The following is a 230,686-nucleotide window of genomic DNA, read 5'->3' as shown; positions in this document are numbered from 1 at the left end:
TCCAGAAGCCGGAAGACACGCTCGGATGCCGCAAGGGCGGAATAAATCTCATTCATGATATTGGCAATCTCATTAATAGGCCCTGAGAATTTACGGGAGTAAAGGATGAAGGAAGAGATCTGTCCGATGGTAACGATCTCCTTCATGTACAGGAAGGAGCCCAGCATAGCGATCAATGCCAGCCCCAGATTGTTAATCGCGGTGACGGACGGCCCCATGGTGGAGCTGTAAAAATCCGCCTTATAATATGCCTGGGCCGCGCCTTCATTAATTTTATCAAAATCCTCCAGCACTTCATTCTCCCGGGCATAGGCAAGGATTGTCTTCTGCCCGGAGAACATCTCCTCCACAAAGCCGTTCATGGTGCCGTATTGGGCCGAACGCTTTGAAAAAAGCGGTCTTGTCTTCTTGCCCATATATTTTGTATAAATAATCGCTAAGGGGATGGTAACCAGGGTTACCAGCACCAGACTGGGGCTGATGATCAGCATCATGAGAAAGGAGCCCAGCACGGTTACGATGCTGGTCATAACCTGAACGATGTCCGTCGACAGGGAAGTGCTTACCACATCCACGTCATAGGAGACACGGCTGATGATATCTCCCGCCTGGTTCCGGTCAAAATATCCCACGGGAAGCTCCATCAATTTATAAAACACATCGTTTCTCATCTTCCTGGCTATGCTTCGGCCCATATTCATCATACTGATATTGATGATGAAGTTCAGCAGGGAAGATGCCAGATAGTAGAGCAGCATTAATCCGGCAAAATGGTATACTCTGCCGAAATTGACCTTCCCTGCTCCCGCCGCGGCTTCATTAATGGCTTTCCCTGCCAGGGACGGCCCCAGGAGAGCCAGGATATTGCTTCCAACACACAGCAGCAGGATGAGCAGCAGAATATATCGATACTCCTTCAAATATCGTAAGATGCGAAGAAGGGTCCCCTTCGCGTCCTTGGGTTTTTCTTTCTTGATATCGCCACGCGGCGCCATATTAATTCCTCCTTCCGGCCCTGCCTATGCCAGTGCACCCATCTGGGACTCGTAGATTTCGAGATACGCAGGACAGGTCTTCAGCAGGTCCTCATGCTTGCCATACCCTATTATCCTGCCGTCCTCCATTACCATAATATTCGTCATATTCATGATGGAGCTGACACGCTGGGCAATCATGATGGTGGTGGAGCTGTAATTCTCGCGGATAGCCTTACGGAAGGCGGCATCGGTCTTATAATCCAGGGCGCTGGAGGAATCATCGAAGATCAGAATGTCCGGCCGGGCCGCCAGGGCACGGGCAATGAGAATTCTCTGCCTCTGGCCTCCGCTCAGATTGGCTCCTTTAATGTCCGCCTCATAATCAAACTGATTCTCCTTCTCACGGATAAAATCCAGAGCCATGGCGTCTGCTGCCGCTTTCTCAACCTGCTCCTTGGAAATCCCCCGCCGGAAGGAGATATTGCTCTCCAGGGTGTCCGCAAATATGATATCATTCTGAAAGACGACGCCGAACATGGAGTGAAGCTCATCCTTATCATAGGTCCGCACATCACGGCCCTGAACATAGACTCCCCCCTCATCGGCATCATAAAACCGCATCAGCAGATTGATTATCGTTGTCTTCCCGCAGCCGGTAGGCCCTATGATTCCAAGGGTTTCTCCCCGGCGTATGGTGAAGTTGATATCCTCCAGGCATTTCTCCCTCTCTCCGCCGGTAAACTGCTTCTGTGCCATCTTCTGCAGATCATCATTATTCTGATAGCCAAAGCTTACATGCTCAAAAACAATAAAGTCATCAGAAACAGGCCGGGCTGTCTCTTCCGGGGATATCGCCCTCTGATCCGGAGGGTCCTCCAACACCCTTCCGATACGGTCCGCGGAGGCGGTGGCCTTTGACAGCTGGATAAACATCCGGTTTAGGGCCATAACCCCTTCCAATATCATATGAAAGTAGGTGAGGAATGCCAGAATCACGCCGGGCTGCATCCTGCCCGCATTGACACGGTTCGCCCCCACCACTACCACAGCTGTAAGGCCCACATTCAGGCACAGCTGCATGAAGGGGCCCGGTATGGCCATGGTTATCCCCGCTTTGATATCCCGGTTCGTCATCTCGCTGTTGACTCCAGTAAAACGTTTTTTCTCATAATCTGTTTTGGACAGGGCCTTAACCACGCGAATGCCGGTGATATTCTCCCTCATAACCCGCACCACATTATCCATGCTCTCCTGTACGCGGTTATACATGGGAATACCGCGCCGTGAAACAAAGAATATAACGGTGGCAAGGATGGGAATCATAACGCACAGTATCATTGCCAGAGTGAAATCCATGGTCATTGTGACAAACACCCCGCCGATGAGCATGATGGGCGCCCGCACTCCCAGGGTCTGCGCCATCCGGATAAAATTCTGCACATTGTAGGAATCGGAGGTCATTCTGGCGGTGAGGGACGGAAGCCCGAAGGCATCAAATCGGGAACCGGAGAGATTCGACGTTTTTTCAAACAGGTCATGGCGAAGCCTCCGGATGGAATCCCTGGCGACGGACACCGCCATCCGGTTGGCCGTCACATTGATATAGCGGACTGCTATTGCCGCCAGAATCATGATAAATCCAAAGAGAAATACCCTGGGGATATTCTTAGTCGGAACAACCTCATCAATCATATGCTCCAGTATGTATGGTATGATTAGTTCACCGCAGGTTCCCAGCATTTTAACCGTCATTCCGGCAGCAATACGATACCTGCTGTTTTTCATATAACGTAGGATGATTTTAATTTTAAATACGCCTTCTTTCTATCGAAACTGTATCAAAAAAATTCCTTTCCGTAATTCTTCTCCCAGCTGGCCAGCAATTTCCCAAGGATTCTCTGTAAATCTTCCCGTTCCTCTTCGTCCAGATCTACAAAGGTCTCCTCCTCCACTCGTTTGCGTTCCTGCTCCCTTGCTTCCAGCAGCCGCAGCCCTTCTTCCGTGATTCGCAGGACCACGCTTCTCTTATCCGATTCCTTCTTTTCCTTTGTTATCAGCCCCTTGCACTCCAGCTTCGCGATAATCTCACTCATGGATCCCGCCTGTATTTCCAGAGAATCCTGAAGCTCTTTCTGAGTCATCTCCTCCCTGGATGCCAGAAGCCTTAATATTCTCCCCTGTCCTGGCTTGCCGCCTCTTCGGTGATAGAGAAAATGTCCTGTTTTCTCCAGCAGCCGGAGCAGATCGCCGTTTGAAATATTCTGGTTCATAGCAACGCCCCTTTTTATGGATTGTATTTAGGTACCTTATATTAATTATAAATGGTTTTTTTATATTGTCAAGGTACCTAAGTTAATTCCGGAGTCATATTTACCCGAGTTGATGATATGAATTTGAATAAGTACTGCACCGATCACTTCAACGTCAGCTTTTGACTTTAAAAATTAACTTTTTGGCATTAAAATCAACTTTTTCCATTGAAATATTATTTTTTTACATTGAAACAGAGTCAGAGGGCAAAAATAAGAAGTTACTCATACCGGAAGCCTGCTGAGCCTCTGCTAAAGTAACTTCTATTTATCTTTTCCTGTCTGCTTTTACCTGTCCTCCATTCTCATCCCGAAGCTCGCCAATGGCATCTATCGCCGCCTCCGGCAGCAGGGAAACCGAGGTGTCCCGCATACTGATACAGGCCGGAGCTCTGTCAGAAAACATGGGGCAGTGCTGTTTCAACTCACTTTGAAGACCTGGGTCGCCACGTTAAGATTATAAGAATCCTCACTCAGCTCTCTTGCCGCCTGATTTAATTCCTCCACCGTCTTTCGCTGATTCGCTGCAGTGCTTCCCAACTCCCCGGCAGCTGCTGCAGTTTCCTGTGAAATGGCGGAGATACTCTCTACCGCAGCCAGGGTATCATCCTTCGCCTGTTCGATCTCTTTAATTCCCCGGGTCATCTTAAAGGTATTTTCCGACAGCCTTTCCACCTCGTTGTTAATTCTTGTGAAGGAATTTACCGTTGTAACCAATGCCTGAACCTGGAGCTCAACCGTACTCTCCGCTTCATTGGCTGTAGCTACGGTACCCTGGGTATGCTTTTGTATCTGGCGGATAATCGTATCGATCTTCCTCGCCGCCAAGGCGGATTGCTCCGCCAATCTCCTGATCTCTTCCGCAACCACAGCGAAGCCGTATCCCGCCGTCCCTGCCCGTGCCGCTTCTATGGATGCATTCAGTGACAGCAGGTTGGTCTGGGATGCTATATCATTAATAGTATCCGTGATTTCACTGATCGCTTCCGACTCCTTCCCCAGCCCTTCAATCTCCCGGATTACCGTCCGGGTGATAGCCGAGGTGCTTCTCACCTTATCCGAGAGATCATTGACAGTAATTAATCCGTCGTCAATCATTTTCTTTGTATTTTCCGTAATGATATCCGTCTCGGCCGCGTTGCCGATCAGTACCTGAATCTGGGCGGCCAAGGCGGCCATCTGCCGCAGGCAGTTTTCCGCATCGCCTGCCTGCTGAAAAATTCCCTTCTCCATATCTTCCGCCGTTCTTTCAATGTCCTGGGCACTCTGCAGAAGAAGCCTTGAGCTGCCGGCAACCCTTTCTGCAGACAAGGAAACCGTCCCGCCCACCATGGCCACCTTTGAAATCAGTTCTTTGATGCTCAGCAGGGTCCGATTAATGCAACCTGCCAGAACACGGAACTCATCCCTTCGTTTCATATTTACTTCTCTGCTCAAATCCCCTGTAGCCGCCTGCTCCAGAACCAGATTGACTTTTCCCACGGATTTGCCGATCCCCACGGCCAGAAAGGTTCCGATGGCTATGGCAATTACACTGGCTGCAAGCACGCATAGTACAGTAATCCACCGCAGACTGCTTACCAGCCCGGTAATGCTTTTCATAGGTATTATCGTATATACCATGGTTCCCGACACATCCAGCTTAGAGTACAAAAACAAACAGTCCTCACCATTATATTCCACATACTCTTTGCCGTCGGCAGGCCCGCCTGCCGCCGTCCTGTAAAACGGCTGGCTGCGAAAGCTTGACTCCTGATGTCCTTTTACGATCTCCCTGCCGTCACCGGTGATAATCCCTGTCAGGCTTCCTTCTCCAAAAACGGCTTTTTCCAGTATATTCTGGATAAAATCCATTCTGACATCGATAAGCACATATCCGATCTGTTTATATGCAATGTTTTTGAGAGGCCGGAGCAAAGACATGCAATACGTATTTTCCGAAATAGTAAGCTCCCTGTCCAGCTCCTGATGCGTCCCCACCCAGTTGTTCAGGCTTTTTGTACCCTCCAGCCTGACACCCTCCTGCGACTCTCTGAATTTGCCGTAAAGATACGGCCCTTTTTCCTTATGCGCAACGGTGCCCCTATAAGTGATATCATCCCCGTAATCCGCAAATACGGCAATGTTATAAATGAATTGATCTGTACTTGCCTTTGCCATCATCGCGGCAGAGATTTCTTTATAGACGTTAAATTCCTCCATCCGGTCATTCTGGAGCTTACCGGAGTAATAATTGACAAGCTTCTGGTCCAGGGCTATATCCGTCGCCCTTGTCTCCACTGTTTCCAGTCCCAGGGTCAGATATTGGGCAATCATGTCCACACTGAGCATGCTGGAGTCTTCATAGTTTTTAATAATGGCCGCCGAGGCCATGGAATAGGACAATACCCCAAGGGTTACGATGAGCAATACCGGGATTAAGAAGCCGCCGATCAGCCGTACCCTTATGGACCGGGTGAGAAATCCTTTGATACTCCATTTTTTCTTTGACGCTCCTGGTTGCTGTATCCCAAATTCTTTCTTTCGCATCTGCTTTTCCTTTTTATGCATCCTCGTAACACCTTCCTTATCTTATGAATATGACCAAATCTCACCTGCCTCTGCTGCCATAGACCCCGTATTATGTTCCGTTTAACAGAACGCGGGAATAGGAATATGTACGCTGGAGCGCAACCATTCCGGCAAAATACGTTCTTTTTGACAGCTGGCTCATCCCTTAAGCCGGCTTATTCACCCTATTGATTATACTGCCTTCCAGATAGGATCTCAGGTTCTCCGCGGCAATATCCATGAGCCTGCTTCTGGCTTCCCGTGTTGCCCAGGATATATGGGGCGTGATAATGCAATTCTTCGCTTTCACCAGGGGATTGTCTTCCGCCGGGGGCTCTGCGGACAATACATCTAATGCCGCTCCCGCTATGACACCTTCCTGCAGTGCGTCCGCAAGCTCCTGTTCATTGATTAACGGCCCCCTGGAGGTATTGATCAAAAATGCACTTTTCTTCATCCTGTGAAGTCTGTCCTTGTTGATCATACCCTTCGTCTCGGAGGTCAGCGGACAATGAAGGCTGACGATATCGGCTTCTTCCAAAAGCTCTTCCAGTCCCGCCCAGGCAAAATCCCTGCAACCGGGCCCGTCATCCTGTGTCCTGCTGTATCCCAGTATCTTCATATCAAAGGCATCCGCAAGATGTGCCACCTGCCGCCCGATTCTTCCCATCCCTATGATTCCTATGGTTTTACCGGCAAGCTCCGTCAGCGGATAATTCCAGAAGCAAAAATCCCTGCTTCTGCTCCAGTCTCCAAAGCAGACCGCGTCACTATGGGCCTGTACATGGTTGCAAAGCTCCAATATCAAGGCAAAGGTCATCTGTCCTACGGATTTGGTGCCGTAATCCGGTATATTGGTTACCACAATACCTCTTTGGGCTGCCGCGGCAATATCTACCACGTTATAGCCGGTGGCAAGTACCCCGATGTATTTTACATCCGGTAATTCCGCCAGCTGGGCCGCTCCCAGGACGGTCTTATTCGTAAAGATAATCTCCGCTCCCCTGGAGCGCTCCGTCACCAGCTCCGGCGGAGTTCTGTCATATACCGTGACCTCCCCCAGCCTTCTTAAGCCCTCCCAGCTGAGATCTCCGGGATTTAGCGTATATCCGTCCAATACTGTAATCTTCATGATATCCTGTTCCTTTCTAAAATTCATCGGCGGAGGAATACCCCCGCCGGTAAGGTTTGTACAGCGGCTTCCGCCCTATACCTTGATCCAGGCCAGATTCAAGGTTCTCTTGGCATTGGCGATGACCACTTCCGGGTCCTCCTCCCCGTAAGGCTTTACTTCAAAGCTGACGATGGGAGGGTTTTCTTCATTCAGAAAACCAATGTCCTTCAGTACCTTCAGATAATGAGCCAGCTCCTCCACATCATTCTCGCCTCCCGGGAACCCAAAACGGGGATGCGCGTCACCGTAGGCGTCCAGCTCCGGCGACTTCACCACGCAGTTCCCCATATGGGCATGTACGATATAATCCCTGATGGGCAGGATTGCCTGCTCCGCTGTCTCTCTGATGAGGGGAAGATGGCTGAGATCCACCATCAAGCCGAAATTATCATAATCCCTGCGGATCTCCCTTGCATATCTTAGGGCCAGCCCTGCCGGTCCGATCAGGCTCTTTTTGTCGATATCATAATCAAATATCTCATGTACAATCTTTAAATTCCCCTTTGTCCGGGCATAGTCACATAATTCCCGGGTGGATTGCAGCAGAGCCTGAAAGGATTGCTCCTTGCCCGCCTCCTCATATTTTCCGCTTAAGAATGCCAGCCCCACGGCTCCCAGCTCATAGGCCTCATCAATGCCCTCCTTTAATGTGGCAACCGCCCTGCTCCTTCCCTCCTCATCCAGGTCATTGATATTCAGGCCGGTGGTAAGCAGCCGGGGCTGGGCACCATAGGATACGGTCATATGGGAAGTTTCCAGCAGCTTCTTCACCTGCCGCCGCTCCTCCTTGTCCTTGATCCAGGAGAGCTCAATCGCGTTAAAGTAGCTGTCCGCCGCGATATTCCGGATCGTCTGCAGAATGGGTCCCTCCCCCTTCATGGTGGAAGGGTAGGCCATAAAGTGAATCAATCCCACCTTCATATACCGGTACATAGATTCGTTCATATGCTTTACACTCCAATCTTATTCTCTAATAATTCCTGTGCCGCCTCTATTATATCAGATGCCGTCATCCTGTATCGTTTCAGCAATTCCGGATAGGGGCCGCTTTCTCCGAAGGTATCCTCAATTCCTACCCGCCTCAGCCTGGCTCCGGAGGAAAGGGAAAGACTTTCCGCAATCACTCCTCCAAGCCCGCCCAGTATGGAATGCTCCTCTATACTGACTATTGCACCTGTTTTATTTGCATACTGCAATAATAATTCCTGGTCAAAGGGCTTCAGGGTCGGGAATTCCAGTACCGCCGCGTCGATTCCCAATACGGCCAGCTCCTTTGCCGCTTCCAGCGCGGAAGAAAGGAGGGTGCCGCATACCGCCAGGGTAATCTCGCCTCCCGCCTTTATCACCCTCCCCTTTCCGATCGGAAACGCTTCTTCTCCCTTGTGCAGGGAGCCCGCCATATCTCTGGAGAGCCTTAGGTAGACCGGCCCTTCGTGGGCAAGCATGGCCCGAACCGCTCCCCGGGTAGTCTCCCTGTCCGAGGGAACCAGAACCGTCATATTCGGCATCGCCCTCATCACCGCCAGATCCATCACCGATTGGTGGCTGGCTCCGTCGGCAAAATCGGAGAACCCGGCATATCCTCCGGCCAGCTTTACATTCAGCCGGTTATAGGCGATCAGGCTTCTTATAGGATCTCCTGCCCGCAGTGTCATAAGAAATGCAAAGGTTGAGGCCACCGGAAGCAATCCGGCGGCTGCCATTCCTGCTGCCGCGCTCACCATATTGGCTTCCGCTATTCCAAAATTATAGAAGCGCTCCGGATATTGCTGTCCGAATAACCTGGTCTGGGTACTGCTGGACACATCGGCGTCCAGAACCACCAAACGCTCATATTCAGCCGCCAGCTCACACAGAGCTTCTCCGAATACGGTTCTCATGGGTTTTGCTTCCATCATAGGATCCCCCCTTTCAGCTCTTTCACAGCCTGCAGATATTCTGCCTCATGAATGGGCTTTCCATGCCAGGCGGACTGTCCTTCCATGAAGGAGATGCCTTTGCCTTTTATCGTTTCCGCAATTACCGCGGCAGGCCCCTCCCAGGCAAGAGCCTCGTCAAAGGCCTCCGCCAAGGACTCCGCCCTGTGCCCGTCACAGCAGATGGCATGAATGCCGAAGGCCCGCAGCTTTGTCTCCAGATCGCCCATCGGCATGACCTCCTCCACTGTTCCGTCCAGCTGCACCCGGTTTCTGTCTATGATAAGGATCAGATTGTCAAGTCTCCATTTGGCGGCTGCCATAAAGCCTTCCCAGTTCTGTCCCTCCTCCAGCTCCCCGTCCCCGCAGAGGACGAAGGTCCTGTAGCTTTTTCCAAGCCTCTTTGCTGCCAGCGCCATGCCCACTCCTACGGATATTCCCATTCCCAGGGAGCCGGTTGACATCTCGATGCCCGGAAGCTTGAACATGCAGGGATGCCCCTGGAGCACACTGTCCAGCTGTCTCAGGGTATTTAAATGCCCGGCGGCAAAATATCCCAGGCCGGCAAGGACGGCATAAAGCGCCGGCGCGGCATGCCCCTTGCTCAGAATGAACCTGTCCCGGTCTTCCCAATCCGGGTCTTCCGGTCTGATATTCATTACCCGGTAATACAGAACGGTCAATATCTCCGCGCAGGATAAGCTTCCGCCGGAGTGTCCGCTCCCCGCCCTGTATATCATATCAATCACAGAAAGCCTCAATTCCTGTGCCGTCCTCTGAAGCTGTTCCATCGTCCTCATATTCCGTCCCTTCCTTCCCTTCCTGCCCTTCAGTTCCCGCCCTATGTTAAAGAGCATGCATGCTCTTATTATATCTGTCCAGCCGCCCAAGAATATACCGGGCCGCCTGTTCGGCTGCCTGATCCGGGTCAGGTAACGGCAGAATCTCAATGGCTGCCCAGCCGTCATAGCTTATCTGTCCCAGGGCATCAAATACTTCATCAAAATCAATATGCCCCAGGCCGGGTGCCAGCCGGTTGGAATCCGCAAAATGGATATATTTAATATGCTTCCCATTTTGTATAATGCTTTTTCCGATTCTGTCTTCTTCGATATTCATATGGAACAGATCCGGCATCAGCCCCACATTCCCTCTCTGTAATTCTGAGAGGATCCCGGCACCTTCCTTCAGGCTGTTGATAAAATTAATTTCATACCGGTTGACAGGCTCAAGGATCATGGTGACTCCATGCCGGCCGGCTGTTTCGCTGATTCTTCGCGCGGTATCGATGAAAAGCCTTTGTGCTTCCTCCCAGGTCTGCCCTTCTCCTACGAAGCCCCTTGCTCTTCCGATATTCACCATTTTCCCAAAATCCTTTGCCAGGCTGATCAAGCCCTCAAATACCTTCACTGCCTCCTCTCGTACAGTTCTGTCCGGATGTGTGAAATACAAGCCCAGGCAGGAAAATACCTGTCCCGTGCTGATACAGCTGACCTCCATTCCGCTCTGTGTCAGCCACCGGTACAGCTTATCCGAATCTATATCCGCAGCGGATTTTAAAGCCAGCTCTACCCCTTGATATCCGTACCGGGAAGCCTTCTTAATGGATTCTTCAAATCCCCTCCACACCACAAAGGCGGAAGAAGAAGCCTCCTTCGATGCAATGGCCACCGACAGCTTCATATCCTGTCCTCCCTGTCCTTTAAACCCGGCTCAGCCGGGATATCGATATTGCATAGAAGCTCTTCCGCCTCTGCAATCATTCCAAGGGAGATGTCATGCCTTCCTCCTTCATATTCTGCCGTAAGCCATGCCTCCAGTATATCGATGGCCTCCAGCACACCGGTTATCTTGCCTCCCAGGCACAGAAGGTTGGAATTATTGTGCTTTCTTGTCATCTTTCCCATATAGGTGCTGGTGCAGAGGGACGCCCTTACCCCCTTATACTTATTGGCGATAATACTCATTCCGATTCCCGTGGAGCATATTAATATCCCCCGGTCCGTCTCTCCCCGGGACACGGCCCCGGCAACCTGCACGCCGTAATAGGGATACCTTACGATTTCGGCAGAATCACTGCCCACGTCCATATATTCAATTTCTTTTTCCTCCAGATATCTCAGGATGGCAAGCTTTAATTCATAGCCTCCGTGGTCATTTCCGATCCATATTTTTGATTGTTCCATCTATAATCCTCCCTGTCTCTTATCCATCGTGATCCGGTATACATACGCTTAAGATAAAGCGCTTTCCTGTATGGTAAGCGTAATATAATCGGACCGGACATAAATTTTTATCCGGTATATATTATGCTTCCAGGCCTGCTGCAGTCTTGGGTCGGTAATGGGAATTTCCTCATATTCCATGGATGCATTCCCGTCCACCCTGATATCGCCCAGGTCTCCGACGGTGATTATATTCCGGCGGATCACCGGTTTTTCATAGGTCATCAGGGTCAGCATACACCGGCCCCGTTCCGGTTTCTCCCGATACCGGAACCTGTCTTCCACTGTTATACTGCCTTCCTTTACCAGAGTGATCTTCCGCCGGTAGCTTTCGATATCCGCTTCTCTCGGATATGCCGCCGCAATGTCCATGGAAAGGGATGCCGTATCCTCCTTAAGCTCCGCCTCCACCTCCGTTGCATAATAGTTCCTGCCGCCGGACTGCATCACCCCATTGATGGTGGGCAGGTTATGATAGGCGGACTGCATGGTCCAGATCTCGTAACGCTGGGGAGAGAAGGTCTTCCCGGAATAGGTTTCCACGCCCACATCGATCAGGAAGGGCTTTCCGTCCTTGTATACAATAAAGCTTCCGGTATCGTTGTGATTGTGGCTGTCACCGTTATGGCCCGCCTTGGCGGCGAGAAAATAGCGGGAATCACTTGCCAGGAAGACTCCGGCACTTTCATAGTAGATATCCTTATGTTCTATGGCCCCTTCGGTAGGATAGGCCTCCATCTCGTCATTGGCAAACAGGGATTGTACCCGGTAAAAGAGATTCAACTCCTCCGAAAGTATCTTATCTCCGGCTGCCTTGTATTCCAGGGCTGCCAGCTTCATCATGCCGGGATATCCAATCCGTTTTCCGAACAGGAACTCCCTGGCGCCGCAGCGTCCGGCAACTGCCGAGCAGTCCGCAAAATTAACATAATAGATATCCTCCACATGAACATTGCAGATATAGGAAGCGATATTCCTGATCTTTGCCGCCTGATAGAAATCAAATTCCCTCTCTGTTACCCGGTTCAGCACCTCCATGGAGTTAAACAGGCACAGGCCCGCATGGCGGTAATATACGGCCCCTTCGTCGCAGCAGCCGTCCTCGCCGTAGCCTTCCAGAAAATAATCAATGCTTTTGGCTGCCTTCTCAAGCACCTGCCTGCATATGCTGTCCCAGCTTATTGCGTTTGACGGGGCAATGGGCGCCCCGGTTTTAAGCCTGGAAGGCTTGGAGGCCAATAGGAATACCGTCAGCAATACATTCTGGGTACACCATATGGTCCAGTTATTGGTGACCTCCCCCTTTCCTCCCATCCATCCGAAATGGCAGTTGAGAAAAGGGCGGATGATACGGTGCAGCAGCTCCTTCTCGATCCGGATGCAGATCAGTTCGGAGACCCGGTCCAGCCTTTCCTTCATCAGGTAATACAGCATAGCCAGCTGCGCACCCGTCTCACAGGCGAACAGATCCAGGACCGGGCGGTCCGTGTCCGGCAAAGGATATACTCCCGGCTTGCCGTCATAGTAATTATGTGCCGGAAGCTGCCAGCCGCTTTCCTCACACAGAAAGAATATTCCGTCAAGGATGGCATCCAGGAATCTTCCCCGGTCCTCAAGGCACTCGGCCAGTACATAGGTGTTCAGATATCTCCGCCTTGTTTTATAATTGTCCTCAAACCGTATCCGGTTGCCGGTTCTGCTGTAATCCATATACAGAACAGCCGGGGTTGGCGGATAAGGATGCTGAAGGTTTTCTTCCGCCAATGCCACCAGCTCTTTCTTTCTCGCTGCATTTACGGCTTCCCAGCCGTCACGGTCCCCTATGGCAGGATACGGTTCAAATCCCTTAATTCGAAGCTCCTTTGGGACTGCTTTTTCATAGAACATAATCCTCTTCTCTCCCCTCCTGCTTAACGATTGGATCCTATTAATCCACATATGACTCCGTTTTCAGCTTGTCATCCCATTCATAGCGGATCGCCTCGTCCCCTATGAGCCAGTATTCGGGAACCGTGGTGCCGAACCAGTCAAGGGGGCTGGCAGGAGCATGCGGCACAGCCGCATACCGGAAGGCCTCCGTAATAGCCGCCTCCACTTCCTCCGTAGCCATGGACTGATCCAGGGATACAAACAGCGGAGTCCCGCTTTTCGCCAGAAGCTCCAGCCATTGCCGGTTTTTCTCCCAGGGAATCTGCTTCGTTATCCCCACGCAATCCCCATCCACATGGTAGAACCGGTTATGCTGGGGCATACGGAAGGCCAGGGTGTTCACCCCCATCTTTCTGGTACGCTCCCAGTTCTGTCCGCTGGTATCATCTCCGGTGCGCTGGAGATGAACATATCCGGCAGCCAGATGCCCCATGGTATTGCATCCGATGATATAAGCGCCCTTCCCCCCTTCACAGACAGCCTGGTAGAACAGCTTAAGCGCCTGGGCCGTGGTTTTGGACCTGTCCGCGAAGCGGTATTCCCGGTTTGTGGTGATTTTGCCGCCCATCTGAAATCCCCACTGTCTGTCAAAATAATCATAGGTAGAAAAGTCGTGCTTGATCAATTCATAGCCCCAGCCTACAAACCGCTCCATATCCCCGCGGATCAGCTCCAGTACCTGGGGCACCGTGGGATCTAAGACGGCAGGAAACAGATAATAATCCTTCGGCAGGGACTGCAGGGTCCTGGATGGACGGCACCAAAGTCCCGGACGTACTCCGGTATCCTTCATACGCTGTGCCAGACGCTTCATATCCGGGAACCTGTAATTTCCCTTCCCGTAAGGCCCTCCGGCAGCAATATCTTCGTTGATGCCGCAGGCCTGCCAGCCCGCGTCGATTACCATAAAGGGCCTGTTCGCATTTCCCCGGGCATATCTGGCGATTCGGGCACTGTCCTCCAATATCTGCTCCTCACTGCTGTCACCGTAGGCATTGTACCAGTTATTCCCCCCATAGACGGGCTCTGACGGGAAGATCCCGTTATCGCACATCCTCCCGCAGAAACGGCCGGCAAAGTCAAATACCTGCCCGCCTTCCTCCTTCCTAAATACCACAGTGGCAACCTCCAGGGTGTCTTTGAGCTCCACACCGAAGCTGCCGCAGCGTACATCCATATGCAGGGAAATATCCGAATTACCGGTCTGCCAGAAGCAGAGGGCATTAGCCCCTGTCTTTATTCCGATTCCGTAGAGGCTCTCCCTGTCCGCCAGATAAAAATACCAGGGCATAATGCGTTCCGGGTTCCGGCTCCGCCACTCCAGATCGCCGTAGCCCCGTTCCCAAGCATCTCCGAGAAGCCTGGCTTCCTCTCCGATAACCGCATCCCAGCGAAATATGATTCTTTTCACCGGCTGTATGGCAGACAGTTCAATTCGCAGCCCGTCCTGCGTCCTGTCCACGGATACCCCGGCACCCGGAACGGCAAAGACCGTTGCCTTATTCTCCGTCCGGGCCCTGTGCCACCCGCTGTCCGTCTGCAGCAGCACATAGTCCGGCAGACGGTTAATTGAGATGTCTGTTGTTTTCCTCATTATAATAACCATGCCTTTCTTATGCTTGTAAATTGATTAAAGCTTATTATGGGAAAGTTCTGATCTGCCCAATCCGCTAATTCACGCTTTACCGAAGCTCTCAATCGGGATACTTTACATAAAATTCCGTCATCTGCATCCCTCTGGATGCCACCAGCAGCTCATACCATTCGTCTCTTGTAAGCTGAATTTTAAATGCATCCGTTGTATTTTTTATCCGCTTCGGATTGGTGGAACCGATCACCGGCTTTATCTTTGCCGGATGCTTCATCAGCCACGCCAGAACAACACCTTCCGGGGATACCTTTCTGTCCTTTGCGATGCGTTCTACGATTTCCCTGGTCTTATGTACCGTATCCGGTAAAGTCCGGTCAAGGGGCCTTCCGCTGTAAATCCCCTTTGCAAGAGCACCCCATGACTGGAGGCTTACCCGGTTCATCATGCAGTATTCCAGAGTCCCGATGGGAAAATCCAGATTTCGCCCGCTCCGGTTGTTAAAGCCCACCCCGCTGCTGATAAAATCCGTCTTTGACAGGCTCAGCTCCAGCTGGTTCACGGTAATCCTCCTGCCGGTACAGGCTTCTATTAATTTCATCTGATGATAATCCATATTAGATGCCCCAAGGGCACGGATTTTTTCTTTTAGAAATAATTCGTCCAATGCCGCCTTTAATTCCTGCCCATCCATAAGCGGATCGGGGCGGTGCAGCAGCAACACATCCAGATAATCTGTCCCCAGGCGCTCCAGGGTTCCTTCCACGGAATTTTTGATATGTTCGCAGGAAAAATCAAAGCGGGCTCCAAAATCCGTTCCGGTAAGCCGGATCCCCGCCTTGGACTGTATTATAATCCTCTCTCTGATCTGAGGATTCTCCTTTAAATAATGTCCGAAGACCAGATCTGATTTTCCTGCCCGGTAAACATCCGCCAGATCAAAATAATGGATACCGCATCCGATTGCCGCATCGATTGCTGTCTTTCCCAGCTCAATATCCTGAGCCGATACCGGGATATCCTCCTCCCAGCTTCCGCCAAGGCCCATAATTCCATAGATCAGGTACTGCTCCGGCAGCTGTTTTTCCATCCTCTTCATAATACCCCCTGCCTTCTTCCTTGCTTTCCTGCTCTCCACATCCCTGTCCTAATCCTCAAGTATTCCGCTTTCCTTCACAAAGCGCAGCTTTTTCTCGATATGTAACGGACCGGTTCCGTCATGGCCGTTAAAGGGATAGATTGTCATATGCTTCGGCGCCTGAATCCGGTTATAGGAAGCAAAATAGTATTTGGCCGGACAAACATCGTCCATCAGAGCCACACAGGCAAAGATCTCACATTGAATCTTATCCGCCATGTTCATGGTATCAAAATAACTCAGGGTATCATAAGCCTGCTCCAGATACTCCGGATACCGTCTCAGAAAATCCGTCACCCTTCCGAAGGTGCTCCGGGATTCCTCCACCATTTTTTCGAGATTGCTGTTGCTGGGTATATCCGCCAAAGCATACCTGGGGCGGTGATCCAGACAGCTGACCGCCATGGCAAGGGCGCCTCCCTGGCTGCCCCCTGCCACGATGATCCGGTCTTTATCGATCTCCCTGCAGGTTTCGGCAAAATCGATTGCTTTCACACAGTCCATATAGACCCCGCGGAAATAATATTCATTTTTATCTAAGATCCCTTTGACCGCCGCATTTCCCAGCCAGCCGGAGGAATATTTCCCGCTGTTGCCGGTGGCGCCTCCCTGATCCCGGCAATCCACGGACAGTACTGCCATTCCCAGATTCACCCAGGCCATAAAATCCGACGGGATTCCCATTCCTCCGCCATAGCCGTGATAATGTATCATACAAGGATATTTTTCCTTCTTTAAAAAGGACGGAACCAGATACAGGCCCTGAATCCTGGTATCATCAAAGCCATTATAGGAGATGGTATACGCCTTCACATGATCCGACGGGTAATCATAGTCCTCCCTCTTTGGATTAAGCTCGACGGATGCCGCCTGCTTTAATGTATCCTGCCAGAATTGGTCAAAATCCTCCCTCTTTGTTAAAGGGGGCAGGTATTCGTACAATTCCTTTTTTAAAGCTTCTAAACCAGACATATTTCGTTCTTCCCTTTCTTGTTATTCTATGGAATGATCCGGAACTTTATCGCTCCTATGTCCATGCCTCTTACCGCACAAATCTCCATGAAAGTGCCTTCCTGTATCCGGTCCCTCCTTCATTTACATCTTTTAATTCTTTCCGTCTTCTCCCAATCATAGCAAAGGAACGTACTTAATCATATGAAGTAAACTAAGAAGATTTTGTATCTATGTAAGGAATTATCATCCCTGCCAATATAAACGCAGTAAATGGTATCCCGCAGGCCGGACACAGAAAATACTCCGTGCCTGACCTGCAGGATACCATCTATCCTTTACGGACTGCTATCCTGCTGACCGCTTCCGTATTCTTTCCGTTACGGCCATATGGTCACATCAGCCAGCGGCCTTAAGGTTGCCAGGCTGTCCCACAGGTATACCTTCATATAATGGCCGGTGAGATCCTCCGGCAGGGTAAGTTCTACTGCCAGATCCACAACGCTGTCGCTGGTAATCTGCCTGCCGCTCAGATTAATTCCGGCACTTAAGAAGGTGGTTCCTTTCGCCAACCCTGTCACAACCCCATGATCAACAGCCGCGACGCCCGGGTTATCCACCACATATTCCACTTGTGCCCCGTCAAAGACAAGATCCAGCTGTCTGCCGGCCCCATCCACACCGGTAACCGTAAGGCCCGCGGTTTCCCCGATTGCTAATTGGTTCTTGTCCGTGCTGATATTCACCGCCTCGATGTCATCATAGCTGAAATCGTCAAGGTAGACCAGCTTCACGGCATCTGCCGTTACGATCCCGTTCGCGTTGTTTGTCAATTGTATATATCCGTTTGTTCCCTGGCTGAGCCTTTGGATGCCGAGGTTCTTCCATCCGCTTTCCAGGGGGGGCTGATTGACATAATGCTTCCATAAGAGATATCCTGTACAATACCCTTGTCCCTGGCCAGAAGCTGCTAGACCTTTCTGTTGGCAATATACTCAAGAGCCGTTTCTTTTGCCCGATCAAGAGGAACCTCCCCTCATATGCCCCGGTCCAGAATCCGGTATGATCCTCCGCTCCATACTTTTGCCTGAAATAGGCATAGGTATCCTACCTTTTCATCAGCAGCACCTGAGCGTATTCCTTTACCGTCACCGGCTCTCCGCCGATATATGCAACGATGTCACTGTCACCGATCCCGGCAAAGGCTCTGCTGCCGAACATAATAACGGAAACCAGTACTGCTCCCGCTGCCAGCAGCAATATGAGATTTTTCCAGACTGCCCGTTTCCTGCATCCACCCGACTTTTTCATGGGAATCCGCCCTCCCGTTCTCCGGTTGATTTTAAGCGAACAACCGCAACAATCAGAAGGGCGTATTGCATCCTACTTATCATGTTAGTCATACAATACGCCCTTACTATGTCCCTATTTAATTTATCAATTATTTCAATTTGGCATTCAGCTCATCCAGTGCCGGCTGAACCTCGGCAAGCTTCTGATTTACCCAGTTCGTCCAGTCAGCCGCAATGTCATTGGAGGTCATAAGCTCGGCAATCTTTGTGTATACCTCTGCTTCCAGACCTGCCGTGGCATTGGCATACGCTTCACTGTTGAAGAATTCCTTCTCCACGTCCAAAGGTATGATATTCGCCTCGGGGCCGGAATATATTTCACTGGCTTTCATAACTATGTTACGCTGCCATTCCGGATATGCCGGATTCAATAGCGCAAAGCCATCCGCTGCACAGGCAGGACGAGCCCAGGGCTGTGTTCCTGCTCCGTAAGGATTCACCAGATTCCCGGCTTCATTGGTCGTTGTCCATAAGCATACCGCCTTACCGTTGGCATCATATTCCCAATCCACGCCCTCGATACCGTAGTTGATGAAATTATAACCGTCATCCGACACCAGGAAATCGAGAATAGCTGCCCAGCGTTCTGCCTTTTCATCGGAAACCTTATAATTCAGAGCGGTCTGTGACCATTGATCCGTACCCTCCCAGGAGAGGAACTTGCCGTCAACTCCTCTCACATAGGCAACCCCCACTGTTTCCTCTACATTAACATCCGGGTTTGCATTGGTAAAATTATTAATTGTTCCGTTAAAGCCATTGGCAGTGAGATTGGAGTTTGCAGCGGCAAACAGCTTTCCTGCCGCAAAATTGTTCTTACCGTCATCGGGAGTGATCATCGGCTGATCCGACCAGATAATACCGTCATCATATAGTTTCTTTGTCGTTACAACCGCTTCCAGGCTTTCTTCCAGCGTCGGGCCCCATACCCAGCTGCCGCTTGCATCCTTGGTGAAGGTCATTAGATACGGGGAGATGGAGCCTACAATAAATTTAGGAAAGCCCCATGCCTGAGCGGTAATAATACCGATTGTCTTACCCGGTCCGTTCTTGCCGGGATCTTCTTTGATAACCGTTTCTACAAGGTGGAACCATTCGTCCCAGGTGTAGATGTCATCCTCTTTCCACAGACCTACCTGCTTCGCCCAGTCTTTTCTGTAGAGATAGCCCAGGGGATTAACATATTTATACTTTGACGAATCCTTGTAAGCCGGCCATGCATAGATCTTTCCGTCAACTTCAAATTTCTTTCCTGTTGTCATATTATCAAAACGCATTTTTAAATTCTCATAATTCGCCAGATCCGGATACGGCTTAAACAGCCCGGCTTCCACGAACTCCAGATACTCCCCGTAACGTGTGGGTGCAATATCCAGCATAATAAGATCCGGTGCGGAATCGGAATTGAGCCACATCCGTGTCTGGTCAATATAGTTGGACCAGGTTAAAGGCCAAAAATCAAAATCCACATTGAATTTCTCCTTCAGCCACTCAAGATTGGCTGCCGGCTGCCCGTCATTGGTTAAGCCCGCTGTCTCGGCTCCGATCACGCTCATGGAAAAGGTTATTTTCTCTGCGTAGGGATTCTCTTCTTCCTTATCTGCATCTGCCGTCTTATCATCCCCAGCTTTGTCATCCCCGCTTTGGTTTGCCGCGCTCGTCGGTGCCGCGGTGCCTCCTTTGTTATCCTCCCCTTTTTGCTTTGCTTCACCTGCACAGCCTGCCAGAACACTTGTCAGCATGATGGCTGTCAGCAATAAAGCAATCCATTTCCTAGTTTTTTTCATACTATACCTCCTTGATATGTTAATGAGTACCTCTATACATAAATTCCGCCCCTTTTGTGGCGGACTTTATATACTAACCTTTGACACCTCCAAGTGTCAGCCCTTTGACAAAATACCGCTGGAGAAACGGATATATAATCGCTATGGGAAATATGGTCACTAAAATTCCCGCCATCTGTATACCCGCCGGATATGCATTCGGCCTTATGGCCTCCGGTATCTGGTCCACAATACTGGTGACCGACTGGATCATATTCCGGATATGCAATTGCAGGGGCCATTTTTGCACCGACCTCATGAACAGCATTCCGTTATACCATTCATTCCAGCGGTCCACACCGTAATACAGTCCGATGGTGGCCAGCATAGGCTTTGACAAGGGCAGTGCAATGCGCAGAAGAATTGTATATTCCCCCGCTCCGTCCAGCTTCGCCGCTTCGCTGAGCTCCTCGGGTACTCCCTGAAAATAAGTGCGCATAATCATCATATTCATGATATTAATTCCCATGGGCAGGAACATGGCACCGTAATGATCGATCAATCCCAGATTTTTAATCAGTAAATACCCGGGAATTAAGCCTCCCTGGAAAAACATCGTAAATACGATCATCATATTGACTATTTTTCTTCCCGGAATCGGCTTGGATAACACGTAGGATAAGGTAACCGTAAGGAAGAGATTATACGCCACTCCCAGGATCACGACAATAATTGTTGTCCGGAACCCGTACCATAGGGTGTCCCAGCTGAATATAAATTCATAGGAGCTCAGATCAATCCCCTTGGGATATAATAAAAACGAATTACGTATGGCAACGGAATAGGGAACAATGGAGGTTAAAACACTGCTGTAAAAAGGATATATGATAATCAATGCATAAAAGCATAAAACAGCAGCCAAAATGAAATGGGGCATGTTGAACTTCTTCTTTTTCTTTCTTGTCTGTATTCTTGTCTTTTCTCCTATCATCTTCGTCACCTCCTATATCATTTTTGCTTCTTTATTAAATCTGCCGACGATATAGTTGGTCGTCAATAACAGAATACAATTGGTTATGCCCTTAAATAATCCCACCGCGGTACTCAACCCGTAATCCGCCGCCTGCAGGAAGGATATCCGGTATATATATGTATCAATAACATCCGCCACATTATATACCGTCGGATTATACATGTTGAAAATCTGGTCAAAATTGCCGTTCATCGCATGCCCGACCTGCATGATAAGCAGAATGGCGGCGGTGCCCTTAATCGAAGGCCAGGTGATATAAGCCGCGCATTGCAGGCGGTTTGCACCGTCAATCCTGGCGCTTTCGTACAGCGCGGGATCAATTCCGGTGATGGAGGCCATGTATATGATACAGGACCAGCCCGCATCCTTCCAGATGCTGGTGAAAATAATCAGTCCCCGGAATACCATTCCGTTACTCAGCCACTTTATCTGGGGGCCCCCTAACGCTTCCAGCATGCCGTTCACCGCTCCCTCGGTGGCGAAGAGGGCCAGCATGATGCCTCCGATGGTTACCCAGGAGAGGAAATGGGGCAGGGTAAAGATAACCTGCAAGCTTCTCTTTAGCTTACTGGATAATATCTCATTCAGGCCTATGGCCAAAAGAATCGGTACCGGAAATGCAATCAGCAGCTTTAAAAACGAAATGACCAGCGTATTGCGGATACTGTCCCAGAATTCGGCTCTGGCAAATAATATTGTAAAATTCTTAAATCCTACCCATTCGCTTCCGGTAATTCCCTGGCCTATTTTATAGTGTTTAAATGCTAACTGAATCCCATACATGGGCGCATAAGAAAATACGGCGAAAAACAGAACACCAAACAGCATCAGCGGGTAAAGCTTGCGGTAACGCCATATTTCATTGCGGAGCCTGCGCCTGTTTTGCAGCCGCATCTGCTTTCTTTGATCCTTTAATTCATTCCTGGCTATCACATTCATGTCGTGTCCTCCTTGTTGTACCTTAGTATAGAGGATTTCCAGCCCTATTGGAATGCGCTGAGTTAAGTAGTTTTGGTATAAAAATCAGTTTCCTGCAAAAACAACGAGAAGCGGAAAACCGCTTCTCGTTGTTTATCAAAAAGGACATCCTTTATATTTCCAACAACAGCCTGATCCTTATGGTTACCAGTGTTCCTCCGCCCTCCGGACTTTCCAGCTTCAGGCCGCATTCCCTGCCATAATGAAGCTTTATCCGCGAATTGATATTAGTAAGTCCGATACTGCTTTTGGACCGGCTGACCTCGGTGATATCCTCCGAAGCATCCCTATCCAGCGAAGCATTGATGGCCTGAAGCTTATCAGGCGGTATGCCCGCCCCATCGTCTTCAATAAAGAAGACGGCGTATTCCCCTTCCATCCGCCCCCTGACCGTCACATTCACCTTCCGCTCCGTAGCCTCCAGGCCGTGATAGACCGAATTCTCGATGATTGGCTGCAGAGACATCTTCAGCATGCTGTAGGGATACAGCCGGTTGTCCACATCCACGGTTAATATCAGCCTCTCATTATAACGGATCGCTATAATCTTATAATAATCCTCCAGGCACTCCAATTCCGTTTTGATGGTAGTGACCATGCCTCCTTTGATGCTATACCGGAAGATCTTGGACATACTCGTAGTAATTACCGGTATCTCCCTGATATTATGGATGACCGCAATCGCTCTGATGCACTCCAGGGTATTATATAGAAAATGCGGGTTGATCTGGCTCTGAAGGGTCAGCATCTCCGATTCCTTCTGCATTAATTCCTTTTCATACAGCTTGGATTGCATGTCGAATATCCGATGATTCATATGATTTATATTATCCAGCATCGCATTGATCCTGTCACTGATAATACCAAATTCATTTTTTTCCGAAACATTGACCCTGTATTTCCGATTGCCGCTGCCAATGGAATCCAGAGCATGAGTGATCTGGTCCAAAGGTCTGGTTATGCTGCTGACCATATAGACGCCAAAGCCCGTCAGGATAACTATGGATACCAGTACTACCCCTATGCCAAAGTGAAGGGTCTCAAAGGTTTCCTTATATACCTCCTCCGTAGGAACAATATTGACCGATTTCCAGCCGGTATCCGTATGCTCCTTCATCAGTACAAAGCTCTCCCGCCCCATGAATTTCATCTTCTGGATCTCCTCCTGATCTTCACTGCTTTTATGATTTTGAAGCATTGCGTCGATCTCTTCACTGATTTCAGATATGGAATAGGAGGAATTGAGGGCCATAACATATCCGTTGGCATCCGCCACCAGAACAGTAGCTCCTTCCGTAGCTGCTGTGGATTTCACGATATCCACCAGGGGCGTAGGCTTTGACCAGATGATGCAGGTCCCCAGTCTCGCTGACTCAACCTCAAATTCACCGGTCGTATAATATACCGGCGCAATATAGGCAAACCCGTTATTTCCCACCTGTACCGGCACAAAATACAGCCAGGAGGTAAAGATACTGCTCTTCAGGTTATTAATGTCATATTCCATGGTTAACTTCTTATAGGATATATAATTGAACTGAGCGGTGGTTGCGATGATTCTCTCGTTATTATCAATAAGGGCAATATCATTCAGCATCTCATTGGCATTAATAATACTTCCCATATAATTCGACAGAATATCGATCAGTTCCTTTCTGCGGTTCAGGTTCTCCTTACTGCTGTCATTATTCAGATTCAGTAATTCCTGTACATATTGATTTCCTGATACCGACTTCCCAACGGAGGAGATACGGTCCGAGACCTGGGTCAGCATGGAATTGGTCTGCATTATGGTACTATAGCAGTTGGCGGTATTTTCATCCGTCTTCTTTCGAAAGATGCTGATGTTATAGAATAACTGCGTAGATAATACGATGGTGATACAGGCGGCAAATATAACCACTAACTGCTTCCGAAGGCCCATACGTTTTATTTGTTTGATCATGCTGCCCTCCGTATCCGTCAGTTGACGTTTCTTATCGGCTTCTGCCTGTATTGGGACGGTGTCACACCATAGGTCTTTTTAAATAATTTGCTGAAATAAAAATAATCCGTATATCCTGCCTTTTCCGCCACCTCTGCAATGGTATAGGAGGTAGCGGCTAACATTCCCCTGGCACGCTCCATTCTGATTTTGTTCAAATATTCCGAATAGGTCATACCCGTGTAACGCTTAAATAAATAGCATGCATAATTCTTATTAATATAAAACATCTCGGATAAATCCTTTAATTTAAGCTGTTTATGATAATTCTTATTAAGATATTTCAGTACTTTATTAAAGTTGGCTCCTCCTGCATCCGCTTCCTCCCCCGACTCCAATTCCGTATCATCATAGCAAAATTGGACATCATTGATCAGTATCTGGTACATTGCCTCGATCCCGTCAAATTTTGTCTCCAGCTGCTGCCAGTCAAAAAGCTCCAGCGCCGTATTTTTAGACCGGTCCTGGGAATACAGCTCCACATGCATTGTAATCTGATTCCACAGGTAGCATAAATCCTCGATACCATACTCGTTTTCTGCAAACAGTTGCGGCAGCTGTTCCATCAGCTGCGCGAAATCCATCATCCTGCCTTCATTTAGCATCCTGGTGATCCTGAGAATCAAAGGAACCAGTTTGCCCGACTGCAATTCACGATACCGGTAGGTGCCGCTTTCCCTTGTGATAAACTCATCCAGTGCCGCCGCTGCCGCCTGGGTAATAAGCTTCGGAATCTGCGAAGCATTCTCCGACCACCTGCTGACTCCCAGGGTAACCGGAAACCCTCGCTGCTTCAATACCTCATATAAATCATCCTTACAGTTAAGGATGTAATAATACTTGCTGGACATCATAATTTCAATATAATCAGCCTCCTGCTGCCGCAGGAATGCCATCAGCTCCGACCGGTCCGGATCGCTCCAGACTACCACCTGATAACCGGGAAACCGGCCCGGCAGACCGTACTGCTCCGGATCAACCTGCTCCGGGTCCTCAATGATCATCTCCAGGATTCTTCTTTTCTTCTCTTCCTGCTTTTGATCCAGTCTTTTTTGCAGCCGCTCCAGCAATGAATCCGTCTGCTCTTCATCAATCGGCTTTAAGATATAATCAAAGGCTCCATGCCGGATCACTTCCTGGGCATAATCAAACTGCCCGAAACCGCTGATGACGATGACTTCCGTATCCAGGTTGTTCTTCCGAATGGAATTCAGTATGTCGATGCCGCTGATGATGGGCATACGGATATCGGTAAATACCGCGTCCGGTTTCTTCTCCAGAATCTCCTGCAATGCCTCAGTAGCAAAGGTATATGCTCCAATCACTTCCAGACCGTAATCATTCCAGTGAAAGGTTTGAATAATTCCCTTTAAGGTCCATGGTTCATCATCGATCAGAATCACTCGATACATTCTGCAGCCCCCCTCTCCATCCTATATCACCATTATAGCCTCCGGCTTGTTATCTTTCAAGGGCTGCTTCCAGCAATAAGGGGATGGAAGTATCCGCCACACACTGATACCGGTCCGACGCACCATAATATAGCTTCACACTGCCATCCTTCTCCACTATATGGGAGGATGCAAAAACCACGTTGGGCGCATGTCCGGTCAGCTCATAGGTCTCCTCGGGCGACAGGATCGGTTCCTTTCCCACCCGAATTATTCTGGAGGGGTCGGCCAGCTCCGTGAGCATTACCCCCGTATGATATAAATACTCATAGTCACAGATTGTCTGTACTCCGTGAAAGATGATCAGCCACCCCTGATCCGTCCGGATGGGGGTTCCGCAGGGCCCGATTTTACTAATTCCCCACACGCCCACCGATTCCTTTCCCGCCTTCAGAACCAGCTTATGGTCACCCCAGAATCTTAAGTCGGGAGAACTGGTCATCCATATATTCCCGATACAATTGGGACGTTCCAGAGCCATATACAGCCCGTTTATTTTTTCCGGAAACAGCACCGTATTCCGGTATCCGTATCCTGTGATAAACCCCCTCCATTCAAAATTCTCAAAGTCCTTCGTAGTCATAAGAGCCATCCGGGCTTCATCCGCATGGCAGCAAAAGGTTATGTAAAAGGTATCCTCTATCCTCGTAATCCTCGGATCATAATAGTTATCTCCAAAGATTCGGAATTCCTCCGTATCGGGCATGGGAATGATATCTCCTTTGATTCTCCAGTCATCATAGCCGTTACGGCTCACCGCCACCATAAAATAATCCCTTAAGTCATACCCTTCACAACGCAGTACCATATAATACTGATTATTATATTTTACAGCGGAGGAATTATACACTCCCCTGCAGCTGTAAGGAACCAAATCATTGGTGATAATGGGATTCCTCTCATATCTGGTTACAATTCTTTTTTTAGAATTAATCATATTCCTGTCTCCTATCCTTCTCTGCGCCGTAATATAAAACATACCCAGTTAATGATATCAGTATTATAGTGATACAGTATAGGTGGGATACTCAGCATTTTATGGAATAAAATCAGCAGTTATTCATGTGAAGATATCACAAGCCTGATCACCGACGATACGACTTCTGACTGTCCGGAAGAATACTGCGCAGACTTATTCCGGCTTACCGCAGGGGCTTGTCAGAATAGATGGATCTAGCCCCTCTTCACCGGCACTCCCGTCATTTCCTGCACCAGCTCCACCCAGCGGTCGGCCTGCTGCTTCTCCACGGTCTTGACCCCTTCCAGCTCCGCCGGATATTCCCTTCCCAGCCGGGCGCTCTTTGAACTCCCAAAGGAATGGTAAGGCATCAGATTCACCTCCCGGATATTTGCAAGGCGGTTGGCCAGTCCGGCAATTCCCTGAAAATGCTCCATCCGGTCATTCAGCCCCGGTATCACCGGACACCGAAGAATTAGCTTGGAACCCAGCTGATCCAGTTCATACAGGTTTTTAAGAAGCAGAAAATTACTTACACCTGTATAGAACTGATGTCTTAGGGTATCCGTCTCTTTGTAATCATAAAGAAACAGGTCAACATATTCCCGGATACTCCTGTACCTCTCAACCGGCGCATATCCGCAGGTCTCAAGGCAATTGTGAAACCCCCGTTCCTTCGAGCCGGCAAGCAGCGCATGGGTAAAATCATATTGAAGCATGGGCTCTCCGCCGGAGATCGTCAATCCCCCGCCGGAGGCCTCATAATAAGCCCGGTCCTTCTCCGCCTCTGTAAGAATCGCTTCCGCCTCCATACACTCTCCCTTAAGCTCCAGGGCAGAATAGGGGCAGGCCCTTACGCAGCTTGCGCATCCTGTACACGGGACGCGGTTGATGCTATGTGCCTCCCCCTCCAGCCGGTGGCAGCCCTCCGGGCAGACTTGGGCACATTTCCCGCAATAAGTGCACCTCTCATGAAAATAATACAGCTCCGGGTCAACGGATTGGGACTCCGGATTATGGCACCAAAGGCAGTGCAGAGGACAGCCTTTAAGAAAGACAGTGGTTCTCAGACCGGGTCCGTCATGTATCGAGGCTTTTTCTATTGATAAAACAAGACCTTTTTTATTCATTTTATTTTTATCCTCTCTGTCCTTTCCTTTCTCTCCTTCCCATCCCACTTCCTTGTACCCTGCCGCCCCGGGCCGCTGCTTTGCAGAAGGGATTAGTACAGGGTGCGGTTCAGGATCTCTTCCTGTATCCTGCGTTCCAAATCAACAAAACGGGCTGTCCAGCCCCCCAGACGCACAAGTATATGGGAGTATTTCTCAGGTTCCTTTAATGCCGCCTCCAGATCTCCCCTGTTCACCACGGTTATATTGGCCTGCATTCCTCCCTTGGCAAAGAACGCCCCAAACAGAGCCTCCAGCTTCGGCCTCTCCTCCGTGAAGAACTCCCTGGATAGTTTAATATTGGATACCGAACCGCCATTGGCGGGATCCACCTTGGCTAAGGAATTCAAAAGCGCGGTCAGTCCGCTGCGGTCGGCCCCGGCCGTGGGAGAATTGCCGATGGCATATGCCTGCCCCTTTCTGCGTCCGTCAGCCGTTGCCCCGGAATCAAAGCCCATGCCATGACCTCCGGGATTAACACTGCTTGCCGTGAGAAAGTCCAGCCAGGATGCTTCTCCGGCCTTCTTAACCGCCCCATGAACATCCACCCACATCCTTCTATGCATCCGGTCTGCCTCGTCGTTGTCATTGCCGTATTTGGGCGCGTCCAGCAGCTGCCTGCGTATCTCCTCCCGGCCTGCGAAGTCCTCATCCAAAACAGTCACAAGTTGATCCAGGGTGAGAAGCTTCTCATCATAAACCAGCTTTTTAATTGCTGTCAGGGAATCCGCCGCATTGGAATAACCATGACCCATAACGCAGCCGCCAAGGTAACGTACTCCCCCACCCATGATGGGTTTCCCCCGCTCCAGGCAATCATCCGTCAGCAGGCTGGCATACAGAAAAGCACAGTCCCCCGACAGCGTGCGGCAGATATTCTCGTATGCCTTTGCCACCAGCTCCGCGCCAAACCGGATCTGCTCCAGAAAGGCATGATACAGTTTGTCGAAGGTATCAAAGGTATGATTGGTTCCGGTCTTCGGCCCAATCTGCTCTCCCTGCTGGCTGCGTCCGTCACGGAGAGCCGCCTCCAGAGCCATTGGAATGTTCCATACACAATCCAGCAGGCTGGGGCTTTGGCTGGCTATCATATATTCTCCGCAGCCAAGGGGATGGTAATGCTCCGCCGCCTCCTCCGGCAGGTTAAAAACCTCCGCCACTCCCGGAATAACCACATCATCATTATACAGCAGGGGAAAGGTACCGCTTTCATTAATGGTGTCATATGCCTTCTTCAGCAAGCCCGGATCCTGCCCTTTGTAAAAACGCAGGGCCAGCTGCGGCGTTACCCTCTTATGCCTGCCGGTTGCTTCCATAGCGGCATAGGCAAAACGGTCGGCATTTGCCTCATTTCTTCTTCCCTTTCCTCCGATCATAATCCGGCAGGTAGCATCTTCTCCGTTTTCATTATACAGTCTCCAGAGAGCTTCTATCATCCGGACTGCTTCCTCTTCTGTCAGTATGCCATGATCCATATCATGCACATAAAGATCTCCAAGGACTACGTCAAGCCCCCAGGCCTCCAGGTGCTTCCCTCCCGCCAGAATTGTGTATATCCATACCAGCTGAATCGCTTCCCGCAGGGATTCCGGCACCCTTACCGTAATTGCCTGCAAGGTGCGGGCAATTTCAAGCAGTCTCTCCCTGTCACCGGCCTCCTCTGCCTGCCCGGCAAGGGTACGGGCCTGCTCCTCGTAATAACGGCATGTGTCCGCCAGGATATCCAAAGCAGTTTCCAGGCCATCATAAAAGGAGGTCTCCTCTCCCTTCTCCTGTGCCCTCTGCCTTCTGGCCGCCACATCCTCCCGCAGTCCGGGAAGCCCCCTCCGAACCAGCCGGTCAAGGTCCACCGCAATGGAAAATCCTATATTGTCCCCACTGATAAACCGGTGCTTGCCTGCATACCGGCGTAATGCTTCCTCACGGCCCGCGATTTCTTTCCGCATTGTTGCTCTGTCCTTCCAGAATTCAGCCAGCTCGGTCAGGATTGCCCTCTCTTCCTCGTTTACAGGCATCCGGTCAATGGCCCCAAAGTCAAAGCAATAGCCTCCCTGCTTACCTTCTCTCCGGACTCCCTCCGGTGTCCTGTCATAAGCCATCCACCAGATACTGCCTACATAGAGAATCCGGTCCTTCGGCACCCGTCCGGCAAACAGGCCCTCCTTCTCTATCTCCTTTAACAACGCCGGGTACTGCTTCTTAAGGCACATAGCCTCCCGGACAGCCAGCGGCGCATTCTCATATTCCTTATAGGCCCGGGTAATCTCCGCTGCCTGTATAATAAGGGGATTGATTTCACTCTTGTATGAAGTTAAGTTCCTTATATCTGTCATATTAATTACCTTTCCTTTTCCCGCCGATGATATTGCCCCTGGCTCCTCTCTAAAAACCTGCCGCGGCTGCATCCGCTGTCCCGCGTCTTTCCTGGTCCGCTACGGTTACATCTCTATTACAATCCGGTGTTCTCCTCCATCTCTGAAAATGGGAAAGCTGTTTCCGCCTGCCGCCTCTCCGTCTACCAAGCAGCTCTTCACGCCTTTTTGACGGCCCTGGGGATTATTGATCTCTATATGATAGACACATCCTTTGTATACCCTCCGGGCTGTCACACCGGCCCATCCGGAGGGAATGCAGGGATCGATGGTGATCGTTTCATAGCCCGGCATAAAACCGATCATATACTGGGTGATCAGGCGGTATACCCATCCTGCCGTCCCGGTGATCCAGGACATAATAGCCTCGCCTGCTCTCGGATTCTCAGGCCCCAGGTACATATTGGTCAGTGCATAGGGCTCACAGGTGGAACGGGAGGAAGGATGTCCTTGGCTGTCCGGCATGATCTTACACAAGGTGCGGTAAGCTTCATTTCCCCTGCCGACAACGCAGTCCGCAACCGCCTTGAAGGCTCCTCCATGGCAATAGGGTGTTCCGTTCTCCCAGATTCCCGGCACAAAGCTGCTCAGTCTTCCGATATGGGGCTGATAGCTGCGATACGCCGGATACAGGGTTAGGGAACCATGCTCTGACTCAAGATAGGTATCAATGGCTTTCAGGCAGGCTTCCTTGCGCTCGCCTTCCGCAACGCCCGAGAGAATTGCCCAGGTCTGGCTGTTTAGATAGATTCGTCCTTCTCGCTCTGTATGGCTCCCCACTTTATGACCCAGATCATTGATGGCCGCCAGATACCATTCCCCGTCCCAGGCTTCCCGGTTAATGGCCTCCTTCCTCTTCTCTTCGCGCCGCCCCATTTCTTTCGCAATATCAATATCCCCGTAGACCTCTTGTGCTATCTCCGCCGTATTACGAAGCGCATAGCATAACGCAATGGAGGTCCATACACTCTCACCCCTGCCCCCGGTGCCAATTCCGTTCAGGGAATCATTCCAGTCTCCGTCATGTGCCAGAACCAGCCCATGTTCCCCCAGATCCTCTGAGGAATACCGTGCCGCAGTCAGGATATGTTCCCATACGGTGCCCTCTCCCTCATCCAGATAGGGAACCGTCTCCTCCAGAAGGCCAATATCACCCGTCTCCTTCAGATAGGCATTCACAGCGGGCGCAATCCAGGTAGGACCGTCGGAATAGATATGGTGATCCAAGGGAAGCCAGCCCCGGACGCAGCGGCCGTCCTTATATTGATAGCGCAGCGTCTCTATTATCTTGTCCCTCGCCAGCTTCGGATGAAATGCGGCGATTGCCCAGGCATCCTGCAGCTGATCCCGGAAGCCCTTACCGGTATCCCTGCCCACCTCTGCACAAAGCTGTACCTGCTGCTTCACCCAGCCATTGGCCATATAATTGACCCTCTCATCCGGCGTTTGAATATAATTTTCCTGAATCAGATTCTGCTTCTCTGCCGCCAGCTTAAGAAAGTCTTCTTCAATCCTTCCCTTTTGAAATAAAATATCCGCCATAGCCGCTGCTGTTTCCATACTGTCTGCCGCACCCAGAATGACATGGTATTCCTCCTCTTCCCCCGCCTCCAGAGAAAAGGTATGCTCCAGGGCACCAACCATCCATTCGCAGGCGGCAAGGCTGTTGCTCAATTTCCCTTCTTGAATGCGGTCCGGCTTCTCAAAGCTTCCATAAGCCCCCAGAAACGCCTTGCGGCTGGTGTCAAATCCCGTTACCTTCCGATCCGATGCCGCAAAGGCATTGAACCATCCATGGGGGCGCTCCTGAGCCTCGTTACAGCACAGCACCAGATTACGGGCCTCGTCAAATCTTCCAAAAACATAGGATGCATAGTCACTGTACCTGGCATACCCCTCCAGTAAAAAATCACAGGCAAAATATACTTGAAACTCCTTTGCCTGATCCGTCTGGTTTTTCAAGGTAACCGTCCATATCTCCGCAGGCTGCTCTCCGTTAACAAATACTTTAAGCTTCACAGAGAGGCCGTTCTTACTTCCTTCTATGGTTGAATAACCGATGGAATGGACGCACCGATAGCCGTCCAGCTCCGTCTTAGCCGGATACCAGCCCGAATTCCAGATGACATCCTGCTCCTTCACATAGAAATACCTGCTGCCCTCTCTGATTATGCTGCATCTTCCCTTCCCCTCCGGGTCGATATAGCTTGCCGCCCTGCCTCCATAGGCTCCGGTTCCTCCCCCAAAATGATTGATTCCGGCCAGGAATTTGTCATTCCATATATAATTCAGCCAGGGCCTGGGTGTATTCTTGTCCGTGATACAATATTCTTCTCCGTTATGTATGAATTCTCCGAATGTACTCATATGTTCCTCCGTTCCGATTCCCTTTCTGTGGATTATGTTCAGTTTAACAGAACGAAAGAATATGAATATGTACTCTGATAGGTTTCTTTTGTAATTTAATAAGAAAAAGGAATCATTCTCTCGATGATTCCCTCCTGTTCTTATGTTACATTTTTATTTTTTCTCTTAACGCATCCTGGAGTACCTGGGAAAAATTAATATTCATTTTCATAGCCGCTTCATTTAACCAGGATGGGATGCTCAGTGTTTTTTTGACAGCCTTTGATTCATGTTTCTTAAGATATTCGAGCATATCAAACTGTATAACAACAATAACCTGATTTTCTTCAAGCTCTATATCCTCCGGCTGTGATGGTTCGGGCAATGGACGTTTATTATCTTCCATATACGTCAGCACTAATCCCAAAGCGTCAAACGCCATCTCATACGCATTATTAATATTATCGCCTCCTGTATTACATCCGTCAATATCGGGAAAAAACACAAAATAACGACCATCTTCCTCTTTCTGAAATACTGCCGGATAAAATAGCTTTTTCATTATGAATACCTCCTATCATATGATTTATTTATTAAACAGAATATGAGCTTTATTTTAGCCCTGCATCCTTTAGAATTTTATTTTCTAAGCCCTTCGATAAATCTTTGTTGTGATAAGGAACGGTTATATATCGATTAGTTTCCGGATTTTCAAAGAATTTATGTGAACCGTTTTTTACGTGCCCCGTTTACACTCACGCTCTCTCATTTTTTTCATTATACATATAAAGAAAAAGCTGCAACTCCTCTAAATCAAGGAATTGCAGCTTTTTGTATTTCACCTGTTATAAATTATTCAATAATGGTAGCAACCTTACCGGAACCTACGGTTCTTCCACCCTCACGAATAGCGAAGCCAAGACCCTGCTCCATAGCGATAGGATGAATTAATTCAATTCTCATCTCGATGTTATCGCCAGGCATGCACATCTCAACGCCGTCGGGAAGATTACATACGCCAGTTACGTCAGTTGTTCTGAAGTAGAACTGAGGTCTGTAGTTGTTGAAGAAAGGTGTATGACGTCCGCCTTCCTCCTTGGTCAGTACGTAAACCTGAGCGGTAAACTTCTTGTGGCACTTGATTGTGCCGGGCTTACAAAGAACCTGGCCTCTTTCGATTTCCGTTCTCTGAACACCACGAAGCAGCGCACCGATGTTATCACCAGCCTGAGCCTCGTCAAGGAGCTTACGGAACATCTCGATACCGGTAACAACAACCTTACGGGTCTCTTCCTTGATACCAACGATTTCAACTTCCTCGGATACATGAAGAATACCACGCTCTACACGGCCGGTAGCAACTGTACCACGGCCAGTGATGGAGAATACGTCCTCTACAGGCATCAGGAAAGGCTTATCGGTTGCTCTCTCAGGATCCGGGATCCAAGTGTCAACAGCGTCAAACAGCTCGATAATCTTCTCGCCCCAAGGACCACTGGGATCCTCAAGAGCCTTTAAAGCAGAACCCTGGATGATAGGAGTATCATCGCCGGGGAACTCATACTCATTTAATAATTCTCTGATCTCCATCTCAACTAACTCGAGAAGTTCGGGATCATCAACCATATCGCACTTGTTCATGAATACTACGATATAAGGAACGCCTACCTGACGGGAGAGCAGGATGTGCTCTCTGGTCTGAGCCATAACACCATCGGTAGCAGCAACTACGAGGATAGCGCCATCCATCTGAGCAGCACCGGTGATCATGTTCTTTACATAGTCAGCATGTCCGGGGCAGTCAACGTGAGCGTAATGCCTTGCTTTCGACTCATACTCAACGTGGGAAGTGGATATTGTGATTCCTCTTGCCTTCTCTTCGGGAGCCTTGTCAATCTTGTCGAATGCAACAACTTCACCGGTACCTAATCTTTCATGAAGAGTCTTTGTGATAGCTGCGGTAAGAGTGGTCTTACCATGGTCTACGTGACCAATTGTACCGATATTACAATGCGGTTTGTTTCTTGTAAATTTAGCTTTTGCCATTTTACAACGTCCTCCTTTTAATAATAAATGCCTGTAAGCAAATGATTTTTGCCCGATGGGAAATGCGGCCTCCAAAACGAAAGCACCGCCGCCAATATATGGGCCTGTCTATATATTGCCTCATATGCCCTATTATATTTCAACTTAGAAATATTTTCAAGCATAAACAATGGATATAGTGATTTTTTTATCCAGAGGGAATTTATTTACCCTTGCTGGACAGGATCTTCTCCTGAACACTCTTCGGAACCTGCTCATACATCGCAAAGAACATGGAATAAGCACCGCGGCCCTGGGTTCTGGAACGAAGGGATGTGGCATATCCGAACATCTCGGACAGCGGAACGAAGCCTCTGATCTGCTTGGTGCCATTGATGTCCTCAGTACCCTCGATACGTCCGCGACGGGAGCTGATATCACCGATTACATCACCCATATAGTCCTCAGGAACAGTTACTTCTACTCTCATGATAGGCTCTAAGAGCACTGCTCCGCCCTTATGCATCGCATCCTTGAAGGCCATGGAACCGGCAATCTTGAAGGCCATTTCACTGGAGTCAACCTCGTGGTAGGAACCGTCATAACAGGTAGCCTTGATACCAAGTACGGGATATCCGCCAAGGACACCTGCTTTGGAGGCTTCCTGAATACCTGCGTCTACCGCAGGAATGTATTCCTTCGGAATAGAACCGCCCACGATAGCATTAACAAATTCATAAGTCTTCTCTGCATTAGCATCCATAGGCTCGAAGCGTACCTTACAGTGACCGTACTGACCGCGTCCGCCGGACTGCTTCGCATACTTGCTGTCAACCTCAACGGTCTTGGTAAAGCCTTCCTTGTAAGCAACCTGAGGTGCACCTACATTGGCCTCTACCTTGAACTCACGAAGAAGTCTGTCTACGATAATCTCCAGATGAAGCTCTCCCATACCGGCGATAATGGTCTGACCGGTTTCTTCGTTGGTATAGGTTCTGAAGGTAGGATCTTCTTCTGCCAGCTTCGCCAGCGCCTCGCCCATCTTATCCTGACCGGCCTTGGTCTTAGGCTCAATCGCAACATTGATAACCGGCTCGGGGAATTCCATGGATTCCAGAATTACCGGATGCTTCTCATCACAGATGGTATCACCGGTAGTGGTAAGCTTCAGACCAACAGCAGCAGCGATATCACCGGAGTAAACCTTCTCCAGATCCTCTCTCTTGTTGGCATGCATCTGAAGAATACGTCCGACACGTTCCTTCTTATTCTTGGTGGAATTCAATACATAGGAACCGGAATTCAAGGTACCGGAGTAAACACGGAAGAATGCCAGCTTACCTACGAAGGGATCCGCCATGATCTTAAAGGCCAGTGCCGCAAAGGGCTCTTCGTCAGAGGACTTTCTTGTAATCGGATTGCCCAAATCATCCACGCCGTTGATATCAGCGATATCAGTGGGCGCTGGTAAATATTCAATAACTGCATCCAATAATTTCTGGACACCTTTATTTCTGTATGCGGAACCACAGCATACCGGAATAATCTGAACTGCAATGGTGGCTCTTCTCAGAGCTGCCTTCAGCTCTTCCGTCGTGGGCTCCTCACCCTCTAAGAACTTCTCGATCAGATCATCATCCGTCTCACAGATGGACTCAATCATGGAAGCCCTGTATTCCTCGGCCAGATCCCTCATATCTTCAGGCACATCTGTTATCTCAATATCCTCGCCCTTATCATCTTTGTAATAATAGGCCTTCATCTCGAATAAATCGATGATTCCCTTGAAGGTATCTTCTTTGCCGATGGGTAACTGAATCGGAACCGGGTTCTTGCTCAGCCGGGTTCTGATCATTTTTACAACATTAAAGAAATCCGCACCTGAAATGTCCATTTTATTAATAAAAGCCATTCTAGGTACATCATATTTGTCAGCTTGACGCCATACGGTCTCGGACTGGGGCTCAACGCCACCCTTCGCACAAAATACACCAACCGCACTATCAAGTACACGCAGGGATCGTTCAACCTCTACGGTAAAATCTACGTGTCCGGGAGTATCAATGATATTGATACGATGCTCTAATGCACCGGGGATCTTCTTGTGCTCGAATTCCTGAGTCCAATGGCATGTGGTAGCAGCTGACGTAATTGTGATACCTCTTTCCTGCTCCTGGGCCATCCAGTCCATGGTTGCAGTACCTTCATGAGTATCACCAATTTTGTAATTAACACCGGTATAATACAGGATACGTTCGGAAAGAGTTGTCTTTCCCGCATCGATGTGAGCCATAATACCGATATTTCTTGTCCGCTCTAACGGATATTCTCTTCCTGCCAAGGATAATTCCTCCTTAATTCATGACAAGCAAATTCATGCAAGTAATTCCGCAAATCTTTTCTGAAAAGCCGGGATGCATAAATTTATCTCGTTAACAATGATAAAATTCAATTTTCAAGTCTCATATGCCTTATGAGGCAGAAGTACATGCCATGATAATATCCTTTTACCATCTGTAATGTGCAAATGCCTTATTGGCCTCTGCCATCTTATGCATATCTTCTTTTCTCTTTACAGATGCGCCGGTGCTGTTGGCGGCATCCATAATCTCATTTGCAAGCCTATCCTGCATGGTCTTCTCTCCTCTTTTGCGAGAGAACATGGTCAGCCAGCGAAGCGCAAGTGTCTGTCTTCTCTCCGGTCTAACCTCAATCGGTACCTGGTAGGTTGCACCACCGATACGTCGGGCTTTTACTTCCAGTACGGGCATAATGTTATTCATTGCCTCTTCGAATACCTCAACGGCATCCTTGCCGGTCTTGGCTGCAATTTTCTCAAATGCGCCGTATACGACCTTCTGGGCTGTACCCTTTTTACCGTCCAGCATGATGTTATTGATGAGCTTTGTTACAACCTTATTGTTGTACATCGGATCAGCCAATACATCTCTTTTTTGTATATGTCCTTTTCTTGGCACGTTTCTTCCCTCCTTAATAATACTTGACGAATCGGGAGATCCGTCAGTCAATTAATTCAACGGTACTCACATGCAGATAATCTCTTCAGCCGGCCGACGCCCGCTTACTATATCTGCGCTGAATGGAAGACTATGCTTCCACAGTCCGTGTTCGTGCTCAGTTTAACTTTATCTCACTCTCAATCTGTAACCCACAGAAAATACAAATCAAACGGAAACGAAAAATTAATCCGGCACTTTAACTATCGATTTAGTAATCTTACTTCTTAGCTTCCTTCGGTCTCTTAGCACCGTACTTGGAACGTGCCTGCCTTCTCTTGGCTACGCCTGCAGTATCAAGGGTACCTCTGATGATGTGGTAACGGGTACCGGGTAAATCCTTAACCCTTCCGCCTCTGATCAGAACAACGCTATGCTCCTGAAGGTTGTGGCCTTCGCCGGGGATATAGCTGGTTACTTCGATTCCGTTGGACAGACGAACTCTGGCAATCTTACGAAGCGCTGAGTTAGGCTTCTTAGGGGTTGCTGTTCTAACTGCGGTACATACGCCTCTCTTCTGAGGAGCCGATACGTTAGTGGTTCTCTTGTTCAGGGAATTGAATCCCTTCTGCAATGCAGGAGAGTTGGATTTATACTCTACTGTCTGTCTGCCTTTTTTTACTAACTGGTTAAATGTGGGCATTAATTTTTCACCTCCTGAAAATTGTTCACTACAAGATGAATTGGTTCGCCAATCCGCTTGCTCTTACTTCTGAATTCTGTGGTTGTTCTTCTGCGTCTCCGGCACAATATCAGCATCGGCAAAAAACGCACGAAAAATACATTGCATGCAGGAATCCGCACGCTAGATGATTATATATTTTTCACAGAAAATTGTCAAGGACTTTTTTATGGAGCCGCCGGGAAGGTCAGCAGCTCAGCCTGTGGTTGGACTCAAGTTCTCCCTCACATATCATCCGTACTTACCCAGCTCTATGGTATGAGGCAGGGTTTTTCTCCGTGAAGCTGCCTGATACTCAATCTTCTCATCCTCTCTGAACCCACGTTCCGTATTCAATGCATCCGGCACAGGAGTACGCCGGTTTCCTTCCCACAGCTTGAATCTTCCAACCTCCTGCTGCTGCATGACGGCCTGTGCCGACATCTCCTCGCTTGTGGCGGAGTTTTCTTCGGCGGTGGCGGCATTGGTCTGCACCACTGCGGATATCTGGGAAAGCCCTTCCCTGATCTGACCAATCTCTCCGGTCTGCTTCGCGATGGATTGCTCAATCTCTCCGAAGCTTTCCGTCACCTCAAGCGCGACGCTGCTGATTTCCCTGAGTACCTGCACCCGGTGTTTTACAGGCTTTTATGGCTTTTCCAGAATTTGAATCAGAAATAGAGCCGCAAAACTACACCGGCGGGGTTCCCCATGGTGCAGGATCTCTTCCAGTATAATTTTGCGGCTCTCAATGCTAAAACGCAGTGTGCGATATCTAGAACGATTTGGCCTCATATACCAGGGGAAGCCAGATCTTCATCTCATGAAAACCTCTGTTATCCCATGCAAAGTAGGGAAGCATCCTGACTTTCACCTTATCCATCCCACGGTAATGCAGAGGCTGATACAAAGCATCCCTTTGGAAGCCTTCCCTCTTCAGAGCGTAGAATTCCGTCTCCAGCGCTGTCATGCTTCTTCCTGCAATTTCATAAGGAAGCTCTGTAAATTCTGCCGATACCGGAAGAAGCAGGTCCTCCATGGGAACGTTCTCCGTATCCGGTGTCTCAATGCAATAGACCAGAGGACCCCGCTCAACGGCAGCCTGATTCGTATTCTCCTCCACCATGGAATGAGCTGCTGTCAGCCGTACGGGCATGGCAAAGAATACCTCGACCGCTGTCTGTCCCTTTATTTCCACCGGCAGATAGGTATTGGCCTGTTCTGATGACAGAAGCTGCCGTTTTCCGCTGCCGTCTACAAGATAGCCATCTTCCACCCATCCCGGTATGCGGATATTTAAGGTTGCGGGTATCTCATTTTTCACTTCCTCTGCCAGGAAGGTTATCTTTCCCTGGTAAGGATACTCTGTCTGCTGGATCAGTACAAAGTCCGCGCCGTTTTCCAACTGGATATGGGCCCGGCTGGCACCGTACATTCCCGTATATACCGCATCCTTTGATACGGAATAAGCATATTCGCTGCTTTGAGCAAGATTTCTGGCCAGATTGGGAGGACAGCAGTAGCTGGTAATATATTCTGTCCTCTCCAGGGGCCAGACCATCTCATACTCCAGCTTCTTCGTCCGGCGCAGCATATTCTCGTAAAAATAATGCTTTCCGTCCAGACTGATAGCCGCCATGTTTACATTGAGCATAGTGCGCTCAATGATATCATAGTACTTAGCCTCGGGCTCAATATTAAACATCCGGTGTGCCCACATCACAAGGCCGATATTGGCACAGGTTTCGTTATAAGCCGTAATATTGGGAAGCTGATATTCATAACCATAGGCCTGATGCGTCTTCTGATCCTTGAAGAAATTCCCGTAGGGTGATACGCCGTTATAAAGTGCGCCGCAGCCCCCTGTAATATAGATTTTATACTGCATCAGGCTGTCCCATACCCGATGAAGCATGGCCCTGTATTCCTCATCCTCCACATCGGCGCACAGATCGGCCACTCCGCTGTAGAGATAATTGGCACGAACCGCATGCCCGATGATCCTGTCATGCTGCTTTAACGCCGTTCTGTCCTGATTGTCATCCGTTCCGTCCTTCACGGAATCCCGCAGCTCAATAGCCAGCTTCGCCAGCTCCAGATACCTCTTCTCTCCCGTGGTGCGGTATAATTCCACCAATCCCATGTAATGGGAGGGGCATACTGCCGTCTGCACTTCGCCGGTCCTGGCGGCCTCCTGGTACATATGATCCAGATAATCCGCTGTCCGAATGGCAATTTTCAAAAAGTTATCCTTGCCTGTAATTCTATGATGAAGACAGGCAGAGGTAAAGAGATGCCCGAAATTATATACCTCAAAATCATTGATATCCCCCATGCGGAATACCCCGTTGGCGTTTTTCTCTCCGATAATCTGCTTGGTGGAAAGATAGCCGTCCGGCTGCTGGGCTCTTCCGATCAGATCGATATAACGGTCCAGCTCTGCCAGAAGCTCCTCATTCCCGGCCGTCGACGCCGTATAAAGCGCCGCTTCCATCCATTTATAGAAATCCCCGTCCCCGAACACGGTTCCGTCGTGATCTCCCTGGGCCTCTCCGGCGCAGATCTTAAAATTCTCTATAATATGGCTTATATCCTTTGAATCAAACATATTCTTCAAATGCCATACCGTCGTCTCCGTGCATGCCTTCATGCTGTCCGCCCAAAAGCCCTCCGTCCAGGCTACGGCATTGTGCGGAAGAGAAGACACCTTGGCATAGGGTGATTTTCTTGTATCCGTCAACATAATTTCATTCTCCTATTAATCTTCTGACGATTTTTCAGTTCCATTTTTCTTGCTTTCTCTTTCTTTTTTGCTTCTATAGCTGCTTTATCAAGCTGCCCTTAATAAAGTACTTTCAACGCTCAATCACTTGCTTTCAGCGATCAGACCTTTCTTCACCAGCGCTTCCTTCAGCGCCAGCGCACCATAGCGGGGACTGGACACCACCGGCATACCGCAGGCCTCTGCCAGCAGCTCCTCGCAATACGCCATCGATCCCTGGCAAAGCAAAATCACATCCGCCTGGTTCGCAATCTCCTGTGCTTTCTCCAGCATCAGCTTCTGAAACTTCTCCCTGTCGGCGCCAAAGGCATCAATCAGTCCGTCAACCAGCGTCACCCGCTGTCCCAGCTCCCGCGCCACCCGCCTGATGGTGTTCTTCGTAGGCTCCAGGGTAGTAGGCAGGGTTGCCAGCACGCCAATTCTGCTCTCCTTTGCCGACGCCAGCCTCACCGCATCCCTGCACATCTCTTCATCAATGCGTACAATAGGCACTCCAATATATTTCCCAAGATCCTGAGCGGCATCCGCTACCTCTCCCACAGAGGAGCAGATGTTCAAAATCGCATCCGCACCCTCCTCTACGGCCTTCATATACATGGAAACCAGTCTCGCCGCTGCCGCCGGTGTAACCTGTCCCGCGTCCCGTGTCTCAGACAGGATGCTTCCGTCCTCATAGCTTAATATCTCCGCCTGATCCCCCAGATTCTTCGTAACCTCCCGGGTAACCAGCTGAATTAATTCCGGCGTTGTGCTCGTATATACCAATGCTGCTTTCATAAATCCACCTCATTCTGACATTATCTTTCTATTATTATGCTTCAACAATATTATCCTTCCAACATGACTCGCCCGATAAACGTCTTCTTAATACTGACGCGGTGAATAGGAGTGTATCACTATCCATCTGGGCGCAGACCGGGCTTCCCGTGATTGCCTGCGCCTGGCAATCATGGGATGTTAAAGGCAAGCCCAGACGGATAGTGATACACTCCTATTCATCTCACAGCCTAACCCCTCGCCCATCTAACGCTCAAATCACATTATCTGTTACCGTAATACTACGCCCGCTTCAGCACATACACCTGGGAAGGCGGTACAGCTGTCTTCCCGGTATAAACCTGATCATCCAGCAGATTCTGATAGCTTACGTTTCCAAAATCCACTTCTCCGTCGGTGCTGCCATGATTGATCACAAAGAAATATTCTCCGCTCTCATTCTTTCTTGATGTTATCTCCAGCTCACCCTGGAAATCAAACACCGGAGCCAGCTCCTTCCCGCTGCAGATCTGACGGTACAGGGTATCCAGGAATTCCTGCTCCACCTGGGTGCCGATATAATAAGCCTGTCCCTTTCCATAGCGGTTCACCGTCACTGCCGGCATTCCCTGGTAGAAATCCTCGCCATACTCCGCAAGCACCTCGGCTCCTTCGGTATGAAGCAGATCGCAGAGGAAGCCGCTCTCATAAGCTTCCCGGAAGCCCTTCGCAGCCCCGGTCATTCGGATGGTATTCTTCTCCTCGGGGAACATGGCATCCACTTCTTCCACCCAGAGGCCGAATACCTCTCTCAGGGGGCCGGGGTAGGCCCCGAAGATGCACCTGTCATTCTCGTCGGCATAACCGGTCATATAGGTTGCAACCAGTGTTCCGCCGTTCTTAACAAATTCCTTAAGCCTCTGGGCGATATCTCCCTTAAGCATATACAGAAGCGGCGCGATGATCACACTGTAACCGGAAAAATCCGTAGTCTGTTTCAGAATGTCCACCGGAATATTCTGATAATAAAGGGGTTTATAATAGGTATGCACCTGTTCCAGATAATTCATGTCCTTGGTGGGACCGCTGTTCAGCTCCAGGGACCACCAGTTCTCCCAGTCAAAGATAACACCGGCCCTGGAAGAGGTCTTCGCCTTGAGGAACGCTCCGTCCAGCTTCTCCAGCTCGGCACCCAGGGTCGCACATTCCCGGAAGATTCTTGTATCATTCCTTCCGTTGTGGGATAGGAAGGCTCCGTGAAACTTCTCCTGCCCCGCCACTGACTGACGAAGCTGAAAATACAAGCTGCTGTCCGCTCCTCTGGCAAGTCCCTGATAAGCCGCCCGGCGAACCTCGCCCGGCCTTTTCAGCTTGTTATAGGGCTGCCAGTTCTGCTGATTGGGAGACATCTCCGCAACCAGGAAGGATTCCCCGTCTCTGGCCGCGCGCATAATATCGAACTTCAACGCCAGGAAGCTGCGCTCATCCTTGGGAGAGGGATAGTTGTCCCAGCCTGCAAAGTCCATATGAGGGATCATCTCGAACTGGTTCAGCTTCTTAATGTATCCTGAAATATTGGAGTAGACCGGAAGGTGGGGTGTCGCCTTTTTCAGAATATGAGCTTCATTATTATAGCACTCAATGGTGGAGGCTGTGACAAAGCGCATATAGTCCAGCTGAATCCCTGGATTAAACCGGTAATCATCATTCAGCTCCGTCGGCAGCATTACCTCCTCAAAGGAGGTCAGCGTTCTGCCCCAGAAGGAGGTATGCCAGCGTTCGTTCAGCTTCTCCAGTGTACCATACCGCTGCTTCAGCCAGGTGCGGAACTTCTTCTGGCAGTTTTCACAGTAGCAGTAGGTTCCATACTCATTGGCCACATGCCAGGCAATCAGCCCCGGAAAATCCTTGTAGCGCTCCGACATAGCTGCAGCAATGGCGGCGGCACGCTCACGGTATTTTTCACTGTTAACACAGAAAAACACTCTCATGCCGTGGGTCCTCTTCCGTCCGGCGATATCCACCGGCAGCACCTCGGGATATTTGGCGGACAGCCAGGCCGGCTGGGCACAGGTGGGGGTTGCAAGAATCACATGGATTTTATTATCCCAAAGCTTCTTCAAGATCTTATCCAGCCATTCAAACCGGTAGACTCCCTCCTCAGGCTCCAGCTTTGCCCAGGAAAATACCGGAAGAGTTACCGCATTTACCTTGGCTTCCTTCAGCAGCTCCATGTCTTTTTCAATTGTTGCCTCATCCCATTGGTCCGGGTTATAATCGCCGCCGAACCAGATGAACGAATTATTCTCTTTCTTCATTTTCTTCTCCTTTATCTTTATCTATAAGGCCATTTACACATTCAGCCTCTTTACACTATTCCTCTTTACAAGACTGGTCTTCAATTCTATTTTTCGAATCCCCTCGGATTCGCCGGATATCATATCCGTAAGCGTATTCACTGCTGCTCTTCCGATGGCGTACTTGGGCGTCTGTATGGTAGTGAGCGGAGGGTCCAGCATTTCCGACAGGGATATATTATCAAAGCCAACCACGGATACATCCCCCGGTATCTGGTATCCCAGCTCCCGTAGAATGCGGATGGCATAAATTGCGATAATATCATTATCTGCAAAAAAGGCTGTGGGCATGTACTTTATAGCCCCAATCCGCTCCTTCAGTTCCAGAAACGCCGCATCACCGCCGCCGGATGAAAATTCTATGATCCGCTCCTCACCGGCCGCAAGCTGATACTCCCTTGCAGCACGCAAAAAACCATAATAGCGCTCGCTAAAATTATGAGCATTGCCGTTCACATGCAAATAGCCTATATCCCTATGACCCATGGATACCAGATAGGAAATAGCCAGGCTTACACCCTGTTCATTATTAATCGCAACACTGTCTATATCCTTTGTTTCCATATAATTATCAATAATTACCGTGGGAACATGCATCTCTGTAAAGAGATCCATCTGTTCCTCGACCATCTCGGTAGCCAGAAGCAGGAGGCCTTCCATCTGCTCTCCTTTGATTTTGGCCACTTCCGATTGGATCGTACTTGTGTCGGCATAGGTTATCATCAGCTTATAGCCGCTGTTTCTTGCCTGTTTCTCCACGCCCTCGATAATATCCGAGAATATTTGCGAAAAATAAGGACTTGCCTCCGTATTGGCACCGTTCTTGCGATATACAAGAAATAGGATTGTTTTTGTTTCCTCCGCTGTCTCCGGCAATAAGTCCTCATATCCCAGTTCCTTAATTAAACTAAATACTTTATTTCTGGTCGCCTCGCTGACCCCGGGCTTGTTATTTAAAACCAGCGAAACACTGGCAGGTGAAATCCCCAGCATCTTCGCAATTTCCTTTGATTTAAACGCCATTTCTCCGCCTCCTAAATTCAACTAAATCTTTAAATAATTTTAGCATTGATTCGGAAGCCTGTCTACTGCAATCTATCTTTTCTTCCTGTTAAATTACTTTACCGAGCCCAGGATACCTTCCACAAACTGCTTCTGCAGCAAGAAGAACACCAAAATCATCGGCAGGGTCGATATAATAATTCCCACCATAACCATGCCGTAATCCGGGGTGAATTCCGAAGCCAGGTTGGCAACCGTGAGGGGAAGGGTGAATTTGCTGTTGCTCTGCAGTGCTATGAGCGGCCACATATAATTATTCCAGCTGGCCATAAAGGAAAAGATCGCCGCTGCCGAATAGGTGGATTTCATCATGGGCATATAGATGCGGATAAAAATCTGGAGCTCTTTGCAGCCGTCCACCCTGGCCGCCTGGATGGTTTCCTTCGGAAAGGAGTGGGTATTCTGCTTGAAGAAGAACACTAAAAACGGCGCTCCGATTGCCGGCAGAATAATGGAAAGGTAGTTGTTCAGCAGCTTTACCTGAGCAAACATGCGAAACATGGGGATGATTCTGGCTGCAAAGGGAACCATCATGGATGCAATCAGGACCATGAATAATATTTCCCTTCCCCTGGAGGGAAACATTACAAAGGCGTAGCCTGCCAAAGAGCAGATCAGCAGAGAGCTTATTGTAATAATCAGGGCCAGCGCCATGGAATTCACAAATGCTTTTCCCAGATTTGCCGCCTGAAAAGCATTCTGCACATTGGTAATAAGGTGACTCCCAAAGGTGAGCTTGCCCATTGTAATATCCTTGGACGAATTAGTCACACTGATGATCATCCACAGAAAGGGGAAGATCGACACAAAGGATACTATAATCAAAAATATATGCCGAAACAGATTCTTCACTCGGTTCATCGTTCTTTCATGACTCCTTTCTGAATTACGGTGATCACTGCCACAATCAGAAATACCGCATAGGATACTGCCGCCGCATAACCATAGCTGGGCACATAGTTAAAGGACAGATCATAGATATACTCCGAGATTGTCCGGGTTGCGTTGCCGGGACCTCCGCCGGTCAGGTTAACCACCTCGTCAAATAATTGCAGCGTCGAATTCAATGCCATAATGCTGGTTAGGAATACGATGGGACGCAGCAGGGGAGCGGTTATTTTCATAAAGGTCTGCCGGAAATTACAGCCGTCCAGCTTTGCCGCTTCATAGATGGACCCGTCTATATTTTGCAGCGCCGACAGGAAGAAGATCATATAGTATCCGGTATAACGCCAGATCAATGCCACAATGATAACAAATTTTGCCCATCCGGCTTCCAGAACAAAAGCAATCGGTGCGTCGATGAGGTTGATCTTGATCAGAAAATTATTGACAAAGCCATCCACAGCAAAAATATTTTTAAATAAAATCGAATAGGAGACCATGGAGGTGACACAGGGTAAAAAAATACAGGTCCTGTAGATACCCCTGCCTTTTAATTTCGGATCATTGAGCAGCACCGCCACGATTAGAGCCAGCACCAGCATCACCGGTATCTGGATTACCGCATAAAACATGGTGTTTCCAATGGTTGCCCAGAATGTGGCATCTCCCAGCATTCTTCTGTAATTCGCCAATCCGCGGAAAACCAGGTTGGCACCCTTACCGGTTTTGAAAGACAGGAACAACGCCTGCAGCATCGGTACATAACTGAACAGCAATATAAATGCTGAGGCTACAAATACCATGGACCAGCCGTGTAACGCATGTCCCTTTTTATTATTGTATTCCATGCATAATTACCTCCATGACGTCACTCTACACTATCTCAAACAATATCTTTAAAAAGGGGATTCTACCTTCGTAAAATCCCCTTTCACGAAACCCTATTCTTGAATTGTCTGGCTGAACTGTTCTTCTGCCTTTTGTAAGCTTGCATTCAGATCACTGCCGGCCAGAATGTCCGGAGTTACCGCTAACAATGCCGCCTGTGCTTCCGCCGAATATGCACCGGTGTTCACTGCAGGAATTTCCGCAATCCAGCTTGCAAGCACCTGATTGATTTTTGTTCCGGAGAAGAACGGGTCCTCCGTATTATAGGCTTCTACATTGGATGCCGGTAAATAGGTTGCCATGATATTCTTTTCTTTTACCAGAGTGTTATATAAATCAGTACTTTGTCCAAAGGTCTTTGCCAAAAAGTCCGCGGCAGCCGCAGCATTCTTGCTGTTATTCAGCACAAACCAGCTGGAGCCTCCCTGATTGGATTTATTGCTTGCACCGCTGGTGCTTAAGGTCGGAACCGGAGCCACCTTCCATAAGCCGCTCTGATCCTGGGCCGCCTTAATAGTGGATGCAATCCAGGAACCACGGATTACGCAGGCAACGTCTCCGCCGTTGATGGCACCCGCAAATCCGGTCCAATCACTGACTACCTTTACATAATCACTTTCGTTAAAATTCTTAAAGATCTGATAGCATTCCTTTAATGCTTCATTATTAGCAAAGTTGGGGCTTCCGTCCTCGTTGGTGAACCAGGTTCCGGCAGATTGAAGCATGATCTGAAACTCTGCGATATCGTTTGGATTATAGGTCTGAAGCAAATGTCCTTTTTCCTTTAACTTCTGTCCAAGTACCTGATATTCCTGCCAGGTAAGGTTCTGCATGTCTTCATCCGTATATCCTGCTTCCTGGATATAATCCGTACGATAGAACAGGCCGGCCACACCGGTATCAAAGGGTACGCCGTAGCCAACTCCGTCATAGGATACTGCCGCTTTCTTATAGCTTGCAAAGTCATCGTAATTCAGCACCCCGTCCATTGCATAAAAAGCACCAGGGTAGGACATCAGATATCCCGGAGCCACCAGATCACTGATGATTACGATATCCGGAAGGTCATCCGTCACACCGGAAGCCAATACCGTATGAATCTTTTGAAGACAGTCCCCTTTCGCCATCTCTACAAAATTAATGGTTGCACCGTCATACAGCTTATCCGCCTCCTGTAAAGCCAGACCGTTAAAGGATGCATCCCATCCCCACACGGTCAGTTCCACCGGCTCAGCTTGCTCTGCCTGGGAGTCGTCCCCCTTCGGCGCTTCCGTTGCAGCTGCTCCGGAAGTGGGCGCCGTTCCTTTCTTATCGCCATCTTCCTTGCCATTTTTTGAACCACATCCACCCAATAGAGAAACTACCATGGTGAGGGTCAGAATAACTGCTAACATTTTCTTTTTCATACTTATCCTCCTCGCAAGTCACATATAAAGTGTTTAAATATAATTTAGTTAATATCTAAATTATTTATTTTGATTATAGTATTGAATTTAGTGTTTGTCAATACTTTAACCCTAAAATCATAGAATAATTTTAAAATTTCTATAGCTTTATTGTTGAATTAGTCCAAAAACTGCTAACTACAGGATTATAGTTATAAATATGACCTAAATTAATTAAGTACAGTTCAGTGTATATGCTAATATTTTTTAGAACACAAAAATTAAGCTTAGACATCTCCTTCCGATGTCTAAGCTTACATTTCCTAAGTTTATTCCGGACCTTCGCAACTCAGATAATCCTCCGGCTTCTCAGCACCTCTTCCACTTCTTTTGCTGTTACCAGTGAGAAGATATCCTTTGTCAGCTTCTCGCAATCCGCTTTTGATAATTTCTGTATCCCGCTCCTTGTGGGCAGAATGGATAGCGGGGACATGCTGAGCTCATCCAGTCCCAGTCCCACCCAGACAGGAAGCAGCAACGGATCCGCCGCGGCCTCTCCGCAGATTCCCGCCCAGATTCCATTTTCATGGGCACTCTCTGTGATTTTCCGTATAAAGCGCAGCACTGCCGGGTCATATTGGGAGTATAAATGGGCAACCTTCTCATTCATACGGTCCACCGCCATGGTGTACTGGATCAGATCATTGGTTCCGATGCTGAAGAAATCCACCTCCCTGGCAAATACATCCGCCATAAGCGCTGCGGCAGGGGTTTCCATCATCATGCCGACGGGCACCTTTTCATTAAAGTCAATTCCCTCAGCCCTTAATTCGGCCTTGGCTTCCTCTACCATCTGCTTTGCCTGCCGAAGCTCCTCCACGGAGACAATCATGGGAAACATAATATGGATATTTCCGAAAGCACCGGCCCGGAGCAGGGCCCGGAGCTGAGTCTTCCAGAACGGCTTCCGATCCAGGCAAAGACGGATGGCACGATAGCCCAGGAATGGATTCTCCTCCTTGGGGATGCCCAGATAATCCACTTCCTTGTCCCCGCCGATATCCAGGGTCCGGATCACGACCGGACCGCCCTGGAGCTTTTCGGCAACCGCTTTATATGCTTGAAACTGCTCTTCCTCATCCGGCGCTCCGGTTCGGTTCATATACAGGAATTCCGTCCGAAACAGTCCGACGCTGTGCCCGTCCTGGCGGACTACCATATCGGCATCCTCCGGGGAGCCGATGTTTCCCGCCAGAAGAATCTCATGTCCGTCTTTTGTAATGGATTTGGTTCCCTTAAGCTTCTCCAGCTCCTGCTTCTTCCTGGCGGCAGCCTCCTGCTTCTCTCTATATTCCTGCAAGACCGCCTCATCCGCCTCCAGCTCGATCACGCCGGTCTCGCCGTCAAAAGCCAGGAGCTCTCCGTCCCGTACCCGTTCCATGATACCAGGAAAGACCACAAAGGGGATGCCGAGAGTCCTGGCTATAATCGCGGCATGGGAGGTGGGGCCTCCGGTCTCATTAATAATTCCCAGAACAAATTCCGGATTCATCTGGGCTGTATCGGAGGGCGCCAGATCCTCAGACAGAAGGATCACAGGCTCCGTTAATCCCGCAGCCGTGCCTCCTTCCCTTCCCAGGAGAAGCTCCTGCACTCTCCGGCTGATGTCCTTGATGTCCATGGCTCTTTCCCGCATATAATCATCGTCCATGGCCTGAAAGATCTCCATTAGTCCGTCCCGAACCATTTTTACCGCCCATTCCGCATTACAGAGGTGCTCCTCGATGGCATTCTCCACCCCGGTAATAAACTCCACATCATCCAGCATCTGAATATGTGCCAGGAATATGGAGGCCTCATGGTGTCCCTTGGCGCGAAGCATCTTCTCATAGATATCCTCCAGCTGGCTGATGGCCCTGTCTTTCGCTATATGAAATCGTTCCTTCTCTTTCTCCGTATCCTCAATCCTTCGCAGGCTTATTTCCTCGGAGGCGTTTTTCCTCAGCAGTGCTTTTCCAATTGCTATTCCCGGTGAAATAGGCTTCCCTTTTAATGCCGCCATAAATCTGTCCCTCCGTTTCTTTCTCCTTACATTGCCGGCAACATATACCCTTTCCTTTAAGTATAAACAGGATTCTTCCCCGGGTAAAGCAAAAGAAAATGAGTTTTGTCCACTCTGTTTGTGACAAAACTCATTTTGTTTCTGTATTCAAAGGAAAAGGTGAGCTATATTTTAAATCTTTGAATAGCATGAATTAAATATTTTGATCTTTGATTTAAATTACCCGCCGCTTCATTGAGGGTTTCAACCGAATCCATCTGGTGATTGGATATCTGATTAACATGGCTGGTTGACGCGGCCATTTCCTCCAGAACAGCAGATATATTTTCAATTGAGTCCATTGTGCTTATTCTGGCTGTTTCTATATTCTTTACATTTTCTATGACATGCTTAAATTCCAGCATCAGACCATCTACGCTCTCATTGATTCCATCATAGGAATCCGTTGTGTCCTTCACTGCCGTATCCTGAAGGAACAATACCTTTTCAGCGTCCCTGGCCGATTGGGCCAGATCATTGGTGTCCTTTTGGATTGCTTTGATTATCCGCTGAATATCATTTACAGACTGCCCGGTTTGGTTGGCTAATCTTCTTATTTCATCCGCAACCACGGCAAAACCCTTTCCTGCTTCACCAGCTCTTGCCGCCTCAATCGATGCGTTCAGGGAAAGGAGGTTGGTCTGACTTGAGATTTCACTGATGGTACTTACGATCATGCCTACAGATTTGGATCTCTCATTTAAATTCTCGATTCCCTTCACAATCTCCGTTGTAATGCCTATGGTAGACCGGGTCTGATCTGTAAGCTTCTTTGTTACAACTGTCCCTTCCTGAATCCATTTCTTTGTATTCTCACCGATTGTGCTGATTTTATCAGTAACCTTACCCATATCAATTATTTTATTGGAGAGCCCGTCCATTTGGCACAGGCATTCTTCCGCTTCTTTTGCCTGCTGTATAATCCCCTGCTCCATCTCGTTCATTGCACCGGATATGTCCTTTGTTGTCCTTAAAAATTGTTCTGATGTGCCTGCGATATCCTCCGCAGACCCGGATACGCCGTCACTCATCTCTTTTACCTGGGTTATGAGCTCCTTCATATTAGCAAAGGTATTATTTATCTCCGTAATCAGTATTCTGAACTCATCTTTGCGCTTCGTAGTAAAATCAATGGATAAATCGCCCTCCGCAGCCAGCTTTAATTTTAATATGATGTATTTGATTATTCTGTCTATGCCTGCGGAAATATATAATCCGGCCCCAATTGCAACAACACATGCAATTACCACAATAACGGCCGTAAGCTGCCGTATGCTGTCCGTCCGGCTCGTGATTGCGCTTTTGGGGACCAGCGCACAGACCATGGCTCCCGTATCACCAATCTTTGAATAAATAAACAAATGCTCCTGCTTCCGGTAATCCACGCGAAAGGCGTTGCTTGCCCCATCCAGTGAAGCTGCCTTTTGATAGAAATCCTCATGGTAAAACACTTCATCCGAAGCGCCTTCCTTTGCTCCGGACAGGATTTCCTTTCCGTCCGCTGTGACAAAACCGATGATGCCGGCCTCTTCAAATCCTATCCTGTCAAGAATATCCCGAATCGTTTTTATATCCATATCAATAACAATCAATGCATCCGCAGATTGGAAGCTTCTCACCAGCCGCAGTGCATAGCCATGGGCTGCAGACCCTATCCTCTCATCCAGAAAAGAATCTTTTCCCAACCAGAAAACATCATCCGATTGACTTATTTCTGCTCCCAGCTCCGTCTCTATAAATCCTCCATAGATACCGTCCCGGACTGAAACGGCTGTTGTGACGGAGGCTACCTCGTCAGAAAAGATGGATATTCCGGAGATAAATTGATCCGTAATTTCCTTTGCAGAGACAGAATTGCTGATCAATCTCCTGTTTTGGTTATTCTCAGCCCTGTCATAGCTATAATTCCACAGATACTTCTGTATGGCGACATCCACAATATATTGTGTCGACAGCGCCTCAATAGAATCTGCTCCAAATTGAATGTATTGTGCGGTGGTATTTATTGTCTGCTCTGCTGTTTCCTCATAGCTGCTGCAAATACTCTCCGCCGCTTTTTTATAGGACACAATACCAAGAACAATTATAAATGCGATCGGTATCATGAAGATTGCTATCATTTTCATGGATAAGCTGGAAAGCCTCATAATTCTTTCTCCTTTGATCGGATGCCTATCCCTTTATTCCATCCATCGCAATACCATCCACCAGATATCTCTGGAAAATAATGAAGAAAATGAGAATAGGCAACAACGAGACCACCGACATAGCGAACAACCCGCCATAGTTATTATAAGAGTTTGGATCTAAATACATATTCAGCGCCAGAGGAATGGTATATTTCTTTGTTGAGCTCATGAAAATTAAGGGTTGGAAGAAATCCTGCCATATCCAGTAAAAAGAAAAAATGGAGGAGGTAATGATCGCCGGCTTTACAACCGGTACCAGCACCCTGAACAGGGTGCCGATTCTTCCGCAGCCATCAATCTCAGCCGCTTCGTCCAATTCCTTTGGAATGCCTCTGAAGAATTGAGCCATTAGAAAGATAAAGAAAGCACCGCCGAAAAACCACGGCAATATTAATGCCATTCTTGTATCGGTCAGATCCAATTTCTTCAGAATAATATACTGCGGCACCACCATAACCTGCGCCGGAATCATCATGGTCACCATCACGCACCCAAACCAGAAGCCGGATAGCCGGAACTTTATTCTGGAAAAGGCATAGGCCGCAAATAATGAGGTTCCCACGCATCCTAAGGCACCAAATACCGTAACAAATACCGAATTCATAAGAAAGGTTGAAAAAGGCACACCCCCAATTCCTTTGAAGCCGCTCATATAGTTTGTCACCGCATCCCATGTCTGGGGTATCAGAGAATATGCATCAACAAACATCGTCTTATTGCTTTTAAATGAGCTTGCCAGAAGCCACAGCAGAGGGTAAATCATAAGAAAGCCCAAAAGGCATGCTCCTGTATGAAACAGGAAAGAATTTAACCTTTTTTTATTTGTCATCGCCTAGTTTGCCTCCGTTTCATAATACACCCAATTTTTCTGAGTTTTGAAGATCACTACTGTAAAGACCGCAATAATGGCCACCAGAACCCATGCCAGCGCACAGCTGTAGCCCATATCAAAATAGGTAAAGGCACGGCGGTACAAATACAGCACATAGGAAAGCGTGCTGTCCAGGGGACCTCCGCCGGTGATTACATAGCTTTCCGTAAATACCCGGAACCCGTTGACAATCTGGAGGATCAGGTTAAAAAATATGGTCGGTGTCAGCATGGGAAGGGTAATTTTAAGGAAGATTCTCCAGGACCTGGCGCCGTCCACCCGGGCTGATTCATACAGGGAATTCGGGATCTGCTTCAGTGCCGCCAGAAAGATCAGCATCGAAGAGCCGAACTGCCATACACCCATTAAAATAATCACGGATAACGCGGTCTTCGGATTGCCCAGCAGGGATATCTTCTGCTCTATTCCGAGAGCAGCAAGAATCGACATGACTACGCCGCGATTTCCAAATATCTGTTTCCACACCACAGAAACCGCAATACTCCCGCCGATAATTGAAGGGATATAGTAAAGGGTCCGGTAAAGTCCCAGGCCCCTATGCTTCTTGTTCAGCAGCATGGCGACAAACAGCGCAAAGGCCAGACGAAGGGGCACCAGTAGTACCACATAGAGAAAAGTCACCATGAGCGCCTGCCGGAAGGTGGTATCTTCTGTGAAAATACGGATATAATTTTGTAATCCGATGATTTTAGGCACATTGAGCAGATTAAAATCTGTAAAAGAATAATAGATTGAAATAATCATCGGAAGCAGCCACATGAGGGCAAATCCAAACAGCCATGGGGACAGCATCAGATACGCCACCATATTATCCCTGCCCTTATATACCGTTTTATGATTGATCACCTTTTTTGTTTTCACTTTAAACCTCATTTCTGAAATTATCACAGCCCTAGCAGGCAATTATTTTTATTATAATGAAAGGGGAGGGCACCTCAGGTACCCTCCCGCCCACTTCATCAGTTGTTTCTTGAAAGGATCGCTTCTGCTTCCGAACGGAATTTGGCCGCTGCATCATCCGCCGAAATCTGATTGTAGAATACACTGTTGGCCGCATTCTTAAAGGCTGCATTGATCTCGGACATGCCGATGGGATCCGGAGCCGGGGTCTCTCCGCAAAGCGCCGCCGCATTGGTCACAAATTCAAACATCGCCTTCTGCTGCTCATTCAGCTTACCGGAAGCAACCATGTAATCACGAATTTTTGAAGATGCCGGTGTCCCTCTTTCCGCCATAATAATATCATTTGCTTCTTTTGAATTGATAAACCAGTTGATAAATTCTGCCGCCTCCTTCTTCACCTTAGAGGTCTCGGCAATCGAGAAGAACATGCCAGGCTTCATCCACAGGCCCTTATGATCAGAATCATTGGATAAAGGCATGGAAACAATTTTTAATTTATCATTTACGCCGCTTAATTTAGCGGCATAGTTGCTCCACTCAAAAATCATGGCGCCGTCGCCGGTTACAACCGGGCCTGCCTCCTGGCCCAGGGTCTCAATCTGTGCCCATTCGTCCGGATTGGGAACAACGCCCTCATCCATCAGGCTCTTCCACATCTGGAAATAATCCGCACAAATCTTATCGTCCGTATAGCCTAATGCCTTCTTATCCCCGCTGAACAGGCTGGAACCGTGCTGTCTCACCCAATAATTGAAGTTATTGGTATCGATAACCGGGCTTAAGGCCGCTCCGAATTTACCCGTCTTCTCCTTAATCGTCTTATTGGCTGCAATAAAATCATTCCAAGTCCAATCGCTGGTGGGTTCTGTAACTCCTGCTTCTGCCAGCACCTCCGGATTATATCCTACGGCCATCAGGGAGCTGGAAAGTACAAGTCCGGTTACTTTACCGTCTATTTTCCCGGTATTTAACAGTGCTTCCTCCAGATCTGACACATCAATGGTTCCATCGTCAATAAATCCCTGTAAATCCGCAAGAGAGTTATTCTTTGAATAGGTGGAAATATACAGATAATCCATCTGTACGATATCCGGCATGGAACCGGACGCGGTCTGGGTGGACAGCTTGTCAAAATATCCGTCCCAGCCGGAAGGCATTGCCTCAAAGCTTACATTCGGATGCAGCTCCGTATAAAGATCAAGAAGCTGCTGGGTATAATCATGTCTGCTCTGGCCTCCCCACCAGGTAATCTTGATGGTAACCGGTTCATCGCTGCTCTCCTGTGCCGGCGCTTCTGTGGCTTCCGCCGCAGGCTTATCTGTTGCCGTCGGTTTTCCTGTCGCTTCCGGTGCATCCCCTTCTTTGCCCTGACTGCAAGCCGTCAATGAAAGTGCCATCACGCATGCCAACAATACTGCTGTCAATTGTTTCCTTCCTTTTTTCATACCGTTCTCTCCTTTTTTATTGCTGATGATCAGCTACGATGCCATTATAACCGGATTTTCTCAGTATAAGAATGGAATTAAGCGCAATAGTATCTGAAAAAAAGCGACTTTTCCAATTAAGGAAAAACCGTCCTGTCCCTATATTCCATGGGCGACATCCCGGTCACTTTCCGGAATGCCTTGGAAAAATACTGTCCATCCGAAGCATAGCCCACCAGCTCCGCCAACTGGGATATCTTTATCTCCGGATCATATCGCAGTATTCTCTTCGCCAGATTAATTCTCTGGCTTAAAAGAAATGACGAAAACTTTTCTCCCAGGTTCTTTGTAAACATTCTGCTGAAATAATCCTCGTTCATAAACAACACTTCCTTTGATAAGTACTGAATGCTCAATTCCTGATTACGAATATGCCGGAACACCTCCAGTAAGATCGCCTTCACCCTCTGAGCCTCTTTGCCCGTATTAAAATCCACGTTTTGTTTCCCGGCAATCACATTTACCGTATCTTTTAATAATTGCCATACATCCTCATGGCTGCTATTGTACTCCGGAACCTGCTCCTCCCCGTAGAGAACCTTCAAGGTCCAATTACAGATTTCCTTTATCTCCGGGATGGTGTAATGCTTTAGCTCCATTTTCGTAAATGCCAGAAAAACCTCAAAGAGAATATCAACATAAGCATATGCTTCCTTTAGTCTTCCGTAATCCACTAGGGACGTCGCCGTATTCTTCATCTCCCGGAAAAGGCCATAATGCAGAAAACTCTCCCTGCCTTCCGCCCCGCCAATCCGGAACAGCTCCTGTACCTGTTCATAGAGCACATTCACATTCTTCAGCCGGCCATTTTCACTGATCGCAGTCTGAAGCTGCCTGATCTGCGCCTTTTCCAGCTCCTGTACGGTTCTCGCCGCAACTGCTTCGATAGAATTCCTGGTCTTTGCATTAATCAGAAACAATACATTCTGCTGAATTGCAGCAGACAAAAGGATGTTCCTCTCCCCCAGCAGCTCTCCTAAAATATTACCTATCACGAACTGTTCCAGATAATCAAAGCTCTTCCTGCTATGTACCGCCAGAAGCAGAACTTCCGGCCTGCAATTCCCCATTTCTTCCAGAAACATCTGATAGTCGCCGACTAATTGTTCCCGTCCCAGCAGCATATTGCGGAAAATCTGCTCCTTTGCACGGGGCAGCAGGCGATAAACCGTGCTCTTATATTCCTTCTCCTTTTTTTGCCGTATTCTCTTTTCATCAATTTCCTTTTTCACCTTGTCCAGTATCTGCGCTATCTTTTCCTCGTCACAGGGTTTCAGGAGATAGTGACGCACCCCCTCCCCCATAGCCTGGCTGGTGTATTCATACTCGCCATAACCGGACAGCACAACAAATTCAATCTCAAGAGAGAGCGCTTTCGTCTTTCTAATTAAGGAAATACCATCCATAACCGGCATCTTAATATCTGTCAAAACAATATCCGGCTGTTCTGCCTGAATCTTCTCCAGACCCTCCGCCCCGTTCCATGCCGTTCCCACCAGCTCTATATCGTATTGGGACCAGGGTATAAATTCTGCCATACCTTCCCGTTCAATCTCTTCGTCATCCACAATAAGCAGCTTATACATGATATCCTTCTCCTTTTATTTTGGGAATTCTTATCCTGATTACTGTTCCTTCTCCTGTCCGGCTGTCGATGGTGAATTCATAATTATCATAGCTGATGTTCAGGCGCTCCCTGATGTTACTCAGCCCTATGCCATGCCCCTTGGGTTTAACCCGAAAGTTTCTTACACTTTCCAGCTCTTCTTCCGTCATTCCGCTTCCGGTATCCGAGACCTCAAGTACAATCCCTTCCGCCTCTTCTTTTGCCACTACATCGACCTTACTGTTCCCTAACGCACCTTCTACTCCATAGTAGATTGCATTTTCAATCAGCGGCTGCAGCACCATACGGGGAATAATGTATCCCTCCAGATTCCCCTCTGTAATGACGGTAAATTCCGCCCGCGCGCCATAGCGGAACTGTTGGATTGTAATATAGCTTTTTGCCACATGCACCTCATCTTCTACTGTAATATAAGGGTCCTCCGCAAAGGAAGCATGAAGCAGATACCCTAACTCCATAATCATCTTACCCGCATCGTCATTTCTTTTGGCTTTCACCATCCAGTTGATGGCATTCAGCGTATTATACAGAAAATGCGGATTAATCTGTGCCTGAAGCATCTTATACTTCGTGTCCTTCAATAAAAGCTGCTTTTCATAATTTTCACGGATCAGTACATTGATCTTCTCCAGCATGATCTGAAATTCCTGCGCCAATAATCCGGTCTCATCCTTATGCTTTTCTCCCTCCATTAGTATCTTGGCCCCCTCAAAATCACCGGTTGCCACCACCTGCATGGATTCTGCCAGCCGGACCAGAGGCCTTGTAATAACATTGGACATTTTCTCCATAGCCAGCAGCGTCATAAGGAAGACCGCCGCAAAGCCAATCAACATCAGATACCTCAGAGCCATGGTCTGCCCAAAAACCTCGGAATAGGGAAACAGATTCACATACATCCATCCGTTGGAGGATGATTTCAGATAACACATAAAGTATTTCTGCCCTTTCCGGCGGATTATTTCATATCCCTGCTTTTTATTAAGGAACGGCAGACGGAAAGCCTCTGCCATGTCTTCCTCCTGGTATATCATGCCGCCTTCGGAATACACAAAAAGCTTGGAATGATCTGCTTCCAAAGCATTCACTTTTCTCTTAATAACACCGGCGATATCGCTGGTTATGATTATGGAGCCCAGGTAATCCAGGCTGGTATTGGATATCCTCTCCAAAATATCCCGCCCGGATAAAAGATAGGGATATTCCCCGGTAGGCGGCTGCATTACATACCCGCCCCGTCTTTCATGATACTGTTCCAGAAGCTCCTCGTACACGGCATCATCAATAGCCCCTCTGTCCACTCCGATGAGAAAGCGCACCTTCTGCCCGTCCGTGTACATAATGTTCTGGACGGTCGGTTGATAGGCCAGCCTGTCTAAAAGCATATACCGAAAATTATTCATCTCATAAGCGTAGCCGGAAGAATCGGGGTCCATGGCAAAGATTTGGGAAAGCTTGTTCTGAACCTCCTTATCCATGGCAATATCCATGCTGAGCTCTTCAATTTCCTGTAAGCTGGCATTGACCTGCTGCGTAAAGAAATCCAACTCCTGCAATGATTTTTCATAAAGCTTTTCGTCATAGATATTAAAGCTGACCTGGAGCGCTGTAATTGAGATAATACAGGAGATCCCGGCAAATATTACATAGACCAGAATCATTTTTCTGGACAGCCTCATATTCTTTAGCCGTGTTAAAAGCCGCTTCCTCATATATTCTCCTTTAAAATAAGTGATGCTTCTATTATAGCGCAGAATTAAAGTTTAAGCTAAATTGATTTTTAATCCGGTGTTTTAGAAAGGATCATAAAAATATTATAGAAAAATGTACGGGAAAGAATAATGAAAATATCAGACATATCACTTGAACATTTCCGACCTTTTGGGTACAGATTTTCATTTCTGCCGATGTTGGGGGAATGTCATTATTGACATTCCATTTATGATATGCTATTCTATTTTTATACTACTGACCATTAAACAGTAGTGTAAATTACCCGGGAGACAGGTTTCCTGCTGTGCACGGGGATTCAAGAAAGGATTGAGGCTGAGAGATGAAAGAAATATCAACTCGAAAAGTTTTCTTTAAGCAGTTAAACAAGGAACTGCGGCATCGATACGATAAGAAGGATGCCATTAATGTTTTGAAAGATTATGATGAATTCTTTAATATCGAAACGGAACAGGGAAAATCAGAGGAGGAGGTCTGTGCTGTTTTGGGCAGTCCCTGTGCCATAGCACAAAGCCTGAGTGCGGAGCTGCCCCCCGGAGCCGGCACTTTCCCCGGATTTTTATCCAAAAGCCTCTTGCAGGCCTGCGCTCTCATCGCCGCCATCTGTGCTGTTGCTGCATTTGCTGTCTATCGCTCGGAAACAGCCGGAAAGAGCCTTCTGTATGAGTTTTTGCTTTACTATCCCCTTACGGCTCTGCTCCTATGGCTGGTATTGAGGCACACCAAGACTAGCCTCATGCAGGGGAAAAGTCCGGCCTCTTCTGCGCGTCCCGCCTCGAAAAAATTTGCTTTACTGCTTCTTGGACTCTTTCATTTGATATGCATCTCTTCAATCTGCTCTGTTATCTATTATACAAACCGTATGTCGGATTTTGACCGATTACCATTTGAAATAGAGCCACATCAGATTGGCCCCCTGATTTCAAATACGTTCTTCACTTTCATCCTGGCCCTATGCGCGATCATCATATTGAGCGTGATGCATTACCACAGAATATCCATCCTTTATTATAGTGCGGCATGCCACGCCCTGGCCGTACAGGCGATGCTCCTCATCTACAATAATATTCTTCATCGGATGGATTCCCGGCCGGATGATATGATCTCCCGCTTTGTCAAGGTCAGCGGCAGCCTCTATCTGGAGCTCCTGGTTATCCTTACCCTGTTCATTATTTTTCTTCCAAAGAAGGAGCTGAATTCATGAATGCCCAACTAAAAAAAGGAATTTTGGATATGTGCATCCTCTACACAATCCAGCAACAAGAAATGTACGGCTATGACATCATGAAATACATGAGCGCCTTCTTCCCGGAGGTCGATGAGAGCACTTTCTACGCCATACTGAGAAGACTCAACAAGGAAGGTCTGACGGAGGTATATTACGGCCAGGTATCCAACGGGCCGCCCAGAAAATACTACCGCATCCTGGACCAAGGCAGACAAGTCCTCAGAGACAGCATTGCGGACTGGCAGAATCTCATCGCTGTCGTAACCCAAATCGGCATCCTTCCATAACTTTAGCACAGGAACACAGTTAATCTGCAGCATGTTTCGTAACAGATCAGCCAGGTGTCAGGGAGGAGAGCATGGTGCTCCCGTAATGCACTGTATGGAAGAGATATGAGTGGATTTATATGGCACAAACGAACCATCATGTACGGGTGTGACATACAAATCCACTCATATCTCTTCCATCCTGTGTGTGAGGGAGCACCATGCTCTCCTCCCTGACACCTGGCTGATCTGTTACCAAGTTTTTATCTTTTTCTGTTTCCTCAATTTTTCTGTTTCCTTATTTCAATCCGTATGATATAATATTGGTTATGCAATTTTTCAACCTATGGAGGAAATAAAATGAATGAGCAAGCAACACATGATGTGTTAGAGGACAAGTTCCGGGAGCTAATCGCTTTTGCCAACCGGCAAAAAGGTGTTTTGGAGATAGAAAAGGTACATAATCTGATTAGCGAGCTGAATTTGGATAATAATCAAATTGATAAGATTTATGAACGGCTTGAAGCCTATAACATCGTCGTTCTCAGCAGCAGCGAAGAAGAGGAGCCTTCCGATGAGCTTCTGCTGGAGCTGGATGAAGATGCCGAGGATGTGCAGTCCGAGGTGGAAGCTCTTACGAATTCCTCCTATTCCATGTCTGATGACCCGGTTCATCTTTACCTGAAGGAGATCGGCAACTACCCCCTTCTTACCATGGCGGACGAGGTGGATCTGGCTAAGAAGATCGCAGACGGCGATGAATATGCCCGGCAGCTGCTGGCCGAATCAAATCTGAGGCTGGTGGTAAGCATTGCAAAGCGTTATGTGGGAAGAGGCCTTTCCTTTCTGGATCTGATTCAGGAGGGTAATCTGGGCCTGATTAAGGCCGTGGAAAAGTTTGATTATCTGAAGGGATACAAGTTCAGCACCTATGCCACCTGGTGGATCCGCCAGGCTATTACCAGATCCATTGCAGACCAATCCCGTACCATCCGGATTCCGGTACATATGTCGGAGGTCATTAATAAGACCTACCGGGTATCCCGTAATCTGCTGCAGGAACTGGGAAGGGAACCAACGGAACAGGAGCTGTCGGTTGCCATGAATCTTCCTATTGACAAGATCCGGGAGATTCTCAAGGTCTCCGCAGATCCCATCTCCCTTGACACTCCCATTGGTGAAGAGGATGACAGCCATCTGGGCGATTTCATCAGCGACGAATCCATGATGGGACCCGAAGAGGCCGCCTCCTACTCTATTCTGAAGGATCAGATCACCAAGCTGCTGGATACCCTGACAGAAAGGGAACAGAGGGTTCTTATTCTGCGTTTTGGATTGAAGGACGGACGAAGCCGCACGCTGGAAGAGGTGGGCAAGGAATTCAATGTCACCCGTGAGCGCATACGCCAGATCGAAGCGAAAGCCCTGCGTAAGCTGAGACATCCCAGCCGCGCCAAGATGTTAAAAGGCTATGACATTATCTAGGCAGCCGTATGCTGTGTTAAAGATAGAAGCCAATGGAATATAATAATTAAGATAACAGATTACCAAGACTAAGCTGTTCAAAAATCAACAGGAAGGGAGACTTCATTTCATGCGGATTGTATTCATGGTTCTTCGATGCCTGTTTCGCCTGCCCGGCTGGTTTTTCCGCATCCACCAGCTATGCAATATAGAAAAATATGACGCCCCCACCCGCTATGCTTATCTTCATAAGCTGGTTCCCATTGTGAACCGCCGGGGCCGGGTTAAGATTGACTGTTATGGACTGGAGAATCTTCCGAAGGAAACCGGCTATATCATGTTTCCAAACCACCAGGGGCTTTATGATGCCCTGGCCTTCCTGGAAACCCATGAACGCCCCTTCGTTACGGTGATGAAGAAGGAAGTCCGCAATACCCCTCTGCTGAAGCAGGTGATTCAGCTGCTCCAGGCAGAGGTAATTGACCGTGAGGATATCCGCCAGTCCATGCAGGTGATTATGAATATGACCCGGCGCGTGAAGGCGGGAGAGAATTTCCTCATCTTTGCAGAAGGAACCCGGTCACGGAACGGCAACCAGCTTCTGCCTTTCAAGGGCGGAAGCTTTAAGAGCGCGACCAATGCCAGATGCCCTATTGTTCCCGTAGCCCTCATTGATTCCTTCAAGCCCTTTGATACCAATTCCATCAAAAAGCTGACGGTCCAGATCCACTATCTTAAGCCTCTTTATTATGAGGATTACAAGGACATGAAATCCACCGAAATAGCAGATCTGGTTGCCGCAACCATACAAAATACCATTAATGAAGTGCTGGCCCGGCAAACGACGGCCTGATACACTTCTCTTATTTGTTTGAAATCTTAGTTCTTTCTCCCAGGTGAAGCTTATGAATTACACCGCTTGCTTCCACGCCCTTAATTACCAGATACAGCATGACGGTTTCCAGCGGCAGCAGAAGGAAAGCCTTCAACGCCCGTACCGGCAGAAGCGCCATGAACTGATACCCATAGAGAAGAGTCAGCCAGTAGGTATTCATGAAAAGATTCACCACAAACAGATGCACTAGATTGGCAGCAATAATTCTTCGCATGCTCAAGGGTCTTTTATACAGGAGGATACCGTACAGCAGGCCCGTAACCATAGCACTTAAGGTGAATCCAAAGAAATAGGGGCCTGTCGGTCTTACGATAAAGGTCAGGATGTCCGCAGACAATCCATAGATCACTCCCACAACCGGACCGAAGAGATAGAAGACGAAATTATTCGGCAGGAAGTTAAAGCCTACCTTCAAAAAATCGCCTATGGTGACTACCAGGCTTCCCAACACAATGGACACGGCTCCCAGCATAGCCGTCAGAGTGAGGCATTTTACGCTCCTCAGCTCCCGAGATGACGCTTTGAATAACTCTGTAAATTTGGCCATAAAAAAATTACCTCCTTTGCAGACCTTTTACTACAAGAAGAGATAACACAACTGTGCCCATAGGGCACCTGCCTTATGCAATCCAGCCGCGCATCAAATTACATGGCCAGCAAAAGCCTGCCAAAAAGAGCGGCGGATTTTCTCGTTGTAGCAGCGGGATGCGAACCATGTACCGCAAGTTTCTACTTTTCGTCCAGATGACAACTCCCTGTTCACCCGGCACTTAACGCACATGATTCTACTCTGCTTTAAATTTTTTGTATTTCTATGATAAATTATAGCACAGGTTTTTCTTTTTTCAAGGGTAATCTTAATCCAATTCCTTCCTATCCCCAACTTATCCTAAGCCAATGTCTCCGACCGCACCTATTTGCACCAATGGCGGCAAACGTATCTTCTGTCATGTATTACCTACACGCAAAACACGGCGTAGAGGGGGACGGAAAGTATATTCTCCGCCCTTCCAAAATTCTTTTCAGAAAATCGAATCGTATAACCCGGCTTGTATTTTTGAGTAAATACGCTGAGGCTTTTAGAATGAACCTTTACTCCCTTTTTCACCTCAATACCAATGACATCAGAGGTTTTCTGCAATACAAAATCCAGCTCGGCGCTATGCTCACTTGCCCAATAAAACAGGCTGTGTCCGTTGGAAGCAAGCGCCTGGGCAACATAATTTTCCGTAACGGACCCCATAAACAAATTTAATTCGCCTGTCAAAATCGTTTGCTGCGGCACACCGGATTTCATCACCAGAAGTCCCACATCACCCATATAAAGCTTGAAGGAGGACAGATCCGCATAAACGGCAATAGGGCTGGTACCATGATCAATTTTCCGACATTTAAGCACAATGCCTGCCTGTGCCAGCCATTCAATCGCTTCTCCGAATAGGGCTGCGCTGCCGCCACGCTGGACAACCTTGTACTGGAACTTTTTATTTTCCTTGGCCAGCTGCGCAGGAATGGAATTGAAGCAGCCGCGGATCTTTACCGTATCTGAAGCAGAGGCATATTTCGCCATATCCGCAACATAGTTATTTGTAATTTCATTTTGTACCGTTGGCACAAGCACCAGCTTGCCCGTTTCGGTAAAGTTCTTTACACAGGCCGGCATTCCGCCGACGATGAGATAATATCGGTAAAGTTCAATCGCTTTTCGATGGAGCGCATCCGGCAACGGCTCCATGGTATCAAATGCCCCGCGGATTTCCTGTGCCAAACGTTCTTCTCCATTGGCCCAGAGAAATTCCTCAAAATCCAGCGGATAGAGGGGCATACTCTCTACCTTGCCAACGGGAAAAGAATAATGTTCACGGTGGATCGCCACACCCAAAAGGCTGCCTGCTGCCGCCACGTGATATTCCGGTGCCAGTTCACAAAAGTATTTCAGCGAGGTCAAGGCCCGCTCACAGGATTGAATTTCATCAAAGATAATCAGTGTCTTGCCAGGGGTAATAGGCTGGTTTACCGTGGTTTCCAAAAAGCGGATCAGCCGCTCCGGTGTAATATCGTTGGTAAAATAAGCAGCAACGGACAGATTCGTCTCAAGATTAATGTAAACCATATTATCAAAATGGCGGGTGCCAAACTCAGTAAGAATATAGGTCTTGCCTACCTGTCTGGCTCCATAGAGCAGCACGGGCATACGATTTTCCGCCTTATTTCTCCATTGGAGAAGTCTTTCTTCGATTTTCCTGCGCATTATAAATTCATCCCTTTATAATATAATGATCCTATAATTTCCTGATTACAGGATCATTATATATGTTCCTGTAATCAGGATACACAATCCAGATACAGGTGTACTCATACTTTATATTATACCGGAACGGCTTTTATGCCAAGAAAAATACGATTTTTTATTAATTTTATGGATCAATATATGATTGGTATTCATTTCGAGGATACTATTTATGAAAACCAGTTTTTTTAATTGCCGCATTCAATACTTATCTCATTGAATTTATCCAGAATATCGTCAATCAAAATGGCTTTCTTATCCTCTCCTGCCTTGTCCATAACAATCTCACCCTGATGCATCATGACCAGTCTGCTGCCATACTCCACGGCATACCGGAGGTTATGGGTAACCATGATGGTAGTGAGCTTCTTCTCCCGCACCACCTGATCTGTCAGCTGCATAATCAGCTCCGCCGTCTTCGGATCCAGGGCCGCCGTATGCTCATCCAATACGAGAAATTCAATGGGGGTCATGGTCGCCATCAAAAGAGCCATGGCCTGTCTCTGGCCGCCGGATAGGGAGCCCACCGGCACATGGAGCTTATCCTCCAGGCCAAGATTAAGGGAATGCAGGCTCTCCTGGTAGAAATTCACCCTCTCGCGGTTGGTGCCTCTGGTCAGATTAAAGCTCTTACCCTTATTATCCGCCAGGGACATGTTTTCGAGAATGGTCATGGTAGGGCAGGTGCCCATGGCAGGATTCTGATACACCCTTCCGATTCTTCTCTGTCTCTTGAATTCCGGCATATGGGTGATATCCTCATGCCCGATTTTAATCATTCCCTGGTCAACGGGAATACTTCCGCAGATAATATTCAGCATGGAGGTCTTGCCGGAGCCGTTGCTGCCTACGACAGATACGAACTCACCGTCCGCCACCTGCAGGTTAAAACCGTCGAACAGGCACATCTCATTGACTGTACCGGAATTATAATATTTATTGATATTACGCAGCTCGATCATTTGACTTCACCCTCCTTTTACGCTCATTGCTTATGACCAGAATCGCCAGGAACAGAACAGCCGTAATCAGCTTCAGATCCGAGGGTTCCATTCCAGCCTCGATAGCCAGGGCCACACAGGCCTTGTAGATGACAGAGCCTGCAATGACTGCGGAGGTCGCTCTGACCCAGGGAACATGTTTGAATACATTCGTTCCAATGATCACGCTGGCAAGGCCGATTATGATGGCTCCCGTACCCGTGGATATCTCGAAGAATCCGCTTTTCTGGGTATAAATGCAGCCCGCCAGAGCCACAAAGGCATTGGCAATGGCAAGACCAATAATTTTCACACCGCCCTTGTCCTTTGCCAAAGAAGTCACCAGAGTGTCATTATCGCCCACCGCCCTTAGCAGATAGCCTGATTTGGTTCTCAGATACAGATCCAGAAGCAGCTTCATCACAAGGACGATGATCAGCAGGATAAAAACCATCAGATAGCGCCGAAGTCCGGCCGGAACCAATTTCCCGAATAGTGCGTTATCAAAAATAGTCTCCCGGGTAAAAATCGCAACATTTGCTTTTCCCGCAATCCGAAGATTCAAAGAATAAAGGGCCGTCATCATGATGATGCCCGAAAGCAGATCTCTCACCTTTAATTTTACATGTATCAAACCCGTCAGCACCCCGGCTGCCGCCCCAGCCAGAAAAGCAAGAAAAAGCGTAGCTATAGGAGGAACTCCCGCAATAATCAGAACCGCCGTCACCGCTCCGCCCAGGGGAAAGGTTCCATCCACGGACAGGTCGGGAAAGTCCAGAATCTTATAGGTGATATAAACCCCCAATGCCATGATGGCATATACCAGTCCTTCCTCTACTACTCCTAACAATATTGATAAAATATACTCCATTGTCCTACCTCCCCGGAACAAACCACAAGCAGCCGAACCGCTCCCGTGTTATTCTTTCCCATGCTTCAGTTCATATTATTTCGGCTCTGCAATATCAGAAAACATTTCCTTGGCACTGCCCACAAGATCCTCCGGGAGCGTGATTCCAAGGTTTTCAGCCACCGCCGTATTGCCGTAGAAGGCAGCCTCTGCTATTATCTCAAATTTGATTTCACTTGCTTTCTTTTCTCCCTTTAATACCTGGGCAGCCATGGCGCCGGTCTGTTTTCCAAGATCAAAATAGTCCAATCCCACCGTTGACAGACAGCCGATCTTCACCTGCTCTACCTCACTTCCGAACACCGGAATTTTCTTAGCTTCCGCCTTCTTCAGAATCACGGGCAGGGAGCTTACTACCGTATTATCCGTCAGATTATTGATGCAGTCCACCTTTTCCAGCAGATTGTCTGCCGCCAGGGGAATATCCGCTGTCTGGGCAATGCCGCTCTCTACAATCTCAAAGCCGTAATTTTCCGCAGCTGCCTTATATTCTTCGATTGCCGATACGGAGTTCACTTCGCTGGTGCTGTACATGATTCCGATGGTCTTGGCTTCCGGGAGGATTGCCCGGATCATTTCCAGCTGCTTCTCAACCGGAAGCTTATCGCTGGTTCCGGTAGCGTTCCCGGAAGGTGTCCCGTCCTCTTTCGCAAGCTCGGCCAGAATCGGATCCGTAACGGCTGTATAGATTACCGGAATATCCGTATTCTTGGCGGCTCCAAAAGCGCTCTGTGCTATGGGTGTCGCAATGGCGCAGATTAAATCCACCTTCTTGGATACAAAATTAGTGGCGATCTGTCCCGCAACACCGGTGTCCGCCTGAGCATTCTCAAGCATTATCTCTAAATTCTCGCCCTCCTTATAGCCTGCCTCGGCAAGCCCTGCCAGAAAGCCCTCCCTGCAGTTATCCAGAGAACCGTGCACTGCAAACTGTCCGATGCCGATGGTTACCTTTCCATCCCCTTTTGCCGCCGTCCCGCAGCCGGTCATCATACCGGCAGCCAATGCGGTCACTAATACAAGCGCTGTTAATTTTTTCATAGCAAATTTCTTCATCATCTATTCCTCCTCGAAATATATTTCAGGAACAAAGCATGCTCCTGCGCTCCGTTCGTTTCCGCCATTCATGGATGGTCAGGTGGTGTCCGTACTATTATGCATCAAAATGCATAAAAAAATCTCAAGTATAATGTTATTATACTTGAGACGAATTCACTCCGCGGTACCACTCAAATTGACCTATGACCAAAGCTGAACCGTCAGCCCTGTCATACATCCACTTCCTTTCATATACGAACAATATATGCCATACTGATAACGGTCATGGTTCCCGTCAACGCCTACTATTACTTCGGGTTGCCCTCAAAAGCCCATTCAGCTGAAAACTCCATATCGCATCCCACCAACTGCGACTCTCTGTGATGTCGTACTAAAGCCTACTCTTCTTTCTCAACGGTTTTGCTTATTAATGAATACATGATAATACCTGTTTCATCATTTGTCAATATATATTTTTACGGTGTCAGGCACCGGAATCCGGTGCCTGACACCCTGCTTATACCTATCTCGTTATTATAATCTCACTTAAATTAACTCCATCGCCCTGTACCGCAATTCTAAGGGTATACTCCCCGGCTTCCAACCTGACGGGAAGCTTTTCAGAAAGCTGATAGGCGTTCCAATCCCCTGTGGAAGGAAGTACAGTTGCTGCAATCTCATTTACTGTTTTATCGGGTTTTACAGTCTGAATTCCCACACCCGGCTGCGTCGAGGCTGAGGAATAATTAAGCTGCAGGCTGTAGTCCCCTTCCTGTTCTACAGAAATCATATAGTCCAGCACAGAACCATAGGAAGTATATCCGATGTTACTGTCATTCTCGATGGCATGAGAGTTCTGGCTGTCATAAAAGTCGATTGCACTGATCTGACTGTGATTTCCTGTAATTGCAGATGCCCGCACCCTTTGAATCGTAATATTGGATATGGTATATCCACCCCTTAGAGCTTTAAACCGGAGTGTCTGCAAGCCTCCTTCCAGCATTACGGCATGCCGGATCTTCTGTGCGCCATAGATGGAAGGAATGCTGATATTCATCTTCTCATCACCGACCTGAGCAGGATTCTCTTTCAACCCCCACTGAACAGCAAGTCCAAGGGCCACCCCCGCACCGTCGCTGCCGCATTTAACGGAATAGGTAATCTGATACATGTCAGATTCTTTAACGTCGATTAAATAATCCAAATAGTTTCCTTTTGCCAGGTTTGCCGCCAGGGAACCTTCCTTTTCAAAGGCATCCTCTTCCTTTAATGGAATGCTTTCATCCCCAACTGAAATCTGCATAGAAGTGTCTGCGGCACGGCCAGAGGTATCCTTCTCCGTTTCTTCTTCCCTGCCGCCGTTGATAACCGGCTCCCCGATCAGCTCCGCACTTTCCTTCCATACATAGGTTGCCACATTACGCGCCGGTATCGTCCCTATTATCTGCTTTCCATTAAACATCAATTTAAAATTCCGGCTGCTGCCGGTTTGATTCACTACTACTGCAGCCATGGTTCCGTCCGCTTTGTTGGCATAAACAATATTCGTTACGGTGTCCGGTGATCCGGGATCCGATTCCACGCGGACATAACCCGGACGGATAAAGCGTCCAAAATTCCCGGTAATATAAAATTCCGGACAGGCCCAGTAATTCGTATCGCTTCCCGCCTCGCGGACAAACATTGTGGTAGACGGGGTGCCCACCCATTGATGGGGGCTGATATTGCTGTCCAGCATGGTAACCCAGGAGTTGTAGCTGACAGCGCCGTTTCTAAAATAGTCGATGATACGGTTTGCACCTTCCGTCCCCCATACGGAGCGCTCTGTCAGGTGCACGGTTGAGGCCGTACCTTCAAAATATAACGCCTTTAAGAATTCCATTTCCGACAATGCACCGCTGTAGTCATGGACCGCAACTCCGTCCAGGGCCTCTTTGGCTCCTTCCACACGAAGGAACTCTCCCATAAAGGACATCAGCTCCGACGGGTTATGGTCAAAGGTCCACAGCTTGGGAATCGGCGCATTATATTCCTTCAATATCTCACTGCTGTTAAGCGCCTTTTTTAAGGCAATGGTGAGCTCTGCACTTTGGACGGGAGCCATATGGCAGCTGGGATAATTGATTTCCAGCAAGGGTTCATTCTGCAGGGTAAGGGCGGCAATCGGTATCCCCAGCCTGGTATACTCCTCCACATACCTGGTATAATACATAGCCAGCTCATCAATATACTCACTGTTTAATCTGCCGCCTTTTAACAGCAGCTCATTATCCGGGAAGCCCTTGCTGGCAGGCGTCTCCAGCTTCATCCAGCCCGGCGGGGTCCAGGGCGAGCTGAAGAATCGAATCTCATCCTCCACCTTATAATATCTGGCCGCCTCCATTACCATGAGAGCAATCTCTATAATTCCTGCATCAATATCCTTCTGAATGCGGAAGCCCTTTTCCCCTTCGGCAGGGTACCAATTGGGGTCCCCCTCCAGGCTTCTTCCGTCATAATATGTATAGAAGTTCCGGCCTGTAAAATCAGAGGTACCGATGGTTAAGCGGAACAGCGTCATACCCGCGCCGTCGATGGGATCTACCAGCTTATAGATAAACTGCTTTCTCTCCTCTTCTTTTAGCTGTAACAGGTTGTAGACGGTAGATTCCTCCAAAGAGGTACCTATTCCATAAAAGGGATCATAGGTTTTCGAAGTATCAATCTGTATTTCCGTAATCTTTGTATCATCCTGTTCTGTGATATTAAGATTCTCCGCTTGTGTCAGCGTATTGCTGAGATGAAAGGGCTTCTTATACCAGCCCTGGTTTTGCGCCTGTTCCGTAGAGGTTAAAAACACCTTTACGCCGCCCTCTTCTATAATTTTAGCATCTGAGTGTATACTCTCCATGTCCTTCTCCTCCGGTGCCGGTGTGGGTGCCGGGGATCCCTCTTCCTTTTTTTCCGCAAAGAACACGTACCGGCACAGCAAAAATCCTATTACCAATAATAGAAGCGCTCCTGCAGACCACGCGATTCTGCGTTTGGTTGTCCTGTTTTTGGCCGCTCCGTTTTGCATACAAATCACCTTGCCTTTCCCAAATCTGCAAATTTTAATTTGCCCGGATACTCTCAATCAGCAGCGTAACAGAGCATATACTCTTTTAGTATACCATACGGGAAGAAAAACCTAAAGTATATTTTCAAACATACAAAAGCCCCGACAGCAGGCAAAAGCAATCACTCCGCCTTATGGCCGCCGGGACCTTTGACTCTCCGTGTTATTTTGTAAAGTCTGCTGGAAATGCTGGATTAATGGCATAGAAGTTCTTGGAATCCAATTCATCCTGGATCATTCTCAAGGCTTCGCCAAAACGTTGGAAGTGAACGATTTCCCTCTCTCTGAGGTATTTGATGGGTTCACATACATCATGGTCACATACCAGCCTGAGGATATTATCGTAAGTCGTCCGTGCTTTCTGTTCGGCCGCCATGTCTTCGACCAGATCAGTTATGGGATCTCCCTTGCTTTGGAAGAAGCAGCTGTTAAAAGGTATTCCACCGGCAGATTGCGGCCACAATCCAAGGGTGTGATCTACATAATAATTCTGAAAGCCGCCCTCCACAATCTCAGCAGGGGTGAGATCCTTTGTCAACTGATGAACGATGGCACTTACGATCTCCATGTGCGCCAGCTCTTCCGTACCGATATCGGTCAGCAGGCCCGCCACTTTTCGGTTGGGCATGGCATAGCGCTGGGAGAGATATCGCATGGATGCGGCCAATTCTCCGTCAGGACCGCCGAATTGACTCATGATAACCTGTGCTAATTTGGGATTTCTCTCTGTAATGTTAACAGGAAACTGTAATCTTCTCTCATATGTCCACATACATTAGCACCTTCCTTCCCAAGGCCAGGGAGCGTCAACCCAGGTCCAGCAATTATCAACTTCCACACGATATGCCTCGATCGGCCCATAGCATTTGGTATATTCCTGTACCGCCTCATTTCTTACCTTCGATACCTTGTTCCAGTATGCTAAAGCGTCTCTGTCTGTCGGATGGGTATCCAGAAATAATCTGAGCTCATCGCAGACAAAGCTATTCGCTTCTATACATGCAAATAACTTATTCCGGTTATTTCCGTCCATCCTACCTACATCCCCTTCCATACCAGTTTAAATCAAGTTCCTTAAACATCGTTCCGTTCGCCAATGCGGTGCATTCGTTCTCGTATATGTCCCTGAAGCACTGCCAGGGTACATAACACATGCCGATGGGAAACCGTTCCGTGTTCCCGTCAAAGCAGCTTTTTTCACACCTGTTGTCCGATACCGCTCCGCCCACGGTATCCCCGCAGACAGGCGCCGCGTAAACAGGTGCCGGCCGGTAGGGAGCCGCATTGCGGTTATAATTATTATTGCAGTTCCCCGCTGTGCCGCGATACATCCGTCTATCCATAAAGCTGGACTCTCCTTTCAAAATTGTATCATTTGACGAGCAACATTCCGTTTCGTTCTGTTGTTCCATACATACTATGATTGAAAGCATCAAAAGGTGCGCGCTGCGGCTCATCCTGTGTGAGAGAGCATGATGCCTTCCGGCCGCAGGAGGAACCGCAGTACATACCGTGAATTTATGGTCATTGACAATCCCGGCATTTTCCTTTAATATTTTAACTATAATACATCGATAATAATGTATAGCTGCCAGCAACATACAGCAGTATTAATTAGCTTCCGGTTAAAACAGAGCCGGGTAGGGGGGCGCATTGCATGCATCATTTTATTATTAATCCAAAGTCAAGCTCCGGCAGAGGCATCCGCTATTGGTGGAGCGTAAGGGACGAGCTGGATAAACGGCAGGTTGAATACAAAGCATACTACACAGAGCATATGGGGCATGCTACGGAGCTCGCCGGACAGATCTGTGCGGAGAATATAGGAATCAAGAATATTGTTATATTAGGCGGTGACGGAACCGTGAATGAAGTAGTGAACGGCATTCCGGATTTCACCCAGGTTCTGTTGGGATACATCCCTTCCGGTTCCAGCAACGACCTGGCCCGGAGCCTGAAGATCCCCAAGGATCCCCTGGAAGCCCTGTCCCGTATCCTCAAGCCCAGCAAATTCCAATACCTGGATCATGGGATGATTGCCTTCCCAGATAAAGAGCTGGCACCCCGGCGCTTCATCTGCTCCAGCGGCATGGGCTATGACGCCTCGGTATGCCTGGAGGTTCAGGAATCTCCTCTGAAAAAAAGTCTGAATCGGTTCGGAGCGGGCAAATTTGTCTACCTTGCCATTGCCGTGAAGCAGGTTCTGACCTCTCCCCGCGTTAATGTTACCGTCACAGCCGACGGCATAAAAAAAGACCATTATAAAAAGGTCCTTTTAATTTCCAATATGATTCATAAATATGAAGGCGGAGGCCTGATGATGGCGCCAAGTGCCGATCCGAATGACGGCAAGCTGACCATAACCTTAGTACATGGTCTGAGCAATGCAAAGGTTTTGTTTCTTCTCCCCACCATTTTCACCGGCAAGCATGTCAATGTCCGGGGCGTTGAAACCATACACTGCACCGAGCTGGAAATTCAGACTGATATAGACACTGCGGTTCATACGGACGGGGAGATCCCGGCAGTATGCTCCCACATAAAGGTAAGCTGTATTCCGGAACAAATACGAATGATCTTATAAAGAAAGCAGGTGAAACCATGCAGAGACGGACCAATCTTTTGGATTCTTCTTTCATTATTATTTTAAGCATTGCCACGATACTGATTCAGTTTGTAATATATTATTTCTTTGCGGCCTTCTATGTGATCTGGGGAATATCCAGCCTCATAACCATAATCAGCTGCCATATCCTGCTGGAACAGACAGCAGCCTATTCCACCTGCTTTAACTACTCCGCATTAATCCTGTTTATCAGCAGCATCATCCTGTTCCTGTCCTTCATGGGCGGTTCCTCCTTCTTCCTGCCTTACAGCAATACCATGATAGGCATCGCCGTAATCAACTGGCTGCTTCCCTGTCTCTATTGCTATCTGCGCAATATGCTGGACTACGGAACACGTTTTACCGATTACCGGATCTTCTACCGCAATGATGCCCTGCTCTTTTTCTTCCTGTATCTGGTCATCCTGCTCTATGGTAATTTTGCTACAAAGGCATTTCCCGAGGTGTACCGGGGGACCCTGGATGCAGCAAATTTTCTCCCCTTTGAGACAATCACAGTCTTAATCGAGGATTATCTGTACGGTGTCCTCCCCTTAAGTGACATCCTCTTCTATGTCTTCGTCCGCATTCTGGTCTTCCTGCCTTACGGCTTCCAGATGACCTTCCTGTTGAAGAGACAGTCACGTCTTCCGCGATTCCTGGTTCTCCTGATTCTTCCCTGCGCCCTGGAAGCGGCACAATATTTTATCATCCCGGAACGGTTTGATGTTGATGATGTGATTTATGCGGTTATCGGCGGAATCCTCGGTTCTATTCTATATTACCTGTGCAATTTTATCTTCCGGTCCATCACCGGCAAGGACTTTCTTTCCAGGGAATCCGATTACCCTTATTCCAGACCAGGGCTGCATTTTTAAGCAGCCCTGACGAATGGAATTGATTTTATATGACTAAGGCTGATTCACCATACCGGTGAATAATATCTGACTGCCGCCGTCATAAGTGTCACCGTATAAGATAAACACAAAGGGCCTATTGCAGTTCATTTCAAATGGCTCACTGGGTTCGGGCATTGCCGTACCGGCTGCAAGCATCACCGTCACAGCCGCTGCGGTGGTGCCTTTTTCATCTACCTTGATGGCCGCTTTTTGCACCGCGCCTGAGAGCCATACGGGCATTGTATTCTCTAACAGCCCTCCTGTCAGAGGAGCAGCTTCGCTGTCAAACAGGGGGACACCAAGCGCCGTAAGGGTATCCTTCAGCTGCATTACATCACTTTCAACGGAAAAGCGAGGCAGGAGCAGCTTGCCGGTAGCGCTGATAGCGTCCTTTTGTATTTCATCAAAGTACTCCCTTGTCATGGATGCCAGAAGCCCCGCCGCATCACCGTCTTTGGGAAGAATGATATACATTCCGCCGCCGGTTTTGAATCGCAGGGGCATGGCCTGAACCCTGTCATCCTCATAATAGGTCTGGTTGTTTCCCTCCCGCAGCATGAAATATGCCTGGCTTTCTTTTGCGGGAGAATAGAAGACATCTTCCTTTGTGTTGTCTGTGTTGAATTCCCATTGCCAACGGTCAGAGAAATAAATAGCATTTGCAATAGCAGCAACTGTACTTGAATCAAATTTCTGAACTATTTCTGCAATCAGACCATCCGTATTGTCGCTCGCCCACCGGTTCACGGTATCCACCGCCTTCGGCGAGTCAAAGTCCACGTTCATCACACTGCCGCGGTAATAATCCATGAAGGTTTGGGCAAAGTCTTTTTTTATTTTTACCTGATTGTCTGCAAATATTATGTTTGCAATTCTAAGGGGATTATGATAACCCTCTCCCATATCCTGCCTGTCGCGCTGATTGGTCAGATCGAACAGCATACGGGAGGCGGCCAGATTGATATCCTCTTCGCCGATGCCCGCTGCACCCAGCGCTTCCAGCAGCAGCGGTTTACTGGCCTCATCCGCAGCATTGACAAGGGCCGCGAGCGGAAGCCAGACAGAATACGGGGAACAGATGAAATTATTATCTCTCGCCCGTTCGGACAGCGCGGCGCTTAATTGAAAGGCGAACTCATTGGCACCCTTTGAAACAACAGTCGCAAAAGCGCTTTGTTCCCCGTAAACCGGCGCGCGAAGCTCTTTTACATTCTTGACGGAAACAAGATGCACCGCCGCATTATTATTCGCAGTACATCCCGTAAAAATGACACTCGCCATGAGAAGACAGATAAATACTTTCTTAATATTTTTCACTCCGATACCCTCCTTTATGAAATCCTTCCATATTTTAGACGAGTGCCGCAGCGCCGGGGTTCCAATATTGTGTCCTTATTCTGCGGAACCCCAGAATTCATTCAATATTTTCTTCATCGATCCCAGATTGACCGTCATATGGGGAAACCACTCCCTGGGGAACAGATTATAGTACTGCTTCTGGGTAAAGCGTTCATCCAGCAGAAGAATGGCTCCCCGATCCTCCTTTGTCCGGATTACCCTTCCCGCGGATTGCTGAACCTTGTTCATGCCGGAATAAAGATAGGCATAGTCAAAGCCATTGCCGTTCTTCTCATCAAAATATCCGCGGAACAGCTCCCGTTCATTGCATACCATGGGCAGGCCCGTTCCCACAATGACCGCACCGATCAGCCGGTTATTCTTCAGGTCAATTCCTTCGCTGAAGATACCACCCATGACACAGAAGCCGATCCGGCTGCTGACAGGCTCTTCCACGAATTCCTCCAGAAACAGCTCCTTCTCCGCCTCTGTCATGGATGCGCTCTGCACCACCAGTCCCTCCAGCTCATCTCCCGCCAGCTCCGCCACAGTCTGCAGCAGCTGGTAGGAAGGAAAGAACACCATATAATTCCCGGTTCTGGCCCCGGTGAAATCCTTAATATAATCCAGTACCCTTCGGTATTCCCGCTCATTTCTCCGGGTGTATTTGGTACTGACATCCGTACCGATCATAATCAGCCGGTTCTCCGGCAGGAAGGAAGAAGGTGCGTAGATTGCATAGTCCTCCTTACTTCCTCCCAGCTGCTCCATGTAATAGCTGATGGGAAGCAGTGTGGCGGAAAAGAGCACCGCGCTCCGGCCCCTGCTCATACAGTTCATGAGATTCCGGGACGGATCCATGCACTGCAGCTTCAGGCGGAAACGGTCCTCCTCATAATCTGTATATATGGTATATTTATCATCATGAAGCTCATACATGCTCAGGAAATGCCGAATATCCAGATAGAGGCGCAGGAGCTCGTCCTTTCCCTCCGGTATATACCCCTCCTGCAAAAAGGTCTCATATTCCGTCATCAGACTAATGAGATGCATGACAAAGCCGTCCACATTCTCCAGCACTTCAAAATCATCACAGTCTCTCCGAAGCTTCAGCAGATCGTTATTGCAATGATCCAGCTGTCTGACCAGCTTGTCCCCCCGGTCCTTCACCAGGCGCTTCACTTCCAGAAAATCATCCTTATACAATACGGCACTGTACATCTCCCTGGCCCGATCAACCAGATTATGGGCCTCATCAATAAGAAACACATAATCACCAGGTTTTTCACTCATAAAAAACCGCCTCAGATATACATTAGGATCAAAGACATAATTATAGTCACAGATAATGGCATCCGCCCAAAGAGTGACATCCAGCCCCATCTCAAAGGGACAGACCTCATACTTCTCCGCATAATAGACAATATCCTCCCGGCGGACTTCATTTACATTCCGCAGCAGATCATACACCGCATCATTGACCCGGTCATAATGTCCCTTGGCCCTGGGGCAGGCTCCGGGATTGCAGTCCGGCTTCTCCAGAATACAGACCTTATCCTTTGCCGTGATGGTTACCGCCTTAAGGTGCAGCCCGCCCTCTCCCAGAAGGCGGAAGGTATCCTCTGCCACGGTCCGGGTGATGGTCTTCGCCGTAAGATAGAATATCTTCTCCGCGATCCCCTCCCCCATGGCCTTAACCGCGGGAAACACCGTGGATATTGTCTTTCCGACACCGGTGGGCGCCTCAATAAAGAGCTTTTTCTTTCTCAGAAGGGTCTTATAAACTCCTGTGACCAGCTCCTTCTGCCCCTCACGGTAGGGAAAGGGAAATTCCAGCTTCTTAATTGCCTCATTCCTCTTCTCAGTCCACTTTATCTGCCAGGAGGCCCATTTGGCATACTCACCCGTCAGCCGTTCAAACCATTCCTCCAGCGCTTCAAAGGTCAGTGTTTCTTCGAAATACCGCAGGTTCTCTGTCTCAAGATTGCAATAGGTCATGCGGATGCCAATCCTGCTCTGTTTCTGCTGCGCCGCATAGATATAAGCATAACACATGGCCTGGGCACGATGAACCCCCACCGGTTCCGTCATATGGGACAGCTCCCTGTAGACTCCTTTAATCTCATCTATGATAATCTCCGGAGGATTATTATCCTCCTTATCCTTAATTGCACCATTGCGGATTACCCCATCCGCTCTTCCTTCAATGGTCAGCTCGAAGGTAATGTCCTCCCTGGTCACCGGCACCGTAATGCTCAGAGGAACCTCCGCCGTATAATCAGCACCCGCCTGCTTCTGCAGCTTCCGATGGATCTTGGAGCCTGCCTGCATGGCTTCCATTTCATTTCTTCCTCTTGTATTATCGAGATCGCCGGAACAGAGAATGAACTCAACCAGACTGCGCACTGAAATTTTAATATCCCTGACTTCTCCCATGAGCCTCATCCATCCTCTCCGCCTGCTGTCAGTTAATGTCATCCACAGATCAGGAATTCATGGACATTATACCAGGTCCGCAAGCGTCCATGGTATGGCACTTCGTGCCAGAACGCGCAGTATAATGTCTATCGACATTATACCATAATGCCGGCAGCACTGCCAAGAAGAACAAAACATTTGTTTGATTTTTTAGGCTGCCCATTAAGGCCGGAAGTCATTAATACTTTCCCAGCGCCATAGTACCGGGAAGCAAAAATCCGGCTTTGGCCCTGTCATCCTTCAGCTTAAATTTTCCAACCTCCTCACGCAGCATGGCGGCCTGAGCTGACATTTCCTCGCTGGTGGCGGAGTTCTCCTCCGCTGTGGCGGCGTTGGTCTGTACCACGGCGGAAACCTGAAAAATCCCTTCCTTGATCTGTTCAATGGCACGTGTTTGCTCGGCTGATGCCTGCTCAATTCTGACAAAGCTTTCGGTCACCTTCCCGGCATTTACTCCTGTGTCCTGCAAGGCCTGCGCCGTTTGCCCGGTAATTTCCGCTCCGCGCTCCACTGTGACTGCCGAAGCTGCAATCAACTCCGCAGTCTGACGGGCGGCTTCGGCAGACCTTGCCGCAAGATTACGCACCTCGCTGGCCACAACCGCAAAGCCCTTTCCTGCAGCTCCGGCACGGGCCGCTTCAATGGCGGCATTCAGAGCAAGAATATTGGTCTGGAACGCAATGTCCTCGATCACTTTTGTAATATTGGCAATCTGGCTTGAGGAAGATCCGATTTCAGCCATCGCCGCGGAGAGCTGGCGCATATATTCGTTACTGGCGCTCACCCCCGCACCCGCCTGCCCGATATATCCGGCGGCTACTTCCATAGTGGAGCGGTTTTCCTCTGCTTGTTCTGCAATCTGTGCGACTGCGGCATTCAATTCCTCCACACTGGCCGCCTGTTCCGCGGAGCCTGATGCCAGCGCCTGCGCCCCGTCGGAAACCTGACGGGAACCGGTGCCAACCTGTTCGGCGGCGGCATGAATGATATACATCGTTTCATTGAGGGCTGATACTGTCGCGTCAATGGTCTCTTTCAGCACCGCAAAATCACCGGGATATTCCACATCCACCTGAATTTGCAGATCTCCCTGAGAAATCTTGATGAATTTATCGATTAAATCTTCTATAATCAGGCTTTGTCCCCGCATGGTTTCATTGATCAGCCCGGCCATCCGGCCCATCTCATCCCGGCTGTGATACTGGATGCTGGTTTTCAGATTTCCTTGTGCGATTCCCTCAAAGGCCTCTGCGATCTTCTTAATGGGGCGGATAGTCAGGCGCATAACCAGCAGCGCAATGACCACGGATATCACCAATACGAGTATGATTAGCAAAATTTGAATGATGGAATTTCTTTGCAGGAGATCTGCCGATGTGATGACACTATTAAAAGTGAGATCATTATACCGGTTTGAAATGGTGTTTAGATTGGAAAGGATCGTCAGCACATTGGGCAGAATCGTGTGTTCGTACTCATTATATGCCGTCATAGAATCTGTTTTGTTCAGCTCAATGATTTCAGCCGCCTTTTCATGAATCAGCGTGTGGGGGCCTTCAATGTTATGAAGTGCCTCGGCGATGGCGGCATCCTCCCTGAATTCCCGGGGAAGCACTCCCACCCATTTTCCAAAGGAGCAGGTTGCGGGGTCTAAGCTTCCCGTGAATTCCTTGCCGTCCTTTAAATGTTCGCTAAGCTGGTTCACCCAACTGACATGAGCTGCAGTAATGCCGGAAATCTCCTGGCTGTGTGAAACATTTCCCTCAATATCCTCCACACAGGCCGCATTATGCAGCCATCCACTGAGCAGAACACCCACTGAAACGAGATTGAATAAGAAGATAATACCGAACAGGAGCCAAACTTGAATCTTGATTGATTGCTTGATTTGCTTCATTGAATGTTCCCCCAATTTTATTAAATTTTCTTATCTTCATTCTATTATACCTAAGTGGGAAAAGCAAGAACTCATGGAGAAAAATACATTTTTTTCTCTTATTTTGTCGAATTTATATAGAAAAGCAAGCTATGCGCCTCTCTTGTGGTCGATTGTCCGTCATGTTGTCTCTGGGAGCAAGCGGCATAAGGTCAACCGCTTAAACAAAAGTATCGTGAGAAAAATGATTTCACTTGCATTTTTTACCTCAATCTGGTACATTCTACTTATATTCCAATAGTGATTTTATTGGGATAGACAAGCCGAATAAAATACATTTTGCTTGTCATTAAATAAAAAAGCGAGGTAGTATTATGGGTGAGCACATTCACGGAGATGGCTGCGGCTGCGGTCACGAGCATGAGCACGATTCAATCACATTATCATTAGATGATGGCACCGAATTAAACTGTATCATATTGGAAATCTTTACTGTAGATGACAAAGAATATATCGCATTACAGCCGGAAGAGGGAGAAGAGGAAGAGGACAACGTATTTCTGTACCGCTTCATTCAAGAGGGCGATGATGAACCCCAGCTTCTCAACATAGATGATGACGATGAATTCGAGGCTGTGGCAGATGCATTTGAAGAATTGCTGGATGCCGCGGAATATGATGATATGTTTGATGACGACGATGAAGATGATTTCGATGATTTAGAAGACGAAGAGGAATAACATAAAAACAGCCTGCGGTTCCAAGGGAACCCAGGCTATTTTTATGTTACGAGCTCCTATGTACCTTCCCTGCCCGGTTTTGTCTCCTCCGGTTCTCTTATCTCATCGATAAAACGGGACCAGGAAGAGACCTTATTATAGCGTTCTTTCGCGCTGAAGATATAGAGATGTTCCATGGCCCTGGTCATTGCCACGTAGAACAAGCGCCTCTCCTCCTCCAGATCGGCCTCCAGCAAGGCCTTCTTATGAGGGGTGATTCCTTCATTGGCATCCATGAGAAATACGGCCCGGAATTCCAATCCCTTTGAGCCATGCATGGTAGTTATGGTGATGCTGTCCGTATCCTTCTGCCGGGCCTCTCCCGCCTGCTTCTTCAGCTCTTCCCGGTACTCCTCCATATGGTGAAACCATTCCTCACAGGTCTTGAACTCCCTGGCGCTCTCCTGCAGCTCATCCAGAATATCCATCAGCTCCTCAACCCTTATTCTGCGCTGTCCGGCATACTCCCTCAAATAATCCTCATATCCGATTCCCTTCCTGATATAATTAACTGCCGCATAGGGATTCATCCTCTCCAGCAGAGCCAGATCATATTCAAACTGGGTCAGCCTTTCCAGCATCCATTCCTTATCCTCATAATAATCCTTCACCGCTTCAAAATCCACCTCCGGCCGGTCAAAGCATTCTCTGTTCACATACCGCTTCGGCCGGTTAATGATCTGGAGATACAGGCTGCGGTCCGTCCGTCCCGCTGCCAGCCTCAGATAGGCCAGAATATCCCTGGCAATCCAGTGCTCAAAGAGATTTGGCAGCGCATCCTTCATGACAAAGGGAAGATTATACTCCATCAGCTTGTGCAATATGGCTCCCGAGCCCAGACTGGTACGGATCAGTACTGCCATACCCGAGAAAGAAATCCCTTCTTTATTCAGTCTCCGTATTTCCTGTGCCAATCCCTGGTTCTCTTCGGACAGGGTATTGAAATGCCGTATGGTAATCTCATTTCCACTCTGCCTGACCGCACATACCTGCTTGTCAAAACGATTCTTATTGTGCTTCACCAGCTTTCCCGCCGCTTGAAGAATGGCCGGTGTGCTCCGGTAATTCTGATCCAGGAGAATCCTGTCACAGTTCGGATAGTCCTTAGGGAAATTCAGCATAATCTCCGGTTTGGCGCCCCGGAAACGGTAAATGGACTGATCATCATCTCCCACAATAAACAGATTATTCTGGGGAAGCGCCAGCATTCGGACAATATCATACTGCACCGCATTAATATCCTGAAACTCATCAATAAGGATATAGCAAAACTTCTTCTGCCACAGCTCCAGGATATCCCTCCGCTTCACCAGCAGCTCATAGCACAGGAGCAGCATATCGTCAAAATCAATCAGATTTAATTTCGCCAGTCTCTGCTGATAGTCGGTGTAAATGCCGCGGAAAATCTCATCCGCACAGCTTATGGAGTAATAGTTCCCAAGCTCCATCCTGCCTCCCTTCACCAGACTGATTTCAGAGAACAGATCGGAGATGAATTCCTTCTCATCATCGTATTCCAGCCCATATTGGTGAATAATCTCCTTCATGAACTGGAAACGCATATCATCCTTGATAATATTCCCTGCATTCAAATGATAGGCATGCTTCAAAATAGTAAAAAAGACCGCGTGAAAGGTGCCAAAATTAACTCTGGTCCGCTCTGTTCCCCGTATTTTCAGAAAACGATCCTTCATCTCGCCGGCTGCCGCCTTTGTAAAGGTAATAACCAGAATCTGCTCCTCCGGTATTCCTTCGTCTTCAATGAGCCGCTTTGTCCGCTCCGTTATTACCAGTGTCTTTCCCGATCCCGGGCCCGCCAGAACCAGCATCGGCCCATCTCTGTGAAGCACCGCCTGCTGCTGTGCCTGATTCATCTCTCTGTTCATAATACTTGCCTTTCCTTCATGGAACTTCTTTTGCGAAAAAATAGAATGCGTTAGATTCAATTCCCTATAGAAAACCGGAGCGCAGATATGATATCTACAAAGGGAATGCCGCAGACAAACGCACAGCATCCCCTTTGTGAAAAAGCTTAAACAGCCACGAACTGCTTAGGCCATGCTTAACAACTCAATTGCTTTTCTAATTCTTCTCAGGCTTTCTTCCTTGCCCAGAATGCTCATAATCTCATAAGCGCCTCCCGGCGTGGATTGCTTGCCGGACACGGCGGTCCTTACGGGCCACAGACCTTGCCCGTTCTTAATTCCCTCCTGGGCAATATAGGACATAATCACACCCTCGATGGCTTCCTCGCTGTAATCCTCCAGCGCTTCGAAGCTGGGAAGAAGCTCTGTCAAAACCTTTAGGGAGCTCTGGGAATCCGTCTTCATCTTCTTGTGAGTATACATCTGAATATCATACTCCGGAAGCTCCTGGAAGAAATCAATAATTTCCTTGATGTCCACCAGTGTCTCGATCCTGGACTTCACCAGTGCTGCAATTCTTCTCAGATCCAGATCCTTTGTAATCACCTCACGGATATAGGGAAGCGCCAGCTCATAGAATTTCTCAAATTCCATGCTCTTTAGGTATTCCCCGTTCATCCAGCGCAGCTTCACAATATCAAACACCGCCGGAGCCTTATTAATATGATGGTAATCAAACTCTTTGATCAGCTCTTCCAGGGACATAATCTCCGTATTATTAGAGGAGCTCCAGCCCAGCAGTGCCACAAAATTAATAATTGCTTCCGATACAAAGCCCTGCTCCAGCAGATCCTCGTAGGAGGAATGCCCGCTGCGCTTACTTAATTTCTTATGCTCCTCGTTGGTAATCAGCGGCAGATGAACATAAACCGGCTCCTCCCATCCAAAATCCTGATATAATCTGGTGTACTTGGGAGTGGAGGACAAATATTCATTGCCCCGTACCACATGGGTTATCTTCATCAAATGATCATCCACCACATTGGCAAAATTATAGGTAGGAAAGCCGTCCGATTTGATCAGAATCATATCATCCAGCTCGTCATTATCCACCGTAATCTCCCCGAAAATCGCATCCTGGAAGGTAGTGGAGCCCTGGGCCGGATTATTCTGGCGGATAACATAGGGCAGTCCGGCTGCCAGGTTGGCCTCTATCTCCTCTTTCGTCAAATGGAGACAGTGCTTATCGTATTTGATGATTTCCTTCACATTAGCTGCCGTGTTTTCCTCTTTGGAATCCTCATCCTCTTCCTCCGCAGGGTTCCCTACCGCGGTCTTCAGGGATGCCAGACGCTCCTTCGTACAAAAACAATAATAAGCCGCCCCCTTATCAACCAGCTGCCTGGCATATTTCAGATAAATTCCGCTGGCCTGGCGCTCACTCTGCACATAGGGTCCATATCCCCCATCCTTATCCGGTCCTTCATCATGAATCAGCCCGGTTCCCTGAAGCGTACGGTAGATAATATCCACCGCTCCTTCCACCAGACGCTCCTGATCCGTGTCCTCTATTCGGAGAAGAAAGGTGCCCCCCTCATGCTTTGCAATTAAATACTCATATAATGCGGTTCTTAAATTACCTACATGCATTCTGCCTGTAGGACTTGGTGCAAATCTGGTTCTGATTGTGCTCATTCTGACCTCCATCCGCTGGGAAAAAGCAGCATATTATTGTAAATTATTCGATAAGCCTTTATAAAAGCTGTTAAAATCAAAATCCCCGCTCATCATCTGCTGATAGTACGGCATATATACAAAAATCATAAGGACAAGCAGGGCAATAATCAGAATTCCCACAAAAATCAGTGTAACTCTGGCCCAGTTCTTCTTTGTCGCCGGTGTGCTATTGCTAAAGGCCCAGACGAACAGCATAACAATAAAGATCAGCCAGCCGACATAAGGCACCAGCAGCAAAGCATAGGTTCCAAGCCAGCCTAAAAAGCTTATGGGTTTGTCCTGGGCTTCCCCTTGGGGCAGCCCTGCCTGGGTCATTCCTGACGGGAATTGCTCCATACCGCTCATAGAAAGTGGTCTCTGCTGCATATCCTGTCTGGGCAAAAAGCTCTGCCCCGGTTCCGGAACGGCCCCCGCTTCTGTTCCTTGCCTTTGTTCCCGGAAGGAAAAACCGCAGTATTCGCAAAAATTAGCGGCTTCATTCTGTATCTGCCTTCCACAGTTATTACATATCATCGGTTTTCACCTCGTTTTTACATTATCCTGCGCCATTAACAACACCTGCGTTGCTAGCAACGTATACCATTATACCACATTATATCCAAAAATCAATTGTCCAAAATTGTAAATTAAGATTAAGAGGAAAGAGTCCGGCCGATGACAGAAAGGAGGACATGATGTTCCTTCCTGTCGCCGGCTGAACTCTTTCGTTATAGTTAACCCTCTGTTTTCATAGCTTCAATCGCACTGATCTTCGTTGCACGTCTTGCAGGGAAATATCCCGACAACAGACCTACCGCGACGGAGATCATCAATGATATAAGCGGAAGATAGATCGGTATGATTGAGAACTTGGTATTTGCTGTATCATACATATAGTTACCGGACATCAGCGCACCAAATATGGGAGCGCCATATTTGTTGATAGCCCAGGAGGCGATGTAACCCAGAATAATGCCCACACATCCTCCGAACAAACCAATAATTGCCGCTTCCAGAAGGAAGAGCTTACGGATATCCTTTACCACACAGCCCAGCACCTTCATGATTCCGATTTCCTTGGTACGCTCATAGATGGACATTACCATGGTGTTGGCAATACTGATGGCGGACACGATCATTGCCACCGCTCCCAAAGCTCCCAATACCATCTGAAGGGTATCCGAGGCCTCCTGCAGAGGCTCCAGATACTGCATCATACTGGAAGACTGGAAACCCAGCTTCTTGATCTCATCCTGAACTTCGGTTACTTTATTCAGATTATCCACATTCAGCATGATCTGCTGGTAGTTGTCTATGGACTTTATTGCCCGTTTCCGGTCCTCCAGGGACAGGGTGTTACAGTATTTACGGAAAATCTGCTTCATGTAATTAATATCAACATAGACCCTGTAGTCATAGTCGCTGTCTGTCTTCTCCATCTTGGCGATGTTCTTTAAAGGAAGACTGAACTCCTTCTTCTGATCCGGTATGGCATATCCCTCAAACTTCAGGACCACCTTCTCCTTCTGCAAATCCAGCTGAACCTCATTATAGTTCCGGGAATTATACTCATAGAAGCTCCAAGGCATATTTGATCCGAATACAATCCATGCGTTATCCCCTTCGGTGGGATAGGACCCATAAGCAAGCTCCGGGAAATCAAAGGCCTCAAAGGTGCTCAGATCAATTCCTGTAAGAGATACCCCGCTCCTATACTTTCCGCTGTACAGACTCACATACTGCTCAACCAGCGGAGATACGGCCCTCACATGCTTGATCTTGCGTATCTCTTCCACCAGACGGTCATCCAGCTTCTGTTCCTTTGAGCCTACCCAGTCACCGTTCTCATCGATAATCCCCGCATAGGTTTGGATGGTAATAGTCGTTAATCCTCCCTGCTGCATAACCTGGGATTCAAAATTATTCTCCATTCCATAGCCAATGGATCTCATAATAATGATCGATAAGGAGCCGATGACAACGCCCAGCACGGTTAAAACCGTTCTTGCTTTTCTACGGGACAGATTTCTCAGGCCCATTTTAAACAAATCACTAATCTTCATACAGCTCAATCCCTTTTTTTATTTTTAGCTTGGCCAAAAGAGCTCCCAAAACTATGCTGACTGCCAATACCGCACAGGAAATACCAATTACAAAGGGCCAGGAGGATAACAGGGGATCCTTTACCCCCGCTCCCATGGGATCCACCATCATTCCTTCTCCCATCATGCCGTCACCGCCGGCCATACCTTCTCCGTTCCATGCCATACCATCATCCACTATGATCCCATCACCGGCAGCCATACCGTCTTCCCCGGAAATGACACTCTCATCAACAGCGGCATCTTCTCCTGCAACATCTTCTCCTGCACCCTCGGCTCCATCCGTAACCGCGCTCTCATCACCGGCGGCGTCGCCGGTTACAACATCACCAGCGGCGGCATCAACATTTGTTGTATCCTCCACCGTCACGGATTCGGCAGAGGAAGTGCTCTGCAAAACCTCCCTCGTGCTGTTTGTGCTGCCGACTGCGGTTGCAGTTGCAGTCAATAATATTCCATTATTCAATAAGCTTTCCATAAATAATCTCCATTCTGCCTAAGCACCGTCCTTCGGGTGCCGGCACAAAATTTAACACCAGGATCATTCTCCTGTTTCCCACAGGCTGTCTGATTAGCGCTCGCCCTGTTCCTTCTTACGAAGCTTTACCTTATAAATACTGATAATAACCTTTCTGGTGATCGGTATAAATGCAGCAAAGATCACAACCTGTATTATGATAAACACCCATAACTTAAGAATCGGTTCCTTCGCCGCCGGCACCTCGGGATTGAATACATCCACGGAACCGTCCCCTCCCGGCATATTCGGGTCGAAGGTGGTTGCCGACGTAACCGTTGCCTCAAACTCCTTGGTGAAATTCAGGGTGTCGCCGTTGCTGTCCTCAAAGGTAATCATCAAAGTACCCTTTGCAAGGCCCTCGACTCCCGGTATTACGTCAAATTCACTGTAGCCGGATCTTCCCGCTTCCACCGTGCCAAGGAAAAACATATTGCCGTCCGCCTTCGTGAAATCGCCTTCTACCGTGGCAACTACATTATTCAGCGGAGACTTGCCCATATTATAGAATTCAAAGGACAGAGTAGCCGGATTGCCCACCGTTACCTGACCATCCCAGGAATAAACATTAACATAATCCACCACAGGTCTGGAATTCTCCACCACCTGCAGATTCAACTTCTCTGTACGTCCCACACCGATTTCACCGGTCTCAGGATTGGGCTTAATGCCGTCATACTCATATTCAATAATAACCTCAAGCTCATATGCCTTGGTGCTGGCATCGGACTTCACCTTCATCTCCACCGTCTGCTGTACCGTCTCACCGGGAGCAATCTTGTTGATAAAGAAGCTGTTGCTTCCCTGGGTCACTGAGAATATATTCTCAGCCTGCTTTAAGGTGATGGTGATATTCTTAGCCGCAACAGAACCGTTGGTGTTGTGAATATCAAAGGTAAAATTAAAGGTGGAGCCTGCCCGCAGCTCTTCCACGTCAGCCGCATATTTACTGATAATCAGCTTGGGCATGCTGGCGCTGCCCAGATCATTCTGAATGTTGCGCACAGGTATGATCACTGTGTCGCCGGCAGCATTCTCCGCATAGGAATACTTTACCGTAAGATTGTTCATTCCTCCCGGAATCGTATCGGCCAGATCCAAAGGAACGGAGATGCGCTTCGTCTTTCCTGCCTCTATCTTATCAATATATATGTACGGATCGGAATTCTTCGGAATAAAGGTGGTTCCGTCCAGCCCCTGAAGAGCCAGCTTGATCTCGGTCACATCGGATTTGCTCTTGTTCTGCAAATCAAAGGAAACCGTCACGCTCTGCCCTGCCGCAGGTGATTCCGGGCTCTGGGACACATTATTCAATACCAGAATCGTCTCTTCGTTTACTTCCTCCGGTTTTCCGATTACCTCCGGATAAACATTGACATTTAAGGCGTATTTATTACCCTTCTCATCCACATAATCAACAATCAGATTCAGCTTCTTATTGCCGCCCGTCGCCTTCTTGGATATGGTCAGCGGAAGCTTTGCCTCTAAAATTTTATCAGCACCCACGGAGCCAACCAGAACACTGTCGGTAAAATAATTCTTATAAAAGCCATCCTCGCCGGAAGTCGCGTCGTCCAGTTTAACGGACACATCATCCGCCAGACGATTGCCGTAATTTCTCAGCTTCAGCTTGACAATTACGTTTTCTCCCGGCTTAAAGGTTCCTTCATAGGAAATACTGTCAACCACCAGCTCAGGAGCGTTTTCATTCTTATTAATATCAAAATAGATTTCACTGGAATCACTTCCCGGATTACCATCTACATCCACATACTCAAATTTTGCCATGACACTCTTCAGACCGGGCTCCGCCGTTGTAAGAATACCAATGGGAAGCTCTACGGAATGAAATTCACCGGGCTTAAGATCACCTACCTTAATCCTCTTGGTGGTATACTTCGGGACAACACCCGGCGCACCGTCATAAACCAGACTGTAGTAGGTATTTCTTGCTGTAATCTCGCCTTCATTCCTCATCACAAAGCTGATCTTGGCTTCTTCACCAATGATTGCCTGGCTGACATTAATATTGCCCATCGTAATCTGAGCCTTGGCCAGGGGCTTCAGCACCTGTACCTTGACGGGCTTCTGAAGCTTGAGGGAAACCGTCCCCTCGTCCTCAGGACTGGACACTTCAATATCAATGGACCAGGAGCCAATCCCTGCCGTCTCCTTCACATCCACGTCAAAATCTACATAGGTAGTACCATAATCCGACAGATAGGAAAGCGGATTGCGATTAATATCCGTCAGCTGCGGTACAGAAAAGGAAAAAGGAGCCCCCTCCGATGCCGAGACTGCAACCGTAGCATCCCGCAGGAACCCGTTCATCGCTCTGATGGGAATTCTCATGTGCTTCACTTTTCCCGGAACCAATATCAGGTCGTCTTCCTTTATTGTCTCATTAACCATAATTCCCGTAGCTACTGCCGCAGATACACGGGGTGAACTTCCTGTTAGGCTAAGTAAGGTCATCATCACCGCAGCCATTACCGCCATTATCTTCTTAAACTTTCCTTTCATTCCCTGTCCCTCTACTTCCTTCATATAATGTTATTCTTCTCTCTTATGCTATAATCTGTTCCTGTATCTGGTCATCCGTACCCGGTTCCCCGGCGCGTCCTGCTGCGGGCTCTTCCGTTGACGGCTCCTTTCCGGATTCTCCTGTTTCATCCGGCTGACCGGCTGTCTCCGGAACCTCCGGATGTTCAATCCGCTCTATATGCTCTACTTTACCGTCGAATATATGAATGATTCGATCCGCATATTCTGCCAGCTTCCGGTCATGGGTAACCATGACAATCGTCTGGTGGTTCGCCTTCGCCATGGCCTTAATCAGATCCATAACCTCCCTGGAGGTCTTGGAATCCAGATTACCGGTAGGCTCGTCGGCAAATACAATCTCGGGATTGCTGACAAAGGCTCTGGCGATACCTACTCTCTGCTGCTGACCACCGCTCATTTCTTTAGGCTTATGCTTGAGTCTGGGCCCCAGCCCCACCTTGACCAGCATATCCTTCGCCATTTTCTTTCTCTTCTTTCCCGCTATCCGCTTAAATACCAGGGGTAGCTCCACATTCTCAAGAGCGGTCATGGCATTCATCAGATTATAGGACTGGAATACAAATCCCAGATTATCCTGACGAAACTTTGCCAGACCCTTTTCCCCCATTTTATGTATGTTCTTTCCTTTGATAATGATTTGTCCGGAGGTAAGCTTTTCAATCCCCGCCATAAGATTAAGCAGGGTGGATTTACCGGAACCGGAAGCGCCATACAGGCAGCAGAATTCCCCCCGCCGTATGGCGAAGCTGACATCGTCAACCGCACTGATTCTCTCCTTACCCATCCTGTAAATCTTCTTAGCGTTTCTCACCTCTATGATATTTTCGTCTCCGTTGTTTTTCATTTAACACCTTCCTGACTGAGCGGCAAAAACAGCACATACTGTATAGTAATATTACACCAGATTTCTTAAATAATGCCTACTATAATTCTTAATTTTTTCTTACGATTGTGATTAAGGTACCAAAAGATGCTATGCGTATTTCTGGGTACAATAGATTCCTTAATCAATTATTTCACAGCACCTTTATTATTAGGAACCTCCTTCTTCTTCAGCCGGTTGTTAATAAACCTCACAAAGACCAGCTTAAGATAAGCTCCTATCGGCACCGCCAGCAGCATTCCCAGAAAACCTCCCAGAGCGCTGCCAAAGATCAGAGAAATTATGATGATCAGGGGGTGAATCTTGATGGAGCTGCTTAACAGCCTGGGCCCGATGAGATTGCCGTCGATAGCCTGGATCAAAAACAGCGCTGTCATCGATATAATCCAGGTGCGGATATCCTGACCGATCAGGCAGACCAGGGTGGTGCTGACATAGGCAACAATAGGCCCGAAGTAAGGAATCAGATTTCCGATCCCCGCTAATATTCCAATCACAATGGCAAACTTCACTCCGGTGATGGACAGTACAATACTGATCAGAAACATCATCACAAAGGCATCGATCATCTGCCCGCGGATATACCCTGAGAACACATGATCCAGATCCGAGACCATCCGTTTCAGCCCTTCATTCTGCCGCTCGCTGAACAACGCCCTGCAAATCTTACTGAGATAGGAAAGGAACATCTTCCCATCGATCAGGAAGTAAATGCCGATGATAATGCTGAAGATAAAGGTGGTCAGATAGCTGGACAAATTGGTAACGGAGGTCAGCGTTCCCTCGATGAAGCCCGCCAGGGAGTCCACCAGGAAGGTGGTGCTCTTCAGCACATACTGCTCCAGCTCTCCGGACTGGATATTAAGCTCCTTCAGCCTGGTGAGAACGGACTGGTAGAAAACATTCAGACTGGCCATGGATTCCTTCGCCAGCGCGATCACATCGTCCAGCGTTACCAGCCTGATCTGGTCGGTAACGGTAAATACCAGCAGGGAAATCAGTCCCAATATCACCATACACAGCAGAAGCACCGAAGTAACCGCCGCCCAGGTACGGGGCATAACAATCCGTTTTAAGAGCCGGGTGGACTTCAGCTTCTGATATCTGCGCTCAAACATATCTACCATCGGATCCATCAGATAAGCAAAGATGAAACCCAGAATCACCGGTTTACTTACCTTGATCAGCCAGTGAAGCCGCTCCATAACCTCCTTGATAATCTGCGGAGCACCCTTCACAATCAGACTCAGGGCATAGATAATCACTACGGTTATAATAACATACAGGGAAATCAACATGTACTGCTTATTAATCTTATCCTTCCACTTCATTCTATTCTTCCCTGCTCCCTTTCTTCTGATTTCAGGTAGGTGAGAATACACTCCACCGCATTATCAATCCCTGTATAATCACTGCGGAGGGACAGATGGTAATTCTGGGCCCTGCCCCACTTCCCGCTGGCATGGTAATTATAATAATTCGCCCGCCTCTTATCGGTCCGCAGCAGCTCCTCCTCCGCCTTGCTTTCTTTTATGTGATATTTCTCAATTACTCTCTTCTTCCTGGCTTCCAGGTCTGCCCAGATAAACACATTCACCACATTGCCGATATCCCGGAGGACATAATCGGCACAGCGTCCGACAATAACGCAGGGGCCCTCCGCCGCCACCTTCCGTATGACACCGGACTGGGCCAGATACAGCTGATCATCCAGGGACAGATGGGTAAAGCCGATGTCCTGGCTGCCGTAGGCATTCATTCCCATGGCCAGGGAATACAGCAGACTGTTGGTTGCCTTCTTCTCCGCATGCTCAAAGGCTTCCTCCGCAAAGCCGCTTTCCTTTGCCGCCCTGGAAATAATCTCATTATCATAATACGGAATTCCCAGCCTCGCCGCCAGCTTCTCGCCGATCTCTCTTCCGCCGCTGCCAAACTGCCGGCTGATTGTAATGATCTTATTCATCAAGCTCCCTCCATTTCAATATTTTTAATTAGTATACCACATCTTGCCGAATTGTAGAAGCAATATCCTTATTATAGCAAATTTATTTTCAGATAAATCTTTCTGGGCAGAGATATCTCCCTGTTTACCTGGGCATAGAGATGATTGCGGCAGCTCCGGACCCACTTCAGTTCCTCCTCGGCAATCCGCCCTCTGCCAAATCTCGCCTTGCGCACAATTTCCATCAGCCGATCCAGCTCCTGCCCATCCAGATATCCTCCCTGCTCCCTTATATAGGCTTCACTCTCCTCCAGCAGAGCATTTTTACCCGGAAGACACCGGCCGGCCCGGAGAATCTTCTGAATGTCCCCGAACAGGAAGAGAACCTGCCGGTTCACATTACGGGTGGATCTTGCCCTGCTCCTTTGCCCCACCCGGTAGAGGGATACGGATATCATCGCCAGGCATACAATCCCCAACAGACTCCAGAGGTACAGGCGATCCCCTTTCTCCGGCACGTTCTCCTTCGCCGCTCCGGAAGACCCCTGATCGGCTTTTACCGGCAGAGTAGGGCGGGGAGCGCCGGACGCGGGAGTAAGGCTGCGGGTAGGCCTGGGCGTGGAGGTGGGCACAGGCGTAGGGGCGGGAGAAGGAGAGGGAGTTGCCTCCGGCTCTGTCTCTTCCCCGGCCTCTATGCCTTCACTGATTTTCTCCATTTCCATAGCCAGGGTAGTGTTATAGCTTACCGAAGCCCCGGGGGTGAACTCCACTGGAACCCACCCGCAGTTATCATAATAAACCTCTGCCCAGGCGTGGGCATGATAATCCATGACATCGGCCACAGACTGCTGAAGCTCCATTGACAGCTTCCCCAAACCGGTATAGCGGGTTACCTCCTGATGGCCGGAGCTTTGAACCACCGCCTCCTGTCCGAAAGCATAGCCCTCCGCATATCTTGCGGGGATGCCCATGGCGCGGAGCATCAGAACGGCTGCCGAGGCATAATGTACGCAGTAGCCCGTCTTATTTTCATATAAAAAATATTCCACATAATCCTTTCCCTCCGGCAGCACTCCCGGTGCCAGAGAATAGCTGGTATTCCCGGCCAGATATTTTCTGACGTATTCTATCTTTTCCGCTATACTGCCCGCTCCGGCTGCTTCTGCCTGCTCAGATGAAAAATCCTGCTTAATCCTCTCCACTCCCTCTTCGGGAAGTATGGTATAAGCCCGGTACACATAATCCCGGTACCGCTTCTCATATGCCATATAGCTGCCGGCCCAGTCCCCCAGCCGCATGGATTCGGCATATTTGTTCAGAAAGGATATCCCGTAATAATACAGGTATTCCCAATGCTCCGCCCTGTTTGACGGCGCAGCATACAAATCCTGTTCATACCGGATATCCTTCATAACGTCATAATCCATAAAATAAGGCGCATATAGATATTTCCTGTCAGCCCCCCTGTAATCGATCACCATACCGCTCCGGCTCAGACTGTATTCAGCCCCGCCAGGGTTCTGCCCCTGATCTCCCTGCCATGTCATCTCCGTCTGAAAACGCTTTAAAAAGAGGCTCATCTGGTTCATCGGGTAAAACAGCTCCTCGTTAAACTCTTCTGCCAGCCTTTCGTATTCCTGCCACATCTCCTCTGAATGACTTTCCCACCGGTCACCGGTATAAAAGCTTCCCACGTAGCCCCTCAGGTAAATTCCCTCCGCCACGGATTCTGAAGGTGCAATCACCCTGAGATGCTTCACATTCTCATAGCGGACCTCCCCCGTCTTAGACAGCTCCCCTCCGCTTAAGCCGGTGGAGGATATCTGCCGGCGCTCCGCCCGGAAGCGGTTAAACCGGTCCTCCAGATCCGCCAGGGAGACACGGTTCATCGCCGCCTGTATCTTTGATTTAAGCTCACGGATACCGGTAACTTCATTATACTGTTCCCTGGATACAAGGAGCCTCATCAAAAAGAATATCGTAATACAGAGTATGCTGAGCCAGCCGGCCGTACGGCTGCTGACCCGGTGAAACAAGGAGCGGTGGATCTGGTGAGAACGGTGCCTGACACCGGATCGCCCAAGATAAAGGAGGCATACCACATATGGAACCAGATACCGCTCGGAAGGAATCATTCCAAGGAGGAAGCAGGCGCTCACCGGCAGGAGCATAATCAGCCCTCCGACCCTCACCAGTCGATTACGGACCACCGCTATTGCCAAAAGCGTGCTAAAAGGCAGGGAAATCATAATGACCAGCAGCGTGGTGTCTGCCCTCGCCGTTGTCATATCCGCTAAAAATCTCAGCCGCGGGGTTTCATAATAATTCGAAATAAGCTCAAACAGCAGATTTTCTGTCAGGTAAAAGCCGTTTGCAATCCGATCCAGTCTGCTGTAAAAGAATAGCCCATAGGTAAGAATCCCAAAAAACAATTTAACCAGTTCATAGGCAGGAATTAAGCACAGGCCGAATATGGCCGCGGAATAGATCAGCATCATTCCGTTGATCCGCAGCATATCGCAGGGAATTCCGATACATTCCACAAGCATGGCAATTCCGCTCCAGCTTCCGATTGCTATAACCAGAAACTGAAACAATCTTGTGAAGAAAGGAACCCCTGTCCTGTTCTCCTCCTCAATCTGTACGATAGATTCCATATTTACGCCATCTTCATAACGCTGGTGCATCAAAATATCCACGCCTTTCTCACTGCCTGCAAACCGCTGTCTGCTCTTTTTCTGCCGCTCTGCCGAACTACAATCCGAAATCCCTTTATGCCTCCAGATCCTGCCGGACATGGCGGGGATTCACCGGAATCAGGGATATTCCCGTATCCTCCAGCTGCCGGGCAAGCTCCGCCGCGGGAACTTCACTCTCCAGACGGTCGCGGGCATTCCCATCGGGATCCCCGTGGAAATATCCCAGACAGACCAGCTGCCGGACCGCCGCCTGCAGATCGGACAATGCCTGTATATATTTCTCCGGACGATCTCCGGTGACTAAAATCATATTAGAATACTGCTCCCTCGGATACTCCGCATAGTAGGCGCCAAGGGCATCCGTACCGGATGCATAGGGCCTTGCACGCAGCAGCCCGTCCATCGCCTCAAACAAATCCTTCTCCTCGGAGACCCGTATCCTCCGGCAGATCTTATCCTTTTCCTCATACCAGGCAAAATAATGGAGCCGTCCCGATAAAAGCATGGAATAGGACAGGGAAAGGGCACATTCCGTAAGGGCATCCATCCACAGAAGACGATTTCTTCCCTTCGGAGCACACAGATCAACAAAGAGAAGTGTGGAGCAGCCCAGAGGCTCACTGAACTCCTTAATCATAAGCTGGTCCTGCTTCCTGCTGAGCTTCCAGTGAATTCTCTGGATTCGGTCCCCTTCACGGTACTCCCGGATAGAGAATACCTCCGAAGGATCATCCCCGCTTCTCACCGCCGAATAATATTCGCTGTCCGCAATGCCGGTGTGCAGTGCGGAGAACAGATGCTCCGGCAGCTCATGATACTCCGGCAGAACTGCCGCCGCCAGGACGTCCTTTTTCTTCTTCTCCAGGGAAAATAATCTCAGATAATCGAAAACCCGGACGGACCTCAGGGATATCTCCAGATTCCCGGCATATTCAGAATATAAATTAAGGGTAACATTGGTCTTCGTCCGTGCATCCACCGATACCAGGAATTTTTTCCGATGAGTTCGTGCCGAATACACATTCCTGCAGGTCAGATATATTTTTATGCCGGACATGGGGAATATAGAGGAATTGTCCAATCGAACAGTTACCGGAATCGCCTCTCCCTTCTTTGCCACATGAACCTCCGATACCAGCTCCGCCTTGAGCCTGCCGTACAGGTAACAAAGCTGGGCAAACAGGAAGAAGGGCAGAACCGCCATAGTCAGAAAGAGGATTCCCATATGATATGTGTTATACAAAACCGACAGCAGACCCAGGGCAGCCAGCAGCACCAGATATTTAATAAAATTGCGCAGCATCCCGTCACCCCGTTCCTTTCCTCAGCGCTCTTTCGTCAGGATTCTGGGCGCCTTAACCGTCCTCAGAATATCGTCAAGAAGGTTGTCCACCGTCACATTGTTAATCCGGGCTTTTGATTTCAAAATAATCCGGTGGGATGCCACATCCTTAAAAATCATCTGCACATCCGAGGGAAGCACATATTCCCTCCGGTTCAAGAATGCAATTGCCTTCACGATATTCATGACAGCAAGAGATCCTCTCGGACTGACTCCCAGCTCAATCAAGGGATTCTCCCTGGTCTTCTGAACCAGAAGAGCGATATATTCATAGATGGAATCGTGGATGTACACCTCGTCCACCAGATTTTGCATGGTCAGAATATCCTCCCGCTCCACTACCCGGACAATCCGATCCAGAGGATTGGAGCCCTGGCGTTCCTTTAGAATCCCGATCTCACTGCGAATATCAGGATAACCCATGGACAGGCGGATCATAAAACGATCCAGCTGGGATTCCGGCAGCATCTGGGTTCCCACGGAACCGATGGGGTTCTGGGTCGCCATAACAACAAAGGGCTTGGGAACCTCCCTGGTAACACCGTCCACCGTTACCTTTCCCTCCTCCATCACCTCCAGCAGGGCGGACTGGGTCTTAGAGGAGGTACGGTTGATTTCATCCGCCAGAAACAGATTGCACATAATGGCCCCCGGCTTATACTGATAGCCGTCTCCCTCCCGGTTCAGCAGATGAAAGCCCACCACATCCGTAGGCAGTACATCCGGGGTGAACTGAAGCCGGCGGTGTTCCAGCTCTATCGCCTTAGAGAAAGCCAGAGCCAGGGTGGTCTTCCCCACACCCGGATAATCCTCCAGCAGAATATGTCCCTTTGCCAGGATTGCGGTGAGAACCTTTTCTACAATAACCCGCTTGCCCACCACAGCTTTATTCACTTCATCCATTATCTGTACCGCTATTCCGTTATATGGAACCATAACCTTCCTCCTGCCTGTCTGTCTCCACAGCTTTCTTCTTCCCGCTACGAACCCTATACTCTATCATCACGAATCCTATTCTCCTACCACCCTGTCATCCGCAGATTAGGAGCTCAGTCTTGGACTAATCTGCTCATCTTGGATATTATAACATATATTTACACAATTTCAACGAACCCTGTAAAATTATTGTTAATATATTGACTTATCCTGCAAATCGTATAAAATTATCTTCATGAGAATACTATGGAGGTAGCATAAGTGAACAAATCAAAAAGAATTAAGAAAGTCGCTGCGGAGACCGGCACACATGACAAAAGCAAGGACCGGGTGGTCAGCTCTAAGGTATTACGGATTATATCCATTATTTTTGTTGTTGTTTTAGTGGGGGCGTTACTTTTCGACCAGCTTTACGAGAGCACCCTGTTAAGGGTTGATGGGAAGAAATATCATTTAAAGGATTTATCCTATTACTTCTATACAGTGGAGTCCCAGTATGATTATCTGGATCAGATGTTTGGCGGCAACGGGGCTTATTGGAATATGGCTGCCGATGAGAGCGGAGCCACCATCCGTGATATGGCAAAGGAAGAGGTAATAAACAGCGCGATTGCCAGTGAGGTTTTGTACAACGAAGCGGTGTCCCAGGGCTATTCCTTAACGGATGAGGAGAAGACCAATGTGAACAATACGGTAGAATCCATGATGAAAGATTCTCTTACCGAAGCAGTGATTGCCAAGAACAAATTTACCAAAGAATATCTCACCGACATGCTCGGCAAGTCGGCCCTGATCTCCCGGTTCCGTCAGGATCGGATTGATGAACTGGATATCGATGACGAAGGAATTAAGGCAGGCATTTCCTATGATGAATACCGCCAGTATGATGTTGAATACCTCTTTGTCTCCAAGAAGACCGTCAACGAGAACAACGAGGCGGCGGACAAGACACAGGAGCAGATAACCGCGGATCTCCAGCTTCTGGACACCTATCTGGAGAAGGCAAAGACTGCCGAAGACTGGTCAGACCTTCTTCCCGAGGAAGAGAAAACCGTCACCTACCGTTCCACGGATTTCATAGAATCGAAGTCCATCTTTGATGAGGATCTTACCGCCAAAGTCATAGCGATGGAAAACAATACGATCAGTGAAGTCCAGGAGACAGACACCGGTTATTACGTGGTGCGCATGATTAACAACAACTCCTCCGAAAGCTATGACAATGCGGTATCCGATGCCATCACCTCCGCTGAAAGCAAGGGCTTTGATGAGTTATACCAGGAGATTCTGAAGAAACACGAATACAAGGTCAACGAAGGCGCGCTGCGTTCCCTGACCATGGGAAGCATTACCCTGTAATAATCCTTTTGCTATAAGATTGTGTTGTTTCACACGAATAATATTCTCTTTTCCGGCAAGAATCATAGATAAAAGCAGAAAGGAGAAAGCTATGGCAAAGAACAACACGTCCAATCGCGACACAGACAGCCGCGACAGCTCCGGTACCGGTAAGTCCGGCAGCTCCGGCACCAACAAATCCGGCAACTCCGTAAAGGATAATCATACAAATCAGCCGGACAACCGTCCGCCGCGCAGCGGTCCCGGAGGAGCCTGAATAAGCAGCCGAACAGCACTTGCATATCCGTCATTATAGCGGATGGCTGGTGCTGTTTCTATGATCCCGTTATGGTATAAGAACCTAGTAGCTTTTTAAAAATACTGTGCTATAATAAACATTACCATACATAATGTAAAGGAGTTTTATAATCACCATGAAAATTATTATCATAGGCTGCGGCAAGGTGGGAGCCGCCCTGGCAGAGCAGCTTGACCACGAGGGGCATGACATTATTGTTATTGACAGCAAGCCGGCTGTGATCCATAAGATCACTGACACCCTCGATGTTATGGGAATCGTCGGCAACGGCGCCAGTTATCACGTACTTCTTGAGGCTGGTATTGAGGAAACCGATATCTTGATTTCCGTGACAAATTCGGATGAATTAAACATGCTGTGCTGTCTGGTGGCAAAAAAGGCCGGCAAATGTCACACAATCGCACGCATCCGTGATCCCCGGTATAATGAGGAGATTGACTTTATCAAAGAGGAAATGGGGATTTCCATGATTATTAATCCGGAGCTGGAATCAGCGGCAGAAATGGGCCGCCTGATCCATCTGCCCTCTGCCATCAAGATAGAGACCTTTGCAAAAGGAAGAGTTGAGCTGTTAAAATGTCAGATTCCCGAGAATTCTATTCTAAACAATATGCAAATTAAAAATATTTCCGCAAAGACACACTGCAAAGTGCTAGTATGCGCGGTGGAACGCGGAGACGATGTATTTATCCCCTCCGGCGATTTCATGCTCAAAGCTCTGGATAAGATATCCCTGATTGCACCGCAGAAAAATGCTCCTGAATTTTTTAATAAAATCGGTCTTCCTCCCTCCCATATTAAAGATATTCTGATTGTGGGCGGGGGCATGATAGCCAGCTATATCGGCAGGCACTTTGCCGGAACAGGTGTCAAGGTCAGGATCATCGAGCAGAACCGGGAACGCTGTGAGGAACTCAGCGTCCTGCTGCCGGACAGCCTGATCATTCATGCCAACGGCTCCGATCATAACGTATTAATTGAGGAAGGTCTTGATACTGCCGATGCTTTTGCCTCCTTAACGAATCTTGATGAAGAGAACATCCTTCTCTCCCTCTATGCTCAAAAAAAATGCAAGGGAAAGATATTCACCAAGATTACCCGCCTTACCTTTGATGATATTATCCGGGAGATGAATCTGGGGGTCATTCTTAATCCAAAGCTTATTACCGCCGATCGTATCATCCAATACGTCCGGGCAAAGCAAAACTCCCTGGGCAGCAATGTGGAAACCCTCTATAAGCTGGTGGGCAATAAGGTAGAAGCCGTGGAATTCCGTGTAAAAAACAATGCATTCTATATCGGGATTCCTTTGGCACAGCTGAATACGAGGGATGACACTCTCGTAGGCTGTATCAACCGCAAGGGTAAAATTATTATACCCAATGGTCAGGACAGCATTCAATTAGGGGATACCGTAATCATAGTAACCACCTCATTTGCCCTGGATGACCTGAGCGAAATTTTCGAGTAGAGGAGCCGTTATGAACAAATCCATTATATTACATATTATCGGCTGGATACTGACTCTGGAGGCGGCCCTTATGGTTCTTCCTTACACCGTCTCCCTGATCTATCGGGAGGAAAGCGGCTTTGCCTTTCTGGTCACCATGCTTCCCTGTCTCATCCTGGGCCTTCCCCTGGCCATACGCAGACCCAAGAGCCGTCTTTTTTTTGCAAAGGAGGGCTTTATCAGCGTAGCTTTGGGATGGATTGTCCTCAGTATCGCAGGGGCTATGCCCTTTTATATCAGCGGGGAGATCCCCCATTACATTGATGCATTGTTTGAAGTAATTTCCGGCTTTACCACCACCGGATCAAGTATTTTAAGCGATGTGGAGGCATTATCCCAGTGCATGCTCTTCTGGCGCAGCTTCACCCACTGGATCGGGGGTATGGGAATTCTGGTTTTCATCCTTGCCATCCTCCCTATGGCAGGAGGCGAGACCATGCATTTTATGCGTGCGGAAAGCCCGGGCCCCTCTGTAGAGAAGCTTATGCCCCGGATGCGGTCCACCGCTTCCCTGCTCTATCTGATCTATTTTGTTATGACCGTCATTCAGGTGGTTCTGCTGCTCTTAGGCGGAATGCCCCTGTTTGATTCCCTGACCATCACCTTCGGCTCAGCCGGCACCGGCGGCTTCGCCATCAAGAATTCCGGTTGTGCGGATTATACCCCGTACCAGCAGAACGTGATCACTGTCTTCATGTTTTTGTTCGGGGTTAACTTTAATATTTATTATCTGGTTCTGTTTAAACGGTTTAAGGCTGCCCTAAAGAGTGAGGAGCTGCGTGCCTATGCCCTGATCGTACTGAGCGCGATTGTTTTGATCGCATTTAACCTGGGCGGCTTCAAGAATTTCTTCTCCTCGGTTCACCACGCAGCCTTCCAGGTATCCTCCATTATAACCACCACCGGATATGCCACGGTTGACTTCAACCACTGGCCCACCTTTTCCAAAACCATCCTTGTATGCCTAATGTTCATCGGCGCCTGTGCCGGCAGCACAGGCGGGGGAATGAAGGTGTCCCGAATTGTTATCCTGTTTAAAACCATTCGCAAGGAAATGTCCAGTCTGGTTCATAAACGAAGCATTAAGATAATCAAATTTGACGGCAAAACCATCGAACATGAAACCTTACGCTCCATTAATGTATTCTTCATTACCTACATCCTGCTTTTTGCCGTCTCGGTGCTGCTTGTCAGCCTGGATAATTTTGATTTTACCACCAGCTTTACTGCTGTGGCAGCGACACTCAACAATATCGGCCCCGGACTGGAGGCGGTAGGCCCGGTCGGTAACTTCGGAGGCTTTTCCTACGGCTCAAAACTGGTGATGATATTTGACATGCTGTCCGGACGGCTTGAGATCTTCCCGATGCTGCTGCTCTTCAATCCAAGGAATTGGGGCAAGTAATGCGGCTGCCGCTGAAACCGCTCCATATTAGCTGCAACAAAAAAAGAACCGCCGCTGTCCTGCCGCAATAGTCAGGACGGCTTGCGGTTCTTCCCTATTATCTTCACTTCTTCCAGCACTCCGGCAGCACCGCGCCGTCCGGCCCGTAGGGAATGACAAAGGTGGGCATGCCTGAGGAATACGGAGCAATCTCATACTGCTGAAAATATATTGCAACCCCTTCCTCGGTCAGATAGAAATGATTTACCTTGAAATTCTCCCTCACCAGCTTCTCATAATCATCGAAATAAATATTATTTCCGCCCGCTATTTCTTCCTTGATCTGTCCCAGGATGCTCTGTATTACAAATTCCCGGTAATCCTCCCTGTAGGGGAAGAAATCGCCCAGCTCCATCCTTCTGCACCTGGGCAGGCTCCAGGTATCGGAATATCTCACGGTATTCCCATGGGCTCCTCCTGTATACTCGTACTGGTCAAAATAGAGGCTGATCACACCCTCCCGGTTATAGGTGACATCAAAGTCCACATAGGCTTCATACGGGTGGACCGGATAATTGTTGGCAACGGAATATTCATAATCCGTCATCGCCGACTGGTACAATTTCATAATATTGTTGCGCTCGTACATGGAAGCCTTCGTCTGGTATAATAAATTCAGCTTTTCCAGCATTGTCTGCCAGCAATTTGAAACAAATTGCGGATACTTGATTGTATACCGCAGGATATTGGTATCTTTATAATATAAATCCTGCTGTAAGATCATGGTTCTCACGATGACCCGTCCATCCATCCAACAGTGCCCCCTGACAGGATATCCTTTAGCATATCATATGCTGCTTAAGGGGCTGTTATTCTCATCCTTTTATTCAATTCTCCCGCAGAGAAACGCATTCCGAATATTTTAAGGCGCATCGTAATAAAAGCTGCTGTTATAATTACCCAGCTTGCCGCTGAAACCTCCCTGTTCTTAGATGCAATCCAGCGCTTTAAAATCATTGGCCAGCGCATCCCAGACAGGTTTATCATACTCTTCATGCTCCAGAACAAAGTAGGTGGCATACTTCGCCGCTTCCTTCACCTTGCCCATATCAATGATCCCGTCACTCACATCCACATTCGCCTTATTATTGTCCATCTGCTTCACGTGAATCAACTCCACCCGTCTGCCCCATTTTGCAATGTACTCCAGCGGGTCCACACCGGCATAGGCGGCCCAGAATACGTCCAGCTCCAGAACCACCTCTTCACTGGTCTTTTCCAACAGCAGATCCAGGGCATACTTGCCGTCAAGCATCTCAAATTCATGGGCATGATTATGATAGCCCACTTTAATCCCCCATGCTGAAGCCTTCTCTGCTGCTCTGTTCAACACTTCGGCAAGATATTCCACCTGCTCCAGGCTGTTCAGCTCTGCATAGGGACAGATAATATATTTGGAGCCAATTGTCCTGCTGTATTCCAGCTCCTCTTCAAAATGCTCCTCAAATACCGGGAGACCGCAATGTGCCCCCACAGAATAGAGACCGTTCTCCTTCAGCAGCTGTGCCTGTTCCTCGGCGGTGAGGCCGCCGTATCCTGCAAATTCCACTCCGGAAAATCCGATTTCCCCCACTCTCTTTACCGTGCCGGCAAAATCCTTGTGTGTTTCCTTATGAACGGAATAAAGCTGTAATGAAATCTCCATAGACCAATTCTCCTATACTAATTCTTTCTTACCGGAGCGGAAGGACTTATATGCCGCCTCCATCATCCTGGTAAGCATGATCGCATCCTCTATACCAAAGTTTACTTCCTCTGAAGCATGCTTTCCTTCGGCCCATTGAACCAACGGGGAGGGAAGCCGCGGCGGCAGCTCCGGGGTAACCCAGGCTCCTCCCGTTTCCTCCGTGGCATACCTGACACCATCCCGGACCAGAAGAGCTCCTTTAGTTCCGCTGATCTCAAGAGTTGCAGGATTATAGACCGATACAAAGCCGGTCTCGGATACACCGATTGCTCCCTGCTCGAATTCAATGACCGACACGGCATTGTCTTCCACCCCATGTCCAGTAATATCGGTAAATACGGACTGGACTGACTTAGGTTCTCCCAGAATCCAGTTCAGCAGATACATGGGATGGGCGCCCAAATCGATCATCGCACCGCCGCCGCACTGCTCCCTGTTATAGAAATGCTCCGGAAGCCAATTGCCAATACTGCCGTCATGTACATTACGCATTCTGGCGTAAGTAATCCGTCCCAGGGCACCGCTTTTCACAAGCTCCCTGGCAAACAGGAACTCCGGATCACATTTTTTCACCAGGGAGAGGGTAAGTGTTTCGCCTTTGTCCTTCAAAGCCTCTTTCATCTTCAGGCAGTCTTCGGTGGTCAGCGCCAGTACTTTCTCGCTGAAGACCTTCTTCCCTGCCTCAATGGCCTTAAGGATCAAGTCCGTATGCTCCGAGGTTGCTGCGGTAATCACCACGCCGTCAATACCCTTATCCTTTAAAAGCTCTTCATAATCCTCATAGAAGGTTACTCCGAACTGCTTTGCAAAACGCTGCCCGCGAGCCGCATCCTCATCCCAGACAGCAGTTACCCTGCTGTCCGTCTTTTCCATTATTTCTTTCGTATAACCTTCTGCATGGACATGCCAATAACTTATAATTGCTATATTCATCCGTCTATCCCCTTTATTATGCAGATCTGGAAACGCAAGGAATGTGTCCTTTCAGCGTATCCGACTTATGGATACGCTGCACGTTTGCCCTTGTCCATGAAATTCATGACACTGCTTCCGACAAACTTGATTCATGTCACGAATTCCATGGCATATGCTCAAATTAGTCAAAATATACCGGCTGTCCCGATGCTGCGGATTTATAAATCGCCTCCAGGATCTCCGACACGACGCAGGCCTGCTCCGGCAGTACCACCGGGTCCGTATCATTCTTAACCGCATCGATCCAGCGCCTTGCTTCCACATCCGCAGGGCTCATGGAATGGCCCTCATAGAAGGCAACGCCGCCGCTGGACATATCGGGCTTAATTTCAAGCAAGCGGTTGAATTCACCCTTGTTAATGGTAACACCGTTCTTAATCTGTGCCCCGGCATCCGAACCGCAGAGTACTGTGCTTCCCTCTGAAATCGGTTCGCAGGTATTGAGCGCCCAGCTGGACTCCAGAATAATGGTGGCTCCGTTCTTCATTACAATAAATCCAAAGGCAGAGTCCTCCATGGTATGCTGTTCGGGATCCCAGCCTCCCCAGGGATTGCCGCAATCCGCATTGTTCACCTTCTTGTACTTGGTTCCCACTACCATCTTCGGCTCATAATTATTCATCAGGTACAGGGTAACATCCAGGGAATGGGTTCCGATGTCGATTAACGGACCTCCACCCTGCTCATATTCATTGAGAAATACGCCCCAGTTGGGTGTTCCTCTTCTTCGGATGGCAAATGCCTTAGCAAAATAAATATCTCCCAGGTCGCCTCTCTCAATCACGCTCTTAAGGTAGATTGCTTCCGGCTTATGTCTGTGCTGATAACCGATGGTGAGCTTCTTACCGGTTTCCTTTGCGGCCTGAACCATCCTCCTGGCATCCTCTGCCGTCTTCGCCATGGGCTTCTCACACATAACATGCTTGCCCGCGTGGAGGGAATCGATAGAAATAGGCGCATGGGAACGGTTGGGGGTACATACATGCACCACTTCAATCTCCGGATTCTTTAAGAGCTCCTTATAATCCGTATAAACCTTCGCATCCGGTGTTCCGTACTCTTCCTTTGCCTTCTGTGCTCTCTCCGGTACAAGATCACAGAAAGCTACCATCTGGACATCACCTAATTTGCTAAGGGAAGGCATATGCTTTCCATTGGCTATGCCCCCGCATCCAATAATACCAACTTTTAATTTCTTCTCCATACTATCCAACTCCTTTTCTTGATAAATGATACGTTGCTAACAATATGTATATAGCGGACATACTGGCGGTTACCGTTTGACCAGTGGCATCCCGGCATCCTTTTACGCAGACTGGCTGAGCGCTTCTTGTGAAGCGGAGCGTTCTGAACGCGCGAAGGAAAAGCAAGTAAAAGGATGCCGGGATGCCACTGGTCAAACGGTAACCCGCAAGCCTGCCCCATTAATTAAACCATAGCATAAAAGTATTATATATGATATAATTATTTTTCAAAAATATATCAATAATTTGTCATTGGAGGGAACAGCTCTGGAAAGTAACTACTATATTGAAACCAGGGATATGAACGGCAACTCTCACCTGCAATTCAGTTCGCATCTCCAGGAAGCAGACGGCATTCAGGTGATGACCCAGGCACATATCCATAACTATATCGAGATCATTTACGCCATCTCAGGAAAATTTCAGATTTTATTAAATAATCGGATTTATTACTTTGGGGAAGGAGACATGGTTCTCATTAATGCCAATGAGATTCACAAGATTCATGCCCTTACCCAGGGACTGAACCGTTACATTGTTACTAAATTTGAGCCGGAAATGCTCTATACCACCGCCCAGCCCCTTTTTGAAATGAAATATGTCATGCCCTTTATTCTGAATGAATCTACCCACCAAAAGATCTTTGGCAGGGAAGAGATTGAGAAAACCGTCGTTCCTGACATGATTCACGGCATCAACCGGGAATTTGCCGAGAAAAGGTACGGCTATGAGCTGGCGATCCGGGCAAATATCTACAATCTGTTCCTGTTCATCCTCCGGCGCTGGAATGAACAGAACGTGGATCTGAATATTGATGAGGAGATAAACGGAGAGATTGTAAAACGGCTGCAGGACGTATTCGATTACATTGAGAGCCATTATCAGGAGGATATCACCGCACTCCAGATGGCTGCCCGGTGCAATCTGAGCTATAGCTATTTCTCCCGGCTGTTCACACGAATTATGAAGCGAAGCTTCCGGGAATACCTAAATTATGTCCGTATCACCAAGGCGGAACGCCTGCTGGCCTCCTCGGATCTGAATATCACCGAGATCGCATTGCAGGTGGGCTTCTCCACCTCCAGCTATTTTATCCGGCAATTCAAGCACTACAAGGATATCTCACCAAAGCAGTACCAGCTAAAGTATCAGACCGTATAGTCCCTTCGTGTTTATTTGAAAATCAAATCAAAATTTCAAAAAAGTGTACTTATATGATAATCGGTGATATAATAAATAAAAATATAAGTAAAAGCGGTAAGCATCCCGCTTCATTAATTCGAACTGCCCGAGACGGTATGTCCAGGCAGATGGAGGTCATTATGAGAATTATCAGAACAAGAGATTATCAAGACATGAGCAGAAAGTCTGCTAATATGATTGCGGCGCAGGTCATCCTTAAGCCGGGCAGCGTTCTCGGCCTTGCCACCGGTTCTTCCCCTGTTGGTACCTACAAGAACCTGGTGGACCGGTACAACGAAGGAGATCTGGATTTCTCCCAAATCAGAACCGTTAATCTGGATGAATATGTGGGACTTCCCAAGGACAATCCCTGCAGCTATTATTATTTTATGTATGAAAATCTTTTTAAACATATTAACATCGATCTGAATAACACCAATGTTCCCAACGGAATGGAGCCCGATGATCAAATTGAATGCCAGCGGTATGACAGTCTTATTGCCTCCCTCGGGCAGATTGACCTCCAGCTCCTTGGCTTGGGCAACAACGGACATATCGGCTTTAACGAGCCCTGTGATATTTACCGCAAGTCCACCTTCAAGGTTGAGCTGGCTCCCAGCACCATTGAAGCCAACTCCCGTTTCTTCCAATCAGAAGACGAGATCCCCCGCTATGCCTATACCATGGGCATCGGTACCATCCTGTCCGCGAAGAAGATTCTGATGATCGTTCAGGGAGAGGGCAAGGCCGATATCTTAAGGGAAGTAATTGAAGGTCCGGTTACCCCCTCCGTTCCTGCCTCCATTCTTCAGCTCCATTCTGATGTAACCATTGTAGCAGATGAAAGCGCACTGTCCCGGTTAAGCAGATAGCAGAAAGGAGCTTCCCAATGATAATCAGAAATGCGAATGTATATAATGAGGATGGAACCTTTGTAAAAAAGGATGTTGTCCTGGAAGGCGAATACATTGCCGCTTCCCCTGCTGATACCCATCAGGAGATTTTGGAAGCGGAAGGCCTTTATCTGATCCCCGGGCTTACAGACATCCATTTTCATGGCTGCGTCGGATATGATTTCTGCGACGGAACCCCGGAGGCAGTCCGTGAGATAGCCCAGTACCAGGCCAGGAACGGTATCACTACTATGGCTCCTGCTACCATGACCCTGGATGATGAACATCTTACCCGGATATTTAAGAATGCTGCTGATTATGAGAATGAAAGCGGCACCATTCTGGCGGGAATTAATATGGAGGGTCCCTACCTGTCCTATGCCAAGAGGGGTGCCCAGAATCCGGCATATTTAAGACGGCCGGAGGTGGAGCATTTTCATAAAATGCAATCCTTATCGGGAGGCTTAATCAAGCTTGTGGCCATTGCACCGGAGGAAGAAGGAGCTATGGAGTGCATCGAAGCACTGAAGGATGAGACCGTCCTCTCACTGGCCCATACCACCGCCGATTACGATCTGGCCATGGAAGCTTATGAGAAAGGCGCATCCCACCTTACCCATCTGTATAATGCCATGCCCCCCTTCTCCCACCGCAGTCCGGGGGTTATCGGCGCTGCCCTGGATTCGGAGCATGTTCATGTAGAATTAATAACCGACGGTGTACACGTTGCTCCCAGCGTAATCCGCGCCACCTTCAAGATGTTCGGGGATGACCGGATTATCCTGATCAGCGACAGCATGATGGCCGCCGGATTGGAGGACGGCCAGTATTCTCTGGGCGGGCAGGCTGTCACTGTGACCGGCAATAAGGCCACCCTTGCCGACGGTACCATCGCAGGCTCTGTGACCAATCTTATGCAATGCGTCAGAACCGCGGTCAGCTTCGGGATTCCTCTTGCCTCCGCCATCCGCTGTGCCGCCGTCAACCCTGCTAAAAAGATCGGTATCTTTGACCGCTATGGCAGCATTACTCCGGGCAAATATGCCAACCTGGTGCTGCTGAATCAGGAGCTTGAGGTAGTAAAAGTACTGATCAAAGGGAAGGAATTTATACTATAGTAATACAATTATGTTGGGAGAAAAAATGGACATTGACCACAGAAAAATAGCCGCATCCCTGTTTAACGCCACATGGGATTTTATTGACAAGGAAACACGAACCGAGGAAGAAACATTCCAAATGATTAACAGCGCCCATGCGTCGGCTTACCACTGGAGCCAATTTGAAGGTGTGACAACGGTTAATACTGCTACTTCCTATTGGCAGATTTCACGTGTATATTGTCTTGCCGGCCAAGGCGATGCCGCGCTTTTATATGCGAAACGTGCGCTTTCCATCAGTCAGCAAAATGATCATGACGCATTACAGCTTGCCTTTGGCTATGAGGGTGTTGCCCGGGCTTATGGGGTGAAAAAGATGGATGCGGAAAAAGACAAAAACATTGTACTGGCGCGTGAAGCGGCTGAAAAAATCACAGATGCGGACGATAAGAAATGGACTCTGCAAAATATTGATGATATTAAATAATAAGAATTTTCCAAAAGGGCTGTCAGGAAACTAGATTTTTTCCTGTTCAGCCCCTTCTTTTGCTTTATTGATACCATTGCGCTTGAGCACGATACATATCCGCATAGTGACCGTTTTGTGCCATAAGCGTTTTATGTGAGCCATCCTCAACTATTCTTCCATCTTTGAAAACGAGAATACGGTCAACCATAGCTGTGATGCCAAGCCTATGTGAAATGAGAATCGTAGTTTTATTTCCCGTCAGCGAAGCAAAATTACGGTATAGCTGTGCCTCTGCAACAGGGTCCAGTGCGGATGTCGGTTCATCCAGTATCATTATTTTAGCGTCCTGCCTGTATGCGGCGCGGGCAATGGAGATTTTTTGCCATTGTCCCCCCGATAAATTATTGGCTTTCTCAGAAAAGGAACCTACAAGTTCGTTGAGACCATAGCGTTGTTCTTCGACAACATCATTTACATTGATTTTTTTCAATAAATCCATTATTTCATCGTCTGTTGCAGTGCATTTCTTGTCAGACACGGTGATATTCTCCCGTAAACTGGCTTCATAATGAGCAAAATCCTGAAAGACAACTGAAACTGCATTACGCACCGCCGCCGGATTTTCCGATACATTATTTCCATCAATGGTGATATACCCCGTTTTGGGATCAAACATACCGCAGAGCAGACTGATAAAAGTCGATTTTCCGCTGCCGTTTTCTCCAACGACGGCAATTTTTTCACCGTTTTTAATATGAATGGTAATATCCTTCAAAACCTCAACATCCGAGTTCGGGTATGAAAAACCTACCTTCACAAAAAAAATATCCCCGGTTTCAGCAATTGTGCTGTTCTCGTCATACTGTTCGCGTTCCAATTCCTCCAGATAGAAAAATTCTTTCATGTATGGGATGTTCTGTGCCAGTACCATAATGCCAACCAGACAATCGCCTGTAACGGTTTGTAATTGTCCTGACAGCGCAAAAACCAATGTGAACGAGCCTAACCCGATGGCAGGATTTTCATATATTTCCCACGCAGCAATCAGAAGGATACCGATGTATACAGCACTTCGAAGGAAATCTGCAGCGGTATTGAACTTCACATGCCTTACCATAATTTTGTTTTTCAAATGGATATATTCATCTGCTATAGCACGCCAACGCGCTTTAAGATAATCAAATAAAGCAAAATGCCGTATTTCCTGTAATCCGTTAAATGTATTCACCGGTGAGAGAATGTGATAATAGTGTATGGCCAATGCCCCTTCTTCCATCCATTTCGCCCTGCCGCGGAACGTTTCTTCCTGTTGGAAATATGCCAGTATCGCGGCTGGAACGCTGGTGATGAAAAGCGTAATTACAATAAACGGATTGATACTCCATAACGCCATGGAAGCGCCGACAAAAGCAACGAAAAGCTGTAAAATTGTTATCATGCTTCCGATGCACCTTGCCATTGTACGCCCGGCGTATTCGTGGGTAAAAGCAATTCGTTTATGAAAATCGTCATAGTTTTCTATATATTTATATCTGACTTCACATTTATGCCGCATGATGGTACGATTGATATATCTTTGGATTTTTATTTCGTCAAAGCCGTTTGTATATTGTTGAATATTAATAATCATTATTTGGACGAAATATAGACCAACGAGAGTTGCAAACACAGTCAATGCCGGCGCAGCACTACCTCTTGTCCCAGAGAGTATCTGCAATTCGTCCGTCAGCACTCTCAGACGTTGGGCAAGCAACACAGGCAGCAGAGCGGCCGGAAATCCTAATAAACTAATTATCATGGAAACCGGGCCTTTGATTTTCATACTGACCTTAAAAGCTTTCACAAGTGCCTGTATCCTGTTCATATCATTCGCCCCCTTCCGTTTCATACCACTGCGCTTGTTCGCGGAAAAGCCCCGCATAAATTCCGCTTTTAGATATGAGCTCTTCATGTGTGCCGGATTCTGTTAAGTAACCTCCATCCAGGACGAAAATCCGATCTGCAAGGCGGGCAAAACCAACGCGGTGACTGATCAGTATCGCGGTACGGCCTGCTATTTTCTCGCGGATTGCATGAAATTGCTTCATTTCTGCTATGGGATCAAGAGCGGCGGCGGGCTCATCAAAAATTAAAATTTCCTTATCGCTCATATGAGCGCGTGAAACTGCTACTCGTTGCTTTTCACCGCCTGACAACATTGCACCGTCTTTTATGACATTGCGCAATAGCCATTGTTCCATTCCCTTCGGAAATCGTGACGGCAATTTATCGGCTCCGCCTTTTTGCATCGCGAGAAGAATCCGGTCCGTGTTGCCAAGATTTTTAAGATCGCCGAAACCAACATTTTCTCGCAGTGTAGCGTGGAAAATATGAAAGTCTTGAAAAAACATACCTACTCTCTGAATGACTGCACCTCTTGTCTGGGGGTCATAAGGTTTACCGTAAAAACGCAAGTTTCCCTTTGCGGGAGAGAATAAGCCGATCAACAGCTTAACCAATGTCGTTTTGCCGCTTCCATTTACGCCTACTAACGCAATGGTTTCCCCCTTTTTTATGGAAAAGGACAAATCATGTAAGACCTCTTTTTCATCATCGTATGAGAAGCAGACAGAATCCGCATGAAAAACTACCTCCTCGTCGGCCGGTTGGAAGCCTTCCTTCCAATCCTCGGCGGTTTTAGGAACAGAGTTCACAAACTTTCTCTGTATGTTCAAGAAAAACAATCCCCGATCTGTTTCTTGAAAGCTGGAAGACAGCACCTGTGTCACTTCGCTGATACTTTGTCCCATGGCATAAAGCATAAGAAATACATCCACGGACATACCGCCGTCCGCTACCCGGCCTATGCAATATGCCATCATCCCAGCCATAAAAACATAAAATCCGGCACCGCTGATACATGCTACCAACTGGCGAATTCTTACATACTTCCGGTCGATTTGCTCCACCTTATCATAGGCTTTGTCCCATTTAGAAATGGTCTCTTTGCTCAGACCGTATACCCGCAATTCTTTTGCCACACCCGGTGTCATCACGGAGCTTTGATAATAATTGGAAAGACGTGATGCCTCACCATAGGGACGGCTGTCCCAGCGAATTTTATCCGCAGACAAAAAATTGAGAGTCAGAACGGCCGCAATGTAAGTGGATGCAATTAAGAAAATAACCGGAGATACTTGATAGGCTACAACAAGCAGCGAAACTGCACCAGCCAGCTTTGAAAGAAACAGCGTACCGGAACTCATAAAGTCAGCAAGGGAACCGCATCTGTTTGAAGCAGCCCAAAAATCATCTTTATACTTCTTATCCATAAGCGTTTTGATTTCGATGCTTTGGAACACATCCATCATATATTCTTCAAGACCAAAGTAATAAGCATCATACATGACGAAATACAAGAAATTACCATTTATGCGTTTTGATAATCCGACTGCGGTTAGTATCACGCCCAAAACAAGGATAGATCGCACTGCATCATGAAAACTGCCATGACCGCTTAACAGAAAAGCTGAGAGGATAGAAACTGCTTGTCTGTTATAACTAAGTGCGACTGCCGGAAGAATCGCAAGCAAGATGCTGAATAAGCCCCAACCGAGAAAAACTCCCGCATTGATACGCAAAGCTAATTTTATTGACCATCCGATTGAGATAAGGTATTCCTTTATCTTATTCATAATTCCGCTCCCTCCGAATACAATGTTTTTATTCTGCGGACAATCTCTGTCCTTCGGTGACGGCTAACCGGTATTCGCTCTCCGGAGAGCAGAATAAGATTATTTTGTTCTATTTTTTCAAAAAAGAGTAAATTTACAATGAACCCGGTATGACAACGGACGAAATATTGTTCAAATAAGGTTTGTTCGTGTTCCTTCATCCGCTTATAGCTTAATATGGAATCTGCTTCGGTATGAATTCTGGTATTATGTTCTTCTGTTTCGATATAACATATGGACTTTGTATAAATTTTATATACTCCATTGTCATTCGTTTCAATGAAAAATCTGTTTTGTCCCCGCCGTGTCCGGGCCTGTTCGACCTCTTTTAAAAAACGGGAATACCGCAGGGGTTTTATCAAATAATTATCCGCGCGCACCTCGTAGGCTTCCAGAACATGATTCAACACAGTAGTCAAAAATACGATTCCAACATGAGCATCCACCTCGCGGATGCGGCGGGCAATTTCGATCCCATTCATTTTTGTAAAAGGTATTTCAAGGAAAATCAAGTCCATTTCAAAAGGATAATGGCGCAGCAGCTTTTCGCCGTTATCGTATGACAGTACCTGTACATTCAACCCGGTTTCATTTTTATATCTTTTTATAAAATTGGATAACATTACACGGACGGCGGTGTCGCCATCACAAATACCGATTAGTATCACTGCCATCCCCCCTTTTGGTAGATTATAATACATAAATATGATTTTTTAATCAATTTTTCATAACTGGTATTTGAAAACGCATAACTGGCAATACAGTGTATCACATCACTCATGCATGAGCCGGACAGAATCTCCGGCAAGTACCGGCAAAAGATTGAGATACACTGCCACTTTATGGGGGAGCCCGCAGGATGAATGCCCGCAAAAACGAGAAACACCGTGAAGCATATCATTTCACGGCGTTTCTCGCAAGAGTTTACTTCATACATCGCTGTGCAAGTAATCCCTTAAGCTGTATGGCTGTTCCTATTCCACATACTTCACCTTGAACTTGGCTCCCTGGTTCCCGGCAAATACGATATATCCTCCCTTTGGCAGCGTTACCGTATTTTCCTTAGTGATCAGAGAAGAGTAGGTGCAAATGTCCTTGCTGTCATATACACTGAAGGAAGCATTCTTAGGCACGGTTACCTTCAGCTTCCGGCCTCCCGCCGCCGAGCCGATTTTGTACCAGCAGGCATAGCCGTCGGCTCCTATGGTAATCTGGAAGGAATCCTTGGAGGAGATCGCCTTAACCGCATCCTCTCCAATATATAATCCTCCTGCGATGCTCAGATATTCCGTCTTTGATTTGGCGGTAAATTGCAGGTCCATCAGATCTCTTCCGGCCATGCCGGGAATCTGAACCTGGGTCTGAGCCTGATTCTCATTTATAATCCTGGCACCGAAGCAATACCCCTCCGTAAACTCCGACAGAGTAATTTTTATGGCCGGGTAGCTAAGAGCATAGATCTGGGAGGAATACTTTTCATTCATCAGGAAGTACCGTTTTCCCGCCCTCTTATCCCAGGCTGATTTCACCTTTTCAGACAGGGGATTCGCCTCTATCTTCTGGGCCTGATAGTTAGAATCTCCCACCTGACCCAGGCCCGGTAAGCCAACATAATTTTCCAGATACAAATAGGTATTGCCATTGCTTTCTTTGCAAAAGGAGAGATAGGCACTTCCGTCGGAGGCATAGAATTTGCCGTCCCCGGTATATACAAATTTCTGTACCGGGGTATTTCCGTTATATAGATTTAAATTTCCCGATTCACTGATTTCTATTTTAGCCACTCCTCCGGAAAAACCATAGAGACCCTCATAGCTCTTCTCACTCTTCGGCATAGCAGTCTTCACTGGGGCGGTAAATGCTTTATCCGGTTTTATCTCACTGATCCTTCCCTTTGCCAGCAAAGCCTTAAGCAAGACGTTCTGGGCAAAGGTCCGTCCATAGGTGCTGGCAGCGCCGCTCAGCAGAACAGCCATTGTCATCCCTTCCTCCGGCAGCACAATCAGACTTGCATGATACAGCAGGGTATCCCCGCCCTTAACCAGTGCCTTGATTCCGTACTCCTGGAAGGGATAGGTGTCCACGCTGTCCCAGCCCAGACCATAGTAGACCTGGGAGCTGGACCCGGGATACCACAGGCCGGATTTGTATTCACTCTTGGCCATGGCCTTTGCCGAGGTCCGGGTTAAAACCTCATTTTCCTCATTATATTGAAAAATTTGTGCAAAACGGCATAGGTCTTCGGCTGTGGAATAGATCCCGCCTGCTCCGATGGCATTCACCGTATCCGCCGGCAGCTCTATCTCAATGCCGGCTTTGTAGGTCTTAGCCAACTGTGCCCGGTCAAAGGAATCCTGAGGAGTCTTTGTATTCTCCAACTGCAAGGGGGCTGAAACATACTGCTTCAAATACCCGGAGAAGCTGAGTCCGCTTACCCGCTCCACCAGCAGCTCTGCCAGGCTGAATCCATCATTGCAGTATACGCTGAAGGCTCCGGGATCTGCCTTCAGCCGCTGGCTCTTCAGATTCTCCAGAAGAGTGTCCATACTCAGGGTATCATTATCCCCCAGCAGCATCGCATTGCTGAAGGTGCTCCCCAGCAAACCGGAGGAATGGTTCAGAAGCATCCGGACCGTGATCTCCTTGTATCTCTTATCCGCCATCTTAAATTCCGGGAGATATTGCATCACCGGCTTATCCAGCTTCACCTTCCCGCTATCCACCAGCTGCATCACGGCAGCAGCGGTAAATACCTTGCTCACGGAGCCAATTCCATACATATTCCCACTGTCCGGCAGATTCTTGTCTTTCTTGCTGTACACGCCCGCCTGCCCGGATACCACAATCTCGCCCTGGTCCATCAGCGCGTACTGTACACTGGTTGCCCCATACAGGGCGGTCAGCATCTTGGCCGCTGTCTGGGCCTGCTTCTCTACCTCCTCATAGACAGAGGCCGCACTTGCCGTCTTCCAACTCTCCGACGCTGCAGCGTTAATGGGAAGTACCGCCATGCTCAGCAGCAGTACGGCAGCAATTCCGGTTCTGATCCATTTCTTGCATCGTATCAAGGTATTCATATCAGCTTCTCCTCCTCGCATCTGCATTAATTGTAGTATTCTATATCATGAAAATTATTGGGGAACAGATGTATCTCCGTTCCTGTTTTCATTTCATCAACATGAATCATTTTATTCCACCTTATGATCTTATAGGTTAGCGATGTATAAGTCGTTGTTCCTCCGTCTTTATAGATATTCCGTATCGGAAACAGAAGGGCTGCCACTATCACTAAGATTATTATAAGTCTGATTTTCTTTCTCTTCATTGTTCTGCTTTCTCCCTTCTACTGCCCCCTGCTGCCCCTTGAATTCATCCGGGAGGTGCGCTTACATCACCGCCATGTCTTACCACATCATACCATATTCTTCTCTCTCTTCCAACCAGCCTATTCCTTTTTTAATTAAATTCCAATAAACTCCCCTTCATGTAAAAAAAGCAGGGTAGCCAATTTCTAGGCTACCCTCAATATTTCTTATCTGATTTCTTTGGAGCATATGTTTTCATTTCGCAAGTACCTCATACGCTTCCATGTTTTGCTTTATCAATCGTTCCGATATGGCAAGTACATCTTCTGTTGCCGCAATCTTTTCTTTTTCAGCTTTGCTGAAATCAATTACAAGATATCGAGGTACATTATTTTTCAATATAACTGCAGTTCCATGTTCATCAACTACTCTCGCAACTTTAGAAAAATTCTGGTTTGCTTCTGTTATTGAGATCATTGTATTAGTATCCACTTTCATTTTGCATACATCTCTCTTTCACTTTCATTATATGCAAATTCTAGCTATAATACAACCTATTTTTATTTCTTCTAGGAAACAAGAAGCCTTACATAAACTGCTAATACAGGGTCCGGGAGGCTATTTCCTTTTGGACATTGGGTGACAGGGTTACAAACCTGGCACTGAAGCCGCCTACCCGCACCATGAGATGTCCGTATTTCTCCGGCTCCTTCATGGCATTCTCAAGATCATGGCGGTTAAGCACACTGATCATGGCCTGCTGGCCGCCTTTTGTAAAATATGTTTTCAGAATGCATTTTAAAATGTCCTCATGCTGCGTAAACAGTTCCCGTGAGAGGGTCATATTCTGGACTGCTCCGGCATGGATATGAGTATCTAGTTTGGTCAGGGAGTTGAGCATTGCCGTAAGCCCGTTCTGATCCGTTCCTCCGGCCGGATTATTGGCATTGGCCATAGGCTCACCCGATCTTCTTCCATCTGCGGATGCCCCTGTAAAGCCCCCCAGTATGGTATTGGCCTCATTATTAATGATGACTACCAGATAGGAATGAAGTCCGATTCTGTCCTTCTGCTCCTTCACCTTATTGCACAGGAAATTATGAAAATCCACCGCAAGGGAATCCACCCCTTCCAGGTCATTCCCGTATTTCTCAGCTTTTAAGAGGATATCACGTTCTTTCTCATATCCCTCAAAATCCGCTTTTATTGCTTTCAGCAGAGTGTCCCGGCTGATTAATTTCTTTTCATACACCACTTCCTTGATGGCATACAGGCTGTTAGAGGTATTGATATTGCCATAGGTCTCCAGAGTGCCCCCCAGGTATTTGGCTCCGCCCTCCAGCACACCCTTTCCGCGCTCCAGACAATTGTCAAAGAGAATGCTGATGTACAGCAGAGGAGCCGTTTCTGCCACAAAATCATATTCCAGCTTCTGCTGCTCCCCTAGAATCTCGATATAATAAGTCAGCTGCTTCTGATAGGCCCGGTAGAATTCCTCAAAGGTCTCAAAATCCGTCAGGGAGCCCAGCTTTAAGCCCATATCCTTTTCATCCCGAATGTCATAGCCGTTGAACATGGTTACTTCCAGGGCTTTTAAAAGATTGATGATGCCGTTGGGGGAGCCGATGCTTTTCTTATTGATTACATATTCCCCGCAGCCAAACATCATATATTCCACCGCTTCTTCCTCCGGCACTCCAAATGCCTGCTGCACTGCAGGAATATTCACCTCATCATGATAGAGCATGGGATAGGTTCTGCCCTCGCTGATGCACTGGTAGGCCTTCTCCAGCAGAAGGGGATTCTGTCCCTCATAAAACCGCAGGGAAAGCTGGGGTTCTATTTCTTTCACGGTTCTGGAAGCTTCTATGGCAAGCAGGGCAAAGGCATCCGCCGCATTCTCCTGCTTCCGTCCCTTTCCTCCGATAATGACACGTCCGTGAAATACCGTATTTCTGTCAGCGATGAGCTTCCACAGGGATTGGACATAGCGAAGGGCCTCTTCCTCCGTAATCCTTCCCAGCTCATAATCCCTGACCAGGAATTCTCCCAGATAGCTGTCCATCCTTCCATAATTCAATACTCCGCTGATGAGCGCGTAAAGCCATACCAGCTGCATGGCTTCCACAAAGGTCTCCGGCGCCTGGCTTGCGATCTTGTTCAAAATCTCTGCCAGCTGGGTTCTTCCCGCTTGCTCCGCCTCTTTCGCATACTGAATGCAGACAGATGACAGGGTATCCAGGGCCATCTCCATAGCCATATATAGCTCGGCCTTTTGGCCGGAAGCCTCTGCTGCCCTTCTATATCCCCTTATCTCTTCCTTCAGTCCGCCCAGCCCCAATGCAAGAAGCTTATCATAATCCAGATAGGCTCCCACCACCCGGTACAGCGGGAAGGCTATCTGGGAATGCATCCAGTAGATATCCTCCGGCAATGCCTGCTTCATGTATTCGGGAAATGCCTGCCGCAGCCGGTACCTGGTCTCCTGTGTCTTCCAGAACTCCAGCAGCTCCTTCATCTCCCCGATCTGCTCCGGCGTACAGCCTTCCCGTATCCAGGCCTCCTCCGAACGCACTTCATCATAAAAGTATCCTACGCTCCGTCCCAGCAAGGGTTCATTGGAAAAACCCACTTCCACAACCCGCTTTCTTCCGGCAAGAAGATCCTCCTGCTCCATGGGGATAAACTGATATTTGCTCATCACCTTCAGGCACTCCGCCTCACGGATGGCTTTGTGGCTGCTTTCATGCTCCTGATAGGTTTTTGTAAAGCTTGTGAGATATTCATAAAATGATAACATGCTTTTTACCTCCTGTCCTGGCTGCAGCCCCGCCCTGTCACCCTCTGAACCAATATCAGTAACGATACACTGCCGCCTTTCTTGACTGTCTCTTCACAATGATTGACTTCCTGACTGATCTATACTAATATATATATATTAATATCAAGCAGTAGCCGAGAGCTTAACGTACCATTAGAAGAGGTGTTTTTATGGGAATTATTTTTGATATTCAACGATGCAGTTATAACGACGGCCCCGGTATCCGTACCACCGTCTTTCTTAAGGGCTGCAATCTCCGCTGTCCCTGGTGCCACAATCCGGAATCCTTTCTGCAAAAGCCCCAGCTTCAATATATCGCCGGCAAATGTATTCATTGCGGACGGTGCGGCTCTGTGTGCCCCAATCAGGTTCACAGCTTTCCAAATCAGCTTCACCGGGTGGACTTTCAAAAATGCAATGTCAGCAAAGCCTGCATCGGGGTATGCCCCACCGGCGCCCTTTCCCTCATCGGGCAGGAGATGCCGGCGGAGGAAATCCTCCAAATCATTTTAAAGGATAAGGACTATTATGATGCCAGCCATGGAGGTGTTACCTTCTCCGGCGGCGAGCCCACCTCCCAGCCGGAATTCCTGCTGGAGCTTCTGACGCTCTCCAAGGAACACGGTCTGCATACCTGCGTTGAAACCAACGGCTATGTCCGCAAACCCATCCTTGAACAAATCCTTCCCCTTACCGATCTCTTTCTTCTGGACTATAAGACAGAGGATCCGGAAGCCTTATCTAAGATCCCCGGAACAGGGGACGGAAGACTCTGGCGGAAGGCTCTGGATTATATCCAGTCCATGAATAAGCCTGTTATCCTGCGCCTGCCCATTATCCCAGGCTTTAACGATAACCCGGAGCATTTCGCCGCGGCTAAGGCGATCCGGCAGCGCTATCCGGTCATCCGGAAGCTTGAGGTAATGCCCTACCATTTATTAGGTCTGGACAAATGGTCCCGCGTCGGCCTCGATTATTCCCTGAAGGAGCAGCCGGGTGCGACTCCCCAGCAGACCGCCCTCTGGAATTCCATGCTGTCGGATTAGTCCGCCGCCAGCAGGAGCTTCTTTTTCTCCGCGTTCAATCGATGATATCCATAGAGTCCCGCGCCTATGATGCCATTCTCCTGCTCATCCCGGGCATAAAGAATATGTAGCCCATAGGCCGGGTAGGGCTTTCTTGAGTGTTTAATAATGAATTCCTCCAGAAGCTTCTTCGGAAAGCCTTCCATCTGCAGAATTCCTCCTCCCAGAATAATATGATCCGGATCAAAAATATTAATTTCCGTGGCAATGGGTATGGACAGATATTCCACCTGCTCTCTGATCTTCTCCGTATCCCCGTGCTTCACATAGATGTCCTTAATATTCGTACCGGCAAATTTTGTCCGGCACAGCTCCTCCAGATAACGTCCGGCTGCTATGGCCTCGATGCAGCCCTCGTTTCCGCAGGAGCATTTTTTTTTGCTTCCTAAGGTGGGCATATGCCCCAGCTCACCGGCAACTCCATGTTTTCCCAACAGAATTTCATCGTTTATATAAATCGCATTGCCAAAACCGGTTCCTATATAAAAGCCCAGGGTCAGATCACCCTTCGGGATCTCCAGGTTGTCAAGATCATGGTACATGAGCATATTCACATCCCGGTTGATATATACGGGAATCCGGAATCTCTCCTCACACAGATCTACAATGGGGATATTATCAAGGCCGTCAATATTCGGTGTGGAAAGCAGAACCCTGCGGTCATGATCAATGGTAGAAGGGAAGCCCATGGAAATAGCCTGGATATCAAACTCCTTCTGATGCATCTCCATATATGATTCTATAAAATCCATCAGCCCATTAATAAAATGGTTATCGCTCTGTAAATCAGTAATACTGCATATATATGGATGATACAGCTTGTTCAGCCGGTCTACTATCCCCATCCGGCAGTAGGTGCCCCCGATATCCAAACCTATTACACATTTTATTCGCATCCTTATCTCCTCTTTTCGTTTCATACTGATACGCTCTTATTCCGCAGGGCGCGTACGGGCGGTCAGCCTGGGCTGACCGCTGTCTCAAAATCACGGTACATAAGATCTATCGCCTCGTTTAAGTCCGGGGCCAGCCCGAACAGTCCGGTATTGCCCATAACATATGCTTCGGCTCCGGCTTCATCCATTGCTTTAAAATTGGCAATGTTGCAGGCTCCGTCCACCTGTATGATATAATCCAGGTTATGCTCCTCCCGGTAAGCCTTCGCCTCCCGGATCTTATCCAGAACCTCCGGGACAAATTTGCTGCCGGAATATCCGATATCCACGGTCATAATCGTCAGCAGCTTTACATGATTTAAATAATGTTTTACATATACAAGAGGGGTGGCGGGGTTAAGCGTTACACCAAACTGACACCCTAATGTCTCGATCTTGTCAATTAAACGGAATGCCTCATGGTTAATCGTTTCCGCATGGCAGCTGATAATGCTGGCCCCGGCTTTTGCCAGTTCCTCGATATAATCTCCCGGATGCTCCACCATAAGGTGGCATTCTATGGGCTTGGCCGCTGCCTTGGAACATGCCTGCACAAATACAGGGGACAGGGTTATATTTTTTGCATAATGACCATCCATAATATCCGCATGGTACATATCTATTCTGTTGTTCAGTATCTTCAGCTGATCCTCCACATGCAATAAATCCATACACATGAGGGAAGCGCCGAATATTGGTTTTTTCATGTCTGCTCCTTTCTGCTGCGAAAGAGGCCTGGGGCAGATGTCTTGCGGACGGCTCAAGTTGACTGGCGCTTTACCAGATACACCGGAACACACAGCTTCTTTTCTTCAATGGGGTTATCCTTCAGGAGTTGAAGCATATAATCCACCGCCGTCTTTCCGATCACATCAATCTGCTGGTGAATCGTTGTAATCGGCAGCGCATTGAATTCCGATACACTGATATCATCATACCCCACGATCTTAACCTCCCGGGGTATCTTAATTCCCTTCTTATTCAGCGCTGCGTAGCTTCCCAGTGCCAGCCAGTCCGTAGTCGCAAAGATACCGTCAAAGGGAACGCCCTCCTCCAGCAGCTTTGAAACAGCGGCAAATGCGGTCTCAAAATTCATCTTATCCAGGTTAATGACATAATCCGGATTCACAGCAATGCCGGACTCCCTGTGGGCCTTCTCATAGCCCTCGATACGGGCCTTCTGGCTGGAAAGTCTGCGGTAATCCGTAAGCATAATGATTTTTCTGCAGCCCTTATCCAATAACTCTCTGGTAGCCAGATAGCCTCCCTGGACATTATCTGATTCAATAATAATAAATTGATTGTCTGTGTCGTTTATGACCGGCGGCGTACGGTCAATAAATACGGTGGGAATATCCTGGATATATTCCGTTACGCCGCTGGAACCTCCCGATATATAGATCAGCCCGCTTACATTCTGCATTCTCATCATCTGAAGCCTTTTCTGCTCCATCTCAACGTCCTCATTGGTATTACAGATAAAGGAACTGTATCCGGACCGGAATAAATTAATTTCTATCTCATAGGCAAGCTTTACAAAGAATTCATTGGTAATCTCCGGTACAATAATGCCGATATTGGTCATCTTCTTGGTTCGAAGGCCCTTTGCCACCATATCGGGAATATAATCATACTCCTCAATGATCTTCTTGACTCTCTCTTCCGTTTCCTTGGAATAACGGCCATTCTCATTAATAATCCTGGATACGGTGGCTATGGATACGCCCGCCAGCTCGGATATTCCTTTGATTGATATCTTATTCTTCATAAACAGCCCGCCTTTACGAAATCGTTTCATCCAACTAAAAGTATTGTATCAATTTGCTTTTCATATGTCAAATAATTCTACCTTTAGCTAATATTTCCTTGTTTCTCACCTTTTTCCCTATCTTGCTTTGGGATACTCATTGCAAAGAAGACGGTAAGGCTCCTCGTCCTCTTCTATCCTGGGAAAGCGTCCGCCCTTTTCCAGGAAACGATTATCCGCATTATCGTCATTGCATTGGCTGACCTCTCCTATCATAACGGTTCCGAAGCCTTCCTTCGCCCAGAAGGAATGGTACAGGCCCCTGGTTAAGGTTACGCTGCTGCCGGGCTGAAGCTCTAATACGGTTCCCGCCTTCAGGGTAAGCTCCACACCGTCGCTGACAATGTGGACATCCGTATCAGCCAGCTCTTCGTTCTCCGTGGAATTATAGAGCTGCATCATGAGGATTCCGCCGCCCCGGTTGATGATATCCTCCATCTTGTTCCAATGAAAATGCATGGGACAGATCTGGCCTTCCCGGCTGATGAGGATTTTCTCCGCATAAGTCTTCTCATATCTGCTGTCCGCCGGATTACCGTTACGGATGGTGATTAACGTAAGCCCCGTATGGTCAAAATCGCCGCGGCCGAAATCCGTGATATCCCATCCCAACATATTATCTCTGATCTCATCGCATTCCTTCCCCTTCTGCTGCCAGTCCTGCACTGTCCAGGAGGCGAAGGGAGGAAGTGCAAATCCCTGCTTCTGAATAAACGCTTCACTTTCTTTTATGACTCTGTTGATCTCAGACCGTTTCATCTTCTATTTTCCTCTCTTTCCGCAAGCTTTTGCCGGCTTTCCTGTCTCAGGAAATCTTCCTGGGCAGCTGAATATTTTCTCCTCTGAGTCCGATGTGAGCCCCCGTAATCTGTGCCTCCCCGTGAGCCAGCAGCCATTTATTGACCGCGAACAGCAAGCGGCTTGCTCCGATTTCCTCCGGTTTTTCCTCCAGTTCACCGTTGGTTCCCCTCGGCAGGACGATTCCTACCTGAAAACCTCCCGGGCCGTAGCTGCAGGGCGCATAATGCAGTGTTGTGGCATAGAGCTCCACCGCCATGCCCGCGGGAAGATGAAAGGCTTCCACAAGAGAGGTGTCATAGGTAAGATCCTCCGTTATGTCCCGGAGATCTCCCAGCAGAAGCACCGCATCCGTTGCGGCAATATTTATTTCCGAATCCTTATGATATTCCAAGGCATTCAAGGTCCAGTTATGTCCGTTGCAATACCCCACTTCAATGGGCATTCCGCCGTAATAATGCTTCCTGATCTCCCCGGCGGCTTCCGTCGCTTCCAGCACATCCAGTGAGGCCACATATTCCACCGCTTCCCCCATGTCCGTCTTCCCGGGAGAGTCCGCTTCCGGCGGGCAGTGGGTCTGCTTCAGGACCTCCAGAAGCCCGGTCAGGTCCACATCTTTCAGGATTCTTCCATATCTTTGAAATGAACGGTCCTTTACGCTTTTTCGTTCCATTCTCTCTCCTCCTGTTCTCCGATGCTATTCTTTATTTTCTATCTCTGCAATCATCTCTACCCGCTTTGCATGTCTTCCGCCTTCAAATTCGGCCGACAGCCACTGGCCGACAATCATCTTCGCCAGATCCAGCCCCACGACTCTGGCGCCGAAGGCCAGTATATTCGTGTTGTTATGCTCCTTGGACAATCTGGCGCTGTAGGGCTCGCTGCACACTACCGCACGGATTCCCTTCACCTTATTGGCGGCCAGCGAGATGCCGACACCGGTGCCGCAGATCAGAATACCGCAGTCAGCTTCCCCGCCGGCTACCGCACGGGCCACTGCCTCCCCGTAGATGGGATAATCGGTTCTTTCCCCGTTGTGGGTGCCGTAATCCGCAACCGTGTGTCCCAGGCTCTCCAGATATTCCTTCACACTTAATTTCATTTCCAGCGCCACATGATCATTTCCTATCGCTATCTTCATTTCCTTATCCTTTCTGGCTGGGGCGGATTAGCAGGGTGTGCACCTCAAACCTCTGGAATTCCAGCTCCAGGGAAGCTTTGCCGCACCCGGAATACGGTTTCTCCAGCAGGTTGCAGAGGCTCACCGCCTCGTAGCCCTCTAAAGTAATTCTGGCCTTCGTTCTCCGTCCTCCGGCTTCATAAAATCTGACGATATAACCTTCCCCGGATTGCGCCTTTTTGATGGTGTCTATGACGATATTGGAGCAATCCACTGTCACAGGAGAATGGATCACGGTTCCCTGTTCTGTCATTCCAGTTTCTGTCTCTTTCCCTGCGGCTTCTGCTTCTTTTGCCGCCGGCTCAATAATAACAGGATAATTCAACAAAAATCCTTCCCGTACTACCCCGCCTTGAATGACGTCTCCGGTATGGGGATAAATCGAGTAAATAAAGCGGTGCTTTCCCCTGTCCCCCTGTTCGCAGGGACAATTCTGACTCCGAAGGAGACATAGATCCAGAGTGTTATTCCATAGCTTATAGCCGTACTTGCAGTCATTTAAAAGTGCGATGCCGCTGCCTCCGTCGGACAGATCCGCCCATTTATGGGCGCATACCTCAAATTTAGCCTCATCCCAGCTGGTATTGGTATGGGTCGGACGCTTCACATGTCCGAACTGGATCTCACATTCGGCGGTGTCCGTAAGGACGGACACCGGAAAGTCCACCCGGAGCATCTGATATTCTTCCTTCCAGTCAACCTCGGTATCAAAATCAATTCTGGCGGAATGCTCCTTTAAGGTCACCGTCTGATGGATGGCAGAATCACCGGCCAGATAGCGGAAACGAATCCCGCTCACTCCCGCCTGCCGAAAACCTTTTGCAGAAACCGGGGCGACCGGCACCGGCGGGGCCTTCAAATAATCCTTGTTAATATCCCAATGGGTCAGCTCATCCGGATACAGGCAGAGTCTGTTTCCTTCGCTTCCCTCTTTTATCATGTCAAAGCCCGTCACCTTATGGATCAGGGAGGCCAGCGTTCCGTTCGGGGTGAATTCCGCCCGCACCAGCTCATTTTCCAGAACCAGCTCCGAACCGGCTTCCTCGGATCCCTCTGCGGCATCCGCCAGATCACAGAGGAGAATTCCGTAAGCGGGGATTTCCGCCTGGATCTGTCTGCCGCCCACGGTAAGCTCTTCCCTGCGGGCAAAGCCAGTGGGATTGCAGAGCAGTACCGGCTCCCTGCAGGAACGGGTATCCAGAGTTGCTGAAAGCAGCTCCAGAATCTCCTTAATTTCCAGGTCAATCTCTGACAGAATGACCTCATACCGGCCGTTCACCTCCCGGTATACTCTCGCAATAGAAGATCCGGGAAGACAGTCATGGAACTGGTAGAGGAGAATTTCCTTCCAGATCTCCTCCAGCCTCTCCTTCGGATAGGGGCGTCCGCACCGGACCTCCGCCAGCACCGACAGCCACTCCAGGGTGTGGAGCTTCTGCTCTGTCCGGCGGTTATTTAACTTAATCTCCGCAATGGAAGTATAGGTTCCCTGGTGTCTCTCCAGATAGAATTCACCGGACCAGTTCCGGTAATTCTCCCTGTCCCCTTCGATCCGCCGGAAGAAATCAACGACGAATTCATCCCGGTGGGGAGGACAGCCCTTCAGATTCTTCATGCGCCTCTTCCGTTCAAAATGCTCATAGCCCGGCCCGCCTCCGCCGTCCCCAAGGCCGAACAGCATCAGAGCTTCCTTACAGCGGTCCAGATCTTTGTTATGGTATTGGCCGTAGATGGCCATCTGGGGGACAGCCGCGCTGGTATAGCTATCCTCTGGGGGCATATGGGTTAAGACCTCGCTGCCGTCCGGTCCCTGCCACCGGAAGGTGGTTCTGGGAAACCGGTTGGTGTCGTTCCAGGACATCTTCTGGGTCATAAAATAAGGAGTTTCCGTTTTACTGAGCAGCTGGGGCAGGGCAGCCGAATATCCAAATACATCCGGCAAAAATCCAATCTTCATCTCCAGCCCGAATTCCTTTTGAAAGAATTCTTTGCCGTACAGAAGCTGGCGGACAAGAGCCTCTCCTGAGGGAATATTGGTGTCGCATTCCACCCAGAACGCTCCCTGAACCTCCCACCTGCCTTCCCGGATCTTCTCACAGATCCGGTCATAGATCCGGGGATAATCCCGTTTCAGCCAAACATACAGGGGCGCCTGGCTGCAGCCGAATTTGTATTCCGGATAGATATCCATCAGCTTTAATACGGTGGAGCAGGTTCTGGCGGCCTTTCGGATGGTCTCTCTCTGGGGCCATAAAAACAACAGATCCAAATGGGAGTGACCGATGGAGGAATACATCATGGCCGGATTCTCATTGCCCCGGGATAATATCTCCTGCAGAAGCTCCCTTGCCTTCTCCATGGAAGCCGGCGTCAGCTCCGACAGGGTCTCCTGCGCTTCCAGCAGGATCGGCGCTAATTCGTCCCCATAGGGATCATTGTTTTCACAAAGCCCCACATACAGGCTCTGGCAGACCACCCAGTCGTAGAACAGCTCACGGCATTTCAGATCCACCGTGGCAATGACCGCTTCCTTGACCTTACCGTCATTCCGGTACTGGCCCTCCAGATCATTGCAGCCTGCATCCACCCAGATGTCAATGATAGTATCATCCATCCCCCAGACACAGTCGGATACCTCTACCGCGCGCTTTCCCCACAGTCCCAGGGGAAATTCATTGCGGGAGGTGGTGCTGGTCAGTCCCTGAAGGATCCTTCCGTCCGGAGCATAGACCAGGCCTTCGCCTGAGAAATCAATGAGAAGGACGCATTTCTTTCCTTTGGCCTCTTCCGGCACTTTTCCGGTAAAGTGGAACCAGGCACAGTCAAATAACTCACCCCAGGTCTCCCCTGCCTTCGGTATAAAATACTCGCCGCTTTTCCTGTCCTCATAGGGCACGGGCTCCTTCGTCCGGTATGCCTCCATGGACAGCCCGGCCACCGTCTGATAGACGCCCTGTTCTAATTTTTCACGTATTCGGGTGAAACTTTCCTCATTTATTCTAAACTGCTCCATCGGTACCGGCCCTTCCTTTATTTTCTCAACTCCAACTGTGCTTCCGTGACTTCCTTCCGTACCGGAATGGAAGGGGCAGCTCCCATTCTTGACACCGCCAGGGCTGCTGCCTTGGAGGCGATCCGGAGTGCTTCCTCAGGAGAACCTCCGGAGGTAAGCTCATGCATGAAATATCCGGTAAAGGTATCTCCCGCCGCTGTGGTATCCACGGTTTTTACATCATAGATTCCATGGGCGCAGCGCATGCTTCCGTCATCATATACGGCCCCTTTGCTTCCAAGGGTCAGAACAACCGTACTCTGGGGATATCGGCTTCTCAGCCCCGCAAGGATCTCATCGGGTTCCTCCCTGCCTGTCAGCTCTTTTCCTTCTATCTCATTCAATATAAAATAATCAACTTTATCCAAGGGCAATTGCCTCAGATTTTCTGAAACAGGGGAGGGATTTAATACAATTTTCATACCGGCACGGGAAGCCCTCTCCATAATAACATCCAGGCGGCTGATCTCATTCTGCAGCAGCAGGTAATCCCCCGCCTCACAATGTGACAGCACTCTTTCAATCTGCTCCTCCGTAATGCCATGATTTGCTCCGCCGTAGAGAAGGATACAATTCTCCCCCTTTTTATCCACCTGGATAATGGCATGACCGGAAACCTCTTCCACGGTATCGATCAGGGTGCAGTCCACCCCGGCTTCTTTCAGAAGCCCGGTGAGCGCTCCGCCGTCCGCTCCGACACAGCCGGCATGGTATACTCTCGCTCCCGCCCTTGCCAGAGCCAGTGACTGGTTCAGTCCCTTGCCCCCGCAGAATTTCGTAAGCTTTGAGGAGGAAAGAGTCTCTCCGCCTCTGACAAAATGATCCACCTCATATACAAAATCAAGGTTCAGGGAACCAAAATTTAATATCTTCATCACTGCCTCCGTTTAAAATGAACTCCTTCAGAAATTCATTCGGGTGTTGTAAACGGCTTCTCTGCCCCAGCTTGACACAGGTAAGGGAAGCCGGGTTACAACACCCTCAGAATTCACACAGCACTCCTGCTGTTATTCCTTTGTTATATTCAGGGTAATATAGGCGCTCACCCAGCCGCCTTCTGCAGTGGAGGGACAGAAGAAATATAATTCCTCCCCTGCTTTTAATTCGATACCTGTCTGCTCAAAGGCTGCCGGCTCCGCTTCAGCCCCTTTGCTGGGCTCTGCGGTGAATACATCCTTGCCGTTCAGCCTGCAGTGGAGCAGCTCCGCATCCTGTTCCCAGGGATTCTTCACGGTGCCCTTCACGGTATAGGTTCCATCCTCCGGTGCCTTAAAGCTGAGGGTTCCGTAGCTTCCGGCCTTGCCATCCGCATTCAGCTCTACAAAATCCGCAACATCTCCGTTGAGGCCGACGCCGGTCCAGTTTCCTGCCACCGGATGCCAGGGGGTCAGTTTATCCATTGCTTCCAATACAGTACAGGGAGTGAAGGTTGCTCCTTCATCCGTAGTAACATAATACAGCCAGGGTCCGTTCTCTCCCGTAGCGCTGGCAGTGTCAAAATCCGCAACGGCATCATAGCCGGATGCTGCAGGAGCTGCGGGCAATACTACTTCCGGAACCGTCGTCGGCTCATAATAGAAATTCACATCCACATAGGCGCTCACCCAACCGTCGGCTGAGGTGGAAGGACAGAAGAAATAAACGGTATCTCCGGCCTTTAACTCAACCTCCGTTACCGGGAACGCAACTGCCGGGTCTGCACCGCCGCCGGGCTGAACCGTGAACAGATCCGTGCCGTTCAGCCTGCAGTATAAAAGGTCCGCCGTCTGATCCCAGGGATTGATTACATAGCCTGTGATTGCATATTTTCCGTCTGCGGGAGCCTTAAAGCCAAGGGCTCCGTTCAGACCGTCCAGCATATCCGTGTTCAGCTCTACCAGATTGGGCACATCTGCGTTTAAGCCCACACCGATCCAGTTGCCTCCCCAGGGATGCCAGGGGGATAAGCCGCCGGTAGCTTCCATTATGGTACAGGGGTCAAAGGTCGCTCCCTTATCGGCAGTAAAGCTGTAGACCCAGGGAACATTCTCGCCTGTGGCACTCTCTTTGTCAAACTGTTCATAAGCATTAAATTTTGTATCCGGTGCTAAGGCTGTCTCATCTTGAGCCGGCTCCGTCGGTTCCGGAGTGGGTTCCTCTGTCGGGTCCGGTGCTTTGGTCGGGTCGGTATCCTCTGTTTTGTTGTCTGGCTGCTCGGGCTTCTCCTTCGTAGCGCATCCGGCAAAAGCAAACGTCAGCAAAAGAACGGATAACATAAGTACAACTGCTTTTTTCATTTTTCTACCTCCTCTGGGATTATGTTTTCTACAAACACCTGGTTAAATATGGGGTAATCGTTTTCTCAAGAGGTGAGTAAACCTTTACTCAAATCCATCATACCCTATTTTCTTCAGAAAAGCAATCAATCTTTAAACTTTTTAAATTTTTATTGCAGTTCGGCTGGTGGAGCCACAACACCCTTTTACTTGCCTTTCCTTCTCAGTGTGCCCGGTAGGGCACACGTTCAAAACGCTCCGCTTCACAAGATGCGCAAATGTTGCATTCTGTATTACAGAATGTAACATTGTCCGGTCTGCGCAAAAGGGTGTTGTGGCTCCACCAGCTGAGCTGCAATAAATTTTACCCCCCTTCCCGAGTTTCTCCTGCTACCGCACAATACGTTCCAGAAGCCTTTTTTTGAATTCTTCAGGTTTTACATCCACAGCCGCCTTCACCGGATTCCCTTCTCCCCAGTCACAGTCAATGGTCAGGCCTCTGGTATACTGGCCGGAGGTTTCGATGAGAATCTTCTTATCCTCAAAGGTGATAAGATCATCCCAGATGAGACAGGATAAGGCCAGAGGATCGTGGAGTATGGGCAGGTATCCGAAATTTACGCAGAAGGTATCCAGCATCTCTCCAAGGAGTGTACTGCGCTCATTGCCGGCCTGTTTCACATATTCGATATCCTCTCTTGTGAAGGTACAGCGGTTGGTCACATCAAGACCCGTCATTACAATGGACGCGCCGGATTCAAAAACAATCCTTGCCGCCTCCGGGTCACATACAATATTCCATTCCGGGTGGGCCTTGGTAATCTGGCCCCCCATCATGATAATTTTAATATCCGGTACGATATAGGGTGCTTTGGCAATCGCCAGGGCAACATTGGTCAGGGGACCGATGGCCGCGATGGTTAAAGCTCCGTATTTCTTTACCGTCTCTATAATGAAATCACAGGCGCAGGGAAGAGGCTTCCCGTCCAAAATCCCAAAATCCTTGCTGCTGTTGGGTATCCGGCTTTCGTCCCACCAGCCGATCAGCGGTTTCTCCGCGCCGGTGCTTACGGGAATATCCTCCCGCCCGAATACCTTCAGCATATTTCTGGTTACATTGGCGCGCCATTCATTCGCCAGATATACGGCTGTTATTCCCACAATATTTATTTCCGGTGAATTCAGCGCCAACGCCAGCGCCAGCGCATCATCCACATCCCCGCCGATATCGGTATCAATTAAAAGATTCACAGGTTTCTTCTCCAATTCATTAACCTCCTAGAAAATCAGCTCATACCGGTCAAAGGGCCGGATTTCGGCATGGAACAAACCGGAAGGATTCCTGGTGCCCTCCAGAAGATTAATTATGGTGTTGACCACCTTAAGGCAGATCTCATTCTCACCAGGCTTGACATAAGCGCTGATCTCCGCCTCGTAGGGCCTCCATAAACAGGTCTTTACCAGCTCACCGTTTACATATACCTCCAGCACATCGGTTCCCACCTCCGCCGTGAGCAGCAGCGCCTTACGGCAGGTCTCCTCATCCAGAACAATGGTCTGTGTGTAGCTTCCGGTGCCGGAGAAATAAGGCAGTCCCTGCTTTGTCCAATCACCGAAGGTGACCGCATTCACCGGCCGCGTAATTATTTCCCTGCCATCGTCCTCTTTGATTCCAAAGTCACCGATGACCTTTAAGAGATCCACCATGCCGTCGCTCTTCTTTGTTACGGTCAGCTTGACGGCAACTGTATTCCTGCCAGCAGCAGCGTAACCACGCAGCGGTACTTCTTTGATCTGCGCATCCAGGAAGCTGCGCACCGGCGTCTCTGTCATTCTCTTACCGTTAATATACAGCTCATAGGCGCTTCCCTTAAAGCCGTCGATCATCAGTCTGAGATCCCCCGGTATATAGTCCGCATGGAACTCCGTCACATACCACAGAGCCACCGGATAGGTATTCTCATCCCGCTCTTCCGGAAGCTGCATCTCCCAGGCTCCCATTCTCATATCCATCCAGCCGGAGAAGTCGTAATCCGGCTGTGCCAGCCCGGCTGCGTCCACATTGCCGTCGTCAAGCTTCATCTTCCAGAGGTCGGTGAGCAGTGCGTTGGGTGCATTTACGGAGAAATCAAATTCCTTCTTGAATTCAATAACTTCCTTGGAATTCCCCTGCTGTGCAGGAATGACCACTTTCTTTTCCTCATTGTCGATGGCAAGGATCAGCTCTCCATCCTTCTTCAGACATCCGATTCCTTCCGCCTTATTCCGGGACAGGCCGGTAAGCAGGATGTCGGAGGAAACCGCATAAATCTGACCGGCCTGCTCCTGAAGGCTGAGCATGGCGGAGCCATAAGGCGGCAGTGTCAGTGCCAGGGTGGTTTTTCCGTTTTCAATTCTGTATACCAGAGCCTTCCGGATATCGCCGGTCTCTAAATCCCAGATTTCCGGCTGATGCACTCCGGCAAAGGTGACCTGTATCTCCGCTCCCTGCTCCACGGGATTGATGAGGAAGAAGATATCCTTTCCATCCTTGATCCGGTGCAGATAGAACACTTCGTCGCTGTCAATCTCAATCTCCGGTGTTACACAAGCCAGCATCTGCTGCTTCAGAACCTCGATACCGTCCTTTGCGGCAAAGCCCTGGCCGGATACCAGTGTTACCCTTCCTTTGCCCTGGTCTCTTACGGTCAGGGTAAGGTCTTTTTCCCTGGACTGCAGGAAATCATCCTTCAGCTCATTGGGATTTCTTCCGAACAGCCGCTCCATTCTCTCCTCTAACTCCTCACATTGGCCTTCCACACAATGGTAGGGCAGCAGGGCATCTCCGCCCAGCCTGCCTCCGGCAGCGACAAAGCGCTCCATGATGTCCAGGGTGGAAGCCTTGATGTGAGTGCAGGGAGGAAGCATGAGCATCTCGTACTCCTCGTCGCGGATACAGAGCTTTCCGTCTCTGATCTCGCATTCTCTCAGGATGTCCTCATCAATATAATCAAAGTCAATATGCAGGCGCAGTAACCGGTCTGTCATATAGTTAAAGTCATTTTCTATGGTGTCCCCGATTTTATTATGGGCCTGGGGCGTATAGGTGGCCCAGATGCTGTTCATGGGATACAGGATGGCAACCCTGGCCACATGCCTGCCGCCGCTTAAGGTATATCCAAGACGGGTCATATAGTCGTTGAACAGCTTGTACTGCTTCCACCAGGTATGATGATAGAACTGGGACGGCGGCCAGTCGCGCTTGCGCTCTCCCTCAATGGTATAATGATAGCCGTGAGGATTGAAGAGATTCACACCCAGGATGTATTCCCAGTCTGCAATCCACTTCATGCGCTCCATGGTACAATCCCAATAGGCTCCGCCCATGGACTCGCACAGAAGCCTTACGCTTCCGTTCTGATGCGCCGCACTGCTGGCGATCTTCAGCGCCACATGCTCATTGGGCATTTCCCTGGTTCCGATTCGGGGATACAGATGATCCACTCCGGTCATATCCAGATGGCGCAGATGATGGAACAGGTTGCCTCCCGTTCTGGCGTGCATACGGAGGGATTCCTCATAGAGCAGATGCCCGGTGAAGATCACGTCATTCTCCTCGCACCAGTCTCCGATGGTTTTATAATAGGTTTGCTCATACTGCTTGGTCAGACAGCTCCAGAAATCATAGCGGACCTGCTCCGTGTCGCCGCCCAGGTCATAGAAAAGCTTGGGCAGATGCTTCTTCAGATCATATCCGTTGTGCTGCTTAAAGATCTTGAACATCTTCTTGGACCAGGGAATGATGAAATTATCCCTTCCCACTTCAAAATAATGCATTGCCGGCTCGTCAGTGTAAAAGCCCTTGATATCCTTGGAAAAGCTCTCTCCCACCGATGCCTTATACCTTTCATGGGTATATTCCAGGAACTTCTTCGTGGTCTCCGGATTCAGAACGTCCGAGTACCAGTTTGCCTTACGCTCAATGAAATAAAATAATTTCCAGGGTCCCTTGGGCGCTTCCCAGGTGATTACCTTGTCAAAGGAAAGGGAGGGCATCAGGTCGATGAATTCAAAATTGCCCTTCTCCATGTCGTCCAGCTTCATAGCACAGGCATAGACCGGTTCCGATTCCTCAAGGTCATTGTAGCGGGAATCCGTTCCTTCCATAAAGGTGAAGAACTGCCCGGGAAGATCTCCCTCCACCAGCTCCAGATATACATTGGTCAGTTCCGGATTCTTTTCCATTACTTCCTTGCCGGCGGTGCCGCTGGGCCAGTTATACTCATCGTAAACCCATACCTGCAGGCCGATCTCCTGGGCCTTCTCAATGGTGAATTTTACACGGTCGAACCAGTCCTCTCCCAGATAGGGAACCGAATCATTGATTCCGAAGCGGGCATGAATGTAAAGTCCCGGTATTCCTTTGTCGTAGTATTCCTTCAGCTGGTATTCCATCTCGTCATAGCTCATTTCCCCGTTCCAGAACCAGAAGGGCATAATGCCGAATTCTCTGGAAGGATTCCGGAACTTGGCTTCCGAAAGGGCCTCACCGCTTACCAGTTTGTTATAGTCCATACTTTTTCCTCCATTATCATAACAGTTCAGATAAAGCGTATTACAAGATATAAGGGCATATCGTAAATCGTTAGTTTCATGGTGTCTCCCTGTACCTCTGCCGAATACTTCACCTCGGTACCGTCCAGAGTGTAGAGCTTTACTCCCTGGGCAGAAGCAGGCTTTTTCACCGTCACGCCCAGAGCAGGAACAGGCATTACGCTATCCTTTTCCGAATCGTAATTATAGTTCAGCAGATGTATGGTATGGGTGCCGCCATTCTTTTGCAGATGGACACCGATCCGGGGATCGTCCACCTTAATCTGGCCGATGGATTCATTCAGTCCGGCAAAGCCCTTTCTGAACGCTTCCAGGGATGCTTTCTTACTGTCTGAATTTTCACAGTAGACCGCATTTCCCTTTTGGAGAACTTCTTCCTGCCATCCCGGAAGATTGGCGGCAGTTTCTCCGAATAACAGCAGCTGTCCTCCCTGGTTCCTGTATTCGTCCAGCACCTGGGTCTGTTCCTCTGTCAGCACATCACAGGCCGGCAGGATGATCAGTTCATAATCCCGAAGCTCCTCCATGGTCAGAGGGCGCTTGCATACCTGGTCATCTCCCAGGATCTTAACGTCATAGACCACCTGCTGGTCACTCAGCTCCTTAATCACTTCCCAGAAGGGAAGACGGGAGGTGTTCTCATCCGTGATATCGGTGGGTGAATAGAACAGAATGCTGTTCTCCTCGGTGATTACATTGCCGTTATAGGCCTTGGTCACTTCTTTCCAGTAATAACTGGGGAAGGAATACACCACCAGAATCTTCGCTCCGCTTTCCTTGCTGTAGAAATCCTCATGACCCGCAAGGAAGTCCTGCACCTCCATGGTTACGTCTCGGGGAGGGTAGAAGGCATCCTTGATGGTATTACCCATCCAACCGCCGTAGGGCACGCTCATATTACAGCCGTAAGCGGAAGCCTCCAGCAGGAAAAGACGGTATAAATCATAGCCCTTTCCCCGGTCCAGCATCTCCAGCAATTCCGGAATCATGCCGCCGTAGGGGTTCTCCGCCACGATTACCGGCTTGCTGTTGGAGAAACCGGCAATATAGCGGTACCAGTAAGGCTGCTGGAACAGGGTCTTTTCCATCTCGGTGATGATGACATCCACCGTATGCTCCATGGGGAAGTATACGGGCATACAGTTGAAGAAATTACCGGATACAAGGATTTCCCTGTTCTGGACGGTTCTTGCGTAATCCCTTGCGTAATCTACCAGCTCTATAAAATGCTTCTTGACCGCACGCAGCTGGAATTCATAATACTCTCTGAACAGCGGCGCTCCGTCGGGGAAGGAATAATTGCCCTCCAGCAGGAACTTCTGATAATCAAAGTTCTCCAGATCAATATGATCATATTGGGAGTCCAGCAGTCCCTGTTTCCGAAGCTCCTGTAAAAATGCCCGGAACTGCTTTCTGCAGTCCTTGCAGAAGCATCCGCCGGCCCGGAGGGAGGTAATGGGAAGCTCTGCTTCATCCAGCTGAATTCCTGCAACTCCCGCATCCAGTTGGATTTTAATAATCTTCTTTAGGTAATCTCTCCATACCGGATTGTTGCGGCAGGTCTGGTGGCAGGTCCTGGAATGGCCTGTTACCTCCACCCACTGGGCATGAACCGGCTCTCCCTGATAGGTTCTCGCTGCCGCTTCCTCCCACAGGTCTGTAACCAGTTCTCCATCGCTGTTGATAATCCCGTCGGGATAGTAGTCCTTTAAAGTGGTGCGGAATAATCCCTCGTGCTTTCCGGAAGAGAACTCATTGAGACCGTAGTAATCATGAGCTGTGCCTTCCCGCATCACATTGAACTGCTTCATATGTTTTCCGTCCTCCGAGATCTCAACCGGGAACTCCCAACCCTGTACCTCGAATACGATCCCCATAACCTTGATTCCCCGTTTATTGCATTCCGCAATAAATTCGGAATCATTCATAAAGCCATAGAAACGAAGCCTCGGATCCAGCTCGCCAAATGCTTCATTCTCAAGATAGGGCAGGGAAATAGACCCTCCTCCCAAGGCAGACCAGACTAAGATGGTTCCCTTGTATTTCTCAATGTCTTCCACCATCTGCATACTGCGAAAGGGCAGACTTGGGTGATAGCAATGATTGTTTTTATACCAGCCGTCAAAATAAATTCCTCTTTCCATGAGCAACTCCTATTCGTTTATTCTATTCCTGATTCGTTTTCGATCATCCCGCGGACGGGCGGTTCCGCTAGTGTCGGTGTCAGTGCCGGTGTCAGGCACCAATTCGATGTGCCCTTCCTCCGCGAGGATATACCCGGTGCCTGACACCGCTCGATGACACCGCCCGATGTGCCGCGGGATGATCGGCAAGCTTTATTCCTGAGGTCCGAAGATCAGTTCCACGGACGCGTTAATCTCCGGATCCATGTTGGCACCGATGGTGGATGCGGGAACACCGTCACGCATAAAGTTAATGATGGAGCCCACGATATGATCCACATCATCCAGATTCTTATCATAAGCATATACCAGCTTGACATCATCCGCATAGATCATATCATAATTTTCCTGTCCGATCCGGTTTGCTTCCTTCTTATCGCCGACAGCAAGCTGCTTCTCATTTACTATTCTCATAAAGGCTGCCGCTCCTGCGGGATTCTTAGCTCCCTGGGGAACTGCAAAGCCCTGGGGATATACTACCAGATTCTTTCCTTCCATATCGGGGCCTGTAGGGTAGGGAACTACTCCCACTTCAAAGGGATGATCTACCGGGAATTCCTTGCCGCGGATCATGCCCAGGGCTCCGTTATCCCACCATCCGAACATATCATAGCCAAGTATCATAGAATCCATCCAACGGGTCATATAAGTAACGGTATTCTGAACCTTGGGATCGGAGAGCATGGACTTTACTTTACCGTTCTGTGTATCCACATCCAGCAGCGCTCCGCCGTTTACCAGCATGAAATAGGTAATGGTATCATCATAGGAGCCGTAGCCGTACTGGGTTACTTCTCCGTCCACCTTCTTCGTCAGCGCCTTGATGGCTTTCTCAAACTCATCAAAAGTCCACTGGCCGGCACGGAACAGCTCATCCGGAGGGGTAAGCCCTTCCAGAGCAAAGAGATCACGGTTAAACATAATGTAATAGGTATAGGGCTTGATGGGAATCGCGTAGGTCTGGCCCTTCCAGGAGAAGAGGCTGCGATCCACATCCCAGTAGCTGTAATCCTGATCGGTTACATACTGGTCGATGGGCTGGGCAATGTTGGATAACACAACATTGTACATATTGCGGTCATACACTTCAAAAAGATCCGGAGCATCTCCTGAATTCTGAAGGGCAATTACCGTCTCCAGCATACTGTCCCATGCGGCATAGATCACATTCACTTTTCCCCCGTATTTTTCTTCAAAATCCGGGACGGCTTCCAGAATGGGATCGTACACATTCTCGTTCTTAGTAATGTCATAAGCATATTGATCCGGGTTGTACCAATATACAACCGAGATGTTGGGATTCTCCAGAGTGTCGGCGATCGGCTCACTTACTGCGGGCTCTTCCTCCTTCTGGGGACTCTGAGTCGGTGTCTTATCTCCCTCATTGCCTTTTCCGGCGTTTTTGTCGCCGCATGCGGCGAAACTGAGGATTACAAGTACCATGACCAAAAATAGAGCGATTTGTTTTTTGCTTTTCATAGAAATTCTCCTCTCTTTTTATATAGAACCTCTTTCCGCAGCTATGCACGGATCAAGAAGTACCTATCCTGGCTTCATGAAGCTTTTTTATAGTCCGGTTAATCCGGAGCAAGCTCCGGAATCTCAGCATCATTCTGCTATAGTCCGGTTAATCCGGAGCAAGCTCCGGAATCTCAGCATCGTTCTGCTATAGTCCAGTTAATCCGGAGCTCTCAATTCCTTCTGTAAAATACTTCTGAAGAATAATATACAGTATCACCAATGGAATGATGGACATCAGGCAGGCCGCCTGTATCTGTGTGTTGGCCGTCTGGATATTCTCCGCGCCGATACCCAGGTTGTGGAGATTCTCCAGCTGTGTCTGAAAGCCTGCCATTGCCGTTGAGATGGTGTCCCTGGTACGGATAAACATGGCCGGCGTGTAGTAGTCATTCCAGTTCCACACCACCGAAAGCAGTACCACGGATAAGGTAATATTCTTCGTTGTGGGAACGATAATTTTCAAAAAGGTTCTTATCGCGCCGCAGCCGTCAATGGATGCCGCCTCCTGTAATTCCTTCGGAAGCCCGGTAAAAAACTGAAGGAAAATGAAGATGTACAGGCCTCCTTTAAAGCCCACCGCCAACAGGGAGGGCAGTATGGTCACCCAGGGTGTTCCGATGAGATTGGGCACCTTGATTGCGCCGCCGGTTATCTGGCTGAGCCATCCCACAATCCCCAGCAGATCCATGCTCCGGTAGCTTGCATAGAGAGAGGTTGATATGGTCTGCTGCGGAACGATAACCGTCAGGATAACCATGGCAACGATCAATTTCCTGCCCTTAAACTGAAAGCGGGCCAGTCCGTAAGCCACATACATGCAGACACAGGTCTGTATCAGCGCGGGGAGCAGGGAGATCAGCACCGTATTCGTCAATACCTTACCAAAATCAATTACCATAAGAACGACGGAAAAGTTCTTTAAGGTAATCCCTTTGGGTATCCAGATAACAGAAGGGTCATAGTACTGTTCCACCGGCTTGAAGGCATTGCTGATCATAAACAGAATGGGGTACAGAATGATAAAACTGATTCCGATCAGCAGGATATGCCGGACCACAGCCCATAGCTTTCTCTGGGGCTTTTTCACCCTTACATAATGAATCATCTCATCTTTTACCTTCTTTTGATCCACCTGCTTTAAATATTTACTTAATGTATCCATCCACTCACCTCCGGTCAGGATTCAATCTTTGATACCCTTTTGCCAATGATCAGGTATACTATTAAAAGGATTACAACAATTACAAGGAAGTAAATCCATGCCATCGCCGCGCTGACGCCGAATTTCATGCTCTTGTCAAAGCCCATTCTCTGAATTGCCGCCATCATCTGGTTCTCGCCCGAGGACGTACCGTAGGAGGTAAAGGAATCGATGATCGTATAAACAATATTCAGGAATATCACCGGTGAAATTCTGGGGACTGTGATCTTCCAGAAGATATCCCATCGGCTTGCCCCCTCAATCTCCGCGGCTTCGTAGGAATCGGAGGGTATCTTCTGCAGCCCGCTTAAGAACAGCAGAATCTGCACACCGGATTTGGTGGCCTGGGCAAATATACTGTCCGCAATTCCTGTGATCCCCGACACCAGGGACGGACTCAATCCCCCCTGGAGAAGGATGGTCCTCAGTCCCGCGCTCTGGAACAGGAAGGCATTGGTGGAGGAAGCGGTGCCGCCGCTGCCCACCGCACTTGACATCATGGTATATACCACACCGCTGGTCAGGATAATCGGAAGGAAGAAGACCGCACGATAGAAGGTTCTTCCCCTGAATTCCTGGTTTAACAGAGTGGCTATGAACAGGCTGAGCATGGTTATGATCACCACCTCCGTCAGCATGTTCTTCACGGCATCCGTCAGCATCGGTATATAGGTCGTATGTTCAAAGAACAAATAGTGATAGTTATCCAGGCCGATAAACCGGGGCGTAAGTCCCTGGGCCTGCATGGTTACATCGTTAAAGGTAAACCAAAAGGACTCCAGGAAGGGTTTCAAAAAGAAAAACAAGAAGCCTATGACCCAGGGGAATACAAACAGATAGCCCGCTCTTCCCTGTTTCCTGCTAAGAGATGTCCTTCTTCTTTTTTTTGTTATTGCCTTTGCCTTCATAATCGCTCCATTCTGCTGACCGCCAACCCAGGGGTTTTCTTATGAGATCAGCTTCTCCTGCTTCATTTCTTTAAGATCAGATAGTCCTTCCCGCCGACCTGGACGCCCTCTGCCGTGACGGAATTGCTGTTATAATTAACAATGATACGGATCTCTCCGCCGTAGACCGTCTCGGTCACTCCCTCCTGCAAAATCCTATGGGAGGTAATGGGCAGGGTTACGGTATCCTTCAGTACACTGTTAATCTCCTGGTACTCCGCTGCCGCAGAGGCAATCCACTTGCTATAGTCCGCACTGAACAGCTCATCCGTTCTGGAGCCTACCAGTTCCTCCGTATTGCGGGCCACCCAGGAGTACATGGGCGCCGCACCGTATTCCAGGCATTTCAGCAGCATATCCTCCGGATTGCTGGAAAGGTTCGCCGCTCCCAGGGAATAGTTTGCATAGCCGTGAAATACCATCTGATAAAAGGGAATGCTCACATCCTCGACGTCAAAGCCGCTGCATTTTACCGGGGTGTTTAATATATGGTCCGCGTACACGGCCGCATATTCATTGGCTCCCGACAGCATGATATGCTCTGTCCGGCCCGAGGCTTCCTCCAGGATACCGGCTGCAATCCCGGGAACCCGGCTGCGGCTGGTGCCATTGGTGGAAAGCTCTGAATAAGCCATGGTCCCTATGGATTCAAAGGCGACATTGGAAAATCCCTTTTCCTCAAAATTGTTCAAAAACTTGTCAAAGTATTCTGCCAGTTTTCTCGGCTTAATTAAATACCAGGGCTTATATCTTGAATCCTGGAGAGCTGAATCGAGAGAAAATTTATACTGTGCCTGGGGAGTATTAGCCACCGAACTCAGCACATCGTTATATTTGGATACCCCTTTGCCCGTCTTATAGACATTCATCAGCTCGGCGGCAAGGTACATGGAGCCGCCGCTGCTGTTCAGCTTTTCTTCCAGCTGCTTCAGGCTCCCAACGCTTCCCAGCTTCTTCTCCAGCCTGGCATTGGTCTGAATGGTCTCATAGTATCCGTCCTTCATCCAGTAATTATATTTCAGGACGATATTCCCTATCCCGGAGCTGCTTAATTCCTCTACGATCGCCTCCGCATCCTCTATCTTGGTCATAGGGATCAGAGTGTCCCTGGGTATGCCCAAAAAGGATTTGGTCTTGCGGATATATCCGTAAAGATCCAGATAGAAGGGAATGTCACCCTCCTGTGTTCTGGCGGTCAGCCCCGTTGTCTCCAGAAGATGCTCCCGATAGACCTGAGCCATATGGCTGTACTCGGAATTCCCTTTCTCCAGGAAGCGGTACAGAACCTTGAAATTAGTTTCCGTGTCCGGCTTCTTTTCCGCAATCGCCGCTGTTTTCTCGTTCATTTCCTTCTGCATCAGGCGTACGGTTCCCACGGAACGATAGTCATATGTGCTCCAAATATTATTGTAGCCGGTATAGATGCCTGCGGATCTGGCCTTAACCGTGCCTTTGGCCGCACCGTCGGTCAGAATGGCCAGGAAGCCGTCTTCATTGCATTTCTCCCCGAACACGGGCAGATATACATTCTCTGTCAAGGTAAAGGAGGCGGTAATCGCTGTGGCGGCGCTTAAAAGCCGGTCATTCAGTCCGTTGTCAAAGCCGTACAGACTCATGGAAAATTCCTTTGCCGTTCCCTTGCCGTTATTAAAATAAATCAATGCTCCGCTTCCGTCCGGTACCAGCAGATAACCTTCGTCTTCGCTTGTGCCTGCTCCGAAGAAAGGAAGCAGCTCGATATTGGTTAATTTATTAGTACCTGTCTCCTGCACGCCCGCGGTCAGAATCTCCGCCGCCAGGTCTGTGTCCGTAAGAGAATACCGAACCGGAACAATCAGCTCCTCTTTTACGAAGTCATATTTAAAAATAATGCTGTCCCCGTCGATACGGTACGTAAGCCCTGATTTTGATACCGCGCCCAGATAGCTGCTCACATTCATTACCACACCCGTATCCGTGGTGTAGGTCAGCAGAATCTGGGAGAACAGGGCCGCTTTATGGAACCCGCCGGCCAGGGTATCGCTTTCCTTATCCAGCGGATTGGAATACCAGGTCTTGCCGCTTCTCTTATCTATGACCGCAATCTCGCCGTTTTTCAGATTTGCCGAAAGCTGCAGGTTGTCATTCTCCGCTATGGTCTGGAGCTCATCCGCGGTTCCGGCCGCAAAGCCGGCCATAAGCTCCGTCTGCTCCGCCGAAGCAGGCTCCGGCGCTGTCTCTTCCCGCGCGCATGCTGTTAACAGAACGAGGATCAGCAATAACGCTGCCATACCTGGCAATACAATTTTTTTCTTCATGGTTTTCTCATCCCTCTCTATAACCGGAATACGACTTCACTAAATATGGTGTAGGCAAATATATACATCTGCTGTATCAGGCTATATCCCAGCAGCATTAAGAACAGCATGATGAACACCCCCACCGCCGTAAGAAAAAGGTTGACAAAAACCTTTCCTATGGTGATCTGATGGACCTGATAGGATCCAAAGATCAGAAGAAGAAGGCTCCAGGCCAGCCCGATGAGGCGGAGCATGATCAGGAAGGGGGACATCTCTGCGGAGACAAAATTGCTGGCCACAATATAGATAAATTCCCATATGGTATATGGCAGGAGGGAATAACAGACCAGGATAAAAATATGCCTGAGCTTGCCTTCCGTAAACATTAAGGAGCTGACCGCCCAATTGGAGATAAACCACAGCACCGCCCCGCCAACACTTACGGCAAAGATGGAGAAGATGGATATCCGGTCCGGGTTATTCGTGTTGTAGATAAAACCAACCAGTACGGCGTCAAATACATTGACCAGGAAGAAAAGAAACAGAATCAGAAAACAGGTGCGCAGGGAACCTGCATTCTCCCACTTCACCGCATCGAATCCATTGACCGGGTGAAACATGGTGTAATAGCTTTGCCGAAAGCTCTTAGATAACCGATTCATGCGATTCATGCTTTTGCTCCTTTCCCTCTGCCGCGTTTTTTCAGATAATACTTTAATGCCTTCCAGGCTCCGTAGACCATCAGGATTGCCGCGATGACCAGTCCGAAGTTGCTCCTCATTACCTCCAGCGAATACTCCTTATAGGCGGAGGAATAATTGGTGCGGTCATTGGCCAGCTTATAATAACTCATGGACACCTTATAGCTCTCCAGCTGGTACCATGCCCTGCCGACGCCGGTGTAGGCCAGAAGGTAATTGGAATTCTGCCGGATTACCTCCTCCCAGGGCTCAATGCTTTCCTCATAGAGTCCTCTGTTATATAAGGAAATGGCGGTTCTTACCTTTTCACCGAAGCTGGTCAGGCTGAAGCGGGTAATGCTTCTCTTGTCCGCATCCAGAACATAGAGCCGGTCTCCCACTTCGATAATGGAGGAGGGCAGCTTAAACAGCCCCAGCTGTTCTCCGATGCCGCCGAAGGCAAACATCAATTGCCCGTTATTATCACTCTGATAGATTCTGCCGGTCTTGGCATCAAGGACGGTAATAATTCCTTCTTCATCCACCGTAATATCCGTGAAGGTTGCATTTTGATACCAGACAGGTTTTTTTAAAGTGTTGATATCCACACCCAAAGGGTTTAATTCCACAATCATTTTGCTGTTATTCTCTGAGGCGGCTGCGACAGCGTAGATGAAGCCGCTCTCCGCTATATAAATATTGCCGTATTCAATAGGGTTAAAGGATTGCATATTGCTGCTGGCCTTGTCACTTAAGATGGTCTTCCAGAACTTCATCATAATCCTTTTAAATGTCATTTCCACCTGATTGGCGCCGAAGTATTTGACGAAGGTTCCGTCGGGCCTCAAGTAGATCAATCCCTGGTAAACACCGACGCTCTGGATATAGATCTTTCCGTTTTCGTCTGCCACCACCTTGCTGGGCTTATACTCCATATTGGCATCAATCAGATTGGATTCCGGTTTTCCATACTTACTTTGTATGACCCCGTCCTGACCGCAGATGATTACTTCTCCGTTGGCTTGGTCCGCAATATAGATGGTGCCTTCCGCTGTTACAAAGATGCCGGTGGGCTTTTGCAGCGGATAGGCCTCCCCCTGCCACTCCAGCTCATCAATGACTCTGAGCAGGGAAAATTCCTCATCCGTCACCGCAATCCTCTTATTGCCGGTATCCACAATATAGATCTCATGCCTTGCCTCACAGTAAAACATATCCTGCGGATCTGCAAAATCACCGATGCCCATGGCCGTTCCCCGGATTGTTTTATCCGGAAGGTAACCATTGGGCGCGGGGGTGGCATTCCCCCATTTATCATAAGTATAAGTCTGATATGGAACCTCATGGCCGATGCTCTCCGATGCCGACGCATAAGCTGCCGGTGTGATGCATCCAATTCCAAGGATCAATACTATGATCACTGCTTTTTTCCAAATCATAATTCCCGTCCCTCTCTCTTTTTATTTGCCGCCGCTGTCCTATCCCTTCAGACCGGTATGGGACATTGTTTCCATTACCGAGGACTGGGAAACAATAAATACAAGAACAGGGGGTATCATCAGTATAACGGCCACCGCGGCTCCTGCTCCTGCCCTTGCTATGCCTGCGGAGGATATGGATTGCAGCACTGCGGTCAGGGTTTTCATTTCCTCATTATAGATGTATTGAATATCCCCGGTATTCCAAAGGGAATTGAAGGTGAATATCGTCAGGGTCATCCATGCCGGCTTTACCAAAGGCATGATCAAACGGAAGAAGATCCGGTAATCATTGGCTCCGTCCACCTTGGCCGCCTCCAGGATTTCATCCGGTATGGTCAGCATAAACTGGCGCATCAGGAACACGCCGAAGCTGCCCGCCAGAATGGGAAGTATGATGGACAGATAGCTGTTCAGAAGCCCCATTCCGCTCATGATGATATAAAGGGGCGTACGGGTTACCTCCGGGCGGAAGAGAATGGCCAGCACCAGTATCTGATAATAAAATCCGATCCATTTGGATTTCTTCTTCGCCAGCGGAAAGGCCGCCATGGAAGCGATCAGGATATATAACGCGGTTCCTGCCACCGATACAAACAGGCTGTTAAACAAGGACCGTTCAAAGGGCACCCAGGTCTCCTGCGTAATCTCTATCATGTCGATAAAGTTGGCGATGGTGGGATGCTGCACCCAGAACCTGGGCGGATAAATAAATATCTCGTTCACCGGTTTAAAAGCGGTTACAATGGCATATACAATCGGAAGCAGCATAAAAGCTCCAAGCAGGGCCAATATCAGGAAGATTGTTACGGTTCCGCCCACCGAGCGGTTCAAGCTCTTCCTCTTCGGCTTTTTGTACCCCTTCCTTTTCATAAAACCGATTTCTGCTGTGTTCATTCCATTTCTCCCCTCTATAACCATTTTGACAGTGTCTTATTGATGACATTCCAGAGTATCAGCATTAATGCAAAGAGAAAGACTGCCACTGCCGAGGCATAGCCCATTTCAAAACGTACCCCGCCGATGTCCAGGATGTGCAGGACCAGGGTATGAGCCGCATAATCCGTGCTGGGGAACCCGGTCAGGTTCATGCTCTCATAGCCTACGGCAAAGGAGGTGGAGATGGTGATAACGGCACCGAAGAGAAGCTGGGGAACCATCTGGGGCAGGGTAACATACCAAAGCTCTGCAAAACGGTTCTTAATGCCGTCTACGGCGGCGGCTTCATACAGGGTGCGGTCCATGGACTGCAGTCCCGCCACAAAGGATAGGAAGCCGGTTCCCATACTCAGCCAGAGGATTACTACAATTACCACACCCATCATATATTTGGTGTCCGTCAGCCACATAACCGGATCCTTTATGATACCGGTCCGGATCAGCGTACTGTTGAGAAAGCCGTAGGAGTCGCCGCTGAAGATATAGGTCCATACAAAATATACATTTCCGGCAAGGGAGGGAAGATAAAAGACCAGGGTCAGTACCGTCCGGAGCCCCCTCCTGAATTCGTTGATCAGCCAGGCCACCATAAAGCTTATTATGTAACTGATGGGGCCGGTAATAATGGCAAAAATCGCTGTATTACGAAGGCTGATGAGGAAAACGTCATCATCAAAAAACATTCTGACATAGTTGTCCAGCCCGACAAAGCTGGGGAACTCCACCATATTAAAATAGGTAAAGCTCAGCATAATCGCCGACAGGATCGGCAGGATGGTAAATAGAAAGAACAGCAGGGTAAATGGTGCCAGAAATACGGGAGTGCTGTGATTCTGAGCCCAGCCCCATGCTCTTTTTCCTTTATTCCGAGCCCAGCTCCACACTCCTTTTTCTATATTCCGGCCGCCCTGGATATTCTCCTTACTCCCGTTGCTTCCGGGGTCTTCTATATGCTTCTTCATCCGTCTTCTCCTCTCAATCATGCATCAATATATCGGGCATTCACAATCCGCAAACGGTTTTTGGCCGTTTACTCCTTGTTCATGAATATTAAAAGTTGTTTTGCAGTTTTTTAATATTCAAACTCCTTCTGCTTGCGGGCAATTTCTTTATTAATTTCGATATTGTACTTATATAGGGTCTCACGCTCGTTCTTCTTATCGTAGACCACGGATTTAAAGGCAAAGGCAACATTACGGGAGATATAATAGCTTCCCGGTATCTGAGGGATCTCCGTAACATGCTTCCACTGCTCCATCAGGCTTTCCGACTGCTGCTTCGTCCAGGGCAGCTTCTGGAAGGCATCCACATTAGCCGTAGGATATCTGGCTCCGGGGCCCATATTCTGTTCCAGCTCCACGCCGAAGCGGCTCTGAGCCTCGCTGCTGACCCACCATTTCAGGAATTCGTAGGCCTGCTCCGGGTTCTTGGCATCCGCCAGAAGAATTGCCGCCGTGCCATTAGAGGTCTCGGAGCGGTCAATGCTCTGATCCTCCTGAACGGTGCCTGGCACGGGAACAATATCCCACAGGTTCTTCAGCTCCGGCGCCGCCGCGGACAGATAGTTCACATTAGTGTAAGGCATGATGCCCATGGGCATCTCTCCGTTGCGGAAACGGTTGAAGAAGTCGAACACCAGGGGCAGGCTGTATTTGGAATACAATCCCGTCCAGTTCCGGAAAGCCGTCAGCGCCGTTCCCGTATCAAAGGTGGTTCTGGTAAGATCATCCGTATAAAACTGTCCGCCGTTCTGGTACAGAAACATCTCAAAGGTCCGCTGGGATTCCGGAACGCCCACCAGATAATTTTCATCCATCAGGGCCGGGATCAGCGCATAAAACTCTTCCCAGGTCCGGGGCGGTTCAAAGCCCAGCTCTGCAAAGATATCCGTCCGGTAGAACAGCATGTCAAAGCTCTGGGTCTCCGGCAGTGCGTAATATCTCCCCTTGTATTGATAAGGGATCATTGCCGAGGGCATGAACTGGGTGGTTACTTCCTCAAAATCCTCAAAGGAAGACAAATCATACAGCGCCCCTCTCATTGCCAGATTGACCGGTGTTTCCTTAGAGACAAACAATGCCACATCAGGCCCCTTGCCTGCCAGCACCGCCTGGGTCAGAGTGGAAGAACTGTTGACCAGGCTCACCTTCACCGGTATCTTTTTCTCGGGGATGAACATATCATCCACCATCCGCTTTAACAGTGTGGCCTGATCCCGGCCGGCGGATACGCCGGTAGCCTGCAGATCCGAGGTGCTGATCCATACCTCCAGCGCCTCCTGCTCCTGATCCGTGTCCGCAGTGCCTGCTATGTCATTATAATTATTGAAGAAAGAATAAACAAACATGCAGGAACGGTACCAGAGCTGCTGAAACAAATTAGCTTTGATCTTCGGCTCTTTACTGTCTGGAGAATATACCGTAAAGTAATCCAGCTCCAGGGGCTGCAAACGCATCTCAATGGTCCAGGTGGTAAGACTGCTGATATTATTCCGGTAGGTTTCAATCCGGTTTGCTATCTTGCCCGGCTTTTTGATAAACTGCCCCAGCAAAGCCACCGCTTCCTGGAGAATGGAGGCACTGGAAACATCCAGATCATCCATCGCTTCTATCTCTGCCAGAACCCCCTCCAGATCGGCTTTCACTTCCGCAAAGCCTTCCATCAGGCCGGGTATCTTCTGATCCAGGAGAAAATCCCGCTCCGCGTCAATGGTGATACGGGCTTCATCCGCATTGATGCCTGTGATCTTTACAATTTCCCGGTACCATTTATTTAATTTCGCTACATCCTCATCCACACGGCGGAGCAGATCTGCAACACCGCCCACGGTCACTCCCAGCCTCAAGATGTGCTTTCCCTGGGAAAGGTATATCTTATAGGGTTCCCCTTTTGCATCCTCCAGCGTCTTGATGTACCAGGAATTCTTATTCTCAAATTTTAAATCCTTCATTTCTTCAAACAACGCTTTGCCGTCAATCATCATTTCACGGGCGCTGTACATTCCCCGCTTTATGTTCTGCTTGGCCTTAAAGGAGAAATAATAATAGCCGTCCTGGGGAACCTCAAATTCCCAGGTGATATATTCCCCTGCCGAATCCCAGGTATTCTCGCCGATGGTGTTGTATAAAAGGGCGTAGGGATCGGAAGGAAGATTCGTCACACTGCTGTTATCAAAAGTAGGAAATAAGGTATTGCTGGATTTTAAATAGCTCTTCTCCGCCTGGAACATCTGGGAGAAGCCTTTGGTATCCTCCGCTCCCTGCTGATCCCACTGTTGCTTTACCTCCTCATAGGGAGCCGTCTTCTCCGAGCGGCAGAACCGGAGGGCATCGATCGCCAGCGCCTCCATCTGAAGCTCCAGGGATATGGTGTGGGTTCCCTTGCTCAGGTAAAATTCCAGCTGTCCGTTGTACTGGCCGTCCTTATCAATCAATCCGTGATTCTGCCATTCAAAAACCTCGTTCACCTTGGGCCGGATCTCATTGCCTTTTACATCCTGTTTGAATTCCCAGTCCCGGTACCCCTGATAGGTCTCGTCCAGAAAGAGTCTGGGTAGGGTAATCGTTTTCGCATTCCGGAAAGGAAATTTTCCGTCAATACGGATTCCCATCTGTATATCAGCACTCTTTAATTCAATGGGGCAGTAATCAAAATATAGATGATAAAGGCCCTCTTCCTCTGCCTCAAACTCCCATGTCACACTACCCTCCTGGGAATCCCAGTAAAGCACATTGTCCCTTCCCATATAAGAGAGAACCTTTGCCTGTGCATTCTCCTGTGTCAGGTAATTGCTTCCTTTGATCTCAATCACCCGGTCCGGCCTGGAAGCTGCGCCATGCTCTGCCAGATAGCTGTCATAGGAAATATCCCTCTCATATTCTCCGCCCGCCTCATACAGGGTGATCTCCTGCGGATCATCTCCCGCGTCTCCCTGTTGGGGTTCCGCTGCCGCAAAATGATGCCCGGGAGTCGTCGCCAGCATAACGGAAGCAGTAAGTATTGCAATCAGATTTTTGAATTTTTTCATAACCAGACCTTGCCTTTCTATGTTCCTCTTCATCAAATTCTAAACCGCATGTCTTTCTTTCAGGGATGCCGCCCATCTGCTTTAATAATCAAGGGTAAACGTTTTCATATCTATAATATATGTCAAAATGAACAATAATGTCAAGTGGTAAATTAATTTTTTTATTTTTTACAACTAAAAAATTTGTACATATGGCAATGAATTATGACAAAAGTAAACCATGCTCTTGACAAATAGAGGCATAAACGCTATGCTAAAAGCAAAGTTGTTGAGTAAACGATTTCCTAATCACGGATTTAAATTTATAAAGAAAAAGGAGTGAGGGCTCTTGACAATTGATTGTCATGTGCATGTGTTTGGAAAAGGAACCCAGGGTGTGCGGGATTTGCTGGCCTTGGAAAAGGAATTTGGTTATGCGGCCTGTAATTATTTAAGCTGTGAGTGTATGGGGGACGCGGCCCAGAATGCCCTGGGTATCTATTTAAAGGCCTGCGCACCGGAGAACTATGCCTTCGGGGGCCTTACCTACCGGTACGACTGCGATTTTGCCCGGGAGCTGGAAGCCCTGTGGGAGATCGGCTTCGACGGGATGAAGATGGTGGAGAACAAGCCCACCCTGCGGAAAGAGCTGGGCGTCCCCTTCAACCATCCCCGCTACGATGCCTTCTATGCCATGCTGGAGGAGAAGCAGATCCCTCTTCTGTCTCATGTGGCAGACCCGGAGGAATGCTGGGACCGGGAACTGATCCCGGAATGGGCCTTCGCGGCAGGGTATTATTACGGTGATGGTACTTATGAGAAGAAGGAAACGCTTTACGGCGAGGTGGAGGATGTGCTGACCCGCTTTCCGAAGCTTCCCGTCATTCTTGCCCATTTTTATTTCATGTCCGCCGATCTTGAGCGGCTGGATAGCCTCCTGGAACGCCATCCCAATGTCTGCCTGGATATCGTGTCAGGCACCGAGATGTACTTCAATTTTGGAAAGCGCCCGGCGGACTGGCGTGCCTTCTTCCTGAAGCACCAGGACCGCATTCTCTACGGCACCGATAATATGAACCTGTATGATGCGGAGGAGCTGAACAACGCGCGCATCACCAATGATCTGGAGAGAAGCTTTCTGAAATGCTCCGGCCCTGTCCGCGCCTGGGATAATGTGACCACGGGTATTGCCCTGCCGGAGGAGGCGCTGGACAAAATCCTTCACGGCAACTTCATGCGTCTTGCAGGCCGCATTCCCCGCAAGCTTAACAAGGAGGCCGCTGTCCGCTATCTGGAGGCACGGCTGAACAATGCGGAGCTGGCACTGACAGAGGAGGAATGTCAGATCACTGAGGAAGTAATCGACTTTCTCCGAAACAAATAAACAATTTGGATAGTTTAGTGCCGCTGTATCACAGCGGAATGGAGGTTAAGTGATGGAACAAATCAGAACAGCCGGCCCGGAGGAGTGCAAGGCGCTCCTGGCCTTTACCGAAAGAATCTTTGGGAGCCCGGAGCATCCTGCCGATTTTGCTCATATGCTGCCCAAGATATACCGCTCTCCCGAAAAGAGCGCCCATCACAACCTGGTTCTGGAGGAGGACGGTACCATTCTGGGGATGCTGCTGCGCCTTTCCACCCGGTTGGTTGCAGAAGACCGGACACTCCTTGTGGGACATATCGGCAGCGTATGCGTGGCACCGGAATACCGGGGAAGGGGCGTCATGGGACGCCTGCTGAACCGCGCCATAGAGGATCTGCGGGCGGAGGGCTGCGCGCTTATCGTCCTCAGCGGACAACGCCAGCGGTATGAACGGTATGGCTTTATTCCCACAGGAGTAAAAACTGAATTTGTAATGTATGAAGCCAATGTACGCGGTGCATCCACTGACGGCTATACCCTTCTGCCGCTGGAGGGTCCCGAGGCACTGGCCGGTGCCCGGCGTCTGTTTCCTCAGAACGGAATATATATGCAGAGGGCGGAGGAGAACTTCGCGGACACCCTTGCTTCCTGGGATGCACATCCCTTTATGCTGTATCAGAACGGGCAGCCTGCGGGCTATTGCACCATGTTCTACTGGCAGGAGGGCTATTCCGTTCTCTCCGAGCTGCGCCTTGGCAATGCGGAGGCCTTCATGCCCCTGTGTTCCCTGCTGTTCCGGCAGGGACATACGGCGCTGAAGATATGTCTTGCGCCGGGCGCTCCGGAATATGCCCCTGCTTTCCTGCTCTGTGAACGCTATATCATCGGACCGGATCATAGCATTCATATTCTTCGCTTTTCCGAGCTGACTGACGCCCTGCTTCGCAGGAAGCGGGCCATCTCTCCCCTGCCCTGCGGCGTATTCTCAATGAATATAGAAGGGCACGGTGGCCTGGAGCTGTATGTTGGAGACGGCGACGCGGGAGCCCGCTCATGTCCCGGCAATTCAGCCCAGGCGGAATTATCCTGCCAACAGGCGGTTCATCTGCTGTTCTCATCCGTTAGTGCCGAACGAAACCGGCTGGCGGCAGAATATCCTTTTCTGGCCGCATGGCTGCCTTTACCGTTATATCTGGAACAAAACGATTGTTATTAAAGAAATGGGGGCTATTATATGAATAAGCAACAAGAAGAAAAGAGCCGCTCCTATGCTCGAATAAAGGTGGCGATTGCAGGTGCGGGTTCCCGCGGAAAGGATTGCTACGCACCCTGTGCCCGGCGTTATCCGGAGGACATGGAAATCGTAGCGGTAGCCGATCCGCGCAGGGAGAATGTAGAGGAGATGGCGCGGACCTACGGAATCCCTCCGGAAAACTGCTTCTCCAGCGCAGAGGAAATGCTGGCGCAGCCTAAGCTGGCGGACGTCATGTTTATCTGTACCATGGACCGGATGCATGTGGATCATGCGGTGGCGGCCATGCGCAAGGGCTATGACCTGCTGCTGGAAAAGCCCGTGGCTATCGATATGGAGGGCTGTCTCACGGTATCACGGGAGGCCAAAGCCTGCGGACGGCAGGTAGTGGTGTGCCATGTGCTGCGCTACACGCCGTTCTACCAGACCGTGAGAGATATCATTGCTTCCGGGTGCCTGGGTGAACTATCCACGGTTCATGCCTTTGAAAACATAGGTTATTACCATTATGCCCACAGCTACGTGCGCGGGAATTGGCGCAACAGCGATACCACCAGCCCCATGATTTTGGCAAAATCCTGCCATGACATGGATATTCTCCTGTGGCTCACGGGCAAACGGTGCAAACGCCTCTCCTCCTTCGGCAGCCTTCGTGAATTCCGGGAGCAGAAGGCCCCCGCCGGAGCATCGGCACGCTGTCTTGACGGCGCCTGCTCCGTCAAAGCACAATGCCCCTATGATGCCGAGAAGATCTATCTCGATCCCGTGCGTTCCGGTAATCTGGGCTGGCCTGCCAACATTGTAGTCAATGCTCCCACGGCGGACAGTCTGACCCGCGCACTGGAGGAAGGCCCTTACGGCCGCTGCGTATATCATTGCGACAACAATGTGGTGGATCATCAGGTGGTGAACCTGGAGATGGAGGACGGAGTTACCGTCAGCCTTACGGTGTGCGCTTATTCCAACCGGATTTACCGTCAGATCAAGGTAATGGGCACCCGGGGCGAGCTGGAAGGGGACATGGACAGCAACAAGCTGCGCGTATGGGAATTCGGAAAAGAACCGGAAATCATTGATATTGCAGCTTTAGAAACAGATCTGAGCGGTCACGGCGGCGGAGATTACCGCATGGTTCGCGATGTTTTGGATCTCCTGCAGGGCAAGGGGACGGACCTGACCACCCTCACCTCCATCGACCGTTCGCTGGAAAGCCACCTGGCTGCCTTCGCCGCCGAGTATTCCCGGCTGAACAACGGAGCCGTCGTTGATCTGGATGCCTTCATCCAGAGCGGCGGGGAGCTTAATTAACAAGCCGCTGTAACCGCTGTAAAACCGTAAGACCAAATGATATTGTAACTATTCACTCAACATGAGAAAGGATGGCTTTTAACTGATGCAAACATTGAATAACCGTTTATTAAACTGCTCCTTCTGTAATACAAACCATACCCTCTCCGAAGTAAAGCTCAAAGATTACCTCCTGCCTTGGGACGGCTTTGCTTTTGACTTCGGATGCAACGAGGTGAATCAGACCGGCATTCTGGAGTATGATTCCATGCTTAATTTCAGAACCTGGAATCTTCCTGCCATCAGACCCACCAGAGGAGGTTCTCTGCCTTCTCCCGTTTCCTTTGAGATACAGGGTTCTTCCGCCACCGCCACCTATCAGATCAACCAGTGCCTCATACGTATCATCTACCGGCTGACGGAGGGTTCCCTGAATATTGACGCGGAATTGGAGAATCAATCCTCCGATCCTCTCTATCTGAATACCTTTAGCTTTATTATGAAGCTGAAAGAGCTGGAAGGGGTTGTCTTTGATTTCCCCGGCAATGTCCCCATGCAGCACTTTGAGGCTTCCAAGCTGGAGCCCTACCAGGTAATAGAAACCGGCCTGATCAGCTTTGCCACTCATACCCGGACAGCAGGGGGAGATTTTAACCTTTTATTTATTGACCCTATCGAGAAATGGTCCTCCGGGGTCTATCACGATGGCACCTGTGTTAATTATGTCTTCAGTGCCGGTCTGGAAGCGGACCTGGCTCCCGGTGCCACACTGTCGGTCGGCACGCTGTATCTCCAGCTCTGCGAGGCGGGCAATCCCTATCTGCAGATCCGGGAGTTTGTGGAAGCCCTGGGTTATAAGCCCTGCGAAGGCGGCATCACAGAGGGGGTTATGTACTCCTGCCATCCCTCCGGCACCATGGATGCAGGCTTTCCCTTAAAGGATGATCTGTTCCGCTACGCCGAGTATCTACCCGAATTAAAGGAAATGGGAGTTGACCATGTCTGGCTTCTGCCGGTATTCGAGCACGATGAAAACGGTGTCTATCATTCCAATGACCAGTCCATCATCGATGAGCGCTACGGCGGCGAGGAGGGCTGTAAGTATTACTGCGATAAAGCCCATGAGCTGGGAATGACCATCCTCTTTGATTATGTGCCCCACGGCCCCGCGCCGGAATTCCCGGTGGCCCGCGATAACCCCGAATGGCCTTCCAAACGCCGCGACGGCTCCCTGCAGGATGAATGGGAATGCGTATCCATGGATTATAATCATCCGGGCTATTATGAATATACCGCGGAGCTGGTGCATGATCATGTGAAGCGTTTTGGAGTGGATGGGGCCCGTATTGACTGTGCCATGGGCGGTCTTTCCAACTGGCGCCCCTACAAGGATAACCGCCCCAGCGGCAACAGCGTAAAGGCGGGAGTCAGCATTACCAATGCGATCCGCGACGGTTTTCTGCGCGGCGGCAAGCAGTCCTTTATCCTGCCTGAGAATTTCAATCCGATTCCCAATTACTATCACTGCACCGACCTGTTTTACGATATGACACTGTACCGGGTGTTCGTGGAAATAGAGCATTTCCTGAAGGAGCAGCCCGCAGAATATGTACGTCTGCTTACGGATTTCCTGGAAAGGCAGTCTCTGGTGAGTCCTGCGAATTATCATAAATTGCGCTATCTGGGGAACCATGATACCGTCTCCTGGGTATTCCAGTCCCGCCGTGCGGTTGACTGCTATGGGGCAGGCGGCGCAAAGGCTCTCTGGGCGGTAATCTCCCTCATTGACGGTATGCCCATGATCTACCAGGGAGATGAAGACCCTTCCATCTACGGGGGAGAGGGACCGAAGCTAACCGAATTCTTTACCAGGCTTTTTGCTGACCGGAAGAAATACATCCCTGCCGGAAGCAATGAGACCGCCTACCTCAAGACCGGCACTCCTGTCATGGCCTTCCTGCGCGGTGAGAAAGGCAATCAGGTTCTGGTCACCATCAACCTGTCCAACGAAGAGCAGGTCTTTGATCTGAACGCATATCCGGCTGCCAAAGCACTGCTGAAGGATAAGCCGGCAGATCACCTTGGTGCCTATGACTATCAGATCTACCGCATCTAAAGCAAGGGAGGCTGTATGAGTTTTAAAAAACACCGGGTACTTCTTCTGGTATCCTTACTATTCTTATTAATATTATCCTCTTCCTGTTCCCGACGAGATACTTCCCATCGGGAACAGGAAGGGCTTAACACCCCGACCCCCAGCGCTGCTCCGTCCCCATCTCCCTCCCCGGCCCCGACCAAAGTGCCGGAGGATGAAAAGGGCGCCGATTGGAGTACCTCGGGGAAGGGTTCCCCTATTGAAATTACCAGAAACGGCATTACCTGTGAGGTAAATTCAGCGAGCGGCCTGGTTACCCGGATCGCTTCCGGGGAACGCAGCGTTGCAATGGACGGGATTGTAATTGATGTGGGAATTCAGGAGGCTTTTGCCTTCTCCCAGCTGGGCTACAGCTCCTACGAGGATCTGGCGACCTGGGAATTGCCTCTCGTATGGGCAAAGCTGAAGCCCCTGCCGGCATACGAAGTCCTCGGCATCGAAGAAACAGAGACCGGCTTTACCGTGTCCCTGTCCATCGCTTCCTTAACGGTGGAATATCACTATGAAATGCTGGAAAACGCTCTGAAGGTCTATGGGGTAATTACCACAAAGGAAACTTCCCGGAAGCTTGTAAATGGCGTGGGCTTTCTTGTAAAAGGTTATCAGAGCTTTGATAAGGAAAAGACCACCGCGGAATTCCCCGGAAGCACTCCCCAGGGTAAAATTCCTTTATCCAAATATCCAAAGTATTCGGTAGTCTCCACGGATTATTCCTGTCCTATCATCCAGTTCGACCAGGAAGGCTCCTCTGTCAATGCTCTTTTTGTTGACGAAGAGGAAAAGTGGACCGCCAGCTTCTACAGCGATGAGAACGACAAGCCCTGTTCCGTCTTTCTTGCCGCCGTGGAGGGTTATCTGACGGCCGGGGAACAGATGCAGGTAGGAGCCATGTACCTCCAACTGCCCGATGAGGAAAAGGATGCCTATCTGGCCATTCAGGATCTCTGGACGGAGCTGGGCTACCGCGTTCCCGATAACGGCGTGAACGACGGGCCGGTTTATTCCGCCCATCCTTACGGAACCATGGATACCAGTTATTTTAACAGGCTCACTTTGCAGGAATATGCAGACCAGCTGGAGCAGATTGCCGCCATGGGATTTAAAAATGTATGGCTGCTCCCCATCTTCTATCATACCGGAGATAATGTCTACGAGCCTATTGACCAGGGTGTAATTGATAAGCGCTATGGCGGGGAGGAAGGAGCCCAGGTCTTTATCAACCGGGCTCATGAGCTGAACCTGCGTGTATTATTTGATCTGGTTCCCCACGGTCCAAGGCCGGTCTACCCCTTTGCCAAGGAGCATGATGACTGGATCTCCAAGAAGAAGGACGGCTCGAATCAAATAGAATGGGGATGCGTCTCCTTCGATTACAACAATCCGGGCTATTACAATTATACGAAGGAGCTTATCTCTTATTACGCCAGAGATTTCGGCCTGGACGGCGCCCGGATCGACTGCTCCATGGGCGGACTCTCCAACTGGCAGCCGGTGGAAGGCCTGCGCCCCAGCAGCTCCGGCCTGGCAGCCGGTATTAATATTACCAAAGCAATAAGGGAGGGCTTTATAGAAGCCGATGTAAACCCGATTCTGCTCCCGGAGAACTTTCATCCAAATCCGGCTTTTGCCCAGTACACCGATGTATTCTATGATATGCCTCTGTACCGGACCATGCACAATCTCCATCATGCCAGAATCTCAGAGACAGAATATGTACAGACCTTACAGCACTGGCTGGAGGCAGAACAGAAAACCTCTGTAAAGGGGCAGGTGAAATTGCGCTTCCTGGGAAACCACGACACGGTCACCTGGACCTTCGATGCCCAGCGCGCGCAAACCCTGTATGGGGTGAAGAGAGCAAAGGCATTGTGGAGCATCCTGAGCCTGATTGACGGCGTCCCTTTTATCTATCAGGGAGACGAGGATCCGGCTGCCTACCGCCTGGAGGGTGAGAACCTGGAGCAATTCTTTACCGATCTGCTGAAAGCCCGGAGCCAGTATACCCCTGCGGATTACAGCATTACCTACCTCTACTCCGATACGCCGGTCTTTGCCTTTACCAGAGCGGATGGAAGCGGCAGCAATACCCGCCTGGTCCTGATCAATGTATCGGAAAGCGCTAATTCCTTTCCGTTGGAAGAAGGGCTGGAGATACTTTATACGGACGGAGCATACACACTGGAAGACGGCCATATTCTTCTGGAGCCCTATAGCACTGTGATTATTGAAAAATAAGACAAGAAACACAGGTTACCCCTATATAGGATAGTGAAACACAAAGCTCCTATATAGGGGTGTTTTTATGTCCGGATATATTAACAAGACTATTTCTTAGTCACTGTCACCTTTACCGCTTTATAAAGTCCCGAGGTCCTGGAATAGGCGATAGCATAGGCTGTTCCCGCTTTTTTAGAAGTAATTACGCCCTTGGATGATATCTCAAAAATATCGGTGTTACTGGAATGCCAATAAATATTTTCATTGGAACCCTTTGATAATGTACCGGTTAATGTTATCTTCTTTTTCGCGGCCATTGTAACACTGGATTTATCCACGGATATCTTTGTTGCTTTTTTAATATTCTTTGCAGCGATTACAGAAACCTTACTGCTGAAAAGTGATTTATAAGTAGGGATAGATCCTGTATCTACCTTCACGGTTGTACCGTTTTTAATAGCAGGCGCAATATTTTTTATCGGCTTTTTATTTATGAAAGTAACCAGCTTGAAATTATATAACGCCTGTTTCCCCAGACTCTTGACGGTGCTCGGGAGTATTATGCTGGCTTTATATTGAGGCAAGTTAGAAAATGCGTTGGCTGATATTGTGGTCACACCTTCCGGAACCGATATGAATTGCAGATTGGTTTCATTATTTTCATCGGTTATCATTCTGGAAGGAATCACTTTGCAATTCTTTGATAAAAATAGCAGTTCAACCCGACTGTCAAATACATAGGAATCCATCTCCGTAACCGTATCGGGAACAACAATGACCGTTCCACCGGCTAGAACAAGAGAAGAACGGCCAAGCTTTGCAAGCTGATAGGTATATCCGTTGTTCTTTACCTGCTTTGGTAATGCAAGATAGGAATTGTTAAGTACTCTCTGCGACCAGTCCTTCAATCCATAAGTATGAATACCAAGGAGCTTTACGGTTCCGCTCCCATTCTTAGCGGAGGTAAGCACCTGGTAAATGAAGCCGTTATAAGAGAATGTTTCCCTCTCAATTGCCTCTGTTTCATCGGATGTAATAACCGTTGGTGTTAAATCAATGTCCCGCTCATACAAATCACTTCCGTTATAATAATACATATATTCATGAATAACCTTTTGATAGGCTTCCTTCATTCCCTGGGGAACGATAAACAACGTATCTAATACAGCCGAACCATTGGATGTCTGCTCATAGATACCTCTCGGCACCGTATTACCGGTAAACTCCATGGCTGCTAAATTCGGAAATGCATAACCCGGGTTATAAGCAACGCCAATGAAGGAATCGTCAAATATCAGCTTATTAACACTGCTATAGAATGCGGAATAACTATCATTCCCACAGTAATCATAGATAATACTCACCAATGACACGGTATAGGTTGTATCATTGATGGCCGCGTTACCCGGTATCGTAAATTCTTTTATTTTATCATTACATTCAATGCCGATAAGTCTTACTTCTTTATTCTCTTCGCTTGTAATGATATACCGAAATATTCCATCCTTATATATGGCGGCATCCCGCGAAACACTAATGTAAAGCACATGATTGTCTATTTCAAATTGAGTATCCGTCTGTGCCGCAGATACTTCCCGGCTGGGGATAAGATGAAATAGGGCAGCCGCCATGATAAGCAATTTTAGAAAAATTACGAATTTTCTCTTTTCCGCATTAATAATTTGATCTTTCATTATCTGCCTCCATTCTTGAACATATCCTGTCATAGTTACTATTAAATTTATTCTACCACATAATCATAGCATTGTAATGCTGTGATTATGAATAAAAAGTTAACAATATATTTTCATACAATCGAGCCTGATTTTTCTTCCCGCATGCTCACCCTCCCATTTTTATTCTGTAATATAATTTATTTTAATATATACCTTGACAGGCGAAGTATATGAGAATATAATATAGCTTAAGTAAAGGAGGTATCTCTCATGTCAATTACATCGGATGTAATTCGCGGTCATACAGAGCCCATTATTCTGTCCCATCTGATCGAGGGAGACAGTTACGGTTATCAAATCAACAAGGAAATCATGGAGAAGACCAACAATTTATATGAATTAAAGGAAGCCACCCTGTATTCCGCCTTCCGCCGTCTGGAGGAAGCCGGATCCATTATCTCCTACTGGGGTGATGAGAATGTGGGGGCAAGGCGCCGATACTATGCCATAACGGAAAAGGGCCGTGAGGTATACCGGGAGTACAAAAAGGATTGGGCAGACACAAAAGAAATCATTGATAAATTATTAAAGTAGACGGAGGAAGTATCTTATGAATGAGAGGTTAAGGAATTATATTGAAGAACTGTTTGAAAGTGCTCCTAAGACAAGAAAATCCTTTGAACTGAAAGAAGAACTGCTGGCCAATTCCGAGGAACGGTATCAGGATCTCATCTCCACCGGTGTATCCCCTGACGATGCCTTCAAGCATGTGGTCAGTTCCATCGGTAATGTATCGGAGCTGTTTGCCGGGCTGGAACATGCACAGACCGGGGACAGGGCAGAGCAAGCGGAAAGAACCAGGAAAATCGCCATGATCAAAACTGCCGCGGTAGGTCTATATATCTTCGCCGGCTTCCTGTTCCTGGTTTTTGCCGTACTTGATGATATGTACTCCGTATATACCACCTGGGAGCTTTCTACCATCGGATTGTGTGTCATGATTTTTGTTGCTATCATACCCACCTGTATGCTGGTCTATGTTGCGAATATGTATCCCGGATACCGCAAGCAGGAAGATACCGTTGTAGAGGATTTTAAGGAATGGAAAAGCGGCACTGCCAGGAGTAAGGTCATCAAAGGAGCCGTATCCAGTATTATATGGACCGCTGCCCTGCTGATTTACTTTGCTGTAAGCTTCGCCACCTTCGCCTGGCATATTACCTGGATTGTCTTCCTTGCTGCCGCCTGCGTCCAGGCTATTGCAGATCTGATCTTTCGTTTAAAGGAGATGAAATAATGAGAAAATTTATAATAGCAATGATCGCAGCCCTTAGTGTCATTACCGCCGGACTGATCCTTCTGCTGGTGTTTGTCTTAAACTCCGGCAGCCGGCTCAGTTCCTTCACCGGCGAGATAACTTCCCTTGGCAGTCCTGCTGCAGATCTGGTACGCACCAGCAATTACTCTCTGGAAGGCATTACAGAGCTTACTCTTGAATATTCTTCTGATGATGTCTTCTTCTACGAAAGCGACACCCAGGAGCTGATCCTGAAGGAATACATGAGTATTGAACCGAAGGAGAATGAGCTTACCCAGGTAAAACAGTCCGGTTCCCTGCTGCAGCTCCGTTCCGGAGAGAGAATGCAGCGAAACTGGCTGTTCAATCATTACAACGGCTATGTGGAGGTTTATCTTCCCTCCTCTTATGCCGGCAGCCTTTCCGTCGGTACCTCCAGCGGAAGCATCTCCTCCGACCCTGCTCTGCGGCTTGAACGCTGTGAAGCCACTGCTTCCAGCGGAGATATTTGCTTCAAAGAAGTGGTTGCACCCCAGATTACCGCCTCGACCTCCAGCGGAAGTATCCGCTTTGATAAAGCGGAAGGAAGCCGAGGCTTTACTTCCTCCAGCGGGGATATTATGGTGCTGGGCGGAGACGGTGACAGCAGCTTTTCCTCAACCTCCGGCAGTATTATCATCAAGGAGAATACGGGCAGGCTGAGTGCCGGTGCCTCAAGCGGAGATATCAGCATTACGAAGGTCTTCGGCGATAAAGATATCGAAACTACCTCCGGCGTCATAACGATTTCCGACTGCACCGGCTTCCTCCGTGCCTCCTCCTCCAGCGGAAATATCTCCTGCTCGAACCAGACCGGAGCCGGAAGCTTTGAGACCACCTCCGGCAGTGTTATTGTTGACTGGGCTGGCGGAGTGTCCGCTCTTGATATGGATATCTCGGCAGACACCTCCAGCGGGGACGTATCCTTCCGCATTCCCGAAGCATGGAGCTTCGACTTTGAGGCCAGAACCTCCAGCGGAAGGATCAACACTTATTTTGACGATCTCCTGAGCTTTAAGGATAGAGGGGATCACGCGAAAGGCAGCGTCGGCAGCAACCCCTCCCACCGTATTAATATCTCAACCACCAGCGGGAATATTACAGTAAAAAGCAACGGTAAATAGTAAATCCTCAAGTCAACAAAAAGAACAGGGCCGTTGTAAAATGGATTTAACCTGCCATATACATGTAATTTGTTACTATATCACAATGTATGGAGGAGAAAATTCATTTTGCAACGGCCCTGTCTATTTTACTTAAATACCGCTTCGATTTAATACCGCAATCTCATTCGCAATTATTCTTATATTATTTCACTACTTTATCAATCAACTCTTCACTTACACCGGTCACGTTGATATTCTTCGTGGTTCTTGCCTCCAGGCTGTCTGCCATGACGATGCTCTTCATATCAATTCCCACCGCATTCTGAACCGTATCGAATACCTTGGCAAGCACTGTGGGGACATTATCGGATACGCTATCCACACCTCCGCCATAGATCTTAATATCGGATATCTGTCCGAGAGGCTCTGCAATGGACTTCGCGATCTCAGGAAGCTTCTCGATCAGCTTATCTGCCATAGCTGCTCCGGTATACTTCTTATAAGCTTCCGCCTTCTTCTCCATGGCCTCCGCCTCAGCAAGACCCTTGGCCTTAATGGCATCCGCTTCTGCAAGACCCACCGCACTGATGGCCTTCGCCCTTGCTTCACCGTTGACCGCTTCGGCCTGGGCCTGGGCTTCCGCCTTCTGCTTGATTGCCTCTGCTTCCGCTGCTGCTTCTGCCTTCTTAGCCTCAGCTCTCGCTTCCGCCTCTGTAATCTGGGCATATTTCTTCGCATCAGCTTCTGCTCTCCGCTGTTCCCTCTCCGCATTGGCAGGTTCTACTACCTTGGTCTTCAGCTCTTCACGGGTCTTCTCCGCACGGCGCTGCTCTAATTCGGTCTGCTTCTGCTCTCTTGCAATCTCTACCTGCAATTGGGCTTCCTGCAATTCCTTCTGCTTCTGCTGCTTTAAGATATCCGCCTCCATCTGGGCAGCAATGACATCCTTATAGGTAATGCTCTTCTGGATCTCATAGGCAGCATCCGCTTTCGCTTTCGCTGATTCCTGCTCAATCCGGTACAGGGCTTCCTGCACCTCTTTGGCCTTCATGGCAGCACTGACTTCGGTCTGGGCTTCCAGCCGCGCCTTCTCGCCCTCCTTGGTTGCTTCTGATTTCTTAATCGATTCTTCCTTCAGCGCCAGCGCCTGGGCAATCTCCGCATCCTTCTTCTTCTCTGCGATCTGCTTGGCACCCAGGGCCTTGATGTATCCGTTGGTATCATTGACATCCTTGATGGAGAAGTCCTTCAGCTCCAGTCCCATCTCACCGATCTTGGTTCCTACTACTTCCTGAACCTTGGCGGAAAAGGCTTCCCGGTCATTATAGATCTGTTCCACCGTCATGGATGCAACGATTTCACGAAGCTTACCTTCCAGAATCAGCGTTACCTGCTCCGCAATGGAGGATTGAATCTGATTCTCATTGACACCGCTAAACTGCTCAATTGCCAGATAAATGCTCTCATGGGTATTCCTTACCTTAATTACTGCCGTACCCGCAACATCGATGGGAACTCCCTGGGAGGACATGGTCTGTGAGGTATTCACATTCAATTGGATATTGCCAAGGGAGATTGTGTCCGTACGCTCTAAAACAGGCAATACCACTCCACCGCCGCCGGTGATGATCCGTTTCTTCATACCGGTTACTACCATCGCCTTATCCTGGGGAACCTTCTTCCACATGCTGAAAATACTTACCAGAATAAAGATTGCGACTGCCACTGCCAGTACCGTAATAATGATTGGTCCAAAATTAACTGCGTCACTTACTAATAAAACCATTCTTATCCCTCCATTTTATTGTGTTCTGTGCGTACAGCCGCAATGTGCAGTGTTTGTTTTAATCCCCTTAAGACCGCTGCCTCTATGAAGCTGTACCTGTTCCCTGTGTTACTCATACCTGTTCTTTGGTTCAACAAGACAGATGCCGTCGCGAAGCTCCAGTGCCTTTACGGCCCGGCCCGCCTCCAGCCTGAGGTCTGAATCCGCACATCTGGCCGGATAGCTGACATGCACATTCTTCAAGGTGTCAAAGCTTACCGTCCCCAGCTGGCCCGGAAGAATGGTATCAATCACCTTTCCGTCATACAGCAGCAGCTCATTCTCGTTGATTCCATAATTTCTCGTTTGTACCCGTTTCAGGGTCTTTATAATTGTTTGGATAACCACGGATGCCAGATACCCCGCAATCGCCGCAATTATAAGTGTTATTACATGCCCCCGGCCCAGCATTGTCATGATGGCTCCCACCGCTCCAAAGCCTACGGCCAGAGCGGACAGTGACATCAGGGAGGTAGGGACAAGTCCCAGGGAAAAGGCGGAGCTTATCTCTGCTCCTGCCGGTGCCTGACCATCTAAAGCATGAGCATCACCGGTGTGGGCTTCATAATGGTGGCCTGTCAATCCATGACCGAGTAATCCATGACCTGTCAGCCCATGGCCTGCATCCAGATCCAGTCCGGGATCGGCCCCGATATCCCCGCCGATATCAATACCGGGATCAATATCCAAGTCAACGTCCAAGTCAACGTCCAGGTCAACATCCAAATCGATATCCGTATCCACTCCCACATCCATATCGACGTCCGTATCCGAACCGCCTCCAAGGGCTCCCATGATGACACTGAGAACGGGAAGTACCGCGCCTCCGGCAAAGAAACATAGATAGAACGTTATCACTTCGTAGACCCCCTTTTCACAACCTAAATTGAGTATAGCATATTTTCACTGCCAATGCGAGTTTCTAATGTAATTTTAACACAATTACAAGAATCAATCATTAGAAAATCTAGACAGGGAAAGTATTGCATAATATCCCAGAATGAAAGTTACAACGGACAGAATGGCAGATGGTATCCACCAGGCAAAACCTGCCCCGTCCGGTACGGCAGGGATAATCTTATCCCGGAAGATCTCTGAGGTGGAGCCCAGAACAAAGCCGATAATCATGCAGTAGGTCTGGTGGGGGAATTTATTCATGGTCCATTCGATAGGCTTGGTAATCAAAAAGATTCCGACTACCGTGGATATCCCTATCACCCCGATATAAACCAGGTCAAAGCCGGTGATGGCCGCCAGCATCGTATCATACATTCCCAGCACCAGAAGCATATGGGAGGTGCTGATTCCCGGAAGCACCAGGGCGAGGGCAATAATAATCCCCGTCACCAGCACCATCAGATAATGGCCAATTCCCGTTCCCGTACTGATGTCAAAATTGCCGGTAGGCAGAAAACCAATGGAAATTACAATAATAAAACCAATGAGAAAGTAGATTGCAAAGGACAGCTTCCGTGTCGCTGCCTCTGTTCTTTTATAGAGTGCGGGAATACCGCCGATGACCGCTCCCAGAAAGAAAAAAGATACCGGCAGGGGGAACTTCTCCAGCAGCCATTGGATGACAAAGGCCAGGGAGCCGATACCCGCTGCCGCACCGATACAGAATTTCATTAAAAATAAAAAGTTTCCCTTAATATCCTTCAGAAAATTACTGATGGAACCGATCAGCCTATCATATATTCCAAGCAGGATCGCCATGGTTCCGCCGCTGACTCCCGGTACGCTCATGGACGAACCAATGATGAAGCCCTTTAGTAAGATTAACACATTGCCTTTTAATTTGCTGTTCATCGTCTTTATACTCCTTATTGAAATAATTTCCTTGATCTTCCCATTCAATTATATAGAAGTATACTATGTTAAATTCCGATTGTAAAGACCAGCTATTCGTTCCTTGTCACATGTCCGGTTATAATAGAGCAGCAGGTCTTATAGCCTTTTCTGGCCCATCGGAGGCAACCCTCTGCCAGCATATAAAATAACGGCATTCCCAGATAGGCTCTTGGAAGGGGGAAGGGTCTCCCAAAGGAGAACAGAAGACAGATTACAGCGCATTCCAATACTGCCGCCGGAAGCAGGCTGCCGGTCTCCCGACGCCTGTTGACAGGCAGAAGATTTCGGTATATTCTCAGCGCCAATATACCGACAGCTGCCACAGCCGTACAGGTCAAACAGTTTTGGATATACTGCTTTAGTAAGATATCTTTATAATTGGGAGTAATATAATCCATGCCCCGCCTCCATTCCAGGAAATCGGCGTATCTCCTGCTCCAGAAGGAAAAATCGGACCATTTTGCAGGAACGAGCTGTTGGGGAAAAAATACCTCAAATTCCATCATCCAGAAAAGCAGGGGCCAGATGCATAAAAGTAACAGAAAAAGACTGACGGCCTGAATCGGGATGCTCCTTCTCCTCCAGAGAATCGCACCCACCTCATACAGCAGGCAAAAGCCCATAAGCCACGCCGGCAGCAGAGCCGCCAGGGAAAGGCCCCTGGAGATCAGATATCCGTCAATCAGGGTATAGCTGCCGCTAATTCCATACCGTCTCAGCAGCTCCTCAGCCTGTTGTCCGCCGCCGCTTTCGGCTGCAAAGGTCAGTTCCAGATTGGCATAGTCCATTTTCTCCAATTCCCGCACAATAAGGCATATCGCTTCTCTGGAATGAAGGATGCCCCGCACAAGGTAGGATTCACCGTCATAAGACACCGAATTCCCCAGCGCATCCATTGTGCCAAACAGACCGTATGCCGTATCCTCGTCAATCAGACAGCCTTGAAGGTCATCTGCTGCCGGTATATATCCGCCGGCTATTTGAATCGGATATGCCCGTTCCATGTCACCGGATACTTCGATCAGTGACAGCTTTCTTTCCTGCGGATACACCACTATCCCGCTGCTTAGGATACCCACTTCAATAAGCTGTCTCTCCTTCCTGTTCCAGGCGGTGATTCCTTTCAATCCTTTCTTTTCTCCTTCCATTTCCTGCTCTGCCATATAGGCGAGGGTCCGACCCTCCACTGTCCCTTCCTCTATCCGGATGCTGACAGCCCGGTAATCCTCTTCGATGCAGCGGCTATAATATAGTGCGGTTCCCCATAGGGCATAGATCAGGGCAAACAGAAGGAGAGGAGCCGCACGCCCTTTGATAATGCTATTCATTCTTCTCATTAATCCTCACCCGGTCCCCCTCCTCAATGCTTTTACTGCTGCTGACAACAACTCTGTCCCCCGAGCCGAGCACTGTATCCACCGCCGCGGTTTTGCTGTCTTTCTCCAGCACAGTAACATTTACCCGGTAGACGGTCTGCTCCCGGCCCAGGCTGGTGTTCGTCTCTCCGATTACCAGAACATAATTCATCTGATGGGAATCGATCCGTATCGCTTGAAGAGGCAGTGTCTTTGCATATTTTCCGGATGTTTTGCTGACAGTATAGGACACGGTCTTTCCAATATCATATATTCCCAATGAAGTATGATCGCCGGAAGGAAGTTCTGCCGTCAGCTCCGCCATTCCCTGGACATCTTCCCGGCCTATGCTTTCTATGATAGCCGTTATCGGCTCCCGCCTGTCACCGCTTGAGAGCAGGATCTCATCTCCGACCTCCAGATGCTCTGCTTCCTCCCTTGATACCTTCGCTTGAAACAGGTAATTTTCCGTAGAAATGGACACCTTTTCTGCGCCTGTAATTCTGCTTCCCACACTCACGCCAATGTTTTTTACCTTCCCCGCACAGGGAGAAAGGACTTTGCCCTCCTGCTTCAGCAGCTTTTCCGCCGCTTCCACTGCTTCTCTGTGCTGCTCCACCTCCATTGCAAGAAGATCATTGGAGATCCGGTTTATCTCCTGCTTCGTCCGGTTGGAGCGCAGGGTATCCGAATCTTTCTTCTTGGCCTTATTCAAGGCCATCCTGGCATCCTCAAGAACCCTTTCGGCACTGTCCAGCTGGCTCTCCTGGGCCTGCAGCTCCTCACCGTAATCATACTGCTGCTCCTTAATCCGGTCACAGACCTCCTGGGCCTTACTTTTATTCTCCCCGGCTTTATCCAGGCTCTCCCGGGCCTTGTTCCGGTTTTCTATCCCCTTATCCTCATCCTTCTCCAGTCCGGCCAGCTTTCTTTCCCACTGCAGCTTCGTACTTTCCAGTTCTTCCCGTTTTACCTCCACCAGCTCTTCGGCGCTGCGGATAACCTGGCGCTTTGCGTCATCCTCCTGGTAAACGATGGAGAAAAGGCTCTGCCAGGCCATCGCAGCATTTGCTTCCGAGCCGCTTTGAATTGCGGCACCATAAGAAGCGATGGCGTCACAAAGCTCTTTGTCCCTCCCGGCTTCTTCCTTCCATGCCTCATAGGCATCCTCATAAGCGCGGATATATGCCGCCTTCTGGGCGGTCGTCAGATAGGAGCCTGATTCTGCCGCTGTAATAAATGCCAGCTTATAATCCTCTCTGGCTCGGTTGAGTTCCTTCAGCAGAGCCTTTGCTGTTTTCACATGCCTCCTGTATTCTTCCTCACCGTAATAGCACCAGAAGATCGGAAGCTGGGCCCGGATCAACGCATCCTGACAGTCTTCCGTGGTGGTTTCCCTATCGGATGTCCCTGTGTCTGAGGCCGGATTCTCTGACTGGGCATAGAGTTTCGTCAGAATTTCATGGAAGCTGTTGTCGATATTCATCAAGGTGGCGCTATACTCCCGGTCATCAAAAGCAATACTGCCGGGATCCCATACCGGGTCCCCATCCTCTTTTTGGGAGGGTGCGGCGATCTTTACCTTGCTGTCCAGCGCCGCAGCACGGTATCCTGCGATTGCAGCTTCCGCTTTTCTTTTACCGGCAGACAGCTCTTCCAGAGCTTCTTCCGCCCTGGCGTATGCTTTCTCTGCCTTGAGCATAGCCCGGTCACGATCCTCTTCCGCCTCCAGCTTCCATTCCTGGACCTCCTGATAGGCTCTTTCGGCCTCCATGCAGGCTTCTTCTGCCTCCCGGTATGCTTCTTCCGCTTCCTCCAGCTCTTCCTGCCTTGCCTTATCTATCGATGACCTTGCCGCTTCCAGTCTCGTCCGAGCCAGTCCGGCATCTAACTCCGCTCTTCTCAGTGCGAGAGCTGCCGCCTCCTCTTCCTCCGCTGCTGCCGACGCCGCCGTCTCCTGGGCCAGCTCTTCCTTCTCCCTGTTGAGTTCTGCAATGGTAAGCTCCCGCCGGAGATCCTCACATATGGTTTCCAGTCCTTGCAGATCATAGATAAAAAGAAGATCCCCTTCTTCAACCGGCTGGCCTTCCTTTACTGCAATTTCCGATATCCTGGCCCCATCATAGAGCTCCAGATATTTCTCTGTTTTGGCTTCAATGGAACCGGTTCCCGTGATAATATAATTTAATACGCTGCTCTTTGCCTTTACTGCTGTTACCTTTGCAACGGTTACCGAATCCGCGGCACGGGATACCCCTGTCAGCAGCAGCATTAGTATAAAAAAACCGATCAGCAGACGCTTTGCTGCCTCCTGCAAGGTTGGTTTTTCCGCTTCCGGTTCTCTGGCAAGCTGCTTTATGATATATTCCTTCATCCTTCCCATTCTCTTTCACCTTTCTTTCCATTCCTTCTACCCGCCAATCCCTGACCCTGTCTTCCTTTTCATCCCTCTTGATCCCCTTCTTACCACCTTGTCTGTACTTTGGCCGTTATTCTTTAATTCCGGAAGCTACAATCCCTTCTTCTATATATTTCTGATCGGACAGAAAAAACAGCAGCGGCGGCATCATAGCGATCACGCAGGCTGTCAGTGCAACTCCCAGCTCATCCATGGCAATTCCGGGAAGATACAGGGACATGGGCCACAGGGATTTATCCTTTAGAAAGGTAATGGGCTGCTCAATTGCATTCCATCCCTCCAGAAAGCCCAGAATTCCGGCAGAGATAATCCCCGACGCACCCAGGGGCAGTCCGATATGCAGAAATATCTTTCCCTCTCCTGCCCCATCTATTTTAGCTGCCTCAATCAGAGCCCGAGGAATGGTTCTGAAGCTTTTCTCCAGGATGAATACGGGAAAGGTGGAAAAAAGCATGGGAACGATCAGGGCCAGGTGGGTATTCATCAGCCTCAGCCGGTCAAGCACAAGATAGCTTGATACCATCGTTACCTGAAAGGGCATGATCATCAATGCGATGTACAATAAGAACAGCGCTTTCTTTCCCCGGAACTGAAAACGCGCAAAGCTCCAGGCGGCAGGAAGTGCAATGATCAGCTGCCCGGCCACACCGGGAATTACCTGAATGCAGGAATTCCAGAACATCGGAAAGAATTGGGGCGTATCCAGCAGCAGCTCCGCGTAGGGTCGGAGAGTGGGGTAGCCGGGGAACAGATGCCAGGATGCATACCCCTCCCTCTGTCCTAACACCGCCCCGATGCTTTCCTCCACCTCGGCAGCTCCCATAAAGGAACCGGAGACCAGCATCCACAGAGGGAGCCAGATGAGCAGGGCCATGAGGCAGAGAATTAAAAAGTTAAGATACCTCAGCTTCTTCATTCCTCCACCCCTCTTCGCCCCAGACCATGAAGCAGCAGAAGGAATAAGATAAATACTGCTGCCAGCATAGATGCCGCGGCACACATTTTCTGAATATCCAGTGAAACAAACCAGTTATTTAACAGATGCTGAAGCATATAAATACTGCTCTGGGGATAAGCCCCCGCCACCAGATAGGCTTCACGGAATACCTTGAAGGAATTGACCAGGGACATCACTGCCGCAACAAACAGAGTCGGCAGCAGCCCCGGCAGAGTGATATAAAAGAACTTTCCCAATACCCCTGCCCCGTCGATGGCAGCCGCCTCGTAGACCGTCTCCGATATACTGCCCAAACCGGACAGCCACAGCACACAGTCATAGCCCGCATTCTTCCACACATAGCTGAATACCAGCACCAGAAAGGCATAATCCGTATTCATCCAGTCCACCGGCCGGCTGCCCAGCCTCACCAGCAGATGATTCAATAAGCCCTGGTTATGAAAGAAAATCTTCCACAGGAGGGCCACCGAGGCAACCGGAACAGCCATGGGAATCAGAAAGGATACCTTAAAGAAGTCTCCCCGGTGCTGCATCATTACGGATAGCAGCAGGCTCAGAAGCAGCAGCAGGGGGATGCAGACCAGAATAAACCTCCCTGTATTTCCTGCTGCCAGGCGGAATGCTTCATTTTCCAGTACGGTCCGGTAATTCTTAAGGCCGACAAACCTTCCCCCCATGGCTTCAAAGAAGGATCTTCGCACCGCATCCAGAAAGGGAAGCAGGACAAACACCGCGATGCCCAGAAGGCTGGGAAGCAAAAACAGCCAGGCTGTTCCTGTTTCCCGCCGTCCCAGCCGGTGCCTGACACCGCCGCGCAGGTGCCTGACACCACGACAGGCATTACCTTGCCTTATTATTTTTAATATCATCTCGAAAACCACACCCTTACTGCAATAATATTTATCTGCGTATCGTTTACTGGCAGTATAGCTGGGAAATCTCTAAATAACCTTTAAAAAACAAAGAAAGCCGCCGGGCTGGATGATATACATCCTAAACCCGGCGGCGTTCGGTGCCTGACACCGATTTGGACACCGATTTGCGCTACAGCGGGAGCTTTACTGCAAAGGTGGCGCCTCCTCCCGGAGTATCCCGGATGAGGATCTCCCCATGGTGGAGCTCCGCCAGCTCCCTGGCGATACTCAGCCCCAGTCCGAAATGCTTCTTATCGGTTCTGGACTGATCTCCGCGGTAGAAGCGCTCAAAGACACGTTTCTTCTCCTCCTCGGGAATTCCCTTGCCGTGATCTTCTACCTCCAGGATCACACAGCGCTTTTGCTGATATGCCCGGATCACAATCCTGCCCCCTGCGGGAGTATGGCTCATGGCATTATCCGCAAGGATGGTTATGATCTGCCTGATGCGCTCCTTATCCCCATTCATGCTGCTGAGAGCTTCCTCGGGAAGCTCCAGGGAGATTTCCGTCTGCTTCTCATTCAGGCAGCTGCATATCATGTCATAGCATTCGATCAGCAGCGTATCCAGATCCAGCGGCTCCGGCTTCAGCTCCCAGCGCTTTGCGTCCGCTGCCGCCAGTAAGAGCATATCCTGGATCAGCCGGGTCATCCGGTCGCACTCGGTCTCCACATGCCCAAGGAATTGGTCCGCCCTGGTTACATCCTCACGGATGGCGGATATTCCCGTCTTTATCACCGTAAGCGGGGACTTAAGCTCATGGGAAGCCGCGGCAATAAATGCATTCTGATTCTCCTGCCCTTCCTCCAGCGGCCTGATTACCTTGCCGATATAGAGGGAGCTGATGAGGAACAGGGCTGCTACGCCGGCCAGATCAATAGCGGCAAAAAACAGGATTTGCCCTGCTCCGTTCCCGGAACGCAGACGATTTTCTGAAAATACCATAATCGTCTGCCAGCCCTTACGGGTAGGGATGTTGACCCCCATCCCCAGATAGGAGCCCTGCGCCTTAAAATCCAGGGACAATACGGCAGTCTTCTCCGCTCTTGCGTACAGAGGCCGCCGGTCGAGGACCACACCTTCCCGGGCGGCGCTCTCCTTGATCGCCGCCGCCAGCTGCTCCGTATCTGTCCCGGTCTGTATCTGATAACGGCTTGCCAGCCGCTTTCCGTTCTCCTCCACCAGGATGATATACTGATTTTCCAATTGTTTTTGAAGCATCCAGGAGCTATTAATGATATTCTCCGTGCGGATTTTCTCCACAATCTGCTCCGCATTGGCCAGGAAGAGAATTTTCTCCTGCTGGCTGTTCTGCTTGTAATTAAGGATGGCGATCCCTATAATAATAACAGTCAGTATTATGCTGGTGGTAATGCCGTAGAGAAGCACCAGCCTGATTTTCAGTTTTTTAAACACAGCCTCCTCCTATTCCACCAGTTGGTAACCGATCCCCCGGATTGTCTTGATTGTTGCCCGGCTGTGGACTGATTTCAGGCGTTTCCGAAGAAAACAGATGAAATTGTCCAGATTCCCGTCCGTCACAAAGCTGTCCGCTCCCCAGACACGGGTGAGCAGCATATCCCTGGTGAGAATCTGCCCTTTATTCTTGATAAAAAAGCTTAGGAGATCCCCCTCCCGCCTGGACAGGCTGCAGGCCTCCTTCTCCTTCACGATTTGCATAGTAGCCGCGTCCAGGATAAAATCAGAGAAATACAGCCGTTGGAAATTCTCAATCCTGGCCGGGCGTCTTGCCAGAGCCCGAACCCTCGCCAGAAGCTCCTCGGTATCAAAGGGCTTGGTCAGATAGTCGTCCGCCCCGGTGTCCAGCCCCTCGATCCGGTTCTTCAAGGTATCCATGGCGGTTACCATAATAACCGGAGTGGTGATATTCTGCCGCCGGAGCTTATCAAGAATGGTCAGCCCATCCATTCCGGGAAGCATCCTGTCCAATACAATGACATCGTAGGTCTGCTTGCCCGCATAGAACAAGGCATCCTCCCCGTCATGGCAGAAATCTGCTTCCATATTATTTTTCTTCAGCTGGTACTCTAAGATGGAACACAAGTCCTTATCGTCCTCGATGATCAGAAGATACATCCTCCGCAGCTCCTTTCCTTGCCGGAGCCTATCTTCGACTCCGGGGCATTGTCCGGTGAAAAACTTACAAATTATTCTGTTTTTTAAGGTTGGTTAGAGATAAGCATTTTATAACATATTTATAGTTTGAATGCAACCTGTGAAAAACGAGGTTCGAAAGGAGCAAGAAATGATAAGAAAGAAATTTTTATGCTGTATCCTGATAATTTGCTGCATCCTGGCCGGCTGCAGCCAGAAGGAGCCCGCGGCAGAAAACCGTCCCCGGGAGGGAGAAACTGCAGGCAGCAAAAAGGAGGACGCCCCTTCCCAAAGCCAACGCCCTTCCAATACAAAGAAGGCAGGCGGCTCCCTCAAGGGACGCTATGTGGAAAAGGAGCTTTCCCTGCCGGAGGATACCAAGGGGAGTTCCCTGCAATTAGCCAGAAATGACCAACAGATTCTCCTCTACAGCTTTCATGAAACTCCCTTTTCCATCACCTGTTACCAATTAGAAAACGACGGAACCTGGACGGAGATAACACCGGCATGGATCAAATCCATTCCTTCCCTGCCGAAAGGCTGGACCTACCGCCCGCAGGTTATGGAGGACGGCAGCGGCAGCCAGTATCTGTTTTATTTTGAATTGGGCGATCCGGGTCTGAAGGCACATCTGCTGCGCTCCAAAGACGGAATGACCTATGAGACCCTGTACCCGGAGGGATGGAATGACCCGGAATACGGCACCCTCACCTACCCTTCCATGGTATCTGTGATGGAGAGCGGAACAATCGCCGCTATTTTCTCCAACGGAGAGGTCTGCCTTTACAGCAGCACGGATCAGAAGCTTTTGTCCACCGTCAATGACTATCATTACTCCTCGGATTTTCTTCACTGTTCCGGGACTAAGCTCATTCTGGGCCAATGTGATGAAAATTATCAGATCAGGAGCATCATCGTATACGATACCGCTGACCGGAGCAGCGCCGGCTATCCTTTTGAGGTTTCCCTGGATGACGGTTATTTATATTCCGATCATATCGGCCAGGATCTTCTGCTGTGCAATAAGAAGGGAATTTTTAAGCTGGAGGAGGGCACCTCCCTATGGAACAGCGTGCTGGACGGCAGCATGACCTCCCTGGCCGTGCCTACCCTGGAAACCGTCGGCTTTACCGCGGATTCCCAGGAGAACTATTATGCCCTGTTTTATGACAGCGGCAGCAGCTCTTTGATGCAGTACAGCTTTGACAGCAACGTCGATACCCTGCCTTCCGATGAATTAAATATCTATTCCCTTACAGATAACAATACCCTGAGGCAGGCAGCGGCTGTCTTCCAGCAAAATCACCCCGATATTAAGGTGAACTTCACCACGGCTATGACAACCGAGGAATTCTGGAAGGCGGATCTGGAGACCAAGGAGGATTATATCCGTGCCCTGAATACGGAGCTTCTTGCCGGAACCATTTACGATATTCTCGTCCTGGACGGTCTCCCTGCTGATTCCCTGATGGAAAAAGGCGTTCTGGCAGATATCCGTGACCTGCTGCAGCCAATGATTGATGACGGCACCCTTTATAAAGGAATTATGGATCATTACCTCCGGGAAGGAAGTATCTACATGGTTCCTGCCAGATACAAAGTCAATATGCTCTTTGGCACCGGCGCGGATACTGAAAAGCTGAACTCCCTGGAGGCCCTGGCCGATTATGCCGCTTCCCATAAGGATGCTCCCATGTTCGGCACACTTACACCGGAGGCTCTGGTGGATATTCTCTTCCCTTATGAAACAGCTTCCCTGCAAAGCTCCGACGGCAGGCTAGACCGGGAGCAGCTGCTTCGCACGCTGCAGCAGTTAAAGCTTGTAGGTGACCGGTGTACCATTGTGGAAAATTATGATGACTTCTCCTTCCGCGGCAACAGTGAGATGAATCTCAGGCTCGGCGAATATCTTTACCTGGGATCGATCACCGGTTTTCGACGTGCCGTAGCCCCCTTTGGTATGGTCAAGAAAGTCAGCGGATATTACACCTCCTATGCCAACTCCTTTACCCCCGGCTGTGAGCTGGGAATCAGCAGCCAAAGCAGGCAGCCCGAGCTTTGCAGGGAATTCCTTCGCACCGTCCTGTCAGAGGAAGTTCTGGAGAATGAATTTTACGACGGCTTCCCCATCAATTCCAAAGCGCTTCTTACCTCCTCCCGTCAGGATCGGAGCAATTATTCTGAGGTAGCCTCTATCGTCGGCCAGGATGGAGAGGAAGAAATGATATCCTTTTCCGCTATTGATGAGCAGCAGGTAAATGCTCTTTTAAAGATATGTTCTTCTGTTTCCAACCGGGTTATCTCCGATGAGCATGTGCTGGGGGCTATTAAGGAGAAGGCCGGCGAACTCCTGGCAGGAACGCTTACCGCAGAGGCCGCGGCCGATGCCATTATTGCAAAGCTGAATATCTATTTGTCCGAATAACTGGCTGGTAAACCGGAAGCAAGTATTGTATAATATAAGCTGACAAAAGATAACTACTATACTTGGGAATGGAGAAAAAGCATGAAACTAGTTACCTTTAATATACGGTGTGATTACGGGCAGGATGGGAATAATAATTTTTGCTACAGGAAGCCGATGATTCTGGATAGAATACAGAGGGAGGCCCCCGATGTCATCTGTTTTCAAGAGGTTCTGCCCCATGTTGCGGCATGGCTCAAGGAGTGCCTGCCGGATTACTATATTATTGGCTGCGGCAGGGATGAGGACCTTCAGGGCGAGCAAACATGTATCGCCTACAAGAAGTCTGATTTGAATTTGCTGAAGATGGATGTATTCTGGCTCTCGCCAACCCCGATGCTGCCCGGCTCCCGCTATCCGGATCAAAGCAATTGTCCGCGCACCTGTACCATGGCGCTGCTGCAGCACCTGGAAACAAAGCAGCTCTACCGTATTTACAACACCCATTTGGACCACCTTGGAAGCGAAGCCCGCCGCCTGGGATTGAGCCAGATTCTCATGCGAATCCGGCAGGAAGAAGATTTTGTCCAGGCTCCCGCTATATTAGCAGGGGATTTCAATGCTTTCCCCAATTCCGCAGAAATGGAAGTCTTAAGGTCATATGCTGACCGCAACGGATGCCCGCAGCTTGTCGATCTGACTGCGGGGATTCAGAGAACCTTCCACGATTTTGGACGTACAAAAAGTTTCGAAAAAATCGATTATATCTTTATTGAGAGCGGCATTTCCTGCCGGGAGGTTTCTCTCTGGGAGGATTGCAAAGACGGGGTATATCTGTCCGATCATTATCCCGTTTGTGCTGATCTCATGCCTTGCCGCAACGTATAACATATACTTAATTTCAATATATTGTTTGGCTGAGTAAGAGGGACTGTCGCAAAATAGACTTGTGAAAAATATTGCATAAAAAATGCGTCTTGACTAAGCTTCAAAAGCTGTTTAAGGCGCATTTTTGTGCTATTAATAGGATTATTTTGTATAAACTGCTATCATCGATTCATTTTGCGACGGCTCTTTTCTTTTTTATTTGCTTAGAATAATTCGTCCGTTTTTATCAAAGGTAATGCCATACGGCCCACAATACCCATTGATTTTCTTCAAAATCCGGGTCTTCTCCTTCCCTGTGCTGGGGGTGGGCTGATAATTATTGCGCTGGCTCGTGGAGGATACGGAGCAGGGAATAATACGGACATCATCCGTCTGCACCAGCTCATCATTATGGAAGGTGAAGGTCTGCTGAAAGATCATGGTATCCTTATCCGCCGGATTGGTATTGCCGCCGAAGCAGAAGTTGCCCAGGCTGTATACGATATAGGCATCCTTATATTTTTCTACCGGTTGGAGAACATGGGGATGATGCCCCAGCACCAGATCTGCTCCGCCTTCATCCACAGCAATCCGGCCCAGCTCCCTCTGTGCCTTGGTTATGCGGCTGCTTTTTTCTATTCCCCAGTGAAAGCTGACAATCAGAAGATCCGGTTTCTCTTTTTTTACCGTCTTTAAAGCTTTTCTCAGTATGGTCTTGCTATCGGTCCTTCCGGTCTCCTGTATGGATACCATGCCGATTTTCATTCCTTTTACTTCATACACGCCAATTGTTTCATAGGAAGAGTAGACCAGTCCCGCTTTCCCAAAGCTCTTGATGGTATCCGTATAGCTGATCTCGCCGTAATCTCTGACATGATTATTGGCAAAGGCTACCGCCTCTACCGAGCCTTCCTTCAAAATATTAATATAGGAGGGCTTTCCCCGGAAGGCCCATTTCTTATCTTCCCTCTTCCCCTGATTGCTTAAGGTTCCTTCAAAATTAACGATGGTCATATCATCCTTTTCAAAGATGGGTTTTACATTTTTGAAAAAATATGCATCATCCTTCTTCTTATTATATACCGAGAAGAAATTCACGCTGGCAGGCTGCTTAATATCACTGGACAGGGTACAGTCCCCTGCCGCACTGATGGTAAGTGTGATGTCCTTCGATACGGTAACCTTGCATTTGGCCCTGGCTTTCCCCAGCGTTACGGTTATGGTTGTGCTGCCCCAGTGAACTGCTTTCACCTTACCGCTTTGATTTACTGTAGCTACCTTGGTATCACTGCTCTGATAACGAAGCTCTTCGTCCGTCTGATTCTCCTCCGTCAGTTCGGCCGTCAGCACTGCGGATTTCCCCTGCTGCAGGGAAAGGCTCTTTGCACTGAGAATAATCTTTCCTCCGTACTGCTCATCCTCCTGCGCTTCCCCGCCTTCTTCCGGATCTGTTCCGTCCCCCGTCAGCTCATCCTCTATCTGCTCACCGCTGGCCGGCTCATCCTCTGTTTCCTTGCCAGCTGTCTGTTCCTTATCCTTTTCGTTGTCAGTTGGCTGCTCGTCTGCCTCTTCCTTACCGGATGCTGACTCATCCGCGGTCTGCATTTCATCTGTTTGACCGGCATCCGGCTGTGTTTCCTCTATCTTATCTTCCGCATTCCCCTGCTGATCCGTATTCTCCGCCTGTATTTCACCCTGTACCTGGTTCAGTATCTCCCCGTTCCTTACTATCGGAGATGCCCATCCCGGATCCGCACTCCTGGCCAGCATAATCAGAATACATCCCAGTCCCAGCAGACTTCTTGTCAGTCCATGCTTGCTCATTTTACTTCCGTCCTTTTCCCCCGCACATTATTTATCTTTAAACCGGTTGTCCACCCTCATTCACTGCCTTATTCCCTTCCTTTACCGTACTCACTTCATACGCGGTATGTACTAAGCGAATGTCGTTCTTGCTGGCGCGCTTTACCCAATACATGGACATATCCGCAGCATAGAAGTAATCCCAGATCTTATTTCCCTTCTTGGGCACAGAATTGCGTATTCCCTGGGATATGGTAATCATGGGCTGTTTCTCATCCTTGCCGCAGCAGAGCTTCAAAGCAATGACATCCTGCTTCAGCTTTCCCGCTATCTCCAGAATCTCATCATCGGTCTTATTCTCATATACTATAATGAACTCATCCCCTCCATAGCGGGCACAGAACATTCCCTGCTCCATCAGGGCATTGAGCAGCTTCGCCATCTTCTTCAGACATTTGTCTCCGGCTTGATGGCCAAAGGTGTCATTATATTCCTTAAAGCAATCAATATCAAATATCTCAACTCCCAGGCTTGTCTGGTTACGATAGGCCCGTTCAAAAGCAATCTCGGTGTATTCATTCAGCCTTTCACGGTTGGGGAGCCTGGTCAGAGGGTCCCTCTGTGACTTCTCAAGAAGAACCTTATTCTCTTCCTGTACCACCGTATGCTTTTCCTTAATCACTTCCAGATCCAGGCGAAGCTCAATGGCATTCCTGGCATTTGCCTGCTTCTCCGCTTCCAGGTGCTCCGAAAGTATGACATAATCGGCACAGGCACGCATATAGTCCGTTTCATTATGTATCAGCTTGTAGTATTGCAGCTTATGCTTTAACACCTTTAGCTGCATATTGACGATTCCCGCCTGCCCGGTCAGCAGCTCCACCCGTTTCAGCACCCTCCAGAGATCATGATAGTTTCCTGTCTCTCTTAGAACCTCACAGAGCGTAAACGTTTCGTCGTAAATATCCAGCAGGGAGGATGTCTCTTCTATTACCGTGATCATCTGTTCCATCCGCTGATCCCGTTTATCATATTCCTCCATTTTATGAAAGAATAATATTTCAAAGCAGAGAATTACAATGGGATAATGACCGTCGCCTTCCAATCCTTCCTTCTCCTTCTGTATCAGGTCAAACCATTGAACTGACGCTTCCTTGTCTCCAATCTGCAGATAGCAGCGCGCAATGGTAGTCTCCGCGATCATCCGTCCGCGGCTGCTGTTTTGATTCCCCTTATCCTTATGAAAGCAAATCAACGCCTTGTCCAGATAATGAATTGCCGTCTTATATTCCCGGAGAGAAGCATAGATCTGCCCGATATTGCCATTCACAAGGCCGGCTTCGTAATCCAGTCCATATTCATTGCAGTATTTTAGGGAGGTCAGGTAGTAGTCAATGGCCGCCGGGATATTACCCTGGTTATCCGCATTGATACCAAGCATATTGTAAGATTTGGAGAGGAGGCTTATCAACGGAACCTTAAGCTGGTACTCCAATCCCTGGACTAATTTCTGAATGAACTTATCATACTGATTGCAGTCAAAATATGCTTCTGCAAGATAATAATAAGCAAAGCCCAGCAGTTTATCATCGTCCTCTCCCTCGCCAATGCTGATTAATTTCTTACATATCTGCTTCACTTCCTCCGGACGTTGTATCCGTACCTCCAGCACCTGACTAATTTGCTCTTGTATATGCTTATCGTACTCGTTGAACTCCATAATGTCTTCTCCGCCATTGCCTTAAGGTTCTTCTCTGTGCACCAATGCTGCAGGCTTATATCCGTCGTGCTCCGTACATAAATCATAACACAGCGTTTTAGGGTATGCAAGATATGGAATTGCAAGATATAAATAATCCGTATGCAGCTTCGGATCTACCTTGTTCCTGCCGCATACGGATTTATTATAAAAGGCCTGCCGCCTATTTGCTGAGGGTCAGCAATTTGTTCTTCAATTCTCCCTCTATACGCTGCAGCTCCACTTCCGCTTCCTTTCTCTTCTGACGGCCTTCCGTCTGAATTCTCAGCACCTCATCCAGAGTTGAGATCAAGGACTGGTTGGTGATGCGCAGGGTCTCAATGTCAACTACCCCCCGCTCGGATTCCTTTGCCGTCTCAATGGTTGCCAGCTTCAGGGTCTCCGCATTCTTCCTCAGCAGCTCGTTGGTCATATCCGTTACTTCCCGCTGAGCCCTGGCCGCCTGGGTGGAATGGGCCACTCCCAGCGCCAGTACCATCTGGCTCTTCCAAAGAGGAATCGTATTCACAATGGTGGATTGGATCTTCTCCGCCATGATGGTATCATTGCCCTGAACCAGACGAATCTGGGGTGCCATCTGGATGGAAACCATTCTGGTCAGCTCAAGATCATGGATCTTCTTCTCAAAGCGGTTGATCACAGCCATAAGGTCATTGACCGCCTGGGCATCCTCCGGGAGTCCGCTCCGCTGGGACTGCGCCACCAGCTTCGGCAGATCCTCCTCCTGAACCTTCGCCAGCTTCTTCTTACCAGCCAATATATACATGGATAATTCCTTAAAATAAGTCTTGTTCAATTCATACATCTTATCCATCAGAGCCACATCTTTTAATAACTGGATCTGATGTGCCTCAAGAGCCTGGCAGATCCGATTGATATTATTCTCCGCCTTATCGTATTTGGTTCTCATGGTAGCCAGCTTATTGGAGGTCTTTTTGAAAAAGCCAAGGAAGCCCTTCTCCTCCTCTTCGGATTCAAAGCTCTTCAGTTCCATTACGACACCCGACAGCATCTCGCCGATCTCCCCCAGGTCCTTCGTTTTTACATTGGACAGCGCGGTTTCGGAGAAATCCGCTATTTTCTTCTGGGCTCCCACACCGTATTGAAGAATCAGGTTGGATTTCCCCAGATCAATCTTCTCTGCAAAATCCTCCACCATCCTTTTCTCTTCCGGCGAGAGATTAGCTTCATCCATCATCTCTGCCTTGGGGACAGCCTTTTCCTCCTGCAGTATGATCTGCGCTTCGCCCGTCTCTTCGTCAAAAGGCTCAAAGGTAAGGGTAGGTACTTCATTATTCATCGCTTTATCCCTCCATCATTTATTATCATAGCAAGCAGTTTACCGCTTGTCGTTATCCAGAACCAGTGAATCTTCCTGCCAATTCATCTTCTTTGCTTTCAGCTCCCCCGGTGTCAGCCCCTCCTGGGCAAGCATTGTTTCCAATACGGATATATCCGTGGATACATCCATGGCCGCATCCCCGTAAAGACTGTCCAGCAAGGTCTCAAAGGCATGATTAATGGTATCCAGCGTGGTCTCTATCTCTTTCTTCGCCGTGGTGATATTATCTCCCTGAACCGGCTGCCGGTCAAATTCCCGATAGGCATTTACCAGCTTTAGTGTGGTAGGAAGATAGTATTCCATGAACTTCTGAATCTCCGGAAGCTGGGGCGGATGAGACTCCACATAATCAAAAATTCTTCCTGTAACCAGCTCCAGGTGATAGAGCTTCCTGGATATCTCTTCTCCCGGAATCTCCTCGTTGGCTTCTTTCATCTGCCGGATACAGTCTCTTCCGTTCTCCAGCGCCTTCTTCAACACTTCATTCTCCGGAGAAGAAGCCGCCGCAGAACCTCCGGCTGTCTGTTGGGATCCGCCTGCACCTCTGCTACCGCCTCTTGCTCCCTGTTCAATCTCACGTGTTCTGGCACCCCTCATTGTCTCCAGGTATTGCTGATAGCTCTCCCTGTTGAGAATCACGCAGGTCTGCTGTTCGTCAATCCGTCCCTCGGAGAACATTCCTATGGATATCATTCTGCGAACATCCTTTAATACAAATCTTTTGCTCCAGCCTGTGCTCTGGGCAAGTTCATTCAAGGTACAGTAACCGCGCCCTCCGATAATCTTTAAATATCTGCGGAACCGCTTTAGTCTTTTCCGGTTTTTCCCGCCCTTTGCCATCATGAGCAAGCTGGGCACCAGCAATGCCGACAGCCCTAAAGCAATCGTTGCCAGGAAACCAAGGCCAGGTAAAGTAAAAGCCAAAATCATTAATACCAGAACCGAGATCCCGAAGACGCCGGTTCCGATACCTCCAAATACGGTAAGCAAAATCCCGGATACTCTTCCCACCTCAACATAGGGAACTAACCCGCTCTTCTGCTTCGGAACCACGGCATTGTTCCCGAACTGCGCAGAATTCGGCTTAGCAGCAGTTCTGTAATCTCTTCCATTCTGGCGATATTCCCTTCTGCTGGTGAAGGCCTGCCTCCAGTCCACCGGGTTCTGCTGCCAGCTTGTCCGGCTGTTGCCGCCATTCTGACTATTCCAGCGGTTCTTGTCGTTTCCGGCTTCCCCGCCTTCCGGACCTTTTTGTTCCTTTTTATCCGTTCCGGGTTTATTGATGCCCAGGGAGCCCCGTATCTCACTTAACGCAGACCGGACCGTATGCTCAATATCCCGGTTAATATGATGAAAATCCATGGTACTCACCGCATTTTGTACGATGTCCCTAATCTCATCCCCCAGATTTGAAAAATTCTTTTGACTCATGTCAAATCCTCCATTGCTAATATATATATGCGTTGCTGGCAACGTATACCCTGTCCCCCTGCCAGTCCCCAAAGCAGCCAGAGTCCGACTCATTTTGATTAAAAAAAATTAAACTACTTCTTTATTATATCGTAAGGAAATGGAATTGACAATTTGATTGTTAAAAATTAATTGATTTATAATAATTTTCTCTGAATTTCTTCCAGTCCCTGCATAAAAAGGAATTTTAACGGTTTAACTTCCGGTATTCCGATGGAGTGAGGCTGATTAATTTCTTAAACTGTCTCATGAAATGCACTTCATTATGATATCCGCACAGCATCGCAATCTCTCCAACGGGCAGATCAGATTCAGCCAAAAGCTGTTTCGCATAAGTGATGCGGCTTTCGATCACCTCCGACATACAGGAAATATAAAATGTTTCTTTATAGATATTGTGTAAATAACCGCAGCTGATATGAAGCTGACGGGCCATTAACGGTATGGACCAATTCTTTTGAGGATTGCTGTATATCTCACTTCGAAGCTTGATTAATTCTTCATAAATCCGGGTATGGCAGGAATGAAAATTACCTTTTATCATCTGCTCTCCTGCTTTTATGAAAAAAATATGCAGCAGATACTCTATCGTACGTTCTTTGTAAGGGTTATTAGAATAAAATTCGCTTGCCATCTTTTGGATCAGATCCGTAAGGTAATAATGATTTGAAATATACAGGGGCGTATTCAGCAGAATTTGATACTGCCGGAACAAAGAAGCATCCAGTTCCAGATGCATCCAATCATTTTTATACTCTGTTCCGTTCGCCCTGTATTCATGAGGGAAGCCTTTATCATAAATAATCAAGGTATTGGCGGGTACGGCGATCTCCTCTTTATTAATAACAAAAATAGCCGGGGATTTCACAAGCAGCAGCAGATACCACTCATATCCATTGGGACGGTCAACACAGAAGCTATTCTCATGTGTCGAGTTGAACCCCATGCGAAGGATTTTACACATCGAATTACCACCTTAGAATAAATCAGTTTTTTCTTATTATAGACTATTGATATAAATATTGCAATTTATTATGCTGTAGACAGCCAATCTTATGTTTTGTCAGTTAATAATTGAAAATACTCTGTAATCTAAGTTTGCGCAAAAAAATTGCGCCGGAATGGAGGCAAAAATGAATACGCGATTATTTCAAACCCACTATGTGCGAAAGGAAATCCCCCTTGATCCTGTCTGGGACTTCTATCTTCTGAATCGTGAGGAAGAAAAGCAGGAAAAGTTCAACATGCTGGTTCCCGCCTGCTGGGAGAGCAATCCCCGGCTGGCATCCTACAAGGGGAAGGCATTGTATTCCAAAAAAATAACCTTTGGGGGTAATATCCGCCTGGTATTTAAGGGGGTCAGCCATACAGCCTATGTCTTTGTAGATCATAAACAGGTGGCATATCATTATAATGCTTATACCGAGTTCAGCGTGTTATTGCAGGACATGCCCTACAAAGAGCATTTACTGGAGATCAAGGTGGATAATTCCTTTCATGAGGAATCCGCGCTGCATGTAAGCAATGATTATTATTCCTACGGCGGCATTACCCGCCCCATCGTTGTAGAAAAAATCGAGGATATGTTTATCAAACAGGTTCATTTTCTTCCCTATCAGGAGGATGGCAAATGGTATGCCTCCATTCGTGCCTCCGTATCCAATTTATCCACGGAGCAAAAAAATGCAGCTTTGCAGATTAAGATAGGGGAAGAGCCCCCGGTTTCCTTTGGCAGCAGGGAGCTGCTTCCGAATTCGGAAACCCTGTTTGAAGGCACTTTTGAATTTCCATCCGCAATTGCATACACCCTGGATGCTCCCCAGCTGTATACCATGAACGCGGTACTCCTGCATAACAATAATATTATAGATGATCTCATAGACAGAGTAGGCTTCCGTGAGGTGCAGGTCAAAGGAAGGGACATCCTGTTCGGCGGGCAGAAGGTTATTATCAAAGGAGTAAACCGTCATGAGGACTATGCGGAATTCGGCTGTGCTATTCCCATTGAAGCGATGTACCGCGATATCGAGATAATCAAATCCCTGGGCGCCAATTGTGTCCGTACCTGCCACTATCCCAACGATGAACGCTTTCTTGATCTCTGTGATGAGAATGGAATCCTGGTATGGGAGGAAGCTCATGCAAGAGGATTAAGCGAGGAGCAGATGAGGCACAAGAACTTTGACCGGCAAAGTGCGGATTGTATCCGGGAAATGATTGAAAATCATATCAACCATCCCTCTATCTATGTCTGGGGAATTTTGAACGAATGCGTCAGCAATACGGAATTTGGAAAGTCCTGCTATGCAAAGCAATTTGAGCTGATTAAGAGTCTGGACTCCAGCCGTCCGGTATCCTATGCAGCCCTTAGCCAGTTTATCGGCTCGGATTTGTGCCTGGGGCTGGTAGATATTGTATCCTATAATATCTACCCCGGATGGTATCATGATACTCCGACGAAGGAGTACCTGGGAACGCTCAAGGATTTTATTCGGCGCACGGAAGGAGCAGGAAAGCCGTTACTGATCAGCGAAATTGGAGCAGGCGCAATCTATGGCTATCGAAGCAATGACAAAGAGAAATGGACAGAAGAATATCAGCGGGATATATTAACGGAACAGTTAAATGCCATCCTGTCCGATGAAGAGCTGTCCGGCGTCATCATCTGGCAGTATGCCGACTGCAGGGTGGACAAGGGCTGGTTCCATGCAAGACCGAAGAGCCAGAACAACAAGGGGATCGTGGACCGGTACCGCAGAGAAAAGCTTTCCTATGACAGGGTGAAAGAAATCTTCCATTCCTGTCAGCAGTAAAGGAGTGACGCGCAAGGGCAGCAGAAGACATTGTTCCTTTGTTCTTCTGCTGCCCTGCGGTAACTCCTATTGTGCTTCCTTCTGTTGTTTTCTCTATTTTCCGCTTTTCAAGCTTTTTATCTGCTCCAGGAAGAATGTTCTGGCATTCTCCGGCTCCACTCTGTAATTCGTTCCGTCAATCGTTATGGATACCCCTTTGCTTTGGCACTGCTTCATACAGAAATAGGCTTCCAGCTTCACCATATCATGAAGGGAGTATTCCTCCAGCAGCTGCTGGATGCTTTGGATCACATTATAGGAACCGTTCAGGTGACAGGAGGTGCCGATGCAGATTTTTACTTCCATCATATTATTCATGCTCCTTTCCATGAGAATACTCCACATGCAGAAGCTCATGAATTCTGCCCTTCAGCAGCCCGCCGTACAGGGACATCATCAGCGGATTCTCTTCGGGGAACTTGATGCTGCACTGCTTATCCGCGGCATACAGGCCCTTTCCTCTGCGTTCCCTGGTATCGACTTCGGCGAAGGGCTGGCCGGCTCCGCATACACATCCTCCGGGACACGCCATTACCTCCACAAAGTCATAATGCTCTCCTGCTTTGATTCGTTCAATCAGGTCACTGGCATTCTTCAAGCCGCTGACAATGGCAATCCGCAGCTCTCTGCCGCCATAGGAAACCGTGGTTTCCTTAACCCCCTTCATCCCTCTGACTCCCTGGTACGCGATGGACATAAGGGTGTTCTTGGATTTGTCGGAGGAAAGCCTTCGCAGCACCGCCTCCGTAACCCCTCCGCTTACACCGAAGATCACACCGGCTCCGGTCATGGTACCGAAGGGCATATCAACCGCTTCCGGCTCCAGGTCATGGAATAAAATACCTGATTCCCGGATCATCTGTATCAATTCCTGGGTTGTAATCACATAGTCTACATTGGGAGCACCCTCTACCTTAAATTCTTCCCGGGAGGCCTCATATTTTTTGGCGGTACAGGGCATCACCGCCACATGGACATGGCGGCGTCCTGATGATCCGGACTGATCCTTCACAACGGATGCCAGCATCTGCATGGGGGAGCGGCAGGTTGAAATATCCGGAAGAAGCTCGGGATAATTCTTCTCCGCATATTGAATCCAGGCAGGACAGCAGGAGGTAAACAGAGGAAGGCTGCTTTCTTTTTGCAGGCGTGCAAGGAATTCGCTTGTCTCCTCCAAAACCGTCAGATCCGCGCCGGTGCTGGTGTCATAAATCTCGTCAAAGCCCATACGGCGCAGTGCGGCAACAATCTTTCCCATGGCATTTTCTTCGGGCTTCATTCCCATCTTCTTGCCAAGGCCCACACGTACCGCCGGTGCGATCTGTACGGTGACCTTAGTATCTGCGGCATCCAGTGCTTTCCAGACCTTCTGTGTATCATTTTTCACCACAATGGCTCCGGTAGGGCACACCGCGGCACACTGCCCGCAGCCGACACAGGGGGATTCAGCAATGGGAATTTCAAAGGCCGTACTGATGGTCATGTTGGAACCCCGGTGGGCAAAATCAATTGCTCCCACCTTCTGTATCTCATTGCACACCCTTACACAATCCCCGCAGAGAATGCATTTATTGGTATCCCTGGTAATACACAACGAGGAATCATCCAGCTTGGGCTCTGCCGCAGTGTTGGGAAAGCGGACTCCGGTAATGTTAAAGCGCACCGCCAGATCCTGAAGCTTACATTTTCCGCTGTTGTTGCAGGTGGTACAGTCCCTGCAATGGTTAGCCAGAAGCAGCTCCAATATATTCTTGCGGTATCTGCGCAGTCTGTCCGTGTTGGTCTTGATTTTCATGCCAGCCTTGGGGATCGTGGAGCAGGCGGCGTCAATTCCGCCCCATTCGTTCTCAATCATGCACATACGGCATGCGCCATAGATTGAGAGCTCGGAATGATAACAGAAGGTGGGCATCTTAATTCCTGCTTTGCGGATCAGTTCCAGAAGATTCTTCTCATCGCCTATCTCCACGGGTATGCCGTCAATTGTCATAATATTATTCTTATCCATTCTATTCTCCATTCTGCCGAAACACAGCGCTGCCGGGCTTCGGCACAAATTTGTTACTTAATCGGCTCTCTGCCGCAGGTCTTATCTATCCGGCAATTGCATGGAAGGGGCAGGCAGGAATGCAGGCACCGCATTTGATACATTTGCCGCTGTCAATTACGAAAGCTTCCTTTACTTTGCCGGAGATAGCTCCGACAGGGCAGCTTCTGGAGCATTTGGAGCAGCCCTTGCACAGGGACGGATCAATGGTAATCTGCTTCAGCTTCTGGCAATTTCCCGTAGGACAGCGCTTTTCGTAAATATGTGCCTCGTATTCCTCCCGGAAATATTTAATGGTGCTTACCACCGGATAGGCTGCGGATTTTCCCAGTCCGCAGAGCGCGGTGGAGGAGATGGTATCCGCCAGCTCCAGCAGCAGCTCGATGTCCCCGTCCTCTCCGTTTCCTTCCACGATCCGCTCCAGAATCGCCAGCATCCGCTTGGTTCCTTCCCGGCAGGGAACACATTTACCGCAGGATTCGTTCTGGGTAAAGTTCATGAAGAAGCGTGCCACTTCCACCATACAGGTGTCTTCGTCCATAACCACCAGGCCGCCGGAGCCGATCATGGCCCCTGCCTTCTTCAGGGAGTCAAAATCCAGGGGCAGCTCCAGATGCTCCTTGGTCAGACATCCGCCGGAGGGGCCCCCGATCTGAACTGCCTTGAAGTCCTTGCCGTCCCTCATGCCGCCCCCGACTCCGAAGATAATCTCTCCCAGGGTGGTGCCCATGGGCACCTCGATCAGGCCGGTGTTCTCAATGTTGCCGGTCAGGGCAAAGGCTTTGGTGCCGGGGCTGTTCTCAGGGCCAATCCCCTTATACCAGCCGGCACCGTTTATGATGATTAAGGGAACATTGGCATAGGTCTCCACATTATTCAATACGGTGGGCTTATCAAACAGACCCTGTTCCACGGTTCTCGGAGGCTTTACTCTGGGCATGCCCCGCTTTCCCTCGATGGAGGCGGTCAAAGCGCTTCCTTCCCCGCAGACAAAGGCTCCCGCCCCACGGTTGATATGGATCTGGAAGCTAAATCCGGTCCCCAGGATATTCTCACCCAGCAGCCCGTATTCCGTGGCCTGGGCAATGGCTGTTTTCAGCCGGCTGACTGCCATGGGATATTCCGCACGTACATAGATGTAGCCCTGGGAAGCACCGCAGGCCAGACCCGCAATCATCATTCCCTCCAGCATTCTGTGGGGGTCCCCCTCCATAATGCTCCGGTCCATGAAGGCTCCCGGATCTCCCTCGTCACCATTGCAGACCACATATTTCTGCGGCTCCCTTTGTCTCTTCACCTGGGACCATTTGCGTCCGGCCGGGAAGCCGCCGCCCCCTCTTCCCCTGAGGTTGGATTCTGAGATTTCATGAATGATGCCGTCGGCCTCCATATCAAACAATGCCTTCTCGAAGGCTGTATATCCTCCGATACCGAAATACTCCGTAATGGAGGTGGCATCGATCTGTCCGCAATGATCCAGCACCAGGCGGGTCTGCTTCTGATAGAAGGGAATCTCCTCCTGCTTCTGATACACCTTATCTTCCTTCCGGCAGGCAAGCCGTTCCAGGAATTCTCCCTGCAGCACCGTCTTTTCTATGATTTCCTCACAGTCTGATAACTGCACCTTGGTATACAGCCATCCCTGGGGCTCGATACGAATCAGAGGGCCCATCTCACAGAAGCCGTGGCAGCCGCTCTTTTTCAGTCCCACGGAATCCTCATGGGGTTCGGGGGTAAGCTGGATGGAGCAGGGGATGTTATGCTCCTTCAGCAGCTCCTCCAGCCGGTCAAAGATCTCCAATGCCCCGGAGGAAACACATCCGGTTCCCGCACATACCAGCAGCTTTTCGGCCTGCCGCTCCAGCGCCCTGATATAGACGGACCGGATCTGTATTAAATCTTCCCTTGTCTTTAGCATGTCATTTCCTCCTTCAGGTCATTTAAAAGCTGTGTTACCTTATCCGGCGTCATGGCCGGGTGTACCTTGTCATTCACTGTAATGACCGGAGCCAGACCGCAGGCTCCCAGACAGGATACGGTTTCAACGGTGAAGCCCAGATCATCGGTGGTTGCCTTTTTCTCACTCAGCCCCAGTTCCCCCCGCAGACGCTCCAGAATTGGAATTGATTTTCTTACGTGGCAGGCTGTGCCGTCGCATACCTTTATAACATATTTCCCCTTGGGCTCCAGGGAAAAGTTCTCATAAAAGGTGGCCGTACTATAGATTCTCGCTTCGCTGATCCCGATTTTCCGGGATAAATAGGGGAAAATCTCTCTGGGAAGATAGCGGTAATGCTCCTGAATTCCCTGTAGAATGGCAATGATTGCACTCTGCTCACAGCCAATTTCATCGATGATGCCATCAACCACCGTAAAATCAAATGTTTCCTTCATATAATTGCCTCCATTCTGCCTTCCGGCAGTAAAATTAATTTATATAGTAAGCTTTTTAGCAAGCTGTTTTGATAAGACAGCCAGGGAACCGGCCAGATTTTCATTCTGGACCAGCACATGCTCCGGAACAGTAAGATGAACCGGTGCAAAATTCCAGACCGCCGACACACCGCTTTCGACCAGCAGATCACAGGTGCTCTGCGCCTCCTCTGCTTCCACCGTAATAATTCCTATGTTAATCTTCATCCTGGAACAAAGTCCCGGCAGCTTTTCCAGGGCATATATCTGTTTTCCGCTTCTCACGGAGCCAAGCCTGCTTTCTCTCCGGTCAAATGCGGCCACGATATCCAAACCGTATTCCTCAAAGCCCTCATAGGACAGCAAGGCAAGTCCCAGATTGCCTGCGCCTACGATGACCGCACTGTCCGCATTATCATAGCCCAGGCAGTGTTCGATATCGGCAATCAGCCTTTTGATTTCATATCCGGTTCTGGGGCGTCCGCCCTGGCTGACCAGCGCCAGATCCTTTCTTACCTGAACATCATTCAGCTTCAGCTCATGGGCAATCATAGTCGCCGAGATATTCGCACCCCCTGTTTCCCCCGCTTCCGGAAGCGCCTTCAGCAAACGAAGGTACACGGGCAGACGCCGAAGAGCCTGGGATGATATTCCTTTATATATCATAGCTGCCGCTCCTCCTCTCATCAAAAATGGAGTGATGCAAAATACAGTCTTTTTTTATAGAAAGAATATACTTTACAGCACCCCATCAGATCATAACTTTCTTCTCTATGTAAGCAGCAAGTAAATAAAAGTTTTTTATACAGGAGGGATTGATCGCGAAATCCCTCCTGTCTGTTCAAATCAATAATCTGTTTGTGTGGCGACACAATTGCACAGTTTATGATTGGAAAGCGATTTACTTGTTTATATTTTAACAATGTTTTTTAATAATGTAAAATTCAAAAACATTATATCGATATTCTATTATCGATATAATGTTTATATTTCTTCCCTCTCCTCTACTTTCCCGTGGATATCTGACAATTTACGAATTGGAATGCATTCGTATGGGGATACCCCAGCATCTTTCAGGGACTCCAATTTCCGTTTTATTAATCGCATCAAGGAATATCGATATTCCAATATCGATATATCTCACCGATTTTTTAATATAAGAATTCAATCCGTACAAAAAAAGCGGAGCTGCCATTCTCCGCTATACGTTTTAATAAAAATATTCTGTTGTAATTGCTTCTTTCCATTAATGATATTCCCGAAAGGAAACCTCGTTCCGGGCCTGGTACAGCTTGTTGACAAAATCCCGGTCAAGCTCCGTAAACTGATATTGCTTCGGATAAATCAATACATCCTTATATCTCTTGCCACGGTCACTGCTCCTTCGCTGTATCAGGCGATAGCGCTCCAGCCATTTCTCCGGTATGGGGGAAACCCACATGTAGGTGGTTGGAACCGTCGAAAGCAGGTCATACTGGCTGCAGCGTTCGTAAACGTAGATGCATTTGGAAGCACCTCCCGGCGGCTCCGCTTTCCCGCTTCCTCCCGGCATCAGATAGGGGATTGCCGTGTCCCCGTGTGTTATCTCCGTATAGGCTTCCAGCTCCTGATTCCCCAGCTTCTCCTTCCTGGCCAGAGGATGCTGCTCCGACATCAGGACCAGGTATTCAAATTCCCAGATGGGTTCAAATTTCAATTGTTTCTCTGTCAGATAATCAATAAAATAATTCTCATACTCTGTCTGATAGCGTATAATGCCTAAGTGAAAGGGACCGTCAATGATATTATTGACCACCTGGATCGAATTGGTCTCCTGAATATTCAGGTTCATGCCCCTGCTGTGATCCAGCCCGGCCACAAAGCTGGTGATGGCATCTGCGATGTAGCTCCCTCGGGGAATGGACACGCTGAAGCTCTGCCGCTCCGAATCTGCCGCATCGGAGAGGGCTTCCATTTTCTCCAGCTGATTCAGCACATTTCTGGCGTAGGTGAAGAATTTGATTCCCTTCTCAGTAGGGGTCACTCCTCTGGAGGTGCGCTCAAAGATAGTAAAGCCCAGATTATCCTCCAGCTCCTTTATTGCTTTGCTGAGGCTGGGCTGCCCCATAAAAAGATTTTCCGCCGCCTGCGAGATGGAGCTTGTCCGTTCCACCTCTATGGCGTATTTTAAATGCAGTGTATTCATATTCTTCCAACTTTCTCAGTTATGCTTAAAACTCCTATTAGAAATGATGTCTGTTTTTAAACCGGAATATTCACTTCCCGCATCTTCCCTTTCAGATGATTCGATAATACGGCAAGGGATGCGCCAAGATTTTCATTCCGTACCAGAATATGCTCCGGCACGGATAAATGGACGGGGGCGAAGTTCCAGACAGCAAGGACTCCGCCGGCCACCAGCTGGTCACATACTACCTGGGCCTGGCTGGCCGGTACCGTTATAATTCCCATGGGTATCTTCATGCGCCGGCATAAATCGCTGATTTTATCCGAGGGCAGCACCTTGACACCATCCAGCTCCGTCCGTGTGCCCTGAGGGTCTGTGTTAAAAACAGCGACAATATCCAGTCCGCAGTTCTGAAAGCCTTCTCTGGCAATGATTGCCCTGGCAAGCGCTCCGGTGCCTACCACCACCGCTTCCTCTACATTATGATATCCCAGCAGCTCCTCCATATGATGAAGCAGCCCCGTTACCGGAAAGCCGGTTCTGGGCTTTCCCTTCTCCGTATAGACAGCAGCAAAATCCTTGCGCACCTGAACCTCATTCAGGCAGAGGAGCTCTGCGATCTTCGGAGCGGAGACGGTCTCCGTCCCCTGATCCTTCAGCAGTCTCAATTGTTGGATATAGTACGGCATTCTGTGCAGAGCTTGTGCGGTGATAGCACTTTTTTTATATTCGTACATACTCATACCTCGTTTATCAGTATTGTTCTATCGATATTATAGTACTGATATTGCCCTCTGTCAATCTTATACCCTCATTTTTCGTCACTATTTGATATCATATATTTCATTATTAAAGTATATTGTGTCAACATTATCTACTAAAATCGGCTTGTTAAACATAATAGCCAAATGATAGTACACCATACCTTCCTGATTAATATTACCATACTCATCTGCTCTGCCCCCTTGAGCGCAGTGGGTAAAAGAATTGTTGTCAAGCAGGATGTTTTTATTAAAGCTTATTTTTAATTCATCATTCAGTTTATCCAGTTTGTTTAATAGGCTTCTAAAATCTGCCTCCTCCGGTATTCTTCCCTGGATATCAATACTGCAGGAAAATGGTGTGATACCCATTTGTTTTATTGTGACATATTTATTATCAACTACTATTTCTTTGTCTAAATAAATTGTTTTCGTATAATCTGCCTGCGTATCAAAGTTAATGGAGACACCCCATTTTCCATAATATAAGATATTAAATCCACTCTTAGAAAAGTAGCCGAATTTATTCAACTCTATTGTATACTGTTTACCCGTAATCACTTCATTTTTAATTACTGTATATAAAATGTTAAATTGATTGGGCTGCAGTTCCTCGTCTTCAATCGAATAGTAATAACGATAGCTTGCATCCTGAAAGTCATCAAATAAGCTTCCGCCTGTTTGATCATTAAAACAATAATTACCCTGAGGGAGAATACCATTATTAATCAAAACAGAATCCAATTGCTTTGCTGTTACCCTCAATATCACTGTTGCCGCATTACCGGTGGAAACAGCGCCGAGTACCTCAATTGCTATTTCATCCGTATCAACTACAAGACCAAATGTACTTGAACTAATCTCTTTATATTGGTCATATCCCATATATACCTGATCATCTGTATTTTGTGAATTTTCTCCCAAATAAAACAGGTGAAAGAAATCCTTGCCTATTAGCTTATCTGCTGCCACCGTAACACTTCCTCCTATAATAAAAATCAGACAGGTGACAGCCACAACCCGGAACCATTTTGATAACACCCATTTGGAAATATTCCTTTTCTTATTTTCCTCCTTCAGGATTATTTCTTTGATTATTGGAAAATGATCGGGTGTACTTTTTACTAAGATATCATTTATTTTTGACAAGATATTAAGCTCGTTCATAATTTCCCTCTCTTTCTAACACGGTTAGCTTGTTAATTGCGTTACTATACTTCCAGCGTACGGTAGAATAAGGTTTTTTTACGATGTCGGATATTTCCTTGTGAGAAAAGCCTGCAGAATAAAGTATTACTATTTCACGTTCGTCCTTTTTCAGTGCAGATAACAGCGTGTTAAGCTCCTGCAGGTGAATTGTTTTCATAAAAGCATCTTCCGATGGAAGCTCCGTATTGAGTTCTACAAAACGTTTGCTATCCTTAAGCTTTGTCAAAGCCAGATTGCGCGCTATTTTCATAGTCCATGCTTTTGCATTTGTACTAGGACGATATTGATACGCTTTATCCCAAATTTTAATAAATGTACTTTGCATAATATCTTCCGCATCATAAGGTGATTTCGTAATGACATATGCTAATCCATATACGGCCTTATTCATTTCCATATAGAATTCCTGTAAGGCGTCCATATCCTTTTTTGAGATCTGTATCATCAATCCATCCATATCTTCACCGCTTAGCAAAATCCCACCCCCAAAATAAATATTATCATTAATATAACATTTAAATAAAGTAAAATGTTTGAGGTGTTTTTATAATTTTATCGTAAGTCATATCGCGTGCAAGATAGAAGACAGCCTACAATTGTATAAGAAAAAGCCCTTGTCAAAGCGGATGCTCCGACAGGGCATATCATAAATTAATAATTAAAACGGATTCGTAACATTCCTCCATTGAGGACTTTAAGCTTCTCCAAACAACATATATTCTATATATAAATCATTAAAATCCGGGTCGTTAGATAAGGTTACCTCATCGGCAATATCGATCAGCCCATGGACATGTTCTACCCACATACTCTCTCCCAATGCCTTGACCGCTCCGGCTAAGGAGCTGTTTCCCACCGGAATGATTTTTTCCTTCAGTTCTTCCGGAAACAGACCAACGGCAACAGCGGCTTCCCGGTTCATCTTAAAACCAAACCCTCCCGCCAGATAAACGTGACCAATTGATTTTCCGGTTATACCATATCGCTTAATCAGTATCTCAACACCAGCCCGAATTGCTGATTTGGCCAGCTGAAACTCTCTGATATCACTCTGGGTAAATCTGATTTCCTTCCCTTCGGTATTCGTTGTCAGTAAAAATCCATTCTTAAAATATTCCTCTGCCAATAAACCGGTCTCATCCATCAGATCATGCCTCAGCAGCTCTGCCACAAGCTCTATGACGCCGGTTCCGCAGATTCCTGTCGGCGGTTGCCCATGAATTGTCTCAAAGCTTACCCTATGTTCTTCCTCTATGCAAACATGACAAATTGCCCCCGGTATACTTCCTGTCCCGCAGGATATATTCCCGCCCTCGAAAGCGGGACCTGCTGCGGTTGAGGTGACCAGCAGCCTCTTATTATTCCCTATGGCCATCTCGCCATTGGTTCCAAGGTCCACCAGCAAATCTATTTCCTGACTGTTTTCAAATCCGCAGGCATATAATCCGGCAATGATATCCCCTCCTACAAACGTAGATATTCCAGGAAATATTCTGGTCCGGCAGGATATGGTTTCTGTGCCTATGATATTCTTACAGGAATCTTCGATAAGATCAATGTTGACCGGCCGAAAAGGAAACACACCCAATGTCTTGCAAGAGTAACCCATCAGCAAATGCCCTATGGTAGTATTTCCTGCCAATATCAATTGTTCCACTGCAGTTCCCGCACAGCCGGAATGTTTAAGTGATTGACAGATCAACTGTTCCAAATCGGTACGAAGCAGCTTTTGCAGGGCCTCCCCCTCTCCCCGGTTCGATGCCCCGATCCGGGATATTACATCCGCACCGTAGCTGCGCTGATGATTCATTGAGGATTCGGAAGCCTGAATCTCGCCATTTTCCAAATTGATAAGCTGGGCAGCAATGGTCGTGGTTCCTATATCTATGGCAATTCCTGCATGTGCTATGATAGCAGGTCCTTCTTTTTTGGTATGGGATGCTATTATTTTTCCTTCACGGCCAAAGTGCTCCACCGCCGAAAAATCCGATGCATCAGTAAAGTGCGCTTCTATGGTACATTCCTCTTGAGGATATGCACGGCAGGCTAAACGCCAGCCCTGCTCCATTTCCTTTTCACGAAAAGCCAGGCGGTCCTCCGGCATAATCTTTAACTCTCCTGAAACTAACCGGATCTTACATTTTCCGCAGGTTCCGTTTCCACCGCACACCGCGCTTACATCAAAACCCTGACGCAGGCAGGCTCTTAAAATATTTTCTGTTTCTTCGCAGTAAATTACGGTTTCTCCGGCCTCAGTTCTTACTTTAATTTTAACTGCCGATATCTTTCTGGCCTTACAACTATGCTGGGGACACTTCCGGCAATCATGCTGAGCCTGAAATACCAACGGATCTTCCGAGAGGATCAGAACATGACAAACAGACTTAACCGGATCATACATGAACCCGGAAGTAATATGCATATTCAATTCGATTTCGGCATTTAAGCTTTCATATGCGGTTTTTTGTATCGACATCGGCAGATCATGGGGTGCTGTCAATCGCTTTTCTATGCCCACCTTTTTTTCTGCGCAGTACACTCTGAGGTGCTCCTGCCACTGTTCCTCCAAATCGAAGAGACATAGATCCGCCATGGCATCAGCCAGCATCCCCTTGACATAATCGCCCCGCTGGAACATTCTGGTCCCCAGATGACTTAATTCTGCTCCCACAGTAGAGATCACATACAGAACTTTGGTTCCGGCCGGATATTCCTTGGTTGCATCCTCTTCCTTAATTTCTCCGATGCCGAATACCGTCCTTCCTTCTACCAGTCTTAGCACCTCCGGTAACAGTTCCTGATATGCTTCTATCATATCATCATAAACGGGACTGTCCGCCTTACAATCAATCATATGAAAGACCATATTGCGGTCAATCGAGACTTTTTCATGCTCAATCTTCATAATATTCCTTTCAAAAATGGGTGCCATACCAAAGCATAACACCCATCCTCATCAATCCATTTACTTAAGCAATTTTCTTGCGCTCAATAACCGCTTTCTTGGCAACCTCCGCACAGCTTGCAGCATCCGCAGTGTAGTAATCAGCACCGATCTGATTTGCAAAGCTTTCATTCACCGGCGCGCCGCCTACCATGATAATGTATTTTTCTCTCAGTCCTTTTTCTTCTAATGCGGTGATCACATCCTTCATATTAGGCATTGTAGTAGTAAGCAGCGCTGACATGCAGATGATATCTGCACTGATCTCTTCCGCTTTACTAATAAAGGCCTCCGCCTCTACATCTACGCCAATATCACAAACCTCAAAACCAGCGCCCTTGAGCATCATGGTCACCAGATTTTTGCCGATATCGTGCAGGTCTCCTTTAACAGTGCCGATGACTGCTTTCCCCACCGGTTCATTTCCAACCTCTATCAGCTTCGGTTCCAAAATGGTGATTCCTGCATTCATTGCCCTTGCCGCTACTAAAACCTCCGGTACAAAAACCTCGTTATTTTTGAACTTGGCTCCAACAATCATCATACCGCTCAACAAAGCCTCATTCAGAATTTTCTTGGGATCAATCCCTTCATCTACGGCTTGCTGTACCAGAACTTTCACCTGTTTTGCCTTGCCCTTTTGTAATAGCTCTGAAATTTCCTGTATGATCTCCATCATCTATCCTCCTGTTCATAGTATTTTCACTTTATATGTTCCTGCAATATAAATAGTATACTCAAAAATTTCTCTAGGTAATTGTAATAATTTTAGATTTATGTAATTTTTTTTGTTCCTTTTATGATTTTGTGATATAATAAAAGCGGAATGAGGAAATGCAAGCTTGCTTGCAATTTCCGATTGGAGCAGCAAGATCATGAACATGGTTTATGTTCATGATATAATAAAGGGGATATAACTTAACTATTATAAAAAGGTGATTTTATGAAATCCTATATTTATACCATCGTAGAAAAAGAAAAGTTGCGCGAAGTCCTCGTCTCCTTTTCGGTTTGTATGGAGTTACCGATTCAAATCCTGGACGAGCGGGGTAATATGCTTCTCTCTGAAGGCGAGCCTTCTGCCTTCTGCAATTATGTTACCCCCTATTTACCGCCTTCCGATACTTGCCGTCTGGTTCATGCCAATGCAGGAAAAAAGGCCATGGAGTTGGGGGAAACCTATATTTTTTCCTGCCACTGTAATTTAAACCACATTGTCTTTCCCCTTATCAACCGTGAGACCTTGTTTGGCTCTGTTCTGGTCGGCCCTTTTTTAATGACCGAACCGGATTCCGAATTGATCATGGAATTGTCGCGCCGCTATCCAGCCCTTTCAACCGGCGCCCTTCTGGATTTATATGAAGACGCCAACCGCCTTCCCGTGATTCCTCCTGCTATGGTTACCCAGATCAGCCGCCTGCTTTACTACCTGTTCTCCAGCTTTGTTTCTGACGCAAAGCAGGAACTGATTATTAATAGTAAAAAGGTTCATCAGCAGTCAAAGATCAATGAATCGATCCAGATGTATAAAACCATGGGCTTGGTAGAAAAAAGCACCTATCCCTATGAGAAAGAAAAATTACTGCTGGCCAAGGTAAAATCCGGTGATAAACACTCCGCCGCAGCGATTCTTAACGATCTCCTGGGCTATGTCTTCTTCTCCCAGGGCAATGGTCTGGATGTAATCAAAATCCGAGCTATGGAGCTTTGCTCCCTGCTCTCCCGATCTGCCATAGACGGCGGTGCGGGCACCAATCAAATCTTGAAAATAAATAATGATTTTATAAAAAACATAGAAAAAGTTAAAAGTATTGATGATCTCTGCTATATGCTGATGGAATCATTGGATGCTTATGTTGAATGCATGTTTACCCGGCTGCCGGCCAAACACAATGATTCTGTCCGCAAAGCCATGAAATATATTTCGGAACATTTTGCTGAACCGATTACTTTGGAGAAGGTGGCTAGTTATGTGCATTTAAATCCTTCCTATTTCTCCTCTTCCTTTAAAGAGGCCTGCGGCTCCTCCTTCAAGGAATATCTGAATATGGTACGGGTGGAAGAAAGTAAACGCCTGCTGGCCCACACGGACTTCCCTCTGGTCAGCATCGCCATTTCCACCGGCTTTGAAGACCAGAGCTATTTTTCTAAGGTATTTAAAAAATATACCGGCATCACTCCCAAGCAGTACCGGGGATAGGAGTCTGGGTGACCGCTTTTTCATACGTTGATGGTCTTTACTGTGCCTTTTTCTTCTCCAGGTAAAATTCTCCGACGGCTTCAAAAAATGCCTCAATATTCTCCCAACTGCTGGCCGGCGGGATATCACAGCCTGAAGAAATCACAAAATTCGGATTAGAGCAGCAGGCCTCCATTATCCTTTTGGTCTCTGCTTTAATCGAAGCCGGTGTACCGTTTCTCAATTGTCCGGCAGGATCGACATTTCCCATTACCAGAGCATCAGAAGGTATTTTATCAATTATATCACTCATTGTAATGGAGTTGCCAAAATGATATCCATAGGCACCGACCCCGATAATGGAATCTACCATGCGAATTACGTTATTGCCGCAATTATGATAGATTACGGCAAAGTTTTCATCCTGCACGGCATCAATAATTTCCTTTACATAGGGTGCGGAGAATTCCCTTGCTAAATCCGGAGAAAGCAACCCCGTAAGAGGTTCTGCCATAACAATGCCATTGGCACCAACCGCTTTATATGCTTTTGCATATTCCGTAAGGAATTGTGCTGTCTTTTTCATAACCGTATGAACCATATCCGGTTCTTCGTAGCAGTTAATCATCGCTTCCGACACATCCATCAACCTCCCGGCCAGGGAAAACGGGCCGATAATTCCCGCCAATACAGGTCTGTCCGTAATCATGCGGCATACCTTTTCGATTGCTTCAATATATTTTCCCGTACGTCCGGCACCAACCTCAGGCACCTCCAGGGCATCCGCCGCGTCCTCATCATCCACAATCTTGCCGATAACCGTTGGAACCTCATCGTCAGAAAAGCGGATTGTTGAACCAAATGCCTCCGCCTCCACCGACAAATCCATCATACTTACCGACGCTCCGGTGGGAACCTTATCCGCTACCAGCTTCATGCCTTTGGCTTGAAGATCACTGTCATTAATCAAATCATTGACCGTAATTTCCATTAATGAAATACATGGAAATGAAAGTACCGGTATTGCCTTTTTTTCTGTTGCATTTATCACTGTTTCTACCCATTGTTTCATGTTCATAGATAATATCTCCCGTCTATATTTAATTGATAATGTCAGCTTACAATTTTTTTAACGGGTTTGTTTGTATTTTTATTAGCATTTTGTAATTAATTTTTGCTTTTGGGTGTGGTGCCTGACACCAGACATGTCTTGCATTAACGGCTTTCCGGCATATTATTAAAAAGCCCTCGTCGAAGCGGATGCTCCGGCAAGGGCATGATCATTAATATATCTACCGATTTCGCATATAATTCCCTACTGACTTCGTGCATAATCCCAGGAATGTCTCTTCCCCGATGGTATTCATCTTAAAAAATACTGCCTGGCTGCCTCCTGAGGTGATGGCACTTATAAATAAATCCTCTCCGGTTCCTGTAATGGTTATATTCATACTTACACGATTTCCTCCAGCTATACTATACCGTTCATAAACCCGGACAGCTACGCGTGAATTCGCCAAGTCAATATCGCTGCCATCCTCATAGCTTACGGAAGAACTGCCCTGGGTAATATCTCTGTGTATCCAATTCAAAAACTCATTAAAGTTCCCCTTTAATCTTTGTTCATATTTAGCCATAATTTGAATCCTTCCTTTCCCAACTAAGATTTAAGTCAAGAAATCCGTTAATTACCATATATTATCAACATTTTTTCTTACTTATGCTACAATATTCTCATGATAACAGGAAAATGTCAATTTTATTGACTTGGATTAAATAAGGCTGCAATGATATTCTTATATCAATGCACTACCGAAGCCTTATGATAAAAATAGCCCGTAAACAATTTCTATCTCACAAGAATCTCGGCAGGTACTTTTAAATCCATAATTTCTGTATATAACTTGCATATTTCATGATGATTCGTATCAACCTGAAGGGTAAGTCCGGCAATTTCATCCAGTAATTGCAAATCCCCGTCGGTCAGTTCCTGATCCTTTATCCCAACCAAACGCCAGCCTTTCCAATCTGACCCTTTACATATCCGCACCAGATACGGAACAGTTTCAACCTTATTTAACGCTGCGAAATCACGGAGTAACTGACCTCTCACAAACCAAAGGCCATGCAGTGAATCAATTCCCCACTCCGGTCTGATCGGGCAGCCTATTCCAAAGCTCTTCGGGTCAGCAGCGCCTCCCCTGCATAGTATCCACGCCTGTCCTGCGGTAACAAATTCATTCTCCTTAAGGTCGCGAGGATTAAATTCATGAATACGCTGCAATAATCCACTATTAACCTGTGTCTGATTGAGAGCCCAGCTGATTACTGAGCTTTGCTGAAACGGATCAAGTTGAGGATCTGCCATTACCCATCTTTCTCCATTCCAATATTCACATACCCAATGATCTTCATATTGACCATCCCATCCAAAATATACTGCAAACCCGCACCTACTTCTTGCCGGAATGCCTTTTGCTCTTAGCAATGCGCACATTAAGGTGGCAAATTCCCGGCAGCAGGCGATTACACGGTTACGCGGATGACGCGGAATCGCGAGATTGCCAGGATCAAGCTCCAGCGCTTTATCCAATAAATCCTCCATACCACCTGGTAAATTGCACTTGGATCTGCCGTCAACCATTCAGTAAACCCCTTATATTTATCAAGACAGGTAATGTTATCCGGCAAGCTATAATATTTTAATACCTCGTTCATATTTTTATGTCCATGCCTTTACCGCACAAACCGCCATGAAAATGCTGGCATGGATCCGGTCCCCCTTCCTTTCTATATTCTATTTCTTTCAACTTCCATTTTATTTATCTAAGACTACATTATGCTTTCACCGGAATCAATAATTGAAAGCTATGAAAAGCCGGATCTTTAAACACTTCTTCATAAACCTCAATATTATCATAATCCTCTATTTCATATCCCAGGCTTTTTGCATAACCAATCGTGCCTGCATAAGCATCCGGCACGTGTGAGAAAATCGCTCCACAACCTGCCTATTGTACCGTCAGCATCCCATTTTGCAGCGGTACATTCCATTCCTATCACTTCAAATCCTTTGAGCGCAGAATACAGAAATTCATCTGACGAATATTCTCTCCTCGCTCTTTCGCTAATAGGGACTGCCTTTTAAGCGGCGGTGCTCCGCCACTTTCTTTATATTTTTTGGGAGACATTCCGTATATCCTTGAGAAAGCGCGCGTGAATACATCATGAGATTCAAACCCATATTCGTACGCAATACAGGCTATTGTCTTATTGGTATTAATTATATCTCTTGCAGCGATAGATAATTTTCTTCTTAGAATATATGCGCCAACGGTATCTCCGGTCAATCTCCTAAACAGCCGATAAAAATGCGGTACTGAAAATCCTGCCGCAGCTGAGATATCATATAGGCTTATATCACCCGCTATATTATCTTCAATAAATTCCAATACTCTTAGCATGCTCTGATCCGTTGGCATCTTGCCTTCTCACCTCCAGATAGATTGTAGCACTTTATGTTGCTTATTTCTCGATGAATTTTATCAAGTTAATTGGAAATGTGGTTTGGGTGGTCCATTGATCATGACTTTAACCCCGGATTGGCTTCCATCGAATTATGGGAACCCTTTGATGAAAGTCCTGCTGATTTCAAAATTACTATATGGTTTCCTATCATAGAAAAGAAATCGTCTTTTCTAAAACTTGAGTCAAAGTTGACTCAAAGCTTGACAACTCCATTTTTCATGATATACTAAAACAGTCATAAACGCCCTAAAAACAAGGTCCTTATGGGCAAAACACAAGAGAAGCAAAAACTCTTTCTCTTATGTTTCATAAACCGTGTGTTCGAGACCTTCCACACGTAAAACAAAACATTCAGAAGTGTTCTTTTATCTAGTTTTATCAGCCTTTATCCTTCCCATGGATGAAGGCTTTTTTAAGAATATGACCTTTCTCTATTTTTATCTGATTTCATCTGATAAATACCGAGTTGAGTCAGAAAATTGAGTCAGAAAAAAGGACTGTTTCCAGTCCTTCTTAACAAAAAGTCTCACTCCATTTTTATAACTAATATATCCTCATGTATTATTATATGATAGAATAATATCAGCAGCCTTATTGTATCTACCAAGATACCCATCCTCTAAGCCTAGCAACTTTTCAACCATCTCTTTGTGTAGAGTTAAATTTAGTGAAGACAAAGTTTCCATAAATGTATCTCCAGATATTCCTTTATTTTCTATGATTAACTTCATTGCATGTTTCAGATATCTTGGACGAGTTACTGGAGTATCTTTATCATATGGCTCCTCTTTAATAAAACCTTTCTGACCTCTCTGCTTCATTAGATATTGATATTGATTCACAGTTATTGCCCCCAGTTGGTGTGCTCTTACAACAAGTGCAGCAGCAGATACTCTATATTTCCTTTTTAATTCCACATAAAACATAAAGTCTGTCCTACCTTTAGACAATAAATCTTTTAAATACATTTCTCTTGGAATTAAAAGTGCACCTGCAAATTCATTCATCAGTTGCTCCATATTTTTATATTCTAATTTTGAAAACTCTTCAATATCAAAGAATCCATCAGTAAGAACATGACCTAATTCATGTGCTGCATTAAACTGTTGCCTAAACGCAGTCCTCTCATGTCCCAGAATAATGATTGGAACCATCTGTTTATTAATAACTTCAACACGACTGTAAGCATCAATATTGTTAGATTTTTCAAAAGTGGAAGAAATAATGACTCCATTCTTTTCCATTGTATCGATTATATTATATATAGGACCATTTCCAAGTTTCCACTCCTGTCTTACGAATTCAGCCATTTCTTCAGGGTTTATTAACCCACTATACTCTGACTTGAATTCAGGAAAATTGATATATCGTTCAATTGCTTCATATATTTTAGCAAGCAGCTTTACTTTTTCAATTTGAGCATTTTGACTCTTTTTTGAGGTCGACAATAATGATCTGAAATAAGTATAATTAGTTGATTTATTTAGTATATCCTCTTCATAAAAATACTCTCTTGGAAAGCCCAATAAATTACAAAGACTAAATATATTCTCCGTCTTTGGAACAGCTTTATTATTTTCAAATTGTGATATAGCCTGATTAGTTAATCCGATGCCTTCGGCCACCTCACCTATAGTCATTTCATTATATTGCCTCGCAGATTTTAATCTTGCCCCATTAAAAGAAGATTCTAATCTATACATAGCTAAAACCTCCTATATTATCACATTAATTCTTTTCTTCCTTTTTGCTTATATCCTCTTTTTCTGAAAGAGCAACATCATTACTTATTGGAATTACATTGTCTTGTTTTGCTGTTAATAGAATTTCAGTATCTTGAAGTTCAATGTCATCAAATTCATTTTTATATTCATCCATATCGTAATCTGTACCAATAAACTCTTTCCATGATTCTGTATAAACTGAATTCAAGTTTTCAACCGGTATCTTACATTCAATATCTATTACTTTACCTTTTTCTTGATTAACTAATACCAGAGCATACATTTCTATGTCACCTTTAATACTATAAACCATTTCATTCAGCAACTCCGCTAATTTTTGTTCAGCTTCTTCGTCAATTATTGTTTTCTCTAAACCAAAACTCATTTGCTCATATTCAGGTTCATAAGTACCTAACAATTTACCATTTAGTCTACTCAATACATTACAATAATGAAATAATTTATTCTCCGGCTTCTTATTTTGTAGATTAACGAAATTCTTGTACCTCATATATGTATATAAGAAATGAGATGACTCATCATATACATATAAAACTTCCCAAAGGCCTCGTAGTATTTTATTTACTTGATAACCTTCAGTTTTGAAATGCTTTTCTATCTGGGTAAATATACGATTCCATATAGATGCACCACGTCCATTATGCGTTGTAGTAGGATGTTCTTTTTCCAATTCAAAATGCTCATAATATCCATCTTCAAATGATTGAATAATAAGCCTGATGTCCTCTTGTTTAATAGGGATCCTTGTGTTATACTTCATATGATATTTTCCTTTCTAGATATGATAATGTAATCAGCTAATTACATATTACCATATCTAGAAAAAATATCAAGTACTTTTCTGTATATAGTTTTTTTTCCTATATAATTGTATGAATGTATCTTAAAATACATTTTACATAATAGTATTCAACTATTGACTAATATAATACGTTATAACCCACCTAAAAAGGACTGTTTCCAGTCCTCTTTCCCTAAAACGTCCCATTTAGCTTCTCCATTTCTGCAATTCTTACATCTTCCATTACATGAGCATATAGATCCATCGTTATAGCTAGGGTTGCATGCCCAAGCAAAGTTTTTAAGGTTTGGGGTTCTATCTTATTTTCTATTGCCCTTGTTGCATATGTATGCCGAAGTGTATGGCAACCAAAGTGTGGAACTTCATAACCTGCCTTTTTCATTTTTTCTTGTATTTTATTTATTTCACGTGTTACTCTATATCTTGAAATCAGCTTCCCATCTGGTAAACTGAATACATAATTGCTTCCCTTTCCCATTCCTGTTTCATCTGCTATTACCTTTAACTCCAACATATAATCCAGCAAGTCTGAATTCATGGGAATAGTACGCACGGAGTGTTCTGTCTTAGCCATATCTGTATAATATCCCTGTCTTTCAATCCATATCAGTGTATGGAAAACATATAGTTTCTTTTCAGCAAAGTTAATGTCTTGCCACTTTAACGCTTGCAGCTCGCCCCTCCTTAATCCTGTCATAAGTGCCACTCTCAAAAAACCATGTAGATAACTTTCTTTTGCATATTCTAAGAATACCTGTTGGATATCTTTTGCTAAAGCAATTATCTTCTTTTTGGGTTTTCCCTTTGGTATTTCTGCATAGATAACAGGATTAAAGTCAATTATTCTGTTTTTTATTGCCTTAATAAAGCATCCATTTAATGTTGCATTTACAAGCTTTATCATCCCTTGTGAAAAACCCCTGTCATCAAAGGAATTATATAAGTCCTGTATGTCAGATACAGTAATATCTTTTAAACTCTTCTTTCCAATTCCCTCACGTATATAATAATTATAATGTCTCCGATAATTTTCATAGGTTCCAATCTTAACTGTTTTTAACTTGTATTTTTTCAAGTACAAATCAAACCATTCATTTAAAGTCTTATCTCCTGCTTCTACGTCTTTACCCTCCTTCAAATCTTTTCTTAACTGGTTTAATGTCCTCTCTAGTCGCCCAACATTAGTATCATAACGAAAATAAGGCTTACCTTTGTAAGTCACTCTGCCAAGGTACCTGTTTTCATTGATACGTGGGGTAATCCCCTTAGGTAAATTCTCTGTTTGTAATTTTGTTTTCTTTGCCATAAAATTTCATCCTTTCAGTTTATTCGGGGAGGCTACAGTGAACCTCCCCATTGTTAATGTGCTGCTCCTTTTATTTCGTCAAATCTTCTCTTAACTGGTTTAATATACAATCCAACCTTCCAACATTGGTATCATACCTAATGTATGACTTCCCATTATATGTAACCCTTCCTAAATATCTGCCCTCATTGTTACGATAGCTAATTCCCTTAGGTAAATTCTCTGTTTGCATTTTTGTTTTCTTTATCATATAATTACATCCTTTCAGTTTGTTCGGGGGAGGTTACCATCGAACTTCCCCCTTGTCAATAGTTTTAAGTGGATATTTTTTACATAGATATTTTTTCTATGTATTTTTCAATTTTAGTTTTATAGAACCATACCCTGCGTCCTACATATACCCTTGCCCTTGCTTCTTCAGCTACCACCATAGCTGTTTTATAACCACAGTTCAGCATCTTCATAAGCTGCTCGGTATTAATCGTCAAGGCATCTTCTTCATTGCTATATTTTGTCTTTCTCAATGAAAATCCCCCCTTGCACTTTTTCTTTAGCTTGCATACTCAAAACTCCTTTCATGTTTTATACCAGCTAATAGGGAAGAGTTGAAATTATACGCATATACCCCCTTTTAATCAACGCATATAAGGCCTTAACATTTTTTGTGCATATTTTATACATCGTTCACTATTCCATGTGCATAAATACCAATATATATAACGTTTCACTTCTATATACTAATTGTTTTGTACAACTAGTAGCCATTTTTATATTAAATTTTCTTACATATTGTACATTTTATGATGTTTATTTACTTTTATTACGCATTATATATTGTTATAATTTAGAATCCCATCTATGCCTTTCATGGAATCTATTTATATATTTCCACGTCACACCATTTACCACTTCCCATAAATTGTAAGCTTTAAATAACACACACTCTTATTTACTCCCTTCCAAATTTCCTCATACCCCTACCTATATATTTTTTCTGAGAACCCCCTATTTTTAACCCTTTACACCATTTTATATCCCTATCAAAACTTTTATTTTTCTATTTTGTTATATAACTAAAATCAACATTCCTTTCAGTCAAAATCCCCTAGTATTTTACATCTCAACGTATCTTACAACTTGTCTCACTTTCCACCACTCCACGCTCATATCCATTACTTCACAAAGCTAACAGCACCCCTTTCTCATATCAGCCTATGCTGTTACCTTTAAACTCTATAAACATTCTTTCATAGAAGCATTCCATCCAACATAACACTGATGCAATCTTGGATTCACTAGCTTTGCTTTTGCCTAAAATCTATGCATAATTATACAAACTGCTGATATCCCTAAGCAATTTCATAGTACCTTATGTTTCAACTATTTTTATACTGTTTTTCATAAATATCTTAAGCCGACATCCTGTTTACACCAGTTCACAGTCTGCCCTAAATTACTTCTATAAAATCTATTTTGATTTATAATCACAACTGCCTATATCAGAAACATCCTTTCTTACTTTTTATGCCTATCAGAAAAGACCTTTCTTTGATTGCCCTTTCCATGCTTAAAAATATATTTCCACCTCTTCTGCACAAAAAAAGAACAGAACCACCATTCCAGTTCTGCTCTCTATTGTTTCAATACTTTTTCTATAATCTAGGCTCCATGATACCTTTAATATAATTCTCGAATAACTTTGCTTGGTTTTGGATTAACTCACTGTTTCTAATGTTACCAGCTTCAGGAATAACATGAAACTTAGCAAGTACCTGTCTATTACTTCTTAATACCACTACCCCGGTCAATCTCCCCTCGTCTAAAACCTCAACGTACTTAAATTTTCTTTCACGTACCATACAACACACTTCCTTCCTGTTAATATATATCCATCTGTTCCAGTGTTTCACGTACTGTCATTCTGATAAGCTGAACCAATTCCTTTTTGCTGACTACAAATCTTTCATTCTGGCAGAAACAGCTACTTTCTGTGTCTGCCAACTGATCCTCATCAGTATTTTCCAGATCCAAAGTACCAAAATCATCAATAAAAAAATCACTATACCTGTCATCCATACAATTTTCTCCTCTCCAATTTTATATCCCATCTTCATTATTAAGCAGTTGGAAAGGCTAACTGTAAAACATACTGCACTCTTAATTTATCCTATACTCAAATACCTTTTATAAGTCAATCATCTCATCCGGCAATTCATTTTCCACCACAATGTATCTGTTGTTTTTTTGTCTTGCCCGAATCAGTTTATCTAAGGTAGGACGTGATATATTCAACTCTTTTGATAACGCAGCTTTATTAACTTCCCTATGTATATATCTATTATAATGCTCTTCAAAATTGGGGACGTAAATTGCCTTTCTGCCTTTGTATTTCCCTGCTTTCTTAGCATTTGCAATTCCTTCACGCTGCCTCTCCAGCATAATGTTTCTTTCAAATTCATTAATAGCAGCTATTATTGTAAGAAACAGCTTTCCTGTAACACTGCTTGTGTCAATTTTATCTTTGTCACTGACCAAATGAATTCCCTTGCGGTTTAGCAGTTTCACCAAATCAAGCAGGTTTCCTGTATCACGTGCAATCCTCGAAAAATCCTGTACATAAATCGTGTCGCCCTCCCTCGCAAATTCCAACATCTTCTTTAGTTCTGGTCGGTTCATATCTTTTGCACTGATTTTCTCTGTAAACCATTTGTCAATACCATATTGCTTTAATGCTTCTAACTGCCTGCTCTCATTCTGTTCTATTGTAGAAACTCTTACATACGCTATATTCATTTCTCCATCCTCCTGTAAAAATAACCTCTTAACATCATTTACAAACTGTAAAATTAGTTCAAATTCAAGTTAAAATTTACGCAATTTCCAACCCTATTTTTACGAAAGGATAGACCATACCCTAAATTAACTCCCATAAAATCCCCAAACGCAAAAACAGGCGATACCTGTTACAGTACCGCCTGATAAAAAGGGAATTATGTTGAGCTTAATTGCTCCTAGAGTTTTTCAATTTTATTGGTTGCTCTGTAATACTTATAAACACTGTCAGAAAGTATGTCCTCATTCTGCAATACTGTCCGATTCACGTCAATAACCATCCTCTGTAATTCAAAACCACGATAGCTGCATCCATAATCTAAGACTAAAATAAGTTCATGTACACTGCAAGGTAATATATAAAAGTCTGTACCCATGGCATCAGCAAACTCCTTTATAATAGGATACAACATAACGATAGCACCATTCACACCAATCGAATGGCTTAATACATACATGATACCTCTGCCTTCTTCTGGTACAGTACTATCCAATAATTCTGCATATTCATCACTACCCATTTCCTCTGGTGCTATCATGCTGGTAATTATTTCATTCATGTTTCTAAGAGTAGCAGGAAAATATATTGTAGAATTGTGCAAAGCACATTCGTACAGCCTTTCTATCGTAATGCCCCAACTATGAAACAATGAATTTTCAATCTGATAGGAGCATACACCCTCTTTGGTACTTCCAACTAATACATAAAACGTAACTGCCAGATCGTCATATACCCTTTTATGGGGTACTCCCTGTAGCAATTCCCTGTTCATATCATAATTAACCAATCGTAACACCACACTTCTTCTGATACCATCCCAAGTAAAATCATCTGTAATCATTGGCAATCCTTTGTTAGAGTTCCTATAAACCTGTAAGATATCTTTTACAATGCCTGTAAAATCTTCTTCCTCCTCATATTCCCTATAGTAATCATTCAGATAAATAGTTGGTGCTACTTGACTGCCAACGCACCGAATACATAATCCCAACAAATTCTTGCCATTATTTTTAATTACCCTTATTAACTTTACGTCATATAAGATGCCTAATTCCTCGCTTACAACTGTTTCCACTGCTTCTCCAAACTCTTTCAGACTTAATCTATCAAACATAATTTATATTCTCCTTTATAAAAAGTTGGAGGGCATTATCACAAAGATAACACCCTCATTTATCAGTACCCTATTTAATTATCCGTCAATCTCTCATACATGGAATTTAAGGTTTCTTTCAGAGACTTTAATTCACTGATTGCTTTATAATCCTCTTCCTTAATATCCGATACACTGATAGTAGCTACCTTTTCCAGATTATTTCTCGTAACCTCAATAAACTGCACCAGTTTACTTAATAATCCACTGCCAGAACCAATCTGATACGATCCTCTCTCCAAAGAAAGAATACTTCCATTATTTATCATGCCACGAAGAACATTGATTACTGTAGCTTCTGTAAAACTCTTACCAGAACGATTTGTAATATAAGCTACAATCTCACTCTTCTTATGACTTTCCCCATCTTTTAAGAACTCAAGAATATAATACCTTGCTTCTTCACTGTCACTTCTAAATGTTACAGGAGTAACAACTTCCTTATCCTCATGGTTATCTGATAAATCCTCACTGAAACCCTGTATTTCTTCCTCTGCACCAGTACTGGTATCCTCCATGTTTACCTCTGCATCTACTGGCTCTTCGCTGTTATTTTCTACTGTATCTACAGGAACTTCTTTCTGTATATCTTCTTCAATAAAAGTATCATTTTCCAATAAACCATTTTCCTCAACTGCTCCTGCAATCTCTACCGGCTCTTCCTCATTTACCACATCTGCTAAAACAACTTCCTCCGGTAATACTACCACTGCTGTTTCCTCTACTTTAACTCTTTTTCTTGCCATGTCCATGCTCTCCTTTTTCGTATTAATAAATTTTATACTAATACTATAACGCTGTGGCTATCGGCTGTCTGTAGTGATACTGCAAGGTGTTTTATCATGGAAATGTACGAAGTGCCGGACTTATAAACCAGCACTTTTCAGCCTTCTTCTGACCGTCATATGGTTTACCCCTAATTCATCAGCTACCTTCTGAATATTATGATATTTAGTATATAACTCAACACATTTTTCTACAGATGCATGATGTTTGTACGCAATTTTATAGCCATTCTTAAGTTTTGTTTGATAATCTATAAGCTTACTCAATCCTTCCAACGTGCTATTATCAGGTGATGTTGCTACATTATTCATAATTTTATCTACATCCACCCCTAACTCCTTAAGTTTATTGGATAACCGAATAACGGCTATCCCCTTCTTTTTACTCTCTCTTTGAAAGAACAAGGTACAGTCCATCAAATCGTCATAGTCCTCAAATATCTTTTCCAGCTGACATCTCTTTTCCCAGTCCTCCCCCTCATCATTCTTAATCTCTGACATCATGTACTCGATAAACTCATTACTTAATTTCATTGCCACTCTGCCCCCTTCACACTGTATGGATTAAAATCCAACGTTTTTGTTCACAAATAATTATTTATATAACCATATATCTTACTGTTATTATTCTGGCAGTTTCTTTCATACAGAGAAATTTCACAATCCTTTTGCTTTTGCATAGTACCATTTTCCAATGTTACCTTTCACAAATAATTATTTTTATAACCTTTCGCTAAAAGCATATACCTATTTTTCTACAAGCCGGATTATAATAAGAAAAAGAAATCACTTAAACCCTATCCAGTTAAGCAACTTCTTCTACTGTACATATCGCTACATTCTATTATGTATTTCATTTTTACCTTTTGTTCTATAAAATAACTACTGCCTACGTTGCTATTTCTAATGTTTCCATGCAGTCTCCGCAGATTATGTATACCTCTTTCGTTGCCCTTACTGATAAACCACAAACCCCACATACATATTTACGAGTACTACATTTCTTTTTCACTGGTTTTACTACTCCATCTGTACCGATAGGCTTATTACCATCTGCACCTCCAGTAGTTCCAACTGGTATTACATAATCCTCCCGATAGATAGGAATATCCACCAATCCATTCTTTTTTACCCAATCTATCAACATAATAGATGGTGTTGTCAACGTCCAACCGTATTGAGGATGTTTTTGAATGATTAAATCGCGTTTCTCTGCTTCTTGCTTAAAGATTTTATTATGATACACTCCATTGCTACTAACGTCCTTTATCCCTCTGCTAAAGTTATGCAGATGAACCGATTCATGCATAAGGGTAGCAACAATATTTTCAATAGGACGTGCCATATATTCTGCTGAAATGTTAATCTCATGTTGCCTTTCCTCAACCTTACACCAAACACGATCCAAACTAAAATGTCCAAAAGTACCTGCCTTTTTCTGTATGGTTATTGTGACATCTTCAAGCTCGTTATGAAAGTAATCCTTATTCAATAAACTGTATATCTCTTTCAAATATTTTGCAGCTGTAGCATAATCAATAATTACACTCTCCATAACCCTGTACCTCCAATCTAAAGTGCATTTATCTATTATTTCTTTCCTCTGAAATACACTTTATTATTTAATTTAGAGTACGTTAGATAACAGGCATAGATTAAATCATAATCCCCTACATAATCCCTTATATACCCATTTTACACCCTTTAAACCCATACCCTCATACCTTTCCTATCAAAATCTATCCTCCAGAATATATCCAGTTATTTACATCATGTATACCAATTTTTATAACTAGTCAGACCTTAAAATTCTTCTAAGTAATACCCCTCTATTCCTTAGCAAATTTTATTAATCAGCCTGTCCTCATAAATACATATGAAAGAATTGGATTTTAATTATTGTTGAAAATGACATCCTCTGCAATTAATAATTCCCTACCAGTCATAGTCATAAATCTCTTCCATACTTTTTGATAAGTTTAATATAACTTCTTACAGGGTAATACCAGCAAATCTTTTTATGTCAGATAAACCTATCTTACTTTTATCCTCTCCTTATTCTCAATAAGCACATATCTATATGTAACAGCCCCATTTGTTTTCCAATACAAAAGAGCATAAAAATAAGACCTATATACCGAACTAGTGTATAGGTCTTATAAACTCTTAGTTATAATGCTTTTCCGTCTGCTTGTGCTATTGCGGAATTGATTAGCATTATCATGGCTTCATCATAAGTTATATATTTAAATAAATTTGCATTTCCTTTACTATCTTTCGTTAAAACTCCAAGCTTGTAAGCTGCCTGCACATGAGCATCTGTATCATCTCCAAGCTTCTTATATTTTAGTTCTGCCCTTGACGCTTCATTCTGTCCTTTCCCATATGCCCCTTTACTTTTATAAAAATCTGATGTTCCATAATCACTCTTATCTATATCTTTAAATATTCTAGCTGCATCCATATTATTTCCATCTTGTCTAGCCTCATCTATGTCTGCACCAAAATATCTTCCCATTATACAGGTTATAAATTCCAATCTAGTCATATTAGTTTGCATTTCTTTTTTAGTTAAAGGTTTTTCATTAAAATCATTAAACATATTATATCCATAAGCCATGCTGACATTAGGTAATCCTGTATACTTACCTTCTACACTACCAAAATAGGAGTCAGGATGCATAAATCTGTTTATTAATGTGCCTGCCTGTTCTCTACTCAAATACGTTGTAGAAGAACTATCATAATCTAGTAAACCGTCCTCTCTATTTAATATCCCATAATAAGTAAACAGTCCCACATATGGAGCTCCTTTATCACTCTCTTTTTGTATTAAACCATTCTCTACTGCTATTTTTGCTAATTCATTTCTTTGCGTTTTATTTGTTAAAGCTTTATATACATCATCCTTATAGGTTATTGTATGCCATAAAGACTCCCTTCCAGGATGCATATAATTTACTCCATGTATATTAGTTTTGACACTAGGTAACACGAATAGGCTTTTTTTACCCAAATAGCTGTCTAACGCTTGCCCTAACGCTGGATTCTGTTCTGACCAATATTTTGCTGTATGATACCATTTGCCAACTCTGCCATCGCCCGGTTCATCATTAAGATAGTATGCTACATGGCTATAATATGCTCTCCCATCTGCACTATGTCCACCACGATTTACAAGGGTCATTGTAACTGGATAAGTTATGTCATTGACTTCTTGGTAAAATTTTGTATTACTTATGCCTATCTCTAATAGCTCATTACTAATGTCCTCATATAGGTACTTAAGTGTTTTACCTTGATATTTTATAGTGCCATTTCTAATCTCCCAATTTTTAAATGCATTGCTACTACTATTACTACCGTTTGTACCTGTTGTCTTATTACTTTTCTCTTGTCTCGACTGTGCCCGTTCTAATAATATTGGATTTACAGTCTTTGCAGAAGTATCTTCAGCACTTACAATCGCTGGCACTGTTTGACCCAAGAGCATAGAAACAACTAATGCTAATGTCAATAATCGTCTTTTTATTTTGTCACAACACTTATTCATTGGTATCCCCCATTCTATGAAAATCCTACTTCTTTATCACATATTTATACGTTGCCACAGGACTACTTTGAAAACCATTTCTAACAACCAACACTTTTAATGTTGTTGATTTTTTAATAGATAATGCCTTCGTATAAGCCTTAGATTTTGTAGTCGGCTTAGTTCCATCCGTCGTATAATATATTTTTGTATCAGGAGTGGCACTGCTTAATTTCACAGAAAAACTCTTTTTATATGTACCTGCCTTAACATTCGCTGTTACTTTGGACAACTGGAACGCTTTTGTATTTGTCTTAAATATTGGATATCCTTTGTTAATCCCTTTAACAATCTGCCAGGTAGACTTAAAATCCCAATCCTTAAAATTCGTCTGCTTTTGCATCTTAGCTTCATCAAGACTAGTTGCTGTCGCATTTGCCGCCATGGTATTATCTCCGACTCCTGCAATTTCACTGTTAAACTTTATCTTCTGACTGTTATTTCTTAAATAATATGCCCTATAAATATAAGCATTTGTATCTGCAAAGCCTACTACACCTCCAATCTTTGAATTATCAGATTTTTCCATTTTGCCAGAAGAATAGCTGTTAGATAATTTTCCATTTAAATAACCTGCAATTCCACCAAGATAATTATTAGTAACTCCTTCAGAGCTTTTATATGTACGCCTATAAAGATTTCTAGTTGTTGCTATTCCATCAATTTTACTTGTACTAAAGCAGTTTTCTAATTCTACTTTCTCGTCTACATAGCCAACAACACCACCAACATAATTATTTGCTTCCATATAGTAGTACATGTTTTGATCAAACTTTAAATGTACATTACTACTAATAGCTTCACCGACACCAAACGATTCACTAATATTGACCGGGGTTTCCTCTGGCCACATACCAGTCTTTCCAACTATGCCACCTATGCTATTTGTAATTTCCAAGTGCCCTTTGCTGTTTCGGCTATTAAGAGTATGTTCATTATTGTTAGTAATATTTATGTTTGTATAACAGCGTTTCACACTAGTTCCATTTACAGCCCATCCCACAATTCCTCCAATGGTATTACCGGATAATACAAATGTGTCTGTAGTATTATAATATTGATATTGTTCAATTCTATCAACTGCTATAGTTCCGCTGACATTACAATTCTCAATTATTGTATTAGTGGCAAATCCTGCAATTCCTCCAACAACATATTCCATGCTATTATTTAACATATAATCTTTATTCTCAACAATTTTATATGAAATATTTTGCAAACTTAAATTTCTAACAACAGCATCACCTGTCGCCCCAAATATCGCACCATATCCGTTTTCACTGTTTCTGGTAATACTTAAATTTCTAATTACATGACCATTTCCATCCAATACTCCAGTAAATTCTTTTATAGTCTCCCAATACCCATACGATGCCATATCAATATCTTTTGTCAGATAATACTTAGCCGTTGTATCATTCGCTATATTTGCCAATTCATCCGCTGTTGATATCGGTATGTATCCATCAAATTTATTCTCTGCCTTTACGGTACTGCTTATTGGAATACTAATAAACATGAATACTAAAATTAAAAATGCACTTAACAATCTTCTCATAAGAATCCCTCTCTATCTTTATTTTCACTATAAAATGTCATATTCACTTATAGTTAACTCCACCTCTTATTCTACTGCTTCATTACCCCTTACCTTTTGCAAGTAAATATTCCACTTTGTACCATATTACCACATAATTGTTATCGTTTCAATGATAAAGTTGACTAATAGTCATATTTATATCAATATTTTACCGATTATTCTAACCAATAGTCATTGCTATCCATGTAAACTATTAGTGGAAAGTAGGTGATTATTTTTATGCTCGGGGACAAATTAAAAACCCTTCGTATCCAACATGGTTTAACTCAAGTTGAAGTAGCCGAACGTATCGGTGTATCAAAGTCTATTATCAGCTATTATGAAACCTCTGAAAGACAGCCAAGCTATGAAGCACTCATAAAGCTCGCCAGTCTGTATAAAGTTACTACCGATTACTTACTTGGCATAGAAACTAAAAAGACCGTTGAAGTTACAGGATTAAGTAAGAAACAAGTGGATTTAGTTCTTGCCCTAATCGATACCTTCAAGCACCCTTAAACTATCACTTGTTTATTGGTGCTTATTTTTTACGAATCCTCAATTAAGACTTCTGCCACCTCTTCCTTTTCTACTGTTTCTAATACCTTCTGTAAATGTTGCTCCACTTCCTCCATCTGTTTTCTTAATACATACAATGAAGTAATTACATGATCCATAGTTACTGTTGTGGTATGTTGAAATGCTATCCAAAACAATTCCGCTATCTTACTAATGTCATTTACTTCAATTACCAAATGCTGTAATTCATCCGATAGTGCCATAATCCAACCTCCTCCTTTTCTAAATTTGGGTGGTTATTGTACCGCTACTATCTTATTTATGCAAGGCAATTCTTTCGCTGAATAAACCCTTCTTAACATATAAGCCAATAATCTCTATTACTTGAATCTATCTATATCTTCTCTCTGCCATTTTTCCTATACTAAAGTATACAGTGGTTATCATTAATTTATCTAATCTTCATCATCAGAGCATATCTAAATATTACCTCTGCCATTTCCATATATAACTCCGTGTAACTATTCCATACTTATATCAGCATACTTCCTACATCTAAAATGCACTTTAGAATTATTAATATAGCAGTATATCTTCTCCTACTGTCACTTTAGTACCTTAACAATTCCGTACCCCTACTCCTTTTTGGTATATCATAGTTTTTTCATTAGACAATAATAAGTACAAATCATGCTGATTTTTCCGTCCTACTATAAAATGGTACAAGAGTGTGGTTGTTTCAAAATGCAATTCTGTCCTTATAAATGTTTTAACCCATAAAAAAAGTACCTATACCAACGTATAGATACCTATAATCCCTATGTATTCAATTCTCATTACGCTACATTACACCTTTATACGCATACCAACATCCTTTTATAACTCCAAAACATTTTGTGGTTACCCCAAATGAGAATGTTGAGAATTTGAGAATTCTATATTTTATATTTTTTACTGCCCTTATATTATCATAAATAGTCTGCTTTGTCTATTAATAATTAAGCCACAGAACCTCCGTTCTTTTCTTTGCCCCTACTCCAACCGTTGTAACAGTTTCATACTCTATACTTCTCCAACCGGTACTGTTATTTAAATAATTGTCATACAGATGTGTCCTATCCCTATAATTGCTTAACAAAATCTTGCATTCTGCATATTGTATCTTTTTCAAAAATTCCTCATGCTCCGTATAGGTCCAATAGTTTTTATACACTGCTCCCGGATTATAATCCTCTTTCAGCTTGATATAAGTATCAACATCCTCTTCTGATAAATAAGTTGGGTCACAGTACAGCATGACTCTTTTATCATTTAATACTGTATCCTCCCCATCATCGAAAAATTCCATCGCATCTTTTGCATAAATTTGTACCCCACTTAACCGGTCATTTGCCTCCAGTAACCTATCAACAGTATTATAATAAGCATTCTCACTCTTAAACCGATAAGCAGTAAAATATTTACCCATGGAATCCCTTGACATCTGGTAAACAATGAAAGTAGCTGCTGCATGATGTATCTTATCATACCCCCGTTTATTCAAAGCATCTGCCACTGTTACATCACTCAGGTTTTCATGGCTTTTGATCGATAAATATTTATTAACTAATGTAACTGCCTTTTTTCTTTCCTCCTGTGAGATACCTAATTTACGCAATGTCCTTTCCACATGAATATCATGGGGAGACTTATGGAATTCTCCCCATAAATCAAGGTTGTACCTGTCCTCAATCTGGCTAATATAATCAATCATCTGCCTTTTTATCTCGCCGACTGCATTATCCTCTATTTCATTCCGATACGCTACCGCCCATTCAAACCATTTCTTAGAGTACTCGGTTTCATATAAGAAATTCATAAGCTGTCTGGTGGCTGTTCTATCGGTCAAGGTTGTAAATAACGCCTGTATCCCTGTACTTAAATCATTCATAACTTCATAGCTATGCCTTGGCTTATTTAATAGAGTTCTGGCACCTCCACCAAACGGCTCAATATAAATATCGGTATTCTGATAGTCCAATAAATCCACTATTAGGCTATTCATTTTTGCCTTGCCACCATAATATGGTATAACAGAGAAGACCTTATTTTGCATGTTCCTTTTTCCCCTCTACTGCCTGCTCTTTCTTGTCATTATCAACACTGCTGTTATTAATGCTGTCGATTATCTCCTTTACCCTGTCGGAATCAGCATCTATCGCAATGTAATACTTTTGATCAGTATGCTTATATTTCCCTCTGCCACGGCTGGCAATCATAATCTCCTCCTGTATGAGTGAGTTTCTAAATGTAATCATGTTCTTATACCCACCAAACTCCTTGTCAAAATCTGCACTCGGTATGAGATATAATTGCTTTTGACCTTGTTTATCTTTATTAATAATTGTTACCTTAATATCTTTTTCTGCAATATAATCACAAATATATGACAGCTTAATCTCATCTACCAGGTCTGTTTGTTCCACAGGTATGTTAGAATAATTGTTTCTTATTATCCTTCTAATATCTGCTATTTCCTGCCTTCCAAGTTCTGTACCATAATCAATAAGTTCTATCAGCTTTTTATCCAAATCAGACAGGCTACTGCATATACAGCCATTATAATCAGACTTTTCCTTGCCAAACTTTATGTTATAAATTTCAATTCTGATTTCTTCCTTAAAAGTGTCTCTATCCTTCAGCCTTACTACTTTTAATTGCAAGTACCTATGATAAGATATCTTGCTTGTATTCATCGTCTTAAATTGTCTTGTAACCTTTTCCAATGCCTGTCCCAGTTCCTCTTCCTCCACATAGTGTATGCATCGGATATCAAAGCCTTCCGAATACTTTTCATCAATCTCCTCTACAATATCTATTTTGTGATTCCCATACACACCACTTTCTAAGTCCTGTAGCTTCTTTTTCCTTCTGTTATCTGCCTGTCTTGCATACTTTGAAAATATTTCTTCACGTGCCTTTTCTAATGTATCAAGAATACTATCCGCTGTTTCATTTTCCTGTTTCTCTACAATTTCTTTATAGTCATTTTGTTGCTCTATACCTGCAATTTCTGATGTATAAAAAGAATTTATTTCATCCTTCTTTTTCTCAAATCTCTGCAAATCCTCCTTGCTAAGTTCTTTTTCAAAAGTATGTACTTTTAAAAATACTATGTTTAAGCACTTTTCTGTTTCTTTCATTGGCAGCCTCCTTATGTTTTTCTTTTGTAATAATGCATCCTATTCTTATATTATAAATATCTGCCATATGTTAATCAACCAAAAATGCTTTTTTTATCTGTTTTTATCTCCTTTTCCCCAAACTTGAGTCAAAAGTTGAGTCAAAGCTTGACAACCTCCATTTTCATGATATACTAAAAAGGTCGCAAACGCCCTAAAAACAAGGTCTTTGGGCTATAAAAACCGTGTGTTCGAGACCTTCCACACGTAAAACAAAACTAAAGGAGAATAAGAATGAACAAAACAAAGATCCAATTCATCACGGAGGCTGCTATTATTGCGGCCATCTATACTGTACTGGTGCTGGTATTCCAGTTCAGTTCCTTCGGCCCCATCCAGTTCAGAATCGCAGAGGCTCTGACCATCCTTCCCTACTTCACTCCTGCTGCCATCCCCGGCGTAACCCTTGGCTGCTTTCTGAGTGCTGTATGGTCCGGTGCACATGTTCTGGATATGGTATTCGGTTCCCTGGCCACTTTGATCGGAGCCATTCTATCCTATCAATTAAGGCGTCATAAGTACCTGGTACCCATCCCTCCCATTGTGGCCAACGCATTGATCATCCCCTGGGTTCTTCGGTATACCATTGTTTCCAATGATTCTATCCCGTACATGATGCTTACCGTCGGACTCGGTGAGGTGTGTGCCGCCGGCTTCCTTGGCCTGATGCTGCTGTTCGCCCTGAACAGGGTAAAACATATCATATTTCCTGACCGGAATACGATTGTACCAAAGCTTAAGCCCCACAAATAAAGTCTTAGCAGTTACAAAAGGGCGCGTTGCAAACTAACATTTTCAGTCAGGATGCAGCGTGTCCTTTTTTTCTGCATAAAAACAGGACCTGCAAATAAATATCTGTGAAAGCTTTATACCGTAAGCTTGTACGATGGCGCAAGATTATGCTTTAGACGGAATAGCATTATGTACATGTTATCTTCCAACCTATACATTTAAAGTAGTATTCCATTGTAGTATAGTAAAAAAGTCATCTATTACAGAAAAACATCTAACGAATGGAGGAAATGATATGGAGAATTTTCATGCTGAATGGGCGGCTTGTCTGTTAGAAGGAATAGAAGATAATTGTTCTCCAGAAATAAAACATGCTTGTTTGGAGCGTTGTGCCGGTTTACATTACAGGGTAAATGATATGGATCAGTTGCTTGAGAAATACGTTGGAGATTTGGATCGCTTCATTGATTTCCTGCATAGAGAATATGGATGGATTGTTCGTGTTGATCGTGAGAATAAAAGATTATTGGTTGATGAGAATAAAGATTATTGCGTATGCCCCATAACAACGGCGCTCCAGGGCAAAGTATCTCCGGCACTTTGCGATTGCTCGGCACATTATGCCAGAAAAATGTTTTCAAAGGTTTTAGAGAGAGAAGTATTCGCAAAGGTACAGCGTTCTTTTTTAAGAGATGGCTTATCCTGTGTTTATGAAATCAGTATTGCTGAGTAATCGCTATAGTGATGGGCAGGCTGCATATTCTAACAGCCTGCCCTTTTTTATTCTATCGACTTTTTATTTTATAGCTTAACGATCTCTTTTTTAATCTTCAAAAAATCCCCTGCTCTACAGCTCGCAGTTATTCACTGTTCTGGGGAAGGGAACTACATCCCGGATATTCCCCATTCCTGTCAGATACATGACGCAGCGCTCAAAGCCCAGCCCAAAGCCCGCATGTCTGGCGGAACCGTATTTTCTCAGATCAAGATAGAAGTCATAGTCCTCTTTGTTCAGCTTCATCTCTTCCATTCTGCGAACCAGCTTGTCGTAATCATCCTCTCTCTGGCTTCCGCCGATGATCTCACCGATGCCGGGAACCAGCAGATCCATGGCCGCCACGGTCTTGTTGTCCTCGTTGAGCTTCATATAGAAGGCCTTGATATCCTTCGGATAATCCGTTACAAATACCGGCCTCTTGTATACCTGTTCCGTCAGATAGCGCTCATGCTCCGTCTGGAGGTCACAGCCCCAATATACCTTGTAATCAAAATTATCATTGTTCTTCTCCAGAATGGAGATCGCTTCCGTATAGGTAACATGCCCGAAATCAGAATTTATCACATGATGCAGCCGCTCTAACAAGCCCTGATCGATGAATTGGTTGAAGAACTGCATCTCCAGGGGCGCATGCTCCAGCACATAGCTTATTACATATTTGAGCATTCCCTCTGCCAGAGCCATATCATCCTTCAGATCCGCGAAGGCAATCTCCGGCTCGATCATCCAGAACTCGGCTGCATGACGGGTGGTGTTGGAATTCTCAGCACGGAAGGTGGGTCCAAAGGTGTAGATATTTTTGAACGCCATAGCATAGGTCTCACCGTTTAGCTGCCCGCTTACCGTAAGATTGGTTTCTTTTCCGAAGAAATCCTGTTCCGTGTCAATTGCTCCCTCGGCAGTTCTCGGCAGATTATCCAGATCAAGGGTGGTTACCCGGAACATCTCTCCGGCGCCCTCGCAGTCGCTTCCGGTGATAATCGGAGTATGAACATAGACAAAATCCCTGTCCTGAAAATACTGGTGAATCGCATAGGCGATTAAGGAACGCACACGGAACACCGCCTGAAAGGTGTTGGTTCTTGCACGCAGATGGGTCTGGGTTCTCAGATACTCCAAGGTATGCCTCTTCTTCTGGAGCGGGTAATCCGCTGTGGAAGCGCCCTCCAGAACAATCTCCTCCGCCTGGATTTCAAAAGGCTGCTTTGCCTCAGGTGTAGCTACCAGCTGACCCTTCACAATAATTGCAGATCCCACATTCAGCTTGGAGATCGCCGAAAAATTCTCCAGCTTATCATGATATACCACCTGCAAAGTGTCAAAATAGGTACCGTCATTCAATACAATAAAACCGAAGGTCTTGGAATCTCTGACGCTTCGGATCCATCCTCCCACGGATACCTGCTTTCCAATATATTGCTCCTTGTTCCGGAACAATTCTCTTACATCAACTAAATCCATACTCATAAACTCCTTTGTTTATAGTCATTTTATATCAATTCCATTATTCCTGTTTCATATGGCGGGCCTGGCGGCTCGTCTTGAATATTATAGCACATGATCGGAGGATTTCAATAGTTTCCGGCAATTGCCTTCAGTATATCCCGCCTGGACCGGCTTTCACACTCCAGGTAATTGACCGCCTCCTGAATCCTCCCCAGCTCATGGGCATCCGAATTCGTTATGATCCTGCATTGCTTCAGATAGGGATTCCTCCCGCTAAGCTCCTCATACCTGTCCGGATTGGCGAGCTCTGCCGCTTGAAAATCTGCCTCCGGCGCAATGAAACCCAGATTGGACAGCAGGCTGTTGGAGCTTTTGTCAATGTGGGCGGGAAGATATACGCCCCGGTACTCCTTCATCAGCGCACCCAGATCATCAAAGGAGATGTCCGTGGCATTAATCAGAAGAAAAGGCTCCGTGCCCGTGACCCGGTCTTCCTCGTCACAGATCTCCTGCTTGCCGAAGATACTCTCCTCATTGGGTATTTTCATCAATTTGGAATAGACATATTCATCAAAGCAGAGTGCGTCGGAAAGCGCTTCAAACAAGCACAGCGCATGAACCTCCTCCATGGTGGTTAGCTCCATCCCAGGTATGGCGGCAATGCCGTATTCCTCCGCCAGCTTTAAGACCGCCGGACAGTTCCGGCAGGAATTATGATCGGTAACCGCAATAATGTCCAGGCCCTTTAACGCCGACATACCCACAATATTACCGGGTGTCATATCCTCATCCCCGCAGGGAGACAAGCAGGAATGGATATGAAGATCATAGAACAGCTTATGCATGAAGCTTTTGGTAGACCAGCATGGCGACTTCAAAAATGGGCAGCTCCGCCTCCAGGACTGTGATGCCCTGCTGCTTCGCCTTGCTCTGCGCCGCCTCGTCCAGATGGCTTCCCTCTGCCAGGATAATACAAGCCGCGTCGGCCAGAGCAGCCACCGCCAGCGTATTGACATTTCCCATTACCGTGACCCAGGCCGAATCCGCAGGCATCCTGCTCATGGCAACACTCAGCAGGTCACAGCAATAGGGCACGGAAATCTCCCGTTCCGTATTATCTCCCTCGTTCACCAGTTTCAAGCTTCCATCCTGAATTAATTCTCTTACCCTCATTCTTCTACCTTCCCAGCTTTTTGTTTCTGCTGCTTTTATTCTGCTGTCTTTATTCTGTAATCTTTGTTCTGCTTCCTTTGTTCTGCTGCAATGTATTCTGCTGCAATGTATTCTGCTGTAATCTATTCTGCTGTAATCTATTCTATAGCAATTTCTTCTGCGATAATTTATGTACTATATCCTTCCTTCTGTAACCCTGAACTACTTTATCCGGTCCAGCTTCAGCATCTCTTCTGAAAGCTTATGGATATAATCCCTCAGGATATGGATGCAATCCTCTTCTTTCGCAACCCCTCTGACAATATCCTCTGCCAGAGCCTTACAGGTAGGTGCTCCGCAGGAGCCGCAATCCAGACCCGGGAACCTCCCGCACAGCTCTTCCACCCTGGTCATATTGGCAATGCTTTCCTTCATGTCCTTCCCCAGCTTGAATACCGGCTCATACTCCACTTCACCGGTCCAGAATTTATCCTCATGGGCACCGCTGATCAAGTGGGAACAGGCCACCGGGAGATACTTCCGCAGCCGTTTCAGCTTCACCTTGGCCAGATAGGGATTCTCCACGGTCAGCACGCCTCCCACACAGCCTCCCGCACAGGCATTCAGCTCAATGAATTCCAGCCGGTCAAACTTCTGATCCTCCAGATCCTCCAGAATCTTGATGACATTCTCGATCCCGTCCGCGGCCAGATAATTATCCGTAAGCAGGCTGGCGGCTTCCCCGCCGGTGCTGCCCCATCCAATTCCGATCCGCCCCGATATGCTAAGCTCTTCCACATCATCGATGCTCTGCTTCATTAAGGGCAGGAGAATCGGATACACCTCCTTAATGGCAAGAACACCGTCTATTTCACTGTGGTCAATGCCGATGGGCGCTTTTACCGCCGTCATCTTCGCCGGGCAGGGAGAGATAAAAATAATCCCGATCTTCTCCCTGGGAAGTCCGGTCTTTTCCATTGCTTTATCCTTTGCCATGGAAGCAGCCAGATCCACCGGTGCATTGATCGGTAACAGGTGTTCAATCAGATTGGGAAAACGAACTTGTATTAAACGTACAACAGAGGGACAGGCCGTACTGATTACCGGCCATTTCTCCTTATGCTCCGCCACATATTTTCTGCTCATCTCAGAGACAAGCTCCGCCGCTCCGCTTACCTCATACACATCATCAAAGCCCATTTTTTTCAGAGCAGTGAGGACGATATTAACATCCTCCAGGTAATTGAACTGCCCGTAAAGAGACGGTGCAGGCAGTGCCACCGTATATTCAAATTTCTTCATGATATCGGGAGAGTCATAGGTAGCTTCCTTTGCATGATGAGGGCAAATGCGGATGCATTCCCCGCAATCAATACAGAATTCCTTGGTGATCACCGCTTTCCCGTTTCTTACCCTGATGGCCTGCGTGGGACAGCGTTTAATGCAATTAATGCATCCCATACATAAGTCTTCCTTCAAGCGGACCGAAGTAAAAAATTTACCCATCGTTTCTTCCCCCCTTATACTTCCGTCAGACAAAATGCCGGCATTCATCACATATCATGTCGGTCTGAATATCGCTCCATTTCCATGAAGGCACATGCCTTCCTTCATTAAAACTCCCGCGGGCAGGAAATTTGCCCCTTTATTGAAAACTACATCTTCATCTTCATCACGACCGTAGTTCCAACTCCAACGATACTTTCAATCTTGAACTCATCGCTGTATTTTCTCATATTGGGCAATCCCATACCGGCTCCAAAGCCCAGCGAACGGATATTATCCGGTGCCGTGGAATAACCCGCCTGCATGGCAAGCTCAATATCTGTGATCCCCGGTCCCTGATCCTTTAAGGTCATCTCGATCTCCTCCGGGGATACGATCACATCGATAATGCCTCCGGTAGCATGGATCACCATATTGATTTCACCTTCATACATAGCAATCGCCACCTTGCGCACGATCTCCGGAGCCACTCCCATCTTCTTCAGACTGCTCTTCAGACTGCTGGAAGCCTCCCCTGCCCGTGTGAAATCACCCGCTGGAACCACGTAGGACATGTGTATTGTGTCACTCATTTATAATCCGGACCCCCTCGCAAGCCTTTTTCATACAGCATACCGCAAGCCGCAAACATACGGTGTTCCGTGGATAAAATGACAATCTCCTTTTCCCTTGCCATTTCAATCATTGCTTCATCCGGCATCTTGCCCCGGACAAATACAATGCAGACAATGTCCATCATCTCACAGGTACGGATCACCTGAAGATTGCAAAGCCCTGTCAGCAATACCGACTGATCCTTCATAAATGCCAGGACATCGCTCATCATGTCAGAGCCGCAGGCAGTGTGAACCTCCCTGTCCTTCCATTCCTCTCCGACAATATATTGCGCCTGCAGTATCGATCTGATATCCTCAATGTTCATATATAGTCCTCCGTTTATTTTATAAAAAAGCGTACGCAGCACCTTTTAACGCTTTCATCATTTTAAGGATTTACGTTTGCAGCTGTCCCGCAGAACACTTCAAAGGAGCTGGTCGGCAGCTTCTTAGCCATAACAAGTGCCGTATTGGCATTGGCAAGAACCGTCTGAAACTCCTGCCGGCCCCGCTGAAGGGTAATTCCAATGCTGGCGGTGAGACCGTTTTTGGTATATGCATAGGGATGCAGCGCTTCCAATGCCTTGCACAGCCGTTCTGCTTTATTATAAATCAGGGTATCCGCCGAAATGTTTTTGATAAATACCACAAACTCACTCTGGCCCGCCCGTCCGATAATATCTGTAGTACGAAACTGCCTTATTAATAGAGTCCCCACCGTCGTCAGAATATTCTCTCCCTGGATAGCCCTCTTGATTTCATTAAGATTCTTATAATTGCGGATATCGATCAGCATCAGCGCGGATAAGGTATCCGAGTCCTGTTTATGAAGAGCCTCCTGAATCATAACCTCCATGGCTTCCTTGGTGCAAACCCCGGTCAAGGTATCAATAGACGGCTGATACGGCTCCTCCTCCGAAGCCTTCTCCATTGTATTAATCAGTGCCAGCTTTCCTACTACCTTATGAGGGTTGCGGTTTTCTCCAAAAATAATGGAAGCATAGCAGATATACCAGCAGGACCTGCCATCCTTAGGAATCAGCCTCATTTCAAACCGGACCTGTTTTCTTCCCCCCATTACGCTGTTGAATATTCCCACTACCGCCGGAAGTTCATCCGGATGAATGATCTTTGTTTTCTCCAGCCTCTTGCGAAAGCCGGATATCACCGGATCCTTGCCGAATATCTCCCGGAAAATCTCCGAAAAGCTCAGGGTATCCGTAGCAATCTCATATTCAAAATATAATTCCTTGGACAATTCGGTAATTGCCCGGTTATACTCCACCGTCTGCTCCAGTTCTTTATACTGAAGCATGATGCTTGTAACATCAACTGTCATGCAGGCATATACAGGGACAGGCTTTGCCCCCACCGAATACGTTTCCTGTATTCGGTTTCCCGTAATCAGAATCCATTTAAAGCTGCCATCCTCCTGAAGACTGCGAAAATGAAAGCTGATCATGCGGTCTTTTCTATTCTTCTGGGAGGCAATCTGCTGGGTCACAAAAATCACATCTCCGGAGTATACCATGCGAAGGAGCATCTGAGGCCCCTTCCCTCCCTTTTCCACCATGTTCCTCACCAGGGAATAAAAGGTGTCAGAGGCAGATAGAATGGTCAGCATATCATCCATTGCTAATTTAACAATTCCCCCCGGTGCCGACATCAACAAATCGTTCATCCATAATTTATCTAATTCATCCATTTAGTACACCTTTCTTACATCTGCCAGAGTTCTCCCCGCTATTGGGGTAACTATAATTATAATACAATTTGTTGAAGTTTACAATCTATGAATACAAGCCTCTTAAAGTTGCCGTTCAGCCTGTTATGCCTCCATGATCCTGTCCCTGAGAAAGTCAGTCATCTTATACATATTTATTCCCACAATAATACATTTGGTTGTTAATTATTTTTGTAGATTTTTTAACACATTTATGATATAATGTCAATTGTTTGTGGCGACACAATTTATCTTAAGGAGGTTTAAAAATGGGATCGCAAATTAACACAGTACCATTTGCAGGAACAAAAGAGCAGGAAGCCCAACTCTTAAAGATCATCGCGGATCATAAGGAGCAGCAGGGCGCTCTGATGCCCATTCTGCAAAAGGCACAGGATATCTACGGTTATCTTCCCATCGAAGTACAGACCGTCATTTCCAACGAATTGAATGTTCCCCTGGAGAAAGTCTACGGCATCGTAACATTCTATTCTCAATTTTCACTGAATCCAAAGGGCAAGTTCAACATCTCCGTATGCCTTGGGACCGCCTGTTACGTTAAGGGAGCCGGAGATCTTTTCAATAAGCTCCAGGAGCTTCTCGGCGTAGAGGACGGAGGCTGCACAAAGGACGGTAAGTTTTCCCTGGAATCCTGCCGCTGCATCGGCGCCTGCGGACTTGCACCGGTCTTAACGGTCAACGAGGATGTATACGGCAAGCTGACCGTTGATGATCTGCAAGGTATTTTAGCAAAATACGAATAGTATTATGATGACAGAAATCTCTCTGAATGTATTGGATATCGCAAATAATTCAATCCGGGCCGGGGCGGACCTGATTGAAATAATAATACAGATACAAAGAGACCAGGATAAACTCATCATCACCATCGCCGACAACGGCTGCGGAATGACCGAAGACCAGATCCGGCAGGTGGAAGATCCCTTCTTCACAACCCGTACCACAAGAAAGGTGGGTCTGGGAGTGCCCTTTTTCAAGATGGCTGCCCAGTGCAGCGGAGGCTCCTTCCGGATAGAATCCGTTCCCGGAACGGGAACCAGAGTTGTGGCAGAATTCGGATTAT

Annotated in this window: 190 protein-coding genes, 1 pseudogene, 1 riboswitch and 1 other annotated feature (2 of these 193 cut by a window edge); of the genes and pseudogenes, 33 read left to right on the top strand and 158 right to left on the bottom strand. The window is 47.3% G+C overall.

Annotated features, from left to right (window positions below; all coding sequences use genetic code 11):
* From HNQ56_RS01725 to HNQ56_RS01495, 47 genes and pseudogenes are all read right to left on the bottom strand, one after another.
* Nucleotides 1-995: the 5' portion of an ABC transporter ATP-binding protein gene (locus tag HNQ56_RS01725; protein WP_429142140.1), read on the bottom strand. 778 nt of this gene lie to the left of the window's left edge; 995 of the gene's 1,773 nt are visible here — the first part of the coding sequence; its start codon is at nucleotides 993-995; its stop codon lies beyond the left edge, outside the window.
* A gap of 24 nt (nucleotides 996-1,019) precedes the next feature.
* The gene (locus tag HNQ56_RS01720; RefSeq protein ID WP_429142139.1) at nucleotides 1,020-2,762 is read right to left on the bottom strand and encodes an ABC transporter ATP-binding protein; all 1,743 of its coding nucleotides are present in this window, start codon (nucleotides 2,760-2,762) and stop codon (nucleotides 1,020-1,022) included.
* A gap of 53 nt (nucleotides 2,763-2,815) precedes the next feature.
* Complete coding sequence (locus HNQ56_RS01715) at nucleotides 2,816-3,247, bottom strand: MarR family winged helix-turn-helix transcriptional regulator (protein ID WP_429142137.1); 432 nt, start codon at nucleotides 3,245-3,247, stop codon at nucleotides 2,816-2,818.
* A 307-nt stretch (nucleotides 3,248-3,554) separates the two neighbouring features.
* Nucleotides 3,555-3,692: a hypothetical protein gene (locus tag HNQ56_RS01710; RefSeq protein ID WP_429142135.1), complete on the bottom strand. Its 138-nt coding sequence runs from the start codon at nucleotides 3,690-3,692 to the stop codon at nucleotides 3,555-3,557.
* A 14-nt stretch (nucleotides 3,693-3,706) separates the two neighbouring features.
* Complete coding sequence (locus HNQ56_RS01705; RefSeq protein ID WP_429142133.1) at nucleotides 3,707-5,836, bottom strand: methyl-accepting chemotaxis protein; 2,130 nt, start codon at nucleotides 5,834-5,836, stop codon at nucleotides 3,707-3,709.
* Nucleotides 5,837-6,002: 166 nt separating this feature from the next.
* A complete protein-coding gene (locus HNQ56_RS01700) occupies nucleotides 6,003-6,968 on the bottom strand; it encodes a D-2-hydroxyacid dehydrogenase (RefSeq protein ID WP_429142993.1) in 966 nt (321 codons plus the stop codon).
* A gap of 75 nt (nucleotides 6,969-7,043) precedes the next feature.
* Nucleotides 7,044-7,955 (bottom strand): sugar phosphate isomerase/epimerase family protein, encoded by a 912-nt coding sequence (locus HNQ56_RS01695; protein ID WP_429142131.1) that lies wholly within the window; start codon nucleotides 7,953-7,955, stop codon nucleotides 7,044-7,046.
* Nucleotides 7,956-7,960: 5 nt separating this feature from the next.
* On the bottom strand, nucleotides 7,961-8,908 hold the full coding sequence (locus tag HNQ56_RS01690) for a transketolase family protein (protein WP_429142129.1): 948 nt from the start codon (nucleotides 8,906-8,908) through the stop codon (nucleotides 7,961-7,963).
* Nucleotides 8,905-9,726, bottom strand: coding sequence for a transketolase (locus HNQ56_RS01685; protein ID WP_429142127.1), 822 nt, complete (start codon nucleotides 9,724-9,726; stop codon nucleotides 8,905-8,907). The genes HNQ56_RS01690 and HNQ56_RS01685 overlap by 4 nt, the downstream gene beginning before the upstream one ends.
* A 46-nt stretch (nucleotides 9,727-9,772) precedes the next feature.
* Nucleotides 9,773-10,609, bottom strand: a complete 837-nt coding sequence (locus HNQ56_RS01680) for a TIM barrel protein (RefSeq protein WP_429142125.1) — start codon at nucleotides 10,607-10,609, stop codon at nucleotides 9,773-9,775.
* Nucleotides 10,606-11,112 (bottom strand): ribose 5-phosphate isomerase B, encoded by a 507-nt coding sequence (rpiB, locus tag HNQ56_RS01675; protein ID WP_429142123.1) that lies wholly within the window; start codon nucleotides 11,110-11,112, stop codon nucleotides 10,606-10,608. Before rpiB (HNQ56_RS01675) ends, HNQ56_RS01680 begins: the two co-directional genes overlap by 4 nt.
* Nucleotides 11,113-11,160: 48 nt before the next feature.
* Nucleotides 11,161-13,038: a heparinase II/III family protein gene (locus HNQ56_RS01670; RefSeq protein ID WP_429142121.1), complete on the bottom strand. Its 1,878-nt coding sequence runs from the start codon at nucleotides 13,036-13,038 to the stop codon at nucleotides 11,161-11,163.
* A gap of 40 nt (nucleotides 13,039-13,078) precedes the next feature.
* Entirely contained in the window at nucleotides 13,079-14,674 is a 1,596-nt protein-coding gene (locus tag HNQ56_RS01665; RefSeq protein WP_429142120.1) for an alpha-amylase family protein, read from the bottom strand.
* A 100-nt stretch (nucleotides 14,675-14,774) separates the two neighbouring features.
* Nucleotides 14,775-15,767 carry an aldo/keto reductase gene (locus HNQ56_RS01660; protein WP_429142118.1) on the bottom strand — a complete coding sequence of 331 codons (993 nt, stop codon included), beginning with the start codon at nucleotides 15,765-15,767 and terminating at the stop codon, nucleotides 14,775-14,777.
* Nucleotides 15,768-15,815: 48 nt separating this feature from the next.
* The gene (locus tag HNQ56_RS01655) at nucleotides 15,816-16,778 is read right to left on the bottom strand and encodes an acetylxylan esterase (RefSeq protein WP_429142116.1); all 963 of its coding nucleotides are present in this window, start codon (nucleotides 16,776-16,778) and stop codon (nucleotides 15,816-15,818) included.
* A 359-nt stretch (nucleotides 16,779-17,137) separates the two neighbouring features.
* Nucleotides 17,138-17,590: a hypothetical protein gene (locus HNQ56_RS01650; RefSeq protein ID WP_429142114.1), complete on the bottom strand. Its 453-nt coding sequence runs from the start codon at nucleotides 17,588-17,590 to the stop codon at nucleotides 17,138-17,140.
* 274 nt (nucleotides 17,591-17,864) lie between these two features.
* Nucleotides 17,865-18,068: a hypothetical protein gene (locus HNQ56_RS01645; RefSeq protein ID WP_429142112.1), complete on the bottom strand. Its 204-nt coding sequence runs from the start codon at nucleotides 18,066-18,068 to the stop codon at nucleotides 17,865-17,867.
* 130 nt (nucleotides 18,069-18,198) lie between these two features.
* Nucleotides 18,199-19,896 carry a type 2 periplasmic-binding domain-containing protein gene (locus tag HNQ56_RS01640; RefSeq protein WP_429142110.1) on the bottom strand — a complete coding sequence of 566 codons (1,698 nt, stop codon included), beginning with the start codon at nucleotides 19,894-19,896 and terminating at the stop codon, nucleotides 18,199-18,201.
* Nucleotides 19,897-19,969: 73 nt separating this feature from the next.
* Nucleotides 19,970-20,866, bottom strand: a complete 897-nt coding sequence (locus HNQ56_RS01635; RefSeq protein WP_429142108.1) for a carbohydrate ABC transporter permease — start codon at nucleotides 20,864-20,866, stop codon at nucleotides 19,970-19,972.
* 12 nt (nucleotides 20,867-20,878) lie between these two features.
* Nucleotides 20,879-21,847 carry an ABC transporter permease gene (locus tag HNQ56_RS01630; RefSeq protein ID WP_429142106.1) on the bottom strand — a complete coding sequence of 323 codons (969 nt, stop codon included), beginning with the start codon at nucleotides 21,845-21,847 and terminating at the stop codon, nucleotides 20,879-20,881.
* A 151-nt stretch (nucleotides 21,848-21,998) separates the two neighbouring features.
* Nucleotides 21,999-23,831 (bottom strand): sensor histidine kinase, encoded by a 1,833-nt coding sequence (locus HNQ56_RS01625; protein WP_429142104.1) that lies wholly within the window; start codon nucleotides 23,829-23,831, stop codon nucleotides 21,999-22,001.
* Nucleotides 23,832-23,848: 17 nt separating this feature from the next.
* Complete coding sequence (locus HNQ56_RS01620; protein WP_429142102.1) at nucleotides 23,849-25,282, bottom strand: response regulator transcription factor; 1,434 nt, start codon at nucleotides 25,280-25,282, stop codon at nucleotides 23,849-23,851.
* 49 nt (nucleotides 25,283-25,331) lie between these two features.
* Nucleotides 25,332-26,258 carry a glycoside hydrolase family 130 protein gene (locus HNQ56_RS01615; RefSeq protein WP_429142100.1) on the bottom strand — a complete coding sequence of 309 codons (927 nt, stop codon included), beginning with the start codon at nucleotides 26,256-26,258 and terminating at the stop codon, nucleotides 25,332-25,334.
* A 236-nt stretch (nucleotides 26,259-26,494) separates the two neighbouring features.
* Nucleotides 26,495-27,409, bottom strand: coding sequence for a glycyl-radical enzyme activating protein (locus HNQ56_RS01610; RefSeq protein ID WP_429142098.1), 915 nt, complete (start codon nucleotides 27,407-27,409; stop codon nucleotides 26,495-26,497).
* A gap of 92 nt (nucleotides 27,410-27,501) precedes the next feature.
* On the bottom strand, nucleotides 27,502-29,781 hold the full coding sequence (locus tag HNQ56_RS01605) for a pyruvate formate lyase family protein (RefSeq protein ID WP_429142096.1): 2,280 nt from the start codon (nucleotides 29,779-29,781) through the stop codon (nucleotides 27,502-27,504).
* Between the two features lie 105 nt (nucleotides 29,782-29,886).
* Complete coding sequence (locus HNQ56_RS01600; RefSeq protein ID WP_429142094.1) at nucleotides 29,887-32,187, bottom strand: GH36-type glycosyl hydrolase domain-containing protein; 2,301 nt, start codon at nucleotides 32,185-32,187, stop codon at nucleotides 29,887-29,889.
* A gap of 145 nt (nucleotides 32,188-32,332) precedes the next feature.
* Nucleotides 32,333-32,728 carry a type II toxin-antitoxin system HicB family antitoxin gene (locus HNQ56_RS01595; protein ID WP_429142092.1) on the bottom strand — a complete coding sequence of 132 codons (396 nt, stop codon included), beginning with the start codon at nucleotides 32,726-32,728 and terminating at the stop codon, nucleotides 32,333-32,335.
* Nucleotides 32,729-32,777: 49 nt separating this feature from the next.
* A pseudogene (locus HNQ56_RS01590) lies at nucleotides 32,778-32,888 on the bottom strand (type II toxin-antitoxin system HicA family toxin); the annotation flags it as partial.
* A gap of 130 nt (nucleotides 32,889-33,018) precedes the next feature.
* Nucleotides 33,019-34,212 carry an elongation factor Tu gene (gene tuf, locus HNQ56_RS01585; protein WP_429142090.1) on the bottom strand — a complete coding sequence of 398 codons (1,194 nt, stop codon included), beginning with the start codon at nucleotides 34,210-34,212 and terminating at the stop codon, nucleotides 33,019-33,021.
* A gap of 202 nt (nucleotides 34,213-34,414) precedes the next feature.
* A complete protein-coding gene (gene fusA / locus HNQ56_RS01580) occupies nucleotides 34,415-36,532 on the bottom strand; it encodes an elongation factor G (RefSeq protein ID WP_429142088.1) in 2,118 nt (705 codons plus the stop codon).
* 166 nt (nucleotides 36,533-36,698) lie between these two features.
* The gene (gene rpsG, locus HNQ56_RS01575) at nucleotides 36,699-37,169 is read right to left on the bottom strand and encodes a 30S ribosomal protein S7 (protein ID WP_429142086.1); all 471 of its coding nucleotides are present in this window, start codon (nucleotides 37,167-37,169) and stop codon (nucleotides 36,699-36,701) included.
* Nucleotides 37,170-37,428: 259 nt separating this feature from the next.
* On the bottom strand, nucleotides 37,429-37,851 hold the full coding sequence (rpsL, locus tag HNQ56_RS01570) for a 30S ribosomal protein S12 (protein WP_429142084.1): 423 nt from the start codon (nucleotides 37,849-37,851) through the stop codon (nucleotides 37,429-37,431).
* Nucleotides 37,852-38,121: 270 nt separating this feature from the next.
* Nucleotides 38,122-38,499, bottom strand: a complete 378-nt coding sequence (locus HNQ56_RS01565; protein WP_429142082.1) for a hypothetical protein — start codon at nucleotides 38,497-38,499, stop codon at nucleotides 38,122-38,124.
* 145 nt (nucleotides 38,500-38,644) lie between these two features.
* On the bottom strand, nucleotides 38,645-40,612 hold the full coding sequence (locus tag HNQ56_RS01560) for a glycoside hydrolase family 127 protein (protein WP_429142081.1): 1,968 nt from the start codon (nucleotides 40,610-40,612) through the stop codon (nucleotides 38,645-38,647).
* Nucleotides 40,613-40,735: 123 nt separating this feature from the next.
* A complete protein-coding gene (locus HNQ56_RS01555) occupies nucleotides 40,736-41,428 on the bottom strand; it encodes an aspartate/glutamate racemase family protein (protein WP_429142079.1) in 693 nt (230 codons plus the stop codon).
* Nucleotides 41,429-41,709: 281 nt separating this feature from the next.
* Nucleotides 41,710-43,725, bottom strand: coding sequence for a beta-galactosidase (locus HNQ56_RS01550; protein ID WP_429142078.1), 2,016 nt, complete (start codon nucleotides 43,723-43,725; stop codon nucleotides 41,710-41,712).
* Between the two features lie 33 nt (nucleotides 43,726-43,758).
* Entirely contained in the window at nucleotides 43,759-44,787 is a 1,029-nt protein-coding gene (locus HNQ56_RS01545) for a LacI family DNA-binding transcriptional regulator (RefSeq protein WP_429142076.1), read from the bottom strand.
* A 93-nt stretch (nucleotides 44,788-44,880) separates the two neighbouring features.
* Nucleotides 44,881-45,687, bottom strand: a complete 807-nt coding sequence (locus HNQ56_RS01540) for a carbohydrate ABC transporter permease (protein ID WP_429142074.1) — start codon at nucleotides 45,685-45,687, stop codon at nucleotides 44,881-44,883.
* The gene (locus HNQ56_RS01535) at nucleotides 45,684-46,559 is read right to left on the bottom strand and encodes a carbohydrate ABC transporter permease (protein ID WP_429142073.1); all 876 of its coding nucleotides are present in this window, start codon (nucleotides 46,557-46,559) and stop codon (nucleotides 45,684-45,686) included. The genes HNQ56_RS01540 and HNQ56_RS01535 overlap by 4 nt, the downstream gene beginning before the upstream one ends.
* Before the next feature lie 93 nt (nucleotides 46,560-46,652).
* Nucleotides 46,653-48,005 carry an ABC transporter substrate-binding protein gene (locus HNQ56_RS01530; RefSeq protein WP_429142071.1) on the bottom strand — a complete coding sequence of 451 codons (1,353 nt, stop codon included), beginning with the start codon at nucleotides 48,003-48,005 and terminating at the stop codon, nucleotides 46,653-46,655.
* A gap of 328 nt (nucleotides 48,006-48,333) precedes the next feature.
* Nucleotides 48,334-50,046: a phosphoenolpyruvate--protein phosphotransferase gene (gene ptsP, locus HNQ56_RS01525; RefSeq protein WP_429142069.1), complete on the bottom strand. Its 1,713-nt coding sequence runs from the start codon at nucleotides 50,044-50,046 to the stop codon at nucleotides 48,334-48,336.
* Nucleotides 50,047-50,210: 164 nt separating this feature from the next.
* Nucleotides 50,211-52,232: a methyl-accepting chemotaxis protein gene (locus HNQ56_RS01520; RefSeq protein WP_429142067.1), complete on the bottom strand. Its 2,022-nt coding sequence runs from the start codon at nucleotides 52,230-52,232 to the stop codon at nucleotides 50,211-50,213.
* Between the two features lie 25 nt (nucleotides 52,233-52,257).
* On the bottom strand, nucleotides 52,258-53,049 hold the full coding sequence (locus HNQ56_RS01515; RefSeq protein WP_429142065.1) for a carbohydrate ABC transporter permease: 792 nt from the start codon (nucleotides 53,047-53,049) through the stop codon (nucleotides 52,258-52,260).
* Nucleotides 53,050-53,106: 57 nt separating this feature from the next.
* Nucleotides 53,107-54,039, bottom strand: coding sequence for a carbohydrate ABC transporter permease (locus HNQ56_RS01510; RefSeq protein ID WP_429142063.1), 933 nt, complete (start codon nucleotides 54,037-54,039; stop codon nucleotides 53,107-53,109).
* 86 nt (nucleotides 54,040-54,125) lie between these two features.
* Entirely contained in the window at nucleotides 54,126-55,514 is a 1,389-nt protein-coding gene (locus HNQ56_RS01505; RefSeq protein WP_429142061.1) for an ABC transporter substrate-binding protein, read from the bottom strand.
* A gap of 116 nt (nucleotides 55,515-55,630) precedes the next feature.
* Entirely contained in the window at nucleotides 55,631-57,139 is a 1,509-nt protein-coding gene (locus tag HNQ56_RS01500) for a response regulator transcription factor (RefSeq protein WP_429142059.1), read from the bottom strand.
* Complete coding sequence (locus HNQ56_RS01495) at nucleotides 57,132-58,892, bottom strand: sensor histidine kinase (protein ID WP_429142057.1); 1,761 nt, start codon at nucleotides 58,890-58,892, stop codon at nucleotides 57,132-57,134. The genes HNQ56_RS01500 and HNQ56_RS01495 overlap by 8 nt, the downstream gene beginning before the upstream one ends.
* Before the next feature lie 341 nt (nucleotides 58,893-59,233).
* Here HNQ56_RS01495 and HNQ56_RS01490 point away from each other — a divergent pair, with 341 nt between their 5' ends.
* The 4 genes from HNQ56_RS01490 (at nucleotide 59,234) to HNQ56_RS01475 (ending at nucleotide 62,722) form a co-directional block, all read left to right on the top strand.
* Nucleotides 59,234-60,115 carry a DUF1700 domain-containing protein gene (locus HNQ56_RS01490; RefSeq protein WP_429142056.1) on the top strand — a complete coding sequence of 294 codons (882 nt, stop codon included), beginning with the start codon at nucleotides 59,234-59,236 and terminating at the stop codon, nucleotides 60,113-60,115.
* Entirely contained in the window at nucleotides 60,112-60,426 is a 315-nt protein-coding gene (locus tag HNQ56_RS01485) for a PadR family transcriptional regulator (RefSeq protein WP_429142054.1), read from the top strand. The genes HNQ56_RS01490 and HNQ56_RS01485 overlap by 4 nt, the downstream gene beginning before the upstream one ends.
* Nucleotides 60,427-60,765: 339 nt before the next feature.
* Nucleotides 60,766-61,890 (top strand): RNA polymerase sigma factor RpoD, encoded by a 1,125-nt coding sequence (gene rpoD, locus HNQ56_RS01480; RefSeq protein ID WP_429142052.1) that lies wholly within the window; start codon nucleotides 60,766-60,768, stop codon nucleotides 61,888-61,890.
* 109 nt (nucleotides 61,891-61,999) lie between these two features.
* Nucleotides 62,000-62,722 (top strand): lysophospholipid acyltransferase family protein, encoded by a 723-nt coding sequence (locus HNQ56_RS01475; RefSeq protein ID WP_429142050.1) that lies wholly within the window; start codon nucleotides 62,000-62,002, stop codon nucleotides 62,720-62,722.
* Nucleotides 62,723-62,732: 10 nt separating this feature from the next.
* On the opposite strand, the gene HNQ56_RS01470 is transcribed toward HNQ56_RS01475, so the two are convergent.
* The 9 genes from HNQ56_RS01470 to HNQ56_RS01430 all read right to left on the bottom strand — a co-directional run bounded on the left by HNQ56_RS01470 (nucleotide 62,733) and on the right by HNQ56_RS01430 (nucleotide 72,422).
* The gene (locus HNQ56_RS01470; protein ID WP_429142048.1) at nucleotides 62,733-63,311 is read right to left on the bottom strand and encodes a folate family ECF transporter S component; all 579 of its coding nucleotides are present in this window, start codon (nucleotides 63,309-63,311) and stop codon (nucleotides 62,733-62,735) included.
* 149 nt (nucleotides 63,312-63,460) lie between these two features.
* Nucleotides 63,461-63,559: riboswitch (THF riboswitch) on the bottom strand.
* A gap of 163 nt (nucleotides 63,560-63,722) precedes the next feature.
* Nucleotides 63,723-65,015 carry an ATP-binding protein gene (locus tag HNQ56_RS01465; protein ID WP_429142046.1) on the bottom strand — a complete coding sequence of 431 codons (1,293 nt, stop codon included), beginning with the start codon at nucleotides 65,013-65,015 and terminating at the stop codon, nucleotides 63,723-63,725.
* 227 nt (nucleotides 65,016-65,242) lie between these two features.
* The gene (locus HNQ56_RS01460) at nucleotides 65,243-66,016 is read right to left on the bottom strand and encodes an ABC transporter ATP-binding protein (RefSeq protein ID WP_429142044.1); all 774 of its coding nucleotides are present in this window, start codon (nucleotides 66,014-66,016) and stop codon (nucleotides 65,243-65,245) included.
* The gene (locus HNQ56_RS01455) at nucleotides 66,000-66,896 is read right to left on the bottom strand and encodes an ABC transporter permease (RefSeq protein WP_429142991.1); all 897 of its coding nucleotides are present in this window, start codon (nucleotides 66,894-66,896) and stop codon (nucleotides 66,000-66,002) included. The genes HNQ56_RS01460 and HNQ56_RS01455 overlap by 17 nt, the downstream gene beginning before the upstream one ends.
* An 84-nt stretch (nucleotides 66,897-66,980) precedes the next feature.
* Nucleotides 66,981-67,985: an ABC transporter substrate-binding protein gene (locus tag HNQ56_RS01450; protein WP_429142989.1), complete on the bottom strand. Its 1,005-nt coding sequence runs from the start codon at nucleotides 67,983-67,985 to the stop codon at nucleotides 66,981-66,983.
* Between the two features lie 158 nt (nucleotides 67,986-68,143).
* Nucleotides 68,144-68,406, bottom strand: a binding site (T-box leader).
* 99 nt (nucleotides 68,407-68,505) lie between these two features.
* Nucleotides 68,506-70,872, bottom strand: coding sequence for a carbohydrate-binding protein (locus HNQ56_RS01445; RefSeq protein WP_429142042.1), 2,367 nt, complete (start codon nucleotides 70,870-70,872; stop codon nucleotides 68,506-68,508).
* A gap of 370 nt (nucleotides 70,873-71,242) precedes the next feature.
* On the bottom strand, nucleotides 71,243-71,851 hold the full coding sequence (locus HNQ56_RS01440) for a manganese catalase family protein (protein ID WP_429142040.1): 609 nt from the start codon (nucleotides 71,849-71,851) through the stop codon (nucleotides 71,243-71,245).
* 3 nt (nucleotides 71,852-71,854) lie between these two features.
* The gene (locus HNQ56_RS01435) at nucleotides 71,855-72,112 is read right to left on the bottom strand and encodes a spore coat protein CotJB (protein WP_429142038.1); all 258 of its coding nucleotides are present in this window, start codon (nucleotides 72,110-72,112) and stop codon (nucleotides 71,855-71,857) included.
* Between the two features lies 1 nt (nucleotide 72,113).
* Complete coding sequence (locus HNQ56_RS01430) at nucleotides 72,114-72,422, bottom strand: spore coat associated protein CotJA (protein ID WP_429142036.1); 309 nt, start codon at nucleotides 72,420-72,422, stop codon at nucleotides 72,114-72,116.
* Nucleotides 72,423-72,736: 314 nt separating this feature from the next.
* Between HNQ56_RS01430 and HNQ56_RS01425 the strand changes: the two genes are divergently transcribed.
* On the top strand, nucleotides 72,737-73,663 hold the full coding sequence (locus HNQ56_RS01425; RefSeq protein WP_429142034.1) for a diacylglycerol/lipid kinase family protein: 927 nt from the start codon (nucleotides 72,737-72,739) through the stop codon (nucleotides 73,661-73,663).
* 17 nt (nucleotides 73,664-73,680) lie between these two features.
* Nucleotides 73,681-74,562 (top strand): VanZ family protein, encoded by an 882-nt coding sequence (locus HNQ56_RS01420; protein ID WP_429142032.1) that lies wholly within the window; start codon nucleotides 73,681-73,683, stop codon nucleotides 74,560-74,562.
* Between the two features lie 33 nt (nucleotides 74,563-74,595).
* On the opposite strand, the gene HNQ56_RS01415 is transcribed toward HNQ56_RS01420, so the two are convergent.
* The 3 genes from HNQ56_RS01415 to HNQ56_RS01405 form a co-directional block, all read right to left on the bottom strand.
* Nucleotides 74,596-75,900, bottom strand: a complete 1,305-nt coding sequence (locus HNQ56_RS01415; RefSeq protein WP_429142030.1) for a serpin family protein — start codon at nucleotides 75,898-75,900, stop codon at nucleotides 74,596-74,598.
* Between the two features lie 75 nt (nucleotides 75,901-75,975).
* Nucleotides 75,976-78,399 (bottom strand): ATP-dependent DNA helicase, encoded by a 2,424-nt coding sequence (locus HNQ56_RS01410; RefSeq protein ID WP_429142028.1) that lies wholly within the window; start codon nucleotides 78,397-78,399, stop codon nucleotides 75,976-75,978.
* Between the two features lie 178 nt (nucleotides 78,400-78,577).
* Nucleotides 78,578-80,296, bottom strand: coding sequence for a methyl-accepting chemotaxis protein (locus HNQ56_RS01405; RefSeq protein WP_429142026.1), 1,719 nt, complete (start codon nucleotides 80,294-80,296; stop codon nucleotides 78,578-78,580).
* Nucleotides 80,297-80,649: 353 nt separating this feature from the next.
* Between HNQ56_RS01405 and HNQ56_RS01400 the strand changes: the two genes are divergently transcribed.
* Complete coding sequence (locus HNQ56_RS01400; RefSeq protein WP_429142024.1) at nucleotides 80,650-81,015, top strand: DUF1292 domain-containing protein; 366 nt, start codon at nucleotides 80,650-80,652, stop codon at nucleotides 81,013-81,015.
* Nucleotides 81,016-81,071: 56 nt separating this feature from the next.
* Here the strand turns inward: HNQ56_RS01400 and HNQ56_RS01395 are convergent, their stop codons facing one another.
* From HNQ56_RS01395 to HNQ56_RS01340, 12 genes are all read right to left on the bottom strand, one after another.
* Nucleotides 81,072-82,940 (bottom strand): ATP-dependent helicase, encoded by a 1,869-nt coding sequence (locus HNQ56_RS01395; RefSeq protein ID WP_429142023.1) that lies wholly within the window; start codon nucleotides 82,938-82,940, stop codon nucleotides 81,072-81,074.
* 165 nt (nucleotides 82,941-83,105) lie between these two features.
* Nucleotides 83,106-84,614, bottom strand: coding sequence for a glutamate--tRNA ligase (gene gltX, locus HNQ56_RS01390; protein ID WP_429142021.1), 1,509 nt, complete (start codon nucleotides 84,612-84,614; stop codon nucleotides 83,106-83,108).
* 33 nt (nucleotides 84,615-84,647) lie between these two features.
* A complete protein-coding gene (locus HNQ56_RS01385) occupies nucleotides 84,648-85,169 on the bottom strand; it encodes a zinc ribbon domain-containing protein (RefSeq protein WP_429142019.1) in 522 nt (173 codons plus the stop codon).
* 200 nt (nucleotides 85,170-85,369) lie between these two features.
* Entirely contained in the window at nucleotides 85,370-86,698 is a 1,329-nt protein-coding gene (locus tag HNQ56_RS01380; protein WP_429142017.1) for an ABC transporter permease, read from the bottom strand.
* A complete protein-coding gene (locus tag HNQ56_RS01375; RefSeq protein WP_429142016.1) occupies nucleotides 86,688-87,215 on the bottom strand; it encodes a hypothetical protein in 528 nt (175 codons plus the stop codon). The genes HNQ56_RS01380 and HNQ56_RS01375 overlap by 11 nt, the downstream gene beginning before the upstream one ends.
* A gap of 93 nt (nucleotides 87,216-87,308) precedes the next feature.
* Complete coding sequence (locus tag HNQ56_RS01370; RefSeq protein ID WP_429142014.1) at nucleotides 87,309-89,801, bottom strand: COG1361 S-layer family protein; 2,493 nt, start codon at nucleotides 89,799-89,801, stop codon at nucleotides 87,309-87,311.
* Between the two features lie 19 nt (nucleotides 89,802-89,820).
* Nucleotides 89,821-90,663, bottom strand: coding sequence for an ABC transporter ATP-binding protein (locus tag HNQ56_RS01365; protein WP_429142012.1), 843 nt, complete (start codon nucleotides 90,661-90,663; stop codon nucleotides 89,821-89,823).
* 167 nt (nucleotides 90,664-90,830) lie between these two features.
* Nucleotides 90,831-92,033, bottom strand: a complete 1,203-nt coding sequence (locus tag HNQ56_RS01360) for an AI-2E family transporter (RefSeq protein ID WP_429142010.1) — start codon at nucleotides 92,031-92,033, stop codon at nucleotides 90,831-90,833.
* Entirely contained in the window at nucleotides 92,030-92,665 is a 636-nt protein-coding gene (locus tag HNQ56_RS01355) for a cytidylate kinase-like family protein (RefSeq protein WP_429142008.1), read from the bottom strand. Before HNQ56_RS01355 ends, HNQ56_RS01360 begins: the two co-directional genes overlap by 4 nt.
* 71 nt (nucleotides 92,666-92,736) lie before the next feature.
* Nucleotides 92,737-95,442 carry a transglutaminase-like domain-containing protein gene (locus HNQ56_RS01350; RefSeq protein WP_429142006.1) on the bottom strand — a complete coding sequence of 902 codons (2,706 nt, stop codon included), beginning with the start codon at nucleotides 95,440-95,442 and terminating at the stop codon, nucleotides 92,737-92,739.
* The gene (locus HNQ56_RS01345) at nucleotides 95,417-96,646 is read right to left on the bottom strand and encodes a DUF58 domain-containing protein (protein ID WP_429142004.1); all 1,230 of its coding nucleotides are present in this window, start codon (nucleotides 96,644-96,646) and stop codon (nucleotides 95,417-95,419) included. The genes HNQ56_RS01350 and HNQ56_RS01345 overlap by 26 nt, the downstream gene beginning before the upstream one ends.
* Nucleotides 96,647-96,667: 21 nt before the next feature.
* Nucleotides 96,668-97,621: an AAA family ATPase gene (locus tag HNQ56_RS01340; protein ID WP_429142002.1), complete on the bottom strand. Its 954-nt coding sequence runs from the start codon at nucleotides 97,619-97,621 to the stop codon at nucleotides 96,668-96,670.
* A 261-nt stretch (nucleotides 97,622-97,882) separates the two neighbouring features.
* On the opposite strand from HNQ56_RS01340, the gene HNQ56_RS01335 reads away from it, so the two are divergent.
* From HNQ56_RS01335 to HNQ56_RS01320, 4 genes are all read left to right on the top strand, one after another.
* Nucleotides 97,883-98,980, top strand: coding sequence for a peptidylprolyl isomerase (locus HNQ56_RS01335; protein WP_429142000.1), 1,098 nt, complete (start codon nucleotides 97,883-97,885; stop codon nucleotides 98,978-98,980).
* 91 nt (nucleotides 98,981-99,071) lie between these two features.
* Nucleotides 99,072-99,236 carry a hypothetical protein gene (locus HNQ56_RS01330; RefSeq protein ID WP_429141999.1) on the top strand — a complete coding sequence of 55 codons (165 nt, stop codon included), beginning with the start codon at nucleotides 99,072-99,074 and terminating at the stop codon, nucleotides 99,234-99,236.
* A 157-nt stretch (nucleotides 99,237-99,393) separates the two neighbouring features.
* Nucleotides 99,394-100,749, top strand: a complete 1,356-nt coding sequence (trkA, locus tag HNQ56_RS01325; protein ID WP_429141997.1) for a Trk system potassium transporter TrkA — start codon at nucleotides 99,394-99,396, stop codon at nucleotides 100,747-100,749.
* Nucleotides 100,750-100,759: 10 nt separating this feature from the next.
* On the top strand, nucleotides 100,760-102,193 hold the full coding sequence (locus tag HNQ56_RS01320) for a TrkH family potassium uptake protein (RefSeq protein WP_429141993.1): 1,434 nt from the start codon (nucleotides 100,760-100,762) through the stop codon (nucleotides 102,191-102,193).
* Between the two features lie 103 nt (nucleotides 102,194-102,296).
* Here the strand turns inward: HNQ56_RS01320 and HNQ56_RS01315 are convergent, their stop codons facing one another.
* From HNQ56_RS01315 to HNQ56_RS01300, 4 genes are all read right to left on the bottom strand, one after another.
* Complete coding sequence (locus HNQ56_RS01315; RefSeq protein ID WP_429141991.1) at nucleotides 102,297-102,983, bottom strand: DUF3298 and DUF4163 domain-containing protein; 687 nt, start codon at nucleotides 102,981-102,983, stop codon at nucleotides 102,297-102,299.
* 177 nt (nucleotides 102,984-103,160) lie between these two features.
* The gene (locus tag HNQ56_RS01310; protein ID WP_429141989.1) at nucleotides 103,161-103,877 is read right to left on the bottom strand and encodes a sugar phosphate isomerase/epimerase family protein; all 717 of its coding nucleotides are present in this window, start codon (nucleotides 103,875-103,877) and stop codon (nucleotides 103,161-103,163) included.
* 12 nt (nucleotides 103,878-103,889) lie between these two features.
* Nucleotides 103,890-104,852 carry a Gfo/Idh/MocA family protein gene (locus HNQ56_RS01305; protein WP_429141988.1) on the bottom strand — a complete coding sequence of 321 codons (963 nt, stop codon included), beginning with the start codon at nucleotides 104,850-104,852 and terminating at the stop codon, nucleotides 103,890-103,892.
* Between the two features lie 163 nt (nucleotides 104,853-105,015).
* Nucleotides 105,016-106,098, bottom strand: a complete 1,083-nt coding sequence (locus tag HNQ56_RS01300; RefSeq protein WP_429141986.1) for a Gfo/Idh/MocA family protein — start codon at nucleotides 106,096-106,098, stop codon at nucleotides 105,016-105,018.
* Nucleotides 106,099-106,390: 292 nt separating this feature from the next.
* On the opposite strand from HNQ56_RS01300, the gene HNQ56_RS01295 reads away from it, so the two are divergent.
* From HNQ56_RS01295 to HNQ56_RS01280, 4 genes are all read left to right on the top strand, one after another.
* Complete coding sequence (locus HNQ56_RS01295) at nucleotides 106,391-107,299, top strand: helix-turn-helix transcriptional regulator (RefSeq protein WP_429141984.1); 909 nt, start codon at nucleotides 106,391-106,393, stop codon at nucleotides 107,297-107,299.
* Between the two features lie 161 nt (nucleotides 107,300-107,460).
* Nucleotides 107,461-108,192 carry a glucosamine-6-phosphate deaminase gene (gene nagB / locus HNQ56_RS01290; protein WP_429141982.1) on the top strand — a complete coding sequence of 244 codons (732 nt, stop codon included), beginning with the start codon at nucleotides 107,461-107,463 and terminating at the stop codon, nucleotides 108,190-108,192.
* Nucleotides 108,193-108,209: 17 nt separating this feature from the next.
* On the top strand, nucleotides 108,210-109,331 hold the full coding sequence (gene nagA / locus HNQ56_RS01285; protein ID WP_429141980.1) for an N-acetylglucosamine-6-phosphate deacetylase: 1,122 nt from the start codon (nucleotides 108,210-108,212) through the stop codon (nucleotides 109,329-109,331).
* Nucleotides 109,332-109,341: 10 nt separating this feature from the next.
* Nucleotides 109,342-109,800 carry a hypothetical protein gene (locus HNQ56_RS01280; protein ID WP_429141978.1) on the top strand — a complete coding sequence of 153 codons (459 nt, stop codon included), beginning with the start codon at nucleotides 109,342-109,344 and terminating at the stop codon, nucleotides 109,798-109,800.
* 64 nt (nucleotides 109,801-109,864) lie between these two features.
* Here HNQ56_RS01280 and HNQ56_RS01275 read toward each other — a convergent pair whose 3' ends face one another.
* The 7 genes from HNQ56_RS01275 to HNQ56_RS01245 all read right to left on the bottom strand — a co-directional run bounded on the left by HNQ56_RS01275 (nucleotide 109,865) and on the right by HNQ56_RS01245 (nucleotide 119,600).
* Nucleotides 109,865-111,646 (bottom strand): ABC transporter ATP-binding protein, encoded by a 1,782-nt coding sequence (locus tag HNQ56_RS01275; protein ID WP_429141976.1) that lies wholly within the window; start codon nucleotides 111,644-111,646, stop codon nucleotides 109,865-109,867.
* Between the two features lies 1 nt (nucleotide 111,647).
* A complete protein-coding gene (locus HNQ56_RS01270) occupies nucleotides 111,648-113,456 on the bottom strand; it encodes an ABC transporter ATP-binding protein (protein ID WP_429141974.1) in 1,809 nt (602 codons plus the stop codon).
* The gene (locus HNQ56_RS01265; protein WP_429141972.1) at nucleotides 113,453-114,163 is read right to left on the bottom strand and encodes a LytR/AlgR family response regulator transcription factor; all 711 of its coding nucleotides are present in this window, start codon (nucleotides 114,161-114,163) and stop codon (nucleotides 113,453-113,455) included. The genes HNQ56_RS01270 and HNQ56_RS01265 overlap by 4 nt, the downstream gene beginning before the upstream one ends.
* Nucleotides 114,164-114,469: 306 nt before the next feature.
* Nucleotides 114,470-116,572, bottom strand: coding sequence for a serine hydrolase domain-containing protein (locus HNQ56_RS01260; RefSeq protein WP_429141970.1), 2,103 nt, complete (start codon nucleotides 116,570-116,572; stop codon nucleotides 114,470-114,472).
* Nucleotides 116,573-116,598: 26 nt separating this feature from the next.
* Nucleotides 116,599-116,820 carry a hypothetical protein gene (locus HNQ56_RS01255; RefSeq protein WP_429141968.1) on the bottom strand — a complete coding sequence of 74 codons (222 nt, stop codon included), beginning with the start codon at nucleotides 116,818-116,820 and terminating at the stop codon, nucleotides 116,599-116,601.
* 235 nt (nucleotides 116,821-117,055) lie between these two features.
* Nucleotides 117,056-117,298 carry a type II toxin-antitoxin system Phd/YefM family antitoxin gene (locus HNQ56_RS01250; RefSeq protein ID WP_429141967.1) on the bottom strand — a complete coding sequence of 81 codons (243 nt, stop codon included), beginning with the start codon at nucleotides 117,296-117,298 and terminating at the stop codon, nucleotides 117,056-117,058.
* A 100-nt stretch (nucleotides 117,299-117,398) separates the two neighbouring features.
* Nucleotides 117,399-119,600 (bottom strand): pyruvate formate lyase family protein, encoded by a 2,202-nt coding sequence (locus tag HNQ56_RS01245; protein ID WP_429141965.1) that lies wholly within the window; start codon nucleotides 119,598-119,600, stop codon nucleotides 117,399-117,401.
* Between the two features lie 191 nt (nucleotides 119,601-119,791).
* On the opposite strand from HNQ56_RS01245, the gene HNQ56_RS01240 reads away from it, so the two are divergent.
* Nucleotides 119,792-120,667, top strand: coding sequence for a glycyl-radical enzyme activating protein (locus tag HNQ56_RS01240; protein ID WP_429141963.1), 876 nt, complete (start codon nucleotides 119,792-119,794; stop codon nucleotides 120,665-120,667).
* Here HNQ56_RS01240 and alsK read toward each other — a convergent pair.
* From alsK to HNQ56_RS01135, 21 genes are all read right to left on the bottom strand, one after another.
* Entirely contained in the window at nucleotides 120,664-121,602 is a 939-nt protein-coding gene (gene alsK / locus HNQ56_RS01235; protein WP_429141961.1) for an allose kinase, read from the bottom strand. The genes HNQ56_RS01240 and alsK overlap by 4 nt on opposite strands.
* A 62-nt stretch (nucleotides 121,603-121,664) precedes the next feature.
* Complete coding sequence (gene alsE / locus HNQ56_RS01230; RefSeq protein ID WP_429141959.1) at nucleotides 121,665-122,348, bottom strand: D-allulose 6-phosphate 3-epimerase; 684 nt, start codon at nucleotides 122,346-122,348, stop codon at nucleotides 121,665-121,667.
* Between the two features lie 53 nt (nucleotides 122,349-122,401).
* A complete protein-coding gene (locus HNQ56_RS01225) occupies nucleotides 122,402-123,409 on the bottom strand; it encodes a LacI family DNA-binding transcriptional regulator (RefSeq protein ID WP_429141957.1) in 1,008 nt (335 codons plus the stop codon).
* A 117-nt stretch (nucleotides 123,410-123,526) separates the two neighbouring features.
* On the bottom strand, nucleotides 123,527-124,207 hold the full coding sequence (locus HNQ56_RS01220; RefSeq protein WP_429141955.1) for a D-lyxose/D-mannose family sugar isomerase: 681 nt from the start codon (nucleotides 124,205-124,207) through the stop codon (nucleotides 123,527-123,529).
* A gap of 46 nt (nucleotides 124,208-124,253) precedes the next feature.
* Nucleotides 124,254-124,919 (bottom strand): DUF4867 family protein, encoded by a 666-nt coding sequence (locus tag HNQ56_RS01215; RefSeq protein ID WP_429141953.1) that lies wholly within the window; start codon nucleotides 124,917-124,919, stop codon nucleotides 124,254-124,256.
* A 24-nt stretch (nucleotides 124,920-124,943) separates the two neighbouring features.
* On the bottom strand, nucleotides 124,944-125,387 hold the full coding sequence (rpiB, locus tag HNQ56_RS01210; protein ID WP_429141951.1) for a ribose 5-phosphate isomerase B: 444 nt from the start codon (nucleotides 125,385-125,387) through the stop codon (nucleotides 124,944-124,946).
* A 4-nt stretch (nucleotides 125,388-125,391) separates the two neighbouring features.
* Nucleotides 125,392-128,439, bottom strand: a complete 3,048-nt coding sequence (locus HNQ56_RS01205; protein ID WP_429141949.1) for an alpha-mannosidase — start codon at nucleotides 128,437-128,439, stop codon at nucleotides 125,392-125,394.
* Between the two features lie 17 nt (nucleotides 128,440-128,456).
* A complete protein-coding gene (locus tag HNQ56_RS01200; RefSeq protein ID WP_429141947.1) occupies nucleotides 128,457-129,353 on the bottom strand; it encodes a ribokinase in 897 nt (298 codons plus the stop codon).
* Between the two features lie 132 nt (nucleotides 129,354-129,485).
* Nucleotides 129,486-130,754, bottom strand: a complete 1,269-nt coding sequence (locus HNQ56_RS01195) for a hypothetical protein (RefSeq protein WP_429141945.1) — start codon at nucleotides 130,752-130,754, stop codon at nucleotides 129,486-129,488.
* Nucleotides 130,755-131,123: 369 nt separating this feature from the next.
* Entirely contained in the window at nucleotides 131,124-131,999 is an 876-nt protein-coding gene (locus HNQ56_RS01190; protein ID WP_429141943.1) for a nucleoside hydrolase, read from the bottom strand.
* Between the two features lie 12 nt (nucleotides 132,000-132,011).
* Entirely contained in the window at nucleotides 132,012-135,287 is a 3,276-nt protein-coding gene (locus HNQ56_RS01185; protein ID WP_429141941.1) for a glycosyl hydrolase, read from the bottom strand.
* A 26-nt stretch (nucleotides 135,288-135,313) separates the two neighbouring features.
* Nucleotides 135,314-137,470 carry a hypothetical protein gene (locus tag HNQ56_RS01180; protein ID WP_429141939.1) on the bottom strand — a complete coding sequence of 719 codons (2,157 nt, stop codon included), beginning with the start codon at nucleotides 137,468-137,470 and terminating at the stop codon, nucleotides 135,314-135,316.
* A 192-nt stretch (nucleotides 137,471-137,662) separates the two neighbouring features.
* Complete coding sequence (locus HNQ56_RS01175) at nucleotides 137,663-138,988, bottom strand: ABC transporter substrate-binding protein (RefSeq protein WP_429141937.1); 1,326 nt, start codon at nucleotides 138,986-138,988, stop codon at nucleotides 137,663-137,665.
* A 187-nt stretch (nucleotides 138,989-139,175) separates the two neighbouring features.
* Nucleotides 139,176-140,192 (bottom strand): carbohydrate ABC transporter permease, encoded by a 1,017-nt coding sequence (locus HNQ56_RS01170; protein ID WP_429141935.1) that lies wholly within the window; start codon nucleotides 140,190-140,192, stop codon nucleotides 139,176-139,178.
* 14 nt (nucleotides 140,193-140,206) lie between these two features.
* Nucleotides 140,207-141,139 carry a carbohydrate ABC transporter permease gene (locus HNQ56_RS01165; protein ID WP_429141933.1) on the bottom strand — a complete coding sequence of 311 codons (933 nt, stop codon included), beginning with the start codon at nucleotides 141,137-141,139 and terminating at the stop codon, nucleotides 140,207-140,209.
* A gap of 62 nt (nucleotides 141,140-141,201) precedes the next feature.
* On the bottom strand, nucleotides 141,202-143,475 hold the full coding sequence (locus tag HNQ56_RS01160; protein ID WP_429141931.1) for a DUF5696 domain-containing protein: 2,274 nt from the start codon (nucleotides 143,473-143,475) through the stop codon (nucleotides 141,202-141,204).
* Nucleotides 143,476-143,492: 17 nt separating this feature from the next.
* Complete coding sequence (locus HNQ56_RS01155; protein WP_429141929.1) at nucleotides 143,493-144,119, bottom strand: YIP1 family protein; 627 nt, start codon at nucleotides 144,117-144,119, stop codon at nucleotides 143,493-143,495.
* A gap of 5 nt (nucleotides 144,120-144,124) precedes the next feature.
* Nucleotides 144,125-145,576, bottom strand: a complete 1,452-nt coding sequence (locus HNQ56_RS01150; protein ID WP_429141927.1) for an NHL repeat-containing protein — start codon at nucleotides 145,574-145,576, stop codon at nucleotides 144,125-144,127.
* 39 nt (nucleotides 145,577-145,615) lie between these two features.
* A complete protein-coding gene (locus tag HNQ56_RS01145) occupies nucleotides 145,616-146,512 on the bottom strand; it encodes a carbohydrate ABC transporter permease (protein ID WP_429141925.1) in 897 nt (298 codons plus the stop codon).
* Nucleotides 146,513-146,526: 14 nt separating this feature from the next.
* Nucleotides 146,527-147,516 (bottom strand): carbohydrate ABC transporter permease, encoded by a 990-nt coding sequence (locus tag HNQ56_RS01140; RefSeq protein WP_429141923.1) that lies wholly within the window; start codon nucleotides 147,514-147,516, stop codon nucleotides 146,527-146,529.
* A 110-nt stretch (nucleotides 147,517-147,626) separates the two neighbouring features.
* The gene (locus tag HNQ56_RS01135) at nucleotides 147,627-150,581 is read right to left on the bottom strand and encodes an extracellular solute-binding protein (protein WP_429141921.1); all 2,955 of its coding nucleotides are present in this window, start codon (nucleotides 150,579-150,581) and stop codon (nucleotides 147,627-147,629) included.
* A gap of 328 nt (nucleotides 150,582-150,909) precedes the next feature.
* Between HNQ56_RS01135 and HNQ56_RS01130 the strand changes: the two genes are divergently transcribed.
* The 5 genes from HNQ56_RS01130 to HNQ56_RS01110 all read left to right on the top strand — a co-directional run bounded on the left by HNQ56_RS01130 (nucleotide 150,910) and on the right by HNQ56_RS01110 (nucleotide 158,852).
* Nucleotides 150,910-151,944 (top strand): amidohydrolase family protein, encoded by a 1,035-nt coding sequence (locus HNQ56_RS01130; protein WP_429141920.1) that lies wholly within the window; start codon nucleotides 150,910-150,912, stop codon nucleotides 151,942-151,944.
* Between the two features lie 52 nt (nucleotides 151,945-151,996).
* Nucleotides 151,997-153,139, top strand: coding sequence for a GNAT family N-acetyltransferase (locus HNQ56_RS01125; RefSeq protein WP_429141919.1), 1,143 nt, complete (start codon nucleotides 151,997-151,999; stop codon nucleotides 153,137-153,139).
* A gap of 18 nt (nucleotides 153,140-153,157) precedes the next feature.
* Nucleotides 153,158-154,483: a Gfo/Idh/MocA family protein gene (locus HNQ56_RS01120; protein WP_429141918.1), complete on the top strand. Its 1,326-nt coding sequence runs from the start codon at nucleotides 153,158-153,160 to the stop codon at nucleotides 154,481-154,483.
* An 85-nt stretch (nucleotides 154,484-154,568) separates the two neighbouring features.
* On the top strand, nucleotides 154,569-156,578 hold the full coding sequence (locus HNQ56_RS01115; RefSeq protein ID WP_429141916.1) for an alpha-amylase family glycosyl hydrolase: 2,010 nt from the start codon (nucleotides 154,569-154,571) through the stop codon (nucleotides 156,576-156,578).
* Between the two features lie 15 nt (nucleotides 156,579-156,593).
* On the top strand, nucleotides 156,594-158,852 hold the full coding sequence (locus tag HNQ56_RS01110; RefSeq protein ID WP_429141914.1) for an alpha-amylase family glycosyl hydrolase: 2,259 nt from the start codon (nucleotides 156,594-156,596) through the stop codon (nucleotides 158,850-158,852).
* Nucleotides 158,853-158,941: 89 nt separating this feature from the next.
* Here the strand turns inward: HNQ56_RS01110 and HNQ56_RS01105 are convergent, their stop codons facing one another.
* Complete coding sequence (locus HNQ56_RS01105; protein ID WP_429141912.1) at nucleotides 158,942-160,528, bottom strand: leucine-rich repeat protein; 1,587 nt, start codon at nucleotides 160,526-160,528, stop codon at nucleotides 158,942-158,944.
* Nucleotides 160,529-160,780: 252 nt separating this feature from the next.
* Here HNQ56_RS01105 and HNQ56_RS01100 point away from each other — a divergent pair, with 252 nt between their 5' ends.
* The 3 genes from HNQ56_RS01100 to HNQ56_RS01090 are packed head-to-tail and all read left to right on the top strand — an operon-like array spanning nucleotide 160,781 to nucleotide 162,970.
* The gene (locus tag HNQ56_RS01100) at nucleotides 160,781-161,104 is read left to right on the top strand and encodes a PadR family transcriptional regulator (RefSeq protein WP_429141910.1); all 324 of its coding nucleotides are present in this window, start codon (nucleotides 160,781-160,783) and stop codon (nucleotides 161,102-161,104) included.
* Nucleotides 161,105-161,120: 16 nt separating this feature from the next.
* Nucleotides 161,121-161,807 (top strand): permease prefix domain 1-containing protein, encoded by a 687-nt coding sequence (locus HNQ56_RS01095; RefSeq protein ID WP_429141908.1) that lies wholly within the window; start codon nucleotides 161,121-161,123, stop codon nucleotides 161,805-161,807.
* The gene (locus HNQ56_RS01090; protein ID WP_429141906.1) at nucleotides 161,807-162,970 is read left to right on the top strand and encodes a DUF4097 family beta strand repeat-containing protein; all 1,164 of its coding nucleotides are present in this window, start codon (nucleotides 161,807-161,809) and stop codon (nucleotides 162,968-162,970) included. Before HNQ56_RS01095 ends, HNQ56_RS01090 begins: the two co-directional genes overlap by 1 nt.
* A gap of 184 nt (nucleotides 162,971-163,154) precedes the next feature.
* On the opposite strand, the gene HNQ56_RS01085 is transcribed toward HNQ56_RS01090, so the two are convergent.
* From HNQ56_RS01085 to HNQ56_RS01045, 9 genes are all read right to left on the bottom strand, one after another.
* Nucleotides 163,155-164,738 (bottom strand): flotillin family protein, encoded by a 1,584-nt coding sequence (locus HNQ56_RS01085; protein ID WP_429141904.1) that lies wholly within the window; start codon nucleotides 164,736-164,738, stop codon nucleotides 163,155-163,157.
* Nucleotides 164,739-164,846: 108 nt separating this feature from the next.
* The gene (locus HNQ56_RS01080) at nucleotides 164,847-165,635 is read right to left on the bottom strand and encodes a hypothetical protein (RefSeq protein ID WP_429141902.1); all 789 of its coding nucleotides are present in this window, start codon (nucleotides 165,633-165,635) and stop codon (nucleotides 164,847-164,849) included.
* A 93-nt stretch (nucleotides 165,636-165,728) separates the two neighbouring features.
* Entirely contained in the window at nucleotides 165,729-166,586 is an 858-nt protein-coding gene (locus HNQ56_RS01075) for a DUF368 domain-containing protein (protein WP_429141900.1), read from the bottom strand.
* A 92-nt stretch (nucleotides 166,587-166,678) separates the two neighbouring features.
* Nucleotides 166,679-167,956, bottom strand: a complete 1,278-nt coding sequence (locus HNQ56_RS01070) for an ABC transporter permease (protein WP_429141898.1) — start codon at nucleotides 167,954-167,956, stop codon at nucleotides 166,679-166,681.
* Nucleotides 167,949-170,366 (bottom strand): efflux RND transporter periplasmic adaptor subunit, encoded by a 2,418-nt coding sequence (locus HNQ56_RS01065; protein ID WP_429141896.1) that lies wholly within the window; start codon nucleotides 170,364-170,366, stop codon nucleotides 167,949-167,951. The genes HNQ56_RS01070 and HNQ56_RS01065 overlap by 8 nt, the downstream gene beginning before the upstream one ends.
* A 106-nt stretch (nucleotides 170,367-170,472) precedes the next feature.
* Complete coding sequence (locus HNQ56_RS01060) at nucleotides 170,473-171,318, bottom strand: carbohydrate ABC transporter permease (RefSeq protein WP_429141894.1); 846 nt, start codon at nucleotides 171,316-171,318, stop codon at nucleotides 170,473-170,475.
* A complete protein-coding gene (locus HNQ56_RS01055) occupies nucleotides 171,315-172,229 on the bottom strand; it encodes a carbohydrate ABC transporter permease (RefSeq protein ID WP_429141892.1) in 915 nt (304 codons plus the stop codon). Before HNQ56_RS01055 ends, HNQ56_RS01060 begins: the two co-directional genes overlap by 4 nt.
* Before the next feature lie 175 nt (nucleotides 172,230-172,404).
* On the bottom strand, nucleotides 172,405-173,691 hold the full coding sequence (locus HNQ56_RS01050; protein ID WP_429141891.1) for a sensor histidine kinase: 1,287 nt from the start codon (nucleotides 173,689-173,691) through the stop codon (nucleotides 172,405-172,407).
* 9 nt (nucleotides 173,692-173,700) lie between these two features.
* Entirely contained in the window at nucleotides 173,701-174,372 is a 672-nt protein-coding gene (locus HNQ56_RS01045; protein ID WP_429141889.1) for a response regulator transcription factor, read from the bottom strand.
* A gap of 169 nt (nucleotides 174,373-174,541) precedes the next feature.
* On the opposite strand from HNQ56_RS01045, the gene HNQ56_RS01040 reads away from it, so the two are divergent.
* The gene (locus HNQ56_RS01040; protein ID WP_429141887.1) at nucleotides 174,542-176,815 is read left to right on the top strand and encodes a hypothetical protein; all 2,274 of its coding nucleotides are present in this window, start codon (nucleotides 174,542-174,544) and stop codon (nucleotides 176,813-176,815) included.
* A gap of 81 nt (nucleotides 176,816-176,896) precedes the next feature.
* Nucleotides 176,897-177,682, top strand: coding sequence for an endonuclease/exonuclease/phosphatase family protein (locus tag HNQ56_RS01035; RefSeq protein ID WP_429141886.1), 786 nt, complete (start codon nucleotides 176,897-176,899; stop codon nucleotides 177,680-177,682).
* A 195-nt stretch (nucleotides 177,683-177,877) separates the two neighbouring features.
* Here HNQ56_RS01035 and HNQ56_RS01030 read toward each other — a convergent pair whose 3' ends face one another.
* The 5 genes from HNQ56_RS01030 to HNQ56_RS01010 all read right to left on the bottom strand — a co-directional run bounded on the left by HNQ56_RS01030 (nucleotide 177,878) and on the right by HNQ56_RS01010 (nucleotide 184,999).
* Nucleotides 177,878-179,485, bottom strand: coding sequence for a CapA family protein (locus tag HNQ56_RS01030; RefSeq protein WP_429141884.1), 1,608 nt, complete (start codon nucleotides 179,483-179,485; stop codon nucleotides 177,878-177,880).
* A gap of 37 nt (nucleotides 179,486-179,522) precedes the next feature.
* Nucleotides 179,523-181,184, bottom strand: coding sequence for a GGDEF domain-containing protein (locus HNQ56_RS01025; protein WP_429141882.1), 1,662 nt, complete (start codon nucleotides 181,182-181,184; stop codon nucleotides 179,523-179,525).
* 202 nt (nucleotides 181,185-181,386) lie between these two features.
* The gene (locus tag HNQ56_RS01020) at nucleotides 181,387-182,523 is read right to left on the bottom strand and encodes a toxic anion resistance protein (RefSeq protein WP_429141880.1); all 1,137 of its coding nucleotides are present in this window, start codon (nucleotides 182,521-182,523) and stop codon (nucleotides 181,387-181,389) included.
* Nucleotides 182,524-182,562: 39 nt separating this feature from the next.
* Entirely contained in the window at nucleotides 182,563-183,996 is a 1,434-nt protein-coding gene (locus tag HNQ56_RS01015; protein WP_429141878.1) for a 5-bromo-4-chloroindolyl phosphate hydrolysis family protein, read from the bottom strand.
* A 226-nt stretch (nucleotides 183,997-184,222) separates the two neighbouring features.
* The gene (locus HNQ56_RS01010; RefSeq protein WP_429141876.1) at nucleotides 184,223-184,999 is read right to left on the bottom strand and encodes an AraC family transcriptional regulator; all 777 of its coding nucleotides are present in this window, start codon (nucleotides 184,997-184,999) and stop codon (nucleotides 184,223-184,225) included.
* 169 nt (nucleotides 185,000-185,168) lie between these two features.
* Between HNQ56_RS01010 and HNQ56_RS01005 the strand changes: the two genes are divergently transcribed.
* Complete coding sequence (locus HNQ56_RS01005; protein ID WP_429141874.1) at nucleotides 185,169-186,848, top strand: glycoside hydrolase family 2 protein; 1,680 nt, start codon at nucleotides 185,169-185,171, stop codon at nucleotides 186,846-186,848.
* A gap of 93 nt (nucleotides 186,849-186,941) precedes the next feature.
* On the opposite strand, the gene HNQ56_RS01000 is transcribed toward HNQ56_RS01005, so the two are convergent.
* From HNQ56_RS01000 to HNQ56_RS00950, 11 genes are all read right to left on the bottom strand, one after another.
* Complete coding sequence (locus HNQ56_RS01000; protein WP_429141872.1) at nucleotides 186,942-187,196, bottom strand: (2Fe-2S) ferredoxin domain-containing protein; 255 nt, start codon at nucleotides 187,194-187,196, stop codon at nucleotides 186,942-186,944.
* A gap of 1 nt (nucleotide 187,197) precedes the next feature.
* Entirely contained in the window at nucleotides 187,198-188,907 is a 1,710-nt protein-coding gene (locus HNQ56_RS00995; RefSeq protein ID WP_429141871.1) for a [FeFe] hydrogenase, group A, read from the bottom strand.
* Between the two features lie 73 nt (nucleotides 188,908-188,980).
* Nucleotides 188,981-190,852 carry an NADH-quinone oxidoreductase subunit NuoF gene (gene nuoF, locus HNQ56_RS00990; RefSeq protein WP_429141869.1) on the bottom strand — a complete coding sequence of 624 codons (1,872 nt, stop codon included), beginning with the start codon at nucleotides 190,850-190,852 and terminating at the stop codon, nucleotides 188,981-188,983.
* Complete coding sequence (locus tag HNQ56_RS00985) at nucleotides 190,846-191,328, bottom strand: NADH-quinone oxidoreductase subunit NuoE family protein (RefSeq protein WP_429141867.1); 483 nt, start codon at nucleotides 191,326-191,328, stop codon at nucleotides 190,846-190,848. The genes nuoF and HNQ56_RS00985 overlap by 7 nt, the downstream gene beginning before the upstream one ends.
* Nucleotides 191,329-191,367: 39 nt before the next feature.
* Complete coding sequence (locus HNQ56_RS00980) at nucleotides 191,368-192,012, bottom strand: redox-sensing transcriptional repressor Rex (protein WP_429141865.1); 645 nt, start codon at nucleotides 192,010-192,012, stop codon at nucleotides 191,368-191,370.
* A 580-nt stretch (nucleotides 192,013-192,592) separates the two neighbouring features.
* Entirely contained in the window at nucleotides 192,593-193,531 is a 939-nt protein-coding gene (locus HNQ56_RS00975) for a LysR family transcriptional regulator (RefSeq protein WP_429141863.1), read from the bottom strand.
* Nucleotides 193,532-193,587: 56 nt separating this feature from the next.
* Nucleotides 193,588-194,250, bottom strand: coding sequence for a redox-sensing transcriptional repressor Rex (locus tag HNQ56_RS00970; RefSeq protein WP_429141861.1), 663 nt, complete (start codon nucleotides 194,248-194,250; stop codon nucleotides 193,588-193,590).
* 87 nt (nucleotides 194,251-194,337) lie between these two features.
* Nucleotides 194,338-195,441, bottom strand: a complete 1,104-nt coding sequence (locus HNQ56_RS00965; protein ID WP_429141859.1) for a hypothetical protein — start codon at nucleotides 195,439-195,441, stop codon at nucleotides 194,338-194,340.
* Nucleotides 195,428-195,940: an RNA polymerase sigma factor gene (locus tag HNQ56_RS00960; RefSeq protein ID WP_429141857.1), complete on the bottom strand. Its 513-nt coding sequence runs from the start codon at nucleotides 195,938-195,940 to the stop codon at nucleotides 195,428-195,430. Before HNQ56_RS00960 ends, HNQ56_RS00965 begins: the two co-directional genes overlap by 14 nt.
* Before the next feature lie 237 nt (nucleotides 195,941-196,177).
* Nucleotides 196,178-198,388 carry an ASKHA domain-containing protein gene (locus HNQ56_RS00955; RefSeq protein WP_429141855.1) on the bottom strand — a complete coding sequence of 737 codons (2,211 nt, stop codon included), beginning with the start codon at nucleotides 198,386-198,388 and terminating at the stop codon, nucleotides 196,178-196,180.
* Nucleotides 198,389-198,452: 64 nt separating this feature from the next.
* Nucleotides 198,453-199,103 carry a corrinoid protein gene (locus tag HNQ56_RS00950; protein ID WP_429141853.1) on the bottom strand — a complete coding sequence of 217 codons (651 nt, stop codon included), beginning with the start codon at nucleotides 199,101-199,103 and terminating at the stop codon, nucleotides 198,453-198,455.
* 267 nt (nucleotides 199,104-199,370) lie between these two features.
* Here HNQ56_RS00950 and HNQ56_RS00945 point away from each other — a divergent pair, with 267 nt between their 5' ends.
* Nucleotides 199,371-200,627: a PocR ligand-binding domain-containing protein gene (locus tag HNQ56_RS00945; protein WP_429141851.1), complete on the top strand. Its 1,257-nt coding sequence runs from the start codon at nucleotides 199,371-199,373 to the stop codon at nucleotides 200,625-200,627.
* Between the two features lie 37 nt (nucleotides 200,628-200,664).
* Here the strand turns inward: HNQ56_RS00945 and HNQ56_RS00940 are convergent, their stop codons facing one another.
* The 19 genes from HNQ56_RS00940 to HNQ56_RS00850 all read right to left on the bottom strand — a co-directional run bounded on the left by HNQ56_RS00940 (nucleotide 200,665) and on the right by HNQ56_RS00850 (nucleotide 217,908).
* Nucleotides 200,665-201,684, bottom strand: coding sequence for a uroporphyrinogen decarboxylase family protein (locus tag HNQ56_RS00940; protein ID WP_429141849.1), 1,020 nt, complete (start codon nucleotides 201,682-201,684; stop codon nucleotides 200,665-200,667).
* Nucleotides 201,685-201,898: 214 nt separating this feature from the next.
* Complete coding sequence (locus tag HNQ56_RS00935; RefSeq protein ID WP_429141847.1) at nucleotides 201,899-202,243, bottom strand: DUF6054 family protein; 345 nt, start codon at nucleotides 202,241-202,243, stop codon at nucleotides 201,899-201,901.
* Nucleotides 202,244-202,455: 212 nt separating this feature from the next.
* Nucleotides 202,456-203,250 carry a transglutaminase-like domain-containing protein gene (locus HNQ56_RS00930; protein WP_429141846.1) on the bottom strand — a complete coding sequence of 265 codons (795 nt, stop codon included), beginning with the start codon at nucleotides 203,248-203,250 and terminating at the stop codon, nucleotides 202,456-202,458.
* A 193-nt stretch (nucleotides 203,251-203,443) separates the two neighbouring features.
* On the bottom strand, nucleotides 203,444-203,590 hold the full coding sequence (locus tag HNQ56_RS00925) for a hypothetical protein (RefSeq protein WP_429141844.1): 147 nt from the start codon (nucleotides 203,588-203,590) through the stop codon (nucleotides 203,444-203,446).
* A gap of 75 nt (nucleotides 203,591-203,665) precedes the next feature.
* Nucleotides 203,666-204,088, bottom strand: coding sequence for a helix-turn-helix transcriptional regulator (locus HNQ56_RS00920; protein WP_429141842.1), 423 nt, complete (start codon nucleotides 204,086-204,088; stop codon nucleotides 203,666-203,668).
* Between the two features lie 600 nt (nucleotides 204,089-204,688).
* Nucleotides 204,689-205,837, bottom strand: a complete 1,149-nt coding sequence (locus tag HNQ56_RS00915; RefSeq protein ID WP_429141840.1) for a helix-turn-helix domain-containing protein — start codon at nucleotides 205,835-205,837, stop codon at nucleotides 204,689-204,691.
* A gap of 25 nt (nucleotides 205,838-205,862) precedes the next feature.
* Nucleotides 205,863-206,639, bottom strand: a complete 777-nt coding sequence (locus HNQ56_RS00910) for a DUF5986 family protein (RefSeq protein ID WP_429141838.1) — start codon at nucleotides 206,637-206,639, stop codon at nucleotides 205,863-205,865.
* A 214-nt stretch (nucleotides 206,640-206,853) separates the two neighbouring features.
* Nucleotides 206,854-207,987 (bottom strand): tyrosine-type recombinase/integrase, encoded by a 1,134-nt coding sequence (locus HNQ56_RS00905; protein WP_429141836.1) that lies wholly within the window; start codon nucleotides 207,985-207,987, stop codon nucleotides 206,854-206,856.
* A gap of 70 nt (nucleotides 207,988-208,057) precedes the next feature.
* Nucleotides 208,058-208,237, bottom strand: a complete 180-nt coding sequence (locus HNQ56_RS00900; protein ID WP_429141834.1) for a hypothetical protein — start codon at nucleotides 208,235-208,237, stop codon at nucleotides 208,058-208,060.
* A 79-nt stretch (nucleotides 208,238-208,316) separates the two neighbouring features.
* Nucleotides 208,317-208,511, bottom strand: coding sequence for a hypothetical protein (locus HNQ56_RS00895; protein ID WP_429141833.1), 195 nt, complete (start codon nucleotides 208,509-208,511; stop codon nucleotides 208,317-208,319).
* Between the two features lie 1,128 nt (nucleotides 208,512-209,639).
* On the bottom strand, nucleotides 209,640-209,846 hold the full coding sequence (locus HNQ56_RS00890) for a hypothetical protein (RefSeq protein WP_429141831.1): 207 nt from the start codon (nucleotides 209,844-209,846) through the stop codon (nucleotides 209,640-209,642).
* Nucleotides 209,847-209,865: 19 nt separating this feature from the next.
* Nucleotides 209,866-210,063: a hypothetical protein gene (locus tag HNQ56_RS00885; RefSeq protein ID WP_429141829.1), complete on the bottom strand. Its 198-nt coding sequence runs from the start codon at nucleotides 210,061-210,063 to the stop codon at nucleotides 209,866-209,868.
* A 108-nt stretch (nucleotides 210,064-210,171) separates the two neighbouring features.
* A complete protein-coding gene (locus HNQ56_RS00880) occupies nucleotides 210,172-210,780 on the bottom strand; it encodes a recombinase family protein (protein ID WP_429141827.1) in 609 nt (202 codons plus the stop codon).
* Nucleotides 210,781-210,998: 218 nt separating this feature from the next.
* Entirely contained in the window at nucleotides 210,999-211,934 is a 936-nt protein-coding gene (locus tag HNQ56_RS00875) for a DUF5688 family protein (RefSeq protein ID WP_429141826.1), read from the bottom strand.
* A 74-nt stretch (nucleotides 211,935-212,008) separates the two neighbouring features.
* Nucleotides 212,009-212,719, bottom strand: a complete 711-nt coding sequence (locus HNQ56_RS00870; RefSeq protein WP_429141824.1) for a hypothetical protein — start codon at nucleotides 212,717-212,719, stop codon at nucleotides 212,009-212,011.
* A 120-nt stretch (nucleotides 212,720-212,839) separates the two neighbouring features.
* Nucleotides 212,840-213,292, bottom strand: coding sequence for a hypothetical protein (locus HNQ56_RS00865; protein WP_429141822.1), 453 nt, complete (start codon nucleotides 213,290-213,292; stop codon nucleotides 212,840-212,842).
* 355 nt (nucleotides 213,293-213,647) lie between these two features.
* Complete coding sequence (locus tag HNQ56_RS00860) at nucleotides 213,648-214,313, bottom strand: SprT-like domain-containing protein (RefSeq protein WP_429141820.1); 666 nt, start codon at nucleotides 214,311-214,313, stop codon at nucleotides 213,648-213,650.
* Nucleotides 214,314-214,928: 615 nt separating this feature from the next.
* Nucleotides 214,929-216,311 (bottom strand): hypothetical protein, encoded by a 1,383-nt coding sequence (locus HNQ56_RS00855; protein ID WP_429141819.1) that lies wholly within the window; start codon nucleotides 216,309-216,311, stop codon nucleotides 214,929-214,931.
* A 25-nt stretch (nucleotides 216,312-216,336) separates the two neighbouring features.
* Nucleotides 216,337-217,908 (bottom strand): chitobiase/beta-hexosaminidase C-terminal domain-containing protein, encoded by a 1,572-nt coding sequence (locus HNQ56_RS00850; protein WP_429141817.1) that lies wholly within the window; start codon nucleotides 217,906-217,908, stop codon nucleotides 216,337-216,339.
* A gap of 261 nt (nucleotides 217,909-218,169) precedes the next feature.
* Here HNQ56_RS00850 and HNQ56_RS00845 point away from each other — a divergent pair, with 261 nt between their 5' ends.
* Nucleotides 218,170-218,448, top strand: a complete 279-nt coding sequence (locus HNQ56_RS00845; protein ID WP_429141815.1) for a helix-turn-helix domain-containing protein — start codon at nucleotides 218,170-218,172, stop codon at nucleotides 218,446-218,448.
* 29 nt (nucleotides 218,449-218,477) lie between these two features.
* On the opposite strand, the gene HNQ56_RS00840 is transcribed toward HNQ56_RS00845, so the two are convergent.
* The 3 genes from HNQ56_RS00840 to HNQ56_RS00830 all read right to left on the bottom strand — a co-directional run bounded on the left by HNQ56_RS00840 (nucleotide 218,478) and on the right by HNQ56_RS00830 (nucleotide 221,630).
* The gene (locus HNQ56_RS00840; RefSeq protein ID WP_429141813.1) at nucleotides 218,478-218,711 is read right to left on the bottom strand and encodes a hypothetical protein; all 234 of its coding nucleotides are present in this window, start codon (nucleotides 218,709-218,711) and stop codon (nucleotides 218,478-218,480) included.
* 728 nt (nucleotides 218,712-219,439) lie between these two features.
* Entirely contained in the window at nucleotides 219,440-220,543 is a 1,104-nt protein-coding gene (locus HNQ56_RS00835; RefSeq protein ID WP_429141811.1) for a DNA adenine methylase, read from the bottom strand.
* Entirely contained in the window at nucleotides 220,533-221,630 is a 1,098-nt protein-coding gene (locus tag HNQ56_RS00830; protein ID WP_429141809.1) for a hypothetical protein, read from the bottom strand. Before HNQ56_RS00830 ends, HNQ56_RS00835 begins: the two co-directional genes overlap by 11 nt.
* A 267-nt stretch (nucleotides 221,631-221,897) precedes the next feature.
* Here HNQ56_RS00830 and HNQ56_RS00825 point away from each other — a divergent pair, with 267 nt between their 5' ends.
* On the top strand, nucleotides 221,898-222,422 hold the full coding sequence (locus HNQ56_RS00825) for a QueT transporter family protein (protein WP_429142987.1): 525 nt from the start codon (nucleotides 221,898-221,900) through the stop codon (nucleotides 222,420-222,422).
* Nucleotides 222,423-222,696: 274 nt separating this feature from the next.
* Nucleotides 222,697-223,134, top strand: coding sequence for a hypothetical protein (locus HNQ56_RS00820; protein ID WP_429141808.1), 438 nt, complete (start codon nucleotides 222,697-222,699; stop codon nucleotides 223,132-223,134).
* A gap of 114 nt (nucleotides 223,135-223,248) precedes the next feature.
* Here HNQ56_RS00820 and asnS read toward each other — a convergent pair whose 3' ends face one another.
* The 7 genes from asnS to HNQ56_RS00785 all read right to left on the bottom strand — a co-directional run bounded on the left by asnS (nucleotide 223,249) and on the right by HNQ56_RS00785 (nucleotide 229,584).
* Nucleotides 223,249-224,640 (bottom strand): asparagine--tRNA ligase, encoded by a 1,392-nt coding sequence (gene asnS / locus HNQ56_RS00815; protein ID WP_429141807.1) that lies wholly within the window; start codon nucleotides 224,638-224,640, stop codon nucleotides 223,249-223,251.
* A 110-nt stretch (nucleotides 224,641-224,750) separates the two neighbouring features.
* Nucleotides 224,751-225,470: a PHP domain-containing protein gene (locus HNQ56_RS00810; RefSeq protein WP_429142985.1), complete on the bottom strand. Its 720-nt coding sequence runs from the start codon at nucleotides 225,468-225,470 to the stop codon at nucleotides 224,751-224,753.
* On the bottom strand, nucleotides 225,463-225,798 hold the full coding sequence (locus HNQ56_RS00805; RefSeq protein ID WP_429141805.1) for a DRTGG domain-containing protein: 336 nt from the start codon (nucleotides 225,796-225,798) through the stop codon (nucleotides 225,463-225,465). The genes HNQ56_RS00810 and HNQ56_RS00805 overlap by 8 nt, the downstream gene beginning before the upstream one ends.
* Nucleotides 225,799-225,999: 201 nt before the next feature.
* Nucleotides 226,000-227,283 (bottom strand): [Fe-Fe] hydrogenase large subunit C-terminal domain-containing protein, encoded by a 1,284-nt coding sequence (locus HNQ56_RS00800; protein ID WP_429141803.1) that lies wholly within the window; start codon nucleotides 227,281-227,283, stop codon nucleotides 226,000-226,002.
* A 149-nt stretch (nucleotides 227,284-227,432) separates the two neighbouring features.
* The gene (locus HNQ56_RS00795) at nucleotides 227,433-227,855 is read right to left on the bottom strand and encodes an ATP-binding protein (protein WP_429141802.1); all 423 of its coding nucleotides are present in this window, start codon (nucleotides 227,853-227,855) and stop codon (nucleotides 227,433-227,435) included.
* On the bottom strand, nucleotides 227,852-228,205 hold the full coding sequence (locus HNQ56_RS00790) for a DRTGG domain-containing protein (RefSeq protein WP_429141800.1): 354 nt from the start codon (nucleotides 228,203-228,205) through the stop codon (nucleotides 227,852-227,854). Before HNQ56_RS00790 ends, HNQ56_RS00795 begins: the two co-directional genes overlap by 4 nt.
* 62 nt (nucleotides 228,206-228,267) lie before the next feature.
* Nucleotides 228,268-229,584, bottom strand: coding sequence for a sensor domain-containing diguanylate cyclase (locus tag HNQ56_RS00785; RefSeq protein WP_429141798.1), 1,317 nt, complete (start codon nucleotides 229,582-229,584; stop codon nucleotides 228,268-228,270).
* 287 nt (nucleotides 229,585-229,871) lie between these two features.
* Here HNQ56_RS00785 and HNQ56_RS00780 point away from each other — a divergent pair, with 287 nt between their 5' ends.
* Nucleotides 229,872-230,366 (top strand): NADH-quinone oxidoreductase subunit NuoE family protein, encoded by a 495-nt coding sequence (locus tag HNQ56_RS00780; RefSeq protein ID WP_429141796.1) that lies wholly within the window; start codon nucleotides 229,872-229,874, stop codon nucleotides 230,364-230,366.
* 4 nt (nucleotides 230,367-230,370) lie between these two features.
* Nucleotides 230,371-230,686, top strand: the 5' portion of a protein-coding gene (locus HNQ56_RS00775) for an ATP-binding protein (RefSeq protein WP_429141795.1). Its footprint extends 242 nt past the window's final position; the window shows 316 of its 558 coding nt (coding positions 1-316); the start codon lies at nucleotides 230,371-230,373; its stop codon lies off the right edge, out of view.

This window comes from Anaerotaenia torta (genome assembly GCF_050433395.1).
Classification (GTDB): domain Bacteria; phylum Bacillota; class Clostridia; order Lachnospirales; family Lachnospiraceae; genus Mobilitalea; species Mobilitalea torta.
This window is presented reverse-complemented; position numbering and strand designations above follow the sequence as displayed.

Excerpts from the sequence above, each read along its gene's own strand:
- HNQ56_RS01720 (WP_429142139.1), bottom strand. The coding sequence starts at position 2,762 with ATGAAAAACAGCAGGTATCGTATTGCTGCCGGAATGACGGTTAAAATG.
- HNQ56_RS01715 (WP_429142137.1), bottom strand. The coding sequence starts at position 3,247 with ATGAACCAGAATATTTCAAACGGCGATCTGCTCCGGCTGCTGGAGAAA.
- HNQ56_RS01710 (WP_429142135.1), bottom strand. The coding sequence starts at position 3,692 with ATGTTTTCTGACAGAGCTCCGGCCTGTATCAGTATGCGGGACACCTCG.
- HNQ56_RS01705 (WP_429142133.1), bottom strand. The coding sequence starts at position 5,836 with ATGCATAAAAAGGAAAAGCAGATGCGAAAGAAAGAATTTGGGATACAG.
- HNQ56_RS01700 (WP_429142993.1), bottom strand. The coding sequence starts at position 6,968 with ATGAAGATTACAGTATTGGACGGATATACGCTAAATCCCGGAGATCTC.
- HNQ56_RS01695 (WP_429142131.1), bottom strand. The coding sequence starts at position 7,955 with ATGAACGAATCTATGTACCGGTATATGAAGGTGGGATTGATTCACTTT.
- HNQ56_RS01690 (WP_429142129.1), bottom strand. The coding sequence starts at position 8,908 with ATGATGGAAGCAAAACCCATGAGAACCGTATTCGGAGAAGCTCTGTGT.
- HNQ56_RS01685 (WP_429142127.1), bottom strand. The coding sequence starts at position 9,726 with ATGAGGACGATGGAACAGCTTCAGAGGACGGCACAGGAATTGAGGCTT.
- HNQ56_RS01680 (WP_429142125.1), bottom strand. The coding sequence starts at position 10,609 with ATGAAGCTGTCGGTGGCCATTGCATCGAAGGAGGCTTCTTCTTCCGCC.
- rpiB (WP_429142123.1), bottom strand. The coding sequence starts at position 11,112 with ATGGAACAATCAAAAATATGGATCGGAAATGACCACGGAGGCTATGAA.
- HNQ56_RS01670 (WP_429142121.1), bottom strand. The coding sequence starts at position 13,038 with ATGTTCTATGAAAAAGCAGTCCCAAAGGAGCTTCGAATTAAGGGATTT.
- HNQ56_RS01665 (WP_429142120.1), bottom strand. The coding sequence starts at position 14,674 with ATGAGGAAAACAACAGACATCTCAATTAACCGTCTGCCGGACTATGTG.
- HNQ56_RS01660 (WP_429142118.1), bottom strand. The coding sequence starts at position 15,767 with ATGAAGAGGATGGAAAAACAGCTGCCGGAGCAGTACCTGATCTATGGA.
- HNQ56_RS01655 (WP_429142116.1), bottom strand. The coding sequence starts at position 16,778 with ATGTCTGGTTTAGAAGCTTTAAAAAAGGAATTGTACGAATACCTGCCC.
- HNQ56_RS01645 (WP_429142112.1), bottom strand. The coding sequence starts at position 18,068 with ATGAAAAAGTCGGGTGGATGCAGGAAACGGGCAGTCTGGAAAAATCTC.
- HNQ56_RS01640 (WP_429142110.1), bottom strand. The coding sequence starts at position 19,896 with ATGAAAAAAACTAGGAAATGGATTGCTTTATTGCTGACAGCCATCATG.
- HNQ56_RS01635 (WP_429142108.1), bottom strand. The coding sequence starts at position 20,866 with ATGATAGGAGAAAAGACAAGAATACAGACAAGAAAGAAAAAGAAGAAG.
- HNQ56_RS01630 (WP_429142106.1), bottom strand. The coding sequence starts at position 21,847 with ATGAATGTGATAGCCAGGAATGAATTAAAGGATCAAAGAAAGCAGATG.
- HNQ56_RS01625 (WP_429142104.1), bottom strand. The coding sequence starts at position 23,831 with ATGATCAAACAAATAAAACGTATGGGCCTTCGGAAGCAGTTAGTGGTT.
- HNQ56_RS01620 (WP_429142102.1), bottom strand. The coding sequence starts at position 25,282 with ATGTATCGAGTGATTCTGATCGATGATGAACCATGGACCTTAAAGGGA.
- HNQ56_RS01615 (WP_429142100.1), bottom strand. The coding sequence starts at position 26,258 with ATGATTAATTCTAAAAAAAGAATTGTAACCAGATATGAGAGGAATCCC.
- HNQ56_RS01610 (WP_429142098.1), bottom strand. The coding sequence starts at position 27,409 with ATGAATAAAAAAGGTCTTGTTTTATCAATAGAAAAAGCCTCGATACAT.
- HNQ56_RS01605 (WP_429142096.1), bottom strand. The coding sequence starts at position 29,781 with ATGACAGATATAAGGAACTTAACTTCATACAAGAGTGAAATCAATCCC.
- HNQ56_RS01600 (WP_429142094.1), bottom strand. The coding sequence starts at position 32,187 with ATGAGTACATTCGGAGAATTCATACATAACGGAGAAGAATATTGTATC.
- HNQ56_RS01595 (WP_429142092.1), bottom strand. The coding sequence starts at position 32,728 with ATGAAAAAGCTATTTTATCCGGCAGTATTTCAGAAAGAGGAAGATGGT.
- tuf (WP_429142090.1), bottom strand. The coding sequence starts at position 34,212 with ATGGCAAAAGCTAAATTTACAAGAAACAAACCGCATTGTAATATCGGT.
- rpsL (WP_429142084.1), bottom strand. The coding sequence starts at position 37,851 with ATGCCCACATTTAACCAGTTAGTAAAAAAAGGCAGACAGACAGTAGAG.
- HNQ56_RS01560 (WP_429142081.1), bottom strand. The coding sequence starts at position 40,612 with ATGTTGACGGATACAAGAAAATCACCCTATGCCAAGGTGTCTTCTCTT.
- HNQ56_RS01555 (WP_429142079.1), bottom strand. The coding sequence starts at position 41,428 with ATGAAAGCAGCATTGGTATATACGAGCACAACGCCGGAATTAATTCAG.
- HNQ56_RS01550 (WP_429142078.1), bottom strand. The coding sequence starts at position 43,725 with ATGAAGAAAGAGAATAATTCGTTCATCTGGTTCGGCGGCGATTATAAC.
- HNQ56_RS01545 (WP_429142076.1), bottom strand. The coding sequence starts at position 44,787 with ATGGCGTTTAAATCAAAGGAAATTGCGAAGATGCTGGGGATTTCACCT.
- HNQ56_RS01540 (WP_429142074.1), bottom strand. The coding sequence starts at position 45,687 with ATGAACCGAGTGAAGAATCTGTTTCGGCATATATTTTTGATTATAGTA.
- HNQ56_RS01535 (WP_429142073.1), bottom strand. The coding sequence starts at position 46,559 with ATGGAATACAATAATAAAAAGGGACATGCGTTACACGGCTGGTCCATG.
- HNQ56_RS01530 (WP_429142071.1), bottom strand. The coding sequence starts at position 48,005 with ATGAAAAAGAAAATGTTAGCAGTTATTCTGACCCTCACCATGGTAGTT.
- ptsP (WP_429142069.1), bottom strand. The coding sequence starts at position 50,046 with ATGGCGGCATTAAAAGGGAAGCCTATTTCACCGGGAATAGCAATTGGA.
- HNQ56_RS01520 (WP_429142067.1), bottom strand. The coding sequence starts at position 52,232 with ATGAGGCTTTCCAGCTTATCCATGAAAATGATAGCAATCTTCATGATA.
- HNQ56_RS01510 (WP_429142063.1), bottom strand. The coding sequence starts at position 54,039 with ATGAGGTTTAAAGTGAAAACAAAAAAGGTGATCAATCATAAAACGGTA.
- HNQ56_RS01505 (WP_429142061.1), bottom strand. The coding sequence starts at position 55,514 with ATGAAAAAAGGAAGGAAACAATTGACAGCAGTATTGTTGGCATGCGTG.
- HNQ56_RS01500 (WP_429142059.1), bottom strand. The coding sequence starts at position 57,139 with ATGTATAAGCTGCTTATTGTGGATGACGAAGAGATTGAACGGGAAGGT.
- HNQ56_RS01495 (WP_429142057.1), bottom strand. The coding sequence starts at position 58,892 with ATGAGGAAGCGGCTTTTAACACGGCTAAAGAATATGAGGCTGTCCAGA.
- HNQ56_RS01490 (WP_429142056.1), top strand. The coding sequence starts at position 59,234 with ATGAAAGAAATATCAACTCGAAAAGTTTTCTTTAAGCAGTTAAACAAG.
- HNQ56_RS01485 (WP_429142054.1), top strand. The coding sequence starts at position 60,112 with ATGAATGCCCAACTAAAAAAAGGAATTTTGGATATGTGCATCCTCTAC.
- rpoD (WP_429142052.1), top strand. The coding sequence starts at position 60,766 with ATGAATGAGCAAGCAACACATGATGTGTTAGAGGACAAGTTCCGGGAG.
- HNQ56_RS01475 (WP_429142050.1), top strand. The coding sequence starts at position 62,000 with ATGCGGATTGTATTCATGGTTCTTCGATGCCTGTTTCGCCTGCCCGGC.
- HNQ56_RS01470 (WP_429142048.1), bottom strand. The coding sequence starts at position 63,311 with ATGGCCAAATTTACAGAGTTATTCAAAGCGTCATCTCGGGAGCTGAGG.
- HNQ56_RS01465 (WP_429142046.1), bottom strand. The coding sequence starts at position 65,015 with ATGCGCAGGAAAATCGAAGAAAGACTTCTCCAATGGAGAAATAAGGCG.
- HNQ56_RS01460 (WP_429142044.1), bottom strand. The coding sequence starts at position 66,016 with ATGATCGAGCTGCGTAATATCAATAAATATTATAATTCCGGTACAGTC.
- HNQ56_RS01450 (WP_429142989.1), bottom strand. The coding sequence starts at position 67,985 with ATGAAAAAATTAACAGCGCTTGTATTAGTGACCGCATTGGCTGCCGGT.
- HNQ56_RS01445 (WP_429142042.1), bottom strand. The coding sequence starts at position 70,872 with ATGGAGAGTATACACTCAGATGCTAAAATTATAGAAGAGGGCGGCGTA.
- HNQ56_RS01440 (WP_429142040.1), bottom strand. The coding sequence starts at position 71,851 with ATGTGGACATATGAGAGAAGATTACAGTTTCCTGTTAACATTACAGAG.
- HNQ56_RS01435 (WP_429142038.1), bottom strand. The coding sequence starts at position 72,112 with ATGGACGGAAATAACCGGAATAAGTTATTTGCATGTATAGAAGCGAAT.
- HNQ56_RS01430 (WP_429142036.1), bottom strand. The coding sequence starts at position 72,422 with ATGGATAGACGGATGTATCGCGGCACAGCGGGGAACTGCAATAATAAT.
- HNQ56_RS01425 (WP_429142034.1), top strand. The coding sequence starts at position 72,737 with ATGCATCATTTTATTATTAATCCAAAGTCAAGCTCCGGCAGAGGCATC.
- HNQ56_RS01420 (WP_429142032.1), top strand. The coding sequence starts at position 73,681 with ATGCAGAGACGGACCAATCTTTTGGATTCTTCTTTCATTATTATTTTA.
- HNQ56_RS01410 (WP_429142028.1), bottom strand. The coding sequence starts at position 78,399 with ATGACATTAACTGACAGCAGGCGGAGAGGATGGATGAGGCTCATGGGA.
- HNQ56_RS01405 (WP_429142026.1), bottom strand. The coding sequence starts at position 80,296 with ATGAAGCAAATCAAGCAATCAATCAAGATTCAAGTTTGGCTCCTGTTC.
- HNQ56_RS01400 (WP_429142024.1), top strand. The coding sequence starts at position 80,650 with ATGGGTGAGCACATTCACGGAGATGGCTGCGGCTGCGGTCACGAGCAT.
- HNQ56_RS01395 (WP_429142023.1), bottom strand. The coding sequence starts at position 82,940 with ATGAACAGAGAGATGAATCAGGCACAGCAGCAGGCGGTGCTTCACAGA.
- gltX (WP_429142021.1), bottom strand. The coding sequence starts at position 84,614 with ATGAGCACAATCAGAACCAGATTTGCACCAAGTCCTACAGGCAGAATG.
- HNQ56_RS01385 (WP_429142019.1), bottom strand. The coding sequence starts at position 85,169 with ATGATATGTAATAACTGTGGAAGGCAGATACAGAATGAAGCCGCTAAT.
- HNQ56_RS01380 (WP_429142017.1), bottom strand. The coding sequence starts at position 86,698 with ATGAAGATTAGTGATTTGTTTAAAATGGGCCTGAGAAATCTGTCCCGT.
- HNQ56_RS01375 (WP_429142016.1), bottom strand. The coding sequence starts at position 87,215 with ATGGAAAGCTTATTGAATAATGGAATATTATTGACTGCAACTGCAACC.
- HNQ56_RS01370 (WP_429142014.1), bottom strand. The coding sequence starts at position 89,801 with ATGAAGGAAGTAGAGGGACAGGGAATGAAAGGAAAGTTTAAGAAGATA.
- HNQ56_RS01365 (WP_429142012.1), bottom strand. The coding sequence starts at position 90,663 with ATGAAAAACAACGGAGACGAAAATATCATAGAGGTGAGAAACGCTAAG.
- HNQ56_RS01360 (WP_429142010.1), bottom strand. The coding sequence starts at position 92,033 with ATGAAGTGGAAGGATAAGATTAATAAGCAGTACATGTTGATTTCCCTG.
- HNQ56_RS01355 (WP_429142008.1), bottom strand. The coding sequence starts at position 92,665 with ATGAATAAGATCATTACAATCAGCCGGCAGTTTGGCAGCGGCGGAAGA.
- HNQ56_RS01350 (WP_429142006.1), bottom strand. The coding sequence starts at position 95,442 with ATGTCCGGCAGGATCTGGAGGCATAAAGGGATTTCGGATTGTAGTTCG.
- HNQ56_RS01345 (WP_429142004.1), bottom strand. The coding sequence starts at position 96,646 with ATGCTGCGCAATTTTATTAAATATCTGGTGCTGCTGGCTGCCCTGGGT.
- HNQ56_RS01340 (WP_429142002.1), bottom strand. The coding sequence starts at position 97,621 with ATGGTTCCATATAACGGAATAGCGGTACAGATAATGGATGAAGTGAAT.
- HNQ56_RS01330 (WP_429141999.1), top strand. The coding sequence starts at position 99,072 with ATGGCAAAGAACAACACGTCCAATCGCGACACAGACAGCCGCGACAGC.
- trkA (WP_429141997.1), top strand. The coding sequence starts at position 99,394 with ATGAAAATTATTATCATAGGCTGCGGCAAGGTGGGAGCCGCCCTGGCA.
- HNQ56_RS01320 (WP_429141993.1), top strand. The coding sequence starts at position 100,760 with ATGAACAAATCCATTATATTACATATTATCGGCTGGATACTGACTCTG.
- HNQ56_RS01315 (WP_429141991.1), bottom strand. The coding sequence starts at position 102,983 with ATGGATGGACGGGTCATCGTGAGAACCATGATCTTACAGCAGGATTTA.
- HNQ56_RS01310 (WP_429141989.1), bottom strand. The coding sequence starts at position 103,877 with ATGGAGATTTCATTACAGCTTTATTCCGTTCATAAGGAAACACACAAG.
- HNQ56_RS01305 (WP_429141988.1), bottom strand. The coding sequence starts at position 104,852 with ATGAATATAGCAATTATAAGTTATTGGCATGTCCATGCAGAAGGTTAT.
- HNQ56_RS01300 (WP_429141986.1), bottom strand. The coding sequence starts at position 106,098 with ATGGAGAAGAAATTAAAAGTTGGTATTATTGGATGCGGGGGCATAGCC.
- nagB (WP_429141982.1), top strand. The coding sequence starts at position 107,461 with ATGAGAATTATCAGAACAAGAGATTATCAAGACATGAGCAGAAAGTCT.
- nagA (WP_429141980.1), top strand. The coding sequence starts at position 108,210 with ATGATAATCAGAAATGCGAATGTATATAATGAGGATGGAACCTTTGTA.
- HNQ56_RS01280 (WP_429141978.1), top strand. The coding sequence starts at position 109,342 with ATGTTGGGAGAAAAAATGGACATTGACCACAGAAAAATAGCCGCATCC.
- HNQ56_RS01275 (WP_429141976.1), bottom strand. The coding sequence starts at position 111,646 with ATGAACAGGATACAGGCACTTGTGAAAGCTTTTAAGGTCAGTATGAAA.
- HNQ56_RS01270 (WP_429141974.1), bottom strand. The coding sequence starts at position 113,456 with ATGAATAAGATAAAGGAATACCTTATCTCAATCGGATGGTCAATAAAA.
- HNQ56_RS01260 (WP_429141970.1), bottom strand. The coding sequence starts at position 116,572 with ATGAATACCTTGATACGATGCAAGAAATGGATCAGAACCGGAATTGCT.
- HNQ56_RS01255 (WP_429141968.1), bottom strand. The coding sequence starts at position 116,820 with ATGAAGAGAAAGAAAATCAGACTTATAATAATCTTAGTGATAGTGGCA.
- HNQ56_RS01250 (WP_429141967.1), bottom strand. The coding sequence starts at position 117,298 with ATGAAAGTGGATACTAATACAATGATCTCAATAACAGAAGCAAACCAG.
- HNQ56_RS01245 (WP_429141965.1), bottom strand. The coding sequence starts at position 119,600 with ATGTTATCATTTTATGAATATCTCACAAGCTTTACAAAAACCTATCAG.
- HNQ56_RS01240 (WP_429141963.1), top strand. The coding sequence starts at position 119,792 with ATGGGAATTATTTTTGATATTCAACGATGCAGTTATAACGACGGCCCC.
- alsK (WP_429141961.1), bottom strand. The coding sequence starts at position 121,602 with ATGCGAATAAAATGTGTAATAGGTTTGGATATCGGGGGCACCTACTGC.
- alsE (WP_429141959.1), bottom strand. The coding sequence starts at position 122,348 with ATGAAAAAACCAATATTCGGCGCTTCCCTCATGTGTATGGATTTATTG.
- HNQ56_RS01225 (WP_429141957.1), bottom strand. The coding sequence starts at position 123,409 with ATGAAGAATAAGATATCAATCAAAGGAATATCCGAGCTGGCGGGCGTA.
- HNQ56_RS01220 (WP_429141955.1), bottom strand. The coding sequence starts at position 124,207 with ATGAAACGGTCTGAGATCAACAGAGTCATAAAAGAAAGTGAAGCGTTT.
- HNQ56_RS01215 (WP_429141953.1), bottom strand. The coding sequence starts at position 124,919 with ATGGAACGAAAAAGCGTAAAGGACCGTTCATTTCAAAGATATGGAAGA.
- rpiB (WP_429141951.1), bottom strand. The coding sequence starts at position 125,387 with ATGAAGATAGCGATAGGAAATGATCATGTGGCGCTGGAAATGAAATTA.
- HNQ56_RS01205 (WP_429141949.1), bottom strand. The coding sequence starts at position 128,439 with ATGGAGCAGTTTAGAATAAATGAGGAAAGTTTCACCCGAATACGTGAA.
- HNQ56_RS01200 (WP_429141947.1), bottom strand. The coding sequence starts at position 129,353 with ATGAAGATATTAAATTTTGGTTCCCTGAACCTTGATTTTGTATATGAG.
- HNQ56_RS01195 (WP_429141945.1), bottom strand. The coding sequence starts at position 130,754 with ATGAAAAAAGCAGTTGTACTTATGTTATCCGTTCTTTTGCTGACGTTT.
- HNQ56_RS01185 (WP_429141941.1), bottom strand. The coding sequence starts at position 135,287 with ATGGACTATAACAAACTGGTAAGCGGTGAGGCCCTTTCGGAAGCCAAG.
- HNQ56_RS01180 (WP_429141939.1), bottom strand. The coding sequence starts at position 137,470 with ATGGAAAGAGGAATTTATTTTGACGGCTGGTATAAAAACAATCATTGC.
- HNQ56_RS01175 (WP_429141937.1), bottom strand. The coding sequence starts at position 138,988 with ATGAAAAGCAAAAAACAAATCGCTCTATTTTTGGTCATGGTACTTGTA.
- HNQ56_RS01170 (WP_429141935.1), bottom strand. The coding sequence starts at position 140,192 with ATGGATACATTAAGTAAATATTTAAAGCAGGTGGATCAAAAGAAGGTA.
- HNQ56_RS01165 (WP_429141933.1), bottom strand. The coding sequence starts at position 141,139 with ATGAAGGCAAAGGCAATAACAAAAAAAAGAAGAAGGACATCTCTTAGC.
- HNQ56_RS01160 (WP_429141931.1), bottom strand. The coding sequence starts at position 143,475 with ATGAAGAAAAAAATTGTATTGCCAGGTATGGCAGCGTTATTGCTGATC.
- HNQ56_RS01155 (WP_429141929.1), bottom strand. The coding sequence starts at position 144,119 with ATGAATCGGTTATCTAAGAGCTTTCGGCAAAGCTATTACACCATGTTT.
- HNQ56_RS01150 (WP_429141927.1), bottom strand. The coding sequence starts at position 145,576 with ATGATTTGGAAAAAAGCAGTGATCATAGTATTGATCCTTGGAATTGGA.
- HNQ56_RS01145 (WP_429141925.1), bottom strand. The coding sequence starts at position 146,512 with ATGAACACAGCAGAAATCGGTTTTATGAAAAGGAAGGGGTACAAAAAG.
- HNQ56_RS01140 (WP_429141923.1), bottom strand. The coding sequence starts at position 147,516 with ATGAAGAAGCATATAGAAGACCCCGGAAGCAACGGGAGTAAGGAGAAT.
- HNQ56_RS01135 (WP_429141921.1), bottom strand. The coding sequence starts at position 150,581 with ATGAAAAAATTCAAAAATCTGATTGCAATACTTACTGCTTCCGTTATG.
- HNQ56_RS01125 (WP_429141919.1), top strand. The coding sequence starts at position 151,997 with ATGGAACAAATCAGAACAGCCGGCCCGGAGGAGTGCAAGGCGCTCCTG.
- HNQ56_RS01120 (WP_429141918.1), top strand. The coding sequence starts at position 153,158 with ATGAATAAGCAACAAGAAGAAAAGAGCCGCTCCTATGCTCGAATAAAG.
- HNQ56_RS01115 (WP_429141916.1), top strand. The coding sequence starts at position 154,569 with ATGCAAACATTGAATAACCGTTTATTAAACTGCTCCTTCTGTAATACA.
- HNQ56_RS01110 (WP_429141914.1), top strand. The coding sequence starts at position 156,594 with ATGAGTTTTAAAAAACACCGGGTACTTCTTCTGGTATCCTTACTATTC.
- HNQ56_RS01105 (WP_429141912.1), bottom strand. The coding sequence starts at position 160,528 with ATGAAAGATCAAATTATTAATGCGGAAAAGAGAAAATTCGTAATTTTT.
- HNQ56_RS01100 (WP_429141910.1), top strand. The coding sequence starts at position 160,781 with ATGTCAATTACATCGGATGTAATTCGCGGTCATACAGAGCCCATTATT.
- HNQ56_RS01095 (WP_429141908.1), top strand. The coding sequence starts at position 161,121 with ATGAATGAGAGGTTAAGGAATTATATTGAAGAACTGTTTGAAAGTGCT.
- HNQ56_RS01090 (WP_429141906.1), top strand. The coding sequence starts at position 161,807 with ATGAGAAAATTTATAATAGCAATGATCGCAGCCCTTAGTGTCATTACC.
- HNQ56_RS01085 (WP_429141904.1), bottom strand. The coding sequence starts at position 164,738 with ATGGTTTTATTAGTAAGTGACGCAGTTAATTTTGGACCAATCATTATT.
- HNQ56_RS01075 (WP_429141900.1), bottom strand. The coding sequence starts at position 166,586 with ATGAACAGCAAATTAAAAGGCAATGTGTTAATCTTACTAAAGGGCTTC.
- HNQ56_RS01070 (WP_429141898.1), bottom strand. The coding sequence starts at position 167,956 with ATGAATAGCATTATCAAAGGGCGTGCGGCTCCTCTCCTTCTGTTTGCC.
- HNQ56_RS01065 (WP_429141896.1), bottom strand. The coding sequence starts at position 170,366 with ATGGGAAGGATGAAGGAATATATCATAAAGCAGCTTGCCAGAGAACCG.
- HNQ56_RS01060 (WP_429141894.1), bottom strand. The coding sequence starts at position 171,318 with ATGAAGAAGCTGAGGTATCTTAACTTTTTAATTCTCTGCCTCATGGCC.
- HNQ56_RS01055 (WP_429141892.1), bottom strand. The coding sequence starts at position 172,229 with ATGATATTAAAAATAATAAGGCAAGGTAATGCCTGTCGTGGTGTCAGG.
- HNQ56_RS01045 (WP_429141889.1), bottom strand. The coding sequence starts at position 174,372 with ATGTATCTTCTGATCATCGAGGACGATAAGGACTTGTGTTCCATCTTA.
- HNQ56_RS01040 (WP_429141887.1), top strand. The coding sequence starts at position 174,542 with ATGATAAGAAAGAAATTTTTATGCTGTATCCTGATAATTTGCTGCATC.
- HNQ56_RS01035 (WP_429141886.1), top strand. The coding sequence starts at position 176,897 with ATGAAACTAGTTACCTTTAATATACGGTGTGATTACGGGCAGGATGGG.
- HNQ56_RS01030 (WP_429141884.1), bottom strand. The coding sequence starts at position 179,485 with ATGAGCAAGCATGGACTGACAAGAAGTCTGCTGGGACTGGGATGTATT.
- HNQ56_RS01025 (WP_429141882.1), bottom strand. The coding sequence starts at position 181,184 with ATGGAGTTCAACGAGTACGATAAGCATATACAAGAGCAAATTAGTCAG.
- HNQ56_RS01020 (WP_429141880.1), bottom strand. The coding sequence starts at position 182,523 with ATGAATAATGAAGTACCTACCCTTACCTTTGAGCCTTTTGACGAAGAG.
- HNQ56_RS01015 (WP_429141878.1), bottom strand. The coding sequence starts at position 183,996 with ATGAGTCAAAAGAATTTTTCAAATCTGGGGGATGAGATTAGGGACATC.
- HNQ56_RS01010 (WP_429141876.1), bottom strand. The coding sequence starts at position 184,999 with ATGTGTAAAATCCTTCGCATGGGGTTCAACTCGACACATGAGAATAGC.
- HNQ56_RS01005 (WP_429141874.1), top strand. The coding sequence starts at position 185,169 with ATGAATACGCGATTATTTCAAACCCACTATGTGCGAAAGGAAATCCCC.
- HNQ56_RS01000 (WP_429141872.1), bottom strand. The coding sequence starts at position 187,196 with ATGATGGAAGTAAAAATCTGCATCGGCACCTCCTGTCACCTGAACGGT.
- HNQ56_RS00995 (WP_429141871.1), bottom strand. The coding sequence starts at position 188,907 with ATGGAGAATAGAATGGATAAGAATAATATTATGACAATTGACGGCATA.
- nuoF (WP_429141869.1), bottom strand. The coding sequence starts at position 190,852 with ATGCTAAAGACAAGGGAAGATTTAATACAGATCCGGTCCGTCTATATC.
- HNQ56_RS00985 (WP_429141867.1), bottom strand. The coding sequence starts at position 191,328 with ATGAAGGAAACATTTGATTTTACGGTGGTTGATGGCATCATCGATGAA.
- HNQ56_RS00980 (WP_429141865.1), bottom strand. The coding sequence starts at position 192,012 with ATGATATATAAAGGAATATCATCCCAGGCTCTTCGGCGTCTGCCCGTG.
- HNQ56_RS00975 (WP_429141863.1), bottom strand. The coding sequence starts at position 193,531 with ATGAATACACTGCATTTAAAATACGCCATAGAGGTGGAACGGACAAGC.
- HNQ56_RS00970 (WP_429141861.1), bottom strand. The coding sequence starts at position 194,250 with ATGTACGAATATAAAAAAAGTGCTATCACCGCACAAGCTCTGCACAGA.
- HNQ56_RS00965 (WP_429141859.1), bottom strand. The coding sequence starts at position 195,441 with ATGAACGAGCTTAATATCTTGTCAAAAATAAATGATATCTTAGTAAAA.
- HNQ56_RS00960 (WP_429141857.1), bottom strand. The coding sequence starts at position 195,940 with ATGGATGGATTGATGATACAGATCTCAAAAAAGGATATGGACGCCTTA.
- HNQ56_RS00955 (WP_429141855.1), bottom strand. The coding sequence starts at position 198,388 with ATGAAGATTGAGCATGAAAAAGTCTCGATTGACCGCAATATGGTCTTT.
- HNQ56_RS00950 (WP_429141853.1), bottom strand. The coding sequence starts at position 199,103 with ATGGAGATCATACAGGAAATTTCAGAGCTATTACAAAAGGGCAAGGCA.
- HNQ56_RS00945 (WP_429141851.1), top strand. The coding sequence starts at position 199,371 with ATGAAATCCTATATTTATACCATCGTAGAAAAAGAAAAGTTGCGCGAA.
- HNQ56_RS00940 (WP_429141849.1), bottom strand. The coding sequence starts at position 201,684 with ATGAACATGAAACAATGGGTAGAAACAGTGATAAATGCAACAGAAAAA.
- HNQ56_RS00935 (WP_429141847.1), bottom strand. The coding sequence starts at position 202,243 with ATGGCTAAATATGAACAAAGATTAAAGGGGAACTTTAATGAGTTTTTG.
- HNQ56_RS00930 (WP_429141846.1), bottom strand. The coding sequence starts at position 203,250 with ATGGTTGACGGCAGATCCAAGTGCAATTTACCAGGTGGTATGGAGGAT.
- HNQ56_RS00920 (WP_429141842.1), bottom strand. The coding sequence starts at position 204,088 with ATGCCAACGGATCAGAGCATGCTAAGAGTATTGGAATTTATTGAAGAT.
- HNQ56_RS00915 (WP_429141840.1), bottom strand. The coding sequence starts at position 205,837 with ATGTATAGATTAGAATCTTCTTTTAATGGGGCAAGATTAAAATCTGCG.
- HNQ56_RS00910 (WP_429141838.1), bottom strand. The coding sequence starts at position 206,639 with ATGAAGTATAACACAAGGATCCCTATTAAACAAGAGGACATCAGGCTT.
- HNQ56_RS00905 (WP_429141836.1), bottom strand. The coding sequence starts at position 207,987 with ATGGCAAAGAAAACAAAATTACAAACAGAGAATTTACCTAAGGGGATT.
- HNQ56_RS00900 (WP_429141834.1), bottom strand. The coding sequence starts at position 208,237 with ATGATAAAGAAAACAAAAATGCAAACAGAGAATTTACCTAAGGGAATT.
- HNQ56_RS00890 (WP_429141831.1), bottom strand. The coding sequence starts at position 209,846 with ATGGTACGTGAAAGAAAATTTAAGTACGTTGAGGTTTTAGACGAGGGG.
- HNQ56_RS00885 (WP_429141829.1), bottom strand. The coding sequence starts at position 210,063 with ATGGATGACAGGTATAGTGATTTTTTTATTGATGATTTTGGTACTTTG.
- HNQ56_RS00880 (WP_429141827.1), bottom strand. The coding sequence starts at position 210,780 with ATGAATATAGCGTATGTAAGAGTTTCTACAATAGAACAGAATGAGAGC.
- HNQ56_RS00875 (WP_429141826.1), bottom strand. The coding sequence starts at position 211,934 with ATGTTTGATAGATTAAGTCTGAAAGAGTTTGGAGAAGCAGTGGAAACA.
- HNQ56_RS00870 (WP_429141824.1), bottom strand. The coding sequence starts at position 212,719 with ATGGCAAGAAAAAGAGTTAAAGTAGAGGAAACAGCAGTGGTAGTATTA.
- HNQ56_RS00865 (WP_429141822.1), bottom strand. The coding sequence starts at position 213,292 with ATGAAATTAAGTAATGAGTTTATCGAGTACATGATGTCAGAGATTAAG.
- HNQ56_RS00860 (WP_429141820.1), bottom strand. The coding sequence starts at position 214,313 with ATGGAGAGTGTAATTATTGATTATGCTACAGCTGCAAAATATTTGAAA.
- HNQ56_RS00855 (WP_429141819.1), bottom strand. The coding sequence starts at position 216,311 with ATGAATAAGTGTTGTGACAAAATAAAAAGACGATTATTGACATTAGCA.
- HNQ56_RS00850 (WP_429141817.1), bottom strand. The coding sequence starts at position 217,908 with ATGAGAAGATTGTTAAGTGCATTTTTAATTTTAGTATTCATGTTTATT.
- HNQ56_RS00845 (WP_429141815.1), top strand. The coding sequence starts at position 218,170 with ATGCTCGGGGACAAATTAAAAACCCTTCGTATCCAACATGGTTTAACT.
- HNQ56_RS00840 (WP_429141813.1), bottom strand. The coding sequence starts at position 218,711 with ATGGCACTATCGGATGAATTACAGCATTTGGTAATTGAAGTAAATGAC.
- HNQ56_RS00835 (WP_429141811.1), bottom strand. The coding sequence starts at position 220,543 with ATGCAAAATAAGGTCTTCTCTGTTATACCATATTATGGTGGCAAGGCA.
- HNQ56_RS00830 (WP_429141809.1), bottom strand. The coding sequence starts at position 221,630 with ATGAAAGAAACAGAAAAGTGCTTAAACATAGTATTTTTAAAAGTACAT.
- HNQ56_RS00820 (WP_429141808.1), top strand. The coding sequence starts at position 222,697 with ATGGAGAATTTTCATGCTGAATGGGCGGCTTGTCTGTTAGAAGGAATA.
- asnS (WP_429141807.1), bottom strand. The coding sequence starts at position 224,640 with ATGGATTTAGTTGATGTAAGAGAATTGTTCCGGAACAAGGAGCAATAT.
- HNQ56_RS00810 (WP_429142985.1), bottom strand. The coding sequence starts at position 225,470 with ATGCATAAGCTGTTCTATGATCTTCATATCCATTCCTGCTTGTCTCCC.
- HNQ56_RS00805 (WP_429141805.1), bottom strand. The coding sequence starts at position 225,798 with ATGAGGGTAAGAGAATTAATTCAGGATGGAAGCTTGAAACTGGTGAAC.
- HNQ56_RS00800 (WP_429141803.1), bottom strand. The coding sequence starts at position 227,283 with ATGGGTAAATTTTTTACTTCGGTCCGCTTGAAGGAAGACTTATGTATG.
- HNQ56_RS00795 (WP_429141802.1), bottom strand. The coding sequence starts at position 227,855 with ATGAGTGACACAATACACATGTCCTACGTGGTTCCAGCGGGTGATTTC.
- HNQ56_RS00790 (WP_429141800.1), bottom strand. The coding sequence starts at position 228,205 with ATGAACATTGAGGATATCAGATCGATACTGCAGGCGCAATATATTGTC.
- HNQ56_RS00785 (WP_429141798.1), bottom strand. The coding sequence starts at position 229,584 with ATGGATGAATTAGATAAATTATGGATGAACGATTTGTTGATGTCGGCA.
- HNQ56_RS00780 (WP_429141796.1), top strand. The coding sequence starts at position 229,872 with ATGGGATCGCAAATTAACACAGTACCATTTGCAGGAACAAAAGAGCAG.